Origin of the sequence: Microbulbifer salipaludis (assembly GCF_017303155.1) — a bacterium.
Lineage (GTDB): Bacteria > Pseudomonadota > Gammaproteobacteria > Pseudomonadales > Cellvibrionaceae > Microbulbifer > Microbulbifer salipaludis.
The window spans coordinates 288358-519043 of the sequence record NZ_JAEKJR010000001.1 but is presented as its reverse complement, the minus strand read 5'-3'; the positions used below and the strand labels follow the sequence as shown (position 1 = coordinate 519043).

Annotated in this window: 190 protein-coding genes (2 of these 190 running past the window's edge); 93 read left to right on the top strand and 97 right to left on the bottom strand. The window is 57.7% G+C overall.

What is annotated here, in order from left to right:
- The 3 genes from recG to lptE form a co-directional block, all read left to right on the top strand.
- Positions 1-819, top strand: the end of a protein-coding gene (gene recG / locus JF535_RS02115) for an ATP-dependent DNA helicase RecG (protein ID WP_206998469.1). 1287 nt of this gene lie to the left of the window's left edge; only the last 819 of its 2106 coding nucleotides appear in the window; its start codon lies beyond the left edge, outside the window; its stop codon occupies positions 817-819.
- Between the two features lie 213 nt (positions 820-1032).
- Positions 1033-1707 carry a hypothetical protein gene (locus tag JF535_RS02110; RefSeq protein WP_206998467.1) on the top strand — a complete coding sequence of 225 codons (675 nt, stop codon included), beginning with the start codon at positions 1033-1035 and terminating at the stop codon, positions 1705-1707.
- A gap of 260 nt (positions 1708-1967) precedes the next feature.
- A complete protein-coding gene (gene lptE / locus JF535_RS02105; RefSeq protein WP_206998465.1) occupies positions 1968-2642 on the top strand; it encodes an LPS assembly lipoprotein LptE in 675 nt (224 codons plus the stop codon).
- A 108-nt stretch (positions 2643-2750) separates the two neighbouring features.
- On the opposite strand, the gene JF535_RS02100 is transcribed toward lptE, so the two are convergent.
- A complete protein-coding gene (locus JF535_RS02100) occupies positions 2751-4061 on the bottom strand; it encodes a dicarboxylate/amino acid:cation symporter (RefSeq protein ID WP_206998463.1) in 1311 nt (436 codons plus the stop codon).
- Positions 4062-4279: 218 nt separating this feature from the next.
- Between JF535_RS02100 and JF535_RS02095 the strand changes: the two genes are divergently transcribed.
- From JF535_RS02095 to phoR, 4 genes are all read left to right on the top strand, one after another.
- Positions 4280-4855, top strand: a complete 576-nt coding sequence (locus JF535_RS02095; protein WP_206998461.1) for a chorismate--pyruvate lyase family protein — start codon at positions 4280-4282, stop codon at positions 4853-4855.
- A 19-nt stretch (positions 4856-4874) separates the two neighbouring features.
- Positions 4875-5756, top strand: coding sequence for a 4-hydroxybenzoate octaprenyltransferase (gene ubiA, locus JF535_RS02090; protein WP_206998459.1), 882 nt, complete (start codon positions 4875-4877; stop codon positions 5754-5756).
- A 132-nt stretch (positions 5757-5888) separates the two neighbouring features.
- The gene (phoB, locus tag JF535_RS02085) at positions 5889-6593 is read left to right on the top strand and encodes a phosphate regulon transcriptional regulator PhoB (protein WP_206998457.1); all 705 of its coding nucleotides are present in this window, start codon (positions 5889-5891) and stop codon (positions 6591-6593) included.
- Between the two features lie 140 nt (positions 6594-6733).
- On the top strand, positions 6734-8047 hold the full coding sequence (gene phoR / locus JF535_RS02080) for a phosphate regulon sensor histidine kinase PhoR (protein ID WP_206998455.1): 1314 nt from the start codon (positions 6734-6736) through the stop codon (positions 8045-8047).
- 23 nt (positions 8048-8070) lie between these two features.
- Here phoR and JF535_RS02075 read toward each other — a convergent pair whose 3' ends face one another.
- The 3 genes from JF535_RS02075 to JF535_RS02065 all read right to left on the bottom strand — a co-directional run bounded on the left by JF535_RS02075 (position 8071) and on the right by JF535_RS02065 (position 9929).
- Positions 8071-8430 (bottom strand): hypothetical protein, encoded by a 360-nt coding sequence (locus JF535_RS02075; RefSeq protein ID WP_206998453.1) that lies wholly within the window; start codon positions 8428-8430, stop codon positions 8071-8073.
- A 133-nt stretch (positions 8431-8563) separates the two neighbouring features.
- Positions 8564-9343 (bottom strand): peroxide stress protein YaaA, encoded by a 780-nt coding sequence (yaaA, locus tag JF535_RS02070; RefSeq protein WP_206998451.1) that lies wholly within the window; start codon positions 9341-9343, stop codon positions 8564-8566.
- Positions 9344-9437: 94 nt separating this feature from the next.
- Positions 9438-9929: a DUF4265 domain-containing protein gene (locus JF535_RS02065; protein ID WP_206998449.1), complete on the bottom strand. Its 492-nt coding sequence runs from the start codon at positions 9927-9929 to the stop codon at positions 9438-9440.
- 100 nt (positions 9930-10029) lie between these two features.
- Here JF535_RS02065 and JF535_RS02060 point away from each other — a divergent pair, with 100 nt between their 5' ends.
- Positions 10030-11322: a M48 family metalloprotease gene (locus tag JF535_RS02060; RefSeq protein ID WP_206998447.1), complete on the top strand. Its 1293-nt coding sequence runs from the start codon at positions 10030-10032 to the stop codon at positions 11320-11322.
- 84 nt (positions 11323-11406) lie between these two features.
- Here the strand turns inward: JF535_RS02060 and JF535_RS02055 are convergent, their stop codons facing one another.
- The 6 genes from JF535_RS02055 to JF535_RS02030 form a co-directional block, all read right to left on the bottom strand.
- A complete protein-coding gene (locus tag JF535_RS02055) occupies positions 11407-12207 on the bottom strand; it encodes a putative porin (RefSeq protein ID WP_206998445.1) in 801 nt (266 codons plus the stop codon).
- A gap of 343 nt (positions 12208-12550) precedes the next feature.
- On the bottom strand, positions 12551-13246 hold the full coding sequence (gene phoU / locus JF535_RS02050) for a phosphate signaling complex protein PhoU (protein ID WP_206998443.1): 696 nt from the start codon (positions 13244-13246) through the stop codon (positions 12551-12553).
- 24 nt (positions 13247-13270) lie between these two features.
- Positions 13271-14011 (bottom strand): phosphate ABC transporter ATP-binding protein PstB, encoded by a 741-nt coding sequence (pstB, locus tag JF535_RS02045; RefSeq protein ID WP_277987213.1) that lies wholly within the window; start codon positions 14009-14011, stop codon positions 13271-13273.
- Positions 14012-14218: 207 nt separating this feature from the next.
- Positions 14219-15505 (bottom strand): phosphate ABC transporter permease PstA, encoded by a 1287-nt coding sequence (gene pstA, locus JF535_RS02040; RefSeq protein ID WP_206998440.1) that lies wholly within the window; start codon positions 15503-15505, stop codon positions 14219-14221.
- Positions 15498-16877 (bottom strand): phosphate ABC transporter permease subunit PstC, encoded by a 1380-nt coding sequence (pstC, locus tag JF535_RS02035; protein WP_206998439.1) that lies wholly within the window; start codon positions 16875-16877, stop codon positions 15498-15500. Before pstC ends, pstA begins: the two co-directional genes overlap by 8 nt.
- 152 nt (positions 16878-17029) lie before the next feature.
- A complete protein-coding gene (locus tag JF535_RS02030; RefSeq protein WP_206998437.1) occupies positions 17030-18097 on the bottom strand; it encodes a PstS family phosphate ABC transporter substrate-binding protein in 1068 nt (355 codons plus the stop codon).
- Between the two features lie 234 nt (positions 18098-18331).
- Here JF535_RS02030 and JF535_RS02025 point away from each other — a divergent pair, with 234 nt between their 5' ends.
- Positions 18332-18955 carry a TRAP transporter small permease subunit gene (locus JF535_RS02025; protein ID WP_242523553.1) on the top strand — a complete coding sequence of 208 codons (624 nt, stop codon included), beginning with the start codon at positions 18332-18334 and terminating at the stop codon, positions 18953-18955.
- Positions 18952-20313 (top strand): TRAP transporter large permease, encoded by a 1362-nt coding sequence (locus JF535_RS02020; RefSeq protein WP_206998435.1) that lies wholly within the window; start codon positions 18952-18954, stop codon positions 20311-20313. Before JF535_RS02025 ends, JF535_RS02020 begins: the two co-directional genes overlap by 4 nt.
- A gap of 348 nt (positions 20314-20661) precedes the next feature.
- Here the strand turns inward: JF535_RS02020 and JF535_RS02015 are convergent, their stop codons facing one another.
- The 4 genes from JF535_RS02015 to JF535_RS02000 form a co-directional block, all read right to left on the bottom strand.
- Positions 20662-23790: an efflux RND transporter permease subunit gene (locus JF535_RS02015; protein WP_206998434.1), complete on the bottom strand. Its 3129-nt coding sequence runs from the start codon at positions 23788-23790 to the stop codon at positions 20662-20664.
- Positions 23787-25379, bottom strand: a complete 1593-nt coding sequence (locus tag JF535_RS02010) for an efflux RND transporter periplasmic adaptor subunit (protein ID WP_206998432.1) — start codon at positions 25377-25379, stop codon at positions 23787-23789. Before JF535_RS02010 ends, JF535_RS02015 begins: the two co-directional genes overlap by 4 nt.
- A 30-nt stretch (positions 25380-25409) precedes the next feature.
- Positions 25410-26714, bottom strand: a complete 1305-nt coding sequence (locus tag JF535_RS02005; protein WP_206998430.1) for a TolC family protein — start codon at positions 26712-26714, stop codon at positions 25410-25412.
- 81 nt (positions 26715-26795) lie between these two features.
- Positions 26796-27167 (bottom strand): hypothetical protein, encoded by a 372-nt coding sequence (locus tag JF535_RS02000; protein WP_206998425.1) that lies wholly within the window; start codon positions 27165-27167, stop codon positions 26796-26798.
- 222 nt (positions 27168-27389) lie between these two features.
- Between JF535_RS02000 and JF535_RS01995 the strand changes: the two genes are divergently transcribed.
- On the top strand, positions 27390-27779 hold the full coding sequence (locus JF535_RS01995; protein WP_066959920.1) for an acyl-CoA thioesterase: 390 nt from the start codon (positions 27390-27392) through the stop codon (positions 27777-27779).
- 35 nt (positions 27780-27814) lie between these two features.
- Here the strand turns inward: JF535_RS01995 and JF535_RS01990 are convergent, their stop codons facing one another.
- Entirely contained in the window at positions 27815-28411 is a 597-nt protein-coding gene (locus tag JF535_RS01990) for an MLKL N-termimal domain-containing protein (protein WP_206998423.1), read from the bottom strand.
- 232 nt (positions 28412-28643) lie between these two features.
- Here JF535_RS01990 and groES point away from each other — a divergent pair, with 232 nt between their 5' ends.
- Together groES and groL are read left to right on the top strand one after the other, a co-directional pair.
- Positions 28644-28964, top strand: a complete 321-nt coding sequence (gene groES / locus JF535_RS01985) for a co-chaperone GroES (RefSeq protein WP_206998421.1) — start codon at positions 28644-28646, stop codon at positions 28962-28964.
- Positions 28961-30589, top strand: a complete 1629-nt coding sequence (gene groL, locus JF535_RS01980) for a chaperonin GroEL (protein ID WP_206998419.1) — start codon at positions 28961-28963, stop codon at positions 30587-30589. Before groES ends, groL begins: the two co-directional genes overlap by 4 nt.
- Positions 30590-30649: 60 nt before the next feature.
- Here the strand turns inward: groL and JF535_RS01975 are convergent, their stop codons facing one another.
- Positions 30650-31798 (bottom strand): TRAP transporter substrate-binding protein, encoded by a 1149-nt coding sequence (locus JF535_RS01975; RefSeq protein WP_206998418.1) that lies wholly within the window; start codon positions 31796-31798, stop codon positions 30650-30652.
- Positions 31799-31911: 113 nt separating this feature from the next.
- A complete protein-coding gene (gene uvrD, locus JF535_RS01970; RefSeq protein ID WP_206998415.1) occupies positions 31912-34140 on the bottom strand; it encodes a DNA helicase II in 2229 nt (742 codons plus the stop codon).
- 295 nt (positions 34141-34435) lie between these two features.
- Here uvrD and hexR point away from each other — a divergent pair, with 295 nt between their 5' ends.
- The 3 genes from hexR (at position 34436) to JF535_RS01955 (ending at position 38495) form a co-directional block, all read left to right on the top strand.
- Positions 34436-35290: a transcriptional regulator HexR gene (hexR, locus tag JF535_RS01965; protein ID WP_206998413.1), complete on the top strand. Its 855-nt coding sequence runs from the start codon at positions 34436-34438 to the stop codon at positions 35288-35290.
- A gap of 32 nt (positions 35291-35322) precedes the next feature.
- Entirely contained in the window at positions 35323-37113 is a 1791-nt protein-coding gene (locus JF535_RS01960; protein WP_206998411.1) for a DUF4153 domain-containing protein, read from the top strand.
- Positions 37114-37247: 134 nt separating this feature from the next.
- Positions 37248-38495 carry a multidrug effflux MFS transporter gene (locus tag JF535_RS01955; RefSeq protein ID WP_206998408.1) on the top strand — a complete coding sequence of 416 codons (1248 nt, stop codon included), beginning with the start codon at positions 37248-37250 and terminating at the stop codon, positions 38493-38495.
- 17 nt (positions 38496-38512) lie between these two features.
- Here the strand turns inward: JF535_RS01955 and gstA are convergent, their stop codons facing one another.
- The 6 genes from gstA to JF535_RS01925 all read right to left on the bottom strand — a co-directional run bounded on the left by gstA (position 38513) and on the right by JF535_RS01925 (position 43453).
- Positions 38513-39112, bottom strand: a complete 600-nt coding sequence (gene gstA, locus JF535_RS01950) for a glutathione transferase GstA (protein ID WP_206998406.1) — start codon at positions 39110-39112, stop codon at positions 38513-38515.
- A gap of 80 nt (positions 39113-39192) precedes the next feature.
- Entirely contained in the window at positions 39193-39804 is a 612-nt protein-coding gene (locus JF535_RS01945) for a hypothetical protein (protein ID WP_206998404.1), read from the bottom strand.
- Positions 39805-39991: 187 nt separating this feature from the next.
- Positions 39992-40966, bottom strand: coding sequence for a glutathione S-transferase family protein (locus tag JF535_RS01940; RefSeq protein ID WP_206998402.1), 975 nt, complete (start codon positions 40964-40966; stop codon positions 39992-39994).
- Between the two features lie 10 nt (positions 40967-40976).
- Entirely contained in the window at positions 40977-41381 is a 405-nt protein-coding gene (locus JF535_RS01935) for a DoxX family protein (RefSeq protein ID WP_206998400.1), read from the bottom strand.
- A gap of 140 nt (positions 41382-41521) precedes the next feature.
- Entirely contained in the window at positions 41522-42508 is a 987-nt protein-coding gene (locus tag JF535_RS01930; RefSeq protein WP_206998398.1) for a Gfo/Idh/MocA family protein, read from the bottom strand.
- A 57-nt stretch (positions 42509-42565) separates the two neighbouring features.
- Positions 42566-43453, bottom strand: coding sequence for a LysR family transcriptional regulator (locus tag JF535_RS01925; protein ID WP_066959878.1), 888 nt, complete (start codon positions 43451-43453; stop codon positions 42566-42568).
- Positions 43454-43593: 140 nt separating this feature from the next.
- Here JF535_RS01925 and JF535_RS01920 point away from each other — a divergent pair, with 140 nt between their 5' ends.
- The 3 genes from JF535_RS01920 (at position 43594) to JF535_RS01910 (ending at position 47797) form a co-directional block, all read left to right on the top strand.
- Positions 43594-44487 (top strand): pirin family protein, encoded by an 894-nt coding sequence (locus tag JF535_RS01920; protein ID WP_206998396.1) that lies wholly within the window; start codon positions 43594-43596, stop codon positions 44485-44487.
- Positions 44488-44549: 62 nt separating this feature from the next.
- Positions 44550-45863, top strand: a complete 1314-nt coding sequence (locus JF535_RS01915; protein ID WP_206998394.1) for a cation:proton antiporter — start codon at positions 44550-44552, stop codon at positions 45861-45863.
- Between the two features lie 41 nt (positions 45864-45904).
- Entirely contained in the window at positions 45905-47797 is a 1893-nt protein-coding gene (locus JF535_RS01910; protein ID WP_206998392.1) for a monovalent cation:proton antiporter-2 (CPA2) family protein, read from the top strand.
- On the opposite strand, the gene JF535_RS01905 is transcribed toward JF535_RS01910, so the two are convergent.
- The 10 genes from JF535_RS01905 to JF535_RS01860 all read right to left on the bottom strand — a co-directional run bounded on the left by JF535_RS01905 (position 47794) and on the right by JF535_RS01860 (position 58574).
- The gene (locus JF535_RS01905) at positions 47794-49386 is read right to left on the bottom strand and encodes a tetratricopeptide repeat-containing sulfotransferase family protein (protein ID WP_206998390.1); all 1593 of its coding nucleotides are present in this window, start codon (positions 49384-49386) and stop codon (positions 47794-47796) included. The genes JF535_RS01910 and JF535_RS01905 overlap by 4 nt on opposite strands.
- 126 nt (positions 49387-49512) lie before the next feature.
- Positions 49513-51762 carry a TonB-dependent receptor gene (locus JF535_RS01900; RefSeq protein ID WP_206998388.1) on the bottom strand — a complete coding sequence of 750 codons (2250 nt, stop codon included), beginning with the start codon at positions 51760-51762 and terminating at the stop codon, positions 49513-49515.
- A gap of 469 nt (positions 51763-52231) precedes the next feature.
- A complete protein-coding gene (locus JF535_RS01895) occupies positions 52232-53398 on the bottom strand; it encodes a lipase family protein (RefSeq protein WP_206998386.1) in 1167 nt (388 codons plus the stop codon).
- A gap of 27 nt (positions 53399-53425) precedes the next feature.
- Positions 53426-53830 carry a DUF6795 domain-containing protein gene (locus tag JF535_RS01890; RefSeq protein ID WP_206998384.1) on the bottom strand — a complete coding sequence of 135 codons (405 nt, stop codon included), beginning with the start codon at positions 53828-53830 and terminating at the stop codon, positions 53426-53428.
- Positions 53831-54412: 582 nt separating this feature from the next.
- Positions 54413-54946 (bottom strand): lipocalin family protein, encoded by a 534-nt coding sequence (locus JF535_RS01885; protein ID WP_340674102.1) that lies wholly within the window; start codon positions 54944-54946, stop codon positions 54413-54415.
- Positions 54947-54966: 20 nt separating this feature from the next.
- Positions 54967-55206: a VF530 family protein gene (locus tag JF535_RS01880; RefSeq protein ID WP_206998382.1), complete on the bottom strand. Its 240-nt coding sequence runs from the start codon at positions 55204-55206 to the stop codon at positions 54967-54969.
- Positions 55207-55315: 109 nt separating this feature from the next.
- Positions 55316-55432, bottom strand: coding sequence for a DUF2474 family protein (locus JF535_RS01875; RefSeq protein ID WP_206998380.1), 117 nt, complete (start codon positions 55430-55432; stop codon positions 55316-55318).
- Positions 55432-56436 (bottom strand): cytochrome d ubiquinol oxidase subunit II, encoded by a 1005-nt coding sequence (cydB, locus tag JF535_RS01870; RefSeq protein ID WP_206998378.1) that lies wholly within the window; start codon positions 56434-56436, stop codon positions 55432-55434. Before cydB ends, JF535_RS01875 begins: the two co-directional genes overlap by 1 nt.
- Complete coding sequence (locus tag JF535_RS01865) at positions 56423-57853, bottom strand: cytochrome ubiquinol oxidase subunit I (protein WP_206998376.1); 1431 nt, start codon at positions 57851-57853, stop codon at positions 56423-56425. Before JF535_RS01865 ends, cydB begins: the two co-directional genes overlap by 14 nt.
- Before the next feature lie 169 nt (positions 57854-58022).
- On the bottom strand, positions 58023-58574 hold the full coding sequence (locus tag JF535_RS01860) for a cysteine hydrolase family protein (RefSeq protein ID WP_206998374.1): 552 nt from the start codon (positions 58572-58574) through the stop codon (positions 58023-58025).
- Between the two features lie 107 nt (positions 58575-58681).
- Between JF535_RS01860 and JF535_RS01855 the strand changes: the two genes are divergently transcribed.
- Positions 58682-59368, top strand: a complete 687-nt coding sequence (locus JF535_RS01855; protein WP_206998372.1) for a hypothetical protein — start codon at positions 58682-58684, stop codon at positions 59366-59368.
- A 73-nt stretch (positions 59369-59441) separates the two neighbouring features.
- Here the strand turns inward: JF535_RS01855 and glmS are convergent, their stop codons facing one another.
- From glmS to JF535_RS01820, 7 genes are all read right to left on the bottom strand, one after another.
- Positions 59442-61271: a glutamine--fructose-6-phosphate transaminase (isomerizing) gene (gene glmS, locus JF535_RS01850; protein ID WP_206998370.1), complete on the bottom strand. Its 1830-nt coding sequence runs from the start codon at positions 61269-61271 to the stop codon at positions 59442-59444.
- Positions 61272-61478: 207 nt separating this feature from the next.
- A complete protein-coding gene (locus tag JF535_RS01845) occupies positions 61479-62240 on the bottom strand; it encodes a DeoR/GlpR family DNA-binding transcription regulator (protein ID WP_206998368.1) in 762 nt (253 codons plus the stop codon).
- 66 nt (positions 62241-62306) lie between these two features.
- A complete protein-coding gene (locus JF535_RS01840; RefSeq protein WP_206998366.1) occupies positions 62307-63521 on the bottom strand; it encodes a dihydrolipoamide acetyltransferase family protein in 1215 nt (404 codons plus the stop codon).
- On the bottom strand, positions 63518-64525 hold the full coding sequence (locus JF535_RS01835; protein ID WP_206998364.1) for an alpha-ketoacid dehydrogenase subunit beta: 1008 nt from the start codon (positions 64523-64525) through the stop codon (positions 63518-63520). Before JF535_RS01835 ends, JF535_RS01840 begins: the two co-directional genes overlap by 4 nt.
- Positions 64526-65632: a pyruvate dehydrogenase (acetyl-transferring) E1 component subunit alpha gene (pdhA, locus tag JF535_RS01830; RefSeq protein WP_206998362.1), complete on the bottom strand. Its 1107-nt coding sequence runs from the start codon at positions 65630-65632 to the stop codon at positions 64526-64528.
- Positions 65633-66049: 417 nt separating this feature from the next.
- Positions 66050-67411, bottom strand: a complete 1362-nt coding sequence (gene glmU / locus JF535_RS01825) for a bifunctional UDP-N-acetylglucosamine diphosphorylase/glucosamine-1-phosphate N-acetyltransferase GlmU (protein ID WP_206998360.1) — start codon at positions 67409-67411, stop codon at positions 66050-66052.
- A 103-nt stretch (positions 67412-67514) separates the two neighbouring features.
- Positions 67515-68312 carry a formate/nitrite transporter family protein gene (locus tag JF535_RS01820; protein ID WP_206998358.1) on the bottom strand — a complete coding sequence of 266 codons (798 nt, stop codon included), beginning with the start codon at positions 68310-68312 and terminating at the stop codon, positions 67515-67517.
- A gap of 270 nt (positions 68313-68582) precedes the next feature.
- Here JF535_RS01820 and JF535_RS01815 point away from each other — a divergent pair, with 270 nt between their 5' ends.
- Positions 68583-71909, top strand: a complete 3327-nt coding sequence (locus JF535_RS01815) for an amidohydrolase family protein (protein WP_206998356.1) — start codon at positions 68583-68585, stop codon at positions 71907-71909.
- A gap of 142 nt (positions 71910-72051) precedes the next feature.
- On the opposite strand, the gene JF535_RS01810 is transcribed toward JF535_RS01815, so the two are convergent.
- The 15 genes from JF535_RS01810 to mnmG all read right to left on the bottom strand — a co-directional run bounded on the left by JF535_RS01810 (position 72052) and on the right by mnmG (position 86777).
- Positions 72052-73518, bottom strand: a complete 1467-nt coding sequence (locus JF535_RS01810; RefSeq protein ID WP_206998353.1) for a tetratricopeptide repeat protein — start codon at positions 73516-73518, stop codon at positions 72052-72054.
- Positions 73519-73538: 20 nt separating this feature from the next.
- A complete protein-coding gene (locus JF535_RS01805; RefSeq protein WP_206998351.1) occupies positions 73539-74573 on the bottom strand; it encodes a patatin-like phospholipase family protein in 1035 nt (344 codons plus the stop codon).
- A gap of 131 nt (positions 74574-74704) precedes the next feature.
- Positions 74705-75124, bottom strand: a complete 420-nt coding sequence (locus tag JF535_RS01800; protein ID WP_066959807.1) for a F0F1 ATP synthase subunit epsilon — start codon at positions 75122-75124, stop codon at positions 74705-74707.
- A gap of 67 nt (positions 75125-75191) precedes the next feature.
- Positions 75192-76589 carry a F0F1 ATP synthase subunit beta gene (gene atpD, locus JF535_RS01795; protein WP_206998349.1) on the bottom strand — a complete coding sequence of 466 codons (1398 nt, stop codon included), beginning with the start codon at positions 76587-76589 and terminating at the stop codon, positions 75192-75194.
- A 38-nt stretch (positions 76590-76627) separates the two neighbouring features.
- Positions 76628-77488, bottom strand: a complete 861-nt coding sequence (atpG, locus tag JF535_RS01790; protein WP_206998347.1) for a F0F1 ATP synthase subunit gamma — start codon at positions 77486-77488, stop codon at positions 76628-76630.
- Positions 77489-77559: 71 nt separating this feature from the next.
- Complete coding sequence (atpA, locus tag JF535_RS01785; RefSeq protein ID WP_066959798.1) at positions 77560-79104, bottom strand: F0F1 ATP synthase subunit alpha; 1545 nt, start codon at positions 79102-79104, stop codon at positions 77560-77562.
- A gap of 48 nt (positions 79105-79152) precedes the next feature.
- Positions 79153-79686 (bottom strand): F0F1 ATP synthase subunit delta, encoded by a 534-nt coding sequence (locus JF535_RS01780; protein WP_206998345.1) that lies wholly within the window; start codon positions 79684-79686, stop codon positions 79153-79155.
- A gap of 11 nt (positions 79687-79697) precedes the next feature.
- Entirely contained in the window at positions 79698-80168 is a 471-nt protein-coding gene (locus tag JF535_RS01775) for a F0F1 ATP synthase subunit B (protein WP_066959792.1), read from the bottom strand.
- A 54-nt stretch (positions 80169-80222) separates the two neighbouring features.
- Positions 80223-80471 (bottom strand): F0F1 ATP synthase subunit C, encoded by a 249-nt coding sequence (gene atpE / locus JF535_RS01770; protein WP_010131056.1) that lies wholly within the window; start codon positions 80469-80471, stop codon positions 80223-80225.
- A 100-nt stretch (positions 80472-80571) separates the two neighbouring features.
- Entirely contained in the window at positions 80572-81513 is a 942-nt protein-coding gene (gene atpB, locus JF535_RS01765; RefSeq protein WP_206998343.1) for a F0F1 ATP synthase subunit A, read from the bottom strand.
- A gap of 121 nt (positions 81514-81634) precedes the next feature.
- A complete protein-coding gene (locus tag JF535_RS01760) occupies positions 81635-82024 on the bottom strand; it encodes an ATP synthase subunit I (protein WP_242523552.1) in 390 nt (129 codons plus the stop codon).
- Positions 82025-82292: 268 nt separating this feature from the next.
- Positions 82293-83201, bottom strand: a complete 909-nt coding sequence (locus JF535_RS01755) for a ParB/RepB/Spo0J family partition protein (RefSeq protein ID WP_206998339.1) — start codon at positions 83199-83201, stop codon at positions 82293-82295.
- An 18-nt stretch (positions 83202-83219) separates the two neighbouring features.
- Positions 83220-84041, bottom strand: coding sequence for a ParA family protein (locus JF535_RS01750; RefSeq protein ID WP_206998337.1), 822 nt, complete (start codon positions 84039-84041; stop codon positions 83220-83222).
- Between the two features lie 196 nt (positions 84042-84237).
- Positions 84238-84882, bottom strand: coding sequence for a 16S rRNA (guanine(527)-N(7))-methyltransferase RsmG (rsmG, locus tag JF535_RS01745; RefSeq protein ID WP_207000119.1), 645 nt, complete (start codon positions 84880-84882; stop codon positions 84238-84240).
- Between the two features lie 5 nt (positions 84883-84887).
- Positions 84888-86777 carry a tRNA uridine-5-carboxymethylaminomethyl(34) synthesis enzyme MnmG gene (mnmG, locus tag JF535_RS01740; protein ID WP_206998335.1) on the bottom strand — a complete coding sequence of 630 codons (1890 nt, stop codon included), beginning with the start codon at positions 86775-86777 and terminating at the stop codon, positions 84888-84890.
- 692 nt (positions 86778-87469) lie between these two features.
- Between mnmG and JF535_RS01735 the strand changes: the two genes are divergently transcribed.
- The 3 genes from JF535_RS01735 (at position 87470) to JF535_RS01725 (ending at position 90993) form a co-directional block, all read left to right on the top strand.
- Positions 87470-88954, top strand: coding sequence for a DUF4397 domain-containing protein (locus tag JF535_RS01735; RefSeq protein WP_206998333.1), 1485 nt, complete (start codon positions 87470-87472; stop codon positions 88952-88954).
- 85 nt (positions 88955-89039) lie between these two features.
- Positions 89040-89735, top strand: coding sequence for a response regulator transcription factor (locus JF535_RS01730; RefSeq protein WP_066959771.1), 696 nt, complete (start codon positions 89040-89042; stop codon positions 89733-89735).
- Positions 89725-90993, top strand: a complete 1269-nt coding sequence (locus JF535_RS01725; RefSeq protein ID WP_206998332.1) for a sensor histidine kinase — start codon at positions 89725-89727, stop codon at positions 90991-90993. The genes JF535_RS01730 and JF535_RS01725 overlap by 11 nt, the downstream gene beginning before the upstream one ends.
- A gap of 70 nt (positions 90994-91063) precedes the next feature.
- Here the strand turns inward: JF535_RS01725 and mnmE are convergent, their stop codons facing one another.
- From mnmE to rpmH, 5 genes are all read right to left on the bottom strand, one after another.
- Positions 91064-92437, bottom strand: a complete 1374-nt coding sequence (gene mnmE / locus JF535_RS01720) for a tRNA uridine-5-carboxymethylaminomethyl(34) synthesis GTPase MnmE (protein ID WP_206998330.1) — start codon at positions 92435-92437, stop codon at positions 91064-91066.
- A 96-nt stretch (positions 92438-92533) separates the two neighbouring features.
- A complete protein-coding gene (gene yidC / locus JF535_RS01715) occupies positions 92534-94192 on the bottom strand; it encodes a membrane protein insertase YidC (protein WP_206998328.1) in 1659 nt (552 codons plus the stop codon).
- Between the two features lie 13 nt (positions 94193-94205).
- Positions 94206-94469 carry a membrane protein insertion efficiency factor YidD gene (gene yidD, locus JF535_RS01710; RefSeq protein ID WP_206998326.1) on the bottom strand — a complete coding sequence of 88 codons (264 nt, stop codon included), beginning with the start codon at positions 94467-94469 and terminating at the stop codon, positions 94206-94208.
- Positions 94466-94939, bottom strand: a complete 474-nt coding sequence (gene rnpA / locus JF535_RS01705) for a ribonuclease P protein component (RefSeq protein WP_206998325.1) — start codon at positions 94937-94939, stop codon at positions 94466-94468. The genes yidD and rnpA overlap by 4 nt, the downstream gene beginning before the upstream one ends.
- A gap of 44 nt (positions 94940-94983) precedes the next feature.
- Positions 94984-95118, bottom strand: coding sequence for a 50S ribosomal protein L34 (rpmH, locus tag JF535_RS01700; protein WP_066959759.1), 135 nt, complete (start codon positions 95116-95118; stop codon positions 94984-94986).
- A 651-nt stretch (positions 95119-95769) separates the two neighbouring features.
- Between rpmH and dnaA the strand changes: the two genes are divergently transcribed.
- The 4 genes from dnaA (at position 95770) to gyrB (ending at position 102406) form a co-directional block, all read left to right on the top strand.
- Complete coding sequence (gene dnaA / locus JF535_RS01695; RefSeq protein WP_206998322.1) at positions 95770-97452, top strand: chromosomal replication initiator protein DnaA; 1683 nt, start codon at positions 95770-95772, stop codon at positions 97450-97452.
- A 91-nt stretch (positions 97453-97543) separates the two neighbouring features.
- Positions 97544-98653: a DNA polymerase III subunit beta gene (dnaN, locus tag JF535_RS01690; protein ID WP_206998321.1), complete on the top strand. Its 1110-nt coding sequence runs from the start codon at positions 97544-97546 to the stop codon at positions 98651-98653.
- Positions 98654-98799: 146 nt separating this feature from the next.
- On the top strand, positions 98800-99900 hold the full coding sequence (gene recF, locus JF535_RS01685) for a DNA replication/repair protein RecF (protein ID WP_206998319.1): 1101 nt from the start codon (positions 98800-98802) through the stop codon (positions 99898-99900).
- 85 nt (positions 99901-99985) lie between these two features.
- Positions 99986-102406, top strand: coding sequence for a DNA topoisomerase (ATP-hydrolyzing) subunit B (gene gyrB / locus JF535_RS01680; protein WP_206998317.1), 2421 nt, complete (start codon positions 99986-99988; stop codon positions 102404-102406).
- A gap of 100 nt (positions 102407-102506) precedes the next feature.
- On the opposite strand, the gene JF535_RS01675 is transcribed toward gyrB, so the two are convergent.
- Positions 102507-102977 (bottom strand): GNAT family N-acetyltransferase, encoded by a 471-nt coding sequence (locus JF535_RS01675; RefSeq protein WP_206998315.1) that lies wholly within the window; start codon positions 102975-102977, stop codon positions 102507-102509.
- Positions 102978-103180: 203 nt separating this feature from the next.
- Between JF535_RS01675 and JF535_RS01670 the strand changes: the two genes are divergently transcribed.
- Entirely contained in the window at positions 103181-105343 is a 2163-nt protein-coding gene (locus JF535_RS01670) for a TonB-dependent receptor family protein (protein WP_206998313.1), read from the top strand.
- 91 nt (positions 105344-105434) lie between these two features.
- Here the strand turns inward: JF535_RS01670 and JF535_RS01665 are convergent, their stop codons facing one another.
- The 4 genes from JF535_RS01665 to glyQ all read right to left on the bottom strand — a co-directional run bounded on the left by JF535_RS01665 (position 105435) and on the right by glyQ (position 110356).
- Positions 105435-106622: a class I SAM-dependent methyltransferase gene (locus JF535_RS01665; protein ID WP_206998311.1), complete on the bottom strand. Its 1188-nt coding sequence runs from the start codon at positions 106620-106622 to the stop codon at positions 105435-105437.
- Positions 106623-106712: 90 nt separating this feature from the next.
- Entirely contained in the window at positions 106713-107261 is a 549-nt protein-coding gene (gene gmhB / locus JF535_RS01660) for a D-glycero-beta-D-manno-heptose 1,7-bisphosphate 7-phosphatase (RefSeq protein WP_206998309.1), read from the bottom strand.
- Between the two features lie 12 nt (positions 107262-107273).
- Positions 107274-109355 (bottom strand): glycine--tRNA ligase subunit beta, encoded by a 2082-nt coding sequence (gene glyS / locus JF535_RS01655; protein ID WP_206998307.1) that lies wholly within the window; start codon positions 109353-109355, stop codon positions 107274-107276.
- Positions 109355-110356 carry a glycine--tRNA ligase subunit alpha gene (gene glyQ, locus JF535_RS01650; RefSeq protein WP_206998305.1) on the bottom strand — a complete coding sequence of 334 codons (1002 nt, stop codon included), beginning with the start codon at positions 110354-110356 and terminating at the stop codon, positions 109355-109357. The genes glyS and glyQ overlap by 1 nt, the downstream gene beginning before the upstream one ends.
- Before the next feature lie 208 nt (positions 110357-110564).
- Between glyQ and JF535_RS01645 the strand changes: the two genes are divergently transcribed.
- Together JF535_RS01645 and JF535_RS01640 are read left to right on the top strand one after the other, a co-directional pair.
- Entirely contained in the window at positions 110565-111452 is an 888-nt protein-coding gene (locus tag JF535_RS01645) for a lysophospholipid acyltransferase family protein (protein WP_206998303.1), read from the top strand.
- A complete protein-coding gene (locus JF535_RS01640) occupies positions 111389-112255 on the top strand; it encodes a CDP-alcohol phosphatidyltransferase family protein (RefSeq protein ID WP_206998301.1) in 867 nt (288 codons plus the stop codon). The genes JF535_RS01645 and JF535_RS01640 overlap by 64 nt, the downstream gene beginning before the upstream one ends.
- A gap of 9 nt (positions 112256-112264) precedes the next feature.
- Here the strand turns inward: JF535_RS01640 and JF535_RS01635 are convergent, their stop codons facing one another.
- The 5 genes from JF535_RS01635 to def form a co-directional block, all read right to left on the bottom strand.
- Positions 112265-113716 (bottom strand): TrkH family potassium uptake protein, encoded by a 1452-nt coding sequence (locus JF535_RS01635; RefSeq protein ID WP_206998300.1) that lies wholly within the window; start codon positions 113714-113716, stop codon positions 112265-112267.
- A 17-nt stretch (positions 113717-113733) separates the two neighbouring features.
- The gene (gene trkA, locus JF535_RS01630; protein ID WP_206998298.1) at positions 113734-115119 is read right to left on the bottom strand and encodes a Trk system potassium transporter TrkA; all 1386 of its coding nucleotides are present in this window, start codon (positions 115117-115119) and stop codon (positions 113734-113736) included.
- Between the two features lie 301 nt (positions 115120-115420).
- On the bottom strand, positions 115421-116728 hold the full coding sequence (gene rsmB / locus JF535_RS01625) for a 16S rRNA (cytosine(967)-C(5))-methyltransferase RsmB (RefSeq protein ID WP_206998296.1): 1308 nt from the start codon (positions 116726-116728) through the stop codon (positions 115421-115423).
- Positions 116721-117689 carry a methionyl-tRNA formyltransferase gene (gene fmt, locus JF535_RS01620; RefSeq protein WP_206998294.1) on the bottom strand — a complete coding sequence of 323 codons (969 nt, stop codon included), beginning with the start codon at positions 117687-117689 and terminating at the stop codon, positions 116721-116723. Before fmt ends, rsmB begins: the two co-directional genes overlap by 8 nt.
- Positions 117690-117883: 194 nt before the next feature.
- A complete protein-coding gene (gene def / locus JF535_RS01615; RefSeq protein ID WP_206998292.1) occupies positions 117884-118390 on the bottom strand; it encodes a peptide deformylase in 507 nt (168 codons plus the stop codon).
- A gap of 278 nt (positions 118391-118668) precedes the next feature.
- Between def and JF535_RS01610 the strand changes: the two genes are divergently transcribed.
- From JF535_RS01610 to JF535_RS01550, 13 genes are all read left to right on the top strand, one after another.
- The gene (locus tag JF535_RS01610; RefSeq protein WP_206998290.1) at positions 118669-119736 is read left to right on the top strand and encodes a LysM peptidoglycan-binding domain-containing protein; all 1068 of its coding nucleotides are present in this window, start codon (positions 118669-118671) and stop codon (positions 119734-119736) included.
- 159 nt (positions 119737-119895) lie between these two features.
- A complete protein-coding gene (gene dprA / locus JF535_RS01605; RefSeq protein WP_206998288.1) occupies positions 119896-121083 on the top strand; it encodes a DNA-processing protein DprA in 1188 nt (395 codons plus the stop codon).
- Positions 121084-121104: 21 nt separating this feature from the next.
- Entirely contained in the window at positions 121105-122271 is a 1167-nt protein-coding gene (locus tag JF535_RS01600; RefSeq protein WP_206998278.1) for a PQQ-dependent sugar dehydrogenase, read from the top strand.
- A 95-nt stretch (positions 122272-122366) separates the two neighbouring features.
- Complete coding sequence (locus tag JF535_RS01595) at positions 122367-123044, top strand: helix-turn-helix domain-containing protein (RefSeq protein ID WP_206998277.1); 678 nt, start codon at positions 122367-122369, stop codon at positions 123042-123044.
- A 785-nt stretch (positions 123045-123829) separates the two neighbouring features.
- On the top strand, positions 123830-129364 hold the full coding sequence (locus JF535_RS16830; protein ID WP_206998274.1) for a S8 family serine peptidase: 5535 nt from the start codon (positions 123830-123832) through the stop codon (positions 129362-129364).
- A 202-nt stretch (positions 129365-129566) separates the two neighbouring features.
- The gene (locus JF535_RS01585) at positions 129567-130187 is read left to right on the top strand and encodes an L-threonylcarbamoyladenylate synthase (protein ID WP_340674101.1); all 621 of its coding nucleotides are present in this window, start codon (positions 129567-129569) and stop codon (positions 130185-130187) included.
- 68 nt (positions 130188-130255) lie between these two features.
- Positions 130256-131161, top strand: a complete 906-nt coding sequence (gene hemF / locus JF535_RS01580) for an oxygen-dependent coproporphyrinogen oxidase (RefSeq protein WP_206998272.1) — start codon at positions 130256-130258, stop codon at positions 131159-131161.
- A gap of 36 nt (positions 131162-131197) precedes the next feature.
- Complete coding sequence (locus JF535_RS01575; protein WP_206998270.1) at positions 131198-131626, top strand: hypothetical protein; 429 nt, start codon at positions 131198-131200, stop codon at positions 131624-131626.
- 20 nt (positions 131627-131646) lie between these two features.
- Positions 131647-132486 (top strand): shikimate dehydrogenase, encoded by an 840-nt coding sequence (gene aroE / locus JF535_RS01570; protein WP_206998268.1) that lies wholly within the window; start codon positions 131647-131649, stop codon positions 132484-132486.
- Positions 132487-132858: 372 nt separating this feature from the next.
- On the top strand, positions 132859-133350 hold the full coding sequence (purE, locus tag JF535_RS01565) for a 5-(carboxyamino)imidazole ribonucleotide mutase (protein WP_340674100.1): 492 nt from the start codon (positions 132859-132861) through the stop codon (positions 133348-133350).
- A gap of 42 nt (positions 133351-133392) precedes the next feature.
- Complete coding sequence (locus tag JF535_RS01560) at positions 133393-134508, top strand: 5-(carboxyamino)imidazole ribonucleotide synthase (RefSeq protein WP_206998266.1); 1116 nt, start codon at positions 133393-133395, stop codon at positions 134506-134508.
- Positions 134509-134664: 156 nt separating this feature from the next.
- Positions 134665-135066, top strand: coding sequence for a hypothetical protein (locus JF535_RS01555; protein ID WP_206998264.1), 402 nt, complete (start codon positions 134665-134667; stop codon positions 135064-135066).
- A gap of 26 nt (positions 135067-135092) precedes the next feature.
- Complete coding sequence (locus tag JF535_RS01550; RefSeq protein WP_066959690.1) at positions 135093-135482, top strand: c-type cytochrome; 390 nt, start codon at positions 135093-135095, stop codon at positions 135480-135482.
- Positions 135483-135553: 71 nt separating this feature from the next.
- Here the strand turns inward: JF535_RS01550 and JF535_RS01545 are convergent, their stop codons facing one another.
- Positions 135554-136465 carry a dimethylarginine dimethylaminohydrolase family protein gene (locus JF535_RS01545; RefSeq protein ID WP_206998262.1) on the bottom strand — a complete coding sequence of 304 codons (912 nt, stop codon included), beginning with the start codon at positions 136463-136465 and terminating at the stop codon, positions 135554-135556.
- Positions 136466-136700: 235 nt separating this feature from the next.
- On the bottom strand, positions 136701-137945 hold the full coding sequence (locus JF535_RS01540) for a Zn-dependent hydrolase (protein ID WP_206998260.1): 1245 nt from the start codon (positions 137943-137945) through the stop codon (positions 136701-136703).
- 272 nt (positions 137946-138217) lie between these two features.
- On the opposite strand from JF535_RS01540, the gene JF535_RS01535 reads away from it, so the two are divergent.
- Both JF535_RS01535 and JF535_RS01530 read left to right on the top strand, forming a co-directional pair.
- Positions 138218-139651 carry a TonB family protein gene (locus tag JF535_RS01535; RefSeq protein ID WP_206998258.1) on the top strand — a complete coding sequence of 478 codons (1434 nt, stop codon included), beginning with the start codon at positions 138218-138220 and terminating at the stop codon, positions 139649-139651.
- Between the two features lie 175 nt (positions 139652-139826).
- The gene (locus tag JF535_RS01530; RefSeq protein WP_206998257.1) at positions 139827-141926 is read left to right on the top strand and encodes an alkyl/aryl-sulfatase; all 2100 of its coding nucleotides are present in this window, start codon (positions 139827-139829) and stop codon (positions 141924-141926) included.
- Between the two features lie 75 nt (positions 141927-142001).
- Here JF535_RS01530 and JF535_RS01525 read toward each other — a convergent pair whose 3' ends face one another.
- Positions 142002-142550, bottom strand: coding sequence for a gamma carbonic anhydrase family protein (locus JF535_RS01525; RefSeq protein ID WP_206998255.1), 549 nt, complete (start codon positions 142548-142550; stop codon positions 142002-142004).
- Between the two features lie 140 nt (positions 142551-142690).
- Here JF535_RS01525 and JF535_RS01520 point away from each other — a divergent pair, with 140 nt between their 5' ends.
- From JF535_RS01520 to JF535_RS01510, 3 genes are read left to right on the top strand one after another with little or no spacing between them, the layout of a single operon-like run.
- The gene (locus JF535_RS01520; RefSeq protein WP_206998253.1) at positions 142691-144739 is read left to right on the top strand and encodes a M3 family metallopeptidase; all 2049 of its coding nucleotides are present in this window, start codon (positions 142691-142693) and stop codon (positions 144737-144739) included.
- 23 nt (positions 144740-144762) lie between these two features.
- Positions 144763-145023 carry a YheV family putative zinc ribbon protein gene (locus tag JF535_RS01515; RefSeq protein ID WP_206998251.1) on the top strand — a complete coding sequence of 87 codons (261 nt, stop codon included), beginning with the start codon at positions 144763-144765 and terminating at the stop codon, positions 145021-145023.
- A 19-nt stretch (positions 145024-145042) separates the two neighbouring features.
- The gene (locus tag JF535_RS01510) at positions 145043-145849 is read left to right on the top strand and encodes a hypothetical protein (RefSeq protein WP_206998249.1); all 807 of its coding nucleotides are present in this window, start codon (positions 145043-145045) and stop codon (positions 145847-145849) included.
- A 14-nt stretch (positions 145850-145863) separates the two neighbouring features.
- Here the strand turns inward: JF535_RS01510 and JF535_RS01505 are convergent, their stop codons facing one another.
- Positions 145864-146523, bottom strand: a complete 660-nt coding sequence (locus tag JF535_RS01505; protein ID WP_206998247.1) for a hypothetical protein — start codon at positions 146521-146523, stop codon at positions 145864-145866.
- Between the two features lie 122 nt (positions 146524-146645).
- Positions 146646-148025 (bottom strand): MATE family efflux transporter, encoded by a 1380-nt coding sequence (locus JF535_RS01500; protein WP_242523551.1) that lies wholly within the window; start codon positions 148023-148025, stop codon positions 146646-146648.
- A gap of 417 nt (positions 148026-148442) precedes the next feature.
- On the opposite strand from JF535_RS01500, the gene coxB reads away from it, so the two are divergent.
- From coxB to JF535_RS01480, 4 genes are read left to right on the top strand one after another with little or no spacing between them, the layout of a single operon-like run.
- A complete protein-coding gene (coxB, locus tag JF535_RS01495; RefSeq protein ID WP_206998245.1) occupies positions 148443-149603 on the top strand; it encodes a cytochrome c oxidase subunit II in 1161 nt (386 codons plus the stop codon).
- A 24-nt stretch (positions 149604-149627) separates the two neighbouring features.
- Positions 149628-151178, top strand: coding sequence for a cytochrome c oxidase subunit I (gene ctaD, locus JF535_RS01490; protein ID WP_206998238.1), 1551 nt, complete (start codon positions 149628-149630; stop codon positions 151176-151178).
- 21 nt (positions 151179-151199) lie between these two features.
- Positions 151200-151772 (top strand): cytochrome c oxidase assembly protein, encoded by a 573-nt coding sequence (locus tag JF535_RS01485; protein WP_066959672.1) that lies wholly within the window; start codon positions 151200-151202, stop codon positions 151770-151772.
- A gap of 6 nt (positions 151773-151778) precedes the next feature.
- Positions 151779-152669 carry a cytochrome c oxidase subunit 3 gene (locus tag JF535_RS01480; RefSeq protein ID WP_206998235.1) on the top strand — a complete coding sequence of 297 codons (891 nt, stop codon included), beginning with the start codon at positions 151779-151781 and terminating at the stop codon, positions 152667-152669.
- Positions 152670-152720: 51 nt separating this feature from the next.
- On the opposite strand, the gene JF535_RS01475 is transcribed toward JF535_RS01480, so the two are convergent.
- Positions 152721-152945 carry a DUF2909 domain-containing protein gene (locus JF535_RS01475; RefSeq protein WP_066959668.1) on the bottom strand — a complete coding sequence of 75 codons (225 nt, stop codon included), beginning with the start codon at positions 152943-152945 and terminating at the stop codon, positions 152721-152723.
- 32 nt (positions 152946-152977) lie between these two features.
- On the opposite strand from JF535_RS01475, the gene JF535_RS01470 reads away from it, so the two are divergent.
- From JF535_RS01470 to JF535_RS01430, 9 genes are all read left to right on the top strand, one after another.
- On the top strand, positions 152978-153838 hold the full coding sequence (locus tag JF535_RS01470; RefSeq protein WP_206998232.1) for an SURF1 family protein: 861 nt from the start codon (positions 152978-152980) through the stop codon (positions 153836-153838).
- Positions 153839-153932: 94 nt separating this feature from the next.
- Positions 153933-154583, top strand: a complete 651-nt coding sequence (locus tag JF535_RS01465) for a hypothetical protein (RefSeq protein ID WP_206998230.1) — start codon at positions 153933-153935, stop codon at positions 154581-154583.
- Positions 154584-154673: 90 nt separating this feature from the next.
- Positions 154674-155726 (top strand): COX15/CtaA family protein, encoded by a 1053-nt coding sequence (locus tag JF535_RS01460; RefSeq protein ID WP_206998228.1) that lies wholly within the window; start codon positions 154674-154676, stop codon positions 155724-155726.
- Between the two features lie 141 nt (positions 155727-155867).
- Complete coding sequence (gene cyoE, locus JF535_RS01455; protein WP_206998226.1) at positions 155868-156776, top strand: heme o synthase; 909 nt, start codon at positions 155868-155870, stop codon at positions 156774-156776.
- Positions 156777-156778: 2 nt separating this feature from the next.
- On the top strand, positions 156779-157447 hold the full coding sequence (locus JF535_RS01450) for an SCO family protein (protein WP_206998224.1): 669 nt from the start codon (positions 156779-156781) through the stop codon (positions 157445-157447).
- 84 nt (positions 157448-157531) lie between these two features.
- On the top strand, positions 157532-158326 hold the full coding sequence (locus JF535_RS01445; protein ID WP_206998222.1) for a CPBP family intramembrane glutamic endopeptidase: 795 nt from the start codon (positions 157532-157534) through the stop codon (positions 158324-158326).
- 37 nt (positions 158327-158363) lie between these two features.
- Positions 158364-159593, top strand: a complete 1230-nt coding sequence (locus JF535_RS01440; RefSeq protein ID WP_206998220.1) for a dipeptidase — start codon at positions 158364-158366, stop codon at positions 159591-159593.
- Between the two features lie 458 nt (positions 159594-160051).
- A complete protein-coding gene (locus tag JF535_RS01435) occupies positions 160052-160246 on the top strand; it encodes a hypothetical protein (RefSeq protein WP_206998218.1) in 195 nt (64 codons plus the stop codon).
- 25 nt (positions 160247-160271) lie between these two features.
- A complete protein-coding gene (locus JF535_RS01430; RefSeq protein ID WP_066959654.1) occupies positions 160272-160451 on the top strand; it encodes a hypothetical protein in 180 nt (59 codons plus the stop codon).
- Positions 160452-160612: 161 nt separating this feature from the next.
- Here JF535_RS01430 and JF535_RS01425 read toward each other — a convergent pair whose 3' ends face one another.
- Positions 160613-161419, bottom strand: a complete 807-nt coding sequence (locus tag JF535_RS01425) for an iron chelate uptake ABC transporter family permease subunit (protein ID WP_206998216.1) — start codon at positions 161417-161419, stop codon at positions 160613-160615.
- The gene (gene znuC / locus JF535_RS01420; protein WP_242523550.1) at positions 161416-162234 is read right to left on the bottom strand and encodes a zinc ABC transporter ATP-binding protein ZnuC; all 819 of its coding nucleotides are present in this window, start codon (positions 162232-162234) and stop codon (positions 161416-161418) included. The genes JF535_RS01425 and znuC overlap by 4 nt, the downstream gene beginning before the upstream one ends.
- Before the next feature lie 176 nt (positions 162235-162410).
- Between znuC and JF535_RS01415 the strand changes: the two genes are divergently transcribed.
- Positions 162411-163310, top strand: a complete 900-nt coding sequence (locus tag JF535_RS01415) for a metal ABC transporter substrate-binding protein (protein ID WP_206998214.1) — start codon at positions 162411-162413, stop codon at positions 163308-163310.
- A gap of 38 nt (positions 163311-163348) precedes the next feature.
- Here the strand turns inward: JF535_RS01415 and JF535_RS01410 are convergent, their stop codons facing one another.
- Positions 163349-163873, bottom strand: a complete 525-nt coding sequence (locus tag JF535_RS01410; protein ID WP_206998212.1) for a hypothetical protein — start codon at positions 163871-163873, stop codon at positions 163349-163351.
- A 243-nt stretch (positions 163874-164116) separates the two neighbouring features.
- On the opposite strand from JF535_RS01410, the gene polA reads away from it, so the two are divergent.
- Complete coding sequence (polA, locus tag JF535_RS01405) at positions 164117-166861, top strand: DNA polymerase I (protein ID WP_206998211.1); 2745 nt, start codon at positions 164117-164119, stop codon at positions 166859-166861.
- A gap of 740 nt (positions 166862-167601) precedes the next feature.
- On the opposite strand, the gene yihA is transcribed toward polA, so the two are convergent.
- Positions 167602-168264, bottom strand: a complete 663-nt coding sequence (gene yihA, locus JF535_RS01400; RefSeq protein ID WP_206998210.1) for a ribosome biogenesis GTP-binding protein YihA/YsxC — start codon at positions 168262-168264, stop codon at positions 167602-167604.
- A 138-nt stretch (positions 168265-168402) separates the two neighbouring features.
- Between yihA and JF535_RS01395 the strand changes: the two genes are divergently transcribed.
- From JF535_RS01395 to JF535_RS01360, 8 genes are all read left to right on the top strand, one after another.
- The gene (locus JF535_RS01395; RefSeq protein WP_206998209.1) at positions 168403-169053 is read left to right on the top strand and encodes a c-type cytochrome; all 651 of its coding nucleotides are present in this window, start codon (positions 168403-168405) and stop codon (positions 169051-169053) included.
- A gap of 204 nt (positions 169054-169257) precedes the next feature.
- Positions 169258-169935 (top strand): thiol:disulfide interchange protein DsbA/DsbL, encoded by a 678-nt coding sequence (locus tag JF535_RS01390; RefSeq protein ID WP_206998208.1) that lies wholly within the window; start codon positions 169258-169260, stop codon positions 169933-169935.
- 127 nt (positions 169936-170062) lie between these two features.
- The gene (locus tag JF535_RS01385; protein WP_206998207.1) at positions 170063-171262 is read left to right on the top strand and encodes a hypothetical protein; all 1200 of its coding nucleotides are present in this window, start codon (positions 170063-170065) and stop codon (positions 171260-171262) included.
- A gap of 177 nt (positions 171263-171439) precedes the next feature.
- Complete coding sequence (locus JF535_RS01380) at positions 171440-171985, top strand: hypothetical protein (protein ID WP_206998206.1); 546 nt, start codon at positions 171440-171442, stop codon at positions 171983-171985.
- Positions 171986-172122: 137 nt separating this feature from the next.
- The gene (locus JF535_RS01375; protein WP_206998204.1) at positions 172123-172977 is read left to right on the top strand and encodes a hypothetical protein; all 855 of its coding nucleotides are present in this window, start codon (positions 172123-172125) and stop codon (positions 172975-172977) included.
- Positions 172978-173013: 36 nt separating this feature from the next.
- A complete protein-coding gene (locus JF535_RS01370) occupies positions 173014-173424 on the top strand; it encodes an ACT domain-containing protein (RefSeq protein WP_206998202.1) in 411 nt (136 codons plus the stop codon).
- A gap of 99 nt (positions 173425-173523) precedes the next feature.
- A complete protein-coding gene (locus tag JF535_RS01365; protein WP_206998200.1) occupies positions 173524-174270 on the top strand; it encodes a hypothetical protein in 747 nt (248 codons plus the stop codon).
- 139 nt (positions 174271-174409) lie between these two features.
- The gene (locus JF535_RS01360; RefSeq protein ID WP_206998198.1) at positions 174410-176095 is read left to right on the top strand and encodes a M28 family metallopeptidase; all 1686 of its coding nucleotides are present in this window, start codon (positions 174410-174412) and stop codon (positions 176093-176095) included.
- 14 nt (positions 176096-176109) lie between these two features.
- Here JF535_RS01360 and JF535_RS01355 read toward each other — a convergent pair whose 3' ends face one another.
- Positions 176110-177207 carry a GNAT family N-acetyltransferase/peptidase C39 family protein gene (locus JF535_RS01355; protein WP_340674099.1) on the bottom strand — a complete coding sequence of 366 codons (1098 nt, stop codon included), beginning with the start codon at positions 177205-177207 and terminating at the stop codon, positions 176110-176112.
- A gap of 293 nt (positions 177208-177500) precedes the next feature.
- Here JF535_RS01355 and JF535_RS01350 point away from each other — a divergent pair, with 293 nt between their 5' ends.
- Together JF535_RS01350 and JF535_RS01345 are read left to right on the top strand one after the other, a co-directional pair.
- Positions 177501-177995: a hypothetical protein gene (locus tag JF535_RS01350; RefSeq protein WP_206998192.1), complete on the top strand. Its 495-nt coding sequence runs from the start codon at positions 177501-177503 to the stop codon at positions 177993-177995.
- A gap of 40 nt (positions 177996-178035) precedes the next feature.
- Complete coding sequence (locus JF535_RS01345; RefSeq protein WP_206998190.1) at positions 178036-178722, top strand: hypothetical protein; 687 nt, start codon at positions 178036-178038, stop codon at positions 178720-178722.
- 415 nt (positions 178723-179137) lie between these two features.
- Here JF535_RS01345 and JF535_RS01340 read toward each other — a convergent pair whose 3' ends face one another.
- From JF535_RS01340 to JF535_RS01305, 8 genes are all read right to left on the bottom strand, one after another.
- Positions 179138-180979, bottom strand: a complete 1842-nt coding sequence (locus tag JF535_RS01340) for a polysaccharide lyase family 7 protein (protein WP_242523549.1) — start codon at positions 180977-180979, stop codon at positions 179138-179140.
- Positions 180980-181216: 237 nt separating this feature from the next.
- Entirely contained in the window at positions 181217-184087 is a 2871-nt protein-coding gene (locus tag JF535_RS01335) for a TonB-dependent receptor (RefSeq protein ID WP_206998189.1), read from the bottom strand.
- 384 nt (positions 184088-184471) lie between these two features.
- Complete coding sequence (locus JF535_RS01330; protein WP_206998186.1) at positions 184472-185410, bottom strand: sugar kinase; 939 nt, start codon at positions 185408-185410, stop codon at positions 184472-184474.
- Positions 185411-185473: 63 nt separating this feature from the next.
- Positions 185474-186223 carry an SDR family NAD(P)-dependent oxidoreductase gene (locus JF535_RS01325; RefSeq protein ID WP_206998184.1) on the bottom strand — a complete coding sequence of 250 codons (750 nt, stop codon included), beginning with the start codon at positions 186221-186223 and terminating at the stop codon, positions 185474-185476.
- Positions 186224-186281: 58 nt separating this feature from the next.
- On the bottom strand, positions 186282-187577 hold the full coding sequence (locus JF535_RS01320) for an MFS transporter (protein ID WP_242523548.1): 1296 nt from the start codon (positions 187575-187577) through the stop codon (positions 186282-186284).
- Positions 187578-187579: 2 nt separating this feature from the next.
- Complete coding sequence (locus JF535_RS01315; RefSeq protein ID WP_066959617.1) at positions 187580-187933, bottom strand: cupin domain-containing protein; 354 nt, start codon at positions 187931-187933, stop codon at positions 187580-187582.
- 17 nt (positions 187934-187950) lie between these two features.
- Positions 187951-190194 carry a heparinase II/III domain-containing protein gene (locus JF535_RS01310; RefSeq protein WP_206998182.1) on the bottom strand — a complete coding sequence of 748 codons (2244 nt, stop codon included), beginning with the start codon at positions 190192-190194 and terminating at the stop codon, positions 187951-187953.
- 22 nt (positions 190195-190216) lie between these two features.
- Positions 190217-192487, bottom strand: coding sequence for a chondroitinase-B domain-containing protein (locus JF535_RS01305; protein WP_206998180.1), 2271 nt, complete (start codon positions 192485-192487; stop codon positions 190217-190219).
- Positions 192488-192942: 455 nt separating this feature from the next.
- On the opposite strand from JF535_RS01305, the gene JF535_RS01300 reads away from it, so the two are divergent.
- A complete protein-coding gene (locus tag JF535_RS01300) occupies positions 192943-196002 on the top strand; it encodes a TonB-dependent receptor (RefSeq protein ID WP_206998173.1) in 3060 nt (1019 codons plus the stop codon).
- A gap of 279 nt (positions 196003-196281) precedes the next feature.
- On the opposite strand, the gene JF535_RS01295 is transcribed toward JF535_RS01300, so the two are convergent.
- Positions 196282-197058 (bottom strand): FadR/GntR family transcriptional regulator, encoded by a 777-nt coding sequence (locus tag JF535_RS01295; protein WP_066959613.1) that lies wholly within the window; start codon positions 197056-197058, stop codon positions 196282-196284.
- A 330-nt stretch (positions 197059-197388) separates the two neighbouring features.
- Between JF535_RS01295 and JF535_RS01290 the strand changes: the two genes are divergently transcribed.
- Positions 197389-198855 carry a RimK family protein gene (locus JF535_RS01290; protein WP_206998171.1) on the top strand — a complete coding sequence of 489 codons (1467 nt, stop codon included), beginning with the start codon at positions 197389-197391 and terminating at the stop codon, positions 198853-198855.
- Positions 198856-198916: 61 nt separating this feature from the next.
- On the opposite strand, the gene JF535_RS01285 is transcribed toward JF535_RS01290, so the two are convergent.
- Entirely contained in the window at positions 198917-199798 is an 882-nt protein-coding gene (locus JF535_RS01285) for a LysR family transcriptional regulator (protein WP_206998169.1), read from the bottom strand.
- A 582-nt stretch (positions 199799-200380) separates the two neighbouring features.
- Here JF535_RS01285 and JF535_RS01280 point away from each other — a divergent pair.
- The 11 genes from JF535_RS01280 (at position 200381) to JF535_RS01230 (ending at position 212459) form a co-directional block, all read left to right on the top strand.
- Positions 200381-201361 carry a sulfotransferase family protein gene (locus JF535_RS01280; RefSeq protein ID WP_206998167.1) on the top strand — a complete coding sequence of 327 codons (981 nt, stop codon included), beginning with the start codon at positions 200381-200383 and terminating at the stop codon, positions 201359-201361.
- Positions 201362-201657: 296 nt separating this feature from the next.
- Positions 201658-202434: a ferredoxin--NADP reductase gene (locus tag JF535_RS01275; protein WP_206998165.1), complete on the top strand. Its 777-nt coding sequence runs from the start codon at positions 201658-201660 to the stop codon at positions 202432-202434.
- Positions 202435-202808: 374 nt separating this feature from the next.
- Positions 202809-203867 carry a glycosyltransferase family 2 protein gene (locus JF535_RS01270; RefSeq protein WP_206998163.1) on the top strand — a complete coding sequence of 353 codons (1059 nt, stop codon included), beginning with the start codon at positions 202809-202811 and terminating at the stop codon, positions 203865-203867.
- Positions 203864-204790, top strand: coding sequence for a sulfotransferase domain-containing protein (locus JF535_RS01265; protein WP_206998161.1), 927 nt, complete (start codon positions 203864-203866; stop codon positions 204788-204790). The genes JF535_RS01270 and JF535_RS01265 overlap by 4 nt, the downstream gene beginning before the upstream one ends.
- Positions 204783-205865 carry a glycosyltransferase family 2 protein gene (locus JF535_RS01260; protein WP_242523547.1) on the top strand — a complete coding sequence of 361 codons (1083 nt, stop codon included), beginning with the start codon at positions 204783-204785 and terminating at the stop codon, positions 205863-205865. Before JF535_RS01265 ends, JF535_RS01260 begins: the two co-directional genes overlap by 8 nt.
- Positions 205866-205960: 95 nt before the next feature.
- A complete protein-coding gene (locus tag JF535_RS01255; protein ID WP_206998159.1) occupies positions 205961-206647 on the top strand; it encodes a WecB/TagA/CpsF family glycosyltransferase in 687 nt (228 codons plus the stop codon).
- 25 nt (positions 206648-206672) lie between these two features.
- The gene (locus JF535_RS01250) at positions 206673-207701 is read left to right on the top strand and encodes a glycosyltransferase family 2 protein (protein WP_242523546.1); all 1029 of its coding nucleotides are present in this window, start codon (positions 206673-206675) and stop codon (positions 207699-207701) included.
- The gene (locus tag JF535_RS01245; protein WP_206998157.1) at positions 207698-208966 is read left to right on the top strand and encodes a glycosyltransferase; all 1269 of its coding nucleotides are present in this window, start codon (positions 207698-207700) and stop codon (positions 208964-208966) included. Before JF535_RS01250 ends, JF535_RS01245 begins: the two co-directional genes overlap by 4 nt.
- A 44-nt stretch (positions 208967-209010) precedes the next feature.
- Positions 209011-210372, top strand: a complete 1362-nt coding sequence (locus tag JF535_RS01240; RefSeq protein ID WP_206998155.1) for a hypothetical protein — start codon at positions 209011-209013, stop codon at positions 210370-210372.
- The gene (locus tag JF535_RS01235; RefSeq protein ID WP_206998153.1) at positions 210365-211075 is read left to right on the top strand and encodes a hypothetical protein; all 711 of its coding nucleotides are present in this window, start codon (positions 210365-210367) and stop codon (positions 211073-211075) included. Before JF535_RS01240 ends, JF535_RS01235 begins: the two co-directional genes overlap by 8 nt.
- A gap of 10 nt (positions 211076-211085) precedes the next feature.
- Entirely contained in the window at positions 211086-212459 is a 1374-nt protein-coding gene (locus JF535_RS01230; protein WP_206998151.1) for a glycosyltransferase family 4 protein, read from the top strand.
- On the opposite strand, the gene JF535_RS01225 is transcribed toward JF535_RS01230, so the two are convergent.
- Positions 212446-213636, bottom strand: a complete 1191-nt coding sequence (locus JF535_RS01225; RefSeq protein ID WP_206998149.1) for a glycosyltransferase family 4 protein — start codon at positions 213634-213636, stop codon at positions 212446-212448. The genes JF535_RS01230 and JF535_RS01225 overlap by 14 nt on opposite strands.
- A gap of 690 nt (positions 213637-214326) precedes the next feature.
- Between JF535_RS01225 and JF535_RS01220 the strand changes: the two genes are divergently transcribed.
- On the top strand, positions 214327-216225 hold the full coding sequence (locus tag JF535_RS01220; RefSeq protein WP_340674098.1) for an immunoglobulin-like domain-containing protein: 1899 nt from the start codon (positions 214327-214329) through the stop codon (positions 216223-216225).
- 14 nt (positions 216226-216239) lie between these two features.
- On the opposite strand, the gene JF535_RS01215 is transcribed toward JF535_RS01220, so the two are convergent.
- Positions 216240-218201 carry a PKD domain-containing protein gene (locus JF535_RS01215; RefSeq protein ID WP_206998145.1) on the bottom strand — a complete coding sequence of 654 codons (1962 nt, stop codon included), beginning with the start codon at positions 218199-218201 and terminating at the stop codon, positions 216240-216242.
- A gap of 339 nt (positions 218202-218540) precedes the next feature.
- On the opposite strand from JF535_RS01215, the gene JF535_RS01210 reads away from it, so the two are divergent.
- Entirely contained in the window at positions 218541-219653 is a 1113-nt protein-coding gene (locus JF535_RS01210; protein ID WP_206998143.1) for a glycosyltransferase family 4 protein, read from the top strand.
- Between the two features lie 114 nt (positions 219654-219767).
- A complete protein-coding gene (locus JF535_RS01205; protein ID WP_206998141.1) occupies positions 219768-220985 on the top strand; it encodes a sulfotransferase family protein in 1218 nt (405 codons plus the stop codon).
- A gap of 4 nt (positions 220986-220989) precedes the next feature.
- Here JF535_RS01205 and JF535_RS01200 read toward each other — a convergent pair whose 3' ends face one another.
- The 4 genes from JF535_RS01200 to JF535_RS01185 all read right to left on the bottom strand — a co-directional run bounded on the left by JF535_RS01200 (position 220990) and on the right by JF535_RS01185 (position 227169).
- Positions 220990-221973, bottom strand: coding sequence for a hypothetical protein (locus JF535_RS01200; protein WP_206998139.1), 984 nt, complete (start codon positions 221971-221973; stop codon positions 220990-220992).
- 5 nt (positions 221974-221978) lie between these two features.
- A complete protein-coding gene (locus tag JF535_RS01195) occupies positions 221979-223619 on the bottom strand; it encodes an MBOAT family protein (protein ID WP_206998137.1) in 1641 nt (546 codons plus the stop codon).
- A 52-nt stretch (positions 223620-223671) separates the two neighbouring features.
- Positions 223672-226413 (bottom strand): AMP-binding protein, encoded by a 2742-nt coding sequence (locus tag JF535_RS01190; protein WP_242523631.1) that lies wholly within the window; start codon positions 226411-226413, stop codon positions 223672-223674.
- A 93-nt stretch (positions 226414-226506) separates the two neighbouring features.
- A complete protein-coding gene (locus JF535_RS01185) occupies positions 226507-227169 on the bottom strand; it encodes a VOC family protein (protein ID WP_206998133.1) in 663 nt (220 codons plus the stop codon).
- Between the two features lie 634 nt (positions 227170-227803).
- On the opposite strand from JF535_RS01185, the gene JF535_RS01180 reads away from it, so the two are divergent.
- The 3 genes from JF535_RS01180 to JF535_RS01170 form a co-directional block, all read left to right on the top strand.
- A complete protein-coding gene (locus JF535_RS01180) occupies positions 227804-229153 on the top strand; it encodes an undecaprenyl-phosphate glucose phosphotransferase (protein ID WP_340674133.1) in 1350 nt (449 codons plus the stop codon).
- Positions 229154-229227: 74 nt separating this feature from the next.
- On the top strand, positions 229228-230412 hold the full coding sequence (locus tag JF535_RS01175; protein ID WP_206998124.1) for an outer membrane beta-barrel protein: 1185 nt from the start codon (positions 229228-229230) through the stop codon (positions 230410-230412).
- A 28-nt stretch (positions 230413-230440) separates the two neighbouring features.
- On the top strand, positions 230441-230686 hold the beginning of the coding sequence (locus tag JF535_RS01170) for a polysaccharide biosynthesis/export family protein (protein ID WP_206998122.1). The gene runs 297 nt beyond the window's last position; only the first 246 of its 543 coding nucleotides appear in the window; the start codon lies at positions 230441-230443; the stop codon falls past the right edge of the window.

The window sequence follows — 230686 nt, the reverse complement described above, 5'->3', positions numbered from 1 at the left end:
CAGCCCCACCAGCTGATCATGACCGCCACGCCCATTCCCCGTACCCTGGCCATGTCCGCCTTTGCCGATCTGGACTGCTCGGTGATCGACGAACTGCCGCCCGGGCGCCAGCCGATCAATACCGTGGCCATTTCCAACGAGCGCCGCTACGACGTGATGGCGCGGGTACAGAGTGCGGTGCGCGAGGGGCGCCAGGCCTACTGGGTGTGCACCCTGATTGAGGAATCGGAGACCCTGCAGGCGCAGGCCGCAGAATCCACCGCCGAAGAGCTGGCCGACACCCTGGACGGCGTGCGGATAGCACTGGTACACGGACGCATGAAACCGGATGCCAAGGACCTGGTGATGAAGGCCTTCAAGACCGGCGACATCGACCTGCTGGTGGCCACCACGGTCATCGAGGTGGGTGTGGATGTGCCCAACGCCAGCCTGATGATTATCGAGAACCCCGAGCGTCTGGGGCTCGCCCAGCTGCATCAATTAAGGGGGCGCGTCGGTCGGGGCAGCGTCGCCAGCCACTGCGTGCTGATGTATTCCACACCGCTATCCGCCAATGGTCGCGCGCGCCTGCAGGCGCTGCGCGATCATGCAGACGGCTTCGCCATCGCCGAAGAGGACCTGCGTCTGCGCGGCCCAGGCGAGATTCTCGGTACCCGCCAGACCGGTGAAATACAGCACCGCATCGCCGACCTGCAGCGAGACGCCCACCTCTTGCCCCAGGTGCAGAAGATGGCGGCCGCCCCCCAGTTGAGCAGTGAGAACCGCACCGCGCTAGTGCGACGCTGGTTGCACAACAAGCCGCGCTTCGCCGAGGCCTGACCCGCCCCCCATCGACCGCACACTGCACCCGCGCTTCACAGTGCCCCCCATGCCGCCACAAATGGATTGACCATATGGTCACTTCCGGTCACCAATAATTTTGCACTCCCGTACCAGTGGTGGCAGCCTGCATAAAAAGAACAAAACGCCCGGAATCAGTGCGTGCCGGCTATCCCGGCGCACCCTCAACACGACCATCAACGGAAGATTCTCTTGAACACATTTATCAAGCACTCTGCCGTACTGATCAGCCTGTTGTTCACCGCCCAGTGTTACGCGCAGGGCCTGTTTGGCGGCAGTGATACACCCGCTCCCCACATCACCCTCGCACACACCAGAATTGCCGCAGACATTCCCACCCCGCTGCAGGGTAACGACTTCGATGCGCTTCTAGCCCAAGCCACATCCGCCGAGGGTCTGAGCGCCACCCGCGAGAAAGCGATCACTGCGTTTAGCGACCAGCTACGGACAAAACTGGAGGCCGCGCTGCGCGAATTCTTCGTCGATGAAGAAGTGCCATTGGTCACGGACAACACCTCGCTCACCCTGCAAAACAGCATCAATATCTCGATCGTCAAACAGTTGAGTGGTCTCAAGAATCGCAGCGGCTACGAAGTAGAGCGGGGCAACCTCAGTGCTTCCGGCGATTACCAGTTTTCGCTGAACGCCCCCAACGGTGAGGTACTCGCGGAGAAACGCCTGGATATCGCCGACCTGCGCCTCAAGGGTAGCTATCAGATCAAGACACCACTGGGTGCGGGGGAAGCCGAAGACAGTACGGATGCGCAGCTGGAAAAAATGATCGACACGCTGGTGGGCCGCATCATCGACCGCATCGAGGACGACCTTGAAGCGGACAGCCTGCGGGATCTGGTGGGGCGCGGCTGAGCCCCGCATCGCCCGATTCCTCGAGGCAAACGTGCACTGGGCAGCGCCCAGCCCCAAGCCAGAGCCTTACCCCAATGTAAAGTCCCGCACTGCGACTTGACGCACAAAATTTGCCATTTCTGACGCGCAAGTCACGGAAATTTTTTGCGCTCGATCAATATAAGTGGCAGCCTTTGTTTGCCATATGAGCAAAACAGAGCGAATTCATTCGCCAATTGCCAAAAAAATCCCGTTATAAAAAAGAAAACAGGGAACGATGCATGAGAACTTTCAAGTTACACGGCCTGATGTTCGCCGGCCTGCTGGGTATCAGCCTGTCTACTCAGGTGAGCGCGCAGATGTGGGGCGGTGACGAGCATATTCCCAGCCTGGTGATTGCCCCCACCAAGATAGATATCGACGTGCCCATGCCCATTTCCAGTGGCAACCTGGAGCTGATGCTGGCCCAGGCCAGCCGCGGTGGTGGCCTCGCTGAGCTGAAGCAGCAGGCGGTGCGCAACTACACCCAGCACCTGCACGCCGAACTGGCGCGAGAGCTCCAGCAATACCTGGAAGACGAGGAAGTACCGCTGGTCGTCAGTGACGGTGCTCTGAGCCTGCACCAGTCACTTACGCTGAAAGTAATCAAACACTTGAGCGCCATGAAGCCGAAGAATGATTACGACCTGGAGCAGGGCAATGTGCGGCTGACTGGCGAATTCCGCTACACCCTCACAAACCAGCAAGGCACCGCGCTGCGCGAACAGGGTGTCAACATTGACGAGCTAAAGATCCAGCAGAAGTACCGGGTGCGCAGCTACCACGATGGCCGCGCCGCGGATGACAATACCGAAGAGGCCATCAGAAAGGCACTCAGCGAGCTGGTCGAAGAGCTGGTAGAAGCGATGGAAGACACCCTGGAGGCGGATGAGCTGCAGGACATGGCCGCACTCTGAGTTTGCCCGGGACAGGCAACTAGGGAAAGACAACCCGGGGCAGGCAGACAAAAAAAGGGCGGGTCCAGTGGACCCGCCCTTTTCATTGAACGCGACCGGCGGAGGCGATCACGACGCCGCGCGCCGCTCGTCCCCGTTGCTTACCACGCTGTTGTAGTTCGCATCGTTAAAGGTATTCACGTTCAGCGCGCCCTCACTTTTGGCCACGATTGTGCTCACCACGGAATCACCGGTGATGTTCACGGCTGTGCGCACCATATCCAGCAGTCGATCCACACCCATCACAATCGCGATGCCCTCCAGTGGCAGGCCCACCTGCTGCAGGACCATCGCCAGCATGATCAGGCCGACGCCGGGTACCCCGGCGGTACCGATGGAGGCGAGGGTTGCGGTCAGGATTACCGTCAGATAGCCCATCAGGCCAATCTCGATACCGTACAGCTGGGAGATGAACACCGTCGCCACCCCCTGCATGATCGCCGTGCCGTCCATATTGATGGTGGCACCCAGGGGCACGGTGAACGAGGCCACCTTGTTATCGACACCCAGGCGCTTTTCGACGGTCTGCAGGGTGACCGGGATGGTGGCGGCCGAAGAGGCCGTACTGAAGGCAAACACCATCGCCGGGCGCATTTTTTTCAGCAGCTGCCACGGATTCAGCCCGGATAGCAGCTTGAGCAACAGCGAGTAGACCCCGAGTGCGTGCAGCAACAGCGCCCCCAGTACCACCAGGAAATATTTCAGCAACAGCAAAATGGTTTCGAAGCCGAGCTGCGCGATCTTGTTCGCCAGCAGTGCAAAGACACCGTAGGGGGCAAAGATCATGAGCACACTGACCATGCGCAGGATCACGTCATTCAGGTCGTTGAAGAAGCCGGCGATACGCTGACCCGGCTTGCCGCTGCGGGAAATGGCGTAGCCCATCAGCAGGGCAAACACGATGATCTGCAGCATATTGCCTTTGGCCATTGCCTCCACCGGATTGGTGGGGAATATGTTGACCAGCACCTCGGACAGCGGCGGGGAAGGCTTGGGCTCGAAGCTCGCGTCACCGGCAATGCCCTCCATGCCCACGCCGGGCTGGAACACTGTGGCCAGCAGCAGCGCCAGGGAAATCGCGGCCGCAGTGGTTACCAGGTAGAGCAACACCGTCTTGCCGGCCAGCACCCCCACCCGGCTGCCTTCCGACAGCGCGCAGGAGCCGCAAATCAACGATACCAGCACCAGCGGCACCACCATCAGTTTCAGCGATGCGATGAAAATCCGCCCGACAATATCAAACAGGCCGTTGGTCAGGTAATTATTGATAAAGCCGGTCACACCGGCCCCAAGCACCTGGCTCGAATTCAACACATTGAAGAGCACGCCGACGGCGATGCCCACAATCATGGCCAGTACGATTTTTTTAGTAAGCCCCATGTTCCATCCTGTTAACACGCACTTTTCAGTGGCGAATCATTATTCTGGTAAAAAACACTAACCCCGACGGGATGGCGGTGCTGCCGCCAACCAACACGATCCAGCGAATGCGCCACTATATCGACCCCACCCCCGCGGGGCAAAGCGAGTTCCACTGCTGCCCGCGTCAGGTACAATGCGGTGAACTCAAACCCGCTTAACCCCGCGTGGAGTCTGCGTTGTACCACTCCCCCTTTGAAGCCATCGGCGACTGGCACCCACAACCGCTGGAAGGCCTGCACGGCCACGCCCCGCCGGAACATCTCCTGCCCTGGCTGCAGCACCCGGGTTCCCTCACGGCGGCCCTCAAACACCTGAGCCACGGCCAGTTTAGCGTACAAATACTCCACCAGGGCTGGCATACACCGCAGCTGGAAGAGCGCCGCGCGCTCAACCTGAAAGACCGAACCCGCGCGCTGATCCGCGAAGTCCTGCTGTATGGCAACAGTGCGCAGCCCTGGGTTTATGCGCGCAGTGTATTGCCCGAGCGCACCCTCGCCGGCAAGAGCCGCTACCTGCGCAACCTCGACAATCGCCCCCTCGGCGAATTACTGTTCAGCCAACCGGATATCCGCCGCGGCCCCATCGTGCTCAACCGCCTCGCGCGCAACCCGCGCTGCCAGAGGGCCGAGCTGGACACCATCGACGGACAGGCATGGGGCAGGCGTTCCACCTTCTGGCTGCAGGGCAAGCCACTGCTGGTTGCCGAGACCTTTCTCAGCAGCTTCCAGCCCGGCAATCCGCCCCTGGCCTGAGCCGACACAGAGAGAAACCATGATCAGTCAACAGATCCAGCAACGCTGGCCCGCCGCACTCCCGTACTGGCAGCTCGCCCGGCTCGACCGGCCCATCGGCTCACTGCTGCTGCTGTGGCCCACCTGGTGGGCACTGTGGATCGCCGCCGGGGGCTGGCCGGGCCTGCACCTGTTTGCGGTGTTTACCCTCGGCGTCATCCTGACCCGCGCCGCCGGCTGCGCCATCAACGATTTTGCCGACCGCAACATCGACGGCCACGTAAAACGCACCCAGCAGCGCCCCCTTGCCACCGGCGCGGCAACCCCGAAAGGTGCCCTGCGCCTGTTCGCCGGATTGATGCTGCTCGCCTTCCTGCTGGTGCTCACCACCAACAAACTCACCATCCTGCTGTCGCTGCCCGCGCTGGCACTGGCATTTTGCTACCCCTTCGCCAAGCGTTACACCCACCTGCCACAGGTGGTACTGGGGGCGGCCTTCAGCATGGGTATTCCGATGGCGTTTGCCGCGGTCACCAACGAGGTACCGGCGGTGGCCTGGCTGATCTTTACCGCCAACCTGCTGTGGACCGTGGCCTACGACACCTTCTACGCCATGGTGGATCGCGATGACGACCTCAAGATCGGCGTCAAATCCACCGCCATTCTGTTTGGCGACATGGACCGGGTGATGACCGCCAGCCTGCAGGGCATGGTGATCCTGGCGCTGCTGATGCTCGGCAGTCGCGCCGAGCTGGGGCCGTTGTTTTACGTCGGCGTCGCCGCGGCCGCGGCACTGTTCGGCTACCAGCAATGGCTGGTGCGAGACCGGCAACGGGAAAACTGCTTCAAGGCCTTTCTGAACAACAATTGGGTGGGCGCTGCGGTATTTTGCGGGATATTTTTCCACTTTATTGCCAGCTGACCCGTGGGCAGCCCCACAGAGTCGTGACCGCTGGCTGCGTGTCATATATTTGTCACTAAAGTGACGTTAAATACCCAGGCTAGGAAGGTATCCGTTAACCGGCACGCACATCAGTTAGGGTAAGACAGGCAGATGCACAGCAAAACCATTCTCATCGTCGATGACGAGGCCCCGGTAAGGGACATGTTACGCGTGGCCCTGGAAATGGCCGATTACCGCTGCCTTGAGGCGGAAAATGCCCAGGCCGCTCATGCGCTGGTAATCGACGAGAAACCCGACCTGATCCTGCTGGACTGGATGCTGCCGGACGTATCCGGTGTGGAGCTGGCGCGCCGCCTGAAGCGCGACGAGCTGACCGCCTCTTTGCCCATCATCATGCTCACGGCGAAGGGTGAAGAAGACAACAAAATCAAGGGACTGGAAACCGGTGCCGATGACTACATCACCAAGCCGTTTTCCCCGCGCGAGCTGGTGGCTCGCCTCAAGGCGGTACTGCGCCGCGCCGGGCCGAGCACCCCGGAAGAGCCTCTGACCGCGGGCGGTCTGGTACTGGACCCTGTCTGCCACCGGGTGACCATCAATGGCAGCCCGGTAGAAATGGGCCCCACGGAATTTCGCCTGCTCACGTTTTTCCTGTCGCACCAGGAACGCGCCTATACCCGCGCCCAGCTGCTGGATCACGTCTGGGGCGGCAACGTTTACGTTGAGGAGCGCACGGTAGACGTACACATCCGCCGCCTGCGCAAGGCGCTGACCGTGGATGGCCATGAGCGCTACATCCAGACCGTGCGCGGCACCGGCTATCGCTTCTCAATGCAGACCGCCGAACGCGCGTAACCTGCAGGCTCGCACGCCGCTGCGGGCCGGGGTGATTGCCCCAAGCGACAAATCGCCGGTAGAAAGGGTTCGGCCAGCGCCTCGAATCCGGTATATTTCCCGCAATCGGTTTCGCTCAACCACAAGATGGCCAAACCATCATGCTCGATCGCAGTATTGGCGAGTTCTCGCGTTTTATCGTCATCGCCCTCGGCACCACCATTCTTGGTTTTGTCACCAACCACTGGTGGCTGGCGCTCTGTGCCGGCCTCACCCTCTATCTCTTCTGGCTGCTGTACCAGCAAAAGCGCTTTGACCGCTGGCTGGCAAACGGCCGCCGCGGCCCGGCGCCGACGAGCTTCGGCGTGTGGGGCGACATCTCCGACGATTTCTACCGGCTGCAGCGCCGCCACCGCAAGGAAAAGCAGAAGCTGCATTCCATGCTGCGCCGGGTGCAGGACAGCACCAGCGCTCTGCGCGAGGGTATCGTCGCGCTGGAAGATGAAGGCAATCTGGCCTGGTGGAACCCGGCGGCCGGGGAGATGTTGCGCCTGCAGCCGGATGACGCAGGCCAGCCGCTGATCAATTTCGTCCGCGACCCGCGCTTCGTTGAACATATGTACCAGCGCATGCTGGAGCAGAACAACAAGACCCAACAACCGATCACGCTGCCGGCACCCGGCGATGAATCGCGCACGCTGCAGGTGGAAGTAACCCGCTTCGGCCAGGATGAAGCGCTGGTGATCGTGCGGGACGTCACCCGGCTGCACAATCTTGAGCAGATGCGGCGGGACTTTGTGGCGAACGTGTCCCACGAGTTGCGCACCCCGCTGACGGTGATTGCCGGCTATCTGGAAACCCTGCAGGCCAGCGGACAGGCCCCGCGCAACTGGGAGCGGCCACTGGGACAGATGAATGAGCAGACCGCACGCATGACCAGCCTGGTCAACGATCTGTTGCTGCTGGCTCGGCTGGAGACGTCGGAGCGCGGCCGGGGACGAGACAAAATTTCCGTGCGCTCCTTGATGGAGCAGGTGGCTGAAGAAACACGCTCCCTCAGTGGCGGGCGCCACCAGGTTTCAGTGCACTGTGCGGAGGATTGCACGATCACCGGCGATGCGGGCGAACTACACAGTGCCTTCGCCAACCTGGCGTTCAACGCCGTGAAGTACAGCCCCGATGGCGGACCCATCGAGCTGCACTGGCGAGTCGACGCCGCCGGCGGCCACTTTTCGGTCAAGGATTCCGGTATCGGTATCGACCCGGTGCATATTCCACGCCTGACCGAGCGCTTTTACCGGGTGGATGCGGGTCGCTCGCGGGAAAGTGGCGGCACCGGCCTCGGCCTGGCGATCGTCAAACACGTGTTGCTACGCCACAGCGCCAACATGAGCGTCAGCAGTGTCCCCGGGCGCGGCAGTACCTTTACCCTCAATTTCCCCTCACAGAAGCTGACCCTGCCCAGCTCCGCCTGAGCCCGGATTGATCCCGCTCCGGATCAATCCAGTTCCTGCAGGGTGCGCGCTTCACCACCAGCCTGGTACTGCACACTACCCGCGTCGGCGACGGACTCTGCAGTTTTCTTCAGCTTGATGTGCACCGGTTTGCGCGCACTGTCCCGAATCAGCACGTGCTCATAACCCTCATCGTCCACCGGCAGGTTGCGCTCGCCGATCAGTCCATCGCGCAGCGCGCGTAATTGCGGGACATCGCGGTAGCGGTCCAGGTCCTTGGACAGCTTGTGCTTCATGCGCTCGGACTCGTGCAGTGCCGCCGCTGTCTCGCGGTACTTGCCAAAGAAAAAGACCGCGGCGATGGCGGCGCCAATGGCGAGGGCGGTTTCAAACCATGGGGGCATAATGCGCTCCTGTTTTCCTGATTAGCGTTGCCACACCAGCAGCCGGCTGTCGGTGGGCGGAGAGTCGTTTTGTGTACAGATCCCGGAGGCCGCGGCCAGATGTTCCAGCGGCTGCGGCGCTCGGATGCCGAGCTCAGGCCGGCTGTTCGTCGCGCAGGAACACCCAGTCGTTACCTTTGGAGTGCTCCTCGCTGAAATAATAACCGGCGACGTCAAAGTCTTTCAGCTGCTCGGACTTCTTCACCCGGTTGTCGATGGCCCAGCGGCTCATCATGCCGCGGGCTTTTTTGGCAAAGAAGCTGATCATTTTGTACTGGCCGTTTTTCCAATCCTTGAAGTGCGGCGTGATGATGTCGGCTTGCAGGTTTTTGGGCTGCACGGATTTGAAATACTCGTTGGAAGCGAGGTTCACCAGCTCTTTGCTGTTCAGCGCCTCAAGCTGCTCGTTCAACGCCGCGGTGATCTTGCCATCCCAGAATTCATACAGGTTCTTGCCGCCACTGTTGGCAAAACGGGTACCCATTTCCAGCCGATAGGGTTGCATCAGGTCCAGTGGTCGTAGCAGGCCATAGAGCCCAGACAGCATGCGCAGGTGCTTCTGCGCGTAGGCGAAATCCCGCTTGTTCATGGATTCCGCGGCAAGCCCGGTGTAGACGTCGCCCTTGAACGCCAGTAGTGCCGGACGGGCATTACGGTCGCTGAACGGACGCTTCCAGCTGTGGAAACGGTCATAGTTGAGCACGCCCAGCTTGTCGGAGATTTTCATCAGGCTGGAGATATCCTGCGGACTCAGGGCCTTCAACTCCTTGATCAGCGCTGCGGATTCCTTGAGGAAATCCGGCTGGGTCGTTTCCAGCTGCGGAATCTCGCTCTCGTAGTCGAGGGTTTTTGCGGGGGAAATTACGATCAGCATACGGCAAACTCTATTTAAACTTTTCTCGCTGCAAAGGACTCGGCAAGCGTGACGAGCACGTGACTGATGGCCGCCAGGCGCACGCGCAGTCGCTTTATTCTGGTTTGAGGATGTCTTGCCACCAGTTCAGTGGCGTCTGGCCATCCACCGGGTCGTATACGTTCCCGTAGTACCAGACACTGTTGGCCCCATCGCAGGCACTGTTCAGGATCTGCTCGATTTCGGCAAAACCGCAACTCACGTGAATGCTGTACACCAGCAAACGTGGGCTCTCCATGTCCAGTTCGCCGCCGAGTTTTTCCAGTTGCGGGGTGAGCTGGTCGGAAAGCTTGGTGCTGTCACTGCGGCAGAAAATCCGCACTGCCAGGTTACCCGAGCGCTTGATCAGCTCGAAGGTGGGCTTGTCCGGATCTTGGCGATTGACCTTGATGGTATCACCGCTGGCAATGCCCTTGATAAACGCCGGCGAACGCACCAGCTGAACGCTGTCATCCTCGTTGACGCGAACCTGCATCCGCTCCACCACCGGCTCGCCATCGGGATTGGTGCCGGCAAAGAGTTCGATAATCTGCAGTGCGGTCGTCATAACCTCGGTCTCCGGACTGTGTAAAATAACCGTTCGCTGCCGGCCGGGCATCGGCGCCCACACCGCAGCAATGAACCGCACATTATACAGGGAGTGATCTATGATTCCGCGCTCAATCTCTAACCGCCTGGGGGCCCTGGCCCTGACGGCCGCTGTGACCACCGGGCTGGCCGGCTGTGCCGTGAACCCGGTGACCGGCAAGAAAGAGCTGTCACTGATGTCCCAGAGCCAGGAAGTGGCGCTGGGCGAGCAGCAGTACCCCAAGGCCCAGCAGACCCAGGGCGGCGAGTACCTGATCGATCCCTCCCTGCAGCGCTATGTCAGCGACGTGGGCCAGAAGCTGGCCAGGGTCTCCGACCAGCCCAGCCTGCCCTACGAATTTGTGGTGCTCAACAACGGCACACCCAATGCCTGGGCACTGCCCGGTGGCAAGATCGCGATCAACCGCGGCCTGCTGGTGTTGCTGGAAGATGAGGCGGAGCTGGCGGCCGTGCTGGGGCACGAGATTGTCCACGCGGCGGCGCGCCACTCCGCAGCCGCCATGTCCCAACAGCAGATTCTCGGCGCGGGCCTGGCGATTCTCGGCGCTACCACCCAGGACACCGCCTACGGCGACCTGATATCCCTCGGCAGCCAGTTCGGTGGCTCCGCGTATATCGCCAAGTACGGCCGTGACAACGAGCTGGAGTCAGACCGCTATGGCATGAAGTACATGGTGGCTGCAGGCTACGATCCCTATGGGGCGGTGCGCCTGCAGAAGAAATTTGTCGAACTTTCCAAAGGCAAGCAGGCCGGTGGCCTGGAAGCGCTGTTCGCCAGCCACCCCCCGTCGCAGGCACGGGTGGATGCGAATATCCAGCACGCCAAGAAGCTCGGCGGTGGTGTCACCAGGCGTAGCGAATACCAGCGTGCCATTGCACAACTCAAGAGAGATGCAGACGCCTACAAGAAGTACGATGAAGCTGTGGCTGCGGTCAAGAAAAAGGCGTATGACCAGGCTCTGGCGCTGACCCGCGAAGCGCAGAAACGACAGCCCAAAGAAGCGGCGTTCTTCGCACTGGAGGGCGACCTGCTGGCGCAGAAAAAGCAGTATCAGTCAGCACTGCAATCCTACGAGACCGCGGTGCAGAAAAACCCGTCGCTGTTTTCCAACTGGCTGATGCGCGGCCTGCTAAATGCGCAACTGAAAAATTACACCGCTGCGGAACGCGACCTGCAGCGCTCCACGCGCTACCTGGACACGCCACACGCGCACTATTATCTGGGACAGGTGTATGAAGAGCAGGGCAACACCAAGAGCGCCCTCAGCCACTACCAGATCGCCGCCAAGTCCTCTGGAGATATCGCCAGCAAGGCACAGGCGCGGGTACAGGCGCTGAGCAACAAGGGCTAGCGGCGCGCGCAAAACTGGCAGACACAAAAAAAGCGGGTGAAGAACTTCACCCGCTTTTTTTATCTGCGTGATTCCGTCAGCAAATTACAGCTGCACGGTTACGCCAATACTGAACACATCCACTTCGTCAAAATCGCGGTTGGAGCCGTAGGAGGCTTTGGCTGCAATATTTTCGTTAAAGAAGTGGGTGGCATGAAAGCGATATGACTCGGCTTCATCGTAAGTTGCGCCAATAGAGGTATCTTCATTGAAATAGAATTCAACAGAACCGCCCCAGTACAGATCGGAATCGTCGGTATCAATTAATGCCAAACCCGCAGTCAGGTACTGACCACCAGATAACGCTGTGAAGTACTTGGAAGACACGCTGCGGTAATCAAAATCATCGTCGACTTCGGCGGTAAAACCGATGTAATCATTGCCTGCCAGCTGGTGGTTGTAGCGCGCGCGGAACAACAGCTCGGTATCTACATCCTCACGCTTTACCGCCTCTACCTCGGCAAGCAAATCAGGGGTAAATAGGAAACCCGCACCAACGCGGTAATTGGTGGACAGGTCGGTATCACTCAAACCACCGAACACCTTCCACTGACCGGTGTAGTATTCACCACCAACATAGCTGGCATCACTGCTTTCACCCTCGGCATCCGTATAAGCAAAGCCGCCATTAATATTGGATACCGGCAAAATGTATCCAAACTCTTTACGCGGGCCGAGTGTTTCCAAGGCGCCAAAGTAGTAGCGAGAGTCAAGATTCAGCGTGTCGACATCGAAGTTACCGTAATCGGCAGCGGTATAATCGACATCGGTAAAAGAACTGTACTGCGCCGCAGAAGCGACCGCAGAAGCCAGCATCAAAGGCAGTGCGGCAAACTTGAACTTCATAGAAGTATTCCCTGTTTAATTTACATCGGTACGCTGTGTACCCGTCCCAACCTGTCCCTGAGGCCGACTGGCCCGAGGGACAAATTCGGCGCGGATTCTAAGCGCATAAAAATGGATGTGCAATGAAAACCCCGAGTTGCGACGGACGTCCCAAGTTCATCCGGGCGCGGCCGCTCAACCAACATTGCGGCGCGATTTTGCGGCAGGGCGAATGAACATATGCTGAATGCCCGCTGCCCGAATATTAACCGCACGCACAAAAAAGGCCGCTTGCGCGGCCTTGTCTGCAGACACCATCTGGTGACTTCACGCTCATCCAGGCGATGCGTCTTCGGTGCTAATGTCAGCGCATGTTCTGCTCGTTGCCGTGACGGATGTCGGTACCCTTCACCAGATAGACCACCTGCTCACAGATGTTTTTGGCATGGTCACCGATGCGCTCCAGGGAGCGCAGGGTCCACAGCACATTCATCACGCGGGAAATGCTGCGCGGGTCTTCCATCATGTAGGTGACCATTTCGCGAATGGCGCTGCGGTAGTCCATGTCGACCTGCTCGTCTTCGGCGAGGGTTTCCATGGCCGATTTGACGTCGAAACGGGTGTAGGCATCGAGGGCGTCGTTCAGCATCTTGCGCACGGCATTGGCAATGTGACGAATCTCGGTGTAGCCGCGCGGTGCGGTGCCTTCGTCGGTCAGCGCGATGGCCATCTTGGCAATTTTGCTGGCCTCGTCACCCACGCGCTCGAGATCGCGGGCGATGCGGATGACCGACATCACCATGCGCAGGTCGGACGCCGCCGGCTGGCGCTTGGCGATGATCAGGGTCGCGTGCTCGTCCACTTCCATTTCGCAGCGGTCGATATCCTCTTCCACGCGCAAAACTTTTTCGGCCAGCTCGCTGTCGGCGTTGGCCAGGGCCTCGACGGCGTCGGCCACCTGGCGGGTGACCAGGCCACCCATTTCCAGCATTTCAGTCTTGAGGCTCTCAAGATCTTCGTTGAACTGGCGGGAGATGTGTTGATCGAAATGCATTTCCATAATCTTTAGCGGGCTCCCCCAACCTTAGCCGAAACGGCCGGTAATGTAGGCTTCGGTGAGAGCGTGTTCCGGGTTGGTGAACACGGTCTCGGTATCGTTCACTTCCACCAGCTTACCCAGGTGGAAGTAGGCGGTGCGCTGGCTGACCCGCGCGGCCTGTTGCATCGAGTGGGTGACGATGGCGATGGTGTAGTTCTCGCGCAGCTCGTCGATCAGCTCCTCGATGCGCGCGGTGGCGATGGGGTCGAGTGCCGAACAGGGCTCGTCCATCAGGATCACTTCCGGGCTCACGGCGATGGCGCGGGCAATACACAGGCGCTGCTGCTGACCACCGGAAAGGCCGGTGCCGGGCTTGTCGAGGCGGTCTTTCACCTCATTCCACAGGCCCGCGCGACGCAGGCTGTTTTCCACAATTTCGTCCAGCTCGGCGCGGCGGCTGGCGATACCGTGAATCTTGGGACCGTAGGCGACGTTTTCGTAAATGGACTTGGGGAAGGGGTTCGGCTTCTGGAACACCATGCCCACACGCGCACGCAGCGGCACCACATCCACCTTGGGACCGTAGATGGGGTCGCCATCCAGGGTCAGGTCGCCTTCCACGCGGCAGCCTTCGATGGTGTCGTTCATGCGGTTCAGGCAGCGCAGGAAGGTGGACTTACCGCAACCGGACGGGCCGATCATGGCCACCACCTGGTTGCGGCCGATGTCCAGGCTCACATCGTGAATGGCCTGGGCCTCGCCGTAAAACACATTCACATTGCGCATGCGCAGTTTGGCATCGTCGCAGAAGGGGCTGCCGACGGTCTCATTCACTTCGGCGCTGGGATTCGCCTCTCTGTTCTTCACAGTCTTGGACTCCGCAGCCTGATCGGCTTGGTCTTGCGCCGGTGCAGTGCCGCCGGCGTTCAGGGTCATGGTTGTCATGGCTCACTCTCGATTCGCAATCTTAGCATTCAGCGGTAACGCAACGCGCTACCAACGGCGCTCAAGTTTTTTACGCAGCCATACTGCGCAGGTGTTCATGGTGATCAGGACTGCCAGCAGTACCATGATCGCGGCGGAAGTGCGCTCTACAAAGGCGCGCTCCGGGCTGTCGGCCCACAGGAAAATCTGCACCGGCAGCACCGTGGAGGGGTCGGTGATACCGCTCGGCACATCGACGATAAACGCCACCATGCCAATCATCAGCAGCGGCGCAGTTTCACCCAACGCCTGGGCCATACCGATAATCGCACCGGTGAGCATGCCCGGCATTGCCAGGGGCAATACGTGGTGCAGCACCACCTGCATGCGCGACGCCCCCATACCCATCGCCGCTTCGCGGATGGACGGCGGCACCGACTTGAGCGACGCACGGCTGGAGATAATGATCGTGGGCAGGGTCATCAGGGTCAGTACCAGACCACCTACCAGCGGTGCCGAACGCGGCAGCTCGAAGAAGTTGATGAAAATCGCCAGGCCCAGCAGGCCGAACACGATGGACGGTACTGCGGCGAGGTTATTGATGTTCACCTCGATCAGGTCGGTCCAGCGGTTCTTCGGCGCGAACTCCTCCAGGTAGATGGCTGCCGCCACACCGATGGGGAACGACAAGATCAGTGTCACCAGCAGGGTGAACAGAGAGCCCATCAGGGCCGCGCGGATGCCCGCCTGCTCCGGTTCGCGGGAGTCACCATTGGTAAAGAAGGTGGTGTTGAACCGCTTCTCCAGCTCACCGCTGGCGTACAGGGTGCGAATCCACTCGGCCTTCTGCTCCGAGGTACGCCCGAGGAAACCTTCTTCCGAGTCGGAGAGGCTTTTCACATAGGTGTCCACATCGTCGTCAGCGTTAAACCACAGGGTTTCGGTTTTACCCAGCAGCTCCGGGTTGGCCTCCAGGCGCTCGCGCAGCTCGAACACCGCACCGGAGGAAACCAGCGAGTAGAGTTCGCGCTTGTCGCGGCGGCCGCTGACATCCGGGAAGCGCTCGCGCAGGGCATTGCGGATAACACCGTCGAAGTTGGCCCAGGCCAGGCTTTCCTCATCCACGGTTTCGATGCCGAGGGTGGCCGGGTCGTAGGTTACCTGCAGCTGGATATCCGTCTGCACGAAGGCACTGCTGCCCTTGCTGATGATATCGGTGAACAGAACCAGTACCGCCAGCACGCCAAAGGCAATACTCGCAATACCAAAGCCACGGAAGATCTTTTCCTTGCGGTGGCGATTGGCGAGCCGCGCTTCAATACGCTCGCGCACCTGGGTTTGAGTCAGATCAGTCATACTGTTCCCGGTATTTTTTCACTACGTGCAGGGCAATAAAGTTCAGAATCAGGGTGCTGATGAACAGCATCAGGCCGAGGGCAAAGGCGGCGAGGGTTTTCGGGCTATCGAATTCCTGGTCGCCCACCAGCAGGGTCACAATCTGTACCGTGACGGTGGTCACCGACTCCAGCGGGTTGGCAGTCAGGTTGGCCGCCAGGCCCGCGGCCATCACCACAATCATGGTTTCACCAATAGCGCGTGACACCGCCAGCAGTACGCCACCCACGATGCCGGGCAGAGCCGCGGGGATCACCACCTTGCGCACGGTTTCCGAGCGGGTGGAACCGAGGCCCAGTGCGCCATCGCGCAGGGACTGCGGTACCGCGTTAATCACATCGTCGGACAGCGACGACACAAACGGAATAATCATCACGCCCATCACCAGGCCCGCCGCCAGCGCACTCTCACTGGAAGCCTCCAGCCCCACGGACTGGGCCAGGTCGCGGATGAATGGGGCCACGGTGAGTGCGGCGAAGAAGCCGTACACCACGGTGGGAACGCCGGCGAGAATTTCCAGCAGTGGCTTGGCCACGGAGCGCACGCGCTTGCTGGCGTATTCGGCGAGATAAATCGCCGACATCAGTCCCACCGGTACCGCCACGAACATGGCGATGGCGGAAACCATCAGGGTACCGGTGAACAGCGGCACCGCACCAAAGGCACCACTGGAGCCGACCTGATCGGCGCGCAGTGCCATCTGCGGGCTCCATTGCAGGCCGAACAGGAATTCGGTCACCGGTACCGACTGGAAGAAGCGCAGGGATTCAAACAGTACCGACAGCAGGATGCCGACGGTGGTGAAAATCGCCGCGCAGGCGCAGATCAACAAAATCGCGCGCAGCACTTTCTCCACGCGCTCCCGCGCACGCATCTCCGGTGAGATACGCAGCATGGCGAAGGCACCGAGGCCGACCGCCAGAATCAGGATAATCGCCGTCTGCATCCAGCGGCCGCTCTCGCGCAGACTGGTCAGGCGCTCCGCCGCCGCTTGCAATTGCGGGGTCATCTCACCCACCAGGTTGCCCGCCGCCAGATTCTGGATCTGTGCGTACAACAGGTTCTGCCCGGAAATGGACTCCGGCTTGTCGGCAATCGCACCCATGACCATGGCGCGGATAATCGCGTCATCAAAGGCCAGCCAGAAGCCGAGAATGATCAGCGCCGGCAGGCCGCACCAGAGTGCGGTGTGCACGCCGTAGTAGCTGGGCAAGGAAGCCAGGCTGCGAACACCACCGCTACTGCGGGCGGCGGCAATGGCGCGACTGAAGCCGGTGCCATAGGCCACCAGGATCATCAGTAGCAGCAGGGCGAAGAGAGTGGGAGTCTGCATCGATTCGCTCGGTTATCTCTTGAAACGGTGGGCCATTCTGGTGGGTTATGGCCCCGATTACACGACCTTTCATAAAGGCGCTGTTTACATACGTAAAAGGCCAAGCCCTTGCGGGCTTGGCCGGTAAATCCTTTTACCAGTGTTGGCTGCAGTTACTTGGCGGCCAGGTTCGTCAATGCGTTCAGTTTGCGCACGTTGGTGGCAACCTGCTGACGCTGCGGGGTCGGCAGGGGGATCATGCCCTTGTCGGCCAGGTAACCTTCCTCACCCCAGGCGCGCTCGCTGGTGAACTCCGCCATGAACTGCTTGATACCCGGTACCACGTCTACGTGGGCCTTTTTCAGGTAAACAAACAGCGGGCGGGAAACCGGGTAGCTGTTGTCGGCGATGGATTCGAACGTCGGCTCCTGGCCTTCGATCAGGGAACCCTGCACCTTGTCGGCATTCTGGTCGAGGAAGCTGAAGCCGAAGATACCCAGCGCATTCGGGTTGGCGGCCAGCTTGTTCACGATCAGGTTGTCGTTCTCACCCGCTTCCACGTAGGCACCGTCTTCACGGATGTTGTGGCAGATGGATTTGTAGGCGTTCTTGTCAGAAGACTTCTTCGCTGCGATCCAGTCATACTTCTTGCAGCCACCTTCCATCGCCAGCTCGACAAACGCGTCGCGGGTACCGGAAGTGGGGGGCGGGCCCAGGACTTCGATCTTGTGCGCGGGCAGAGTCGGGTTCACGTCTTTCCAGGTTTTGTACGGGTTGGCAACCAGAGACTCGGAACCGTCCGGGTTCGGGACGTCTTTGGCCAGGGCCAGGAAGATGTCCTTACGGGTCAGCGCAAACGGCTTGGCGGTCTTGGCATTGGCCAGCACGATACCGTCGTAGCCGATCTGAACTTCCACCACATCGACGCCGTTGTCGTTACACATTTCCAGCTCGGACTGCTTGATACGGCGGGAAGCGCCGGTGAGGTCCGCAGTGCTTTCGCCAACACCCTGACAGAACAGCTTCATGCCGCCGCCGGTGCCGGTGGACTCCACAACCGGAGTCTTGAACTGGGTAGAGCGGCTGAAGCGCTCGGCAACCACGGTGGTGAACGGGTAAACGGTGGACGAGCCCACAATGCTGATGTGGTCACGAGCCGCCAGGGCGGCATTGGAGGCCGCGAAAGTGAGTGCTGCCAGGGCCGAAGCCAGGACTTTTTTGTTCGCAGAACGGTTGTTCATAACTATCTCCAGGGGATCAAATTTGCTGCACGCGGCGCATGTTATGTCCAGCTGGTGACGATTCTATGAATGAAAGGTTACAGAAAGATGACAGTGCGCCATGTCACCCGGATTCACTGGTGCCTGGGTGCCCGGCCCGCTGTCTTTTCTCCCGGCACTGGCGCAATTTCTGACCAGCAGGTACGCTCTATGCCCTTGCTAGCACAACAATAATGATGATCTGAGAGACCTGCGATGATGTTTCTGCTACGCACCGCCGGCACCCTGGACCGGTTTGCCAGCCGCTGTGGACGCCTGTTGGCCTGGTTCACCCTGGCCATGGTTCTGATTCAGAGCCTGATCGTGGCCCTGCGCTACGGTTTCGATGGTGGCTCCCTGGCCATGCAGGACGCCGTCACCTACCTGCACGGCGCGGCGTTTATGCTCGGCCTCGCCTATGCGCTGCAGGCCAATGCCCATGTGCGCGTGGATGTGTTCTACCGCACCCTGTCCGCGCGGGGTAAAGCCTGGGTGGATGCCAGCGGGTGCCTGATATTCCTGTTGCCGCTGTGCGCGTTTATCGGTTACGGCAGCTGGCAGTTTGCCGCCAGCAGCTGGGCAGTGACCGAGTCCAGCAACAGCGCCGACGGGCTCGGTGGCGTGTACCTGCTGAAAAGCCTGATTCCACTGGCCGCGGCCACCCTGATGCTGCAGGGCCTGAGCCAGCTGGCGCGCGCGCTGCATACGCTGATGCAGGTGGAAAGCGACCGCGGCGAGGCCGGGGCAAGCGCCACCGGTACCGCGGCCGAACCCGCAACCGACCCAAGGCCAGAATCCCGCACGCTGGTGCGTGAAGTTGCCGGGGAGGCCAGCGCATGATGGAACTGATCCCCCTGCTGATGTTTCTCGCGGTGTGCGCCGCGCTGATGTTCGGCTACCCGGTGGCCTTTACCCTGGGCGGCACCGCGCTGCTGTTTGCCGGCCTCGGCATTGTCGGCGGCGTGTTCGATGCAGAACTGCTGCGCGCCTTCCCCGACCGGCTCTACGGCATCATGCAAAACGGTACCCTGATGGCGGTGCCGCTATTCGTGCTGATGGGTGTGATGCTGGAACGGGCGCGCATCGCCGAGGAGCTGCTGGTGAACCTGGCGCGGGTGTTTTCCGGTATTCCCGCGGGTATGGCGGTATCGGTGGTGGTGGTGGGCGCACTGCTGGCCGCCAGTACCGGTATCGTCGGCGCTACCGTGGTGACCATGGGCCTGATGTCGCTGCCCACCATGCTGAAGCGCGGCTATTCGCCCAAACTGGCCACCGGCACCATTTGCGCCACCGGCACCCTCGGCCAGATCATCCCGCCCTCCATCGCGCTGGTGCTGCTGGGGGATACCCTGTCCAACGCTTACCAGCAGGCACAGCTGTCCCAGGGAATCTTCAACCCCAAGCCGGTCAGCGTCGGTGACCTGTTTATGGGGGCGATCATTCCGGGGCTGCTGCTGGTCGCCGCGTATATCGTGTACCTGCTGTTTATCGCCCGTCGTGAACCGGCCATGCATCAAGCCGGCAAGGAAGAGGTGGATCTGCTGCAGACCCTGAAAAGTCTGGTGCCGCCGATTGCCCTGATGCTGCTGGTGCTGGGCTCCATCATCACCGGCGCGGCTACGCCAACGGAAGCCGCTGCCGTCGGCGCATTGGGTGCGGGTATTCTGGCCTGGGGGCGTGGTGCACTGAACTGGTCGCGGGCCGGGGAAGTGGGGCAGAGCACGCTGCAGGTGACCGCGATGGTGTTCGCGATCCTGATCGGTGCCTCGCTGTTCTCGCTGGTATTCCGCGGATTTGGCGGTGAGGAAGTGGTTACCCACTTCTTTGAGAGCCTGCCGGGCGGCGTGGTTGGCGCGACCCTGCTGGTGATGCTGGTGATCTTCCTGCTGGGTTTTATACTCGACTTTATCGAGATCACTTTCGTGGTGGTGCCCATCGTCGGCCCGGTACTGCTGGCCATGGGGCTGGACCCGGTGTGGCTGGGCGTGATGATCGCCCTCAACCTGCAGACTTCCTTCCTAACCCCACCGTTCGGCTTTGCGCTGTTCTACCTGCGCGGGGTAGCCCCAGCGGAAGTGGCCACCGGAGCCATATACAGCGGGGTGGTGCCGTTTATTGCTATCCAGTTGCTGGTGATGTTGTTGCTCGCGATTTGGCCTTCATTGGCGACCTGGTTACCTAGCTTCGTAGCCGGGTAGGTTGCGTGGTTTTTGCGCTGGCCCGGTGGCGGTAGCGCACCGGGTGCGGGTTTTCAGGACCGCTGTGAACCCATCCCTGGGCGCTTCGGCGCAAACATCCTGTTTGCGACGACCCTGAAAACCCGCACCCGGCACCCCACCTTCAATTTTCACCACGTAACTTCGTAGCAATTGAAGAGACCACTTACGAAGCGCTGTAGTTACATGCGAAGGCCAAGTGCCGGGGATTCGTTTTTGAAAGCGTCGGAAACAGGGATGTTTCCGACGCAGGCTACAGGGACGTATTCATGCCGGTTTCAAAAACGAATACCCGGTGCTTGGCCGCCAGCGGGCCAGCTCCAGAGCGCTTCACAACCCCCGGGCTTTCCACAGGCGATAAACCGCAGGCAAAACCACAAGCGTCAGCAGCATCGCACTGACCATGCCCCCGACCATCGGCGCGGCAATCCGCTGCATCACTTCAGAGCCAACCCCGGAGCCAATCATCACCGGCACCAGGCCGATAAACACCGTAGCGGTGGTCATCAACACCGGCCGCATGCGCTGGCCCGCGCCGGCGCGGATCGCATTGCGCAGGTCATCCAGCACCGGTTTGCGGTCAGCGATGTCGCAATCAGCCAGCGTCTGTTGCCAGGCCTGATTGAGGTACACCAGCATGATCACCCCAATCTCCACCGCCACCCCGGCCAGTGCAATAAAGCCCACGCCCACCGCCACCGACAGGTTGTAACCCAGCCAGTACAGCAGCCACAGACCGCCAATCAGTGCCAACGGCAGGGTGCCCATGATCACCAGCACCTCACCCCAGTGGCGGAAGCTGAAATACAGCAGCAGCACAATGATGCCGAGGGTGATCGGCAGCAGCAGGCCCAGGCGCTCGCGCGCGCGCTCCATGTATTCGTACTGCCCCGACCAGGCCAGGGAATAGCCTGGCGGCAGGTCCAGCTGCGCTGCCACCAGCTGCTGCGCCTCTGCCACCCAGGAACCGAGATCGCGATCGCGGATATCGATGTACACCCAGCCATTGGGGCGCGCGTTCTCCGTCTTGATCATCGGCGGGCCGCTCTGCACCTCAATGGTCGCCACATCCCCCAGAGTCAGGTGGGTACCATTCGGGGCCACCAGCGGCAGCCCCCGCAAGCGCTCGGGGGAATCGCGCCAGGCCTGTGGATAACGCAGGTTGATGGGATAGCGCTCCAGCCCCTCCACCGTCTCGCCGACTTTTTTGCCACCCACGGCGGTGTCGATCACCGTCTGCACATCCTGAATATTCAGGCCATAGCGGGCGGCGGCGGTGCGGTCGATGTCGATATCGATATAGCGGCCGCCCTCCACCCGCTCGGCGAACACCGACGCGGTGCCGGGCACGGCCGGGAGCAGGCCTTCCAGGCGGGTACCGATCTGCTCGATCTGGTGCAGGTCGGCGCCGGCAATCTTGATACCCACCGGGGTCTTGATGCCGGTGGCCAGCATGTCGATGCGGGTCTTGATGGGCATCACCCAGGCATTGGTAACCCCCGGCAGCTGCACCGCCGCATCCAGCTCTGCGCGCAGTTTTTCCGGGGTCATGCCCTCGCGCCACTGGTCGCGAGGTTTGAAGCGGATGATGGTCTCCACCATGGTCAGCGGTGCCGGGTCGGTGGCAGTCTCGGCGCGGCCCATCTTGCCCCACACCTGTGCCACTTCCGGCACCTGCATGATCATCTTGTCGGTCTGCTGCAGCAGCTCGCGGGCCTTGCCGATGGAAATCCCCGGGTGGGTGCTGGGCATATACATCAGGTCGCCTTCGTCCAGCGGCGGCATAAATTCGCTGCCGGTGCGGGACAGCGGATACAGGCTGCTGGCGAGCAGCACCAGTGCCGCCACAATCACCCAGCGCGGATGGCGGATCGCCAGTTCCAGCGCCGGGCGATAGGCGGCGGCAAAGGCGCGGTTGATGGGGTTGGCCTGTTCCGGCTTGACCCCGCCGCGCACCAGGTAGCCCATCAGCACCGGCACCAGGGTAATGGCGAGGCCGGCGGCTACTGCCATGGCGTAGGTCTTGGTGTAGGCCAGTGGCGCAAACAGCCGCCCCTCCTGGCCCTCCAGGGCAAACACCGGCAGGAAGCTGAGGGTGATGATCAGCAGGCTGAAGAACAGCGGCGGGCCCACTTCGCTGGCGGCCTCGCCCACCACCTTCCAGCGCGCCTCCGGGGACAGTGAATCGTAGCGCGGGTTGCGCTCCATGTGCTTGTGCAGATTCTCGATCATCACGATGGCGCCATCCACCATCGCACCGATGGCGATGGCGATGCCGCCGAGGCTCATGATGTTGGCGTTAATGCCCTGCAGGTGCATCACCACAAAGGCACCGATGATCCCCAGCGGCAGGCTGATGGCGATTACCAGGGACGAGCGCAGGTGGAACAGGAACAGGGCACATACCAGCGCCACCACAATGAATTCCTGCAGCAACTTGTGCCACAGGTTATCCACCGCGCTGTCGATCAGCTCGCTGCGGTCGTAGGTGGGCACGATTTCCACACCCTGCGGCAGGCTGCGCTGCAGCTCGTCCAGCCGCGCGCGCACGCGATCGATCACCGCGCGCGCGTTCTCGCCGAAGCGCATCACGATCACCCCGCCCACGGCCTCACCCTCGCCGTCGAGTTCCGACAGCCCGCGGCGCATTTGCGGCCCCAGATGCACATCCGCCACATCCCGCAACAGCAGCGGCGTGCCGCTCTTGTTTACCATCAGCGGCAGCTGGCGCAGGTCCTCGACGCTCTGGATATAGCCGCTGGCGCGCACCATATACTCGGCTTCCGCCATTTCCACCACCGAGGCACCGGATTCCCGGTTGCCGCGCTCGATGGCCGCCTGCACCTGCGCCAGGGTCAGGTCGTAGGCACGCAGCCGCAGGGGGTCTACCTGCACCTGGTACTGGCGCACCATGCCGCCCACCGTGGCCACCTCGGAAACCCCGGGCAGGGTCTGCAGCTCGTACTTCAGGAACCAGTCCTGCAGCGAGCGCAGCTGCGCCAGATCGTGCTTGCCGCTGCGATCCACCAGGGTATAGCTGTAGACCCAGCCCACCCCGGTGGCGTCGGGCCCCAGCTCCGGGCTGGCGGCTGCGGGCAGGCGCGGCGCCACCTGGCTCAGGTATTCGAGAACGCGGGATCTGGCCCAGTACAGGTCGACATCGTCGTCGAAAATGACGTAAACGTAGGAGTCGCCGAAAAACGAGTAACCGCGCACCGTATGCGCCCCAGGCACGCTCAGCATGGCGGTGGTGAGCGGATAGGTGACCTGGTCCTCCACCACCTGCGGCGCCTGGCCGGGGTAGCTGGTTTTGACGATCACCTGCACATCGGACAGGTCCGGCAGCGCGTCTACCGGCGTATGGCGCAGGCTGTAGAGGCCCGCTAACGTCAGGGCCAGCGCACCGATCAGCACCAGCGCGCGGTTGTGCAGGGACCAGTGGATGATGCGTGTGATCATTTCACCGGCTCCTGCTGCGGGTCGTGGTTCATGTGGTCATGGTTCATCGACCCGTGATCCTTCTCCCCATGATCCATCTGCGAATGGTCCATCTCACCGTGATCCATCGCGCCGTCGTCGGTCGGGCCACTGGCCATGGCGCGGGTGGCGATCACTTCAAACTTGCCATCTTCGCGCTTGCGCAGCTGCACCATGATCGGCGCCCCGCTGGTCAGTGCTGCGCGCAGCCCATGCTGCGCGGCTTCGGCCACATAAAACCCCATCACCATGCCGGGCCAGTCCCAGGCGGCCACCGGACCGTGCTCGAGGCGCGCGTAGTGGTTGTCGTCGGGCATACTCAACACCCGCGCCTCGGCCCAGGGGTTGTCTGAATTTTGCGTGCTTTCACTTCCATTCGCGCTCTTTTCACCGGCAATGCGCGTCAGGTCCGCGCTGATACTCGATTCCGAATCGAGCAGGAACTGGGCCGAGGTCACCACCCGGGTGCCCGGCTCAATACCGGCGAGGATTTCCACCCGGTCATCCAGCTCGCGCCCGGCGCGCACCCGCACCGAGCGGTAGCGGCCTTCGCCCTCGGCAATCACCACGCGGTCCATGTCACCGGTGCGGATCAGTGCGCTGCGCGGCACCGTGAGGGTGTCCACCTGCGGGCCCTCCAGTTGCAGGCGCACGAACATGCCCGGGCGCAGGGATTTGTCCGGGTTATTCACCAGCACCCGAACGCGCAGGGTGCGGGTCTCGGGATCCAGGTCCGGCAATATGTGCACCAGCTCGCCGCGCCAGCTGCGGCCCGGGGCAAATTCCCCCTGCACGGTGGCGGTGTCCCCCACCTGAATCTGGGTGCCCTGCTTGGGGAACAGCTCGCCCTCCACCCACACGGTTTCCAGCGGGCCAATGCTCATCAGGGTGGTGGCGGGGGTGATGTACATGCCGTCGCGTGCGGCAAACTCATTCACGTAACCATCGGCCGGGGCATACAGGGTGATGTTCTGACTGACCCGGCGCGAGCGGCTCACCTCGCGCACCTGCTCCGGCGGTACCCCGAGGCTGTTCAGGCGCTCACGGGTGGCCTCGATCAGGGTGGTGTTACCGCTCTCCAGCGCGGCAACCAGTTCACTCTGGGCCTTCACCAGCTCCGGCGAATAGATCTCCACCAGCGGCTGGTCCTTTTTCACATGATCGCCCACCGCCTTTACCCAGCTTTTGTGAATCCAGCCGCTGAGCCGGGTGTGCACATGGTGCAGTTTGTCTTCATCCAGCTGCACCAGCCCCACGGTATCCACGCGGGTAGTGAGCGGGCCTTTTTCCGCCGGTGCGGTGCGCACGCCCAGGTTGTTCTCCACCTGCGGCGCAATGGTCACCGTGCCCGGTGCGGAAGCACTTTGCTCCCCCTCGTAAACCGGTACCAGATCCATACCCATGGGCGATTTTCCCGGGCCGTCGCGGCGGTAGTTGGGGTCCATGGGGGCCACCCAGTAGAGGATTTTCTTTTCCCCGGCGGCACTGCCTGCGGAATCACCTCCGGAAGACAGACCGCGCCCGATCAACACACCCAGTACCAGCGCGAGTATGGCCAGGACAGACATCATTACTTTGTTCATAAGGTTACGGACCGCTGTTTATTTGCCGTTGTCACGGGTTGCAGAGGCGTGGCTTTCGATGGCGCGGAAATAGCGAATACGGGCCACCGCACGGAAATAACCGTAAGTGAGACGGGCGGCGCTGATCTGCGCCTCGATGGCATCCATACGCGCGGCGATCACCGCTTCCAGGTCGGCGGTATTGCTGGCGTAGCCCTTGAGCACCGCGTCGGCGGTGGCCTCGGCCTGAGCCAGTAATTCGCCCTGGTACTCGGCGCGACGGCGCTGCAGGGTCTGCGCCATGGCCACCGCACCGTTCAGCTGCGCGTGCATCTGCTGCAACAGGTTCTGGCGCTGCAGGATGCCCACACTTTCCCGCGCGCGGCTGGCAGCAACACGGCGATCCTGGCGGTTGTGGCGGAACAGGGGCAGGTCAAAGGTGACCATCACGCTGGCGAAGTCCGAGCCATCACTCATCGGGGTGCGCTCGCGCTGGCCATAGCTGACGTCGACCCCGAACTGGGGCTTGTAGGCTTCCTCCGCGAGTGCCACATTCACCCGCTCCGCCGCGACCTGCGCGCTGCTTGCGGCGATCAGGGGATGCGGCTCGACGACGGCCAGTGGCACCGGCAGGGTCTGTGCCGCGAGCCAGTCGCGGGTGTCCCGCCAGGCCGGCGGCTCCGGGTTCAGGGGCTGCCACGCGGCATTGCCAATCCAGCGGCTGAGGTCACCGCGGGCGCGACTGATTTCCCCATCCAACTCGGCGATACGGTCATCCAGGCGCGCCAGCGCCAGCTGCGACTGCAGCAGCTGCTGGGACTGGATCTGGGCGCTAGCCAGGCGCGCGCGGTTATACCCCACCAGCTCCTGCATCCAGCGGCGGTTTTCCATCAGCAGTTCGCGCACCCGCAGCTGCTCCGACAGGGTGAGAAACGCGAGGCCCACATCCCGCTCCAGTGCCAGCGCCATATCCGCAGCAGCGGCAAAGCCCGCCTCGGCGGCGAGGGCTCCGCGCTCACCGGCCAGTGCCGCGGAAGCGCCGCGGGGCAGTTTCTGGCGGATACCGATGACTTTCTGGGTCATCGGCTGATCGTCGAAAGCGAAGGAGTCGGTGGGCAGGTTGGCGATGCCCAATTTCAGCTCGGGGTCGCCCCACTGGCTGTCGGCCACCGCGGTTTCCGCCGTCGCCTCCGCCGCGGCGATGGCCGCTGCGGTCTGCGGGTCCTGTTCCCGCGCGAGCTGAACCGCGCTTTCCAGGCTCAGCTGTGCCTGCGCGGGCAGGGCGAACGCGCAAACCAGCAGCGCCGGGGCCAGAGGGCCCAGGGCGCGCAATGCATATCCCATGGAGTAATCCAGTCTGTCTGATACTGGGTCGATGGCTCAACCGTTGATTTCAACGCCAAGCGAGGCGTCGAGCGGGCAGCATCAGGCGCTTATGGGTGGGCGCAACAGGTTGCGCTGCGAGGCAGCGAGCGGGGAGGGGGAGATCGACTGGAACAGGGCGGCACTCGCCAATTCCGTGTGTTGCCATTCCTGCGAAAGCGGCACGGCAGCACCACAACCGCCAACGGCGCAGGTCAGCTGGCACAGCTCGGCCGAGGACATGTCGCCAGCTTCATCACAGCAGGGCATGTCGTGGTGGTCGTCGGCGTGCATGTCATGCGCGCCATCAGTGGCCATCATGGCGGCGTGATCGCCGTGGCCATCGGCACCCGGATCACAGGCAGGCGCCAGCGCCAGAGCCAGGCTCTGGGCGGTAAAACACCACAGGATCAGGGTCAAAATCAGTGCACGCATGCAGCGCAGTCTAGGAGATGTTGGAAAATCAAACAAGATGGCGCAGATTATGCTGGGTTTTGGCCAGAGTTTCTTCATGAGAGTTTTTTCGCAAAACCTTCGCAAGAATTTCTCGACCAACGCTGGCTAATTAGTACCCAGTTTGTGCTAGAATGCGCCACCCGCCGGCGGCTCAGGCCTTGCCGACGGATCAATAAATCTAAGAATTTGTGAGCTTTTGCGATGTCCGCCATTGATGAAGAACCGCAACCCAGCGGTACCCTGACACTGCAGACCCAGTCCATGCCCCGGGACACCAACCCTCAGGGCGACGTCTTTGCCGGCTGGCTGATGTCACAGATGGATGTGGCCGGCGCCATTCTCGCCCAGGGCATCGCCCGTGGCCGGGTAACCACCGTCGCCGTCGGCAGCATGGTGTTCCTGCGCCCGGTACCGGTGGGCTCCACCGTGAGCTGTTATGCCGAGGCCACAGAAGTGGGGCGCTCCTCCATCAAAACCATGGTGGAAGTGTGGCTGACCCGTGTGGATACCGGTGAGCAGGTAAAAGTCACCGAGGGCGAATTCGTATTCGTCGCCATAGACGACCGCGGGCGCACCCGGCCGCTGCCCTGATCCCCGCCCGCAACAGCCACATTGAGGCTTCGGCCTCAATGCATGCCACCCACCTCCGGTAGCACCACACCCAGACCGCGCAACTGCGCTGCCAGCTGCGGGTCCCGGGTTTCCCGCCAGCGCTGGAACAGCTGCAGGATATCCGTGGCATCCATCTCCCGTCCGCGCCCGCAAACCTCAGCCAGCAGCTGCAGCAAACGACCGAAGCGCTCGGCGAGTTCACTGAACACCTCGCGGTTGTGCCGCGCGTTTTCGCCGAGATAGTCGTAGGCGCCTCCACCCATACCGATAAAGTAATCCCGGCTGATGCCGCGGCGGCGGTAATTTTCCGGAAACAGCGCGCCCATAAACAATGCCAGGTCGCCAAGCTGCCGCAGAATCAGGCAGCGGTGGTAATGGTTGTCCACCTCCACCGCATCCCGGTACAGCAGTGCCAGGGGACGCACCGATATTTCACCGTCGTCGTAGCTGAAGACCTGATCACTGTCGCCGAAGCGCGCCAGCAGGCTGCCCAGATACCACAGGGTTTCTTCCTGAGGGCGCGGATCCAGATCATCGGCACCGGCCTGCAGTCGCTCGCGGAAAAAATCTGCCAGCGTTCGCTCAAAGGTGGTTTGCGATACGGATGGCATCAGCGCCTCCTTCTTCTATCCTTCACTACAACTATAAATCTGCCTTTATCCCGCTTCTATTTTTTGACCCCGGTTTTTTATAAAAATTTTTTATAAAAAATTCGTTTTTTCTCCCCTTGAAAACAGCGCAACGGATCCTATTTTCGCGATTGTCGGGAGGAACCCAGGTCCGGCCCCGGCACACCAACCTTTAACCATTGAAACATCCAAATGCTTATTGGGAGGAAATCCGATGAGTATCAAACCGCTCTACGACCGGGTGGTTGTAAAACGCCTTGCTGCCGAGACCACCACCAAGGGTGGCATCGTCATTCCGGACAAGGCCGCCGAGAAACCGACCCAGGGAGAAGTGATTGCCACCGGTAGTGGCGCCCAGCTGGACAACGGCGAGCTCCACCCCCTGGCAGTCAAGGTGGGAGACCGGGTGCTGTTTGGTCAGTACGCCGGCACTGAAATCAAACACGACGGCGAGACCTATCTGATCGTGAAAGAGTCCGACATTCTCGCCGTGCTGGAACAAGTGGCAGACAAACAACAGGAGAAAGCCGCATGAGTGCCAAGGTAGTCAAGTTTTCTGATGACGCCCGCGAACGCATGCTGGCGGGCGTGAACATTCTCGCCGACGCAGTGAAAGCCACCCTGGGCCCCAAGGGCCGCAACGTGGTACTGAGCAAAAGCTTCGGCGCACCGCGGGTGACCAAAGACGGCGTGTCCGTGGCCAAGGAAATTGAGCTCAAGGACAAGTTTCAGAATATGGGCGCGCAGATGGTGAAAGAGGTCGCGTCCAAAACCGCGGACGTGGCCGGCGACGGCACCACCACCGCCACGGTACTGGCCCAGGCGCTGGTGCGCGAGGGACACAAATCCATCGCCGCCGGCATGAACCCGATGGATCTGAAACGCGGCATCGACACCGCGGTAAAAGCGGCGGTGGAAGAACTGGCGAAACTGGCCAAGCCCTGTGATGACACCAAGTCCATTGGCCAGGTGGGCACCGTGTCCGCCAACTGGAACGAGGATATCGGCAAGATCATTGCCGAGGCCATGGAAAAGGTCGGTCGCGACGGCGTCATTACCGTGGAGGAGGGCAAGTCCCTCAACAACGAACTGGAAGTCGTGGAAGGTATGCAGTTCGACCGCGGCTATCTGTCACCGTACTTCGTCACCAATCAGGAAAAGATGCAGGCGGAGCTGGAGAACCCCTACATCCTGCTGTTCGACAAAAAGATCAGCAATATCCGCGACCTGGTGCCGGTACTCGAGTCCGTGGCCAAAGGTGGCCGCCCGCTGGTGCTGATTGCCGAAGACATCGAAGGCGAAGCCCTCGCCACCCTGGTGGTCAACAGCCTGCGCGGCACCATCAAGGTCGCGGCGGTAAAAGCGCCGGGCTTTGGCGACCGCCGCAAGGCCATGCTGGAAGATATCGCCATTCTCACCGGTGGCACTGTGATCTCCGAGGAAGTAGGCCTGACCCTGGAAAAGGTTGAACTGGAACAGCTCGGCAGCGCCAAGCGCGTGGTGATCAGCAAGGACAACACCGTGGTGGTGGACGGGGCCGGCGACAAAAATGCGATCGACGGCCGCGTAAAACAGATCCGCGCGGAAATCGAAGCGTCCAGCTCCGACTACGACAAGGAAAAACTGCAGGAGCGCGTGGCCAAGCTGGCCGGCGGTGTTGCGGTGATCAAGGTCGGCGCCGCCACCGAAGTGGAAATGAAAGAGAAGAAGGACCTGGTGGACGACGCCTTCCACGCGACCCGCGCCGCGGTGGAAGAGGGCATCGTTGCCGGCGGTGGTCTGACTCTGGTGCGCGTGGCCGACAGTCTGCGCAAGAACGGGCTGAAAGGTGCCAACGACGATCAACAGGTAGGTATCAACATCGCCCTGCGCGCGATGGAAGAGCCCTTCCGTCAGATCGTCGCCAACGCCGGTGTGGAAGGCAGTGTGGTGCTTAACAATGTGCGCGCCAACACCAGCGCCAACTACGGCTACAACGCACAGACCGGCGAATACGGCGATATGCTGGAATTCGGCATCATCGACCCCGCCAAGGTGACCCGCTCGGCACTGCAGAATGCGGGCTCCATCGCAGGCCTGATGCTCACCACCGAGGTAATGGTGGCAGACAAGCCCGAGGAGGAAAAATCAGAAGCGGCGGCCGATGCCTACGACTACTGATGGTTAAGTTACTCCCCAGTACTTCTTTTTCGGGGCCGCAAGGCCCCTTTTTTATTCTTCTTACTTCGCGTCTATGTTGCGCGTCTCGTAGTACGCTTCTTCACTAATCCGGTGGTAAGGAATCACCTGTGATTCAAACTCTTTGAACGCCTTATACACACGATTAAAGAGCGGGTCTTCCGCGGCATTCTTTTCCATAAGGTCGTGATTGATTTTTTTCAGGTGCGCAATCACTTCATCGGGCAGTTTTCTCAATTCCACGCCGTGCTCATCCACCAGCTCTTTCAGGGCGCGGTTGTTGCGCGCGGTGTATTCGTCGAGCATATCCTGATTGGCGTCACGTGCGGCGATGCGGACGATGGCCTGCAGGTCTTCGGGAAGCTTCTGGAACGCAGTTTTGTTGATGATGATTTCGAGCACAGAACCAGGTTCATGCCAGCCCGGGTAGTAGTAGTATTTGGCAATCTGGTGAAAGCCGAAGGCGAGGTCGTTGTAGGGGCCTACCCATTCGGTCGCATCGATTACACCGGTTTGCAGTGCGGTGTAGAGTTCGCCACCGGGAATGGTGACCGCCGTACCACCGGCACGGTTCAGCACTTCTCCACCGAGACCGGGGATGCGCATCTTGAGCCCCTTCAGATCGTCAACGGAATTGATCTCCTTGTTGAACCATCCGGCCATCTGTACGCCGGTGGAGCCGCCGGCCATGGGAATCAGATCGAAGGGAGCGTAGATCTCTTCCCACAATTCCTGACCACCACCGTAGTGCAGCCAGCCATTCATTTCCTGGGCGTTCAATCCGAACGGCACCGCGGTAAAAAACTGCGCGGCGGGAATCTTGCCTTTCCAGTAATAGGCGGCACCGTGGCCCACCTGGGCGGCACCGCTGGACACGGCCCCGAACACACCCATCGCGGGCACCAGTTCACCGGCCCCAAACACCTTGATCTTGAGCCGCCCGTTGGACATTTCCGCGACATTTTTGGCGAAACGCTCCGGCGCGCTACCGAGTCCCGGGAAATTCTTCGGCCAGGTGGTAACCAGCTTCCACTCAAACGTCTGCTGACCCGAGTTTTTCAGGTGAGCGTCTTTTAGCGAGGTAACGGTCTGCACCTGATCGGAGCGGGAAACCACCAACGCGCCGAAGGTCAATACCAACAGGGCGAGAAGGCCGAGGATAACGGGGGGATACCAGTTTATTTTTTTCATGTCCGTTTGATTTTTTATTCTTCGGTTTTTTTCGCCATCCCTGACTTGAGCCGGGATGACGGGGTCTTGGGCTCTGGATTGGTGGATAAGCGAAGCGCATCCACCATTAGCGGTTACAGAGGCTGTAGCTTGGCCATGGATACTACCAGCCATTTGCTGCCGGCGTCGTCGAAGTTGACCTGCACGCGCGCGCGCGGGCCATTGCCTTCGAACTGGATCACGGTGCCCTCACCGAATTTGGCGTGATCCACGCGGCCACCCAAAGCGAGCGGCGGCAGGTCGTCGTCAAAGTCCGGGGCGGCGTCGGAGTAGGGGTTGATGCCCCCACCGTACTTGCCGGCGTTCGGCTGGAACAGGGGCTTGGATATTTCGGTTTTGAGCCGTACCTCGTGGATGTACTCCACCGGGATTTCACTGATAAACCGCGACGGCTTGTTGTAGGTCTCGCTGCCAAACAGGCGGCGACTTTCGGCGTAGGTGATGTACAGTTTCTGCATGGCGCGGGTGATGCCCACATAGCAGAGGCGGCGTTCCTCCTCCATGCGCCCGGGCTCCTGGGCGGACATTTTGTGCGGGAAGAGGTTTTCTTCCACACCGGCCATGAATACCAGTGGGAACTCGAGGCCTTTTGCCGAGTGCAGGGTCATTAGCTGCACCGCGTCTTCAAACTCGTCCGCCTGCCCCTCGCCGGCGTCCAGTGCGGCGCTGTCGAGGAACTGGTTAATCAGCGGGATTTCTTCTTCATCCACCGCTTCGCCGTCGGCGTCCACGGTGGGCAAGCCGTCGAAGGCGCGACAGGCGCTGACCAGTTCCTGCAGGTTCTCCACCCGCGTCTGGCCCTTCTCACCCTTTTCCTTGCCGTGAAACTCGATCAGGCCGGTCTGCTCGATGGCCATCTCGGCGATGTGGTCGAGGGTCTTGTCGGTGCTCTCCTCATCCAGCGCGTCGATCAGCCTGAGGAAGTTGCCCAGCGCATTGCCGGCGCGAGCGGCGAGCACCTTCTGCTGCAGCATCTTGGATGCGGCGTCCCACAGAGAGCAGCCGTGTTCACGGGCGAACTCGCGCACGGTGTCCACGGTGCGCGCACCGATACCGCGGGTGGGGGTATTCACCACCCGCTCGAAGGAGGTGTCGTCGTGGCGGTTGGTGATCAGGCGCATGTACGACAGTGCGTTCTTGATCTCCATGCGCTCGTAGAAGCGCTGGCCACCGTAGATGCGGTAGGGCACCTGCTCGCGCAGCAGGCCTTCTTCCAGCACCCGCGACTGGGCGTTGGAGCGGTACAGGATGGCGATACTGTCGCGGCGGTTGCCGTCGCGCACCCAGTCCTGGATACGCTCGACGATAAAGCGCGCCTCGTCCTGTTCGTTGTAGGCGGAGTACAGCGAGATGGGTTCGCCCTTGTCGCCCTCGGTCCACAGCTCCTTGCCGAGGCGACCGGAGTTGTGCGCGATGACCGCATTGGCGGCGTTCAGAATGGTGCTGGTAGAGCGGTAATTCTGTTCCAGGCGCACCGTCTGCACGTCCTTCAGGTCCGCCTCAAAATGCTGGATATTCTCGATCTTGGCGCCGCGCCAGCCGTAGATAGACTGGTCGTCGTCCCCCACCGCGGTAATCGCACACTCATCCCCGGCCAGCAGACGCAGCCAGGCGTATTGAATGGTGTTGGTGTCCTGGAACTCGTCCACCAGGATATAGGGGAAGCGGCGGCGATAGTGCGCAAGGATGCTGTCGTTGTTGAGCAGCAGTTCGTGGGCGCGCAGCAGCAGCTCGCCAAAGTCCACCACCCCGGCGCGCTGGCAGGCTTCCTCGTAGGCACTGTAGATACGCACCATGGTCTGCAACCAGGGGTCGCCCGTGAGCTGGATATACTGCGGGCGGATACCCTCGTCTTTCTGGGCGCCGATCCACCACTGGGTCTCCCGCGGGGACCACTTTTTGTCGTCCAGCCCCAGCTCGTTCTGCACCCGCTTGATCAGGCGCAGCTGGTCGTCGCTATCGAGGATCTGGAAATTCTGCGGCAGCTTGGCTTCGGCCCAGTGGGCACGCAGCAGGCGGTGGGCGAGACCGTGGAAGGTGCCCACCCACATGCCAAAGGTATTTACCCCCAGCAGTTCCTCGATGCGCCCGCGCATCTCGCGCGCGGCCTTGTTGGTAAAGGTCACCGCCATAATGGAGTAGGGCGATGCCCCCTCCACCTGCATCAGCCAGGCGATACGGTGCACCAGCACACGGGTCTTGCCCGAGCCGGCGCCAGCCAGAACCAGTTGATGGCCCGGCGGCGCCGCGACGGCTTCGCGCTGTGGGTCGTTGAGGGGGTCTAAGAGTTCAGATACGTCCATGGGGGCGGATTGTATCAGGGGTTTTGGGATAACTGGGTATATAAACAGGGTTTTGAACCACTGAAATTCGATGTGAAGGCTCTGATGCCGGATAGGCCTTTGTGAGACCGTCTGCGGCCAGGACGGCCGCAGACGAGCCCCCAGGGATGGGTTGAGGGGGGGCGCCTAGCTCGTGTCTCGCAAAGGCCTAGCCGGCAGCAGGGCCGCCACAAAGCCAGAATCGAGCGGAGCCAAGGCTCGCCAGCACCGGGCCATACCGCTAAACTGCACGGCTTGAACCATAGAAGGTAGAGTCGTGAAGCCAGCGGAAGTCACGCAGCGGATCAGCGAACAGCTGAGTTCCATGCGGAAATCGGAGCGCAAGGTCGCCGAATACATCCTCGCCAATCCGGGCGAAATCATCCATATGCGCATAGTGGATCTCGCCACCGAGGCCCAGGTGAGCGAGCCCACCGTGGTGCGTTTCTGCCGCGCCGTCGGCTGTTCCGGCTTCCAGGAATTCAAGCTCAACCTCGCACAGCAGCTCGCCTCCAGCCCCAGCTTTGGTCAGATCGCGGTCACCGAGACTGACACCATCGCCGAATACAAACGCAAGGTCTTCGACTCCACCGTCGACACCTTGCTCAATGTGCGCGACAAGATCGACGGGCGCGCGCTGGAGGCCGCCGTGGCCGCCATCGCCGCCGCCAAGCGGGTGGAGTTCTTCGGCTTTGGCGCCTCCGGTGCGGTCGCCGCCGACGCCCAGCACAAATTCTTCCGCCTGCAGATGGCCACCGCCGCCCATTCCGACCACCATATGCAGAGCATGTCGGCGATGAGCATGGAGCCCGGGGACGTAGTGGTCGCCATCTCCCAGAGCGGTCGCACCTCCTCGCTGTTGCGCTCCATGGAAATGGCCAAGCAGCAGGGCGCCATCGTTATCGGCCTCGGCCCCAGCGGCTCCCCGATGACACGCCAGTCCAGCATTCCGCTGGAGGTGGATGTGGAGGAGGACATCGAGCTGTATACGCCGCTGTCCTCGCGCATTGCCCACCTTGTCGTCATCGACGTGCTGGCTATCGGCGTCGCCCAGCGCAAGGGTCCACAATTGCAGGAGCACCTGCTGAAGCTGAAAAAAGGCCTCTATAATTTGCGGGAAGAGAAGCACTAATACGGCCACAAAAGAGGCGAACAGGACGCGATATGCACGGAAGCAGCGACCAGCAAGATAGTACGCCCAACCAACCGCAGGATCTTGGCATCGCCGAAAAGCGCCTGATCCTGATCGCCGCCCTGCTACAGGGCCTTGCCCTTTACGCACTCAAGTTCTTTGCCGCCGTCGAGCACTGGTCGCCGGTGTGGCAATTTCTCTGCTACACCCTGGTCATCACCCTGCCACCACTGATTATTGTCACGGTGGCGCCGCGTCTGGCGCGAGGGTACTGGTGGATCGTCGCCGCGTATGCCGCACTGCTGGCCCTGCTGGCCAGCTACCGGGGCTATCAGTGCACGCCCGCCGATATGATCGATTGCAACTGGCCGTTTGCGTTCTGCGTTGCCGTGGTGGTTGCCACCTTTATTGTCGCTTTCCTGCTGCGGGCCGGCGCCACCGACACGGCGCAGCTGCGCTGGCCGGACTATTCCGCCCAGTTCCACTATTCCTGGGATATCGCGCTGACCGTCGGCCTCACCCTGATTTTCACCGGGATTTTCTGGCTGATCCTGTTCCTGTGGCAGTCGCTGTTCAAACTGGTGGGTGTGGGCTTTTTCAAGGAGCTGTTTGAGGAAGACTGGTTTTTCTACCCGGTGACCTGGCTGGTGGCGGGCTGTGGCGCCATCCTGTTCCGCTCGCAGCAAAGCTTTGTGCTCACCCTGAAGCGCCTGCTGCGCACCATGCTTGTCGCGCTGCTGCCGTTGCTGGCGGTGTTGACTGTGGTATTCCTCGCCACCTTGCCGTTTACCGGGCTGCAGCCGATCTGGGACACCGGCCACGGCAGCGCCCTGCTGTTGTGGCTGCTGGCACTGTTGCTGTTTTTCACCAACGGCGTGATCCAGGACGAGTTTCCCTTCGCCCGCTATCCCAAGTGGATCAACCGCCTGCTGTTGCTGGCCCTGGTGCTCGCACCGATTTATGCCGCATTCGCCCTGTACGGCCTGTTCCTGCGGGTGCACCAGTACGGTTGGACCCCGGAGCGGCTGTGGGGTTTTGTCGTAGCGCTGACCCTGGCGCTGCTGGCGGTCAGCTACAGTATCGCCATCCTGCGCCGGGGCGGGCACTGGGCCGACTGGCTGCCACGGCTGAATAGCGGGCTGGCCCTGTGGGTGCTGGCGGTATGCCTGATTACACAGTCGCCACTGGCAAATTTCTGGCGCATCAGCGCCGACAGCCAGGCGGCGCGGCTGCAGGACGGGCGGGTAGCGCTGGCGGATTTTGATTTCTTTTTCCTGCGCCAGAAGCTCGGGCGACCGGGGCTGGAAGCGCTGCAAAGCCTGCAGACGCTGCCCATTGTCCAGCAGGACAACGACATCGCCGCGCACCTGCAACAGTTGCTGGCGCCAAAGATTGACGGGAAGCTCCGGGAAAACCCGCTACAGATACACGCCCGCGCGCAGCGGGTGCGGGAGATTCCGGTGCTGCCCGAAGGCGCGCCGCCGCCGCCGCAACACGCCGACCTGGGCGCTGCGGGCAGGGCCTGTGAACAGGAGGGGCGCGCTTGCCTGTGGCTGGTACAGGATCTCGACGGCGACGGAGCGCCCGAATACCTCCTGTTTGAACACCGCGATTCCAGCACGGATCAGCGCCACTGGCTGCGGATCACCGCCCACACGGCGGGTGATGGCGGCTGGGCCGTGTTTGCCGACAGCAGCCGCACCACCACTGAATCCTTTGATCAGCTGCAGGAGCGGCTCGCCAGGGGTAACTTTGCGCTGCGCGCCTCCCGCTGGCAAAGCCTGTACCTGGACGATGAACTGCTGTTCGACCCGACCCAGTAACCGTTTGACCCGGTATTCTCCCACTGTCATGGAAACCACCGCACGGGGCCGCTACCATGCCGGCCCCGCGGTTGCGTAATACCAAGCCCATCGACCGCCCGTATTCGCCAACCAACTGCCGTACCCGAATTACTATGCCCCCGAATTTTTTCGACGCCCAAGGCAAGCCACCGCGCTGGTTCGCCCCCTGTCTGGCTGCGCTGGTGGCGCTGACGCCCTTTGCCATCGACACCTATCTGCCAGCCATCCCCAATATGGCCGCCGCTCTGGGTGTGGAAGTGGCGCAGGTGCAGCATTCGGTGTCCAGCTACCTGCTGGGTTTCGCGGTGGGGCAGATCTTTGGCGGGCCGCTGTCCGACCGCTGGGGGCGCATTCTCATCGGCACCATCGGCCTCAGCATTTTTATCGCGAGCACCATGCTGATCCTGTTTGCCAACACGGTGGAACTGCTGATTGCGCTGCGCTTCCTGCAGGCGGTGGGCGGTGGCTTTGCCACGGTGATCTGCGGTGCCATCGTGCGCGACCTGTACCACGGTCGCGAGGCGGCACGCATCATGTCGATGATCGCCACCATGATGCTGATCGCGCCCATGGTGGCTCCGGTGATTGGCGCCACGCTGCTGAGCTTCGGCGACTGGCACACCATTTTTATTTTCCTGCTGGTGTACGGCCTGCTGATGATGTTTCTGGTACGCGGCATTTTGCCGGAAACCGTGTCGCGCTTTCGCCGCGCGCGGCGCCAGCGCCAGTCCCGGCGCAGCATGCTGCAGGGCTACGGGCAGATTTTTCGCTGCCGGCGGGCGCTGGGCTTTCTGTTCGGGCAGGCGTTTGTCAGTGGCTGCATGTTTATCTATATCACCACCGCGCCGTTTGTCTTTATGGACCACTTTGGCGTCAGTTCGGAGCAGTTTCCCCTGCTTTTTGGCAGCTGCGTACTGGGCCTGGCCATTCTGGTGCAGCTGAATATCCGCCTGCTGAAAGTCTTCGAGCCACGCCAGATTCTGGTGGTGGGCGTCAGTGCGCTGCTGATGTCCTGTGCGCTGCTGCTGGCCAGCACGCTGTATTTTGGTGAGCGGCAGCCGCTACTGGCGTGGATGATCCCGCTGGTGATGGCGATGGGCTCCATTGGCATCATCGCGCCCAATTCCGCCGCCTGTTACCTGGAGTTTTTTCCCAATATCAGCGGCACCGCCAATGCGCTGTACGGCGCGTCGCTGTTTATTTTCGGGGGTGTGCTGGGCGGGTCCGTGAATGCGGTGCATACCGGCACCCTGGTGCCGATTGCCGTGGGCATGCTGTGCTGTGCCGCAGCCGCCGTGAGCCTTGCCCTGTTTGTGGCCAGGGCGCGGCAGCCGATCAGCGTCGAGGAAAGAGTGAAATAGGCTCCGAGCCGGGGCGATTACAGCAGGCCTTCTGCCCGCATCGCTTTCTTGACCCCTTCGCGCTGGGACATGCGCTCGGCAAAGGCCTTGAGCTTGGGCCAGCGGCCGGTATCCACCTCCACCATGCTGCACCAGTTGTACACGGTAAACAGGTAGGCATCGGCGATACAGAAGTCGTCACCCATCAGGTAGTCTCCGGCCAGTTGCTCTTCCACGTACTGGAAGCGCTGGCCAATCCTTTCCCTGGCCTCCGCCTTGTCCTCGTCACTGCCGCCCCAGAACAGGGGCACAAAGGATTTGTGCACTTCGGTAGAGAGGTAGTTCAGCCACTCCAGCACCCGGTAGTGCTCCAGAGAACCGTGCTCCGGAGCCAGTTTTTTCTCCGGCTTCTGTTCCGCCAGAAACTGCACGATGGCCGGCCCCTCAGTGAGCACCTCGCCGCCTTCCAGCTGCAGCGCGGGCACATAGCCCTTCGGATTCACCTCGGTGTAGTCACCGCCGCTTTCGGTCTGCTTGGTTTTCAGGTTGACCTTGCACAGATCCAGGTCAATGTCCGCCTCGCAGGCGACGATATGCGGGGACAGGGAGCAGGCGCCCGGGGCGTAAAATAGCTTCATCGAGTTCTCCGGGTGGAAAGGTAGCCCCCAGTATAGCCGCGCGGTCAGCGAACCAGAGTGCTGCCTTCATAGCAAAGGAATCACCTCAGGAAGCGAGAGGAGTAAAGCGAACGCAGCTTGTACAACAGGCCTTTTTTCTTGCGCGCATACTTGTTACCGCTTTTTACGGTGCGCAAGGCACCGAGGATTTTGTCCCGATCACCCTGTACGCCGGCGGCATCCATGAACTTGAAGAAGTCTTCTTCCAGAGACTCCATACGCACAGTGGCCCAGTTCTGACGGCGGCTCAGGAAGAAGGTGACATTGTCATGTACCGTGTCAACGAGCAGCCTGCAGGTGTCCAGAGCGCTCTCCATATCCGGCTTGCGGCGGCACATCAAAATACCGTGGTAGAAGTGACGAGCCACGCAGATCGCCCCCTGCCAGCGATCACGGTAGCTCAGCGCAATTTTCTCTGCATCGCGGGTCAGGTGCACGTAGAAGGTGTTCTCGTCGTCGTACATTTGATCCAGCGTGCCCAGAAACCACACCAGCCGGTTGTCCGACTCAATATGGTTGTCGGGATACTCCAGGCGTCCCTTGATCATGCCCGCATGCGTCTCATGGCCGGACGTCATGCCCTCGATGTGAGTACAGGCCTCAGCAAACGTGGTTGAGCCAGAGCGCCCCGTCGTTAATACAAAAATCCGCATAATGATCTCTTACAGCAATGAAGTTGCCCAAAAGCCCGGTCCCATCGCGAATGCAGCGGGGCATCGCAGTGTGAGTACTCACTATAGGGCAAAAAAATATGCAGGATAATACGCTGACCTGTAACGCTGATCTACTCCACGGTCGCAGGTTGGAGCCCGGCTCTACCTGCGACCGATTGGTTCCCGGTCAGGCGCCGCGACCGTGGGGCGCCGAGTAGTCCAGCTCAGGCCCCAGCGGCACAATCCCGGTGGGATTGATGTTTTTGTGGCTCGCGTAGTAGTGGGTTTTGATGTGGTAAAAGTCCACTGTCTCGGCCACACCGGGCCACTGGTATAACTCGCGCACATAGCCCCACAGGTTGGGGTAGTCCGCCAGGCGCTGCTTGTTGCACTTGAAATGGCCGTGGTACACGGCGTCAAAACGGATCAGCGTGGTAAACAACCGCCAGTCCGCCTCGGTGATACGCTCGCCGGTGAGGTAGCGGTTAACCTGCAGCCGTTGTTCCAGCTGCTCCAGGGCCTCGAACAGCCGGTGATACGCCGTCTCGTAGGCCTCTTTGCTGGTGGCGAACCCCGCGCGGTACACACCATTGTTGATGTTGTCGTAAACCAGCGTGTTGGTGGCATCGATGTCACCGCGCAAATCCTGTGGATAAAAATCCTGGGAGTCGCCGGTAAGCGCATCAAACGCGGTGTTGAACATGCGGATGATTTCTGAAGACTCGTTGCTGACGATGCACTGCCGCTGTTTGTCCCACAACACCGGCACTGTGACGCGCCCGGAGTACTCAGGGCGGTTGCGGGTGTACACCTGGTGCAGGAATTCGCTGCCGAACAGGTCATCGCCGGTACTGCCCTCGCTTTCATCAAAGGTCCAGCCATTCTCCAGCATGTAGGGGCTGACCACCGACACGCTGATGTAATCGGTGAGCCCCTTGAGCTTGCGGAAGATCAGGGTGCGGTGTGCCCAGGGGCAGGCCAGTGAGACGTACAGGTGGTAGCGGTCTTTTTCCGCTGCGAACCCGCCTTCGCCACTGGGGCCGGCACTGCCATCGGCCGTCACCCAGTTGCGCAGTTGCGCCGCCTCACGCTCGAAGGCGCCACCACTTTTGTCGGTGTCGTACCACTGATCTTTCCATTCACCATTTACCAGTAATCCCATGGGTATCTCCTCAGCGGTTCTTCACGTTGGCCATGACGTAATCAAAGCTGAAGCGGCCGGCACCGGCGCAGGCCAGAATCAGGAAGCCACCGGCGATGGTGATGTTTTTCATAAACAGGATTTGCTGCATCTGGTCGCCGGGCACATTGTGGAACAGCCACGCGCTCACCACACAGAAAGCAGCAAACGCCACTGCCACCCAGCGGGTAAAGAAACCAAACAGAATCGCCAGGCCACCGCCCAGCTCCAGCAGGATGACCAGCGGCAGCAGGAAGCCGGGCACGCCCGCCGATGCCATATATTCCTGGGTGCCTGCGTAGGCGCCGATCTTGCTGTAACCGGCGACAATAAACATCACCGACATCAGGATGCGCGCCATCAGCTTGGAGAAATCAAACAGTACGCCGTTGTTCATAGCAGGGTCCTTTATCGAAATAGGTTTGCAGAGAGAAAGTGTATGAAGAGACAACGCTGTTTAGTCTAATTCGAATTTTTAAAACGAAAATCGCATATATTCGCAGGGATAGATCGAATTTATAGAAGTGAGCGCCAAACCTAGCGAAATCCCGCCAAAATCTGGTCCATCACCCGTGAGGCTTTGCCGCCCTCGGCGGCAGATACCGGGTGCCGGCCTTCGCCGTTGAGGTGTTTGACCATATTGTCGATATGGAAATACTGGATATTTTCCGGGTGGGCGATCGCGACAGTTGCGGAATCGTCGCCGGCTTCGAGCAACAGCGGCTTGTCGGCAAACACGGAAAAACGGATGCTGCCCCTGCTGCCATAAATCACCACCTCATCGTTGTAGTCACTAGCGGCAAAATTCCAGAAGCCCGCGCCGGTAGCACCGCCTGCAAATACCCAACAGGCGGAAACCGCATCTTCCGCGTCATACAGGCCCTGCTGATTGACCGCGATCCCTTTGGCGTCGGCAATATCTCCGGCGAGATGGATAAACAGGTCGAGACCGTGGCAGGCGAGATCGACAAAATGACCACCGCCGGACACCGCCGGGTCGGTGCGCCAATCGTATTCCGGTGACAGGTCCGCGGCGGAGGGTGCGCGCGCATAGCTCCAGTTGATATGGCGAATGGCACCGATTCTACCGCCGTCGATCCACTCTTTTACCTGATTGAAGCGGGGCAGGGAGCGGCGGTAGTAAGCGACAAACAGCTGCGCCTCCCGGCCTGCAAACGCGGCGACAATGTCTTCGCACTCACTGAAATCGAGCGCCATCGGTTTTTCCAGGCAACAGTGTTTGTTGGCGCTCGCTATCTTCAGCGCATACTCCCGATGGCTCCCCGGTGGCGTGGCCACATAGATGGCGTCGATTTCCGGGTCGTTAATCAGGTCGTCGGCGCTGGTATAGGTTTTTGGCACTCGGTGGCGCGCAGCATAGTCCAGCAGCTTTTCCCGGTTGCGGCGCATGACCGCAACCAGCCTTGATCCCGCCACCTTATTGAACGCCGGGCCACTTTTCAGCTCGGTGACATTGCCGCAACCGATAATGCCCCAGCGGATTTCCTCACTGTCGCGCACCATGACACGCTTCCTGTTTTAGATTGATTTGACCAGTGGGCAGAGGATACGGCGCCCCGATCACTCGATCGGTGGCAAGCCTTCACGCAGGGCGCGCAGTAGCAGGCACGCGGCGGGGCCGGCGCGGTCCTGATCCGCATACACCAGATAGACGGTGACATCCCGCTCCCAGGGCTCTTCGGTGCGCAGCGGCAGCAGCCGGTCGGCCGACAGGGAGTCGCGGATGCGGGTCTGCGGCAGCCAGGCAAACCCCAGGCCGCGCTCGATCAACTCGATGGAGGTGTGCACGTTGGTGACAGTGATGCGCTGGTCGGAGCCGAGCCAACCCGCATCCTGGCGGTTTTTCAGCGCGGAATCGCGCATCACGATCTGCCGCGCCGCCTTGAGATCTTCCCGGTTCACCGGCCGCCCCAGATGATGCAGCGGGTGGTCCGGGTGTGCCACCGGCACAAATTTCACCCGCGCCACCGGCTCACCCACAAACCCCTGGGGTACGCGCGCGGACAGGATGAAATCCGCCTCCTGCTGCAGCAGCAATTCCTCGGCACCGGACAATACGGTTTCGCGAATCTCCAGGCGGGTGTGGGGAAACTCGGCGGCAAAACGCTCCACCGCATTGAACAGGGCCTCGTAATCAAACAGCACATCCACCGCCAGGCGCAGTTGCGCCTCGGTGCCGGCACCCAGGCTCGCGGCCACCGACTCCAGCGCTTCCGCCTCGTCCAGCAGGCCGCCGGCACGGTTCAGCAGAACCCGCCCCGCGTCGGTGAGTTCCGCCTTGCGCCCACGCACTTCCAGCAACGAGACCCCGAGGCTCTCCTGCAGTTTGTGTACCGCGTGATTAATCGATGACTGGCTCTTGTGCACCGCTTCCGCGGCCTGAGAAAAACCGCCGTGTTCCACCACGGCCTGAAACATCCGCCACTGCTCCAGGGTTACCTTGGCCATTGACTGTCCTTTGTCTGATTTCGATCGATGAAAAGCGTTAACGACGCGACCTGTCGAGCCGTTCGAATATTAGCTGCGATTATTTGCCATTTTCTGGCGATTTAATCGGCCTATACTGCCGCAAACGGAGGAGCATAACCATGCAAAACGTCACACCCAACAGCGAAAACAGCGTCAGCCTGCGGCCCGCCGCCCGCGTCGTGGCGGGGCATCCGTCCGCCGATGGCGCCGGCGTGAAAATTCATCGGGTGGCTGGATTCCAGTCCGCGGACTTCAGCCCGTTCCTGATGGTGGATGAGATCCGCTCGGAAAATCCCGACGATTACATTGCCGGTTTCCCGCCGCACCCGCACCGGGGGATCGAAACGCTGACCTACATGCTGAGTGGCGAGTTTGAGCACCAGGACCACTTGGGTAACCGCGGCGCCATTCGCGAGGGCGGTGCCCAGTGGATGCGCGCCGGGCGCGGCATCATCCACTCGGAAATGCCCTCCCAGGGCGAAGGCGGTATGCACGGCTTCCAGCTGTGGATCAATATGGCGGCGAAGGACAAGATGAGCACGCCGGACTGGCGCGACCTGCAGCCGGAACAGGTACAGGAGCGCACACTGGACGCGCAGGGCTCAATGATTCGCCTGATTGCCGGCACCTGGCAAATTGCCGGTGAGTCCGTGTCTGGCCCGCTGCTGGATGCGGCCAGTGAAGCCTCGGTGGCCGATGTGCGCCTGGCGCCGGGGGCCGACGTTTCCCTGCCGCTGCCCGAGAAGCACACCGTACTGGCCTATATCTACCGGGGATCGCTGGCCACCGAGCGCGGTACCGTGACGCGGGGCAATCTGGTGTTGTTTGGTGCCGGTGAATCATTACAATTGCGCGCGCCCGCAGACGGCCCCGGAGAAGGCACCGGCTTGCTGCTGCTGCGCGGCGCCCCACTCAACGAACCCGTTGCGCACTATGGCCCCTTTGTCATGAACACCCGCGAGCAGATTGAGCAAGCGGTGCGCGACTACAATAACGGCACGCTGACGGACTGAGCGCAGGCGCGCCGGCCGCAACGCCAGCGCGCAACCGACCCAATCGAGGCACCCCCCAGGGCATGGACGTCTATTACATCTTCTGTTTTCTCGCGGCTGTGTCCGTGTTCCTCGGTTTTATCAATCAGTACGTACTGCGCACCCAGACCACCATTGCCATCACCGCGGGCTCACTGGCCCTGTCGCTGATTGTTACCGGTCTCGGCAAGCTGGAAATTGTGGAGCTGCGGGATTGGGTGGCGCAGCTGCTCCCGGTGATGAACCTGGAAGACCTGCTGCTGAAGGGCATGCTGGGCTTCCTGCTGTTCGCCGGCTCCCTGCATATTGACCTGTTGATGCTGCGCAACCAGAAGGTGGAAATCACCCTGCTGGCCATTGTCGGCACCCTGATTTCCACCTTCGCGGTGGGCTACATGATGTACGCCCTGTTCGCGCTGATCGGCATGCCCGTGGACCTGGTGTACTGCCTGCTGTTCGGCGCACTGATCTCGCCCACGGACCCCATTGCGGTGCTGGCCATCATCAAGAGCCTGAAGGCGCCGGAACAGGTTTCGATTCAGGTCGAGGGTGAGTCGCTGTTCAATGACGGCTTCGGCATGGTGGTGTTTGCGGTAATCTACGCACTGGCATTCCAGGGCACCGAACCGACACTGCCCGCCATCAGCCACCTGTTTATGGTGGAGGCCCTCGGCGGCATCGCGCTCGGGCTCGCGATTGGCGGCCTGTTCCACTGGCTGATCTGCTCCACCAATGATCACAGCCTGGAACTGTTGCTGACCCTGGTGATTCCTACCGCGGGTTTTGCCGCGGCCAACCTGCTGCACGTGTCTGGGGCCCTGGCCATGGTGGTGTCCGGTATCATCATCGGCAACTTCACCCGCGAACGCGGATTCTCGCGGGTGAGTCAGCACGAGCTGGACAACTTCTGGACCATTACCGAAGAGTTTCTCAACGGTATCCTGTTCCTGCTGGTGGGGCTGTTCCTGATCACCATCGACTTCTCGCCCATCGACTATGTGCTGATCGTCGCCGCGATCGTGATAGTGCTGCTGGGACGCGTGCTGGCGGTGGGCGTGCCGTTTCAGCTGCTCAAACGGCGCCGCAAATACCACCCGTATACCGAACGGATTCTGATCTGGGGCGGGCTGCGGGGCGGACTGGCGCTGGCGCTGGCGATGTCGATCCCGTCCGGCTACCTGATCGGGGATACCAGCAACGGCAGCACCCACGACTTGCGTCACCTGTGGGTAGTGATGACCTACGGCGTGGTACTCTTCTCCATTGTGGTGCAGGGCTCCACCATCGCGCCGCTCATCCGCCGCAGCCGCGAAGCCGCCGACCCCGAGCGCGCCGCACCTACACCACAACCTGACTAACCGGCCGCCAAGCGGCCCCGCGACAACCAGAAAGAGCGTCCATGCCGCACGACAATTTTTTGCTTCAGACCGTCATATTTCTCGCCGCCGCCGTCTTCTCCGTGCCCCTGGCCAAACGCCTCGGGTTCGGCTCGGTACTGGGTTACCTGGTGGCGGGTGTCCTGATTGGCCCCCACGCCTTCGGCCTGGTGGGTGATACCAGCGATGAGCTGCACTTCGCCGAGTTTGGCGTGGCGCTGATGCTGTTTCTGATTGGCTTGGAACTGCGGCCGAAGAAGCTGTGGGCCCTGCGGGGGGCGATCTTCGGCACCGGTGGCGCCCAGGTGCTGCTTACCGCGGCGGCCGTGTGCGGGCTGGCCATGGTCATGTTCGGGTTTGACTGGCGCAGCGCCACCGCGGTGGGCCTGATTCTCGCGCTGTCCTCCACCGCCATCGTACTGCAGTCGCTGTCGGAAAAGAACCTGCTCAAGACCGAGGGTGGGCGCAATGCCTTCAGCGTGCTGCTGTTCCAGGACATAGCGGTGATCCCCATTCTTGCGCTGCTGCCGCTGCTGGCCACCGTGGAAGTGGCCACCGACCCCGACGCCCTGCAGGGCTGGACCTACGCACTGGCGGTGCTGGCGGCAATCACCGCGCTGGTGCTGGCCGGTCGTTACCTGCTGACCCCGCTGCTGCGGATGGTGGTGGGGTCGCGCACCCGCGAACTGTTCACCGCCTGCTCCCTGCTCATCGTGCTCAGCGCCGCCGCCATCATGAGCGGCCTGGGCCTGTCGCCGGCACTGGGGACATTCCTCGCCGGGGTGGTACTGGCAGACAGTGAATTCCGCCACGAGCTGGAAGCCGATATCCAGCCATTCAAGGGTCTGCTGCTGGGGCTCTTTTTCCTTGCGGTAGGCGCCAACCTCGACCTCGCACTGGTGATGCAACAGCCGCTGCTGTTGCTGGGGCTGCTACTGCTGCTGGTCACGGTCAAATTCGTCATCCTGTTCGCGCTGGCGCGGGTACGCGGCATGGCGCGGGGCGAGGACTGGCTGTTTGCCCTGTCCCTGGCGCAGGCGGGGGAATTCGGCTTTGTATTGCTGGCCTATGCCAGCCAGAACAAGGTGCTGCCGGCGGACGTCACCAGTGTGCTGATCGCCCTGATCGCACTGTCCATGGCGTTGACACCGCTGCTGTTGCTGGCCTATGAACAGCTCATCCAGCCGCGGTTCTTCACTGGCCCGCGCCTGCCGGATGTGCCCGACAGTGCCCCCAACGATGACGGCTCGCCAGTGATCATCATCGGCTACGGCCGCTACGGCCAGATTTCCGGACGCCTGCTGAACGCCTGCGGATTCGAGACCACACTGCTGGAGCACAACGCGGAACAGCTCGAACTGGTGCGCCGCTACGGTATCAAGGCCTACTACGGTGACGCCTCGCGGGAGGACCTGTTGCACGCCGCCGGCGCGGAAAACGCCAAGATCGTGATCCTCACCCTGAGCGACCAGGCCGCCTCGCTGGAGATTGTAAGCCGCATCCAGAATCACTTCCCGCACCTGACCATTCTGGCGCGGGCGCGCAACCGCATGCACCAGTACGCACTGATGGAAGCGGGGGTGAAATACATCTACCGGGAAACTGTCGACAGCGCCCTGGAAATCGGCGCCGGTGCCCTGCAGCTACTGGGGCTGTCGAAACACCAGGCCCAGCGCGCGGCGCGCAAGTTCAAGCAGCACGATCAGCGTATGCTGGAATCCCTGTTCCCCTACTGGCGGGATGAATCCCAGCACGTGGCAAAAACCAAAATCTACCGCGAGCAATTACTGCAGGCTCTGCAGGAAGATCGGCGGGATCCGGACCTGCATTTGGATCACCACTGGGGCGATCACGAAACCACCGCCACAGAGAAGCAGCCGGCGCAGGGCCGCAAATCCGTTCAGCCCGGCCTCTAGCCAGCCGGGTCCGTTAGGATACCCGCGCGCGCCAACACATCCCGGTAGGGCTGCAGCTGCGTGGAAAACTTTTGCCAGCGGCCGCTGGAGCGGGCGTGAATCGGTTCGCGCACCTGCGCCGCGCTGGCGGTTGCCGCGGCACGTTCGGACCGGTGGAACTGCAGGCAATCGCTGGCGAAGGGTAACCCCAGCCAGTCCAGCAGTGCCCGGGTCTGGCCTTCCGGGTCCGCCACCAGCTGGTCGTAGTCCAGGGTGTAAATTCGCTCCGGCATCAACGCCTGCCACTGCTGCATCAGCTGGCGATACTGCACGTAGTACTCGCCCAGTTCCTGCAGATCGTAAGACCAGGGATAGGCTTCGGCGAACAGTTGCTTGTAGATGGCAAAGCCGGCATCCATGGGGTGGCGAGTGACGTGTACAAATCGCGCGCCGGGCAGGGCGCGGGCGATCAGGGGCAGGTAGAGAAAGTTGCCCGGCAGCTTGTCGGTAAAACAGCGCTGGTGGTTGCGCAGGTGCGCAATGCTCTGCCGGTAACGCTGCCCCAGTGTGGCGGCGGAGCATCCGGCCACGGCGGCAATACTGTCGCGACTGATTAGCGCCGCATCGCGACTGCCCGCGAGCTGCTTCACCGCCAGTGGCCACTGCACCAGTTCGCCCAGTGCCTGTACCTGCGGGTGGCTGCCGAGAATCTGCTCCACCAGGGTACTGCCGGTGCGCGGCAACCCCACAATAAATACCGGTGTTTCTCCATCATCCTGGCCTGCGGCCTGATTCCGGTACCACTGATCTCCCAGGTGTTCGCGCACCGCGTCAAATATCCCGGCCTCCTCATCACTGCGGTAATTCAACCGCTGCCGCTGCGCGCCGGCCCCAGCCTGGTAGTGCGCCCAGGCCGCTGGCCAGTCTGCGAGATCCTCACACAGCTTGCCCGCCGCATAGTGCAAATAGGGCAGCGCCGCCGGTGACGCGCGTTCCGCGAGGGTGCGGAGGGTGCCAAGCTGGCCCCGGATCTCATCGGGGTCCTCGGTGTGCCGGCATTTCGCCAGCAGCCAGTGACAGCGGTAGTGCTCCGGCGACCGCTGCAAGGCGCGCTGTAGGAGGTCGGCGGCTTCCGCGCGCTGTCCCAGAAATATCTGCACTGCCGCCGTATTGGCAAGAATACCCACGTCCTCGGGTGCGCAAACAAGCGCCTGCCGGTACAGCGCCAGTGCCTGCGGCTGGCGCCCCAGATGGCTGTAGAGCGTGGCCAGGGTATCCAGTAACTGCGGGTCGCTGGTGATCTGCTCTTTGCACTTGTCGGCTTCGGATTCCGCCTCGGCAAACTGGCCATTGGCCGCCAGTATCCGCGCCAGGTAGACCCGCGCTTCGCCAAACGAGGGGTCCAGCTTGAGGGCCGTGTTGAGCGCACGTGCGGCGATCTGCGCATTACCGCCCTCCAGCGCGGCGAGCCCCAGCAGGGTGTGGGCTTCCGGCTGGCGCGGGTCGGCTTTCAGCACCGCGATACAGCGGGATGAAACACTGCGCCAATCCCGGTTGGCGGCGGCCTTACGGGCAAGATCAAGCTGCTGGCGGATGGTGGGATCAGACATAGCGGGCCATTCGGTATGGGTACACAGACACAGGTTGTAGCGGTTTTTTTCGTGCAGATCCAGAAACAAAAAAGGCGGGGCAAGCCCCGCCAAACGATCAGCTAAAGAGATAAAGAGAAAGGAAAATCAGAACTCGTAGGCGAGGTTCACACCTACAGTACGCGGCTGGCCCACATAGTAGAACTGGCCGCGTTCGCCGTAGCGCTTGGCGCTGCGCACACCGTTGTAGTACAGCTCGTTGGTGACGTTGTCCGCGAACAGGGATGCACGCCATTCATTCAGGCGGTAGTCCGCAGACAGGTTGAACAGGTGGTAGTCCTCGAGGGTTTCGTTATCGAAGTTACCGCCCTGACTATTAAGGCGCGTGTCCACCTGGTCCTTGTAGTAGAGGTTGCCGCGCAGGGTCAGCTCACCGGTGGGCACCGCCACGTTGTAGTCCATTGCCAGGTTGTATTGCAGGTTGGGCACACCCGGGAAGCTGTCACCATCGAAACCGCCGATCTCCGGCGCATCGCCATCCAGCGCGTGATCGTAGTAGGTCACCCAGCCATTCAGCATCAGGTTGTCGGTAAGCGCAGCCTGGGTGGACAGTTCGAAACCGGTGATCTGGCCCTGGCTGGCGTTCTTGGTGATGTTGATCGCCGCTTCCTGGGACTTGGTGGGCACCTGCAGATCGCTCCAGTCGATCATGAAGACCGCGCCATTCAGGATGATGTTGCCACCGAGGGTGGTGTGCCAGCCCAGCTCGTAGTTCACCGCGGAATCGGAGCTGAAGGTCTGCTCGCTGTCCAGCAGCTGCGGGCCGGCATTGGTGCCGCCGCGACGGAAGCCTTCGGCCACGGTCGCGTAGAACATCACTTCATCGGTGAAGTTGTAGGCGGCATTCAGCTTGAATACGGTGTCGTCGATCTCGCCATTACCATCGCGGCAATCCGCATCGGTGCCGGTGTAGAAGGGCAACATGGTGCAGTCGTAGGCGAATGCCTCTTCCTGCTGGAAGTAGCGGGCGCCCAAAGTGAACTGCAGCTGGTCGTTGGCGTGGAAGGTGGCTTCCCCGTACACCGCCTGCTCGGTGAAGGTGCTGTCCGCATAGCGCCAGTACTCCAGATCACCCAGACCGGTGGGGGACCAGCCCCATTCGTTCACCACAAAGTCGCCGAAGCCGGGAGCGTACTCACGGGCATCCAGCAGGGTGTCGGTTTCCTCGTAGTAGACGCCGGCGATCCAGTCGAGCCACTCGGGGGAGTTCTCGTCGGTGCTCAGGAAGCGGGTCTCATGCACCAGGGACTCGGACTGGTTGTCGTCCACGGTGTAGGCGGAGAACTGCGGGAAGTCACAGTAACCGCTCCAGATATCCACACACAGCAGATCGGTCTGGTCACGGTTGCCGATACCTTCGTATTCCGCCACGGAGGTGGTAGAGAAAATTTCGATGGCGTCGCTGTTGTATCCCAGTTCCACGTTGAACAGGGAGTCCTTGTTCTCACGCACTTCGTTGTAACGCAGGGCGGAAGTGAAGTCGTCGCCGGTAAAGCCCGGGTTCACTGCCTGACGGCCACCGGCCTTGGAATCCTGCAGGTAGTAGTTGGCCTGGGCGAAGAAGGTATCGGTCGGTTCCCAGCGCAGGGCAACACGGGCGGAAGTGGTTTCTTCGGTGTTGGCATCCTTGATCCGCCGCTCGTCATTGGATACACCCGGCTCTACCAGCACATTGTTGTAATCCACAAAGCCTGCATCGTCTACGCGGGTGCCGGACACGCGCAGGGCCAGGGTATCGGACAGCGGCAGGTTGAATACGCCACTGACCTCACTGGAGAAACCGTCGCTCTCGCTGTTCTTGTACACCTCGGTGCGCACCGAACCCTCGGTAGCCTCGGTATTCGGCTTGTTGAGGATGTAGCGCAGGGTACCGGCCATGGCACCGCGGCCGTACAGGGTGCCCTGCGGGCCACGCAGGACTTCCACGCGCTCAATATCCACCAGCTTGAAATCGATCAGCAGCGGTGTGTCGTTGACGTAGCGGGAAATGATGTCCTTGCCGCCCTGGTTTTCGGAGGCCTCCAGGCCGCCCACGTTCATGCCGCGCAGGGTCACCAGGCCGGTGCTGCGGGCGCCGGCATCGATCATCTGCATACCCGGAATGAACTGGGACATCTTGCTCAGGTCATCGGCGCCGATATCGTTGATGAACTCGCCGGTCACCGCGGTGATGTTGTAGGGAATATCCTGGATGCTTTCGGCGCGGCGACTGGCGGTCACCACCACCTCTTCGATTAATGTGGTGGTTTCCCCCTCAGCCTGCGCCAGTGCAGCGGCCGGTGCGCAATTGGCCACGGCGATGGCCAGGGCGAGTAATTGTTGGTTGGACGGTTTCATCTCGGTACCCTCGGATGTGTCGTTGTTTTTGTAGAGTTTTTTGTATGTAGATTACGGGTTTCACCTCTACCGCCGGAGCAACGCGCACGCGCACGCACGCGTCGCCAAGAGGAACTGGCCGGGAGAGGGAGCTGGAAAAATCAGGCAGGAAAGAGCCGCCCGCTACCAGAGCTGGTAACGGTCAACTAATTATCGAACCACTCACTGAGGTGGTAATCGCTGGCGCGCTTGCAGAGCGGGTCGCCCACAGCGCTTTGAAATCGCAACATAACGCCAAGTTTCTCAGGTTTATGCATCGGTTCTACCGAATCGCGCAGGGAGACACAAGGCAAATCATGTCGGCGGGATATTTTGTTAAAGTTTTTTGCCCGGAAGTAGCGGAATGTCAGGTTGTGCAGGTTCCGCCTGCTGCGTATGGCCGGCAAACTGCCGGCCAAGGTCGTCAAGCCGACTCTGCACCCAGGCTCATTCAATGCAGGGTTCGCCCGGCTTGCCGCACCAACTCGGATACCGCATGATGCGCCTGGATAAAGACCTGACGAATAAACCGCATGGTCATTTCGGCACCCTCGCGCACAACGATGCCCAGCATCTGCGCCATACGCTTGATCAGGCGTGTCACCCAGATTGAAACTTCTTTGGCCAGCTCCAGGCCCTTGCTCATGAGCATCGCCAGATGATCCAGCAGTGTGAATGTAGTACTACCCGCAATAACTACCGTGATGCCCAGCAGGTTGGTCAGCTTCTTCACCACCCACAAAATGGCGGCACTCAACAGTCGCGCGGAATTGAGAGTGAACGACACGATACTGTTGAACTTCAACCAGGCTTCGATGCTCGAATCGAGAAAATCCTGAGGACGGCGCGACTTGAGTATTGGCCAATCAACCGGCTTGTTATCGCCACCTCTCGTGGACTTGGCATATCTAGCCATGCTGTGGAATTCCCAGGGTTTGAGGTGCAAACCGGATGGCAAAAGGAAATCACCGGCTCCACCATCGGGCACATGGAAGAAGGGCCAGGTTGGCACCATGGGAACCGGGTCAGTCTGGTGATAAATACGATAGATATTACCGGAGCCCAAACGACGTTCGGTTTTTTGCGCGTAGTACTCTAACCCGACCCGGGGGGAACCGAATGTGTAGAGTTTGACTTGCTTGCCAGTATTCGACTGGAGCCAGTCCGCGGTCAGGGTAGCCAGGGCACCGCCCAGGCTGTGTCCAACGCAATGAATCGTGTGCACGTTGGGCGCAAACTGAGGCAGCTGATCGACAAAAGAGTTAAAGGTAGATAGGAAACCCTGGTGCACCATACCGCCAGTTTTGGCGCTATTGATCCCGGCATTCAGATCTGTAAGCCCATCCATCAAGCTTGCCGTGCCCTTGATCGCAATGATTCCCTGATTTTGGTACTCGCTGCCGGATTTTCCTTCTGCTGCCACTCCCATCATGTGTGAAGTTTGCAGGAGAATGCCGCCGGTTTTCCCGACCAGGCCCTTATTCTCTAGCTTCTTGTCCTCTCCCAATTCCAGATAATTTTTAAATGTCGTATAAAACGCGCTTCTAGTTTTCTCGTTTTTTATCGCGTAAGCACCGGTAGCAAGACGCGCTGCAAAATTTGGGTCCAGCTCAGGCATATCAATTTCCCTATTTATTTCCTGGCATCACTTCCAGTGACAGCTGGTAACAAGGATCGTGTCAAAGTCTTCAATGGCAACAGGCTCACGAGTAAGCTCACACTCTAGGTTCAATGGATGCCCGCCAAGTTCTGAATTTTTTTCCGGGCTCATTTTACTGTTTACCCAGATTTCATACTCTTTACCTTCGAACTCAACATTAACCACTTGCGCGACCACAAACTGTGTAGGCAAAAGCTGCGTGAGAGAGCGCTCCTTGATTTCCGGCAGCGCAACCTGACCAGATTCATCTGCAGTGAACTCATCCACCTGCTCTTTCTGCCACTCGACGACCCTTGTTACCTTGGCATTCGCTGCCGGGTTGCCCTCATGGGTAATCGTTAAATTCATGCCGGAAAAGGTATAGGCCTTCCCGATATCAAAAACTGCCATACAGGCTCCACTCACTGGTAATAAAAGTATTATCAGAAATAACTTATTGAATATTTCTCTTTTCATCGAATAACACCACTATGCCCAAGCGCAGATCATTATCAGCATGTCTCTCTCTTTCTCTGTAAATCATATTTCGCTAAAAGTCTCACAGTTTTATAACATTGGATTTTCATCCGTTTTTAACGGATTCCTACACATTTTCAGACATCAGCAGTCGTTCATGGGTAATATCCAACTCCATGTGATACAAGCTGCAAACCCTGCCAAGGTCTAGCATCGATCCACTAAACTTTTAATTGAAAAGTTTTACCACCGCGAAGGCGGTGAAATTCTTAACCATTTTGATCGGCGAACTTTTCGTGAATGGGACTTTAACGAACTTGGCAGGAGTTAAAAACCGCTAATTCAATATACTATTGGTACTGTCGTATCACTTTTACGGAATTGCGGGGGCTTAAAAAATAGTTCCAGAGTCAATTAACATTATTTTGTTAAACAACTCGGAAAATTTTTTCTGAGATTTGCTATCCGGGAACGCTGAATCAGGTTCACGCTTGGAATTACCTGAGTTTTCGGCGCTTATCGGGTTTGACTCTGATCCACAAAAATCAGCGCACCGGTGTCGAACCCAAGCGCCGCGGCCCGGGACACAAAGCGCTGTTTGACGCCGTCCGGCACCGTGGGTGTGCGCGAGAGTAACCAAAGATAGGAGCGGTCGGGGCCGGAGATCATGGAATAGCGGTAATCGTCGTCCAGCTCGAAAATGATGTAGGAGCCATAGAAGGGCCCAAAGAAGGAGACCTTGAGGTGGCCCACGTTTGGCGCGCCGACGAGGTAGGCTTTACCCTCGGCGTCTTGCCAGGCGCCCTTTTGCTCGTTATAGCCTCGGTTCACAACCCGAACCCCACCGTCGTCACGCAGACTGTATTCTGCAGTGACCCGGCTCAGCCCGCGCTCGAAGGAGTGGTCCAGGCGCGCGATTTCGTACCAGCGGCCGAGGTAACGCTGCAACTCGAAGTCATCGATGGGCTCCACGCCCTCTGGGATACCGGTGCAGGCCGTAAGCAGAACGAGGCCACACAGCAGCAGGAGTCTCTGGATTCGATTACGCACGGCGGCCACCTTTAGCAATTTCACGTCTTCCACGGGTTGCTGCGATGGAAGGTCGCAACGTACAGCGCCTCGACCCTGTCCCGCGCCCAAGGAGTTTTACGCAGAAATTTCAGGCTGGATTTCACCGAGGGGTCATTGATAAAGCAATTGACCGGCACCCGTTCGGCGAGCCCGTCCCAGCCATAGTGCTGCTGCAGCTCCACTACGATGGTTTCCAGCTTGATGCCGTGCAGGGGATTGTTGGGTTGCTCTTGGTGCATTGAGATGTATCCAGACCGTAAATCGACTTTCGACCCGCTCACCATACTGGATTTTATCTGGCCAAACCGCAGTTTGTTTTGCCGCCACCGGCAGTATCGAGAGGAATTTTCACCCCGCCAGCCACCACTTCAACAGCAGTGATACGCAACCGAGCGCCGCCACGCTCACCATCCAGATGGCTACCATCCACGCGAGCCGCTTCCAGGCTGTTGCCGCTGACTTCATCAGTGATACCCCTCGGTGCCCACCTTGCCGCGAAATACCCAGTAGGCCCAACCGGTATAACCGAGGATAACCGGGATAATAAACACCGCGCCCACCAGCAGAAACAGCTGGCTGTCCCGCGGCGCGGCCGCTTCCCAGAGCGTGATCGACGGTGGAATCATGTTGGGGTAGATGCTGATGCAGAGTCCGATAAATCCGAGCAAAAACAACGCCAACGCCATTAAAAATGGCAACAGTTCACGGCCTTTCCTCAGGCTCCAGAACAGAACAGCGGTGCAAACGGCTACCATCAGCGGCACCTGAGCGGTCCATAAGACCTGGGGCATGGTAAACCAGCGCCGCCAGTATTCATTGTTGAGGAATGGGGTGGCTGCACTCACTGCCAGCAATGCAAGCACCGTGGCGATAGCCAGCCAGTAGGCCAGGCGATGAGCGTGGCGCTGGCAGCCGCCCTCGGTTTTGCGGATCAGCCAAGTGGCCCCCAACAGTGCGTAGCCAATCACCACCGCCATCCCCGTGAGCACGCTGAACGGGCTGAGCCAGTCGAGCCAGCCACCGGCGTAAGCGTTGTTCTCCACCTTGATGCCCTGCAGTATCGCGCCGATGGTAATCCCCTGGGCCAGCGCCGCCACGGTGGACCCTACGTTGATTACCAGGTCCCACAGTGGCTGGTGCGCCGGATCCCGCCAGCGGAATTCAAATGCGGCACCGCGAAAGACCAGCCCCAGCAGCATCGCGATCATCAGTGGGTAGGTGGCCGGCAGTATTATGGAGTAGGCGAGAGGGAATACCGCCAAAAGGCCGCCCCCGCCCATCACCAGCCAGGTTTCATTGCCATCCCAGAAGGGCGCGATAGAGTTGATGGCCTGATCGCGCTCTATGCCCGGTTCAAGTACCGGCGACAGGATACCCACACCCAGGTCAAACCCATCCAGCACCACATAGGCAAAAATCGCAAAGCAGATGAGTCCGGCCCAGATCAGCGGCAGATCAAGACTTTCCATGGGAGCCTCCCTCCGTATTCGGCGCTGCCTCCAGGCTCGACGCGGGGGTGATGCCCGCGGCAAAAATAGGCACATTGGGCGGTTCCGTCTCGCCCGGATGCGGGGGATTCGCCATCATGCGCAGCAGGTAATAGATACCCATGCCAAAGATTGCGGAATACACCACGATAAATGCAATCAGTGAGGCCGCCACCGCGGGCGCATCCAGTGGCGACGCGGATTCTACGGTTCTCAGCAAGCCATATACGGTGTAGGGCTGGCGACCCACTTCCGTGGTGATCCAGCCGGCGATTACCGCCACAAAACCGGCCGGCCCCATCAGTACTGCGGCGCGGTGCAGCCCCCGCGATTCATACAACCGCTTTCTGCGTCGCGCCAGCAGGCTCCACAACCCCAGCCCGAGCATCGCGAAACCGATCGCAACCATAATGCGGAAAGACCAGAACACCACCGCCACCGGTGGCCACTCCTCTCGTGGAAAGTCTTTCAGGCCCGGCAGCGGCGCATTCGGGTCGTGCTTCAGTACCAGGGAACCCAGCTTGGGAATGGCGACTTTATAGTGCACCTTTGCCGCCTCTTCGTCCGGAATACCGAACAGAATGAGCGGTGCTCCCTCTGGGCTGGGGTCAAAATCCCCCTCCATCGCGAGCACCTTCACCGGCTGATGCTCCAGGGTATTCAAGCCATGCAAATCGCCGACAAAAATCTGGATAGGGGTTACCAGCACCGCCATCCACATGGCCATAGAGAACATCTTGCGCGCCCCAAGATTGCTGCGGTCCTTCAACAGGTGCCAGGCGCCGACACCACCCACCGCAAACGCGGTGGTGAGATAGGCCGCAGTCACCGTGTGTACCAGGCGATAGGGGAAGCTCGGGTTGAAAATCACATCCCACCAGGAGCCGGCAACCACAAACTGCCCCTGATCATTCATTTCAAACCCGGTGGGGGTCTGCATCCACGAGTTCACCGACAGGATCCAGAAGGCGGAAACAAAGGTACCCAGCGCCACCATACAGGTGGCAAAAAAGTGCAGGCGCTTGCCCACCTTGTTGATGCCAAACAGCATCACCCCGAGGAAGCCCGCCTCCAGAAAGAATGCCGTGATCACCTCATAGCCCATTAGCGGCCCGATCACCGGGCCCGCCTTGTGGGAGAACTCCGACCAGTTGGTGCCAAACTGGTACGACAGCACGATTCCCGACACGACCCCCATGCCAAATCCCACGGCAAAAATCTTCAGCCAGTAGCGATACAGGTTGGCATAGACGCCACGCCCGGTTTTCAGCCACAGTCCCTCAAGCACCATCAGGTAACTCGCCAGCCCAATGGAAAACGCGGGAAAGATAAAGTGGAAGGAGACGGTGAATGCAAACTGCACCCGTGCCAGAAACACGGCGTCTAGATGCTCAAACAAGGCGGTTCCCTCAGACAAATGTGTAGATCTGGTCTACTCAAAAGTAGTCGTTGGTTGCCGTCTGTCCAGATATAAGGCGGCGAGGGCCCACGCATAAATCATCTTGCGTGATTCGGTCAGAAAGCATAGCGGGCAGAAATCCCTGTTTTACCCGGGAAAGCTCTACGATTTACCGGTGCAATTCTTCCGCAGAGCAGACGCGGCAGTACTCGGTATCCAGGTTACTCAGGAAAATCCAATGCACATCCTCCGCAGGTACATGCTTGCCATCCAGACGCTTTAGCGGAAACGCCGCCGTGGCATCTTCCGGCACAAACACCCGGTATCCCAACCCTGCCGCAACACGAACCGTTGCGTCGATCGAATTGTTGGTAAGCACGCCACAGATAACCAGATCCTGGATATCGCACTCCTTGAGCCACTCGTCCAGATTGGTACCTATAAACGCGCAGTTTTCCGACTTGGTAAATACCGGCTCTCCCTCCCTTGGGATCACTTCCGGTTTGAACGCGAAGTAGGGCGAGTGGGGGTAGTAGGGAGAATCTGGAAATTTTGAGGCATGACAAATATGGGCAATGGGAAGCCCGATTTTCCGCCAGCGCTTCAACAGTAATGCGATGGTTTTTTCTGCATTGGGATTGTTGCGGTCACCGGTGTCGAAGTGATCAATCGCGAGTTGCACGTCGATAACGAGCAGGGCGGGGTTATGGCTTTGGAACAAAGGTTCTTCCTATACCTGGATTAAGTCATCATCAGGCAGTTACATTTTATTTATCGGAATGGAAGTCTTATCATCCAGCAAATTATCAATAATAAGAAGATGCAACCATGAAGATATATATCGCCATTATCTGCTGCTTGACCTTGGCTTCCTGCGCAAGCGTGAGACCCAAAAATGCGACGGATTATGAGAGCCAGCTCGGGTATCCCGACGAAACCCGTAATTTCGTCATAATCAACAAGAAAGTCTTTGATGAACCCATGCTGGGCGTCATGCTCGAGTACACCAACAAGCAATATACACGCGACAATATCGATCTCTACGTCTACCCCATCGCCAACTACTCCTGGAGCGATACGGAAGAAACCCTGAGTGGAGAAATGGAGCGTGTTTTAGCGGAGGTGGATCAGGCGATTGAGTACGGCTATTACCAGGGCCGGGGCGAGGAAACCATCGAACCATTCCAGTTTTCTGTGGATGGCGATAACTACTCTGGTCTCAAAGCTTCGTTCGAGTTGACCGACAAGAACGATGTCACGCACTTCTCCAATGCCTATGTCTTTCTTGAAAAAGACAAGTACCTGAAGTTCCGCACCAGTTTCAACAGCATTGATACCGTTCCCTGGAATGGTGATGATGCCGTCAAAGAGCTGCTTCCCACCCTGGAGGTCCCGGGAGAATCGCAATATATGGCGGATTTGCGTGCCGCACACAAACAGCGGGTTACGCAGAATTTAATGAATCTGATACTGCAAGCTGCGCAGCAAAAGTCAGCAGAAGGCGAGGCTGAATAGCAACCCGCCAGCCCGCCACCTGATGGCGGGCGTTCACGCGTTAGTTTGCTAAACCACACCCCAAGCCAGGGCTTTACTCGACCGTAACCGATTTCGCCAGATTTCGTGGCTGGTCCACATCGGTGCCTTTAAGCAACGCCACGTGGTAGCTCAGCAACTGCAGCGGTACCGTGTACAGAATCGGCTGCAGACTCTCCGGTGCATCCGGCACTTCAACCACCGTTAAGCCGGACTCGCTCTTGAATCCCGCTTCCGGGCTGGCGAACACGAAAAGTTCGCCGCCGCGCGCGCGCACCTCCTGCAGGTTCGACTTCAGCTTTTCCAGCAATTCATCGTTCGGTGCAACGACGATCACCGGCATATCCGCGTCTACCAGTGCCAATGGGCCGTGTTTGAGTTCACCGGCGGGATAGGCTTCGGCGTGGATGTAGGAAATTTCTTTCAGCTTCAGCGCACCTTCCAGTGCAATCGGGTATTCAACACCGCGGCCCAAAAACAGCGCGTGATGTTTTTCGGCGAAGGCCTCACTGGTGGTTTTTACCAGGGTGTCGAGGCCGGTGAATTTTTCCATCAGTGTGGGCAGCTGGTGCAGGGCGGTGATGAGCTCCGCCTCGCGCTCGCCGCTCATGCCGTTGGCCTTGGCCAGGGCGATGGAGAAGATCTGCAGGGCGACCAGCTGGGTGGTGAAGGCTTTGGTGGAGGCAACGCCGATTTCCGGGCCGGCTTCGGTCATCAGGTGCAGTTCGGATTCGCGCACCAGGGAGCTGTTGGGAACGTTGCAGATGGTCATGGAGGCCAGGTAACCGAGTTCCTTGGCCTGACGCAGTGCGGCGAGGGTGTCGGCGGTTTCACCGGACTGGGAGATGGTGACAAATAAAGTGCCCGGACGCACGGCGGTTTTGCGGTAGCGAATTTCGCTGGCGACTTCGACGGAGCAGGGGACACCGGCCCAGTCTTCAATCCAGTAGCGCGCGACCAGGCCGGCGTGATAGCTGGTACCGCAGGCGACGATCTGCACCTGTTTTACCTTCGGCAGGATTTCGTTGGCAGCGGTACCCAGTGCCTGGGAAAGTACCGAGTGTTCTCCGATGCGGCCGGCCATGGTGGCTTCGACCACTTTGGGTTGCTCAAAAATTTCCTTCTGCATGTAGTGGCGGTAGCGGCCTTTGTCGGCGGCGTCGTGGCCGCCCTGCAGTTTGTGTACGGGCCGGCTCACTTCTTCGCCGGTTTTATCCCATACAGCAATACTGTCGCGGGTGACTTCGGCGAGGTCGCCTTCCTCGAGGAAGATAAAGCGGTCGGTAACCTGTTGCAGGGCCATGGGGTCTGAGGCGATGAAGTTTTCTTCGATGCCGACGCCGATCACCAGCGGGCTGCCAAGGCGGGCGCACACCAGGCGCTCGGGTTCGGTGGAGCAGACGACGCCGAGGGCGTAGGCACCGTGGAGTTTTTTGGTGGCGGCGGAGACGGCCTGTAGCAGGTCACGGTTGTCTTTGGCGAGGTCGTGGATCAGGTGGACGACGACTTCGGTGTCGGTTTCGGACTGAAATTCGTAGCCCTTGGCGATCAGCTCGTCGCGCAGTTCCTGGTAGTTTTCGATGATGCCGTTGTGTACCAGGGCGAAGTTGCCGGAGGCGTGCGGGTGGGAGTTTTTGTCCGAGGGTACGCCATGGGTGGCCCAGCGGGTATGGGCGATGCCCAGTTGCCCGGCGGTGGGGCTGTCGTCGAGAACAGATTCCAGATCGGCGACTTTGCCCTGGGTTTTGCGCAGTTGCAGCTTGCCATCGCCATTGACGAGACACACACCGGCGGAGTCATAGCCGCGGTATTCCAGTCGGCGCAGGCCTTCCAGCAGGATTTCAGTGACATTGCGTTGTGCCAGGGCGCCTACGATTCCACACATTTTCTTTAACCTCGTTCGTTAGTGCCTCCGGATCTTTTTGTCCGATGGCGGTGACGCTACCGGATAAACCTTTGTGAGACACGCCGTAAACCCATCCATGGGGGCTCGGCTGCGGCCGTCCTGGCCGCAGACGGTCTCACAAAGGTTTACCCGGTATCGCCACCTTCTCGTCAAATTTCAGAGTGTTTGTTGCACTCCGTTTTAGCTTTAATTCACTTCTGCGCAGATGACGCGAAGCCCACGGCTTTCCAGTTGCGCGCAAACCTTGTCGTCGATACCGCTATCGGTCACCAGCGTGCCGAACATGTCCCAGCTCAGTTCCAGGTTGGGGATTCGTCGGCCCACCTTGCTGGACTCCGCCATCACCACCACTTCGCGGGCCACGTCGGCCATCACGCGGGACAGGCCGATCTGTTCATTGAAGGTGCAGGTGCCGCGCTCGAGGTCGATGCCGTCGGCGCCGATAAACGCCTGGTCGAAGTCGTAGCCGCGCAGAACCTGTTCGGCAACCTGGCCCTGGAAGGCTTCGAAATGGGGGTCCCAGGTACCGCCGGTCATGAGCAGGGTGGGTTCGTTTTCCAGTTCCCGCAGCTGATTGGCGACGTGCAGGGAGTTGGTCATAACCACGAGGCCGCGCTTGCGGTTGAGCTCGGGGATGAGGCCGGTGGTGGTGCGGCCGTAGTCGATGACGATGCGGTTGTGGTCGCGGATGAGTTCGGCGGCGGCGCGGCCGATGGCACGCTTGGTCTGGGACAGGGGGTCTTCAGCGACCAGTTCCCGGGGCAGGGGAATGGCGCCACCGTGACGGCGCAGCAGCAGGCCGTTGTTTTCCATCGCCGCCAGATCCTTTCGGATCGTAACCTCGGAGGTTTCGAACTGGCGCGCCAGTTCTTCGACGCTGGCCTCACCCGCTTCGTTGATCTGGCTGAGTATCTGGTGACGGCGCTGCTGGGTGTTACGTTTGGACATAGCGGATTAAGTTTCGATTCGAAAGTTAAGCATAGCAAACCGAAACGTAAGATCACACCCCTGAAGTCAGGCGAGGTCCTCTTTAAGGGCTTTGAGAAATCGGGCCAGTTCGCCACCAGTGACGGCGCGGTGGTCGGCGGTGATGGAGAGGGGGAGCAGTTTGCGCACCCGGGCCTTGCCCTTGTGCGGCAATACGGCCTTGTGGGCCCGGCCGGCGCCGACGATGCACACCAGTGGCGGGACCACTACCGGGGTGGCGAAGCGGCCGGCGAGGCTGCCGAAGTTGGACAGGTGAATGGTGGCGCCCTGGAGATCTTTCTGGGGGATGGCACCTTCGCTGGCCTGCTGTTTGAAGCGGGTGATGCTATCCAGCAGCGCGGTTTCGGTCTGGGCACCCACGTCGCGCAGTACCGGCACAAACAGGCCCTTGGCGGCGTCTACCGCCAAACCCACGTTCACCGGGGATTTCGGTTCCAGCACTTCGTTGTCGAAATGGGCGTTGAGGTTTGGTTCCTCAATGGCGGCGCGGGCAATGGCTCGCAACAGACGCAGGGTAGCGCTGGTGCCTTTGGGCCAGCCCGAAATATCCACCTCGTCGCACAGGGTCATGGGGCAGACCTGGTCGCGGGCCCGGTTCATGGCAATGGTCATGGCCCGGCGGGCGGGGGGCATATCGCTTGATTCCGGGCCAGTTATCGGCGATTTGTGTGTTTTTTCTTGATTTTCGTCGCTTATTTTCGGTTTTTCGCTCCATCTCGGCAGGGTCTCGCCGCGGGCGGCGGCGCGGACTTCGGCTTCGCTGAAGCGGGCACCGGACGGGTGCAGGCTGTCGAGGTCGACACCGAGACGGCGGGCGAGTGCGCGGACGGCAGGGGTCGCGGAGCGGGGGCGATTGGCGAGGGGCCGCTGCTCGACGGCGAGGGCCTCACTGCCCTGCTCGATCTTGCCGACGACGGTGCCGCTGTCGCCGGCGGCTTTGGTGGAGCGCGCCTGGTGTGCGGGCTTCGTCACCTGATCCACTGCTTTATCGGCCTCTTCACCCGCCTGTGCGCCCTTGAATCCGATCAGCGGCTGCCCGGTTTCCAGGGTCTCACCCTCGGCGGCGAACAGGGTTTGCACGGTGCCGGCAAACGGCGCGGGCACTTCCACCAGTGCCTTGGCGGTTTCCACGGTGACCAGGGTCTGGTCAGCTTGGACGCTGTCACCCTCCCGCACATGCCACTGGCGGATCACCGCGTCCGGCAAACCCTCACCCAGGTCTGGCAGCTTGAAGGTTTTCATTCGCCGCTGTCCCGCACATATTCCAGCGCAGCGCGCGCGCCGGCGAGGATTCTCTCAACCCCGGGTAGGTAGGCATTTTCCAGCTGGTAGTAAGGCATCACCGCGTCGTAGCCGGTGACCCGCTGCACCGGCGCATCCAACAGATCAAACGCGTATTCCTGGATCTGTGCGGCGATCTCCGCGCCGAGGCCGCCAAAGCGTGCGGCTTCGTGCACGATCACGCAGCGGCGGGTTTTCTCCAGCGAGTCGATGATGGTGTGGATATCCAGTGGCTTGAGGGTAGCGGGGTCGATGACGTCGGCCTCAATACCTTCACGGGACAGTTGCTCGGCGGCGGCGAGGGTTTCCTTGATGCTGGCCCCCCAGGCAACCAGGGTCAGGTCGGCGCCTTCGCGCAACACAAAAGCACGGTCCAGCGGCAGGGCCTCACCATCATCCGGCACCGGTTGTTTGGCGGCGCGGTAGATGCGCTTGGGCTCCAGAAACAGTACCGGATCCGGGTCGCGGATCGCCGCCAGCAACAGGCCGTAGGCGCGGGCCGGGGACGAGGGCACTACTACCCGCAGGCCGGGGATATGCGTGAACATCGCCTCGGTGCTCTCGCTGTGGTGTTCCGGCGCATGGATACCACCGCCGTACGGCGCGCGGTAGACAATGGGGCAACTGAGGCGGCCGCGGGTGCGGTTGCGCATGCGCGCGGCGTGACTGAGGATATGGTCGAGGCCCGGGTAAATGAAGCCCATAAACTGGAACTCCGCGATTGGACGGAGGCCCTGGGTGGCCATGCCCACGGCAATACCGGCGATCATGGTTTCCGCCAGCGGTGTATCCAGTACCCGGTCGGCACCGTAGGTTTTCTGCAAACCGTCGGTTGCCCGGAATACGCCGCCGTTGGCACCAATATCCTGACCGAACACCACCACTTGTGGATCGTTCTTCAGTTCAAACGCCAGTGCCTGGGTGACCGCTTCCACCAGTGTGATGCCGTTATCCTGCGCCGCCATCTACTCCGCCACTCCCTGTTGTTCGTCGCGTAGCTGGTCGTACTGTTCATAAAGCCCCTCCGGCAGCCGCGCATAGAGATGGTCGAACATCGCAGTGACCGGCTCTGGAGCGCGGGACTCCCAGTTGGTCAGCGCCACCTCCATCACCTGCGCCAGCTCCCGGTCCAGGTCCTGCTGCTTCGCGTCACTCCACAACCCCTGCGCGCGCAGATAGTTGTCCAGCCGCTTTACCGGCTCCCACTGCCAGGCCTGCTCCAGCTCGGATGCGCTGCGATAGCGACTCGCATCGTCGGCGGTGGTGTGGTCGCACAGGCGGTAGCTCATCGCCTCGACCAGCGCCGCGCCCTCGCCCCGCCGCGCCCGCTCCATCGCATCGCGCACCGCCCAGGCCACGGCCACCACATCGTTGCCATCCACCTGCAATGCAGGAATGCCCGCGGCGATCGCTTTCTGGGCGATGGTCTGAGTGGCAGTCTGGGCGTTTCTGGGTACGGAAATGGCCCATTGGTTGTTGTTCACCACAAACACCATCGGCAGTTTCCACACCCCGGCCAGGTTCATCGCTTCGTAGAAATCCCCCTTGGAAGTGGCCCCCTCACCGGAGCTGGCGACCGCCACCTGCAGGGGCTGATTGTTCTGCTGGTGGCGGTATTTCAATGCAAAGGCAACGCCGGCGGCGTGCAGCATCTGGGTGGCGATAGGCACGCAGATAGGCAGATCTTTCGGCGCGTGCTGAAAGTTCTGCCCGCGCTCGTCGCCGCCCCAGATGGCGAGGATTTCTTCAATCTCGACACCGCGCTCCAGCAGGGCGCCGGTTTCGCGGTAGTAGGGGCAGTAGACGTCTTCGGCCATCAGGGCATTGGCGGTGGCGACGCCGATGGCTTCCTGGCCGAGGGTGGAGGGGTAGGTGCCGAGGCGGCCGGTGCGCTGCAATTTGACCGCGCGATCGTCCACCAGCCGGGCCAGTTGCATCTGACGATGGCAGTGGCTGAGCCAGTCTGGCGTGGCGAAGTCGGGCAGGGGCTGGGTGGCCTGACCCTGTTTGTCCAGATACTGGAGGTAGGCGATATCGAAGGAAGCCTGAAGCTGCAGGCGGGGTTTGTGCATCGGCTGGGTTCCTTGGATTCCGATGCTTTTAGTGTAGTTGGGGGTTCTTTTGCTGGCGGGAGGTTATGGGGTTCGTTTTATTCTCTTTCTGTGGCGGTGGACTGCAGGGGTGGGGGTTTCAGGACCGCTGTGAACCCATCCCTGGGCGCTGCGGCGCAAACATCCTGTTTGCGACGCTCCTGAAACCCCCACCCCTGCATTCCACCTTCGCATCAAATCAATCACTTCGATCAAGCACAGCTAACGAAGTAAATCGACTAAATGCGAAAGCAAAGTGCCGGGTGTTAGTTTTCGAAAGCGTCGGCGACAGGACGTCGCCGCCGCAGCGCCCAGGGATGGGTTCACAGCGGTTTCGAAAACTAACGCCCGGTAGTTTGCCGCCACCGTTATTTATTCAGAGCACCCGAACCACGGAGCTCAAGATTTTTTGGTGGGCCGTTGCCACCCGGAAATGTTGCGCTGCTTACCACGCGCCACCGCCAGTTCGTCAGCACTCACTTCGCGAGTAATGGTGGATCCCGCGCCAATGGTTGCGCCGGCGCCAATTTCTACCGGAGCCACCAGCGCGGAGTTGGAACCGATAAAGGCGCCATCGCCGATCACGGTTTTGGATTTGTTCACGCCATCGTAATTGCAGGTGATGGTGCCGGCACCGATATTGACGCCCTCACCTACCTCGGCATCGCCGATATAGGACAGGTGGTTCACCTTGCTGCCGAGGCCGATTTTGGCCTTTTTGGTTTCGACGAAGTTGCCCACCTTGGCGCCATTGGCCAGTTCGGTGCCCGGACGCAGGCGCGCAAAAGGACCGATGGCACAGGCTTCGCCCACCACAGCGTCTTCGATAATCGAGTTGGCTTCCACCACCGTGCCTGCAGCCAGCTGACAGTTTTTCAGCAGGCAGTTGGGGCCGATTTTCACGTTATCGCCGAGGGTGACATCACCCTCGAAGATACAGTTGATATCGATGGATACGTCGGAGCCACAGTTGATGGAACCGCGCACGTCGATACGCGCCGGGTCCATCAAGGTCACACCAGCGGTCATCAGCGCATTGGCGTTGTCCGCCTGCAGCGCCCGCTCCAATTCCGCCTGTTGCGCGCGACTGTTTACCCCAGCCACTTCGTTGGGATCGTCGGCGATCACGCCGGTAACGGCGATGTTTTCACGCACTGAACGCGCGATCACGTCGGTCAGGTAGTACTCACCCTGGGCGTTGTCGCTGGAGAGCTCCGGCAGCCACTGGGCCAGCAAGTTAGCGGGCGCGGCGAGAATGCCGGTGTTGATTTCGGTGATTTTGAGGGTCTCGGCATCGGCGTCTTTCTGCTCGACAATAGCCTGCACCTGCCCGGCACCATCGCGCACGATGCGCCCGTAACCCGCGGGATCCTCCATCACCACCGACAGCAGGGCCGGGCCGGTTTCGGATGCGCTCAGCAGGTTCTGCAGGGTGGCGGTTTTCACCAGCGGCACATCGCCGTAAAGCACCAGCACCGTGGCGCCTTCGCGAAAATTCGGAATCGCCTGCGCCACCGCGTGACCAGTGCCCAGCTGTTCGGTCTGCTCCACAAACTGCACGCCGCTATCGGCAAAGCGCTCGCGCACCAGCTCCGCGCCGTGGCCGATGACCACGGTGATGCCCACATCGCCAAGCCCTTTCGCCGCCTCAATCACCCGCCCCAGCATGGGTACACCACCGATAGGGTGCAGGACTTTGGGCAGGTCGGAGCGCATGCGGGTGCCTTTGCCGGCGGCGAGGATAACGACATCGATGGTCATGGGAATACCTGGTGAGGTGACAGTTCTTTTGATCGGGGGCGGATTGTCCCGAGTTGCACCGCTTATCGCAACCCGTAAGGAATCTGGCCTGTCGCCTGTCGGCTCAATGGCTATGCCGGATGGAGCTGTATTTTACCCGCCCGACGAATATCGAGCCGCCGATGATGTTGCCCGTGGTGGCAATGGCGAGGAACTGGAGTACATCCAATAGCCCGACGGTGGTGTTTTTGGCAAACCAGGCGCAGAACATGCCCACGGCGCCGGCAATACAGTGCGGCAGGCCACCCAGGCCGATGACAAAGGTGATGATCGCGACCACGGTGATGCGGCTGATGGTTTCCGCAGAGGACGTCACCATCCACGCCAGCTGCCCCATCAGCCAGCCGGCGAAAATGGCACCCAGAAATTGTCCACCAATGCCGTCAGCGAGCATTTTCTCACCGTAGTAAGTAAACACTGACGCATCGAATCGGTCGGTCATATCCACAAACTGGACAAACAGGGCACTGAATACAATGGCCCCCAGCATGTTGCCCGAGTAAATCAGCCCCCACACCCGCAATAACTGCGGAAAGGATTTTCGACGATCCAGCACCGGCAGAATCGCCAGCGTGGTGTGCTCGGTAAACAGGTCCGAACGGCCGATGATCACCAGCATAAAGCCGACGGGATAGCTCAGTGCAGCCAGCAGGTACATCAGTTGATGAGAGATACTGGCATGGAAATGGCTGTAAAACGCCGCGATCAGGAACACGCTGAAGCCAATCTCCATGCCCGCCGCCATCGACGAGAGCAGCAGCGAACGGTTGTTGCGATTGTATTCCCGCAGGCTTTCGTCCATCTGCTCCGAAAGAATCTGGCGATCACTCTTGGGCCTGTCCTGATCCTTGTGGTGAGTCATTGCTGATCTGTCCTGGATGGGATGCGCCCCGCGGCACCCCTTACCCCAGTCTAGTCACGCTGTTTGGCCGAAGGGCGCAAGCTGGGGCACCTTTTCACAGGCAAAAATCCGGTCACCTCGGGATATCCCGAGTTTTCCCCCGTTCGGCGTAGATGCGTTGAGTTTTGCCGGGAATCCAGTAATTTGTCACGATAGTCATTTTTCAAATAGCGGTGCCTTACCGGGGCGGCCGCGACTTCCAAGACCACTCCAGTAACCCAGGAGCCCTGAATGATCCATTCCAAAGTCAGCAAGCTGGCACGCCTGATCGGCGGCGCCGGCCTAGCCCTGACCCTGCCGCTGGCCGCCGCCGCAGAAGCGGGCAAACAAGAGGCGGACAAGTGGGACGTGAACAAGCCGCCCTACGAGTTCAAGTCCATCCCGCTGGATACCCGCGAAACCACCTGGAGCAACCTGGATATCAGCCCAGACGGTAAAACCATCGTCTTCGATATGCTGGGTGACATCTATGAAATGCCGGTCAGCGGTGGTGAGGCCAAGGCCATCACCAACGAGATCGCGTGGAATATCCAGCCGCGCTTCAGCCCGGACGGCAAGTCCATCGTGTTTGTGAGCGACCGCGACGGCGCCGACAACATCTGGATCATGGATCGCAACGGCGACAACCTGCGCCAGCTGACCACCGAGCGTGAAAACCTGGTGCATGCCCCCAGCTTCAGCCCCGATGGCCAGTACCTGGTGGCGCGTAAGGGCTTTATGAGTGGCCGCAGTATTCCCGCCGGTGAGATCTGGATGTACCACCACGGGGGTGGCGAGGGCCGCCAGATCAAGGCGCGCCTGGGCGGCGATATCGCACAGAAGAACATCTCCGATGCAGTGTTCTCGCCGGATGGCCGCTACATCTATTACACCATCGACACCACCCCAGGCACCGTGTGGGAGTACAACAAGAACTCCACCCAGCAGATTTTCGCCATCAACCGCTACGACCTGAACGACGGCAAGGACGAGACCTTCGTCTCTGGCCCAGGCGGTTCCATTGCGCCCATGCCCTCACCGGACGGGAAGAAACTGGCGTTTGTTCGCCGCCAGGACTTCAATACGTCCCTGTTCGTCAAAGACCTGTCCACTGGTCTCGAAAAACCGATTTACTCCGAGCTGGAGCGCGACCTGCAGGAAACCTTTGGTTCCCACGGCAACTACGTGCACTACGACTGGATGCCCGACGGCAAATCCCTGATCGTGTGGAGCAAGGGTAAGTTCCTGCGCATCGCCGCCGATGGCAGCAGCATCGATAACGGCCCACGGGAAATCGTGGCGCACATCAAGACCGAGAAGAAAGTCGCCGACGCGGTGCGCTTCCCGGTGGATGTGGCACCGGAGCAGTTCGATGTGAAGATGATCCGCTGGGCACAGAAGTCCCCGGACGGCAAGCAGATCGCCTTCCAGGCGCTGGGTAAAATCTACGTTCAGGACGTGAAAAGTGGTGAACGCCGCCGATTGACCCGTCAGGATGAGCATTTCGAGTTCTATCCGAGCTGGTCCCGCGACGGCAAAAGCATCACTTACGTCACCTGGAACGACGAAAAACTCGGCCAGGTGCGCGTGGTTTCCGCCCGCAACGGCCGCGGCAAGAACATCACCAAGGAGCCCGGCCTGTACGTGGAGCCGAGCTTCTCCCCAGATGGCGAACTGGTGACCTTCCGTCGCTTTACCGGCGGTTACCTGTTGAGCCCGGAGTACTCTCTGGAGCCGGGTATTTACCTGGCAGATGCCGACGGTGACTGGCAGCGCCGTATTGCCAAGTCCGGTTACGAGCCGCACTTCGGTGCCGACAGCGACCGCATCTACTTCTCCGAGTTTGTCTACGGTAACGGCGGCAAGCGTGTGTTCAAGAGTGTGGACGCCAACGGCAAGGACGAGCGGGAGCATCTGCACGGTGCGGAAATCACTTCCTTCCGCCTGTCGCCCGATAGCCGCTGGGTCGCCTTTACCCAGGACTTCAAGGCATTTGCCGCCCCGTTCATGCACACTGGCAAATCCGAGTCCATTGGCCCCAAGGCGACCGCGGTCAAGGTGACCCAGGTCTCCAAGCGCGCCGGTGAAAACCTGCACTGGTCCGCCGACAGCGCAACCCTGGGTTGGGCCCACGGCCCCAAACTGTACGAGCGCGAACTCAAGGACGCGTTTGATTTTGTCGCCGGTGCCCCGGAGCAACTGCCGGAACCAGTGAGCGAGGGCATCGATCTCAGCTTCAAGCAGAAGTTCGCCAACTCCGACAAGCTGGTGGCGCTCACCGGCGGCACCGTGGTGACCATGCGCGATGCCGACCAGGCACAGGAAATCATCGAAAACGGCATCGTGCTGTTCCGCGGCAACCGTATCGTCGCGGTGGGCACCAGCAGTGAAGTGGAAATTCCCGTAGGCACACAGCGTATCGATGTCACCGGCAAAACGGTGCTGCCCGGTCTGATCGATGCCCACGCCCACGGCGCCCAGGGCCGCGAGGAGATCATCCCGCAGCAAAACTGGAACCTCTACTCCAGCCTGGCATTCGGTGTGACCACCATTCACGACCCGTCCAACGACAGCAGTGAGATCTTCTCTGCGTCAGAGATGCAGAAGGCGGGTGTGATCAACGGTCCGCGCATCTATTCCACCGGCACCATTCTTTACGGCGCCAAGGGCCCCGGCTACAAAGCCAAGATCAACAGCCTGGAAGATGCCGAGTTCCATGTGGGCCGCCTGAAGGAAATGGGCGCGATTTCCGTGAAGAGCTACAACCAGCCCCGCCGCGAACAGCGTCAGCAGGTGCTGGAAGCGGCGCGCAAGCACGGCATCATGGTGATGCCGGAAGGTGGCGGTAAGTACCAGCACAACATGAACATGATTGTGGACGGTCATACCGGCGTCGAGCACTCCCTGCCCATCGCCAACATCTACTCCGATGTGGAGCAACTGTGGGGCCAGACCCAGGTAGGTTACACGCCGACCTTCGTGGTCGCCTACGGCGGTCTTACCGGTGAGTACTACTGGTACGATCACACCGAGGTGTGGAAGAACGAGCGCCTGACCCGCTTTACTCCGGACTTTATCGTCAACCCGCGTTCCATTCGTCGCGAGCGTGCGCCGGATCACCACTACAACCACTTCAATGTGGCTGAGCATGCAAAAACCCTGCGTGACAAGGGTGTCACCGTGCACATCGGTGCCCACGGCCAGCGCGAAGGTCTCGGCGCACACTGGGAACTGTGGATGATGGGGCAAGGGGGCTTCACCCCGTGGGAAGCCTTCCGTGCCGGCACCATCGACGGTGCGCGCTATCTGGGAATGGATAAAGACCTGGGCAGCCTGGAGCCCGGCAAGCTGGCGGACATCATCGTGGTGGACGGCAACCCGCTGGAAAACCTGCGCCTGTCCGAGAACATCAAATACACCGTGATCAACGGCAAGGTATTTGATGCGGCCACCATGAACGAGGTGGACGGCGACGAGCGCCTGGCATTCTTCCATGAGCGCCTGCCGGTCAGCGCCATGCCGACACCGACGGCAGAAGCCATTCAGGAGAAGCAGGAGCGCCACCACTGGGTGCACTGATTTTCTGATTGCCAGGTAAAACAAAAAGCCCGCCATGAAAATTGGCGGGCTTTTTTATTTGGTGACGTAAGGTGGATAAGCGCAGCGCATCCTCCAATTGGCATTGGTATCGGTGGATGCGCTGCGCTTATCCGCCCTACGGTTATTTTCTTCCTTCGAGCAATGCTTCGGCACGCGCACGCAAATCTTGCGAATGGCTCCACGCCACCACCCGCTCCAGGTATTCCCGCGCCAAAGCGTGTTTACCCAAGTGGGCAAGGTAAAACCCCAGCGCGATATTCAGGTTCAGGTGGTTCGGTTCCTGCTGGTAGGCACTGAGCATAATCTGCAGGGCTTCTTCGCTTTTTCCCTTTAGTTGATAGGTGGTCCACAGCGTCCGGTATCCGGGCAGGTAGTCCGGCCCCATTTGCACGGCGATCTTGCCGTACTTCACGGCGGATTCATACAAATCGTCATCCCACTCGCGGGTCAGGGTCAGCGCCTGCAAACGCAATAAATAATATTGCGCGAGATTGGCGGCGGTGAGGTGGCTGATCTGGCCGTATTCACCAATTTCCTGCACCACTGTTTCGCCGAGTCTGTAGTTCTTGTTTTCTGCTTCAAGCACCGCCATGGCGGTACGATTTTCCTGCCAGCCTAGGCCCAGCGGTTCGCTCTGCTGCAAATACTGCATGGCCAGTGTTGATTTACCGAAGTCCACTGCGATGTTGGCGAGCAGGAATAACCGTGCGTTGTCGGTCAGTTCGCGGCGGGGAATGGAGTAGGTGTATTCAGGAATATCCAGTTTGTGGCGGTGAATAACGGCACCCATATAGGCGAGCATTTCTCGCTGCATTTCTGCGATGCTTTTGCCGAAATGCTCCCGGAAGACTTCGAGCGGGTTTTCACCGGCGGCCACGGCTTTCAGGTATTGCGCGGTCGCCGCGCGGTAGTCCGGGTGGCCGGCATGATAGCCTAGCTGCAGGTAGTGGGTGAGTAGCCAGGCACTGGCGTAGTAGTTGTTCCAGTAGCGGCTGTTGTCTTGGCCATTGTGCGAAACGAGCGGGGGCGGGGACAGCAGCTGCGCGATGCTGAGCGGTTCCTGTTCGGCCCAGGCACTCAGTCGCCACTCCGGCAGCCCACCTACGATAACGGTTTTGTTGTGCAGTTCCGCACTGGCCAGGAGCTCGGCGAAGCCCTCGGCGTACCAGCGCGGGTAGGTCATGCCGCTGCGCTCGCGCATCAGATGGTGCACGTATTCGTGGAAGATAAGCCCGGAGCCGGTAATACCGTGATCGCCGTCGCGGGAGAAAATGATGGGGCCCTGCCAGGTTTCCCGGTAGAGGCCGGCGATCTTGCGATCACCGGTAAACTGTTCAAACTCACGGGAATCGCGAAAGTGGAAGACCCGCAGGTGGCGATTTTCCGGGGTTTCTTGCTGACCGGTAAAGGAGAGGGCGGTGCGACGGAATCGTTCCAGGTCGCGCACCAGTGCGTTGACCCGGCGCTCCGGCACATCGGAATAAACGGTAAAGTTTTCCGAACGATATTCGTGCCACTCGGCCGCAGCAGCGCTGACGCTTGATAGTGCGCTTAGCCAGAAGGCGATGAGAAAGATAAGACTCCGCATAGTGCCTCCCGGCCACGCAATTAACCGGCACCCACCATATCTTCGATCCAGGTGCGCAGCCGGCGCGCCTCAACCTCGCCCGCGTCGATGGCCTCGGAGGCGCGGGAGAATTCCATGCCACCGATATCCGCGACCTTGGGCATGATCAATACATCCGGTGGTGAGCCCATCATGCGGGTGCGTTTGTGGCGGCGCTCGAGAATTGCCATAGCCTGATGCATGGTGTCGAACATTCCGGGCGGGGTCACTTTTGGCCGCTTACGCAGTTCGCGGAACTGGGTCAGCTGCTCTTTTCCCTGTTCCAGCAGGCGCGCCAGACCATTTGCCGCACTGCCATTTTCTGCGCGCTGCGCATCGTCGTCATCCGCGGTCTCCGGTAGCGCGATCTCTGCGCGCTCGCGCTGCAGGGTCTGCATATCCTCATCGGTGGGTTGCGCGCTGACCACGCTGGTGACTTCTTCATTGTCGCGGGTGAGCAGGGGAGCGCCATCCTCCATCACGTCGATCGCAATCACTCGTGTGGCACCCATCGCCCGGCACACATCCACCGGCACCGGATTGACGACCGCACCATCGACCAGCCAGCGTCCGGATAGCGCCTTCGGCGACAATAGGCCGGGAATCGAACAGGAAGCGCTCACGGCATCCTGAAGATTGCCCTGTTGCAGCCAAATCTCCTGGCCGCTGTGCAGGTCCGTCGCGACGGCGGTGAAAGGTAACGCGAGGTCTTCAATGTCATTGAACTCGAAGTCTTCAAAAAACGTGCGGAAGGGCTTTTTCCCGCCAATCACGCCGCCACTCAGGGTCCAGTTAATATCCAGCAGGGAAAACACTTTCCAGTTGTCCAGCTGGCGCACCCACGCCTCCAGTTTGTCGAGCTCACCGGCGGCATACGCTGCACCGACAAAGGCACCCATGGAGGTACCGGCGATAACATGGGGCTGGATACCCATTTCATTCAGGACTTTGAGCACGCCGATATGGGCGAACCCCTTGGCGGCACCACTGCCGAGGGCCAGTCCAATACAAGGTCCGTCCGTTTTGACTGTTTCCACCTTTTCGTTTTCCTAAACCGGATTTGCAGCCACCAATGATGGCGCGGCGGCGCTTGAAAGGGAACGACGGGCACAAAAAAAGCAGCCGAAGCTGCTTTCTTTGACCGGCGCTAAGCCAATGGCTCACCGCATTACTTGCCGGCGGCCTTGCGAATGGCCTGCATGGTACGCAGGCGCGCTTCCGCCTCGGCCAGTTGCGCGGAGATGCGGGCGTAGTCGATATCCGCCGGGGCGCTGCGCAGGGCATGTTCCGCCTCTTCGCGCGCCTTTTGGGCGGCATCTTCGTCGATTTCGCGCTCGGCGAGATCGGCGAGGATGGTCACCATATTCGGCTGGATTTCCGCATAGCCACCGCTCAGGAACAGCACCTCTTCATCACCATTGTCTTTGATGATGCGTACCGGGCCAGGCTTGAGGTGAGTGAGCAGCTGCGCGTGACCGTAGGAGATACCGAGCTCCCCTTCGACGCCGCTGACAATCACCATCTTCACCAGACCCGAGAAGAGGGATTCCTCTGCGCTAACAATGTCGCAATGTACTGTCATAGCCATAAGGCTACCTCAATCTCATTTGTTTGCCCTATAGCGCCCGAAAAATTTCAGGCGCTACGCGCGTGCCTTACTTCTTGCTGGCTTTCTCGACGGCTTCGTCGATGGTGCCGACCATGTAGAAGGCCTGCTCCGGCAGGTGGTCGTAGTCGCCGTTCAGGATGCCCTGGAAGCCACGGATGGTTTCTTTCAGGGATACGTATTTGCCCGGTGCACCGGTAAATACTTCCGCTACGTGGAACGGCTGAGACAGGAAGCGCTCGATCTTACGCGCGCGGGCTACGATCTGCTTGTCTTCTTCAGACAGCTCGTCCATACCCAGAATCGCGATGATGTCCTTCAGCTCTTTATAACGCTGCAGAACACTCTGTACGCCACGGGCACAATCGTAGTGCTCCTGACCGATGACCAGTGGATCCAGCTGACGCGAGGTAGAGTCGAGCGGGTCAACAGCCGGGTAGATACCCTTGGCGGCGATGTCACGGCTCAGTACTACGGTGGAGTCCAGGTGCGCGAAGGTGGTTGCCGGAGACGGGTCGGTCAAGTCATCCGCCGGTACGTATACCGCCTGGATCGAGGTGATGGAGCCGGTCTTGGTGGAGGTAATACGCTCCTGCAGCACGCCCATCTCTTCCGCCAGAGTCGGCTGGTAACCTACCGCAGACGGCATACGGCCGAGCAGTGCGGATACTTCGGTACCGGCCAGGGTGTAACGGTAGATGTTGTCGACGAACAGCAGTACGTCACGACCTTCGTCACGGAACTTCTCGGCCATGGTCAGGCCGGTCAGGGCTACACGCAGACGGTTGCCGGGCGGCTCATTCATCTGGCCGTAAACCATCGCTACCTTGGACTTGGCAAACTCTTCGACGTTTACAACGCCAGCTTCCTGCATCTCGTGGTAGAAGTCGTTACCTTCACGAGTACGCTCACCCACACCCGCGAACACGGACAGACCGCTGTGCTCGGTGGCGATGTTGTTGATGAGCTCCATCATGTTTACGGTTTTACCTACACCGGCACCACCGAACAGGCCAACCTTACCGCCCTTGGCGAACGGACATACCAGGTCGATTACCTTGATGCCGGTCTCCAGCAGTTCCGTGGAGCTGGACTGCTCTTCGTAGGTCGGTGCAGCGCGGTGGATAGAGGAGCGCTCTTTCTCACCGATGGGGCCACACTCGTCGATTGGGTTACCCAGTACATCCATGATGCGGCCGAGGGTCTCGGTACCTACCGGTACGGAAACCGGCGCACCGGTGTTCTTGACTGGCAGACCGCGGGAGATACCCTCGGAAGAACCCATGGCGATGGCACGTACAATGCCGTCGCCCAGCTGCTGCTGCACTTCCATGGTGAGGTTTTTATCCTCAACCACCAGTGCATCGTATACATTCGGTACGGCGTCGCGCGGGAATTCCACGTCGATGACCGCGCCGATAACTTGCACAATTTGCCCGTTACTCATTTCCCGATCCTCAAAGTTCAAATCTTTCGGCGGCCTGTTTAGACCGCTGCGGCGCCGCCAACAATCTCAGACAGCTCTTGTGTAATCGCTGCCTGGCGCGCCTTGTTGTAAACCAGCTGCAGTGCGTCGATCAGCTCACCGGCGTTGTCGGTGGCGCTCTTCATCGCAATCATACGTGCCGCTTGTTCACAGGCCTTGTTTTCAACTACCGCCTGATACACCTGGGATTCGATGTAGCGGGTCAGCAGACCGTCGAGTAGCTCGACCGGCTCTGGCTCGTACAGATAGTCCCACTCGTGCTGCAGCTGCTCGTCTTCGTCTTTTTTCAACGGCAGCAGCTGCGCAACATGCGGCTTCTGGGTCATGGTGTTCACGAATTCGTTGGACACCAGGAAAAGACGGTCGATATCGCCATCGGCGAAACGATCGAGCATTACCTTGACGGAGCCGATCAGCTGCTTGGCCTGAGGCTGGTCGCCCAGGTCGCGCACTGCTGCAACCACGTTGCCGCCGATATTGTTGAAAAAGCTGGCCGCCTTGTTGCCGACTGCACAGATATCCACGCCTACACCCTGTTTGTCCCAGGTCTGCATTTCGCGGATCGCTGCCTTGAACACGTTGATGTTCAAGCCACCGCAAAGACCGCGATCGGTCGATACGAGGATGTAGCCCACACGCTTGACTTCACGCTCCTGCATGTAGGTGTGCTGGTATTCCGCGTTGGCGTTGGCCACGTGACCAATCACCGCGCGAATGCGGCTTGCGTAAGGGCGCCCCAGTGCCATGCGATCCTGAGCCTTGCGCATCTTGCTCGCCGCAACCATTTCCATGGCCGAGGTGATTTTCTGCGTGCTCTTGATGCTGGCAATTTTTGTGCGTACTTCTTTTCCGCCTGCCATAGTCAGTTACCTTTTTGCCGGAAGTTAACCTGCAGGAGCGAGTGCTTGCACAGGCTCCTGCACATGGGTACTTACCAGCTACCGGTAGCGACGAACTTCTCGATCGCAGCCTTGAAGGCGCTGTCGATTTCGTCGTTGTAGTTACCGGTGCTGTTTACTTGCTCCATCAGCTCTGCGTGTTCGCTGTTCATGAAAGCGAGCAGGGCGGATTCGAAGTCCAGCACTTTGTTAACTTCTACGTCGTTCAGGTAACCCTTGTCCGCGGCGTAAACGGAGACAGCCATGTCCGCGATCGACAGCGGAGAGTACTGCTTCTGCTTCATCAGCTCGGTTACGCGCTCACCGTGGTCCAGCTGGGCTTTGGTGGCTTCGTCCAGGTCGGAAGCGAACTGGGAGAAAGCCGCGAGCTCGCGGTACTGGGCCAGAGCGGTACGGATACCACCGGACAGCTTCTTGATGATCTTGGTCTGGGCGGAACCACCAACACGGGATACGGAGATACCCGGGTTGATCGCCGGACGTACACCAGCGTTGAACAGGTCGGTTTCCAGGAAGATCTGACCATCGGTAATGGAAATTACGTTGGTCGGTACGAACGCGGAAACGTCACCGGCCTGGGTCTCGATGATCGGCAGTGCGGTCAGGGAGCCAGTTTTGCCTTTCACTTCACCGTTGGTGAACTTTTCTACGTACTCGGCGTTTACACGCGCGGCGCGCTCCAGCAGGCGGGAGTGCAAGTAGAAAACGTCACCCGGGTAAGCTTCACGGCCCGGGGGACGCTTCAGCAGCAGGGAGATCTGACGGTAGGCCCAGGCCTGCTTGGTCAGGTCATCGTAAATGATCAGGGCGTCTTCACCGCGGTCGCGGAAGTACTCACCCATGGTGCAGCCAACATACGGTGCCAGGAACTGCATCGCAGCCGGGTCGGCAGCGCCGGCGGCAACCACGATGGTGTGGTCCATGGCGCCGTGCTCTTCCAGCTTGCGTACCACGTTGGCAATAGAAGACTGCTTCTGGCCTACGGCTACGTAGACACACTTAATGCCGGTGCCTTTCTGGTTGATGATGGCATCGATCGCTACCGCCGTCTTACCAATCTGACGGTCGCCAATGATCAGCTCACGCTGGCCACGGCCGATCGGGATCATGGTGTCGACCGCTTTCAGACCGGTCTGTACCGGCTGATCAACGGACTGACGGGCGATTACGCCGGGGGCTACTTTCTCAACCGCATCGGTCAGCTTGTTGTTCAGCGGACCTTTACCGTCGATCGGGTTACCCAGTGCGTCGACCACGCGGCCCAGCAGTTCCGGACCAACCGGCGCTTCCAGGATGCGGCCGGTACAACGGCACTTCTGGCCTTCGGCCAGGGATTTGTAGTCACCGAGTACGATGGCACCAACGGAGTCGCGCTCCAGGTTCAGTGCCATACCGGTAACACCGCCTTCAAACTCGATCATCTCACCGTACATTACGTCGGCCAGGCCGTGGATGCGGATGATACCGTCGGAAACGGAAACAATGGTGCCCTCGTTCTGGGCCTCGGTGCTCACATCGAGATTGTCGATGCGGCTCTTGATAATTTCACTGATCTCAGAGGGATTCAGTTGCTGCATGCTCTGTTCCTCGATTTCCCGGCAGGCTCTGCCCACCGGGAAGATAATTTAGGAGTTCATCGCCTCGGCGAGTTTGGCCAGTCGACCGCGCACGGTGCCATCGATCACCGTATCACCAGCGCGAATGATCGCGCCGCCCAGCAAATTTTCGTCGACCGCACTGTGCAGGTGCACTTCACGGGCGAACTTCTTGCTGAGAGCCTGGGTGAGGCGCTGGGACTGTTCGTCGCTGAGCGGGCGGGCAGAAATGACTTCCACTTCGAGAGTGGCTTCAGCCTGGGCCTTCAGGTCTTCGAACAGTTCGGAAATTTCCGGCAGCAGCGGCAGGCGGTGGTTTTCCGCCAGCAGCTTGATGAAGTTCTGTTGTGACGGGTTGAAATCGCCACACACAGACAGGAATTTTTCCGCGCGCACTTCACTGGTCAGCTGCGGGTTATCCAACAGCTCGCCAACTTTTTCGTTCTGGCTGACCACCGCTGCGGTTGCCAACGCCTGGCTCCAACCATTCAGGTCGGAAGCTTGCTGGGCGTGGGCAAAGGCCGCTTTTGCGTAGGGCCGGGCCAGAGTGCTGAGTTCCGCCATGGGTTCCTCGCTTACAGCTCGGCTGCCAGTTTCTCGATCATGTCATCGTGTGCCTTGGCATCGATGTTGACCGAGAGAATTTTCTCGGCGCCGGCAACAGACAGGGCAGCGATACGCGAGCGAAGCTGTTCTTTCGCACGGTTTACTTCCTGTTCGATTTCCGCCTGGGCGGCAGCTTTCAGGCGGTCGCCTTCACTGCGCGCGGCTTCTTTGGCTTCGTCAACGATCTGATTGGCGCGCTTATTGGCACCGTCGATGATTTCCGCAGCCTGAGCCTTGGCTTCTTTCAGTTGCTCGGCAGCTTTGCGCTGCGCCAGTTCGAGATCTTTTCCCGCGCGCTCGGCTTCTTGCAGACCGGTAGCAATTTTTTGCTCACGCTCTTGCATAACACCCAGCAGGGCCGGCCAGACATACTTCCAGCAGAACCATACAAAGGCGAGAAAGGTGATCGACTGGCCGATCAGAGTCAGGTTGATATTCACACCGACACCTCTTGCTCTTTCAAAAATGGGTTAAAGGGCAATTGGAACGGGGAATTATCCAGCCAGACCAGGAGCTACCGCGAAAATCAGGTACATAGCGATACCAACACCGATCATCGGTACGGCGTCAAGCAGACCAGCCATCAGGAACATCTTGCCCTGCAGAGCGGGAGCCTGTTCCGGCTGACGCGCAGAACCTTCCAGCAGTTTGCCACCCAGGGTGCCGAAACCGATAGCAGTACCCAGTGCGCCCAGACCGATCAGCAGTGCAGCAGCTACGTATACCAGACCTAATGCTTCCATTGTTTTCTCCAAAAGTAAGTTGAGAGTTGTTGAAGTTGAAAGTGAATGAAAAACGTTAAATAACGAACGAAATTCTGTTTACCCGGTGACGGGCACGACCTTACTGGTCGTGCGCGTGCTCATCTTCCCGGTCGTGCGCCATGGCCATGTACACCGTGGTCAATACCATGAATACGAAAGCCTGCAGGGTGATAACCAGGATGTGGAAAATGGCCCAGCCCATCTGCAACAGACCAGCGCCGATAAAGCCCAGTACACCGACGCCGAATACGATGGCGATCAGGATGAAGATCATTTCACCGGCGTAGAGGTTACCGAACAGTCGCAGGCCGAGAGAAACGGGCTTGGCGATCAGGGAAACCGCTTCCAGCAGGAAGTTGAACGGGATCAGGAAGATATCGATGTACCACTTGCCGGAGTGGAAGGGGTGCAGCGTCAGCTCTTTCACGAAGCCCATCAGGCCCTTCTCACGCACGCTGAAGAAAATCATCAGCGCGAACACCGCCAGCGCCATGCCCAGAGTGGCGTTCAGGTCGGTGGTGGGTACAACCTTGAAGTACACGTGGTGCGGGTCGGCGCCGGTGAGGGCGGACACGCCCTGCGCGTACGCCATCGGCAACCAGTCGACGGGCACCAGGTCCATCAGGTTCATCAGGAAGACCCACACAAATATGGTCAGCGCCATGGGGGCGACCATGCTGTTGCGGTGGGGGAAGGTATCTTTCACGGTCTTGTCGATGAAGTCGACAATCACTTCCACAAAGCTCTGGAAGCCAGTGGGCACACCCGCGGTGGCTTTCTTCGCGGCGCGCGCGAACAGGAAGCAGAACAGCATACCGAGGCCAATGGACCAACCGAGGGTGTCCAGGTGCACCGCCCAGAAGCCCATATCGGCGGCTTCCTGGCTGCTGTGCGCAATGGTCCAGGTGGATTCGGAGAGTACGGTTCCGTCGGCACGGGTGTAACCCGCGGGCAGTTTACCGTACGCCAGATTTTGCAGGTGGTGCTGGATATACCCCGTCGCGGTTTGTTCGGCAGCCATAATTCCTCAACACGTTCTAAGATAAAAAATCTGCTTCGTGGAATCCCTCACTGCGCAGCCGTCTCTGTTTCGGCGTTACCCTGTCGGCGCAGTCACGGTCGAGGGATCCCGGCCCCTGCAACTATTTGGGCTGCAGACGGGCCACGAGAATCCATTGCAAAATCACGCACAAGCCGTAGCTGATAAACAGCACCGCGGGGTTCAGCGTTTTAACGCTGGCGAACACCGTCGCGAATCCCACCAGGGTCATCACGAACTTGCCGGTTTCGGCGCGGTAGAAACTCCCTACCGCTCGCTGGCTTGCGCGCGCGCCGCGAACCTTGTCGCGGTTGGGGCCCAGTAACTCAAAGGCGCGCAGGCCGAAATACAGATGGGGCAGCACACACAGGATGCCACCGAGCAGGGCGGAAAGGGCGATTACCCGTCCCAGGGTCAGTTCGAGCGCCAGCACAGCGAGCAACACAACTGCCAGCTGGATCAGCGAAATCTTGACTACCGGGGGACTACGCATAGGCGGGAACATGCCGGCCAAAAAAATACTTTTCCGCCCAAAATTTGGGCGTGCGAATTATGTATGAAGCAGGCTGCCGGTTCAACTGGCAAATCTTGCCTGTTGGCGTGGTGTTCGCGTTCTTTTACAACACGATAGGGCGATAGTGACCACTCACAAGCGCCTGCGAAACCACACCCCGTTAAACAAAAAGTGCGCCAAAACACTGCACTGTTTTGGCGCACTTTTTACGCAAACGTTGCAACCGTAACGGTTTCAGCGGGGTGGCTCAGTCTTCGCTGTACCCCAAATGGGCGAGAATACCGTCAAGCTCGTCCAGGCTGGTGTACTTGAGCACCAGTTTTCCGGCCCCCTTGTCACCGTGATCGATGGTCACCGGCACACCGATTTTTTCCGCCAGACGCTCACTCAGCCGTCGAATGTTCGGGTCGATTTCCGGTTTCTTGGATTTTGGCTTGCCCGCCTGCTCCTGAATCGAGCGCACCAGGGCTTCCGCCTGGCGCACGGTCAGACCGCGATCGACGACCTGGCGGGCGGCTTCGCGCTGGCTGTCGCCGGACAACCCCAGCAGGGCCTTGGCGTGCCCGGTTTCAATGTCACCGCGCTCGAGGAAAGTACGCACTTCGTCGGTGAGGCTCAGCAAGCGCAACAGGTTGGTCACGGCAGTGCGGGATTTGCCCACGGCTTCTGCCACCTGTTGCTGAGTCAGTTCAAACTCGTCCTGCAGGCGCTTGAGGGCATTGGCCTCTTCCACCGGATTGAGGTCTTCCCGCTGGATGTTCTCGATCAGCGCCATGGCGATGGCGGCTTCGTCCGGCACCTCGCGGATCAGCGCCGGAACCTTGTCGAGCTCTGCCAGCTGCGCGGCGCGCCAGCGTCGTTCACCGGCAATAATCTCGTATTTGCGCTCCCCCACCGGACGCACCACGATCGGCTGCATGATGCCCTGGGCGCGGATGGAGTCGGCCAGCTCCTGCAGGGATTCCTGCGGGAAGTCCCGGCGCGGCTGGTAGCGGCCGCGCTGCAGGAATTCAATAGGGAGGTCTCTCAGTTCGCCGTCGACACGCGCAGCGATATCGCCGTTGCGCTCACCGGAAGCCACCGCAATGGCTTCGCTGGCATTGTTGCTGATCAGGTGGGAAAGCCCTTTCCCGAGGCCTTTGCGTTTCCCGGCCATACGTGTACTACCTCAGTATTAAACCGCTTCCGCGACGGCGCGGGGGCCACTGTTTGAATTGTTGCTGTTCTGGTGGGCGGCGGCATGACGACGGGTGATTTCCCCGGCCAGCGCGAGGTAGGCAATGGCACCCTTGGAGCTGCGGTCATACTCCAGCGCAGGCTTGCCGAAGCTGGGCGCCTCTGCCAGACGGACGTTGCGCGGGATGCAGGTACGGTAGACGCGATCGCCAAAGTACTCATTGAGCTGGTCCGACACGTCACTGGTCAGGCTGTTGCGCGGGTCGTACATGGTGCGCAGGATGCCCTCGATCTTGAGATTCGGGTTGGCCGCTTGCTGCACCTGGTTGATGGTGTCGATGAGGGATGAAAGCCCCTCGAGGGCGTAGTACTCACACTGCATCGGGATCAGTACACCGCCGGCCGCACACAGGGCATTCACCGTGAGCATGTTCAGGGAGGGCGGGCAGTCGATGATGATGTAATCGTAATCGTCACTGATCTGCTCCAGCGCCTGGCGCAAACGGGACTCGCGGCCGTCCATTTCAAGCAGCTCGACTTCGGCGGCAGACAGGTCAATATTCGCCGGCATCAGGTCGTAGCCACTGGTGGTGGGCACGATGGCCTTGCGCGGCGGCAGCAGGCTGGCGAGCACGTCGTAGCTGGAGAGCTGCAGTTCGCTCTTGTCGACGCCGCTGCCCATGGTGGCGTTACCCTGGGGATCCAGGTCGATCAGCAGCACCCGTCGCTTGTTGGCAACGAGAGACGCGGACAGGTTGACGCAGGTCGTGGTCTTGCCGACCCCACCCTTCTGGTTGGCTACCGCAAAAATTTTGCTCAAGGTTCTGGTCCTGTTATTCCCGGCGGCACGTTTTCCTGCGGCCTGCCGGGCTCGCCGCTAGGCCGGATTCACCGGAAGGCGCGGCAGCAAAAGCGCACTCGCGAACATCGGCCCGGTGCGCTGGTGTCAATTTTCAATTCAGTGATGGTCGCGCCAGATGGTGCGCGCGCGACAGGTCAGCCTGCCGGTAGGCGGCTTAACCCTCGCGAACGAGGACGATCAGATGGCGCTCGGCATCACAGCCCGGCACTTGCAGGGTGTGTAGCTGTTCGACCTTAATGCCTTTTGGCAATGCACTCAACTCATCTTCCGGAATCTTGCCCTTCATCGCGTAAAATCGGCCACCCGGTGATAGTAAATGCTCACTTCCGGAAACCATATCCTGCAGCGACGCAAACGCTCTGGAGACCACGCCGGCGTAGAGACGCTCCGGTCGATAAGCCTCGACTCTCTGGTTCACCACGTTGATATTGCCGAGCTTGAGCTGGCTGGCCACCTGGAACTGGAAGCGGGACTTCTTGCCGTTACTGTCGAGCAGGCTGACCGGGCGCTCGGGGTGGACGATGGCGAGGGGAATCCCCGGCAAGCCACCACCGGAGCCCACATCGATCAGCGCCGACGGGTCCTGCGGGCTGGTACCGCACAGGTTCACCACGCTCAGGCTGTCGATGATATGCCGCTCGAGCATCTCCGACGGGTCACGTACCGCCGAGAGGTTGTAGGCCGCATTCCAGCGCGCGAACAGGTCCAGGTACGCCAGCAGCTTGTCCTGCTGCGCTTCGGTAAGCGCCAATCCCATCTGCGCGGCTGCCTGCTGCAGGCGCGGGCGATACTGTTCCATCACCGTCACACCACTTTCTTGCGGCTTAGCAGGCCGCGCTTTTTCAGCTGGATCAGCAACAGGGATACCGCGGCGGGGGTCACCCCGGGCACACGGCCGGCGCGGGCGAGGGTATCTGGCCGCGCATCGCTCAGTTTCTGGATGACTTCATTGGACAGGCCGGAGACCGCGGAGTAGTCGAAATCCACCGGCAACGGTGTGTCCTCATAAGCTTGCAGCCGCTGGATATCGTCGCGCTGGCGGTCGATATAACCGGCGTATTTCGCCGAAATTTCCACCTGTTCCGCCACCCGCTCATCGGCAACCGCTTCGCCGACCAGGCCGGCGACATCGGTGTATTCAAGTTCCGGACGCTTGAGCAGGTCCAGCAGGCTGTACTCCCGGGCGAGGGGTTGCGGCAACTTATGCGCGACCTGTTGCGCCGCGTCGCTGCCCGGCTGCACCCAGGTTTCTTTCAGGCGCTGCTGTTCGCGCTCGATGGATTCGCGCTTTTCACAGAAGGCCTGCCAGCGGACGTCGTCCACCAGCCCCAACTCCCGGCCTTTCTCGGTCAGGCGCAGGTCCGCGTTGTCTTCGCGCAGTAGCAGGCGGTACTCGGCGCGGCTGGTGAACATGCGGTAGGGCTCTTTGGTGCCGCTGGTAATCAGGTCGTCCACCAGCACGCCCAGGTACGCCTCGTCGCGACGGGGCGCCCAAGCGTCTTTGTCCTGCGCCTGCAGCGCAGCGTTGGCACCGGCCAGCAATCCCTGCGCGGCGGCCTCTTCGTAGCCCGTGGTGCCGTTGATCTGGCCGGCAAAGAACAGGCCGGCTATGAATTTCGTTTCCAGCGACGGCAGCAGGTCGCGGGGGTCGAAGAAGTCATATTCGATGGCGTAACCCGGACGGGTGATATGCGCGTTCTCAAAGCCCTTGATCGAGCGCACCAGATTCATCTGCACGTCAAACGGCAGGCTGGTGGAAATGCCGTTGGGGTACAGCTCGTTGGTGGTCAACCCTTCGGGTTCCACAAAGATCTGATGGCTGTTCTTGTCCGCGAAGCGGTGCACCTTGTCCTCGATGGACGGGCAGTAACGCGGGCCAATGCCCTCGATCACACCGGAGTACATGGGTGACCGGTCGAGGCCACCGCGAATGATGTCGTGGGTGTCTTCGTTGGTGTGGGTGATCCAGCAGCACACCTGGCGGGGGTGCTGCTCGCGAGACCCCAGGTACGACATCACCGGCAGCGGCTGGTCGCCCCACTGCTCTTCCAGCCCGGAGAAGTCCACCGAGCGCGCATCGATACGCGGCGGGGTGCCGGTTTTCAGGCGCTCCACGCGGAACGGGAGCGCGCGCAGGCGTTCCGCGAGGGCGATCGAGGGCGGGTCCCCGGCGCGGCCGCCGGCGTGATTGTCGAGGCCGATATGGATGCGACCACCAAGGAACGTGCCCGCGGTAATCACCACGGTCTTGCCGCGGAAGCGCAGGCCGGCATTGGTAACGACGCCGGTGACCCGGTCACTTTCGACGATCAGGTCATCAGCGGCCTGCTGGAAAATATCCAGGTTGGGCTGGTTTTCCAGAATGTTGCGGATGGCCGCCTTGTACAGGGCGCGGTCGGCCTGGGCGCGCGTAGCCCGTACGGCCGGGCCTTTGCGCGCGTTGAGTACCCGAAACTGGATACCGCCGAGGTCCGTAGCGGTGGCCATGGCGCCCCCCAGCGCATCAACTTCCTTGACCAGGTGGCTTTTACCGATGCCACCGATCGCCGGGTTGCAGGACATCTGCCCCAGGGTTTCGATGTTGTGGGTCAACAGCAGGGTGCGACTTCCCATGCGCGCAGCCGCGAGGCACGCTTCGGTACCAGCGTGTCCGCCGCCAATCACGATCACATCGTACTGTGTGGGGTAGTCCATAGGGTCCAGCTCTGGTGCCAGCTCGTCGGTAAACGGGCTTGGCTTGGTTAGTCAGCCAGGTAAACAACGGGCCGTGGGAAAAATTCGGCCGCACATTATAGGGGTCTTGAGCTGTGCAAAAAAGCGGCATTTCGAAATTTCGTTTTCTGCTTTCTTCTCTCTACATAAATAAAGTTATACATACCTTACGTATAAGTACGTGTTTATATTTAATGTTGTTATATAGGGCGGTTGTTTTTATGTATATATTGTAAAAATCCCTATAAAACAAAAACTTAACTTGATTATAAGTACCCCATGAACCCCTGCTTTTGCGGGGGTACAACCCCGGTAGAGCGCTGTGGACAGGCGGGATAACTTTTGCTGTTTTTGACCCACTCCCTACTTGTACCCGGTTTTGTACCGGCTTTTGGACGGGCTTTCCCCGTGGGTTGTCCACACAAGGGGTTACCCGCAACTTGAATGGTGCCTGTTGTGCATAAGTCTGTGTGTTGACGGGATAATTTGTTGTGTGGGGATCTTGGATGAGTGGTCTATCTGGATAACCTTGTGGATTGCTGTGGGCAACTCCTGTGTTTTGGCTGGGGAGTGCTTGTCGGGGTACGCACTTTCACACCATCTTCACACACTTTTGACGCGCTCCTGATTTCCCTGTCGGCAGTATGACCTCACCGACACAACAGGAGAGCCTCATGAAAACTTCAAATTCACGGATCGTTTCGAAGCTGGCAGTGGCACTTCCACTGGCGGCGTTCATCGCTGGTTGCTCGGACGACGGCAATGACAACGTACTGCAGTTCCCGCCGGCAGTAGAGGAGCCTGCAGCCAGTGGCTTTATTCAGGTCGTGCACGCTTCACCGGATGCACCTGCGGTGAACGTATTGCTCAACGGCAGCGTAGCAATCGAAGGGCTGGACTACGCCGAAACCAGCGGTTTCGCCGAGCTGGATGCGGGCAGTTACGACATCTCTGTTGAGGGGATCACCCCGGACGGCAACGTGGGCGTGATTGATGTGGCGGGCTTCAGTCTCGAGGAGAACGCCCGTCCGACCGTGATTGCGGTGGGTAATGTGGCGGAAATTGCGCCGCTGGTAGTCTCGGAGTCAGCGACAGACCCTGCGGATGACCAGGTCGCGCTCACGGTGACCCATGCAGCGCCCGATGCGCCGCGGGTAGATGTGTACCTGAGTGCCCCGGAGGATGATTTTGCCGGTCTGTCTGCGGCATTTGCCTTTGAGTTTGGTGAGTCCATTGATGCCGGAGTGGTGACCGCAGAGCCGGTACGCATTCGGGTGGGCGTGGAAGATGACGTAGTGTTTGACTCCGGTACCGTGGATCTCACCGGGTTTGCTGGCCAGAAGCTGCTGGTGACTGCGATCGCCGCGGAGAACAGTACTGAGGCTGCAGCGTCTCCGGTCAAACTGCTGGTGACCACCGAACAGGGTGAGTCTGTCGAGCTGATCGACGTGGATACGAATGCGGGCGTGCGCGTTCTGCACCTGTCCCCCGATGCGAACGCAGCGGTAACCTCTGCCGGTATTGCCAGTGGCAACGTCGAGGTGTTTGCCTCCAGTGAGGTGCTGGGGATGGCTCCGGTTGAACTGATCCCCGGGTTCAATTACCTGGAACAGTTCCCCGGCGACAGCGCCTATGCCGGCGTACCGGCGGCAAGCTTTGTGTTTGATGTTGCTCCCGATACCGATATGGTCGGTGACAGTGTGTTTACCTCCGGTGAGCTCGCGTTGGATGCCGGTGTTGAGTACACCGTGGTGGCTGCTGGCCGTGTACTGGGTTCACCGGCGTTTGGTCTGCTCGCTACCGCCGATGCCAACCGCTCAGTGGCGACCGAAGCCTCGGTCAAGGTGATCCATGGTGCCCCGGCCGCCGGTGCGGTCGATGTGTTTGTGACCCCCGCGGGCGAGTTTACCGCCGCGGATGTTGAAGGCGGTCTTGCGGGAGCGCCCTTGCTGGACGACTTCGCATTTGGTGATATCACCGACTACGTGACCGTGGCGCCCGGTGCCTACGATATTCGTGTGGTCGCCGGAGGGGTGGCTGCGATCAATGTGGAAAACTTCGAGCTCGGCGGTGGAGTGGTTGCCAATGTACTGGCGTACGGCCCCAGTGAGCAGGGTGGCGACGTAGCGGACTTTGGTGTCGTAGTACTCACCAACTGATTTCCGTATTATTTTCGAGCACTACGTGCGGGCCCGCGAAGGGCCCGCTTTTTCGTTTTTGGCAATCTTGCGCGGGGCAATGGTCATGCACACAACTGGCACGGTTTTGCTCATCGAGGACCATCGCGATATTGCGGAAATGATCGCGTCGTACCTTGAGGGGCGGGGTTTTGTGGTGGATTACGCGGCGGACGGCGTCACCGGTCTGCATCTGGCAACCACCAAACCGGTGGACCTGATTGTGCTGGACCTCTCGCTGCCCGGTATCGACGGGCTGGATATTTGCCGGGCGATTCGCGAGCAGGCCAAACTCGACACACCGATCATTATGTTGACCGCCCGCGATACCCTGGATGAGAAAATCGCCGGGCTCAACGCGGGCGCCGATGATTACCTGGTCAAACCGTTCGCCATACGTGAACTGGCGGCACGGGTGAATGCGCAGCTGCGTCGCAACCGCTCGGAAGTGACACGGGAAAAACTGGTGGTGGGGGATCTTGTGCTCGACAAGAGCACCCTGCAGGTGCAGCGGGAGGGGCGGGATATCCGCTTGCCTCCCACCGGGCTGCGCTTGCTCGAAGTGCTGATGCGCAGTTCACCGGCAGTGATGAGCCGCGCGGAGCTGGAACGCAAGGTGTGGGGCGATGTGTTGCCGGACAGCGACACCCTGCGCAGCCATATGTACAGCCTACGCAAGAAAGTCGACAAACCCTTTTCCCGTAGCATGATCCTGAACCACCCCGGCAGTGGTTATCAGCTGGTGGTGTGCGATGAGCAATAATCGCCTGCAGGACAAGATTCTGCGCACCTTTGTGCTGCAGGGGCTGTTAATTGGCGTTGCCGTGATACTCGGCATCCTGCTGACCAACTGGCTGCTGTCGCATTTCCTGGTGCAGGAAGCCCTGGAGCGGGAAACCGCGCATTACTGGCAGCTGGTTGAGGAAGACCCCTCGGTACAGCTCTCCAACTCTCTTAATCTCCGCGGCTACCTGTTTCCTCGCGACCAGGCCAAGTTCCCCTGGCAAATGGAAGCGGGCATTGCGGATGGCTACCACGAAGTAAAGGCGGATGTGTTCAACTCCCTGTATGTGAGTTCCCGTGGCGATCAGCGCATGTTTCTGTTTTTCAACCGGTCCGGGGTAGAGAGCCTGATTTCACTGTACGGGCTGGTTCCGCTGGCGGTGGTGTTGTCACTGCTGTACCTGGTGTTGTGGTTCAGTTACCTGCGCGCGCGGCGCGCCGTCTCCCCGACCATTGAATTGGCGCGCATCATGAAGACGTTGCCGGAGGAAAAGGGCGTGTCGGACCTGGCGGATCTGCTGCCGCCGAGCCTGGATACCGAAGTGGCCATGCTGGTGGATGCGATAGAGCATTACCGCGCTCGGATTGCACGCTTTGTCGATAGGGAGCGCGCCTTCACCCGCGATGCCAGTCATGAATTGCGCACACCGATCACGGTGATAGCCATGTCGGCAGAGCTGCTTGCGGCGAAGGAGGAGCTGTCGGATCAGGACAGCAAACTGGTCGATCGTATCCAGCGGGCCTGTCACGATATGCAGGAGCTGATCGATGCGTTCCTGGCGCTTTCCCGCGAGCAGGATGGCGGCTTGCGTACGGAATCAGTGGATATCTGTGCTTTGGCGGCCCAGGAATTGGAAGGGATCGAGCAGCTGGCCAAACAGAAAGGGATTGCCACCGGGCTGGAGTGCGGCAATTGCCTGGTGCTCAACGCCAACAAGCGTGTGGTTTCTATCCTGGTGGGTAACCTGATTCGCAACGCGGTCAACTATACCGACCGGGGCAGGGTGTCTGTGAAGATCGGCGAGACCCAGATACAGGTGATCGACAGTGGCCGCGGCATTAGTGAGGAAAAACTGGCCAGTATCTACGAGCCCCACGTGCGCGGTGGCGAGCATTCGCGCGCCGGCTACGGCGTGGGCCTGGCGATTGTGAAGCGCCTGTGTGAACAAAATGGCTGGCAGATATCTCTGGCCAGCGAAGAGGGCGCGGGTACAACTGCCACCCTCAATTTTGCCTGAGGCACCTTCTGATAATGCGGGTTCTGCTAAGGGTGGGCTGCCGCCGCTGCGTGCCCGCCGTTTTGGCAGACTACTTGCCGATACAGAAGCTGCCAAAAATTTTGCCCAGCAGTTCATCGGCGGTCATCGCGCCGGTGATCTCCCCCAGCGCCTGCTGCGCCTGACGCAGGTCTTCCGCGAGTAACTCCCCCGCGCCGTTGGCGTTTAGTTGTGCTTGTCCCGCCACGATGAACGCGCGCGCCCGGGCCAGGGCATCCAGGTGGCGTCGACGGGCGCTGAAGGTGCCCTCGTTACCGGCGTGGTAACCCATACACTGCTTCAGGTGCTGTTTCAGATCGTCGATGCCGGCACCGGTTTTCGCGCTGATGGCGACAACCGGTACACCGTCGCTGTGTGCCTGCAATCCGGCGGTGTAGTCGGTGAGGTCGGTCTTGTTCACTACCAGGGTCAGCTTTTCCGGGTCTGGCAGCTGCCGGGTGAATTCTGGCCAGGCGCGGTCCGGATCCAGATCCTGAAGCTCAGCGGCATCCACCACCAGCAGCACCCGGTCGGCGTGGCGGATCTCCTCCCACGCGCGCTGCATGCCGATCTGCTCCACCTGATCCGGGGATTCCCGCAGGCCGGCGGTGTCGGCAACGTGCAATGGCATGCCATCGATATGGATGTGCTCCCGCAGAACGTCCCGGGTGGTACCGGCGATGTCGGTCACAATCGCGGCGTCCTTTCCTGCCAGTGCATTCAGCAGGCTCGACTTGCCCGCGTTCGGTTTGCCAGCGATGGCCACCTGCATTCCTTCACGCAGGATGGTTCCCTGGCGTGCCTGGGCTTCGACGACGTCCAGTTGGGCCAGTAGCGCCTCCACATCCGCCGCCACCTTGCCGTCTGCAAGAAAATCGATTTCTTCTTCCGGAAAATCGATCGATGCTTCGACATAGATGCGCAAATGGGTAAGTTTGGTCGCCAAGTCTTCGATTTTTTCGGAGAAAACCCCCTGCAGTGATCGCAGGGCGTTCTGTGCTGCCTGGGCACTGCCGGCGTCGATCAGGTCGGCAATGGCCTCCGCTTGCGCCAAATCCATTTTGTCATTGAGAAATGCGCGCTCGGAAAACTCCCCCGGCCGCGCCTGCCGTGCTCCCAGATTGAGCAGCGCGGACATCAGGGTGTCGAGGATTACCGGGCCACCGTGACCCTGTAGTTCCACCACATCTTCACCGGTGAAGGAGTTTGGGCCGGGGAAAAACAGCGCCAGACCCTGGTCGAGCAGCTGTTCATCGTGGGTGAAATTGCAGTAGTGGGCAAAGCGCGGTTTGAACGATTTGCCGCTCAGGCGCTCGCCAATGTCGCGCGCCTTGGGGCCGGAAAGGCGGATAACACCGATGCCACCGCGACCCGGTGGGGTGGCGACTGCGGCGATGGTGTCCTGACTGAGACTTTGCTGAGACATGTTCTGAGTGTATCCAGATTTCGCGAAAATGTTTCACATAGAAAAAGGGCCGCTTGTCGCGGCCCTTTTTGGTGGTCTATTGAAATGCAAAGCGGTCTATTTGCTCGCCGCCTCGACCTGCTTGTTGATAAACCAGGTCTGGGCGATGGAGATCAGGTTGTTCGCAATCCAGTACAGCACCAGGCCGGCCGGGAACCACAGGAAGAAGAAGGTCATCATGATTGGCATCAGCTGCATGATCTTCGCCTGGGTTGGATCGGTGGGCTGGGGCTGCAGTTTTTGCATCAGCCACATGGAGGCGCCCATCACCACCGGCAGAATGAAGTAAGGGTCTTTTACCGACAGGTCATGAATCCAGCCGATCCAGGGCGCGTGGCGCAGCTCGACGGTTTCCATCAGCATCCAGTAGAGGCCGATAAAGACCGGCATCTGCAGCAGGATCGGCAGACAGCCACCCACCGGATTGATTTTCTCCCGGCGGTACAGCTTCATGGTTTCTTCCGCCAGCTTCTGGCGGTTGTCTTTGTATTGCTCCTGCAGCTTTTTCATCTGCGGAGCAAACTTGCGCATGCGCGCCATGGATCGCAGGCCGGCCGCCGAGAGTGGATACAGCAGCGCCTTGATGAAGACCGTGAGCAGAATGATGGACCAGCCCCAGTTATCCACGATGTGTTCGTGAATCCAGTTCAGCACGCGGAACATGGGCTTGGCGAGCCACCACAGCCAGCCGTAGTCGACGGTCAGGTCCAGGTAGGGGGAGATCTCTTCCAGGCGATAGACGTCTTTCGGGCCTGCATAGAAGGAGGTGGCAACCGTGCCCTGCTGGCCCGGCTCGATGCGCAGCTGCGGGCTGGTGAAGCCCATGCTGTACAGGCCGTTACCGATCGGCTGCAGGGTAAAGGTATTGCGCTCTTCCTGGTTGGGTACCCAGGCACTGAGGAAGTAGTGCTGCACCATCGCTACCCAGCCACCGGTGATGGATTCGGTGGTCGGCTTCTTGGCGATGTCTTCGAAGTCCTGCTTGTAATAGTTTTCGTCACTGGTGTGCAGCGCCGCACCGAGGAACGGGGCCATACCGATGCCCACATCAACCGGGGGCTCCAGGCTGTCGCGCACGATCTCGCCACAGATACCGGCGAGCAGCGGTTTGCTGCGACCGTTGTCCACCAGGTAGGCAATATCGATCAGGTATTCGCCGCGGGTGAAGGTGAAGCGCTTGGTGAAGCCGATGCCGTTCTGGGTCTGCTTGAGGTCGACGATGAGCGAGTCTTTCCCTTCCTGCAGCGCATATTCGCTGGCGTCGCTGGAGAAGGCAGGGCGACCGGCAGAGCAGTTACCCTGTCCGCCGACCAGGCCGCTTTTGGCGACATAGGTGTGGCTGCGGGTCTGGTTGAGCAGAATCAGTGGTCGGTCGGGCGTATCGATTTTTTCGTAATAGTTACGCAGGGCTACCTTGACGATGTCACCGCCGTTCGGGTCGATCAGCAGGCTCAGGGTATCGGTATCGACGCGGATCAGCTTCGGCTGGGCCGGGGTACCCACCTCGGGCACCGCGCCTTCTGGCAGGTCGCCGGTTGTCGCACCGGCCTGCACCGCGCTGCTGGGCAGCGTTGCGGAATCGGCGGTCTGCTGGTGCACCACGGTTTTCTGGTCGAGGGCTGGGGCGTGCTGCTCTTTGAAAGCATTCCACTGGTAGACCAGTGCCAGGAGTACCGCGGCGATGCCGCCGACCAACGTATAGCGTTGCCAATCCATTATTTCGATAGCCTTATTGCGGTGGCGGGTTCTCGTCGGCCGCCGGGTTTTTCGATTGTGCAGGAGCGGGGGGAACGTGGTCCAGGCCGCCGGGATGCCAAGGGTGGCATTTTATAAGGCGACGCAGGGTTAAATAACCCCCTTTACAGAATCCATGTGTTTTTAATGCATCTTCCGCATAACGGGAGCAGGTCGGATAAAACCGGCACTGGTTGCCAACCCAGGGGCTGGCGATGAGCCGATACAGGTGTATCAGCTTGATGGCCAGCCATTTCATTGCTGGCCCCCTGGTCCCGATGCCTTTGGCGAGCGGTTTCCTTTAGTGCGCTGCTTTTTTCCGCGTTGGGGGCGTGCCCCGCCAGTGTTGTCCGGCTGGGGGTTGCGTGCGCGCTGGTCCAGCTTCCGCCATAGCTTGTCGAAAATCTTCGCTAGGGCGGCGTTATCGAGTTCACCGGCGCCGGCGCGGGCGAGTACTACCGCATCCAGTGGAAACAGGGTGTGTTGTCGCAGGCGAAAGGTCTCGCGGGCAATGCGCTTGATCCGGTTGCGGTCGGTCGCGTTGCGGACGTGTTTTTTTGCGATGACAAGACCGAGCCGGGGATGGCCGAGGTCGTTGGGGCGGGCGAGAATCAGAAACTGGGGTTGCGCGGCACGAACCGGCGCGGAATCAAAAACGGCGCGATACTGCGCCGCATTGAGCAGCCGCAGCGGCTTTGCGAATGCGAAGTCGCTGCGTGGGCACTGCATAATGATTCAGTGGCAAATATAAGGTTGCTCGCGGGGCGGCAATCTTAGGCGCACAGAACCTTACGGCCTTTGGCGCGACGACGAGCCAGAATTTTGCGGCCGTTCTTGGTGGCCATACGGGCACGGAAGCCGTGGTTGCGCTTGCGCTTCAAGTTGCTGGGCTGAAATGTACGTTTCATGGTTTTACTACCTGGAGTTATGTCCCGGAGTTGTGTCCTGGAGTTTGCGTAATTCTTTACCGCTTGCGGCATTAGCCCGTTGCGGCCTGCCCTCGTGGGCATGCTTCGGAGCGGGCTATGCGCTGCGAAGGCGGCGGATTGTATAGAAAGAAGCCAGCCAGCGCAACGGGGCGCGCGCATTCCGTCGGTAAAATGTTGCTCCTGGCGGGGCGTAGTCAGGAGTACGCTGAGAAGGTCCTTCTTCTCTTTATAGAACAACCGGCTTTTGGTCTTTGGCGGGCGTTTTTGTGTTGGCGCGTAACGGGGCAGCAGGGCAAGCGGGTTGATTACCGCGTCATTTGCGCAACCTGTTGTATTGTCGGGACTATCCGAGAGAGTGCACCGGTTTACCCCAAGCTATCCACAGATTGCTGTGGATAAGTGGTGCGCCTGTTGACCCGTCGTTCGGTTAATTTATGCTCAAGTGTTTGATATTACACGGCTTTCCGTGGAAAAAGTTGTCCCCACGGACGGTGTATTTGTGGATAACCTAAGGGGCAGAGGATATACTGTCGCCCTTCTTTTGAGGTGCAGCCCGGTGTTTGGGGGCAGCAATTTGCTGACACACTTTTTGGGCGCAGTCGCACCTTGATTCGTCTTTTAGGGGGTTCCTTGTCTGATTCCGTTTGGAAGCAGTGCGCCGCTTGTTTGCAGGATGAGCTGCCACCGCAGCAATTCAGCACCTGGATTAGGCCGCTGCGCGTCAGTGATGACAGCTCTGAAAATGAGCTGCGTCTGGTGGCGCCCAATCGCTTTATTCTCAACTGGGTAAGCGACAAGTTTCTCGATCGTATTCGCGAGCTGGTGCAACAGTATGCGGGGCGCTCTGTGCCTGTCGAGGTGGTGGCGCTGGATCGCCGCACTTCACGTTTTCGTCGTAACCTGGACCCAGCGGATTCCGCGCCGCAGTACACCGGTTACCAGCGCCCCTCCACAGCGAGTGCACAGCGCACGGCCAGTTCTGCCGGTACCAGTGGCGGCTTTGGGGCGGATGCTGGTGCATCGTCGCCTACACGTAATGCGTCCATGTCGGGCCATGCAGGTGGGTTCGGCGGGACGGCAACTGTGTCGCCGCGCCCCCACGGAGTCGGCAGCGTCCGGACATCACCGGATGCGCATAACCTTGCCGCCGAGGAGGCGAGCGTTGATGCGCTGACGCCGGCCGAGCGCTTGCCTGCGGACCTGCATTCCAGCAGGGAGGTGATGGCTCCCAGTCCACAGGGTGGTGGAGCCAGTGTGCAGCGCAAGGTCGAGGTTGAGGGGGCCATCAAGCACGGGAGCGCCCTCAACCGCGGGTTTACCTTCGCATCGTTTGTAGAGGGCAAGTCCAACCAGCTGGGTCTCGCGGCGGCGCAACAGATCGCGGATAACCCCGGAGGTGCCTACAACCCGTTGTTTATCTATGGTGGTGTAGGCCTGGGCAAGACGCACCTGATGCATGCGGTGGGTAACGCGCTGGTCGATCGCAACCCCAACGCGAAAGTCGTGTATCTCCATTCCGAACGCTTCGTTGCCGATATGGTAAAGGCGCTGCAATTGAATGCGATCAGTGATTTCAAACGCTACTACCGATCGGTGGATGCGTTGCTGATTGATGATATTCAGTTTTTTGCCGGCAAGGAGCGCTCCCAGGAAGAGTTCTTCCATACCTTTAATGCACTGCTGGAGGGTGGTCAGCAGATCATCCTCACCTGCGACCGTTACCCCAAGGAAATTGATGGCCTGGAAGAGCGGCTCAAGTCGCGCTTCGGCTGGGGGTTGACGGTGGCGGTGGAACCGCCGGAACTTGAAACCCGGGTCGCCATTCTGATGAAGAAGGCCGAGCAGGTTGGGGTGGATTTGCCCCACGATTCCGCCTTCTTTATCGCCCAGCGCATCCGCTCGAACGTGCGCGAGCTGGAGGGCGCGCTGCGCCGCGTCATCGCGAATGCGCAGTTCACCGGTCGCCCCATTGACGATATTCTGGTGCGCGAGGCGCTGAAGGATCTGCTCGCGCTGCAGGATCGCCTCGTGAGTGTGGATAATATCCAGCGCGTGGTGGCGGAGTACTACAAGATCAAAGTGGCGGACCTGCTGTCCAAGCGTCGCAGCCGTTCGGTAGCCCGTCCACGGCAGGTGGCCATGTCACTGGCGAAGGAGTTGACCAATCACAGCCTGCCGGAGATTGGCGATGCGTTTGGCGGGCGCGACCATACCACGGTGCTGCACGCCTGCCGCAAGATCAAGGAGCTGCAGGAGTCGGATGGGGATATCCGTGAGGATGTACGTTTGCTGACCCGCTCGCTGACTACCTGAAGTAATTGATATTAAAAGATTTTTTTGCAGTACCGGGTTTCCCTGTGCCGCGTAGAACAAGAATGACCTAACTGAGATCAAGGCAATAATTATGAAATTCAGCGTAAGCCGCGATGCCCTGGTAAAGCCACTGCAATTGGTGGCCGGAGTGGTAGAGAAGCGTCAGACACTGCCAGTGCTGGCAAATGTTCTGATGCAGCTGCAGGGGCAGGAGCTATCCCTTACCGGTACGGATCTCGAGGTAGAGATCGTAGGTCGCCTGCAGCTCGAGCAGCCCGCCGAACTGGAAGGCGAAGTTACTGTACCTGCGCGCAAGCTGCTGGATATCTGTCGCTCTCTGCCCGACGGCTCCGAGCTCAAGTTTGAGCGGGATGGTGAGCGCCTGATACTGCGCAGTGGCCGCAGCCGCTTCCAGCTGTCGACGCTGCCCGCCAGTGACTTTCCCAACCAGGAAGAAACCACCGCGCAGAGCCGCTTCACGATTTCCCAGCGTGAAATTCGTCGCCTGATCGAAGCCACCGGGTTTGCCATGGCCCAGCAGGACGTGCGCTATTATCTGAACGGCCTGCTGCTGGAGTGCCGGCCGCAACAGCTGCGCGCCGTGGCCACCGACGGCCACCGCCTGGCCCTGTGTGACCGCGATGCACCAGGCCTCAATGTTGAGAGCCCGGTGCAGGCCATTGTGCCGCGCAAGGGTGTGCTGGAGTTGGGCAGGCTGCTCGAGGATACCGACGCGAGTGCGGAAGTGGTGCTGGGTAATAACCATATCCGCGTCAATAGCGGTCCCTTTACCTTCACGTCCAAGCTGGTGGATGGCAAGTTCCCGGATTATGAGCGCGTTCTGCCACGGGGTACCGGCAACGAAGTGTTTGCCGATCGTCTCGCCCTGCGTCAGGCATTCCAGCGCGCCGCGATTCTGTCCAATGAAAAGTATCGCGGCGTACGTTTACAGCTGTCTGAGGGGCTGCTGCAGATCGTAGCGAATAACCCCGAGCAGGAAGAGGCGGAAGAGCAGCTGGTGGTGGATTACCACGGGGATCCCCTGGAGATCGGATTCAACGTGGGCTACCTGCTGGACGTAACCGCAGCCATTCACAGTGACCAGATTCGAATCGGCCTCGGCGATGCCAACAGCAGCGCGCTGTTGCAGCAGCCGGAAGAGGGTGATTCTGTGTATGTGATCATGCCGATGCGCCTGTAATCAGTGGGATTCTGATTCACGCAGGCGTTTGGGGCATATGCTTTGAATTCTTACATGCTCAGTGTTTGGCGATTGATTGAGGCCGTCACCCCATTGGGGTGGCGGTCTTTTCGTATGGGCGATTTGCTCGTGGCGGGGTGCCTGTTTTGGCGTTGACCCGTTTGGCGCTCAGGAGTTTTCGTAATATCGCCCAGGCGGATCTCTCGCTCGGTGCGACGGTGGTCTTGTTTTGCGGTGCTAACGGTAGCGGTAAGACATCGTTACTGGAGGCGGTGCATATGCTGGGCACCGGCCGCTCTTTTCGGTCGCGGCAGAGCCAGGGTGTCATTCAGTACGAGAGTGAGGCTCTTACGGTGTTTGGTCGCCTGCACGGCGGCCGTACGCTAGGGGTTGAGAAGCGGCGCGACGGTCAGGGCCGTATTCGCGTTAACCAGACCGCGGCGGAGAGCAGTTCACAACTGGCGGCGTGCCTGCCGCTGCAGGTCATTGATAGTGAGAGCTTTGCGGCACTGGACGGCGGCCCTGGCGTGCGCAGGCAGCTATTGGACTGGACAGTGTTCCACGTGGAACATTCCTTTGCGGGGCACTGGAAGGCTTATCAAAGCGCCCTAAAGCAGCGCAATGCACTGCTTCGTCGTGGTAAAATCGACTCCAAATTGCTGGCGCCCTGGGAGCTGCAGCTGGTCCGCAGTGGGGAAATTGTGGATGCATTGCGCCGGACGGTTTTCGAGAAACTGTACGGCCTGTTTATGGAGCGTCTGAGTGACTTGCCGGCGGCGGTATTTGGCGATCTTGATATCCATTACCGTGGTGGTTGGAAAAAAGATTTGTCGCTGCGCGAGGCGCTGGATGCCGGTCTGGAAGGGGATCTTTCCCAGGGGTTTACTCGGGTAGGTCCGCACCGAGCTGATATCCGCTTTGTGATTCACGGTCAGCCCGCGCATCTGGTTCTGTCTCGGGGCCAGCAGAAAATGGCGGTGTGCGCTCTCAGGACGGCTATGGCCGCAGCCGTAGACGGTACGCAGCGCCCGGTGTTTCTGGTGGATGACCTTCCATCAGAGCTTGATGCGAACAATCAGGCGCTGTTTGCCCGCTGGATCAGCGGATGTGCTAGTCAGGTGCTGGTTACCGGGATTGATCACGCGGTCACTGCGCAACCCTGGCTAGGGCTGCCGGCTCCCTGGTGTGAGCCCAAGATGTTCCACGTGGAACATGGCACGGTGCGCGAAGCAGAGATCGAGCCTTGAAAACCCTTGGCTCGCGGTCATAGAAAAATTTCATACTCAGAAGAGAAGGCCTGGCGATCAGCGTCGGCGTTAATGGAGCAACAGAATGTCGCAAGAGAATAATTACGATTCCAGTAGCATCAAGGTACTTAAAGGCCTGGATGCGGTGCGCAAGCGCCCGGGAATGTATATCGGCGATACGGATGATGGTACAGGCCTGCACCACATGGTTTTTGAGGTGGTGGATAACTCGATTGATGAGGCACTGGCGGGCCATTGCGACGAAATCCGCGTGACCATTCATCCTGACGAGTCCGTCAGTGTTTCCGATAACGGCCGCGGCATTCCCACAGAGATACATGAAGAAGAGGGCGTATCCGCTGCCGAAGTCATCATGACCGTTCTCCATGCCGGGGGTAAGTTCGATGACAATACCTACAAGGTCTCCGGTGGCCTCCACGGCGTTGGTGTTTCCGTGGTGAATGCCCTGTCGGAAGAGTTGAAACTCACCATCCGTCGCGGTGGCAAGATTCACGAGCAGATCTACCGCCATGGCGTACCAGATGCTCCCCTGGCTATCGTTGGTGACACCGAGACCAGCGGTACGGCCGTGCACTTCAAGCCATCCGCCGACACTTTCACCAACATCGAGTTTCATTTCGAGCAGCTCGCCAAGCGACTGCGGGAACTGTCGTTCCTGAATTCCGGCGTGCGGATCGTGCTGCGTGACGAGCGCTCCGGTAAGGAAGAAGTGTACGAGTACGAGGGCGGCCTGCGGGCGTTTGTTGAATTCCTCAACCAGAACAAGACGCCGATCAACAAGGTTCTGCACTTCCAGAACCAGCGTGAAGACGGAATCGCCGTCGAGGTTGCCCTGCAGTGGAACGACTCCTTCCAGGAGAACATTTACTGCTACACCAACAATATTCCCCAGCGCGACGGTGGTACCCACCTGGCCGGCTTCCGCGCGGCACTGACCCGAGGCCTCAATAACTACATTGAAAAAGAGGGCGTTGGCAAAAAAGATAAGGTCAGCACCACCGGTGACGATGCGCGCGAAGGCCTGACCGCGATTATTTCCGTCAAGGTCCCGGACCCAAAGTTTTCCTCCCAGACCAAGGACAAGCTCGTTTCCTCCGAAGTGAAGCCGGCCGTCGAACAGGAGATGGGCCAGTCTTTCAATGACTACCTGCTGGAAAACCCCCAGGAAGCCAAAGCGGTGGTCGGCAAGATGATCGACGCAGCGCGCGCCCGGGAAGCGGCACGCAAGGCCCGTGAGATGACTCGCCGCAAAGGCGCGCTGGATATCGCCGGCCTGCCGGGCAAACTGGCGGACTGCCAGCAAAAAGACCCCGCACTGTCTGAAATCTACCTGGTGGAGGGTGACTCCGCCGGTGGCTCGGCAAAGCAGGGGCGTGACCGTCGTACCCAGGCAATCCTGCCGTTGAAGGGTAAGATTCTCAACGTCGAGAAGGCGCGTTTCGACAAGATGCTGTCCAGTGCGGAAGTCGGCACCCTGATTACCGCTCTGGGTTGCGGTATCGGCAAGAGCGAATTCAACCCGGACAAGCTGCGCTATCACTCCATCATTATCATGACGGACGCCGACGTGGATGGTGCGCACATCCGTACCCTGTTGCTCACCTTCTTCTTCCGTCAAATGCCGGAGCTGATCGAGCGCGGGCACATCTTTATCGCCCAGCCGCCCCTGTACAAGATCGGCAAGGGCAAGCAGGAGCAATACCTCAAAGATGAGGCGGCATTGACCCAGTTCCTCACCAATGCTGCGCTGGAGAGCGCCACCCTGTACGTGAATCCGGAAGCCCCGGGCCTGTCCGGTACCGCACTGGAATCCCTGGTGAAAGAGTACCGGGCGGTCATGGCAACCATTGACCGTCTGTCTCGCCTGTACCCGAAAGAAGTCCTGCAGAGCATGGTCTACCTGCCGACCCTGAAGCCGGAAGACCTGCAGTCGCAAGAAACCGTGACCGATTGGGCGCAGAAGCTGCACACACTGCTCGAGGAGCAGGGTGAGGGCGGTGGCCGCCGTCATGTGGTGACGGCTTCCGAAGACAGTGAGCGCAACCTGTTCCTGCCCGCCATCGATATCGTGGCGCACGGGGTAAGCAGCCGCTATACCGTCAGTCACGAATTCTTTGAATCTGCTGAATACCGCGCCATCTGCCAGCTGGGCGAAAAAATGCAGGACCTTCTCGAGGAAGGTGCTTACATTCAGCGGGGAGAGAAGCAGCAACCGGTAACCAGTTTCCCGGAGGCGCTTGCCTGGTTGATGAATGAAAGTCGCCGCGGCTACAGTATCCAGCGCTATAAAGGTCTGGGTGAAATGAACCCGGAGCAGCTTTGGGATACCACCATGAACCCGGAAACTCGCCGTATGTTGCAGGTAACCGTGGAAGATGCGATTGCCGCCGACCAGATCTTTACCACGCTGATGGGCGACCAGGTGGAGCCACGCCGGGAGTTTATCGAGAGCAACGCCCTCTCAGTGGAAAACCTCGACGTGTAAACAATTCCGCTAACTAAAAAAAAGCCCGCCTGGTGTATATCAGGCGGGCTTTTTTGTCTGGCCCTGTGTGTGAGATTCCAGCCCACCACCACAGCGGTGGTCAGGCAACACGGCAGTGCATGGTGATTTCCTCCTGACCGGCGGCCGCGTTGAACACTCGCTCTGCCTCCTGAAAGCCGTGTTGCTGCAGAAAGTAGCGGCCGTGCAGATTCTCTTCCAGTACCAGGGTTTCCAGCTGAATGCGGCCAAACTTGGCCTGCGCCATCAACTCGCTACCGACACCGTGCCCCTGTTCCCCTGGCGACACAAAGATCGTATCCACCCGACGGTTCTCGGTGACGGTGACCAGCCCCTCCGGCGTATCCGACCCGGCCCGGGTGTAGACCCAGTGAGTACTCACTCCGAGATCCCGTTGCCCCCCCAGCCTGCATTGCGCGTTCAGTCGCCGCCGCATGGCGCGCCCGGGCTCAGACCAGTAGCGCACCGGCAGGCTCGGGTGGTTGGTACAGGCCACATAGAGCCATAGCTGCAGTAAACGCTCGATATCCGATTCCTGTATCGGTCTCAACATAGTTACTCCGAGTTCCGACGGATGTAACAGCCCATAGTAGGCTCCGGCGCGTGCCGTGCAAAACCAGCACTGGGCCGCCGTGAGCGAAGAAAAATAACAAAATTTCGCCAGAAAAAACGCCCGGGCTGCTGACAAGGATCAACAGGCAAACTATAATCATTCTCATTAAAAATACCGATGTCACTTATGGTCAAGGAGACCCAATGACCCGCTTTCTTCTCACCCCGCTTTCCGTTGCCATGCTCGCTGGATTCGGTGTCAACGCCGTTGCCTCGGAAAATCAGGAGCCGCTGGAGACAATTTCTGTACTGGGGAACAGTGAAGCACTGCATAAACTGCCCGGCTCTGCGCACCTGGTGAGTGCCGAAGAACTGGAGCAGTTCGAGTTTGTGGATATCAACCGCATGATGCGCGCGGTACCGGGCGTATATCTGCGCGAGGAAGACGGTTACGGGCTGCGTCCGAACATCGGTATTCGCGGTGCCGATGGCGGCCGCTCGGGCAAGATTTCACTGATGGAAGATGGCGTACTGGTAGCTCCAGCACCTTATTCCGCACCGGAAGCCTACTACTTCCCGACCGCAGGCAGGCTGCACAGCATCGAAGTACTCAAGGGCCCCGGCACCCTGAAATACGGCCCGTTTACCGTGGGCGGTGCGGTGAATATGATCAGCACGCCTATACCGAATGAGACCACCGGCAAGGTGCAACTGGAAGCCGGCGAATTTGGCGAGAACCGTCTGCATACCTATTTTGGTGGCACCACCGATACCACGGGCTGGCTAGTGGAAACCCACCAGCAGCAGGCGGATGGCTTCCGCAAAATCGACCGCGCCGGTAGCGCCGACATTGCTAAAGAAGACTACCTGCTGAAAGGGCGTTTGAACTCTGCCGAGGGCGCGGCCTTTGCACAGCAGCTGGATGTGAAGCTGCAGTACTCGGAAGAAGAGTCCGGTATGAGCTACCTCGGGCTCACCGATGCTGACTTTGCCGCGGACCCCAATCGCCGTTACGGCATCAGCGCCCTGGATGAAATGCGCAATCGCCACAGCACCCTGCAGCTCAACCACAGCATCGCCCTGAGTGACGACTTCAGCCTCAATACCCAGGCCTACTACAACAAGTTCAAGCGCGACTGGTTCAAGGTCAGCCTGGGCGAACTCCTTGCCGATGCCAACATGGGGGATGCCGATGCGCAGGCCATTCTCGATGGTGCAATGGATGCTGAATTCGGCATCAAGCATAACAACCGCAATTATGTCTCGCGCGGTGTGCAAGTGAGCGCTAACTGGCAGCTGCAAACCGGCACCGTGCAACACGATCTGGAGATTGGTGTACGCCGCCACTGGGATGAAGTCGACCGTTTCCAGCCGGTGGAAAACTACCGTCAGATTAACGGCGAACTGGTGTACCAGGACACCACCGACCCCAGCTCCAGCAACAACCGTATTGAGGATGCCACGGCCAATTCCCTGTTTGTTTACGACCAGATCCAGCTGGGGGAAAAACTGGCGCTCACCGCCAGCCTCCGTTACGAGGATGTAGAAACCGCACAACAGCGCTACAACGATGTGGATCGCCGTGAAAAGGGCAGCAGCCGCAGCAACAGCGTAAACGAATGGTTGCCCGGCCTGGGTGCCACTTACGCGGTGAGCAACGCAGTGACCCTGCTGGCCGGTGTGCACCGTGGTTTTGCGCCTCCCGGGGGCGGCTCCAGCGAGGGCGAGGCAGGCGATCTGTCCACCAACTACGAGTGGGGCGCACGTTTTGATAACGGCGACCTGCGTGCGGAGCTTATAGCCTTCTACAGCGATTACGAAAATGCGGTGCAGAACTGCTCCGTGGCTGTACCCTGTGCCAATGGTGAAGACAGCGGTAACTACGCCCTGGGCGAATCCGACATTCGCGGTGTGGAAGCGCTTGTTGCCACCGAGTGGTCCATTGCCAATGGCTGGCTGATTCCACTGAGTGCCAGTTACACCTGGACCGAGGCTGAAATCTCCCGCAGTAACTTCGATGGCTCCCTGCAGAAGGGCGACAACTTTGCCTACCTGCCGGAAAATGTCTTTGCCATCACCACCGGTATCGACAGCGGCGCCGCATGGCGTATCAACGTGACCGCCGCCTACCAGGATGAGATGTGTGTGAATAATCTGTGTAATCGCGGTACCAGCGACAAGTTCGATGTTACCGAGTCTCTGTGGGTGATGGATGCCGCGGCGCATTACGAGTTCAGTGACGATCTCGCCGGTTATCTGAAAGTGGATAACCTGCTGGATGAACAGGCGATCATCAACCGCGCTCCGGACGGCGCCCGCGCCAACCGCCCGCGCACCGCTTCTGTGGGTATTACCTATCAGTTCTGATTTCGCGGAAACTGCCTAGCAAAAAAAACCCGGCTTTAATTGCCGGGTTTTTTATGGCTGAAGTTGTCGCTTCGGCGACAAACGAGTGGTTTTACTGCTGGGTTCCGGACAGGTGCACAAAGTGTGCCTTCAGATAACGGGTCTCCGGAATAGCCGGATGCACCGGATGGTCTGCACCCTGGCCGCCACTGCCGATAATACTGATGGACTTGTCCAGGTGACGACCGGCACCGCGCAGGATCTCCAGCAGCGTGTCCGACTCCAGGTGCATGGAGCAGGACGCACTCACCAGCAAGCCGTTCTTTTCCAGCAGGCGCAGCGCCAGTTCGTTGATGTGCCGATACGCCGATTCCCCCGCCTTCTGATCCTTGCGCCGTTTGATAAACGCCGGTGGATCCAGCACGATGGCATCGTAGCGATGACCCTCCGCGATCAACTCTTTCATGGCGTCCACCGCCTTGCCCTGAATCGTGATCAGGTCGTCCTGCCGACGGTTCAGGGTCGCATTCTCCTCACACCAGTCCAGCGCCTGACCGGAGGCATCCACGCAGGTGACCTCACTGGCGCCGTAAGCGAGCGCTTGCACACCCCAGCCACCGGCGTAAGAGAACAGGTCCAATACCTTGCGTCCCTTCACCCATTGGTTCAGGCGCGCGCGATTATCCCGATGATCATAGAACCACCCGGTTTTCTGCCCTGCATAAACCGGTGCCAGCAGCGGTACGCCGTTTTCCTCGAATGGTGCCATCTCGGGCACTTCACCGTGTACCACCTCGCTCAGCGCCGGCAGCTCTTCCACCTTGCGGCCCTGATGATCGTTGCGCAGCAGAATCCCCGCCGGCTTGAGAAGTGCAATCAGGCCGTCAACGATGTCCGGTAACAGGTTCTCCATGCCCCAGCTGCTGACCTGCACCACCAGGTAATCTCCAAAGCGATCCACCACCAGGCCCGGCAGGCCATCGGAATCGCCGTACACCATGCGGTAGCTCGGGTGTGGGAAATAGCGCTCGCGCAGGGCGAGTGCGGATTCCAGCCGTCGCTTGAGAAGCTTGGCGGTGAGGGGGCCCTTGCGCGAAACCAGTCGTCCGCAGATCAGCTGGTTGGGGTTCACCAGCGCATGGCCCAGGCTCTTACCTTTACTATCCAGAATCTCGCACTGACTGCCGGGCGCGAGTCCTTTCAACGGGCTGCGCCCGGTATCGACTTCGTTGCTGTAAATCCACAGGTGGCCGAGTTTCAGGCGACGTTCGGCACGGGGGTTCAAAATCAATTGTTGCACGGTTGAGCTCCGGGAATGAGTGGGTGCGTCCTGCGCGGCCGCATACAGCGTGCGGTGTCAGGGGATAGCTAAGAAAGGAAAGCGATACTGTTATTGCAGCACAAAGTCCGCAAAGTGAGCGAGGTCCGCAAACACCGCCGTGGCGGCCAGTTGCGGTTCGGGGTTTGAGAGCAGTGAGGCAAGGGTGTGCTGGCCTCTCCCGGTTTGCACCAGAATCGGCTTGCAGCCCTTGGCGATGGCACATTCGAGATCTTTGCGCTGGTCGCCGACAAAATAACAGTCGTGTAAACTGGTATCGAATTCCGCTTCGATGGCATCCAGCAAGCCCGTGTTGGGTTTTCGGCAGCGGCAGTTGTCCTCGTCGCTGTGGGGGCAGTAGAAAATACCGGCCACTTCGCCGCCGGCATCCTCCACCAGTGCACGCAGTTTGGCGTGCATGGCTTCGAGGTCATCGAGATCAAACAGGCCGCGGGCAAGGCCGCTCTGGTTGGTGGCGATCACCAGTTGGTGGCCCGCCCGGCTGAGCTGCGCCATGGCCTCGATCGCCCCCGGCAGGGGGATCCACTGGTCGACGCTGGTTACATGATCATCGGGCTGATGATTGATGACCCCGTCGCGGTCGAGAACAATGATGGCCATGACGCTTGCTCGTTACTTGGCGGGCGCCAGCAGGGAAATATCTGCCGCTTCGAGAAACAGTGCGCGCAACTGGCCCAGCAGGGCCAGGCGGTTATTGCGCAGCTGTTCGTCGTCGGCCATAACCATCACACCGTCGAAGAAATTGTCCACGGTTTCACGCAGCCCGGACAGGCCCGCCAGACCTTCTTCGAATCGCGCCGCAGCATACAGCGGTGCCACGTGCTCTTCTGCATCGCGAATGGCCAGATACAGGGCTTTTTCGGCGTCTTCCTCCAGCAGCGACTGGTCGACTTCGCTCGGAGCCGGGCCGTCCAGTTTGGCGAGGATATTGGATACCCGCTTGTTGGCCGCCGCCAGCGCTTCCGCTTCCGGCAGCTGGCTGAAGCTGTGCACGGCTTTTACCCGGTTATCAATATCCAGCGGGCGCGACAGTTTGCGCGCAGACACGGCCAGGAATACTTCGGCCTTGATGCCGGCGTCTTCGTAGCGCGCGCGGAAACGCTCGATCATATACGCCAGTGTCTGGTCGACCACGGTGTCGTGCTCGGCCAGTGCTGTGCGCGGGTAACCGTCGCGGGCCAGGGTCAGCAGCTCACGCAGGTCCAGGTCGATATTCTTTTCCACCAGAATGCGCAGTACGCCGAGGCTGGCGCGACGCAGTGCGAAGGGATCGCGGGAGCCGCTAGGTGGCTGGCCGATACCGAAAATACCGACCAAAGTATCGATGCGATCGGCGAGCGCGATGATGGTGCCGGTTTCACTCACCGGCAGTGCATCGCCGGCAAACTTCGGCATGTACTGCTCGTACATGGCCTTGGCCACGTCCAGTGGTTCGCCATCATTTTCTGCATAGTAGTAACCGGCAATGCCCTGCATGTCCGCAAACTCGAACACCATTTCGGTGACCAGGTCGGACTTGCACAGTTGTGCCGCGCGCTGTGCCAGCGCGGAATCGCCGCTGATCTTTTCGGCAATGGCAGCGGCCAGCTTGGCGAGGCGCTCGGTCTTGTCGTACACGGTCCCCAGCTTTTGCTGGAATACGATGGACTTGAGCTTTTCCCGGCGCGCTTCGAGACTGGTTTTTTTGTCGGTCTCGAAGAAGAAAGCGGCATCGGAAAGGCGAGGGCGGATCACCCGCTCGTTGCCCTCGATCACCTGCTTGGCATCTTTGCTTTCAATATTGGAAACGGTAATGAAAAACGGCATTAGCTTGCCGTCGGCGTCCACCACGTGGAAATACTTCTGGTGCTCCTTCATCGAAGAGATGAGGGCCTCGGCCGGTACTTCCAGAAAGCGCTTTTCGAAACGGCCAGTGAGTGCCACCGGCCATTCCACCAGCGCGGTCACTTCATTCAGCAGGTCGTCGTCGATAACGGCTTCACCGTTGACGTTATTGGCTTCTGCCTGCACCTGCTCGCGAATCATTTCGCGGCGCTCGGCAAAGTCCACAACCACATAACCGGGATCGCGCAGTTGCTGCACATAGTCGTTGGGCGAGGCTACGGTCAGTATGCGATTGCAGTGAAAGCGGTGGCCGCGTGTGGCATTGCCAGCCTTCAGACCAAGTACTTGTGTATCCACCACGTCGTTGCCAAACAGCATGACCAGCCAGTGCACCGGACGCACGAATTCTTCCTTGCGTGCGCCCCAGCGCATACGCTTGGGTATGGGCAACTGCGCCAGCGAGCGCGCGACGATATCGCCCAGCAGGTTGCGGGTGGCTTCCCCTTTCTGCTCGCTGATAAATGCCAGGCGCTCGCCTTTGTCCGTCTGCACTCGTGCCAGTTCGTCGACGCTGACACCGGCACCGCGCGCGAAGCCCTGTGCCGCCTTGGTGGGGTTGCCGTCTTTATCAAACGCCGCGGCAACCGCCGGGCCGTGCTTTTCGACCTGCTTGTCCTGTTGCTGCTCGGCCAAATCGCTTACCGCAACCGCGAGGCGGCGCGGGCTGGCGTAGGCTTTTACCGAACCATAGGCGAGTTCGGCGTCTCGCAGGCCCTGTTCAATACCGTCCGCGAAGGCCTGCATCAACGTGTGCAGTGCTTTGGGGGGCAGCTCTTCGGTGCCCAGCTCAACCAGAAAATCCTGAGCCATTACTTCTTCTCCTTCTTCGCTTTGGCCTTGTTATCGGCCTTCTCTGCCTGTGCCAGGACTTCGTTGCGCAGTTGCTCGTCGGCCATCGGGAAGCCGAGCGCTTTGCGCGCGTCGAAATAGGCCTGGGCCACGGCGCGCGCCAGGGTGCGAACGCGCAGAATGAAACGCTGCCGCTCGGTGACGGAGATGGCGTGGCGGGCGTCCAGCAGATTGAATGCGTGCGAGGCCTTCATCACTTGCTCGTAGGCAGGCAGTGGCAGGCCGAGGTCGATCAGACGCTGGCTGTCGCGCTCGCAGTGATCGAAGGTGGCGAACAGGAATTCCACATCCGCGTGTTCGAAGTTGTAGTGCGACATCTCCACCTCGTTCTGGTGGAATACATCGCCGTAGGTGACCGGTGTGCCATCCGCGTTGCGGGTCCACACCAGGTCATAAATGGATTCGACCCCCTGCAGGTACATGGCAATACGCTCGATGCCGTAGGTGATCTCGCCGGTGACCGGGTAACACTCCAGGCCGCCCACCTGCTGGAAGTAGGTAAACTGGGTGACCTCCATGCCGTTCAGCCACACTTCCCAGCCCAGTCCCCAGGCACCCAGGGTGGGGGATTCCCAGTTGTCTTCCACAAAGCGGATATCGTGCACCGCCGGATCGATGCCGAGGGCGCGCAGGCTATCCAGGTAGAGTTCCTGGATATTGCTCGGTGATGGCTTCATCACCACCTGATACTGATAGTAGTGCTGCAGGCGATTGGGGTTTTCCCCGTAGCGGCCATCCGTAGGGCGGCGGCAGGGCTGAACATAGGCCGCGTTCCAGGTTTCCGGGCCGATGGCGCGCAGGAAGGTGGCGGGGTGGAAGGTGCCGGCGCCCACTTCCATATCCAGAGGCTGTAGAATGACGCACCCCTGGCGCGCCCAGTATTCCTGCAGGGTGAAAATCAGTCCCTGGAAGGTGCTCAGGTCCTGCGCGGGGGCAGAACCGCTGGTTTGTTGCTCGGACACCACAATCTCCGGTTTCAGCTGGGTCGAATAGACAAGGGGCGCAATTATAGCGGCCCGCGGTGGTGCGCTAAACAGCGGGCAGAGAATTGATGCCCACAAAAGGGCCATACTCTAACAATTTGGACCCGCGGGGTGCCCCGGTGGGCTCCGTTGGCGTTTTGAACAGGTAAAAACGGAGCCGTGGCTCCGCGAAGAAGGATGTAACGGGTTGGATATCAAAGGGCATTTGTCAGCGGGTGCGTTGAAGCTGATTGGCAGTCTGCCGCTTAATTGGTCGCGGCGCCTGGGGCAATGGGTGGGACACGCCGCGGTGGCGGCCCATGGCGATGGCCTGCGTGTCAGCAAGATCAATCTGGCGCGCTGCTTTCCGGAGATGGCGGAAAAGGAGCGCAACCGGTTGGCGCGCAACAGTGTGGTCAATACGGTGACCACCGGTTTCGAAATGGCCACCCTCTGGCGCCAGCCCTGGAATCTGGCGGAAGACCGGATTATCCGCATACGCAACCAGCAGTTACTCACCGGTGGCGTGGATGCGGGGCGCGGCGTGCTGGTGCTGGCGCCGCACATCGGCAACTGGGAGATTTTTGGCCAGTACCTGGCCACCGTTGGCCCCACCACCAGCCTGTATGCACCTCCCAAAATTGCCGCGCTGGATCCCCTGATCCGCGAAGGGCGCGAGAAAACCGGTGCCCAGCTGGTGCCCACCAATATGCGCGGTGTGCGCGCGCTGCTGAAAGCACTGAAGGATGGCGGCATCGTCGGTGTGCTGCCAGACCAGGAGCCGGACCTGTCCGGGGGTGAGTTCGCGCCGTTTTTTGGCCACCCGACCCTCACCATGACACTGGCCTACAACCTCATCCAGCGCACCGGCTGCAAGGTGGTCTTCGGCTTTGCCAAGCGGGTAGCCGACGGCTTCGAGCTGGTTCTGTTGCCGGCGGAGCAGGCGATTTACAGCGAAGAGGTCACGGTTTCCCTCGCCGCCCTCAATCGCGGCGTTGAAGCCTGTATTGCCGAAGCACCGGAGCAATACCAGTGGGAATACAAGCGCTTCCGCCGCATTCCCGGAGGCAAAAGCGGGATTTATCGCAAGCGTTGAAGCCCCGGGCGCCGGCACCAGATCGGCAAACGGGCGTCGTCATACGGCGCGCAATACCACAGCAAATCGTCCGTGCTGACCAGTGGCTGTGGATAGACTATGTTTGTAGCGCGGTTATCTTTTCGACCCGCATCGCCAGCAAATTTCAGCGCGCCCGCACCATGAACATCAACCCGAACCCCGACGAGAGCGAGGAACAACCCCAACCGGCATCTCGCTGGCGTCACCTGCCGAACCTGCTCTCGGTAAGCCGCATCCTGCTGGTGCCGGTTATCGTATGGCTCTCGCTGAATCAGGAACATTTGTGGGCGCTGGTGTTGTTCGGTGTTGCTGCAACCACTGATTTTCTCGACGGTTATCTGGCCAGTCGGTTTGGCTGGCAGAGTTACCTTGGATCCCTTCTCGATCCGGTTGCCGACCGGGTTTTCGTGCTGTGCCTGATTCCGCTGCTGTGGTACTTCGATGCCATAGGTCCGCTGTACACCGTATTGATTGTGTTTCGCTACTTGGTGCAGCTGAGTGTTCTGCCGGTGTTTTTGTTGTGGCTGAAAAGACCGATCAATGTGGTGCCGGATGGTGCGACAAAATTTGCCGCGCTGATCGTATTTCTGGTGCTGGGAATGGGTTTTGTCGACTTGTGGATCATCGAACTGCTGGATGAAAGCACGGGCGCCGATGAAATTTTTGAACGCACGCTGGGGGCATTGACCTTTATCGGCTGCCTTTCAGAACTGTGGGTGCTGTATAAATTCTTACCGCGCTATTGGAAAGTGATTCGACAGGAATACGATCGCTTCCATTGACGCCGGTGTTCAGTGCCGCCAGAACGCCGGCGTCAGCAGCACCAGCAGGGTGAAGATTTCCAGACGTCCCATCAGCATCGCCAGAATCAAAAAGCATTTCGCAATTTCATTCACTTCCCCGTAATGCGCCGCCGCATCGCCCAGTGCCGGGCCGATATTACTCAGGCAGGAAGCCACTGTGGAAAAGGAGGTAACGAAATTTTCCCCGGTTGCCATCACGATAATGGTGAGCACGAAGAACGACAGAATATAAATGGCAAAAAATCCCCACACCGCATCGGTTACTCGCGACGGGACGATTTTGCGGTTTACCTTGATCGGCACCACGGCGTTCGGGTGCACCAGCCGGTTCAGTTCGCGCAATCCGGACTTCACAATCAGCATCACCCGCACCGACTTGATACCTCCCGATGTGGAACCGGCGCAGGCGCCCATAATGCCGAGCAGTAACAGAATGTACGGCAGGAACGCCGGCCACAGGGCGAAGCTCTCGGAAGCAAACCCGGCGGTGGTGCCGATGGAGACCACCTGAAACACCCCGTGCAGAATGCTGCTCTGCATATCAAAGGTGCCGGATGCATACAGGTAGCCGACGATGATGCCGCATGCGCCGATGGTGACCATGACGTAAAAACGGAATTCGGAATCTTTCCAGTAGTGGCTCAGGGTCCGGTTGCTCAGCGCAACAAAATGCAGGCCGAAGTTAATGGCCGCGGTGAGCATAAAAATAATCGCAATCGCCATAATCGCGTGGTTGTGGGCGTAAAACCCCATGCTCGCATCGTGAGTGGAGAAGCCACCGTTGGCCACCGTGGAAAAGGCGTGGCCCACCGCATCAAACACCGTCATGCCGGCCCACCAGTAGCCGATGCCGCAGAGGATGGTCAGCACAATATAAATCACGAACAGCGCGCGTGCGGTTTCCGCGATACGCGGCGTTAACTTGGTGTCCTTTACCGGCCCCGGCATTTCTGCCTTGTACAGCTGCATACCACCGATACCGAGCATGGGCAGGATCGCCAGTGCGATAACAATTACCCCGATACCACCGACCCACTGCAGCTGCTGTCGATAATACAGAATGGCCGGGGGCAGGGTGTCGAGACCGGTGATGGTGGTGGCGCCGGTGGTGGTCAGGCCCGAGATGGACTCGAAAATGGAGTCGACCACACTGAGATCCGGCTGTGGGCTGATAATCAGCGGCAGCGAGCCGAAGCTGCCCAGAATCAGCCAGAACAGGGAGGTCACCACAAAGCCGTCGCGGGTGCGCAGATCCTGTTTCAGGTCGTGTACCGGCAGCCACATAAACAGGCCGGTGAGCAGGGTGATGGCGAAGGCAATGGTGAATGCGATGTGGGTGCCATCTTCGTACCACAGGGAGACGCCGATGGGCGGCAGCAGGGTGAGGCTGAATACCGTCAGCAAAATGCCAAATACACGCGCTATGACTGCAAATCGCATGGCTCGGATACCCGCCGTCAGAAGAAGCTGAAGCCGACCTGGAACAATTGCTCCACGTGGCGGGTATGGCGGCGGTCAACGAGGAACACGATCACGTGATCGTCGGTTTCCACGATGATGTTGTCGTGGGCAATCAGCACCTGGCTTTCACCGTCCCGCTCACGCACGATCGCACCGATGCTGGCGCCTTCCGGCAAGTCGATATCCTCGATTTTGCGACCCACGACCTTGGAGGTGCGCTTGTCACCGTGGGCAATGACCTCGATCGCTTCGGCAGCGCCGCGGCGCAGGGAGTGCACATTGACCATGTCCCCGCGGCGCACATGGGTGAGCAGACTGCCGATGGTGTTTTGCTGCGGCGAAATGGCAATATCGATTTCGCCTCCCTGTACCAGGTCCACATAGGCGCGGTTGTTGATCAGCGCCATTACTTTGCGTGTGCCGAGACGCTTGGCCAGCAGGGACGACATGATGTTGGCTTCGTCGTCGTTGGTGAGGGCGAGGAACACATCGGTGTCTTCGATATTTTCTTCCAGCAACAGATCCTGATCGGAGGCGCTGCCGTGCAACACGATGCTGTTGCTGAGTTCTTCGGAAAGGAAGATACAGCGATCGTGATTCTGTTCGATAATTTTTACCGAGTAGCGGTTTTCCAGCCTGTGCGCGAGGCGCAACCCGATGTTGCCGCCGCCGGCAATGGTGATACGTTTGTAGCCCTGCTCCAGTCGGCGCAGTTCGCTCATGACCGCGCGGATGTCCTGGCGGGCGGCGATAAAGAACACTTCGTCGCCGGCTTCGATGACGGTGCTGCCCTGGGGAATGATGGGGCTGTTGCGGCGGTAGATGGCGGCAACGCGGGTGTCGACTTTGGGCATGTGCTCGCGCAGGTAGCGCAGCTGGTGGCCTACCAGTGGCCCGCCCTGTACGGCGCGCACGGCGACGAGCTGGACGCGGCCGTTGGCGAAGTCGAGTACCTGCAGGGCCCCGGGGTGTTCGATCAGCCGGGCGATGTATTCGGATACGATCTGTTCGGGGCTGATGAGGACGTCAATGGGGATGGATTCGGTGGAGAACAGCTCGGGATATTGCAGGTAGGCGGAGGCGCGCACGCGGGCGATTTTCAGGGTCACCCGGAACAGGGAGTGGGCGATCTGGCACGCGGCCATGTTGGTTTCGTCGTTGTTGGTGACGGCGACGAGGATGTCGGCGTCTTCGATGCCGGCTTCCTGCAGGATATCCGGGTGCGAGGCGTGGCCGACGACCACGCCAATGTCGATGCGGTCGCGCAGCTCGCGCAAAGTTTTCTCGTCGCTGTCTACCAGAACAATGTCGTTACGTTCCGAGGCGAGACTTTCCGCCAGTGATCCACCGACCTGGCCGGCACCGAGAATAATGATTTTCATAGTTGTTTTTGGGCCTGGTCCGCTGGCGCTTTGTTGCTATCGCGGTGGCGCCGGCGCACCGGGTGGAGGTTTTCAGGACCGCTGTAGACCCATCCCTGGGCGCTCCGGCGCAAACATCCTGTTTGCGACGATCCTGAAAACCTCCACCCGGCACCCCGACTTCGATTCTTACTCTTGTACTGCGTATGTGCGGGTGAACCGTTCCGTAGGGTGGATAAGCGTAAGCGCATCCACCATTCTCCTACCGGGCTCCCCGACAAACGGTAGATGCGCTGCGCGTATCTACCCAACAGGTGCATAGTTACTTTTTGGCCTTTTCAAGCTTCGCGTAATAAAACCCGTCACCCGCATGGATGCCAGGCAGCAACTGCATACCCGCCTCCTGCGGCAAACCCCAGGGCTGCTCATTCAGCAATTGCGGCGTATTGTCCCTCGCATCCGGCGTCTCCGCAATGAAGCGCGCCACTTGAGCGCTGTTTTCCTCGGGGAGTATGGAACAGGTGGCGTAGAGCAGGGTGCCGCCCGGTTTTAACAGGCGCCACATGGCACGCAGGATTTTGCCCTGTAGCTCGGCCAGTTCGGGGATGTCGTCGGCGCGGCGCAGGAGTTTGATGTCCGGGTTGCGGCGGATGACGCCGGTGGCGGAGCAGGGGGCATCCAGCAGGATGCGGTCGAAGGGTTCGCCGTCCCACCAGTGTTCCGGCTCGGCGGCGTCGGCGCAGATGATCTGGGCGCCGACGCCGAGTCGCTCGAGGTTTTCGATGACGCGGTCGAGACGTTCTTCTTCGATATCCAGGGCGCTGAGGTCGAGGTCGGGTTGCAGTTCCAGCAGGTGGCAGGTTTTACCACCGGGAGCGGCGCAGGCGTCGAGGATTTTTTCCCCGGGCTGCGGGTCGAGCAGCGGCGCGGCCAGTTGTGCCGACTGGTCCTGTACGCTGACGAGGCCGTCGTCGAAGCCGGGCAGACGGGTGACGGCAACGGGGCTTTCCAGTACCAGTCCCGCTGCGGAAAATTCGCACGGCTGGGCCGGGATGCCGGCTTGCTGTAGTTGTTCGAGGTATTCGTCGCGGCTATTTTTCGACAGGTTCACCCGCAGGGTCATGGGCGGATTGGCGTTATTCGCGGTGAATATGGTGCGCGCCTCTGTGCCCCATGCGGCCTTGATGGCCTGCTGCAGCCACTCGGGGTGGGCGGAACTGAACTGGGGGTTGCCGGAGAGTTTGCGAGTGAGCACTTCCTTATTGCGCAGGGCATTGCGAAGCACACCATTGACCACACCGGTGGCATGCCCGAGTTTGAGCGCGCGCGCCGCTTCCACCGTGGCACCAATGGCGGCGTGGTCGGGGATGCGGGTGTATTCCAGCTGGTACAGGCCAACCAGCATCAGTGCGGCCAGCTCTTCATCTTTGATGGTTTTTTTCGAAAGTTTGCCGAGGATCAGCTCCAATCGCGGCGCGAAGCGGGCGGTACCGTAGCAGAGCTCGCGCAGCAGGGAGCGGTCTTTATCTTCTACCTGCTTTTCCGCCCAGGGCAGCAGCCGCTGCAGCGAACCGCGGTCCTGAGTCAGGCGGGCGATAACGCGGGCCGCCAGAGCGCGAGGATCATTCATGGTCAGTACCCAGTGTGGTGCCAGCGGTGAACAGGTCGCGGTAGCCTTTCAAGATCTCCGCCACCGGCAGCGCCTTCTTGCCCGGCAATTGTAGCTGCGTCAGGCGCAGAGCCTCGCGCCCACAGGCCACCAGAATACCCTCGTCATCGGCACTGAGAATCGTGCCGGGCACATCGGTATGACAGCCCTGTTCGTGTTTTGCCTGGTATATCCGCAGGCGCTGGGTCTTGCCCTTGCCGTCCTGGTACTCGGTCCAGCACACGGGAAACGGGTTAAATGCACGGATCAGGCGCGCCAGATCCGCCGCGGGGCGCTGCCAGTCGATGCGCGCCTCTTCTTTAGTGATCTTGCCCGCGTAATTGGCCAGCGTATCGTCCTGTACCTGCGGTTTCGCCGTGCCGCTCTCCAGCAGATACAGTGCCTCCAGCAGCGCCGGCCCGCCGAGACGCGCCAGCTTGTCGTGCAGGCTGCCACCGGTCTCATTGGCGGCAATAGGTGTACGCGCTTCCACTAAAACCGGCCCGGTATCCAGCCCCGCTTCCATCTGCATGATCGCCACGCCACTCTCCGCGTCGCCGGCCTCCACCGCCCGCTGAATCGGCGCGGCCCCGCGCCAGCGCGGTAATAAGGAAGCATGCACATTCACGCACCCTAGCCGGGGCGTATCCAGCACCACCTGCGGCAGAATCAGCCCGTAGGCCACCACCACCATCAGATCGGCATTCAGCGCCGCCAGTTCTTGCTGCGCGTTTTCGTCCCGCAGGGACAGAGGCTGATACACCGGAATATCGTGCTCCAGCGCCAGCTGTTTCACCGGGCTGGCCAGCAGCTTCTTGCCGCGCCCGGCGGGTCTATCCGGCTGGCTGTAGACCGCGATTACATGGTGTTCGCTGTCGAGCAGGGTTTGCAGGTGAATCGCGGCAAAGTCGGGGGTGCCGGCAAAGATGATATTGAGGCTCATGAACGTACTTTCAGGTAGGAGGAAGCGGGCTTGGATACGAAGTCCAGGAATCAGATGTGAAGTCGGGGTGCCGGGTGTGGGTTTTCAGGATCGTCGCAAACAGGATGTTTGCGCCGAAGCGCCCAGGGATGGGTCTACAGCGGTCCTGAAAACCCACACCCGGTGCCCCGACGCCACCGAGCTGTAAAAAGAAGTTACGCTCTTTGGCGATGGGCCTTTTCCAGCTTGGAACGAATACGGTTGCGCTTGAGCGGCGAGATGTAATCCACGAACAGCTTGCCATCGAGATGGTCGATCTCGTGCTGGATGCACACCGCCAGTAGCCCCTCGGCCTCTATTGCGTAGGCCTCGCCATTGCGATCCAGCGCCTTCAGGCGGATCTTGCGCGGGCGCTGCACCGTCTCGTAGAACCCGGGCACCGACAGACAACCCTCATCGTACTTGTGGATCTCCGCATCCAGCACCTCAACCTCCGGGTTGATCAGCACCAGCGGCTCACTCTGATCCTCCGACACATCGATTACCACAATGCGCTCATGCACATTGATCTGCGTCGCCGCCAGGCCCACGCCCGGCGCCTCATACATCGTCTCGAACATATCATCGATCAGCGTACGGTGGTCGTCCGTCACCTCGGCAACAGGCTCCGCCACCTTGCGCAAGCGGGGATCGGGGAATTCAAGGATTTCCAGTTTGGCCATAACACCTGTGACAAACTTCTAGTCTTAGTGGAACTTGCGCTGATAACATAATGATCGCGCTTGAAATTTACTGAATCGGGGGCTGTTGTAACGCGCTGGCCAGTGGGCCAGGTGGCGTTCATTTGCTTCCCTCCCGGCGACGTCAGCCGCCACCGGTCCAGCGCTGAGAGATTATAGCGATATAAAACCCCAGTGATAGCCGTATAAAGATTCAGCAGACAATTTCCGCGAACGACAAGGCCTCAGCGCTAGCGACAAAAAAGCATAGGAATGCTTCCATGAAAAAAATAATTCTGGCCGCCGCCGCCACCCTGCTGGCGACCTTTGGCCTGCAGGCGCAAGATTCGCGCCTCAACCCCGATCACCCGGACACCTACGTGGTGCAGAAAGGTGACACCCTGTGGGATATCTCCGGCACCTTCCTGTCCCAGCCCTGGTACTGGCCGGAAATCTGGCAGGTCAACCCGCAGGTGGAAAACCCCCACCTGATCTACCCCGGTGACCGCCTCAACCTGGTCTATATCGACGGCCAGCCGCGCCTTGAGCTGGAGCGCGCGCCCACTGCCTACAAGCTGAGCCCAACCAGTAACAACCGCCTCGGCCCGTCCGTGCGCCGCGAGCCTATTGGCAGCGCCATCCCGGCCATTCCGCTGGATGCCATCAACGCCTTCCTGTCGCGTACCCGCATCGTCGGCCCCAACGCGTTCCAAGGCGTGCCCTACGTTATCTCCGGGCAGGACCAGCGCATTCTGATGGGTGCCGGTGAGAAGATTTACGCCCGCGGCGACTTCCGCGAGCCCCTCGGCTCCTACGGCATCTATCGCCCCGGCCCGGTTTACGCCGATCCCTTCACCGGTGAAGAACTTGGTCAGCAGGCCCTGGATGTGGGTTCTGTGGACCTGCGCCAGCTGGACGTTGACAACGCCAATAGCGACTTCGCCGTAGCCACCCTCGACGTCACTCGTACCAGCCGCGATATCCGCCTGCAGGATCGCCTGTTGCCGGTTGAGGAGCGCGCCATTGCCGCCCTGTTCCAGCCCGGTGCGCCGTCCGTTCCCGTCGACGGCATCATTCTCGGTGTGGAAGAGGGCGTTACCCAGGTTGCCAAATACGACGTGGTTGCCCTCAACCGCGGTCTGCGCGAGGGGCTGGAGCCCGGCCACGTGCTCGCTATCTACAAGCGCGGCGCCACCGTACGCGACCAGCTGGCCCGGCAAAATGTGAAACTGCCGGACGAGCGCGCCGGTGTGCTGATGGTGTTCCGCAGCTTTGAAAAAATGAGCCTCGGCCTGGTACTGGAGGCCGACAAGCCGCTAGCAGTAATGGACTTGGTGCGTAACCCGTAATTAAAACGGTTCAAGGGTGCCTTAAAAAATTAGGATTTTTGTGCGAGAGCAAGGAGGCACCGCGCGCAAAACCGGAGCGTACAGACAGTACGTGAGGATTTGAGCACGGAGCCAACGCGGCTATCGTGCAAAAAGACAATTTTTGGAGGTACCCGACGCATGGATGCGTTGACCGCGACTCTCTCCCTGCTTCGTCTCGAAGGCATCGGCCCCGGACTCTACTGGCAGCTGGTGGAGCGCTTCGGCTCTGCCCAGATGGCGCTGCAACAACCCCCCGCCCAACTTCCCCGCACACTTCCGGATCGCGCCCGCGCCCAGCTCGCAGAATTCCAGCGTTTGGCACTGGACAGCGAACTCGGCCAGTGGGCGCTGGCACAACGGCAGCGCTGCGCCGAGGCGTGCATCTATTTGATGCATCGCGACGACGACAGCTACCCGGCACTGCTGAGAGAAATACCCCGGCCACCGCCGGTGCTGTACCTGCGCGGTAACCCCGATAGCCTGTCACTGCCGCAGGTGGCGGTGGTGGGCGCCCGTCGCGCTACCCGCGCAGGCCTCGATAATGCGCAGGCATTTTCCGCCGATCTCGCCGCGGCGGGTTTTGCGATCACCTCCGGCCTGGCACTCGGGGTCGACGCCGCCGCCCATAAAGGCGCGCTGCAGGGGGGAGGAACAACCATTGCGGTACTCGGAACCGGTGTTGACCAAATCTACCCGCGCCGCAACAGCCCGCTGGCCGAGCAGATTCTCGAGGGCAATGGGGCCATCATCAGCGAGCTCCCGCTGGGTACCGCCCCGGAGGCGGGCAACTTCCCCCGCCGCAACCGCATTATTGCCGGGCTCAGTCTGGGCACGTTGCTGGTGGAGGCAGCGGTGCGCTCCGGTTCGCTGATTACCGCGCGCCTGGCGCTGGAGCAGAATCGCGAAGTGTTCGCCATACCCGGTTCCATTCATAACCCCATGGCGCGGGGGTGTCACCATATGATCAAACACGGTGCCCAGCTGACGGAAACCAGTGGAGACATTGTCCAGCATTTGGGTGGACTCTTGTCCGGCCTGGCACAGCAAACGGGTTTGTTCGACGCTCCTCCGGCATCCGACGAAATCGCGAAATTGCCCGAAGCGCAGCGCCAGGTGATGCGCGCACTGGGCGCAGATCCGCGCAGTATCGAACAGCTGGCGCGGGATACCGGCGCCGATGCGGGCGCGTTGATGGCCTGCCTTCTGCAGTTAGAGCTCGAGGGTCTGGTGGAGCAGCTGCCCGGTGGTTACCAGTTGACCGGCCCCGGCAATATGGCCTTGCAGGCACTGGTGGAAGAGCCAAAAAGCCGTTACGGTCTCGCCTGAAATTTGCAGGGAGTCCAAATCATGGGTCTGTTCACCATCCGCACTGGCAAGCGCGCGCTACGCTGCGGGCTTGCCCTAGCCGGCACGGCATTGGCGCTGGCGTTCAGCAGTGTGGCGCAAGCGGCCAAGGGCGATATCTATCTGGACAAGCTGAACCTGCCGCAGGGCTTCAAGATCGAGGTCTACGCCAAGGACATTCCCAATGCACGCCATATGGTGCGCAGCGCCAAGGGCACCCTGTTTGTCGGCTCCATGGGTGAGGGCAAGGTCTATGCGGTACTGGACAAAGACGGCGACCAGAAAGCCGATGAGGTGAAAGTGATCGCCGAGGGCCTCAAGCGCCCCACCGGCGTGGCACTCAGAGATGGCGACCTGTATGTCAGCGCCATCACCAGCATCCTGCGCTTCGATGACATTGAGGCGAATCTCGACAACCCACCGGACCCGGTCATCATCACCGACCAGTTCCCGGAGAAGCACCACGGCTGGAAATATATCGCGTTTGGCCCGGATGGCTGGTTGTATGTGCCGGTCGGCGCGCCGTGTAATATCTGTGAGGAAAAGGACTACGCCAACATCCAGCGCCTGAAGATTGAAGGCGACAAAGTGGTGAAAACCGAGACCTGGGCCGAGGGGGTTCGCAACACGGTGGGTTTCACCTGGCACCCGCAGACCAAGCACCTGTGGTTTACCGACAATGGTCGCGACATGCTGGGCGACGATATTCCCCCCTGCGAGCTGAACACGGCACCGGTTGCCGGCCTGCACTTTGGATATCCCTATTGCCACGGCAAGGACGTGCTCGATCCCGAATTTGGCAATAAAGGGAGCGGCGAGGGCAAGCAGTGCAGCGCCTATGTGCCGCCGGTACAGGAGCTGGGGCCGCATGTGGCACCACTGGGCGTGAAGTTCTATACCGGTGACCAGTTTCCGGCCGCCTACAAAAACCAGGTGCTGATCGCAGAGCACGGCTCCTGGAACCGCAGCCAGAAGATTGGCTACCGGGTAACCCTGGTAACTCTCAACGAGCAGGGCGAGGCCACCTCCTACGCGCCGTTTATTGATGGCTGGTTGCAGGGTGAAGAAGTCTGGGGGCGTCCGGTGGATGTGCTGGTGATGCCCGATGGCGCGTTGCTGGTATCGGACGATTATGCCGGCGCCATCTACCGGGTCAGTTATCAGAAATAACCGGCCTGCGCGGTCCAATCAATCCCGGGAGTGCCCGCCCGTACGGGGCGCTCCCTATACTCCCCTCCTATAGAAAACCGACAGAGCAGCACCCCATGCCACACCGCAAGGCAAAACCCAGCAAGGAAGAGGAATCCGTCGGCAAGACACTGCGCCGACTGCGCAAAGAGCGCCAGATGACACTGGGGGAATTGTCCGACAAAAGTGGCATATCCATATCCTCACTGTCGCGTATCGAAAATACGCAACTGTCGCTGAATGTCGAAAAAATTCACGCACTGGCCAAGGTGTTGGCGGTGCCGCCGGAGGCGTTTCTGCAGTCTCAGGGCACAGAATCTGCGCGCGCCCCGGCGACACACCCGGCGCGGGCACGCATGGCGATTAACCGTGCGCGCGGGCGCGAAACCACCCGCGAACTCGAGGTCAGCCTGCAATACATGTTCACAGACCTGGAGCCCCGCAGCATGAATTGCATTTATGCGGAGGTGGATCCTATCCCGGTCTGGGAGTCAGAATTTGTACGGCACCCGGGTGAGAAGGTGATCATTATCCAGGAAGGGGAGCTGATGGCCTTTGTCCAGGGGCAGGCGCCGGCACTGCTTGAAACCGGCGACGTGCTATACATGGATGGCAACGTGTGGCACTCGGTGGTGGCCGCCAATGGCCGTATCGCCCGTCTAATGGCGGTGCTGAACACCGGTGACGCCGCGGCTCGGGGAGATTTTGAGTCGCGTTTCTTCACGGCGGATGAGTGGAACGCACTCAACCAGTAACACCGGGCTGCGTGCCACCGGTTGCAGCTGCTGCCAACCGACCTGACAGCCGCGCTCTGTCGCGGCCAGGCTAACCCCTTGCGGCGTTTTGCCGGCTTACAATCGCGCTCTTTTTGGGCTCCCCCTTATCCCAATTCACCTAGTGCCGTGCGGACACAGTGCGCGACCGCACGGCATTGCAATGTCGGATCTGGCGTCACCAGCCTCGATGTTTTGCTCAAATTGCATAAAAAATCCCCTCCTTCTTACATTTTTAGCAAAAAAGCAATAAATCCCTAGCGGCGAGGACGCCGGTAAGATCATTGCGCCGCCAGGTTGTGTATACAGGCAAAAAATTAGCGTTTTGTTGCGTTAATTGCGCCTGTTCACGGAGGTGGACTCTACAGTCCCACGCGATTGACGCCATTTACAAAATACTGAATCCCCCCGGCAATGGAGATAAAAACACTATCTGACCAATAGGTCGATTTGCTCCAATCGCAAAGAATACCCCGAATTTACGAGGATCCTGTGAATTGCGCCTCGCCATGCGGTCCATATTGGTGCGCTTTTGGCAGAATTAATGCCCTTTTGTCCTTTCCTGTCCTTGACTGTCCCGAAAAATCACCCTGCTTAGAACCGGTTGTTTTGCGTATATGCAAATTCTTAATATCGGGCTTCCGGTATTTCGGCTGGGGTTTTGTGCAAATTCTGGCCGGCTGCCAAAAACGAAAATAACAGGCTCCAGTGTGGCCCCGGTCTCGGGAATCCGCGCAGGGCCAAACTATTCGACGTAGGGCAACTTCATGAGAATAAAAACCCTGGCCAGCGCGATTGCCGCCGGCCTCTACGCCACGGGCGCGATGCATGCCATCGCCCAGGCGGGTCCGGCACCCGCGGCGCCCACCAAGGCCATCGAGCTACAGGCGATGGACTTCACGCCGGAGCAGCTGGATCGCTTCCGCAAGCGCGCCGCCGCCGGTTCCCAGCAGTCCGTGCTGCAGAATGACGGCCTCAACGTGCAGGTACGCCGCCAGACCGAGAAGTTCATCGAGGAGCGCGGTATTACCGGCGAGCACGTGTACCTGGTGCGCCTGCACGATGAACCTGTCGCCACCTACCGTGGTGGCAAGGCGGGCTTTGCGCCCACCCACGCCACGCTGATGAAGCAGGGCCGCAAAACCACCCTGAACAAACCGTTCAAGGCCGGCCAGCCACAGGCGCCCGCGGTGGAAAAATACCGCAGCCACCTGCTCGAGAAGCAGGCGGTGGTGCTGAACAAGGTGCAGCAGCGGGTTGGCAGTAAGGCGGTGCGCCGCCAGTTCACCAATGCGGTGAACGGCTTCTCCATGAAGATGACCCAGGACGAAGCACGCCGCATTGCACAAATGCCGGACGTCGCCTTTGTCGAGCGTTCGAAGATCTACGAACTGCACTCGGATGAAGGCCCGAAACTGATCGGCGCCGATCAGCTGTGGACCGGTAGCGCGAATGCGACCGCCGGCGTTCCCCACAAGGGTGAAGGCATTATCGTTGGCATCATCGATACCGGTGTGAACACCGATCACCGCTCCTTCGCCGACGTCGCCGACGATGGCTACGACCACAACAACCCCTGGGGTCAGGGCGTGTACGTGGGTGACTGTACCGTGTCCGGTCAGGAATCCATGTGTAACGACAAGTTGATCGGTGTGCGCAGCTACCCGGTCATCACCGATTACTACGACCTGTTCAATGCCGAGCTGGGTACCAGCATCGCCAAGAACGGTGAAGACTACGACGGCCACGGCTCGCACACCGCCTCCACCACCGCGGGCAACGTGCTGTTGAACGTGGATTACGTGGTGCCCGCCGCCTCCAAAGAGAGCGACGGTACTCTGGTTGCAGAAAATCTGGTTCCGCAAATGTCCGGCGTAGCACCGCGCGCGAACATCGTTTCCTACCAGGCGTGTTTCCCGAATAACGACTTCGATGTGGGCGGCTGCCCCGGTGAATCCATCGTTGCCAGTATCGAAGATGCCATCGCCGACGGCGTCGACGTGATCAACTTCTCTATCGGCGGCCAGGACAGCTTCCCGTGGGAAAGCGCCATGGAGCTCGCGTTCCTGGCGGCCCGTGAAGCGGGTATCAGTGTGTCCGCCTCTGCCGGTAACGCCGGTCAACTGTGTGGCGAAGAGTGCTTCAGCGCCATTGACCACGCTTCCCCCTGGCTGCTCAACGTGGCTGCCTCGACTCACGGTCGTTCGTTTAACGTAGATACGCCCATCAGCCACGCAGGTGCTATCGACACCGGCAATGTGACCAAAACTCCAAGCTGGGAAACCAGCGGCCTGGTTGGCGGTTCCATCAACGGCACCGAAATTACCGGTGTGGTGGTGCAGGCGAAGGACTACCCCAACATCAATGGTGGTTACGACCAGTACTGTGGCGAGCCTTACGCGGCGGGGACCTTCGACAATTACCCCAGCCAGCAGAACGGTGGTGCAGCAATCCTCGACAGCATGGGCCAGCGCCCGAATGTGATCGTGGTTTGTGCCCGAAACCGCCTGGATGACCCGAACGGTATCGCCCGTTCCGTGAAGGCGGATAACGTCAAGGCGGGTGGCGCCGATGGTTTTGTGTTGTACAACGCTTCCAATGGTGATCCGCTGTCTATCGCTTCCTACTCCCTGCCTTCTGCGCATATCACCAGTGAAACCTGGTGGGGCCAGTGGCCGGAAGATGGACTCAGCACCTGGTTGAATAACTGGGGCGATTACGGCCACATGATCACCATCGGCAGCACCCAGGTGGCGCGCACCGTGAACCAGGAAGACGCCGACTGGCTGGCACCTTTCTCGTCGCGCGGCCCCAGCTGGACCACGCCGGAGAGCCTGATCCCCATGGTGGCGGCGCCGGGTGTCGACATCTACGCGGCCTACGCCGACCAGCACCCCTTCTCCTCGCAGGCGGGTTCTGGCGACTTCGCGGCGATCAGTGGTACCTCCATGGCCGCGCCGCATGCAGCCGGTGCCCTGGCGCTGATTCGCGAGGCGCATCCCGACTGGACCGCCACCGAAGTGCAGTCCGCACTCATGCTGACCGCGGAAAAAGTGGTCAAGTACAAGCGTCTCAACCGTGAAAACGGTCAGGAAGCCATCGCAGATACCTACCGTGCCGGTGCCGGCCGCATCAATGTGGCGCGCGCGGTCCAGGCCGGTCTGGTGATGGACGAAACCGCCGAAAACTTCAGGTTGGCCAACCCCAACAATGGTGGTCTGGTGCACCGTCTGAATATCCCCCAGCTGGTGGATATGAGCTGTGCCCCCAACTGTCAGTGGATGCGTACCTTCAAGGCTACCGAAGACGGTACCTGGAAAGTGTCCGCCGGCGATGTGGTCAACTGGAATCCCGAGCTGCTCTACCAGTCGGAACAGAATGGCGTGACCATCACCGCCACCCCGAGTGAGTTCTCCCTGAAAAAAGGGGAAACCCAGACGGTGGTGATCAACGCGTCCATCATGACCACCTCCGATGCCTTTGGTGGCTCGGAAACGGAATTGCACAGCGACCTGACCCTGACCCCAGCCAATGGCGGTCCGGAGCTGCGTCTGCCGATGGCGTTCAAGTACGACAACCGCGGTATGCCGGAAACCCTGACGGCCACCGCCCATCGCAATGATGGTGATTTCCAGTTCAACGGTATCAACCTGGTTGAAGCGGCCAGCCCCGTAGGGCGTGTGTTCGCACCGGTGAAGGCCGAGGTCAAGCAAGTCAGCCTGCCCAAGGACGACGAGACGGCCTTCCCCTGGGATAGCTACCGCGATGAGTCCGTAGCCATCGAAATGCGCCTGGACGAGGCCACCCACATTGAGTGGATCAATGTCCCGGCCAACGCCAAGCGCGTGGTGGTGGAATCTCACGGTACCGTCGACTCCAATGTGCCGGATGCCTTCGATATCGGTAACGCGGTTCTCTACCTCGGTAAGGACTACAACAACGATGGCAAGGTCGATCCGCTCGACGAAATCCTGTGTGCGTCTCTGCACCTTGCCGCCAACAACTTCTGTAACGTGGAAGATCCAGAGCCCGGCAACTACTGGGTGATTATCTACAACCCACCAATCCTGCTGGACAACGCCCCGATCCACCCGGATGCGCTGGAAACCTTCAGCTATTCCACCGCGGTGATCACCGACACCGAAGCCAGCAACCTGTCTGTGGAAGTGCCTGCAAGCACTGGCCAAGAGCCGGTCAGCGTAACGCTGAACTGGGATATGCCAGACATGCAGACCGGCGACATCTACTACTCCATGATGGACTTCGGAAGTAGCGCGGTGAACCCGGGCAACCTGGGCATGGTTTCCCTGAAACTGGTGCGTGGCAAAGATGACGTCACTCTGGAAGTGCCACAGGATTCCGCGCGCCCCGGCGACGAAATTCCGTTCACCTTCTCGGTACTGCCTAACAACAGTGGCCGCGATCGCAACTTCACCCTCACCGCAGAAATGCCTGAAGGCCTGAACTTCAGCGCCGACGACATCTATGCGTCCAACAGTGAAATTGTCAGCGACGTCACCGTTGATGGCCGCACCATCGTGATTAGCGGTATGCAGCCGGATACCGGCTCGGTACAGCCTGACTACGTGCTGACCAGCAACAACGAAAACGCGGCCAACTACTCCCAGGCGTGCATGATGCCGGACTTCGGTCAGAGCGATCGCAGTGGCTACATGGACCTGCTGGGCGAGTTTGGTATGACTCCGGACTTCGGCGGTATGCGCCCGCTGGTCACCGACGACAACGGCTACCCGGTCTACGACCCTGAAACCGGCTACACCTACGACGGCGGCATCGACTTCATGAGTGGTGTCAGCATTCCGGTATCGTCCCTGTTCCGCGGCTGGAGAGATAATTTCCATCTGTATAACAACGGCGAGCAGATGAACTTTGGTAAGCAAAACGAGCTGTCGATCAAGGCCAACGGCCTGATTGCAATCGATGCACTGCCGGTGTTCTGGCCGTTCAACAACCCGCTGCCGGACTACTCGATTCCCAACGAGAAGCTCGCTCCACTGTGGCGTGGCTCCATGGGCTTCTTTGGCCCGCAGCAGGTGCTGTCCACCGAGTACAACCCGAGCCCCTGGTGGCCGGAAGAAAACTCCGGTGTGACGCTTGCCGCCGCGGGTGAAGCGGGCTGGGGCATCATCGAATTCGATAATGCCAAGGACTACCACAGTGAGCAGGACTGGTTCACCGGCATCGTCAACAACACGCCGCTGGACAACAGCTTCGACTTCCAGGTGGTGTTCAACACGGACGTGCGTCACGGGGATGGCGAGCACGAGCTGTACTTTGCCTACGACAACATCAACTTCGGCAGCCTCAACGACCACGGCACCATTGGTCTGCAGGGTTACCGCGGTGCGATGACGCCGTTCGGCCCGCTGGAAGGCTATCTGGGTGAGTCCTACGTGGCCAAGACCGCATTTGATGTCGAGCCCACCACTGGTCTGCGCGACACCATCCACGACAACCTGCTGCTGTGCTGGGACTACCGCGGTCCGGAATCCAGCCAGTTCGACGTCACCGTACCCACCCGGGTTGCGTCCAACGCCGCGGGCATGGAACTGGTGGTTGAAGCGGTCAGCCAGGTGGATGAACTGGGAGATAAGAATCTCAGCCACACCATCGTGGTGCCGAGCAACCTGACCATCAGCGCCATTGCCGACAAGCAAGTGGACGAAGATGGCAGCTTTGACATCACCGTGTTCTACGCCGATGAAACTGCCGGTCGCAACGAAATCACCATCTCCGGTGACAACGTCAGCGGTATAGCCGATGGCTGGGAGTCCGGCTCGACCGTAACCATCACCCCGGCCGCCGACTTCCATGGTGAGACCGAAGTGACCGTTACTGTGGCAGACCTGGAAAACCCGGCCGATGCGGCATCCACCAGCTTCATGCTCACCGTCAATGGTGTGAATGACGCGCCCATGGCCGCGGTTGCTGGCGATGTGACCATCACCGAAGGTGAAAGTGCCACCCTCGACGCGAGCGGAAGCTCCGACCCGGACGGCGACATGCTGTCCTTCAGCTGGGCGGGCAATGGAACCATTGCGGATGCCACCCAGGCGACCACCACCGTAAGTAACCTTGGTGCGGGTGAACATGTTTTCACCGTGATCGTCAGCGATGGTGCGCTGAGTGCCGAGGCGAGCCTCACTGTCACCGTTGAGTCTGCGGTTGAAGACGAAGTGGAAGTCACCGAGAAACCGAAGAAAAAACGCGGTGGTTCCGTGTACTACCTGCTGGGCCTGCTGGCTCTGGCTGGACTGGTACGCCGTCGCCGCTTTGCCTAAGGCCTGAACGGCTTCATTCCCGGCGGGGTCGCTAACGCCTCGCCACTTTTATCCTCACAGGATAGCGGCCAGCCTTCGGGCTGGCCTTTTTTGTGTCTGGGGTTTGGCAAGCCGCGCCGCTGCGTGCGCGTCTTGTCTAGGCTGGCAGTATTCGCTAAATTGCTGCGCTTCCCGCCAGCATGGCCTGAAAGAGTCTCAACCCTTGTCAGAGAAAGCCAAACCCGTCGCCGTGGGCGACCAGACCTCCTTGCATTCCCTTCCGCCCAGTGTCGGTTTCAGCCTGGCCAGCGCCGCGCGCATACTCGCCGCCGGCGGTGTGATCGCCCATCCCACCGAATCCGTGTGGGGGCTCGCCTGCGACCCGAATAACCGGGACGCGGTGGCACGCCTGTTGCGGCTCAAGAACCGTCCCATGGAGAAGGGCTTGATCCTCGTGTCCGGCAATGCCGGGCACTTCTCCGGCCTGCTGCACAACCTTTCCGGCGACCAGCGCGCGCGCATTGACGCCACCTGGCCGGGGCCGGTGACCTGGCTGGTACCGCACTTTGATCAGGTCCCGCCGTGGATTAGCGGTATTCACCATAGTGTGGCGCTGCGCCACACTAATCACCCGTTTACCGCGGCATTGTCGCGGGCCTTTGGTGGCCCCATCGTGTCCACCTCCGCCAACCCCGGCGGCTGCCAGCCCGCACGGCACAAGTTTCAGGTGCTGCGCTATTTTGGCAATGCGCTGGATTTCGTCGGTGGCGGCAGCACTGGTGGGCGCGCCTCCCCCAGTGAAATCCGCGATGCCGCCAGTGGCCGGGTACTGCGTGCGGGCTAAGTGCCTCGGGCCTTTTTCCTGCTGCTGTTCCCGCGACTGTTCCCGCGAACCTAATTCGAGAAGTTACTATGAGTACGATTGATATCCAGACCGTGAAAGACTATCTGCTGGGTCTGCAGGATCGCATTTGCGCCGACCTGGTGGCGGTGGACGGTACAGAGTTTTTTGAAGACGCCTGGCAGCGCGAGGCGGGCGGCGGTGGCCGTACCCGTGTGATGGAAAACGGCAATGTGATTGAAAAGGGCGGGGTCAATTTTTCCCACGTGTATGGCGACAAACTGCCGCCGTCTGCCACCGCGGCGCGCCCGGAGCTCGCCGGCCGTTCGTTTGAGGCGATGGGTGTGAGCCTGGTAATCCACCCGCGCAATCCTTACGCGCCCACCAGTCACGCCAACGTACGATTGTTTGTGGCGCAGAAAGAGGGCGCCGAGCCGGTGTGGTGGTTTGGTGGTGGCTATGACCTCACCCCTTATTACGGCTTTGAGGAAGACGTGGTGCACTGGCACCAGACCGCCAAAGACGCCTGTGCGCCCTTCGGCGACGACATTTATCCGCGCTTCAAAAAGTGGTGTGATGAATATTTCTATCTGAAACATCGGGACGAGGCGCGCGGCGTGGGCGGACTTTTCTTCGATGATTTCAATGAAGGTGGTTTCGATAACGCCTTTGGCCTGTTGCGGGCGGTGGGTGATTCCTATACCGACGCCTATTTGCCGATCCTGAAGAAGCGCAAGGACACCGAATACGGTGAGCGCGAGCGGGATTTTCAGCTGTACCGCCGCGGCCGTTACGTGGAATTCAATCTGGTGTTTGACCGCGGCACCCTGTTCGGCCTGCAAAGCGGTGGCCGCACCGAATCCATCCTGATGTCACTGCCACCGGAAGTGCGCTGGCGCTACAACTGGCAGCCGGAAGCGGGCAGCGCGGAAGAAAAACTCTACACGGACTTTTTGCCGCACCGGGAGTGGGTCTAAAGCACCTTACTGAAAGGTCGTAAAAAGGAAAACGCCATGCACAAGGCCCGTCTGGAAGATATCAACAAACTGTTTCTCGAATACCGTCGCCTGTTCGAAGCGGGCGATGCGGAACAGATCGCTGATTTTTATCGATTCCCGATCCACTACTATTTTTCCAATGGAAAAAAATCCCAGCTCAGCCGCGAGTACTTTATCGGTCGGGTAAAAAAGCTGTTAGCGCTGTATCAGAAGCTGGGTGTTACCCAGATCGTCGGTGCGGTAACCGATGTAATCGAGCTGAACGAAAATACCAGCCTCGCCACACTCAACTGGGTGCTGCTGGACGACAGCGGCGAAAAGCCCCAGCAAATTTACAGCGCGATCACCCGCTATATGGTGTGTGAAGTTGACGGTACATCGAAAATCGATGGGTTGATCGGTGTGAATGAAACCAGCCAGATCAAGCAGGCGCTGAAAAAATAGAAACCGAACCGGGAAGGGTCATGGACAAATACGCGGTAATTGGCAATCCCATCAAACAATCCCTGTCTCCGGTGATTCACACCGCGTTTGCCAGGGAGACTGATCAAAAGCTGGAATACGGCAAGCTGTTTGCGGAAGCTGATGGGTTCAAGGCGACAGCGGATGCATTTTTTTCTGCCGGCGCCAAGGGGCTGAATGTCACCGCGCCGTTCAAGCTGGATGCGTTTGAATACGCCGATGAACTCACCGAGCGCGCGCGGTTGGCCGGTGCGGTGAATACTCTGGCGCGACAGCCCGACGGCACTTTGCTGGGCGACAATACTGACGGCCCGGGGCTGGTATCGGATATCCGCGACCACCTGGGCTGGGTCATCGAAGGCAAAAAGGTACTGGTGCTGGGCGCCGGCGGCGCCACGCGCGGTACCCTGCTGCCACTGCTAAAGCAAAACCCGGCGCAGCTGCATATCGCCAATCGTACCGCGTCCAAGGCCGAACGGCTGGCCGAGGACTTTGCGGCCTACGGCGCACTGAGCGCCAGTGGCCTCGACACCATTCCCGCGGGCTTTGATCTGATTATCAATGCCAGTGCCGCCGGCCTGTCCGGCGAGCGGCCGCAGATCGACTCGTCAGTAATTGGCCCGGATTGCTGCGCCTACGACATGGTGTACGGCGCCGAGCCCACCGCTTTTATGCGCTGGGCGGAGCCACTGGGTGCACGCACCGCGGATGGCCTGGGCATGCTGGTGGGGCAGGCGGCCGAAGCGTTTGCCCTGTGGCGCGGCGTGCGGCCGTCGGTGGAACCGGTACTGGCGATGCTGCGGGAGACACTGCACGCAAAGAGCCGGGCACACGAGCGCTGATTGCGTCACCGCCCCAATCCTTCCCCATAGAACGATTCTTAGGTTTACGGTCACCAAAAGGTGTTGTGACCGCCACGCCACACTATGGTTAAAGCCGGGAACTGTCGCTCGGTCCGGGATTTTTTCACGGCCGGGGCCGCGATTCCCCCGGCAATACGCCAAAGTGCCAGAGAAATCCGCTGAAACTGGCCGGAAAACGCCGTACGGCGTACTTTTCCGGCCGAGTTTTGGTATCCTCTCGCCCCTAATTTTTTGGGCTCGACCGCGTTTGCTGCTAGGCGAGATTGGCGCGGCCCTGTGTTCCCTGGCTTTTCCCTGTGTCACTGGCGACTTTCACCCTGCGGCATCGGCGAACTCTGGAGTTATCCACAAGTGAAACAGCTTCCCTTCGAGAAAGTCACCATCGTCATGGGCTCCCAGTCCGACTGGCCAACCATGGAAATGGCGACCAAGCCGCTGACCGACCTGGGCGTGCCTTATGCCACCGCCGTGGTCTCTGCCCACCGCACCCCGCAGCGCATGGTGGAATTTGCCACCACGGCGCACGAGCGTGGCACCCAGGTGATTATTGCCGGTGCCGGCGGTTCCGCGCATTTGCCGGGCATGATCGCGGCCATGACCCCGCTACCGGTGATCGGTGTGCCGGTGGCCAGCAAATTCATGACCGGCATGGACAGCCTGCTGTCCATCGTGCAGATGCCGAAGGGCGTGGCGGTGGCCACCCAGGCAGTGGGCGCTTCCGGCGCATTCAATGCGGGCCTGATGGCGGCGCAGATGCTGTCCCTGACCGACCCGGAGCTGCAAAAGCGCCTGATCGCCTGGCGCGAGCAGCAGAGCGCCGGTGTGCCATTCGAAGTGGAATGATTGTCCGTAGAGATTTCTGAACGTTTACGAGGTGTAGCGCAAATGACCGTCAGACGCGTAGGTATTGTCGGCTGTGGCCAGCTGGCCCAGATGATGGCCCAGGAGGCTCGTCCGCTGGGTATCGAGTTCAGTTTCCTCGCCGAGGGTGGGGAAAATACCACCTGCGTGGAAGGGCTCGGCACGATCGTGGATGCCGGTGATGGCGCCGACGTCGAGGCGCTATACAAGGCCATGGGCAGCCCCGAAGTCATTACCGCCGAGCGCGAGGGCGTGGATGTCGGCCTGCTGCGCGCGCTGGAAAAATTCTGCCCAGTCTACCCGCGCCCGGATGCCTTCGAAAAAACCCAGCACCGGGTGCGCGAGAAAACTGCGATCACCGATGCGGGCCTGCCAGTGGCCCCCTTCCGCCCGGCCAACAATTACGCCGAAATTTGCGAGGCCGTGAAGGCCCTGGGTTACCCGTCATTTATCAAAAGCTGTGAAAACGGCTACGACGGCAAGAACCAGTGGCGGGTGAACAGCGACGAGGATCTCGCGGCCATCGCCAACGACGTGCCCGAGTCCGAGTATGTGGTGGAAAAGGGCATCCACTTTTCCCGCGAAGTCTCCCTGATCGGTGCGCGCACCGCTGACGGCAAGGTAGTCACCTATCCGTTGGCGGAAAACGACCACTACAACGGCACCCTGCTGGTTTCCACGGCACCGGCTCCCCATGTGGACGAAAAGCTGCAGACCACCGCCGAAGAATACCTGTCCACCCTGATGAACGCCTGGGATTACGTAGGCGTGCTGGCGATGGAGTGCTTCGTCACCGACGACGGTCTGCTGATCAACGAGCTGGCGCCGCGGGTGCACAACAGCGGCCACTGGACTTTGGCCGGCGCCAAAACCAGCCAGTTCGCCAACCATGTGCGCGCGATACTGGGTATGGAGCTGGGCGCCACCGATGCGGCGCGTCCGGCAGTGATGATCAATATGCTGGGTGTAGACAAAAAGCCTGCGCTGCAGAATGAAGGTGTCTGGTCTTACGGCAAGGCGCTGCGCCCGGGCCGCAAGATGGGCCATGTAATCCTGCTGGACGATACGCAGGATGCCCTGGCTACCCGCATCGACAGCATGCTGGAAGAACTGTACGGCCCCAGCAAGCGCCCCGCCTGATTACTCCGGCAGCGGTGGCGCTGCCGGGTATCGTTCGGTTTTCCCAAACCTGCGAAACCCGAACTCTGCACCACTCCTTTTCAGTGGATCTGGCATACTGACCCCGTTGAACCCGCCAGGTTTTTCCTGGCGGTACCATTGACCGGGGGTTGCTGTATGCGTGAATTCATTAAAAATCTTTCCATCTGTTTTGCCGCCGGCGGCATCGCCGGGCTCGCCTATGCCCTGGGCCTGTGGGCCATGGGGCACTACGGGTTTACCCGCTTTCTGCACGTGGATATCGCGCCCTATCTCTCCAATGCCTATATTTACCAACGGGTAGTCTGGGGCGGCATCTGCGGCCTGATATTCCTGTTGCCCTGGCGCAAGAGCTGGATCAGTCGCGGCTTTCTGCTATCCCTGATTCCCGCAGGTATTCTGCTGCTGGTGCTGCTGCCCATGCGCGGCCTTGGGGTCGGCGCACTGGCACTGGGTACGCTTGCGCCGCTGGTGATTATTCTGGCCTGTGCGGCCGGGGGTATTGCGGGTTCAGGCTGGTTGAGAGCCCAGGGAAAATAAACGGTGTTACAAACAGGGTGCATACAATGAAACGGAAACTATCGATCGCTCTGCTGATGGCGGCGATGTCTCTGGGCGCAACTGCGTCTGAGCAGGACACGCGGGATTTGATCGCGCTGGGCGCACTGACCTTTGCGGATAATTGCAGAAAGTGTCACCAGCTGGACGGTTACGGTGAGGAGGCGCTCTACCCATCGTTGCACGATCCCAAGCTGCTGGCGAACAAGTCGCTGTTGATCGACACGCTGCTGCATGGGCGCTCGGCACCGCGTCGCAATGGTGGTGAAGAAGATCTGATGCCGCCGCTGGAATTTCTGACCGATCGCGAGATTGCAGCGATTATTGCGTTTATTTCCAATACCTGGGGTGACGGGGTGTTGCTGGTGAGCGAAGAAGAGATTAAAGCGGCGCGCTGAATGAATGCGGCACTGACGCGAGATTAATAAAAAAGGTCGGCAATTGCCGACCTTTTTTATTGCGATGCACCTTACGCAGGCTTTCTTGCCAGCGGCTGGCACATGCAGTGCACACCGCCGCCGCCGGCAGTGATCATGGAGATGTCCGGGTCGATCACGTCGAGGCCGTGGGCGCGGCACTTTTCCTTCAGTTCGGTGTTGTCGGACGGCAGCATGACGCGGTCGTTACCCAGTGCGACAACGTTGACGCCCAGCTCCATCACCTGCGGGTAGGAGATGTCGATGATGTCGAAGTTGCGGGACTTGAACCACTGCACCAGTTCCGGCTCTACGGCGTCGACACACACGGCGACGAGCTTTTCCGCCAGCGCGGCGACGAGTACGTCGATGTGCAGGAAGTAGGGGTCGAACTCGTAGCCTTTCACTTCCCAGCCTTCTTTTTCGATCCAGCTTTTCATCTGGTTGAAGCCCTGGGGTGAGGTGCGCTCGCCGCTGTAGCCGCACAGGATGACACCGGGTTCGAGCACCATGAAGTCGCCGCCTTCCAGGCTGCCGGCGGTGATGATGTCGTAAATGGGGATGTCGAGTTTCTGGTAGGTCTTGACCACATCGACCCATTCGCCGCGGCGCCAGGGGGAGTACATCTGGGTGACGATGGGTCCCCAGGGGGTCATGACACTGCTGTCGCGCGCGTAGAGCTGGTAGGGGAGGTTGGCGTCGGCGGGCAGCAGGTGCGTGGTGACGCCGGCATGTTTGTAGGCGTCGAGCATTTCCTGGTGCTGGCGTTTGGCGACGGCGGCGTCGAACTGACGGCCGAGGCGCACGGAGCGGCGGCTGGCGGCGTTGCCCATCTGCCAGGTGTAGTTGTCGATGGGGCCGACGAGCAGGTCGGTGAGCACGCCGTACTCGGAATCGATGCCCCAGTTTTTCAGCGGCGCTGTGTTGCCGTTGTCGTTGCGGTGTTTGTAAGTAAATTCGGTCATTTTAGTTTCTCGAATCTTTTCTAGTCCGTGGTTCCGCTCAGGCGGTTCCGTGGCGCCGCTGCTGGCGGTAACCCTGCGCGCGACACGCCGTAAACCCATCCCTGGGGGCTCGGCTGCGGCCGTCCTGGCCGCAGACGGTCTCGCGCAGGGTTACCGCCAGCAGCGGCTTCGCATTCAATTTCTTCGTTCTATTTAGTCCGTAGGGTGGATAAGCGCAGCGCATCCACCAATCCGCTTAGCCGGGGTTTGCCATCTTCAGCATCGCGTGCAGCAGCACATTCGCCCCCGCTTCCAGGTCCTTCGGTTCCGCATTTTCCGCTTCATTGTGGCTCAACCCTTTTTCACAGGGCACAAAGATCATGCTAGTGGGCGCAACGCGGGAGATGTACACGGAGTCGTGCCCGGCGCCGGAGACCATTTCCTTGTTGCTGTAACCCAGCCCGGCCACTGAACTGCGCACGGCTTCCACGCACTGGTCATCAAACTTGACCGCGGGAGAGCGCCATTCGTCGCGGATCTGGTGCTCGAGGCCGATGTCGTCGGCCACGCGGGCGGCGATTTCGCGGAAGCGCTGATCCATGCTGTCGAGGATGTTTTGGTCCGGGTGGCGCAGGTCGACGGCGAGGACGAGTTTTTCGGGCACGGTGTTGCGGCTGCCCGGCTCGACGCGGATGTCGCCGAAGGTGGCGCGGGCCCAGGGGGCGTGCTCTTCGGCGAGTTTGTACAGTTCGTCGAGGATGCGGTGCAGGCCCATAAACGGATCGCGGCGGGTTTCCATGGGGCTGGGGCCGGCATGGCAGGGTTGGCCGATGAGGGTGAGGTCGTACCAGTACATGCCCTGTACGCCGCTCAGTACGCCGATGGTTTTTTCTTCGGCCTCCAGGATGGGGCCCTGCTCGATGTGTACTTCAAACGCGGCGGCGAGTGGGCGCGGCTTGGCGGGGAGCTCGCCTTTGTAGCCGATGCGCGCGAGTTCTTCGCCGAAAGTTTTGCCTTCTTTGTCGGTGCGGGCGTAGGCGTAGTCGAGGTTGAACTCGCCGCTCCAGACGCCGGAGCCGATCATGGCGGGGGAGAAGCGGGCGCCTTCTTCGTTGGTCCACACGGCCACTTCCAGCGGCGCTTCGGTTTCGATTCCAGCGTCGTTCAGACTGCGCACCACTTCGAGGCCGGCGAGTACGCCGAAAACCCCATCGAACTTGCCGCCGGTGGGCTGCGTGTCGAGGTGGGAGCCGGTGAGCACCGGGGGCAGATCGGGGTTGCGGCCCGGGCGCTGGGCAAAAACGTTGCCCATCTCGTCAACGGTTACGGTGCAGCCGGCGTCTTCGCACCACTGTACGAACAGGTCGCGGCCCTGCTTGTCGAGATCCGTCAGCGCCTGGCGGTTGCAGCCGCCTTTGTCAGTGGCGCCAATCTGCGCCATTTCCATCAGGGTGTTCCACAGGCGCTGGCCATTCACGCGCAGCTCGCTGGTGTCCATCATTGTATGGCCTCGCTGGTTATTGGTTTTTGCGCAATCGGGGATTTTCAGGCCCTTCAGATTCTAGGCCCAAATGAGGAGTTATTTTGACCGAGGGTGGCGTGCTCTTTTGCGGATTTGATTTGATAAGGCCATGGATTGTGCGGTCGGGCGCCTTTTGAGGTGCATAAAATTCCGCTTTTAACACAAGCCCGGTTGGCGGCCCGTTAAATCACGCGTCAAAAAAAATGTTACGCTTTCCGTGCTTCACAATAATGAACGGATGGGGACAGTGAATGAAACGGATTTTTCTTGGGGCAGCACTGACGCTTGCGGGGATGGCCATGCCCGCCTTTGCGAATTTCGACAAGGCGATGGAATCCTACACGGCCGGTAACTTCACTGAGGCCTATCGCAGCTTTGATGCGCTGGCGGCAATCGGGGATTACAGCTCCGCGTTTAACATCGGTGTCATGCACTACCGTGGCGAATACGTCGAGCAGGATCCTGTTGAGGGCTGGGCGTGGATGCAACTGGCGGCGTCGCAGTCCGGTTCCGAAGATATGATGCGCACCGCCGGAAAAATCTTTGCCGCGCTCGACTCCGATGGACAGAAGGCTGCCCAGCAGCGTTTGGATCAGCTTCTGCACACCCACGGCAAAGAAACTATCCTGGGTGACCTGAACCCGGTGATGCTATCGGATGAGGAGTGCGAGATAGAGCGCACTCCCATAGCCAAAACCCAGCCACGATACCCGACACACGAGCTGCGGCGCGGCCGGTTTGGCCGGGTGGTACTGGAGTACTCCGTGATGCCCGCGGGCCATGTGCGCGATGTTACCGTGGCCCAGTCCAGCGCGGACAGTTTTGCCAACGCCGCTGCCGAATCAGCGCTTTCTTACCGGTATGAGCCTGCTGCTGTCACTGAGCCCACCAGTGGGGTCAAGACTGCGGTGTCTTTCAACATTACTGGCCCGGTTAAAAATCAGCATCGCCTGGTTGCGGAGCTGAATGAATGGAAAGGTAAAGCCGAGGCCGGTGATGCGGTTGCCCAGTATGTATATGCCTACCGGCTGGGTGTGTTCCGCTCGTTTCGTCGGTTCATGAAAGGCGTCGATCTGGAGTATCAGGCGGCGAACAAGTGGTACCTGGAAGCAGCCCGCCAGGGTATACCCCAGGCCCAGTTTGAAATCGGCCGCAACATGGTCATGGGGCGTGGGTGCAAGGCCGATACTGAAAATGGGTTGAAGTGGATCACCGCCGCTGCAGCAGCGGGCGTACCGGAAGCACAGAATTATCTCGCCACCAGTGTTGGTGCTATTCCTGAGGCGGACCGTCGGGAGCATGCAATTCGATGGTTAAAAAATGCGGCATCAAACGGTCACTATTTTTCTGGTCTGTTGCTCGCATGGGAATTGGTCTCGGGCCCGGGCGCGCCTTCCGCGCAAGACCTCGCACTGGCATCCGACCTGGTTGCTGCGAAGCCGGTGAATTATTTTGACGAGGTCCGGATCCTGGAGACCAAAGCCGCTGTCGCTGCCGCGCAGGGAAGTTTCAAGACCGCACAGAAACTGCAAAAGCGGGCGATCAAAACTGCTGGCAAGCTGGAATGGGATCTGCGAGATGCCAACCATCGACAGGCTGCCTATCTGCGGGGCGAAAAATGGAGCGGTCCCTACTACTTCGACATTGAGCTCGCGCCAGGCTCGGTTCAGGTCGCCGCAGAGTAAAGACTCGGCGGCGACCGCGGACTACCCGCCGTCACAAATTATTCAGCGAGCTATTTGTTGGTGAGTTTCTATGAGCCGTTTTTCGGCTGAGCGTGGTGTACCGTGCCAATCCCACGCTAGAAGGTGCGCTATTGACTAAGGTTGCTGGGTCAATATCGCTTTTTGGGAATACACCATGTCGGTCAAAACGAACGCGTTAGGTTTGGTTGTGCTGGTGGCGCTCTTCACCGGTTGCTCCAAATCCACGGATGACGCCTCAGCGTCGGATACTGGCGGTAGCGTGATCGCCAGTGCGCAGGCACAACAGGCGACGGAGCAGCTCTCTGCCCACTCGGACTACACGTTTACAACGGAGCAGAAGGATGCTTCGGAATACACCCGCAAGCTGAACGAGGCGGTGTACGGCGAGCTGGATTTCGACGACAAGACGGCGCAGGAAAACGTCGAACGCGGGTTTATTGCACCGCTGCTGAACAATGGCGATATCGAGGGAGTTTACCCGGCCACCAAACTGAATTTCATGCAGGGAAAGAAAGCCCCGCCCGAGGTAAACCCGAGTCTGTGGCGGCATGCGCAGCTGGTGAACCGGGGTGGCCTGTTCAAGGTGATCGACCGCGTCTATCAGGTGCGCGGCCAGGCGCTGGTCAACCTCACCATTATCGAGGGTGACACCGGCATCATTCTGTACGATGTGGAATACACGCCGGCGACACTGGTCAAGTCGATTGAGCTGTACCAGCAAGAGCGCGGCAAGAAGCCGCTGAAGGGCGTCATTATCTCCCACAGTCACGCGGACCATTTTGGTGGCTTCAACGGCATTATCGATGCTGGGCTGGCGACCAAGGAAGATTTCACCAGTGGCAAGATTCCGCTGATTGCGCCAGAAGGGTTTGTTGAAGAGTCTGTCAGTGAAAACGTGATGGGCGGTAATATCATGGCGCGCCGCGCCGGTTACCAGTACGGCAATGTGTTACCCGCCGGCCCGAAGGGCAAAATTACCGCAGCGCTGGGTGCTGCCGTTGCCGATGGCCAGTCCGGGTTGCCGATACCGAACAAGACAATTTCCAAAGATGGTGAAAAAGTTACCATCGACGGTGTCGAGTTCGAGTTCTATGTCACGCCTCACGCCGAAGCACCCTCAGAAATGGTGTTTTACATTCCCCAGTGGAAGGCCATGTCGATGGCGGAGGAACTCAATCATCTGCAGCACAACATCTACACCTTGCGCGGGGCCAAGATCCGCGATGCCAGCCTTTGGGCCAGCTATCTCGCCGAAGCCGTGGCCCGCTGGGGCGATGAAGTAGAGGTCAATTTTGGCCCGCACACCTGGCCCGTATGGGGGAATGAAAATGTGGTGCGCTATCTGAAGGCGCAGCGCGATCTGTATCAGTCGATTTACAACACCGCCCTGCGCTATGCCAATTATGGCTACCGGCCGGACGACATTGCGGAATACGCGGCGCTACCGGATTCGGTATTCAAGCAGTGGTACAACCGCCCTTACTACGGCCATACCAAGAACAATCTTAAATCAACTTATGTACGCAATTTCGGCTGGTTTAACGGCAACCCGACCGAGTTGGCGAAATATCCGGATGCGGAGCGCGGCAAGCGTTATGTGAAGGCGATCGGTGGCGAAGAGCGTGTGCTGGCTCTCGCACTGGAGAGCTTCAAAGCTGGCGATTACCGTTTCACGGTGGATATCTTGAACAATGTGGTCGCGTACAATGGCAAGAATACCAACGTCAATCTGCTGATGGCAGATGCGTTTGAGCAGCTTGGCTATCAGGAAGAAAACACCTTATATCGCAACCTGTATTTATCTGGCGCATCTGAGCTGCGCGCCGGCGGCAATATCCCCAATAAACTGGGGACGGCTTCACCGGAAGTGCTTGGAGCGCTACCGCCCAGCTTGATGCTGACCTATCTGTCCATGCTGGTGGATCAGAAAAAGGCAGAGGGTGCCGGAAACTTCACCATCAATCTCAAGTTGAAAGGTGAGGGCGATTACGCGCTGGATATGAACAACGGGGTATTGACCAGTGTTGCCGATCACCAGACAAAAAATGCCGATGTAACGCTGGAAATTGCCAAGCTGGATCTGCTGGCGGCCATGTCAGGCAAGGCAAAACTGAAAGATTTACTGAGTGCCGACAAGGCGAGTATTACTGGCAACCAGGAGGTGCTCAGCAAGCTCACCAGCGTGATGGGCAGCAAGATGCGGAATGATATGAACCTGGTGCTACCGCTGCAGGATGCCAATAAAATCCAATAACCGATGAGGCTGCGGGCGCTTCACTCGCAGCCTTCGCCCGGTGGCCGTGACCAGGTTGCCGTGACCAGAAAGTGGCTACCGCCTGAGATACTCGTCTTTCAACTTTACATAGTTGCCGGCGGTGTAGGTGAAGAATTTTCGCTCCTTCTCTTTCAGTGGGCGCGCCTGCTTTGCCGGCGAGCCCACGTACAGGTAGCCACTCTCCAGTCGCTTTCCCGGTGGCACCAGCGCGCCGGCGGCGAGCACTACTTCGTCCTCGATCACCGCCCCATCCAGCACAATAGCGCCAATCCCGATCAATACCCGGCTGCCCACGGTACAGCCGTGCAGGCAGGCCTTGTGACCGATGGTCACGTCGTCGCCAATGGTCAGCGGCCAGCCGCCCTCATTGAAGTCGCTGGCGTGGGTGATGTGCAGCACAGAACCGTCCTGCACGCTGGTGCGGGCACCGATACGCACCCGGTGCATGTCGCCGCGGATCACGGTCATGGGCCACACGGAACAGTCGTCGCCGAGTTCCACATCGCCGATCACCGTGCTCTGGGGGTCGATATAGACCCGCTCACCGAGTTGCGGGCGGTGGCCGCGATGTTCGCGCAGGGTGTGCTGGGGTAATTCGGACATGGGTAAGGCTGACCTCCGGGCGTTCGAGCAGGGTGTTAGTGTGCAACGAGCGAGTGCAATCCACTAGAATAGTGGGCATATGTTAACCCGTCTTTGCGATCATCGCCCCGGTGCTGTTCGCCTCTCGACAAGGAATTCCGATGTCTCAACCCGCCTCCGCCAACCCGCTGTTGCGCGCTCCGCTGCTGCCCCCTTTCGATACCGTCAAACCGGCACACGCCGAGCCGGCAATCAGCAAACTTATCGCCAACTGTCGCGAACAGCTGGATTCTTGCCTGAAAAATGCGGGCAAAGAACCTACCTGGGAAGAGACCGTGGCGCCGCTGGAAGAGGCTCAGGACCAGTTAAGCAAGGCGTTTTCGCCGGTCTCGCACCTGAACAGCGTATTGAGCGGCAACTGGCGGGCGCCCTATGAGGCGTGTCTGGCCCAGGTGACCGAATACTGGACCGAGCTGGGCCAGAACCCGGAGCTGTATGCGGTGTACCGGGCGCTGGCGAAGTCGCCGGACTTCGCCAGCTGGCCTCAGGCGCGGCAGCAGGCAGTCCGCCACGGGCTGCGGGATATGCATCTGGGTGGCGTTAGCCTCGAGGGCGAGAAGCGCGAGCGATACGCCGCCATCAGCCAGCGCCTGGCGGAATTGAAGAGCACCTTTGCCAACAACGTGCTCGATGCAACCAATGCCTGGAGCCTCAACATTACCGAGGAAGCCGAGCTGCAGGGAATCCCGGAATCCGCGCTGGCTACTGCCAGTGCTCTGGCGGATGCCAGGGGCAAGGACGGCTGGCTGCTTACGCTCGACGGCCCCTGCTTCCTGGCGGTGATGACCCACGCGGAAAACCGCGAGCTGCGCCATAAAATGCACTATGCATTTATCACCCGCGCCTCCAATGTCGGTCCCAATGCGGGCGAGTTCGACAACGCCAACGTGATGGCGGAGATTCTGTCCCTGCGCGCGGAGCAGGCCCATTTACTCGGTATGAAAAATTACGCCGAGCGTTCCCTGGCCAGCAAGATGGCGGAATCCCCCGAGCATGTGGAGCGTTTCCTGCGGGATCTGGCCAAGCGCGCCAAGCCCGCTGCGGTACAGGAATTTACCGAGCTGCAGGCCTTTGCCGCCGATGAGCTGGGGCTCGACCAGCTGCAGCCCTGGGATGTGACCTGGGCTGCGGAGAAGCTGAAGCAGGCGCGCTATGCGGTCAGCCAGGAAGAGCTGCGACCATATTTTCCGTACCCGAAGGTGCTGTCGGGCCTTTTCGCGGTGGCAGAGAAACTGTTCGGCGTGACCGCCGAGCTGGATAGCTCGGTTCCCACCTATCACCCGGACGTCCACTTCTACTGGTTGAAACGCGCCGGCGAGCCGATAGCCGGCTTCTATCTCGACCCTTACGCGCGCGAAAACAAGCGCGGCGGTGCCTGGATGGATGACGCGCGAGTGCGCCGCCAGACCAGTGCAGGCCTGCAGCTGCCGGTGGCCTATCTGGTGTGTAATTTTTCGAGTCCAAGCAAAGACACACCGGCACTGTTGACCCATTACGAAGTCACCACGCTGTTCCACGAATTTGGCCACGGCCTGCACCATATGCTGACCCAGGTAGATGTGGCCGCGGTCTCTGGCATTAACGGTGTCGCTTGGGATGCGGTAGAGTTGCCCAGCCAGTTTCTGGAAAACTGGTGCTGGGAGCCGGAAGCGCTGGCGATGATTGCGGGTCACTACGAGACAGGCGAGCCGCTACCGCAGGCATTGCTGGAAAAAATGCTCGCGGCAAAAAACTTCCAGTCCGCCATGTTTACCATGCGCCAGCTGGAATTTGCCCTGTTTGATTTCCTGCTGCACTCACGCCCGGAGGGCGCCAATGCAGATGAGATCCAGCGCCTGATCAACGAGGTGCGGGCGCAGGTGTCGGTCGTGCCGGTGTCCCCGGACAACCGCTTCCAGAACAGTTTCAGCCACATCTTTGCTGGCGGTTACGCGGCTGGATACTACAGCTACAAATGGGCCGAAGTATTGAGTGCCGATGCATTTTCGCTATTTGAGGAGACGGGGATTTTTGATCCGGCCACCGGTAACCGCTTTCTCACCGCAGTGCTGGAGCAGGGGGGAAGCCGCGACGCGCAGGACCTGTTTGCAGAATTCCGCGGTCGCGCGCCCAAAATTGACGCGCTGCTGCGGCACTCGGGCATTGAATAGTCCGCTTATTAACGAGGTATATTTTGAGCGAAGAATTTGAAAAGCCCGTCAAGCGCCGGTTTATTGCCGGCGCGGTTTGTCCACGCTGCAGCGAAATGGACAAGATCGTCAATTACAAAATGGGCGATAAAAATTATCGTGAATGCGTTGCCTGTGGGTTTAAAGATGAAATTCGCCTACAGGCGACCGCACGGGAACTGGACACCCGCGTGAACAAGACAAAAGAAAGGGAAGTGGAAGAAACCGCGGTAAAAATACTGCAGCCGCCGGGCGATAAAAATTAACCTGTAAAATCGTGCTCCCTTGAAAAAAATTTATCCACTGGTCGCGCTGGCGATCGTCCTCACTATCGCTGCTTTTTACGGCCTGGATCACTATCGCGAAGTACGTGAAAAGCAGCACGCACTTACCGCGCACCTTATTACCCGCTGCGCCAACCAGGGCTTACTGTCTCTGTTTGCCTTACAGGCCAATGACTGGGCCAAAAATCCAGCGCAGTTAATGGCTGAGGTGGAGCACCTGGAGCAGCGGGTAGCGGCTCTGCCGGATGCTGTGTATGAGGGCAAACCCTTTGCGGACTGGCAGGGCGCGCTGGAGGTATGCGATCGACTGACAGTTAATTCCAATCGTCAGCACAAAACGATTTTCCGGCCGATGGCGGAAATGGCTAAAAAGCCACTGTGGAGCCTCGAAACCGCGAAAAGTGAACCGTTTCAAGAGCGGCGCAAGAGGGCCATCTATCGCACCAAGGTGGCTGCAGAGGCTGCCGACAGGTACCTTGATGACTTGCGTGCTGACATAAAACGTTTACTGGACGTGAGCAGGATATCGCCAGAAGCACGTGTGCTAACCGAGCAGAATTTGCAGGCGGCGATCTTTCAGAAATACCGCAAGGGTAGATTCAGCAAGCGGCGCGTACTCCAGTATCTGGAGCGGCAGGAAGCCTTTTATCAACTGCTCACTGACAACCCGAAGGGTTTTACCCTGCGCGGCGGCAGTCTGTATTTTTACAATAAGAAAATACACCGCGAGGCGGACGAGCTGAACCGTATGCTATTGCAAAGCGAGGTGGATTTTTTTGCTAACTGGCGTCAGATCGTCGAGCAGTAAGCGGCCGCGCACCCTCAGTGCGAAAGATCCATATGGTGTGGCAGGGAGGGCGCGCGCAAATCAATCTGCATATGACGTGCGAAGTCTGGCCACTCTCCCGGTGCGTCGTCGTAGCGTTGCTTGTGCAGAATCATCGATACCAGTCGCTTCGGGTCCAGCTCGGTAGGCTCAAAGCGGTGCAGTAAAACGTCCGCCAGGCTGTCGAGCTGGCAGGCCAGTGCTTCCCCCAGCAGTTCCCGCACCACCAGATTGGCCACCATGGGGTCCATCGGCAGCAGTGGTGTGCCGCATATCGGGTGCAGCGCATCGTTGATTTCTTCCATGGTACGGTGGGCCAGGTACGCCTCATCGAGAATCGAACCCAGGCCGTGCTCGTGCGGCTGTCGCTCGGGAATCTCACTGAAACTGTGCAGGATCAGCTCGCGCACGGGAACAAAGTTCAGGCCGCCTGCATGGCACAGTTCATCCAGGCGCTTCAGCCACGACGGGATCGCCTGGATATACCGAATGACAAAACAGGTGATGTGCAGCGGGGCATCCCGTTGCGGCAAATGAATACTTCGATGAAGGCTTGGCAGGGTGTCGTGCAGGGAACGTCGAAACCTGCCACGGGCCTGTTCGGCGGTGACGGCGCGATCAATGCACTGCTGGATCAGTTGATAATGGTCAGGCATACATCAAAACAAAAACGACGAAACCGCCTCCCCGTTTCATTGTCTGCGGGCCCCCCGCTGGCTCCTGTGCGGAACTCTGCTCAAGAGAAAGACAAGACTGCTTAACGTTGGAAGAGGACTCGCTAGCGTAGCTCCAATGACATCCAATGGTTGTTCTTAGTGTAGTTATAAAAGTAGACCATCAATCCGCAAGAACGTGCGCCAAACCACAAAAATAAGCTAAACCAGATGCCATCGTTGCCCCAGTGGCGGGTAAGCCACCAGCAAGGTAAAAACACCATCACAGTGGCGATGATCATCGTGTCACGCATTTGCCGGCTTTTGCCCGCGCCAATGAAAACGCCGTCCAACTGATAGCTCCAAACCGCCACCAGCGGCAGTGCGCACAGCCAGGTGTAGTACTCCAGAGATGCGGATAAAACCGCGGGAATATTGGTGAACAGCGGCAATATCCAGTGTTCTCCGCCGATTAGCAGTAAAGTGATCAGCACCGCAGACGTCAGCGCCCAGGTGCCGGCCGCCGCGTTGGTGCGCACAAACTGCGCCATCGACCGGCGACCCACCGCACGCCCTACCAGTGACTCGGTGGCATGGGCGAAACCGTCCAGCGCGTAGGAAGTCATCATCAGCAATTGCAGCAGTATGGCGTTGGCCGCCAGCACCGTATCCCCCTGAGCAGCCCCCTGTGCAGTGAAAAATGTCAGCGTGAACAGCAGCAGGCAGGTGCGCACAAACAAATCCGCATTGATGTGCAGCAGTTCGCGCCAGGGCGCTGCATTGCGCCAAGGCCAGAAATTCGACTCAAGCAGCACCCGCCGTATTTGCGTGACCGCCGGCTGATGGCGTTTGCCCATTAGCCACAGACCCATAGCGAAGCCGCAAACATCCGCGCACACCGAGGCCCAGGCCGCGCCTTGTGCCCCCATTCCCAGCCCGAGGATCAGCAGCAGGTCGAGGACGATGTTCAGCAGGTTGGCGGTGACCAGGATTGCCAGCGGCGCGCGACTGTCCAGGCGGCCGATGAAGAAACCCAGCAGGGCGAAGTTGGCCAGCGCCAGCGGCGCACTCAGCAGGCGGATTTGCAGGTAAGCGTGGGCGTGGGGGCTGGCCTCGGCGCTGGCGTTCATCCACTGCACGATGACCGGCAACAGTGGCGACGCCAGCAACAACAGCAGCGACCCCAGTACCCCCGCCAGGCAAAGCGCGCGCAACAGCCAGGCCGCTCCGTCGGCGTCGTCATTGGCGCGCGCCACCAGCCCAGTGGTGCCCATCCGCAGAAAGCCGAAGGCCCACAGCAGCATGGAAATCACACTGGCGCCGATCGCAACACCGGAAAGATATTCCGGACTCGACAAATGGCCGAGCACAGCGGTGTCTACCGCACCCAGCAGCGGCACGGTGATGTTGCTCAGAATCATGGGCCAGGCCAGTTGCCACACACGCACACAGGGAGCGCGAAAACGGCGGGAAATGGCACCAGGGCGCACCGGTGAATTTTTCATGTAAGTTGGCGATTTAATTGACTTTGTTCTGGCAATGTGTTTCTTTTGAAAACGCTAGATGCGACAAAAGACACAGGTTGTTGGTTGTACCTTCCGGGCGACGACATCTGAAGTAAAAAATAACAAGTTGCACTGTCAGCAGTATCGCGCAGTCGAGGTCCTCGCCCGGTGTGCGAACAGTGTATGTAGTCTTGGTTTACTACAGCATGTCCACATCATGATGTGTGGAATATAACCCGATCCCAGGATCGGGGCAGACTCCAGTCCTCCGAACAGCCAGCCGCTGTTACAGGGTTTCGCTAGTTTGTGGTTTGCAGCGCCGCGACCGCCCACGGGTTTTTCCTGTGTGGGTGGCAGCAGCCATGCGACCGCGGAAAAGCGGCCCGCGAGAATAACAAACATGGAGATCTGCAGGCGATGTTGATGGGCTTAAAACGGCTGTTCGCCTTCCTGACCCTCACGGTTCTCGCTCCCGGTGCGCTCGCTCAAGAAGCGGCAGAAAAAGCACAGGAGGGCGTTCAGCGTTGGGGGGTCAATATGACCCAGGGGGTTACCGAAGTTTCCCGTACCACTTACGAATTGCACATGCTGATTTTCTGGATCTGCGTGGCAATCGGCGTGGTGGTGTTTAGCGTGATGTTCTACAGCATGTGGCGTCATCGCAAAAGCAAGGGTTACAAGGCTGCACAATTTCACGAGAGTACGCTGGTGGAACTGGCGTGGACCATAGTACCCACCCTGATTCTGGTGGGCATGGCGATACCCGCCACCAAAACCCTGTACGATATCTACGACACCAAGGACGCCGATCTCGATATTATGATCACCGGCTACCAGTGGAAGTGGAAATACGACTACCTGGGTTCCGATGTCTCCTTCTTCTCCAATCTCGCCACCCCCGCCTCGCAAATCAACAACCAGCAACCCAAGAGCGATAACTACCTGCTGGAAGTTGACGAGCCGATGGTGGTGCCGATCAACAAGAAAATTCGCTTCCTGATTACCGCCAATGACGTTATCCACGCGTGGTGGGTGCCGGACCTGGCAGTGAAAAAAGATGCGATCCCTGGATTCGTCAACGAATCGTGGACGCGTATCGATGAGCCCGGCATCTACCGCGGTCAGTGCGCCGAGCTATGTGGCAAGGATCACGGCTTTATGCCGATCGTGGTCAAGGCGGTACCGGAAGATGAATATCACTCCTGGTTGAGCAAGCGCGCCGAGCAGGCGGCCCTGATCAAGGAGCTCACCAACAAAACCTTCACCTTCGACGAGCTCTACGAGCGTGGCAAAAACGTGTACAACCGCGCATGCGCGGCCTGTCACCTTCCCGGTGGTCAGGGTGTGCCCGGCACCTTCCCGGCTATTGCCGGCTCCAAAGTCGCTACCGGCGGTATGGATGGCCACTTGAGTATGGTGGTGAACGGCTCGCCCAATAATCCTGCCATGCAGGCCTTCGGTGCACAGTTGAATGAAGTGGATCTCGCTGCGGTAATTACCTACCAGCGCAATGCCTTCGGCAACAACATGGGCGACACCGTGCAGCCCATCGACATTCTCAATTTCAAGAATAAGTAAGCAGGAGCCGAGAGGAGTTTAGATATGGCACACGGTCCCAAACCCGGTTTTACCCGCTGGCTCTACACCACTAACCACAAGGACATCGGCTCGATGTACCTGTGGTTCAGTTTTGCGATGTTCCTGCTTGGCGGTTGTATGGCGCTGGTTATTCGCGCCGAATTGTTCCAGCCCGGCCTGCAGATTGTGCAGCCGGCCTTCTTCAACCAGATGACCACCATGCATGGCCTGATCATGGTGTTCGGTGCGGTGATGCCCGCCTTTGTGGGGCTCGCCAACTGGATGGTACCGATGATGATCGGCGCCCCGGACATGGCGCTGCCGCGCATGAACAACTGGAGTTTCTGGATTCTGCCATTCGCCTTTGCGATGTTGGTTTCCACCCTGTTCATGGAAGGGGGTGCACCGGATTTCGGTTGGACCTTCTACGCACCACTCTCCACTGAGTACGCGCCACCCAGCGTGACCTTCTTTATCTTTGCAGTGCACATCATGGGTGCGTCTTCCATCATGGGGGCGATCAATATCGTGGCCACCATTTTGAATATGCGTGCTCCCGGTATGACGCTGATGAAGATGCCGCTGTTCGTGTGGACCTGGTTGATCACCGCGTATCTGCTGATTGCGGTGATGCCGGTACTCGCCGGTGTGGTGACCATGATGTTGATGGACATTCACTTCGGTACCAGCTTCTTCAGTGCTGCCGGTGGTGGTGACCCGGTCCTGTTCCAGCATGTGTTCTGGTTCTTCGGTCACCCTGAGGTGTACATCATGATCCTGCCGGCCTTCGGCATTGTGTCGGCGATCATTCCCACCTTCGCGCGCAAGCCGCTGTTTGGTTACAGCTCCATGGTGTACGCCACCGCGTCGATCGCCTTCCTCAGCTTTATCGTATGGGCGCACCACATGTTTACCGTGGGTATGCCGATTGCCGGTGAGCTGTTCTTCATGTACGCCACTATGCTGATTGCTGTGCCCACCGGGGTGAAGGTGTTCAACTGGGTAACCACCATGTTCCGCGGGTCGATGACCTTCGAAACCCCCATGCTGTTTTCCATTGCCTTCGTGATCCTGTTTACCCTGGGTGGTTTCTCCGGCCTGATGCTCGCCATCGCACCGGCGGACTTCCAGTATCACGATACCTACTTTGTGGTGGCGCACTTCCACTACGTACTGGTGCCCGGGGCCATCTTCTCGATCACCGCGGGTGTGTATTACTGGTTGCCGAAGTGGACCGGCAACATGTACAACGAGACCATGGGTAAAGTGCATTTCTGGATGGCGTTTGTCGGCCTGAATGTGACCTTCTTCCCCATGCACTTCGTCGGCCTTGCCGGCATGCCGCGCCGTATTCCCGATTACGCGCTGCAGTTTGCCGATTTCAACCAGATCGCCAGTGTGGGCGCTTTCCTGTTCGGCGCGGCGCAAATCGTGTTCCTGTTCAACGTGATTCGCACCGTGAAGGGCGGCAAAAAAGCCACCGACGAGGTCTGGGAAAACCCGGAAGGACTGGAGTGGAGCGTGCCATCACCGGCGCCCTACCACACTTTCAGCACGCCACCGGTCGTGCGCTGATTACGTGAGCAGGTAATGCCCATGTCCATGAGTGCCAATGCAAAAACCACCGTCAAGATGCTGACCCTCGCGGTCAGCATGCTCGGCTTTGCCTTGTTCATCATGCCGCCGCTCTACGACGCTTTCTGTGAGGTCACCGGGCTCAACGGGAAAACCGGTGGCCGCTATGAGGCGGTGCCGGCGGCGGTGGACACGGAGCGCAGGGTAAAAGTGCAGTTTGTTGCCAGCAACAATGAAAACATGCCCTGGGAATTCAAGCCCGACACGGTGGAAATCTATGTGCATCCCGGTGAGGCGGTGGACACCGTGTTCCATGCACGCAATCCCACCGACGCTGACATGATCGGCCAGGCAATTCCCAGCGTGGTGCCATTCAAGGCGGCGAGCTATTTCCACAAGACCGAGTGTTTCTGCTTTAACCAGCAGGCGCTCGCTGCCGGAGAAACGGCCGAACTGGGGCTGCGCTTTATCGTCGACCCGGATCTGCCTGCCGGTGTAAACACCATTACGCTTTCCTACACGCTGTTTGATGTCACGGAAAGAATTGCCAAACAAGCGAACAACAAAAATACCGACTCCGAGCGAGAGGGATAAAAAACTATGGCCACCGAAAGCAGCTACTATGTTCCCGAGCAGTCCCGGCTGCCTATCTTCGCCACCATCGGCATCTTCCTGACGGCCTTCGGTGCCGCCAATTGGATCAATGGCGGTAGCTCCTATATTTTCTTTGCCGGCGCACTATCCATGGCCACGGTGCTGTGGTTCTGGTTTGCGGCGGTGATCCGGGAAAACATGCAGGGGCTCAACAGCGACCAGCTCAAGCGCTCCTATGTGTGGGGTATGGGCTGGTTTATTTTCTCTGAAGTGATGTTCTTCGCGGCGTTCTTTGGTGCGCTGTATTACATTCGCACCTTCACCCTGCCTTGGCTGGGCGGTGAGGGCGACCGCGGCTCCTCCAACATGTTGTGGGAGGGCTTCCAGAACACCTGGCCATTGATGGTGACCCCGGAGCAGGCTGTGGCCGGCGATGCGGCGAAAGTGGTTGGCCCCAAGGGTATTATCGACCCCTGGCACCTGCCGCTGCTGAACACCGTGTTACTGCTGGCTTCCAGCGTGACCGTGCATATTGCCCATGTGTATCTGAAGAAGGGCAAGCGCCAGGGGTTCAATCTGTGGCTGGGTGCCACCGTTGTGCTGGGCTTTACCTTCCTGTTTTTCCAGGTAGAGGAATATCTCGAAGCCTATCAGCAACTGGGATTAACACTCGAATCCGGCATCTACGGCACTACCTTCTTTATGCTGACCGGTTTCCACGGCGCGCACGTTACGCTGGGAACCATCATGTTGCTGATTATGCTGCTGCGCTCGGTCATTGCCCATCATTTCAAGCCCGACGACCACTTTGGTTTTGAGGCGGCGAGCTGGTACTGGCACTTTGTCGATGTGGTTTGGGTAGGCCTGTTTATCTTTGTTTACGTGCTGGGTGCGTAAACCTGCATGCAAATGGTGGATGGGAACCAGCCCATCCACCATGACCATTGCTCAGTATCGATTGGCCCAGGGCGCGGTGTTGGAGAGTACCCCACTGTGGAAGCCATACCAGATGGCCACAAGCAGCAGGGCCGCCAGTGAAATACGGACTCCGAGTGCATAGAGCGTACGCTTTGACTCGGGCGCACCCATGTCGCGCAGAAGGAAAAGCAGGGCGCTGGTCAGACTGGCCAGCACGGCGAGAAACAGCAACACGATTATTGCTTTTAGCCACATAATTAACCGCCATTTATAGAAGTATTGTTGGCATGACTGTTCCGATCAGATCGTCGCAGAAAGACGATAACGCAGTATCCACCGTGACCGGAATATCCTCCACGGAAGCGAGCGAACCACCGCGCGCAGCCAGTGTAGCATTTATCCGCAGCTGGACTCTCAGTGCCCTGTGCCTGTTATTTTTTCCTTTGCTGATTGGGCTCGGCAATTGGCAGCTCCACCGCGCCGAAGAAAAGCAGCAGATTTTGCAGCAAGTAAACACTCGCCTCTCCTCGCAGCCGGTAGCGGTCGCCGACCTTGAATCCCTGGAAATCTTTACCCCGGTTCGTTTGCTCGGGGTCTACACCGACGAATATCTGTATCTCGATAATCGAACGCGCAATGGGCGTGTGGGTTATGAGGTGTTACAGGCATTTGAGGTCAGCGCAAATGCTGGGGACGCGAAGGCCGGGCAAAGATCCCGCTGGCTCATCAATCGCGGCTGGCTCGCTGCCGGGGCGGATCGCAATCAGCTACCGGAAGTGCGTTACCCCCTGGCCGCCAAGGTGGTGACCGGGTTTCTGTATCCAAGCGCGGAAAGCGATACGGTGGGTGCACGCCCACCCGCAAAACCGGGTGACGAGCACGTCCGTATCCAGTCCATGGATACGGGGCTGGGCCGGCAACTGGGACTGCAGCATCCCCAGTGGCATGTGCGACTCGGGGCAGACTCAGACACGGCGCTGGTGACCGACTGGCAATTGATCACCACAAACCCGCAAAAGCACCGAGGCTACGCCGTGCAGTGGTTCATGATGGCCGCTGCACTGCTGATCATGTGGTTATTGGCGGCGACCAGAACGCGGGAAATTGTGCGAGAAAAGTGGTTTAAAAATTCGCCAGAACAGACATAATCAACGAATAACAATAACGAGCCACCCGATCTCGGTCTCCCGGCAAGTCCGGCGGGGCTCCGGGTACACGGCGGCGCAGTAGTGAGGTTAGATCGTGGCAGAGAATATCCAAACCGAACATTCCACCAACGGTGGCGAGGGCGTTAACCAGCGCCCGACAAGCGGTCCCAGCCGCCTGGCGGGTTTCACGGTATTTGCGTCGGTGGCGCTGCCCATCCTGGCCGCCTATGTGGTGTTCTACACCGGCATTGGCATGCCTTCCAGTACCGTCAATCAGGGTGAACTGTTGAAGCCGGCCCAGCAGGTGGCCGAGCTCGACCTGATCGAGCGCGATGGCCAGCGGATCAATCTGTCTGATGCGGAGCCCAGGTGGCGCTACCTGATCGTTGCGGACGAGAAGTGCGCAGGCGAATGCGAAAAGCTGCTGTATACCACCCGTCAGGTCCACATCCGCCTCGCCGAAAAAGCGTCCCGCGTCGAGCGTTTGCTGGTGACCGGCGAGCCGCTCACTGAACTGCGCCATGGGGAACTGGCCGGGCAGCACCCTTTGTTGCGTTTTTCCTCCGTAGACATGCAGCAGGTTGACCAGTGGCTGGCGGATAGCGATCACGCGCAACTGGTGCGGCCGAGTGTGTTGCTGGTGGATCAGAACGGGTTCGCCATGATGGTTTACGACAACCGGCATACCGGCAACCAGATACTCAAAGATATCAAGCGACTGCTGAAGTACTCCTACGAAAAATAGAGGTCGCGATCGGGGTAGCTATCCAGGTCAACACGGCCGCTACCCGGATCAAAAAGGCCCCCTGTGAATTTAGCCTCAGGAGAGAGCAAAATGGATGTGGAATCCGACATCACCGAATTGCGAAAAAATTACAAAAAAGACTGGCGCTTTCGCCTGGCCCTGATCGGCACCGGCCTGGCACTGGTGGTCATCGTGCTCGGCGCCTTCACCCGCCTGACTCATGCGGGATTAGGGTGCCCGGACTGGCCCGGCTGCTATGGACATCTGCTGTGGCCGAATGAGGGCCACGAAATTGCTGCCGCCAACCTGGCATTCCCGGATACCCCGGTAGAAACCGATAAAACCTGGCCGGAAATGGTGCATCGCTATTTCGCCGGTATGCTGCTGCTATTGGTGGCCGGTCTCACGGTAATGTTCTGGCGCCGCCGTGGGCATCGCGGATTTATCCAGAGCCACATTTTACTGGGGCTGATCGTACTGCAGGCTGCGTTTGGCATGTGGACGGTGACGCTCAAGCTGTGGCCGCAAGTGGTGACTGCACATTTGCTGGGCGGGATGGCCACAGTCTCGTTACTGTGGATGCTGGTTGAACGGCTGCGCTATCGCAAACGCGTGATCCCTCCACACGAATTCACCGCATTGCAAAAATTGCGTCCACTTGCGATCGCGGCGGTCGTCGCAGTGGGTATACAGATCACCCTCGGTGGCTGGACCAGTGCCAATTATGCGGCTCTCGCCTGTCCGGATTTCCCCACCTGCCACAACCAGTGGTGGCCACAAACGGACTTCGCCCAGGGATTCAATGTGGCTCAACAGATCGGGCCGAACTATCTGGGTGGCGCTCTGGAAGGTGACGCGCGCACGGCTATTCATATGACACACCGTATCGGCGCAATCGTGGTCACGCTACTGGTAAGCCTGCTTTGCCTGCTCGCCTGGTGTGCAGGATCGCGTCGTTGGGCGCAGGGATTGTTCGCTGTGTTGTGCTTGCAAGTGGGGCTCGGAATTGCGAACGTGGTGATGTCGCTGCCGCTGTCGATCGCGGTGGCACACAATGCGGGCGCGGCACTGTTACTGTTGAGCCTGCTGACCTTCTGTTATCGAATCAATACCGTGCAGGCAGCGAACAGGAGTTTTGCATAACGGGTAAATTATCTTTTCGAGAGGATAGAGTCGTACCTCTGGTTAAATACAAAGGAGCACGCCGGATCACACCACGTGACCGGCCTCGCAGAAAGGCCAAGGGATTGGGCCAATTATAAAAATGCTATCAAGGTGGTAACCATGAGTATCCAGGCAGTTAATGTTCAGCGCGCCGGCTGGCGCGATTACTACGAACTCACCAAACCGCGGGTGGTGATGTTGATGATTCTCACCTCCGTGATCGGCATGCTGCTGGCCGTACCGGGAATGGTGCCACTGGATATTCTGATACTGGGTAACCTCGGTATCGCCCTGTGTGCTGGCGGTGCCGCCGCGGTGAATCACCTGGTGGACCGTCATGTCGATATCAAGATGGCGCGTACCACTAACCGTCCGGTGGCGCGGGGGCGGGTTGAACCGCAGAAAGCGCTGGTCTTTGCGCTCGTTCTCGGGTGCAGCGGAATGGCGATTTTGCTCGCGTTTGTGAACCCACTGACCGCCTGGCTGACCTTGCTGTCGCTGTTGGGCTATGCCGTTGTCTACACCATGTTTCTGAAGCGTGCGACACCACAGAACATTGTGATCGGTGGTCTCGCCGGTGCGGCGCCACCTCTGCTGGGTTGGGTCGCGGTCACTGGCGAAATGCACGGCCACGGGTTACTGCTTGCGCTGATCATCTTCGCCTGGACGCCACCCCATTTCTGGGCGCTGGCGGTGCATCGCCGTGACGATTACGCCAAGGCAGAAATTCCCATGCTGCCCATCACCCACGGTGTGCGTTACACCAAAGTCCATATACTTCTTTACACCATCATCCTGTTTGCGGTGAGCCTGCTTCCGTTTGCGACGGCCATGCTCGGCTGGATGTATTTGTTGGGCGCTGTCGTACTGGGGATTGGTTTCCTTTACTGGGCCATTGAAATGCTGCGGGACAAAAACCCGAAAGCGGGGATGGAAACTTTTAAATACTCCATCATCTACCTGATGGCACTGTTCTGTATCATGCTGCTGGATCACTATCTGGTGGCGCTGCCGACAAGTGGGGCCTGAACATGAGCGAGAATGTCCAGCAGACCGGGGAGCAGAAACGCGGAATTTATCTTACCGTTGCGATCATGGTGTTGTTCATGGTTGCGGTGTTGCTCGGCTTCTTAAATAAATTGAGTCAGCCGCGGGTGATTACCGATGCCGAGCTGCGTGCCAATGGTGCGATCAAGCTGGAGCGGCCGCGCATACTTGACGAGTTCGAGCTGCTTGCGGATACCGGTGATGCGTTCAAAACAACCGAGCTTGCGGGCCGCTGGACCCTGGTATTTTTCGGCTTTACACATTGTCCAGATGTTTGCCCCACCACGCTTGCGACGCTGAATAATTTCTACCAGACACTGGATGAGGAAACGCAGGAAGATACGGATATTTTGCTGGTTTCGGTCGATCCACAGCGGGATAAACCCGAACAGCTGCACAGCTATGTCCGCTACTTCAATCCCGACTTCTATGGGGTTACCGGCGAATTTCTCAACCTGAAACGCTTTGCCAACCAGCTGAATGTCCCGTTCAACAAGGTGCCTCTGGACGACGGTAATTACACCGTGGATCACGGCTCCCAGGTTGTATTGATCAATCCTCGCGGACATTATCACGGATTTTTCAAGGCGCCGTTGGACCCGGCAAAAATGAAGCTCACCTATCGATCCATGCGCGCCACGTATAACGGATAGCGCGCACTTCTTCACTGAAATGGATTTCAGCAGGCGCTAAGATGGCGCCTGCTCTCGTTTGATGAACCCGAAAATGGATTTTCTATGTTTTCACTCAATGTTCACGACGGCACGCCAGTGATTCGTGCTGCGACACCCTTCGACACGAAATCGCTCTGGCTGCCGGCGTCGCTTCTGTGTTTGCTGGCAATACCGTTCGGCTGGATCGGCGTCTTTGCGCCGGCGATCTGGCTCGGGCTGGTCGCCATGGAAAATGCCAGGCGCTGGAAGCGCGCCGTGAGTTTTGTGATCACCGGTGCACTGATGCTGGTGGTCAACAGTGGCCTGGTTCCCGGGAATGACCACATCACCGTGCTGGCACCCTATACCGATGCCGAAGGCAATGTGATCTATGCGAGCTTACGCCCGGCCAAGGCGATCATCGCGCTCACGGTGGTGGTTTTCATGTTGTTTCGTCCGCAACCCCTGAGGCGCGCGGACCTGCCGGTAATCGCCGCGGCAGTCGCGGTACCGGTGTTATTGGGCGCGCTACTGCTCGGTGTCTCTCCCAAACTGAATGCCACCATTGCCATTGCTGCACTGATCAACCTGCTGGTGGTGTGCATTGCGGAAGAGGGGTTCTTTCGCTGGGTGATGCAGCGCGGCCTGGGTGAGTGGCTCACCGGTAAATGGCGCTGGCTTCCGACACTTCTCGTCGCCGCGCTATTTACCACCTTGCACACCGGCTGGGCAGCGACGCCAGCACTCATGGCTCTGGTGGGTGTGGCCGGGCTCGGTTATGCCCTGGTGTGGCAACTGCGCGGCAGCTTCTGGGCCTGTGTGTTTACCCACTGGGGGGTAAACCTGCTGCACATGACCCTGTTGCGGTACCCAGTGTAAGGCCTGACTAAAACAAAGACACATTGTGGACAATCTTATGAAAAGATCTGTATTGGTTATCAGCTTGCTATTGGGCGCATGTTCATCTGATGAAAATGTTCAATATGACGTCTTGGCTGAAGAGCTGGCCCAACGACTACTTATCGTGGATACACACCTCGATGTGCCATACCGAATAGATGAAGCAAAAAGGGAAAGTGGTGAAATTGACGTTGGGGCATCGACCGCGGATGGTGATTTCGATTATCCAAGAGCCAAGTCGGGCGGCCTCAACACTCCCTTCATGTCTATTTATGTCCCGGCGGAAACTGAGCAGGGTGGTACTTCTAGGGAGGTGGCTCTCTCGCTCATCTCCCATGTGGAAACGATGGTGGAACAGCATCCGGATAAGTTTGCCATACCGTACAGCGTGGATGAAATGATGCAGCAAGTCGCGGATGGTTTGCTATCTCTGCCACTAGGAATGGAAAACGGAGCGCCGTTAGAGGGGGACCTGAATAATCTCAGGTATTTTGCACAGCGGGGAGTTCGTTATATCACACTTACACACGCAAAAAGCAACCATATCTCAGATTCATCCTATGACGAAAATCGGCAGTGGAAAGGTCTAAGTGAATTTGGCAAAAATTTGATACCGGCCATGAATCGCGAAGGCGTTATGGTCGATGTTTCTCATATATCTGATGAGGCTTTCTGGCAGGTTATGGAAATTAGCAGGGTGCCGGTCATTGCTTCACATTCTTCCGCGCGCTCTTTCACCCCCGGATTTGAGCGCAACATGAGCGACGAGATGATCGTTGCTCTCGCAGATCAGGGTGGGTTGATAATGATCAATTTCGGCTCTACTTTCGTAAGCCAGAAATCCCGAGTCTCCTACGACGCTATCAAGCTGGCCGTTGAAGAATACGCTCAGGAAAATTCGCTAGCGCAAGACAGCGAACAGCTAAATGCTTACAGGGATAGGATATTCAAGGAACGTTTTGTTTATGCCGATATAAACGATGTGCTGGATCATTTTGATCACGTACGAGATCTAGTAGGTATTAATCATCTTGGTATCGGTTCTGATTTTGACGGTGTCGGAGATAGTCTACCGGCTGGACTGAAAAGCGTTGTCGACTATCCAAATCTGATAGCCGGATTGCTAGAACGGGACTACAGCGAAGTGGAAATTGAGAAGATTCTGGGGGGGAACTTATTGCGGGTATGGCGGGAAGTCGAAGCCTTCGCGGAGACTCCCGGAGAGATCGTCACTGACGATGTTTAAAACTCTTCAACAGCATTCGCTATGTGCCTTATTTCGCAGCAGTACTAGTTAACCCAATTGACTAAACGACTCACCTGATATTGCTTGCTCTGGTTGGCGCTCAAGGAGAAAGAGGCATAGCGAGTGTGCCATAGATGCGACAGTTTCTGGGCGTGTCTCTTTACCCACTGGGGATGAACCTGCTGCACATGATTCTGTAGTGATACCCCGTCTAAAGGCTCCAGGCCCGTCGACAAAACCATCCCGGGGCGGCTTTTTGATTGTCGCCCTCCTTTCCCCGCCCAATTCGCCCGTTTTCGACTTCCGTACCTATTGAGCCCGAGCCTGAGCCCGAGCCTGAGCCGGCGCGCGCTGCCATGTGCTAGTCGGTCGGCCTTGAGCTAGGCTGAAACTAGGCGGAATGACGCTGAGGATGTTGCAGGAGTTTAGGGTGCAAGCTGCGATACAAACGGACGGGCATGGGCGCTAAGCGACGCTGGCTGGGCTATTTGGGGCTCGCCCTGGTTCTGCCGTGGGTTGTCTGGTGCCTGCTGGGGCTGCTGGGTGTGGTGCCCTCACTGGTTACCGTGTTTGGTATCCCCGGTTTGCGTATTCCAGCGTCTGTTGCCATTGCCGGCCTGTTGATAGCCGCTCTCGGCTTCTACCACGACTGACCATTCCCCGGACACGGAGGCGCCAATGTTCCAGCTCTCGGACTTGTTTATCTTTCTCGCCGTTGCGATAGCCTTTGCGCTGTCGGGTTACCTCTGGTTCAACGGGTACCGCGAGCAGGGTGTATTCACCGCCATCTGGGTACCGTCGATTTTGTGCTTCGGTATCTACGCCAAGGTTTCCGCACTACTGGCAAAACGGCAGTGACATGTCAGACACTCTGATTCTTTATGTTGGGATTGCCGTATTCACACTCATGCTGATCGGCATTGGGCTCACCGTATACGGGTTTCACCGCGCCGGCAGTGAGCGGGTGCGCCCGTCGCGTCACACTGGGCGGAAGCGAGAGTAACCGGCGGGCGAGCGGCTCAGGTGGTTGCCGGGCGTAGCTGGCAAAGCACGAACAACCCACCGGCCGCCAGCACAATGGAAGGTCCGGCGGGGCTGTTCCAGAGCACCGATGCGGTAAGCCCGAGCAGTACGGCGATACACCCGATTAACGAAGCGAAGCCCGCCATCTGTTCCGGCGTTGTGGAAATGCGCCGCGCCGCGGCGGCGGGAATGATCAGCAGCGCGGTGATCAACAGTACACCCACCACCTTCATGGCGATGGCGATCAGCAGCGCCAGCATCAGCATCAGTGCCAGTCGGATCCACTCCACCCGCACGCCCTCCACCGCGGCCAGCTCCTCATGCAGGGTGAACGCGAGCAGTTTGGGCCACAGCAGCAGCAACAACAGACCAATCACCAGTGCCGCCAATGCCATCAGCACCAGGTCCTGGGCGGATACCGCCAGCAGGTCACCCAGCAGCAGTGACAACAAATCGACGTTGATTTCCAGCAGGCTGACGGTGACGATCCCCAACGCCAGCATGGAATGTGACAGGATACCCAGCAAGGTGTCGACGGAAAGGTTCTGGCGTCGCTGAAAATTCACCAGCAGCAGCGCCAGCAGACAGCTACTGACCCCCACGGCGAGCGTGGGCTGAATATGCAGGACGAAGCCGAGGGTAACCCCCAGCAGCGCCGAGTGGGCGAGGGTATCGCCAAAGTACGCCATCCGTCGCCATACGGCGAAACAGCCCAGGGGGCCGCTGACCACCGCGACCAGCAAACCCGCAGCGAGGGCGTACCAGAGAAAGGTGCTGTGTAAAAGCTGGGACAAATCGTTCACTGGTGGTTACCGCTGCCGGAGGTGTTCGAGCTGGAAGGGGGCGGGGTGACCGCATGGGCGTGGTCGTGTGTGCAGTGCTCGTCCACCACCTCGCCACTGAGATCGTGATGGTGGTTGTGGTGATGGGTATACAGGGCGAGCTTGTCGCCGAACATTTCCAGGTACACCGGGTCCTTGCTGACCTGTTCCGGGTGGCCATGACAACAGATGTGCTGATTGAGACACAACACCCGGTCGGTCGCGGCCATCACCAGGTGCAGGTCGTGGGACACCAGCAGCACGCCGCAGCGAAGCTCGTCGCGCAGCTGCGCGATGAGCTGGTACACCTCACTCTGGCCCCCGACATCGACACCCTGGGTGGGCTCATCGAGCACCAGCAGTTGCGGCCGCCGCGCCGCCGCCCGTGCCAATAGTACCCGCTGCATCTCGCCACCGGATAAATCCGCGAGCCGTGCGGATGCCAGGTGAGGCGCCGCAACTCGCGCCAGCGCTTTCTCCACCGGTACGCCTTCAATACCCAGCTGCAGGAATCGTCCCACGGTCATCGGCATGGTGGCATCAATTTGCAGGCGCTGGGGCATATAGCCCAGGCGGAGGCCCGGGATTCGCTCCACGGTGCCACTGGTGGGCTTGCTGAGCCCGAGCAGCAGGCGCAACAGGGTCGTCTTGCCGGCACCATTGGGGCCGATTACGGTGACGATTTCCGCCGGCTCTAATGCTAGCGAAATATCGTGCAGCAGCTGCCGGCCCGCGATTTCCAGACCGAGGTTGTGGGCGCGGATGAGCGGGGCAGAAGAGCTCAGGAGATACTCCAAATCGGCTGACAGATGGGTTGTAATGGGCGGATACGGCTGGCGAGTGTAAGCCGGGTGTGATTATATCGCACCCCCTTTTCCGACGTTGCGGTGTGTCATTGTGTTGCAATGAGCACGCCCCCGAAATTGAGGCGGGAGTTTTGCGCGCCATTTTGTACCGGCCAGGCTTTCTTTACATGCTCAAACCATCATTCCCAACCGTTCGTTTCCTGATTGTCGCTGCACTCGCTGCTCTGGCTGCCGGCTGCGGTAACGAAACCCAAAATCGCACACAGCAGCCGGTGTTGCTGGCCAGCATTGCGCCCGTGGCAATGATTGCCCGGGAGGTCGCCGCCGGTGACGTCGAGGTCAGGGAACTGATCCGCGGCGGTGACCCCCATCACTACGCCCCCAAGGTTGCCGACCGGCTGGCGATGGAGTCGGCGCAGCTCGTGGTCTGGCTGGGCCCGGAAATGGAATCGGTACTGGCGCGGCAGATGTCGCTGTTACCGGCGGGTCGGCAGCTGGGCCTGCTCGCCGCGGGCGGCTATGAGTTCGAGGGTGCCGACGCGGATGACCCGCATCTGTGGCTGCGCCCGCGCAATGCGGCGGTGATGGCGGCGCATATCGCCAACCGGCTCGCGCAACTGAACCCGCAGCGGGCAGAGGCATTCCGCACCCGGGCGCGTGATTTTTCCCGCGCCATGGCGAACCTGCAGAAGGTGCAGGACCGCGCGCTCTGGGCCTACCGCGATGTCCCCATCGTCTCCACCCACAAAGCCTATAGCCAGTTTTTCGGGCCGGCGGGTGTTGTCACCGACAGTCTCGGCACCGCTGCCGGTCACCAGCACGGTGCGCGCACAATGTTGGATAAACAGAAAAAGCGGGGAGAGGGGCCGGTACGCGGTTGCCTGTTCGGTGAGGTGCCGCGCAATGACCGCGATCAGCAGACAGCGGTGCACCTGAATCTCGACTATGTGGCATTAGACCCGCTGGGCACGGCGCTGCCAGGGAATGCCGATTATGCGGACCTGATGGCCCGGCTACTGGCAGATGCGCGCCAGTGCCTGGGTGCCATTCCGGATGGGGATCACTGACACGCAGCCGGGGTGGCGCATAGGGCGCGCTGCTGACGTTAACTGGGTTCCTGGGGTGCCTCTTCTGCCTGTTGCATCTCCTGCGCGGGCTCGATGGCCGTCGCTTCTTCCTCGCCATCCGCAACCGGTTCGATGGTCAACGCCGCCGGTTGCTGCAGGTTCAGCGGTTCCTGAACCACGTCCTCCGATGGTTGCTGAGTGGGCGCTGTCGTCACCACTTCCGCGGTTTCTTCCTCGCTGTTCTGGCTTTCGCCCGCGGTGCGGAAGGCTTCCAGCTGTTGCTGCTGAATATTGTGCACGCTGTCCATGAGTGCGCGGCGGTTGTGCTCGCGCAGCAATTCCTGCCGGGACTGTTCGCGGAATTGCTCCGCCACCAGGCGCCGGTCCGTCTCGTCGGCATCCTGCGTGATCGCGGGCACCGGGTAGCCCACGGCCTCCACGTGCTCCATGGTCTCGGGCGCATTGTCGACCGTGGCCTGCTGGGCATCGGTTTCTTCCGTGGCAAAGGCAGCGCAGGACAGGGCGCAGGCCAGCAGTCCCGGCAGTAAGTAGCGGGGTTCCATCTCGATCACCTCTCGGTAAATTTCCTATACCAAGCCTAGAAGGTGTGAGAGAGAGGCGGGCGACAGTGCGATGACTGGCGCGGCGTTGACGATGGATGGAAAAAGCCGTTCCCGGTCCGGGTGCGGACGCCGATCGCGGTGCGAGACGAGGGGAGCGACGAGGGAAGCGAAAAGAACCGATCGCAGGTATCCTGTGCCCCAACATAAAGACCTGCAAACCCAACTCCGGCTTTCCATCTGTATATGAGTAATGACAAGAAACCTTCCGCGCCATTGATTCTGGTTGACGGTTCCTCCTACCTGTACCGCGCCTTCCACGCCCTGCCACCCCTGGCCACCAGCCAGGGCCAGCCCACCGGCGCCGTGCGGGGCGTGATTTCCATGCTGCGCAAGCATCTCAAGGAGCACCCGGAAAGCCCGGTCGTCGTGGTGTTCGACGCCAAGGGCAAGACCTTCCGCGATGAACTGTTTGAAGAATACAAATCGCACCGCCCCCCCATGCCCGACGACCTGCGCGCGCAGATCCAGCCGATCCACGACATCATCGACGCCATGGGCCTGCCGCGGCTGGTGATCGACGGCGTGGAAGCAGACGATGTGATCGGCACGCTGGCGGTGCAAGCGCAGCAGAAAGGCATCGACGTCATCATCTCCACCGGCGACAAGGACATGGCCCAGCTGGTGCGCCCCGGTGTGACCCTGGTAAACACCATGTCCAACACCGTGCTGGATGAAGAGGGCGTGAAGGAAAAGTTTGGCGTAGGCCCGGACCTGATCATCGACTTCCTCGCCTTGATGGGCGACAAGGCCGACAACATTCCCGGGGTTCCGGGTGTGGGGGAAAAAACCGCGCTGGCACTGCTGCAGGGTCTGGGCAGCCTGAAAGACATCTACGCCAATCTCGACGCCATCGCGCCGCTGGGGTTCCGCGGCTCCAAGACCCTGGCCAAGAAAATGGCGGAGCACAAAGACGCCGCGGATATGTCGTACCTGCTCGCCACCATCAAAACCGATGTCGAGATGGATTGTGCGCCGGAGTCCCTGGCCAATGGCGAGCCGGATACGGAAAAGCTGCGGGCGATGTTTAGCGAGCTGGAGTTCCGCAGCTGGGTCGATGAGCTGGGCGGTGACGACGACCCGGAATCCGCCGCCGAGGCGCTGGCGGTCGAGCGCAACTACAGCATTATTCTCGATGAGAAAACGCTGGACGCCTGGTTGGAGCGGTTGAAAAACGCCGAGGTGTTCGCCTTTGATACGGAAACCACCAGCCTCAACTATATGCAGGCGAAACTGGTCGGGGTGAGCTTTGCCGTGGAGCCTGGTGAGGCCGCCTATCTGCCCCTTGCCCACGACTACATGGGTGCGCCCGCGCAGGTGGACTTCGACGTGGCACTGGGCAAGCTCAAGCCGATTCTTGAAGATGAGCGCTGTAAAAAAGTCGGCCAGAACCTCAAATACGACAGCCATATCCTGGCCAATTACGCCATCCAGCTGCGCGGCATCGCCCGCGACACCATGCTGGAATCCTACGTGCTGAACAGCACCGCCAGCCGGCACGATATGGACAGTCTCGCGCAAAAATATCTGGGCGAATCAACGGTCAAGTTCGAGGACATTGCCGGCAAGGGCGCCAAGCAGCTGACCTTCAACCAGATCGAACTGGACAAGGCCGGGCCCTACGCCGCGGAAGACGCTGATATTACCCTGCGCCTGCACCGGGAACTGAGCGGTCGCCTGGCCAAGGAGCCGAGCCTGGAAAAAGTGCTCGACGAAATCGAGATGCCGCTGCTACCCGTGCTGGTGCACATCGAGCGCAACGGTGCCTACATCGATGCGGCCATGCTGAAGAAGCAGTCCGGTGAGCTGGAACAGAAAATGCGCGAGCTGGAACAGCGCGCCTACGAGGAGGCGGGGGAGGAGTTCAATCTCGGCTCCACCAAGCAGCTGGGCACCATCCTGTTCGAAAAACTGCAGATCCCGGTGATCAAGAAGACCCCCAAGGGAGCGCCGTCCACCGCGGAGCCGGTATTGCAGGAGCTGGCCCTGTCGCACAAGCTGCCGGCGCTGATCATGCAGTACCGGGGTATGGCCAAACTGAAAAACACCTACACCGACAAGCTGCCGCAAATGATCGACCCTACCAGCGGCCGTGTGCACACCTCGTATCACCAAGCGGTGGCGGCCACCGGGCGACTGTCCTCCAGCGACCCCAATTTGCAGAATATCCCGATTCGCACCGAAGAGGGCCGCCGCATTCGCCAGGCGTTTGTTGCCGACCCGCGCATCAATGGGGGCAGCCTGATCGTGGCTGCGGACTACTCGCAGATCGAGCTGCGCATCATGGCCCACCTGTCCGGTGATAAAGGCCTGCTGGATGCGTTTGCCGCGGGCGCCGACATTCACCGTGCAACCGCCGCCGAGGTGTTCGAGGTGCCCGCGGCTGAGGTCTCCGATGAGCAGCGCCGCCGTGCGAAAGCCATCAACTTCGGCCTGATCTACGGCATGAGCGCTTTCGGCCTCGCCAAGCAGCTGGATATCCCGCGCGCGGATGCCCAGACCTATATCGACCGCTATTTCCAGCGCTACCCCGGTGTCCTCGCTTACATGGAGAACACCCGCAAGCAGGCCGCGGACAAGGGCTATGTGGAAACCCTGTTCGGCCGCCGCCTGTACCTGCCGGAAATCAATTCCCGCAACGGCATGCAGCGTCAGGCCGCCGAGCGCACCGCGATCAATGCGCCGATGCAGGGCACCGCGGCGGATATCATCAAGCGCGCGATGATTGCGGTGGATGCCTGGTTGCGCGAGGAAGCGCTGCAGTCGCGCCTGATCATGCAGGTACACGATGAGCTGGTGTTGGAAGTGCCGGCGAACGAACGGGATGTGATCGTAAAACGTATTCCGGAATTGATGCAGGCCGCCGCAGAGCTGGATGTGCCGTTAATCGCGGACCTGGGTGAAGGCGTCAACTGGGATGAGGCGCACTGACCCATCGGGTTTACATTTTTTTAATTTTTTTGCGAACTCGCGGAACTCCCGCAATCAGGGGGCCTCTAACTAAGCAAGATCGTTGGATTGCATCATCCCCCAAAGCTTAGTCAGAAGCCCCTCGCCCCGAAGCTACCCCCCTCGGGGCTTTTTTTTGCCTGGCGTTTGCGCCTGGGGGTGCTGGCGCTGCCGGTCGGGCTGGTCAACCATTGATCGGCTTCGACGAAAAATCGCACAGAAAGGCAGTTAATTGGGTGCAGAGGGAGAATAATGTCTCAACAACAGAATTTTTTGTCCCTGCTGCATCATATTGTGGGATACAGTTCCCGAGTCCGAACGGCGGAACGCAGTGCGAAGAAAAAGAGTGGGGAACCTCAGCGGCCCAGCTTAGTCTTTGTAGTGAAGGAAATGCATCGGATGCAGTGGAATTTGGGTGAGAACCCAAGAGCGCGCCCGTCCCCCTGGGCGTGTTCCCCTAGGTGCCCATCCCCAAGGGCACTGACCCCTAGCCGGCAGCTGCAATCTGCCGGCTTTTTTTTTGCTCAATTTTTTCTCTGTCCAATATCAGCGCTGAACGGCACCGAGTGTCAGGGTCTGGCTATGCGGTGGGGTGTCACCGACAAATTCACCAGTCTCACCTTCAGTCTAGTCGAATTCTGGCGGGCCATTTCACCATTGCCCGCACGGCCGATGTCGGCTCCGAATACGGGCGTACGGTGCACCGGTGATCGCCGGTCAGGCTAGGCGGGAGTTGCGTTGTCGTCTTCTTGTGCCTCTGGTGGCGTCAGCGACAGCCACTGATTCAGGCGCGCCTCCAGCTTCTCCAGCCCCTTGCGCTTGGGAGAGGAGAAGATCTGTACGCTGACGTTGTTGTCCAGTTCCAGTGCCTTCAGTTCCTTTTCCACCGCGAAACGCACATTGTTGGCGGGCCCGTTTTTCAGCTTGTCGGCCTTGGTCAGCAGAATATGTGCCGGCAGCCCGGCGTTGACTGCCCACGAGAGCATCTGCAAGTCGAACTCCTTGAGCGGCTGGCGGATGTCCATCAGCAGTACCAGTCCCTTGAGGCACTGGCGTTGCTCCAGGTAAAACGCGAGATGCCGTTGCCACTCGTCTTTCATGGAGCGGGCTACCTTGGCATAGCCATAGCCCGGCAGATCTACCAGTCGCTGCTGCTCACTCAGGCGAAAGAAGTTGATCAGCTGGGTGCGCCCCGGTGTTTTGGAGGTGCGCGCCAGCTTGCCGTTGTCGGTCAGGGCGTTGATGGCGCTGGATTTGCCCGCATTCGAGCGACCCGCGAACGCGACCTCGGCGCCTGTGTCCTCCGGGCATTCCGCCAGGGTGGGGGCACTGATTAAAAATTCCGCACGGCGGAAGTTGATTCGTTCTACATTGGATTCAGACATGTGTCTTCCCGGTACACTCAGATGGCGCGCAAGTATATAATGCCGCGGTTTCAACGTCGCTGATGACTGCCGGGCGTACGGATAGCCGCCAGCGACGTTAATCGGGTGCTCAATATTCAGCGCGCAACAGGACGACGTATGAACAGCATTATAAAGAAGGCCGCTTTGGCTTTGGGGATGGTAGCGTTTGCTCAGGCAGGTTACGCCGCCGGTGACGCCACTGCGGGGCAAGCGAAGGCGGCGATGTGTGTTGCCTGTCACGGTGCAGATGGCAACAGCCCGGCACCAACCTTTCCGAAAATCGCCGGCCTTGGTGAAAAGTACCTGCTCAAGCAGCTGCATGATGTCAAAAACGGCGACCGTGCAGTGCCGGAAATGACCGGTATGCTGGACAATATGAACGACCAGGACCTGCAGGATATTGCAGCATTCTTCGCTTCGCAGAATATCCAGATTTCCGGCTCCGAGGCCTTCTCGGTCATGCTGAACAACGGCGACAACGTGGATGGCCTGGCCCTGGGCCGCGAGATCTACCGCGCCGGTAACCCCTCCAGCGGTGTTCCCGCCTGCATGGGCTGCCATTCACCCACCGGTCTGGGCAACGCCCCGGCGGGCTATCCGCGCCTGTCCGGCCAGTATGCAGAGTATGTGGAGAAGCAGCTGAAAGCCTTCCGCGCCGGCACCCGCGCCAATGATGGCGAAACTCGCGTTATGCGCACCGTGGCCCGCCAGCTGACCGATGCGGAAATCAAGGCCGTGGCGAACTATGTTGCCGGCCTGACCGAGTAACGTTCGTTCCGCTCGCCATCTGCAACGGGCACTGGGTCACAAGGGCCGGTCACTGACCGGCCTTTTTGTGTCCTGCTGCCGCACCCGGGTTGCACCGGAGCCCGGGAACTTCAATAATTTCCGCGGTCTATATTCAGCCGGGCGTCAGCAAGCAACCGTCATACTGCGCCCGTCACCCAGAATAAAAGTTTGGAGTAAGTCCCTATGAGAGCTGTTGTTGCCCTGTTTACCATGCTGCTGAGCCTTGCAGCCTGCGCCCAGGAGTCACCGGGTAAGTTCAAAGCAGGCCAGCACTACGAAGTGCTGCCACAGGCTGTCGCCCAGGATGACGATAGCAAGATCGAAGTCACCGAGCTGTTCTGGTACGGCTGTGGACACTGCTACCACTTCGAGGCGCCGCTGAAAAAATGGCAGCAAACCATGCCCGCCGACGTCGCCCTGAAGAAGATTCCGGCCATCTGGCAGCCAGTGATGGAAGTGCATGCCCGCATGTTCTACGTGGCAGATGCCATGGGTGCTCTGGACAAGGTGCATGGCCCGGTGTTCAACGCCATCGCCCAGCAGCGCAAAATGTTTGCCGACCGTGACGGCCGCAACTGGAACCCGGACAACGCCGCCATTGCCGCGATCTTTGCCGACAATGGTGCCGACGGTGAAAAAGCGGTGAAACTGCTCAACTCCTTCGCCATCAACAGCAAGGTCAAGCAGGGCCAGGCCAAGCAGCGCGCCTACAACCTGAGCGGCACCCCGGAAATGGTCGTGGCCGGCAAGTACCGTGTCAGCACCTCGCTGCCCGGGCTGAAAGGAAAATCCAATGGCCAGCAGCTGATGCTGGACGTGGTGGACTTCCTGATCGAGAAAGAACGCGCCGAAAAGGGCTGATTGAGCCAGGCTGAAAAACCCCGCTCCTGCGGGGTTTTTTTATGTCTGCTGTTTTGGTGCCGCTTTTTGTACTCCACGTTACTGCTAGGCTAGAACGGGGTATCAAAAAATTTCCGCCAGCGACAACATGCCCAGTACTCATCCACGCCAGCGTTACCTGCCTGTGCTCGCTCTCTGCCTTTTCTGGGGGTGGGCCTGGGCACAGCCCGCGGTCGACCAGCAGAACCGCAGTACCGCTGCGCGCGCGGTGAACCTGCTGTCATTTGTGGCGGTGGATTACCCCGAGGCGGTGGTGGGTGGCGCAATCCGCGACCGCAGCCTGTATCGCCAGCTGCAGGGCAATGTAGAAGTGGCCACGTCACTGCTCCAGGCGTTGCCGGACAAGCCCGGCCGCGCCCAGTTGCTGGAGAACCTGCGCGCGCTGGCGCAGGCGGTGGACAAGCGCGCACCGGTGGCCGAAGTGCGCCAGCGTGCCAATACCGCCGCCGATCGCTTTGCCGCGCTCTACCAGTTACCCCGCTCGCCGGCTGAGCCGCTGCCCCCTGCGGGCGAAGCACTGGCGTTGTATCAGGACCGGTGCCAACACTGTCACGGCGTGCGCGGCGATGCGCCCCAGGCAGAGCGCAAGCTGAATGATCCGGCGCGCATGGCCAACCTTAGCCTGTACGATTTCTACAACGTGCTCGAACCTACCCGCAACGACGCCCACGATGCCGACGTCGATGGTGACCTCAGCCATCGCGAGCGCTGGGCCCTGGCGGTGATGGTGGCCGGGTTTGCCGCCCCCGAGTCCGCCCCAGCACTCGAGCGTGCCAGAGAGTACCCCGCGCTGGTGGGATTGCCCGGCGCGGCGATCTTGCGCCCCGCAGAATTACCGTCTCAGGCCCGCGATGCCCTGATGTGGTGGCGGGCCCATCCGCAGGAAACCGCCCATCTACAGCACCCGCTGGCACGGGCAGCGGGGCTTTTGTATCTGGCACAGAGCGCCTATCGCGGCGGCGATACCGCCAGTGCCTATCACCAGGTGATGCTTGGCTTGCGTGAAGGTTATGCCCAGGCCCGGCCGCAACTGGTGTCGCGCAATCCCGCGCTTGCGGCACAGCTCGATCAGCAGTGGCAGGAGTTGCGCCAGTCGATCCTCGACCGTGCGCCCAGTAACGAGGTAATTGATAAGTTCCAGCGCCTGCTGGGCAATGTGGTGCGCGCGCGGGAACAGATGCAGCCATCCTCTGGCAGCGCTGTGTATGCCTGGGCCGCGGTACTGTTTGTCGCCGCCCTCGGTGTGGGCGGACTGCTGTGGTACCGGCTTCGCCGCCGGCGACGGTGACCGGGTCGAGCTGAATGTGGACTCTGCGGGGCAGGTTATGGCCGCGGTTAAGGTGCCTTGGCGCGGAATCAAAGAATTTTGTCGCATCCGCTGCCACAGTTGAGATTTACGACTAGGCTTTTAATTAGGTTGTTCAAATAACCGCCAGTCGTAGAATCCAACAGAGAAGAGTGCCGCATGAAGTTGTTGCGTCAGTTGTCCTTCCGTCCCGTTCTCCTATCCCTGCTGCAGGCCTACGTGCTGGTGCTTGTAGTGTTCTTTCTGGTCCCGATGATCGCGACCGCTCAGTCCAAAACGCCGGATCAAGCCAACGCCCACCAGTGGGCAGGCAACTGGCTGGTAGTGGGGCAGGGCGATGAGCAGCTGGTTTGGCAGCTCAAGTCGGACGGTACCGGGTTTGCCCACGGTTTCCGCAAAGACGGGCAGCTCACACACGGCTTCGCCATATCCTGGCGCATTGAGGGCGATACGGTGCGCATTCGCACCGGCGGCACCCTGCACTGCAACAGCGGCATGGTCTATGCGCAATTTACCGGTTGGAGCCCCGTCACCCTAGACTTCAACGTCATCGATGGGCGTCACTGGCGGCAGCACAACGGCGGCATTCTGGCGTTTCAGCGCCGCCTGCCCAACTGGCAGACGCCCAATCACGGCGCCGAGTGCCCGAACCTGTACGAAGGCCAGCGCAAGGATCCCCAGCAGACTGCCTCTGCGGGTAACTGAGCGCCGGCCGCGGAAGCAGGAACGTGACAGTGCACCAAGCGGTGCGAAGCCGCCGGCCCGGTCAGGAGCGACCCTTCGGCGGCCCCATCCATTCGCCAGACACTCAGGGACGGGTAAAGCGCAAGCGGAGACCGGCTGTGACACAGCAACGCTTTAGCTCCTCGCAGCGCGCAATGGCCGCGCGAATCCTGCGCCCGCTCGCGTGGGCAGCGGCCGTGGCGATTACCGGCTACGGTCTGCATTCCCAAGCCGAGGAAAGCGCGCAGCAGGGAGCCGATGCCGAGAGTTCCGAGAAGCAGGTGGAAGAGGCCCAATACCCCGGCTGGAATACCGAATCCCGCCTGCAGGCGTCACAGTGGGTCGGCAACTGGTTGATTTCCCGCGATGGTGAAGCGCAGCATGTGTGGAGCCTGAACAAGGACGGCACCGGCCGCTCCTACGCGTTCAGTCGTCACGGCGACCAGATGAAGTTCGCTTACGGGTACGACATTCGCTGGTATTTCGACCCCTTCACCCAAATGGCCAACATCAAAACCGAGCGCAGGATCGTGTGTCGCGGCGGCCGCCTGTACCCCTATTTTCTCACCCTGAAATCCTACGAAAGCGATTACGCGGTCAGGGGCAAGTATGCCTGGCAGACCACCTGGACCGAGGCCAGCATCGGGCGCAACTACCTGCATAAATCCCTGGTGGTTTTCGTCGCACCGCTGTCCGGCTGGCACAACCCCGAGAAAGACGCGCCCTGCCCGGAATTTCCGCGCATGGACATTGAGAAAGATATTGATACCGCCCTCGACCGCTGGGAAACCGAGGCGGTCACCGCGGAGCTGGTCGATACCACACCCGCCGAGGGAGAACCGGAATTTGAGGGTGAAACCTTTGGCGGCGAAGATACAGCCCCCGCCGTGGCATCGCCCCAGAAGCGCAAAAACACCGCGAAAGCGCGTGTGAAAGACAAGTCTGCGAAACCGAAAAATCGCCGGCCGGAGTGACCGGGTACCCATTATCAGACTGGAGACGCAAGCATCATGAATGCCCAGGTAAAAATCGACCAGCTGTTGCAGCGTATGACCCCGATTCTGAACCGCACCCCGCTGGTGATGTGCACTCTCGACGACACGCAACTGCAGCGGTTATTGCGTGAGTGCCTGTGTGTGTTTCGTGAGCGCGAGGGTGTCTGTGCGCTGCTGCCACGAGAAATAGCCGAGCACGAAGCCATCCCGGAGGAGGGCAGCTATCGCCAGATTACCCTGCAGTACACCGCGTGCCTGCAGGTACCCGGGCTGACCGGCATTATTGTGGGCGAGCTCGCCGACGCCGGTATCCAGGCCAACATCGTGTCTGCCCGCTTCCACGAGCACCTGCTGGTGAGTGAGCGCGATGCGGCGCAGGCCATGCAGATCCTGTACGGCATCAGCAATCGTCTGCAGTACAGTTAGCGCAGAACTGCTGAGGTCAGCTACAGGAGCCCGCACACAAGAGGCCCCACTCAAGATCGATATCCGGCAGGGAGCGCCGCTGAGGAGCGTCCCGAGAGCATGCATATCGCCTACCCCGCACCACTGCCCCACGGCCACATCCATCAGGTGTTGCCGGATTTTTTTGTGGTGCGCGGTACGGCCCGGATCGCCCCCCGGGTAGTGGTGAACCGCAACATGGGCATCCTGCGCTCCGGCGATGACCTGTTGCTGGTGAACCCCGTGCGGCTTCGCCGCCTGGAAGAGGAGCGGCTGTGCGAGCTCGGTCGTGTGCGCCAGGCGGTGCGGCTCGGCTACTACCACGGTTGCGACGATCTATACTACCGCGACCGCTTCAACGTGTTTTTCTGGCGCCAGGCCCACTCCGATCACTACCCACTACCTCCCGCCGACCAGTTTCTTACCGACGGCGGTACCTGCCCGGTTACCGGTGGGCGGGTATTCGAGTTCAGCAACAGCAAAGTGCCCGAGGCGGCCCTGTATGTTCCGCAGGCCGGTGGCCTGCTGCTCACCTGCGATGCATTGCAATACTGGGACGGCTGGACCGGCTGCAGCTGGGCCGGCAAATGGATGCTGCGCTTGAGTGGCGTGCATCGTGGGATGCAGGTGGCGCCCGGCTGGCGTCGTCGAGCCACGCCCGAACACGAAAACAGCCAGCGCTGGCTCGCCGCTGACTTCCAGCGGCTGTTGAACCTGCCTTTTTACCATCTGCTCGGCGCCCACGGCGATTTCTGTGCAGACCGGGCCCACGAACTCGCCGAAAATGCCGTTGCCAGCAGTTTTATGAGACTTGCACCTCGCCACTGATGCCCGCCAATCGCCGGTCTGGATACCGGTGTCCGTGTTAAGCTCGCCCGCAAGATTCCCAAAAAACATTCGGTCACCAGGTTCGTAGCCGCGTTCGCTCACAAACGATACTTGCAAGACCGATTCTGACGAGCTTCCCATGAGAATAAACCGTATCGCTGGTCGCATTGCTGTAGCGGCAACCCTCTCCATACTTCTGGGGGCGGGCATTGGTGCCTGCGCCCGCCTCTCGGGCCAGCCCCCCATCCCAACTGCCGACAGCGAAAAGATGCGCGCAGATGTGGAATACCTTGCCGCCGATGCGCTGGCCGGGCGCCAGACAGGCACTGCGGGTTACCGGCAGGCCGCGCAGTATGTCGCCGACCGTTTTGCGGCACTCGGCCTGCAGTCGATCACCGGCGATGATTACTTTCAGTCGGTGCCATTTCGCGAGGCTCACTGGGGGGATGATCGGGCCACCTTGGTGCTGCACGGACGTGAGGGTGACATCACTTTTGAGCTGGGCGAAGATTTTCTCGCATCCCCCCCGACGATCAGTGAAGACACGGTAGTTTCTGCGGGCCTGGTGTTTGTCGGTTACGGCATCGCGGCGCCGGACTACGGTCTCGATGACTACGCCGGGCTGGATGTGCAGGGCAAAATCGTGGTGATGCTGGATGGCCGGCCGGCAAAACTGCCCAGTGAAGTGGGTGCCCACTACGCCTCAGGCCGCACCAAGCGGGATACCGCCGCGCAACTTGGCGCGGTGGGCACGATCACCCTGAACACCCCGGCGCGCGAAGCGCGCAGGCCGTTTGTCCGCTCTGCCGAGCACGTGAATGACCCGAGCTTTGACTGGGTGCGCGCGGACGACATTCCCGGCAACGCCATTCCCGGCTTGCACCCGGGAGTGGTTCTGGACATGCCCGCGGCCAAGCAGTTGTTCATGGGCGCATCGCGCAGTCTCGATACCGTGTACACCGAGATGGAAAACGGCGTGGTACCCAAAGGGTTCCCCCTGCCTTATAGCGCGACCGTTCGCAGCAGTGCCGCACACCGCAAGCTCATCAGTCCCAACGTGGTTGGCCTGCTACCCGGCAGCGACCCGAAACTAAAGCATGAGTACGTCATCTTTTCCGCGCATCTCGACCATATTGGTGCAGCCGCCCATGGGCGGGACGCGGACCCTGAATCCGGGCACGACACCATTCACAATGGTGCCCAGGACAATGCGGCCGGTATTGCAGTGATGCTGGAAGTGGCCCGCCTGTTTGCGGAATCCGCGCAGGCCCCGCGGCGCTCGATTCTGTTTGTGGCGGTGACCGCAGAAGAAGAGGGGTTGCTCGGCTCCGACTACTTCGCCCAGCATCCGCCCGTTGCGCCGCGAGCCATGGTGGCCAACATCAACCTGGATATGCCGATGCTGTTGTATCCGTTCCAGGATGTGATCGCCTTCGGCGCCGAACACTCAAGCCTCGGCAAAACCGCAGCGCGCGCCGCCCAGCGGGCCAACCTCAAGCTCAGTCCCGACCCGATGCCGGAGCAGGTCATCTTTGTGCGCAGCGACCACTACAGCTTCGTGCGCCAGGGCGTACCCGCCATCTACCTGATCACCGGGCGCGAAGCCATCGACAAGCAAATCAATGGCACCGCAGCGCAAGTAGAATTTCTCCAGTCGCGCTACCACCGCCCCAGTGACGAGGCGGATGAGCAGGTCAACTACATCGCCGCGCAACAGTTTGCCGAAGTGAACTACGCCATCGCACGCGAAGTGACGGACGCCGATGAAAGCCCGCGCTGGTACCGGGGGGATTTCTTTGGGGATCTGTTCCGCAAAGCTCAGTGAGCCAACTATTAACGTCAGGCCTTACGCACCACCACAGCGGTGCGTAAGCGCTCACTCCCGAATAGCGACATCAATGCGAAATCTTCCCGCGCGATAGGCAGATACTGGCTGTCGAGAGGGTTGTCCTCATCGTCTACATCCGGGTCGTGCACATAAAAACATTGGTCGTCCATACCGGTTAGTGTGACCCAGTGCGGAACCTTCTTTCCGTCCAGTCGGTAGGTGCTGATCAGTAGTAAAACCAGCGCGCCCTGTTCCAACCATTGCTGGCACTGTTCCTGGGTGAAGTCCTGTGCAACGACCGGCAAACCTGCCAAATCCGCCTTCGATCGGTAATCGGCATCGACCTGCTGGATAACGCGTTTTTTTTCCTCACTGCGCACGCCCTGAATAAACAGTGGCCCCTGCAGATTCAGATAAACCTCACAGTCAAAGCCTCGTTTCTGCATCGCCAGCGCCAGCCCGATGGGATGGCAGCCGCCGTGGCCGGAGGTCATAAAAATCGTGGTTGCCTCCCGCCACAGTGCCAGCTCATCACTACCATTGGGTGTATAGCCCGGATCGAGGCCGGCCATGGCCATCATTGCGGCGGCGGGGCCGCAGGTAAATTCCGTGCGCTGCCCGTACCAGGGCACCTCGGCGGTCTGCAGGTTCTCCGGGCGATAGCGGATACGCTTCTGCATGCGCAGGGCGTTGCCGGCATCCTCGTAGTAATTGCTGTAGCTACCGAAGGTGCGGTACCCCAGCTGCTGGTAGAGCGCGATGGCGGCCGTGTTGTGCTCGGCCACTTCCAGCCGCATGTACAGGCGGCCACTGCGGCGACTGGCGTCTTCGGCAGCGGCGAGCAGGGCCTTGCCAATGCCCTTGCCGCGCCCGGCGGGCGCTACCGCGAGCGAGTAAAGTCGCGCGAGGCGAGTACCGCGACGCAGCAGTACCAGGGCGTAGCCCAACAGCGCGTCGCCGCACTCTGCCACCAGAAAAACTCGATCTCCAGTCTTTAGCGAGTGCCGCAGGCGGCGCCGACTCATGCGATCGTGGCTGAAGCTGACCTCCTCCAGGGCACATAAGCGGTCAAGATCTGGCAGTTCTGCGGCGCGAATCGAAAAAGCCACTGCGTTAGTCGAGGGAAGTTTGTGCGTCATTCGTTGGGGGTGTCGAGCCTAAGCCTTCTGGAGGCTGTAGAAAAAGCGAGATTAGAGCGCTGTCGCTCGGTGTGTGCAATATGTCGACAAAAAACAAACAGAACACCCGTTTTTCGACCAGCACCCAGAGTAATATTTGAACAAATCCCCGTGTAATGGAGTGTAATGCTCAAAAGGACTAACAGCGGGAAATTTCGTGCTAACCTGTCGCCGCTGGCGGCCAAAGCAACCAGCATTTCAAAAATCATAATTTAGGTTTCAGCATGTTAAACAAACTTACTTTGGGCGTCGCCATTGCAGGTCTGAGTCTTTTGTCTGGTTGTGCGAGCATTCTCAGCGACAGCAACTATCCGGTGACTATCAATAGCAACCCGGCGGGTGCCAACTTTGTAGTAATGAATGAGTCCGGGTTCGATGTGCACAGCGGTGTTACACCAGACACCATTACTCTGTCTGCCTCCGACGGCTTCTTTTCTTCCGCGAGCTATACCGTGAAATTTCAGATGGCTGGCTTCCAGGAGCAGAGCTTCCAGCTGCGCGCCGGAATGGACGGGTGGTATATCGGCAACATTCTGTTTGGTGGTTTGATCGGGATGCTGATCGTTGACCCGGCTACTGGTGCCATGTGGAAGCTCCCAGAGAGTGCCAATGTCTCGCTGCAGCCTGTTACCGCAGCCACCGGTCTGGAAACGCTGACTATCGCCTCCGTACATCAGCTGACTGATGAGGCAAAATCCCAGTTGGTGCCCCTGAACTGATTCGGGGCTAAACATAAAAATAACATTCAAGGATATGAAGATGAATTTAGCAACCCGCCTGCTGGCAGTGATTACGCTGGCCTTCTTAACCGGTTGTGCCAGTGTAAGCAAGATGCCGCTCAATGAAAAAGCTACGGCCATCGATACATCACAAAAAAGTATCTTGGTGGGCAAGCTTTCCATTCGCAATGACAACAAGCCAAGCCATCAGCCGAACCTGCTGGCAGTGTTTGTTAATCAAAACGAAAAGGATTTCTCCTTCACCCAGCCTACGTTGATCGCCGATCTCGATAAGGGTGGCAAGGAATACTTCATCAGCATGGCCGTAGAGCCGGGCAAGGCGACACTGAAGCTGGCGCGCTTTATGCGTCAGGTACCGCTGCTGCTGAACGCCATGGCCGATCTCCCATTTGAGTATGAAATTGACGTACCGGAAAACCAGGTGGTTTATATCGGTAACATCAACGCCATCATCAAGCCACGACAAGATGAAGAGCCGCGGGCGGGACTGGTTATTCCTCTGATCGACCAGGCAGTTGCCGGTTTCTCCAATGGTACCTTTGAAGTAAGTATTACCGACAACTACGCAGAGGACATGGAAGCCCTGAAAGAGAAGTATCCCCACATTGCGGATCACTCCCTGGCCAAGAACCTACTTCCGGTTTGGAAACACCCGGAACTGCGCGAAACAGCGCCGACTATTCTGGCAGAAAAAAACGAAGAGTGATCGGGTAGTAGTGCGAATTAAGCGGGCTTCGGCCCGTTGTTTTTGCGCTGGTCTTTTCTCCTCGTTCGCCTTTGCCCGGTTGCTCGCACGCATTGAAATTCGTCAAAGAAAATAGGATAGCCACGAAAGTGGATAGGCGTAGATGAGTGATCTGTACTCAGTGCTAAATTATTTGGTTACATAGGGCGCCCTAGCAGTAAATCAAACAGGCAGAGCCGGTGTGACTATGTTGAAGGGTATCGAAGATGGCTTTCGTGGGCACTTTGGTTCTTGGGGAAAAATAAACCGCAAAATCAAAAAGCCCGGAGTGGTGGAAGGGTGCCACTCACCGACTCCGGTAAGCTTCCAGCGGGTGGCCCTTCAAACCTTGGGATAAGGCCACCCACTTCACGCGATTGTTAAAGACTACGTCGGATTAATTGTGCGTTTGTTCCAGGGCGTAGAACGTCGCCTGGACGTAATCGCTACCGTCACCTGTATTGTTCTGGTTGTACACGCCGGCCTTGAAATACTGGTACTGGTCCGCAACGTCGTAACCGCTGTTGGTCATATCGACTTCCTGCACCACATCCGCCTTTCCTTCGCGGGAGATGGTGACGGTGAGGGTATTCCCCACAACTTTTACTTCGTAGCTCCATTTTTCGCCAAGGGCGATACCATCAGCGGGATCTGAAGCGCTACTGGAGCGGCTGCCGATCATGTCGTACCAGCTGTCGCTGCCGCCATTGGGTTCGTGCGCAATATACACGGAGCCTTTGCTGTTACCCGGCAGTTTGCGGTAGTACAGGCGCAGGGGCTCGTCATTGTTGGCGTGGATCTGGCCAACGATCACGCGCCCAACCTGGCCGCTATCCCCGGTGGTGGTGACATGGTCAACCGACAAGGTTGCGCGCAACACGCCGTCAACGCCACCGGCGGCATCCCGGGCTTCCTGCGGTGCAGAACCGAATACCCAATTGTTGGCGTTTACACCCTGGGTGGCGATACTGGTATCGCCGCGGCGCAGCATTTCTCGCAGTTCAGTACGCGTGTACGAGGTGCTGGTCGAAGTTTTGTAGCCAGCGACCGGACAACGGAACACCATGCCGCCATCGGACGCGGTATAGAAGTAGGTAGCATCTGCGTAGCCTGCATTCAGGTCACCCTCCTTGATGGAGTCTGCCTTGCCATCGCCGTTGTTGTCGGTCGGTACGCTCAGGTACCAGGCGCTCAGGTCGAAGTTACTGGACGGGGGCAGGTTCGGGTCTAGAATGCCGCCCGAGCTGGAACTGCCTGTACCGCCGCTGGAGCTGCCCCCGGAACTACCCCCGGAACTACCCCCAGAACTACTGGAACCGCCTGAGCTACTGGAGCTGCCACCATCGGCACAGCCAATCACGTCGATTTCCAGAATGCTGTTCCAGTTGTTCGCGCTATTGCCGCTGCCGGTGATGCGTACATAGCGTGCGCTGGTATCCGCGAGATCATAGCGTTCCATATCCGCTGACGTGCCGCTCGACTGACCCCCAGATAAGACCGCGGTCCAGTTGGAATTGTCAGCAGAAGTCTCTACCTCAAAGAAGCTGGTTCGCTGGTTGCCTTTGTACCAGGCGATATCAATGGCCTCTACGGTTTGCACGACACCGAGATCCAGCGCGATCCATTTGATGCCCTGCGAGGACCAGCGGGATTGTGCGGCAAAGCTGCCGTCGAGCACATTTTCCGGCCCGTGACCGTCGTTGGTGCCATCATCCGTTGCGGCAATAATGGGCAGGCTACTGCCTGACGTGCAGCTGTCGCCACCGGAGCTGGAGGAGCTGCTGGAAGAACCGGACCCGGAACCCAGGTTTTCCAGAGCGAAATCATCGAAGCGGCCTTCGGCACCGTTATACGTGCCGAAAACAGTAATGCTACTGGCGCTACCGGAATTGAACTCCACTGACATCGATTGCCAGTCGGAATGACTTGCACTGCTGTCAAACGTAGAGCCATTCACCTGTGCACCGATGGTGCCGGCACCACGCACGTAAGCGGTCAAACGGTAATTGGTGTTGGATATAACAGGAACATCCTGCTCGACACGGCCGCCACTGCCAGAGATCTTCGCGGACCCAGTGCCGGTGTTGGCGACACTGGACAGGGAAGAAGGATCGGTGTCGATCCAGCTGTCGAAGCCGCTTTCAAAGCCCGAGTTAAGAATGGATGCGTTGGCACTGGCAATACAAGCAGACAGTACCGCAGCGTAACTTATTTTCATCGCTAGAGATGTTGATTTCATGAGACCCTCGTTATGTATTTATGTAGGGTTTACTAGTTGGCAGCGTTCGAAAGCGCTGCGTCGTTTACCGAATTTTCTCTCCACGGCACTGCCATCGGTTGCAGCCGATACTTTCAACTTTGCTTGGGAAATAACGAAAAGATCGGTAAATCAGGTCAACGTTTGCAACCGGCAGCATGAAGCTGCCGGTTGCAAAGTCACTACTTTTTTTGAGTAGGTTTGTATGTTGGTCTTCACTTAGAACTTCGCGCGTACACCCAGTACGTAGCGGCGATCCGTTTCCATAATCTGGAAAGCCGTGCCGTTGGCGCCGGTATTGATGGTGGGCTCTGCGGTCAGGTTAGTGACGTTTGCAATCACCGTAATGTCTTCGGTTACGTCATAGCTGGCGGAGAGGTCCAGTTGCGAGAGGTCTTCGCGGTAGTCGTTGCCCAGTGTTGGATCATCCGAACCTGCACCCAGCACGAGCTCACCCAGCGGCAGTACCCGTTTGGTTTGTGCGCTATCCAGGAAGCGATCGCGATAGGTGTAGGCGAGGCGAATGCCCAGGCCTTCGTACTCGTAGTAGAACTGCGTATTGAAGGTATTTTTCGAAATGTCCTCCAGCGCAACCCCATTCGGGTCTTCACTGTCCGCGTAGGTGTAGTTGGCGCTGATGCCCAGGCCAGACCAGCGACCGGGCAGGAAGTCGAAGGCTTGCTGGTAACCCAGCTCCAGACCCTGAATCTTGCCGTTCTCACCGTTGGTGATGAAGTCGGTGAGAATGCCCATTTCGGAAATTGGCGTGTTCGCGTTCGCGTACTGAATGCCATTCGCCTGCCACAGACAGATTTTGTCAAAGTCCGAGGTGTTGGTCAGGGTGCTGACCACTTCCGGCTGGTTTTCACATTCAAAGGTCTGGGTCAGGAAGGATTCAACATCCTTGTAGAACAGGGTGGCAGACACCATGTTGCTATCCCAGTAGTGCTCGGCAGCAATGTCATACTGGGTCGCGCGATAGGGCTCCAACTCCGGGTTGCCCCGGCTGGCGGCGATGTAGGCATCGCGATAGTTGTAGGCCGGGCTCAGCTCATTGAAGTCGGCGCGACGCATGACCTTGGCCGCAGCAAAACGCAATTGCGTATCTTCGCTGAGGCTCCAGGTGACGTTCAGGCTCGGCAGGAAATCGTCGTAGCTGGCGCCGTCGGAGACGATGTCACCGTCCTGGTATGCCCTGGAGGTGACGTCTGTGGAGACGTAACGACCACCCACAACAGCGCGCACATCGCCAAAGTCCAGATTGGCCTGGACGTAGGCGGCAGACGTTTCTTCATTCACTTCCGAGTAGCTGCCTTCCTGGTACGCAAGGTTGTCCGCCAGGCTGCCACTGATCTCCATATTGGTTCCGGCCAGCAGCTGCTGAACGATATCGAAGGTTGCCTGCTGGTTTTGCAGAAGACCCACATCGTATGCGGTTACCTTAGCAAGGTCGTAAGCGCCACTCCTGCCGGTATGTTCAAACGCATCCCCGCTGAAATCGTAGTCCTTGATGGCATTCGGGAACTGTGCGGCGATATCTTCCATCCAGATGATGTCCGGATTACCGTCCGCATCCTCCAGGTTTTTGAAGATATTGGTAATGCGGAACTGGTAACGGTTCTGTTCGAAATCCCGCGATGTCGCGCGCACACCGGTTTTGACGGAAGATACCCATTCAAGGCCGAATGGCTCAGCATATTCAACGTCGAACTTGAACGCGCTTTCTTCATTCGCGATGTAGGTACGGGTGTCTTCATAGCGGCGGAACGCCTGATTTTGCTGATCGGTAAATACATAGCCGTCGGCAAAGTCGATGGTCGGTGCGCTGTTGTTGCTGTTCGTGAAGGTCACAGGAATCAGCCACTTGTTCTCACCATCCGCGCCCTGGCCTTCCAGTTCGCGATCGATCCCGCGGAAGCGGAATTCAGAGAAGGGCGTATAGCTATCGGATTCTGCGTAGGAAAATTCCCCACTCACGGTCAGCTTTTCGGTGAAATCCCATGCGCCACCAAACGCGTGGCTGAAGGAATCGCTGTTGCGGAAGCTGGAACCGGCAGTCTGTAGTGGCTGAACTTCGTCGTACATGAAGTTTTGCAGCTGGCCATTTTCGTCTTCATAGGTTTGTCCTGGAATCACCGTCGGTGAGTCGAGGATGTGCAGCAGTGAGAATGTCTCCTGGCTGCCTGCGCGCTCTACGGAGTTCAGGTCCAGATAGAATTGACCCTGCTCCGAAGCCGGCGCCCACTGGAATGCGAGGTTGATCGCGGTACGCTCACGCACTTCGGTACGCGGGTTGAAGGTATGCTCGCGGCCGTATACGTAATTGCCGCTAGGGGTATTCTGTGCTGGGGGCATTCCCTCGACTTCACCGACCTGCAACTGCACCAGGGATTCGTCGCGACGCAGTTCGCGATCCTGGTAAGCCAAAGACGCAATCACGCCAAAGGTGCCGGCATCACCCAGATCCCAGGTATTGCCTACGCCAGAGTTGATGATAGGCGCCCAGTTGTCGGCTTTGTCGGCGTACTCGCCTTGTACAGAGACAGCGGCTAGAGGTCCGTTGAGATCCAGCGGTCGGGCCATTTTCAGACTGATGGTGCCGCCGAGCGCGCCTTCGGTCATTTCCGGGGTAGGCGACTTGATAACTTCCACTTTTTCAAGGAAGGCAGCGGGGAAGTCCTGGAAGTCGATGCCGCTGCGGGTATCGCCCAATACGGAACGGCCGTTTACTTCCACGCGGTTTTGCTTGAGGCCACGAATGGAGACCTCGGAGCCCACACCGAAGTCGCGGTTGATGGAAACCCCGGTCACTCGCTGCAGTGCTTCGGCGATGTTGTTGTCCGGGAGTTTACCGATATCTTCCGCAACAACCGCGTCCACCACGCGGGCGTCGTCGCGCTTTGCGTCAGCGGCCGCCTCCAGGCTGGCACGAATACCAGTCACGCTTACTTCTTCGAGCGCAGCGGCGTCGTCCGTTTGGGCGGCCGTCATGGGGGTAAATGCCATGGCAGAGGCGGAGAGCATCAGCACACTCAGATCCTTCAGTGCACTCTGCTTATCGAACTTCTTAAACGTTTTATTGTTATCCATGTAACGGTTTCCTCTCATTGTAAGAACACTTATTTTTTTATTAGCTCTCAGAGTGGCGAGTTAAACGCGAACCGGAAAACCTGTCAACAACATTGGTTAGCAGTATTGGTAAGATAGGTTGCTGCGAAAATACTTTAAATTATTGTTTTGTATCCATTTTTAGTAATTTTTCTGATCGGCAACTGAATTAAAAAAATTTTTAATTTGCTCGTTCAGAAAATAAATCCCCAAGAGGTAAAACCAATTGTTATGACAGGTATTGTCCGGGAGGACGTCCGTTGACGAAATGAGCGACAACGGCGCGAAAAGACACGCAATAAAAAAGCGGCCAACTGGCCGCTTTACGTGATTCCGATTAGCGTGGCTATGAGGCCGCCCCGGCCCTTACGGCATGGCGCTTCGCGCAATGATGGCACCGCGATGTTGGATGACCGTGCTCGCCAAACGATGCCCGTTAGCGGCTGCTTTCTCAGCACTGTCACCAGCGAGACGGCTGGCGAGGTAACCCGCATTGAACGAATCACCGGCCGCGGTAGTATCGACGGGCACCACTGTAGTTGCCGGTACCAATCTCGGGTCCCGGTTTCGCTGTACCACCAGGCACCCATCGCCGCCCAGTTTCAGCACGATTTCATCCACTCCCCACGCCTGCAAGCGCGCCAGCGCGGCATCGGTATCCGTGTCATGAAACAGCATCTGCTCGTCTTCGAATGTCGGTAATGCGATATCCGTAAGCCGCAGCATCTGTTCGTAGGCTTTGCGAGTTAGTGTCTCGCTGCCCCACAGTCGCGGTCGATAATTTCCGTCGAAAATCACTTGGCCGCCACCCTGGCGAAAATCCACAAGGAAATCGAACAGGCACTCGCGTCCGTAGGGCGACAGGATGGCGAGGGAGATGCCAGAGAGGTAAATCGCATCAAACCGCTTCAAATGGGCAAATAACTGGGTTGCCGCTTGCGCACTGTCCAGCAGCCGTTTGGCCGGTGCGCGGTCTCGCCAGTAGTGGAAAGTGCGCTCCCCGGTGTTATCGGTCTCGATCAGGTAAAGCCCGGGCGTTGCATTCGCCTCGCGCTTTACCAGATCACAACCGATACCTTCTGCCTGCCATTGGCGAATCATCCAATCACTTAAATGATCGTCCCCCAGGGCAGTGACATAATCGACGCTGGCGCCGAGCCGGGACATATACAACGCAGTATTTAATGTGTCGCCGCCGAAAGAGAGACCCGCCTGCAAGCGGGGTTCGCTATGGTCGTTGCGACAATCGTCGTCGACGTTCATTTCCAGCATACATTCGCCGATGACTGCTATGCGCTTGTGCATGACTATTTCGCCCAAGAGTTACGCCTGTTTACCCCAAGTACCGTTTCGCCATTCTTCCCCAGATCAGGAGAAGAACAGCCCACCGTTGATGTCGATGTTGGTGCCGGTGATGAAAGAGGCTTCATCGGACGCCAAGTAGGCAACCGCGTCTGCGACTTCCGGCGCTTTACCCTCGCGCTTCAGCGGGGTGGCGTTCGCAACATTTTCACGCACCGCATCTTTAGTGAAGGTATCGTGGAAAGTGGTACTGATCATGCCCGGGCACAGGGAATTCACACGAATGTTTTTCGGTCCCAGTTCTTTCGCCATGGCGCGGGTAAAGGTCATCACCGCACCCTTGGCGGTCGCGTACGCAGAAGCGCCGGGGCCACCACCATCACGGCCCGCCTGGGAAGCCAGGTTTACGATAGCGCCGCCATCCATGTGCGGAACAACCGCTTTGGTCAGCAGGAAGGTACTGTTCAGGTTCAGTGCGATGACTTTGTTGAAGAACTCTTCGTCCATCTGATCGATGGTTTTACGTTCTACCAGGCCGCCGGCAACATTCACCAGCACGTCGATGGTGTTACCGTAGGCTTCCTGTGCTGCAGCGACAACGCTCGCCACGTCCGCCTGCTTGGTCATGTCGCCCTTGGCGATGATGGCGTCGCCACCCGCTGCCTTGATCTCGGCCAGCGTTTCTTCTGCAGTCTGTGCATTGCTAAAGTAGTTCACCACTACCTTTGCGCCTTCTGCTGCCAGCTTCAGGGAAACCGCTTTACCGATGTCCCGTGCCCCACCGCTGACGATGGCTACTTTACCTTGAAGTTTCATAGTGACTCCTGACTGTAATTTTGATTTCCGATGTTGAATCGAGATTTTTACTGGTTCGTTAGCTCGCTACGTCAGCGAGTTGCCCCTTTCTGTGTTTGCTACGTACCGGTGTGATACGTCCCCCAACAAACAGAACCGAGATCAACATCAGCGGCACTAGCGAAGCACCGAGAATGAAGAAGGGCGGGTAGTAGGTGCCATCGTTGGTGATGACTGGCACCAACTGAATGGCGGTAATGACACTGATCACACCCACGGCGCCACTGATGCCGGCAAGGCTGGCAACGCTTTTTCCGGAGAAGTAGTCGCTAGGCAGTGTCTGGATATTGTTAATCGCAGCCTGGAAGCCAAACAGGATTACGGTGATCAGTGCGAGTGCTGCCGCGGGCGTTGCCGCAACAGTGGTGGCGAGCAGGGCGGGCAACATACAGCAGCCACCAAACAGTACGGCGAATTTGCGGGACTTATTCACGCTCCAGCCGCTGCTCATCAGCTTGCCGGACAACCAGCCCCCAAACAGGGCACCGGCTGCGGCGCCGCAGTATGGAATCCACGCAGAGGCACCAATGGCTTTTACGTCAAAACCGAATTTGTCGTTCAGATACAGCGGTAACCAGGCCACAAACAACCACCAGATCGGCTCGATAAAGAAGCGGGCGGAGATGACGCTCCAGCTCTGGCGGTGCGACAGCAGCTCGCGCAGATTCGGAACATACTCGTCTTGGTCTTTTTCCGCGGTAATCTGCCCGGACAGGATCAGCTCGCGTTCTTCCTGGGTAATCCAGGGGTGCGCATCGGGCCCGCTCTTATAGATGATCAGCCAGGGCACGAGCCAGATAAAGCCGAGAAGTGCCACAACTACGAAGGTGGCCTGCCAGCCGAGGAAGGCATACAGAAAGGCAACCAGCGGCGGTGCAATAATGCTTCCCGCAGATGCGCCAGCGCCAAAAATACCCTGGGCAAGTGCGCGCTCCTTGGCCGGGAACCACTCGGCGTTGGCTTTGGTAGCGCCGGGCCAGTTACCCGCTTCACCGAAACCGAGCAGGATGCGGACAAGACTGAACGATGCCACCGACGTAGCCACTGCGTGCAGCGCAATGGAAATCGACCACACCACAATGGAAAGCATGAAACCAAGACGCGTGCCGATTGCATCAAATACCCGGCCAAACACCGCCTGACCGATGGCGTAGGCAATCAGGAACACACTCATGATATTGGCGTAGTCGTGACTGTCCATGCCGAGGTCATCGGCAATGCCCGGCCACATCACCGAAAGCGCGGTACGGTCGATATAGTTGATGATGGTAGCCAGGGCTACCAGGGACACAATGGTCCAGCGTAAGTTCTTCATTATTATTTTCCTGATTCGTTTTCCAGAAAGTCTTCACGGTAGGGGCTGAAGGTATCGAGTAGCACTCCGGCCTTTTTGCACACGGCACCATGTTCCAGATGTGGTGCTATGTAAAAACTGTCGCCGGCTTTTAAAAGTTTTTTGCGGCCATCGACCTGTACCTCAAACTCCCCGCTCTCCACATAGCTCACCTGGGTGTGTGGGTGTTTATGCACATAGCCGATACTCCCTTCCTCAAACCAGACTCTGACAATCATCAGGTTGTCGTCGTGGCCGAGGATCTGCCGTTTTATTCCGCCGCCCAGGTCTTCGACTTCGACATCCTGCGCTTGTACAAATGCATCAGTTGCGGGCATTCATTCCTCCGCCATTCTTAATTGTTGAATTGAAAAAGTTTGGCGCGACCGGTAAAGCTGTACTCACTGTCGCCGAATTTGAAGGTGTGCCTGGTATCGGCCGCGATACCCTTGCTGCGGTGGTACGCTAGCAACTGGGTCGCACCATCTTTGGTGCCGATTGTGATCAGCTCCAGATCACCAACGCGTTGGTGATCCAGTGCGTTCACCTGGCTTTCTGCCTCGAGGGTAAATTCCTTGGACGGATTGTATTGGCCGTGCGGCTCCAGAACGCTCACGAAGGTGTGCGAACTGACGCCGTCGCGGCGCGCAATGAAGCCCTTTTCCGAACGCAGGTTGAAATTGGGATCGTTGGCTCCGAGCTCCGTAAACAGCAGTTCGGTAGCGCCATCCATCAGGCTCGACTGGGTATAAAAACGGCCGTTGTCGTTCAGCCAGGTTACCTGTGCGAGGCCGGATTCCGGCTTGCCACGGGCCTTCAGCCACAGGTGCTGGTAACCATTATTGGTGCCCAGTGCCTTAAGATTGTCGGTGAAGCCCTGAAGCCTGAAGCTGGTGTCGACCAGCTGACCGTTGTAATGCAGGGGCAGATCCAGCTGATGCTCCTGGCTGGACGCCACATCGAATACGTCGATGGCAAACGTCTTGCCATTTTCCGGGCTGTTCACCAGTGCCAGGGTGCGCTTCAGGCGCACACCCGGGTAGGCGGAATTGATTTCTGCGGCGCTGATCTTGACCTGGTCGTCCGCATGGAAGAACAGCAGATCCGGGTGATTCTGGTTGGCAACTTTCAGGTTGTTATCGAAGTGAGAGGTCTCATCCACTACAACCGTGTTGTGAGCGACCGTCTGCTTGGCCCAACTTTCATTTTCTGCCAGGTAGCGGCCGCCATTCTTGGCTTCCACATTCAGAAAGCGAGCGGCGCCGTAGTCGGTAACAATTTCTTCCCCGCGATCGTAGAACTGCCAGGTGAGCTTGTCGAAATGGCCGTGGCCCATACCTTGTGCGGCGGGCTTGAACACCAGCGCCTGGTCACCGTCAGTTTGCTGGCGCAGGACAACCAGTGCCCCTTCATCGCCGTCTTTACCGTCGCGGAAAGCGAAAGATTTGAAGGTGTAGGGCTGTTCCTGACCTGCATCCAGTGCATTCGCAACCTTGAGCCCATCGCCGGACAGCAGGATCTGATCCTGCTTGGCCGCGATATCCAGCAGCTGTGGGTCACCGGATTGGCCGTAGGCGATGGTGACACCCAGTACCAGCTCCGATGTATCGATACCCTTGCTTTTGATGGCATCGTTGATCGGGAAAAACAGGTTGTCGTAGCTGAGCTGGATAGTGGTATCGATGGCTTTCATCACGATACCGTCGCGGTATTCAAAAATACCCCGCTCTGGCTCATTGTTTTCGATCGCCTTGGCAAAGGTTACGAAGGGCATCAGCGCGTAGCGCTGATAGTAGGGGCCTTCGTTATAGTAGCCATCTGGCGAGAAGAGTGTGCTCAGCTGGCGAAGGAAGCCGCCTTTGCCAGACTTGTCCAAGTCCAATAGTGCCTGTTCCACCCACTCCGGTTCGTCGAGCACATAGCCAGCCATACCCACACCGGCGGTAAGCCAGGTGCCGTGGTTGTGTACCTTGTTGAAGGTCTTCGGCGAATCGATAGACAGGAACCTGGCCACCGGCCGAATGGCTCCCTGTTCAATCTTTTTCGCTTCCGCATCGGTTAGAGATGGGAGAATCAGATCGTATGCCTGGATGGTGTAAACCAGCCACACCGCCTCGTTAAGGCTCTGCCAGAACAGCTTGCCGGGGTTATTCGCTCCCGGGCGACGCTTTGGGTGTAACGGCAGTGTGGGATACAGCTCTGCGTAGGCGAGCAGCATATCGCGCACGCGCTCAGCGTACTTGGGATCCTGCGTGATCTGATACAGCACCCCGGCGTTATACATCAGCTGGTAGTTTTTCTTGTGCTGCTCATGGGTGTAGCCACCGCCGGCATCGGCGGGCATGGGTATTGCCAGTGGTGCTTGCAGTGCGCGATCGACGGCGGACTGCGTGGCAAGAAAGGCATTACGAAAACGGCCCGGCTGTTTGATGGCCCCCTGCATGGCATCGACGTCTGCCGCACTGATCACCAGGTTGGGGTGGTCGGCGGCATAGGCGGCCAGAGGATTCAAGACCAGCATTGCGGCAGTCATGCCCGCGGCCAGTGTGATGCCGGCAGCGAGGTTTTTGCGCGTGTGAAAAGCTGAATTCGCCAACATGGTTTTACTTCTTTTTTTGAGATCAGTTCTTGACTTCGTTATTGGCGAGGATCGCAGTGTGCGGCCCTTTTGCCACCAGCTCGGTCACTTCCGGCAGCGGCGCGCCGAAGAACTGATTGTTGGCAATATGGGTGACCGGCTCACCGACGGTGTGCTCGACCACGATGCCAGCACTGTTCTCGATCCGGTTTTCGCGAATATCCGCCACTTGCGTACCGTGGAGTTTGATCAGTGCCTGCGTCTTGTTGCGTTTGCCTTTACCGGATTCCGCTACGGTGTTGTTGCTGAAGTCGATATGGGGGCCGAAGGTACTTTCATCGGTACCGCCGCGATAAAGATCCACCAGGGCACCTTGCACGTTTTCGAAGGTGTTGCCGGTAACAATCACATACTCCGCGTTGTAAATACCCAGATCGTCTGTCTCTTTATTCAGTTTGAGCAGATCCCCGGTGATATTTTCAAAGTGATTGTTGTGCAGGGTGATGGTGTCAGCAAAAGCGCGCAGACCGGAATCAAAGAAGTGATAGGAGTGATTGATATCGAGGTTTTCCACCCGACTGTTGGTCATGGAAAAGCGATAATTTTTCAGCATGCCCCAAACCGAGGTTCGGATCAGGATATTGCCGGCATTGTCCGGGCTGTTGGCTCCGGAAATCACCAGACCGTCCAGCGACAGACTACCGCCGTCCTGGATTTCAAACATCACCGGGCGTTCGCTGGTCAGGGTAACCTTGCCCTGCTTCTTCGCCTTGATCGTCAGGGTCTTGCCGATATCCAGGCGCTTGCTTGCGCTGTACACACCACTTTTCAGCAGCAGAGTGTCACCGTCGGCGGCGCTAACAATCGCATTGAACAGGGCATTCTCACCGGGCCGCACGCTGATGGTCTTGCCACTACCAAATGGGGTGACTGGTTCAGACTTCGGATACCAGGGAGCGCCAGTCATTTCCTTGGTGGTGACCACCAGGTCTCTGCTCGCGCCTTTTTGCGCCGCTGAGTCGCTTACCGGATAGAGCAGGCCGTTGTCGGCGCGCTTCAGTTTGCCTACGCCCTTATCAATTCCCTCGTGGATTTTCTTGTCCACAAAGCCATTCGAGATATTGTTGGCGAAGGAAATGCCGGAAATATCGTCGAATACAGAGAAGGGCGACTTGCCGCTTTCGTTGTAAAAGATATTGTCAGCAATGGTGGAGTCTTGCGGAACTGCGCTGCGCTCGGGGTCACTGCCCGCGGCCAGATGGATGTGCTCTACGTTGATAAAACTGTTGTTCTCGATCTTCGCGTTCACCACCTGGTGATAGCGGTTGATGGGAGAGTTGGGAACACCGTTCATCACGGTGAACCCACTCCCGAATCGATAGCCTGTGAGACCTTCGAGATAGTTGTTGCGAATCACCTGGTCCGCGTTGATTACACGGATTCCGCCGGTGTGGTCTACACCATTGCCCAGGAACACGTTGCCTTCAATCAGGTTGCCGTTGCCGTGACGCATGGTCAGGGTGCCGCGGGACTCGAAAAAGGTGTTGTTACGCAGAATGTTCTTGCCGGATTTGACGGAGATGATTTCCACCTCGCCGTCGCAACGGTCGAAAAAATTGCTTTCGACGACGGTGAACGAGTCGGTGAGCGAGTAGTGGCTGGTGCCAATACGCAGGGTTTCGCCGCCATTGGAGCCCAGTACCGGGCGCGGGCCGAAATAGTTGTGATCGATACGATGGTGGTTTTGTTGGCTGGCTTCGCTGTTCAGGCGCACCGCCATGGTGACCCCCTTGTTGCGCTTACCCGCCAGGTGACTGTGGTCGAAGCGGTTGTTTTTGCCGTAGACGCCCACCCAGTAATCGGAGTCCATGCGCTCCGGTTTGCTGAAGTCTTCGATCACAATCTCGGTCACACGAGAGTGGTTCGCCAGGTGATCTTTGTTGAGGCGGAATGCGATGACTTCACTACTCGGCGTGTAACCGTCCTTGAACACCAGGCCGGAAATCACCAGATGTTCACCGGCAAGACGCAGATTGGATTGCCCGCTGAGTACAACCTTGCCCTTTTCTTCGGCAGTTAGCGTAATCGGATTGCCATTCTCGCCGTTACCCGTAAACAGAATTTCAAAATCTTTCCAGACCCCATTCGCCAGCATCACGGTGTCGCCCGCTTGCAGGCTTTTCACCACCCGGGCGTATTCCTTCTGATTGTGTACCAGGTATTCCTCGGCGGAGGCTTGGACACAGAACAGAGAGGCCTGGCCCGCGGTCAGCAGTGCGGCGGCAAGTAATGGTTTCAATCTGGAAGCGCTCATGATCACCTGAATTATTTTTCTGTGTTTTCGTTATCGCGTCTGCCTGCAGCGCCAGGTCCAACCCTGGCCAAATGCACCATGTCGGGGCGTCAGGTGGCGTTGCGGAGTTATTATGGGGCCAGACTAAATTGGTCAAAAATAATTGTCAACCAATCGGGTTAACCAGTTTCCGTCAAAATTTTGTGCCGAATTGGTGCGTCAGTAAAAATTTTCCGCAAATACGCACAAAAACTGTTCAGGGGTCAGTCCAAAATGTGAATTTATTCAGGAAATTGGTTGACTGTGTTGTAAGCGGGTGACAACTTGATCGGGCCCAGCTGCGAGCAGCCCGCCAGAATTAGGTTGTAACTGGTCTGAAAGCTGACATAAAAAACCGTGGCACAGGCGATGAGTAGGGCGCCAAGAGAGCGCGCCCTTGTTACTATCAACCAGCGCAGACATCCTTGGGGGTCATCATGCGTGATAATAATAAAGACGCGAGAGAAAACATGGCGAACGAGAAAAACTTCAAGAAGTCACTCCTGGTGAGCGCAATCGCTGCAGTGACTTATGTAGGTTATGCCGGTGTCGTACATGGCCAGGAAGCACAAGCAGACCAGGCTCTGGAAGAGGTAGTGGTTACCGGTTCCCGTGCCACCATCCAGTCCACTATTGATATCAAGCGCAACTCTGTAACCATCGTCGACGGCCTGTCGGCCAGCGAGATCGGTGAACTGCCGGCGCTGTCGATCGGTGAAGCGCTCGAGTCCGTAACCGGCGCGTCTTCGCACCGTGAAAATGGCGGCGCCACCGAGATTTCCATCCGTGGTATGGGGCCTTACCTAAGCGCAACGACCTTTAATGGACGTATGGCCACCAATGGTAGTGGTGACCGCTCGGTGAACTTTTCCCAGTTCCCCTCCGAATTGATGAACAAGGTTGCTATCCGCAAGACTCAGGATGCGAGCCTGATCGAGGGCGGTGTGGCCGGCCTGATCGAGCTGGAAACCCTGAAGCCGTTGGAATACGGCAAGCAGCGTATTCAGTTTGACGCCAAAGCGAATATCAATCCGAACCAGTCGAATATCGAAGATCCGATGGCGGGTGATACTGGTTTCCGCGGCACCGCGAGCTATGTAGACCAGTTCGAGTTCGATAACGGCATGGCATTTGGCGTGTCCCTCGGGTATCAGCGCAGCGATATTTCCCAGCCTGAATCCGAAATGCGCTCTTCCAGCCCGACCGGTTCCTCCCGTTATGCGTGCCTGAACGATCCCAGCGTGACCAACGAAGGCTTTTACCGCGAAAGCTCTGGTGACTGTGAAGACCAGATTGGTGGCTCTTCCAACCAGGGATACAACACCAGTGTTGATCCCGAAACCGGCAAGGCGGTCAGCGATGGGATTGCCTATGCGTTCGCGCCCAGCTCCAATGGCTATCGCCAGAACGATACAAGAGACGAGCGCGATTCCGTATTTGTTGCGCTGCAGTTCCAGCCTAACGACAAGACCGATATCAACTTTGACCTGCAGCAGTCTGAGCGGATTCAGTCCGAACTGCGACATGATCTGAACTTTGCCAACATGAAGCGGGTAACCCCCGGTGTCACCGCTGAGTCGCTGGTTGTGACCGATACCGGCACCGTTTTGAACTGGGCCGGTGAAACGGCGATTGAGTCCAATAGCGAAACGTATGAGCGCGCAGAAGACTATCTGGGTTACGGTCTGAATGTCTCCTACGCATTTACCGATAATCTGACGGTGTCCGCGGACTACTCCTTCTCCGAGACTACTCGTACCGAAAATCAAATCCTGTTGCGCACCCAGTCCGACAGTCGCGATGTGTTCGGTGATTCCACGGCAGCGGGATACCGTCCTCTGGTTGCGTGGAACATGGATTCCGAGATCCGTCAGTACACCGTCACCGATTTCGATGTCACCGACCACACCCTGTTCTCGGACGAATACCGTATTCGTGTGGACAACGATGTGGATCGCCGCAACACCAACGAAGCGTTCCGTGCGGACTTCGACCTGGTGCTGGATAATGAGGTTGTGACGGCAGTCCGCGGCGGCCTGCGTTTCTCCGAGCTCGAGTATGTCGACCTGGGTAGCGCACGCGATACCTATGAGATCGACCGTGGCGACGATGAAAGCGAAGCGGCTCTGCTGGCAATCAACGAGGCTTGCGCCATCGCTTTCCCGGAAAGCGACTTTATGAATGCCGAGAGTGACGGCAGCCTCATCACGATGGTGGATGAGAATGGCAACGTAACCGGAAGCGCGAACGAGTGGGCGACCTTCGATACCCAGTGTGTTGCGGACATGGTTTTGTCTCACCTGGGCGAAACCTTTGCCTACCCTGAGCTGGAAGAAAAAAGTGCGAATGTTACCGATGTGACTGAAACCACTACCGCCGCCTATGTCATGGCTGATTTCAGTAGTGCTCTCGCCGGTACGCCGATTAACGGTAACGTCGGTGTGCGCGTGGTGCAGACCGAAGTTGAGTCCGTGGGTTACCGCACGCCATACACCATCATCACCAACGCCGATGGCACCTATGCCATGCAGGAAGTCGAGGGTGCCGATCTGGAGCGTGTGGTTGCTGGAGGTGATTACACCGAAGTACTACCGAGCTTGAACCTGGTTGCAGAACTCACCGAAGAAGTACTGTTGCGCGGTGCGGTATACCGTGGCCTGTCCCGCCCGGATCCATCTGACCTCGGTTATCGGCGCTCGTTCGATACCAACGGCGCGGACGACATTGTCGACATCGCTGACCTGCTGGACGGGGTCGATGGTGACGGCAACCCCAACATGCAGCCGCTGACGTCATGGAATTTCGATACCGCCATCGAGTGGTACCCGAACGATGACACCATGTTGGCCTTTGGTGTTTATCACAAACGCTTCCAGGGTGGCTTTGAAACCGCACAGATCGTCGAGACGTTCGAGGTTGATGGCGAGATTATTCCGGCGGATTTCAATATCACCCGCACCGATGACGACACAAGCTCTCTTACAGGTTTTGAGATGACCGCGACGCATCGTTTCTCGTATCTGCCCGGTTACCTGAGTGGTCTCGGTGTCAAGGCGAGCTACAACTACGCGGATTCCAACTTCGAATTTGAAGACAGCAATTACGGTGACTCCGTGGTGCTGGACCAGGATGGTAATACGGTTTCCGAGAACATCGGCATTATCGCCCCGGGCAATATTCCCGGTTTCTCCGAGAACGTGTTCTCCGGCCAGGTGTACTACCAGATCGGCGATTTCGATACCAGCTTGATCTACAAGTACCGCAGCGAGTACTTCCAGCCCTATACCAGCAATGGCACGCGACTGCGTTTCGTGGGTGACGTAGGTGTGTGGGAAGCGAAAGCGTCTTATCAGCTGACCGACAGCGTGAAGCTGAGCCTGGAAGCGATCAACCTGTTTGACGAACCCAAGAAGCAGTACTTCTACACCCGCGATAACCTGGGTGAGATGAACAGCTATGGACCGCGTGTATTCCTGGGCCTGAAAGCCAAGTTCTAAGTGCTACTCCGGGTCCGTTACGCGGGCCCGGTACCTTTGGCATAGGGGGAGCTGTAGCCCAATCTTGCGGAGCGGGTTGCAGGTTCCTCGGTTTGTTTGATTGGTTGTCTCTTCTCCATCCGATAAGGTGCCGCCTTTCGGAAACTATTCGCCCGCGTTATGCGGGCTTTTTTGTGCCTGCTTTCCTGTCCTGAAACAAGTGACTTAATTCACGGGCACAAAAAAGGGCCATACCCTTGGTGGTATGGCCCCGAAAGTTTGCGATCCAGGTGGGAAAAATCAGATCCCGGTGGTCTCGCCCAGCCGGTCAATGGAAAAGCGCTTGCGGCGTTCGGAAACTTCCCGGCGAACAACTTCAACCGCCTTTGCTTCGGAGGCATCGTGCAATGCGTTCAATGAGCGATTGAAGTGCAGGCGCATCGCCTTGCGTGCAGCACACGGGTCGCGGTTTTCCAGCGCCTGCAGAATGGCTTTGTGCTCGGCCAAGCGTTTTTGCCCATCCTTTTTACACACATTCTTGTGCACCGTTTGGATGTCTGGTGAGTGCCCCTGGATATCCCACAACTTATCGATGGTGCTCATCAATACCCGGTTGTTGGTGGCGCGCGAGATGACCTCGTGGAATTTCCGGTCGGCGCGTTCGGAGGTCAGGTTGCCCTCTTCGTTCTCACGCACCATATCCCGATAGGCGAGGCGCAGGTCTTCCAGTTGCTCTTCGGTAATCATGGTGGCTGCGAGGGCCGCCAGTTCGCCTTCGATCAGCACGCGTGCTTCCGTGAGTTCAAATGGGCTGAAGTCCTTGGTATCAGTGAAGGAGTTCACCGGTTCGATCACATAAACCCCGGAGCCGGTACGCACTGCCACCCGGCCCATGACTTCCAGGGCAATGATGGCTTCGCGAATACTGGGCCGGCTGACATCGAACATTTCCGACAGCTCACGCTCAGAAGGCAGGCGCACCCCGGGCGGGTACTCGCCGCTGTCGAGCAGCGCCAACATTTTCTCTACCACCTGCTGATAAATGCGGCGGCCACTTCCAACATAATCGCTTTTCATAGCACTTGATTCTATGGTTGTTCGATAAGCTTGACCCGAGAGGCGCTGCTGCGCAGGGGCCAAAAGTCACCCTTGAGTCTACCATAATTGGTCTTACAGGCAATGTTTATTGGTATGATGGCTGGTCGTGACAGATTGCCCGCGCCGCCATCGAAACCGTTGAACCGCCGAGAAAATTTGTCCAAAAAAGTATTAGGCGGAAACCGAGATTTCATCTATCTTTCGCACGTTCAGCGCGTCCATTCTGACTCGCTATCCAGGCCCACCTGAGGTCACGCTTTACCGACTCCCAGTGCCCACCATCTATATATAGAGGCAGACCGCCGACCGATGTCCCAGATCCTGATTGTGATCGACCAGCCCGATGATTGGGCCCCGTACTACCCCAGCGAGCGGGTGATTACTTTTGCCGACTACCTGGCGTTGCCGGCCCGCTCCCAGCGGGTGCGGGTCATCAACCTGTGCGCGGACTACGACTACCGCAGCGAGGGCTATTACTGCTCCCTGCTGGCGGAGGCACGTAATCACAATGTATTGCCCAGCGTGCGCACACTGAACGATCTGGACTTGCCGCAGCTGTACAAGCTGCAGCTGGCCCAGGCGATTCCAGCACTGGCGAAGCTGCCGCTGCCGGAGCCGGGTGCCGAGCGCGTGGTGAAATCCTATTTTGGTCGCTGTGCCGATTCGACCCTGCAACCCCTAGCCCGCGCACTGTTCGACCGCTTTGCCTGCCCGGTGCTGGAGATCCACCTACAGGCCAATCCCCACTGGGAGATCGTAGAACTGAAGGTCTGCTCCCACCGGGATCTGAGCGAGGGGGAAGAAACCGAGTTTGCCGAGGCCCTGGATAACTTTAGTAACAAGGTATGGCGTCAGCACAAGAAGCCCAGCAACAGCCGCTATGACCTGGCCATTCTGGTAAACCCGGAAGAACAGTTGCCACCGTCCGATGGCGCCGCGATCAAAAAATTCGTCAGTGCTGGGCGCGAGCTGGGCCTGTCGGTGGAATTGATCGGCCCGGGGGACTACATGCGCCTGTCGGAATTCGATGGCCTGTTTATCCGCGAGACCACCGCGATTGATCACCACACCTACCGGTTTGCGAAAAAAGCGGAGGCGGAAGGCCTGGTGGTGCTGGATGACCCCACTAGTATCCTGCGCTGCACCAACAAGATCTATCTCGCGGACCTGTTCAATAATCACAAGGTGCCTGCGCCACGCACCTGTATCCTGCGTCGCGGTGACGAGGAAAGCCTGAGGAGGGCGTTGGAGGAAATCGGCTTGCCGATGGTGGTGAAAATTCCCGATGGTTCCTTCTCCCGGGGCGTGGTCAAAGTGCATTCGGAAGACGAGCTGCACAGCAAGCTCGAAGAGCTGTTTGCAGAGTCGAGTCTTTTGCTGGCCCAAGAGTTCTTGTACACAGAATTCGACTGGCGTATTGGTGTGCTCGATAACAAGCCCCTGTACGCCTGCCGCTATTACATGGCCAAGAATCACTGGCAGATCTACAACCACGGCAGCAAGAAAACCGTGAGTGGGGGCTTCACCACCCTGCCGACGTTTGAGGTGCCCAAGCCGGTACTGCAGGCGGCGTTGAAGGCAACCAAGCCTATTGGTCGCGGTTTCTATGGCGTGGATGTAAAAGAGTCAGCGGGCAAGGGCTATGTGATCGAGGTGAACGACAATCCTTCCATCGATAGCGGCGTGGAAGATAAGTATCTCGGTAAGGAGCTTTATCGCTTAATACTGCAGGAATTTCTTCGCCGTCTCGATGCGCGCAAAGCGGGTCAGGAATAGGGAACTTCGAACTGGCAGCAAGCGGGGGCCTGGGCTGCAGGCCCTGCGACGGGCATTCAACTTAGACCTGCTGCCGACACAGTTCCAGCCAGCGCTCGATACCGGTGCTGCGATACTTTTGCCGATGCAGCACAAAATAAAACTCGCGGCTGAAATCCCGCTGCGGTACTGGCAGTTCGATCAGCGCACCGCGGCGGAAGGCATCGGTCAATGATACCCGCGAAAGGCAGCTGATCCCGAGTCCCGCTTCCACTGCGCGCTTGATCGCTTCGGTGTGTTGCAATTCCAGCCGGATATTCAGTGCCGGTAGCAGTCCCGCTAATGCGCGCTCGAAGGTCTGGCGAGTCCCTGAACCTGTTTCCCGCAGGATCCAGGTGGCTTCGCGCAGGTCTTCATCGCTCAGTTGAGCGCGCTTCGCCAGGGGGTGGTCCGGTGCGCAGAACACCACCTGCTCATCGTCCCGCCAGCGGATCATTTCCAGATCGGGATGATTCAGCTCCCCCTCGATCAGTCCAAGGTCGAGTTCGAAATTCAGTACCCTTTGGGAGATGGCCGCGGTATTGGCCACTTCCAGCTCCACCCGCGCGCCAGGTTGCTCTTCCATGTAACGAGCCATGATATCGGCGGCCAGGTAATTGCCGATGGTTAACGTGGCCCCGATCTTCAATCGCCCGAGGTCACCGTGCGCCTGCAGGCTAACTTCCAACTCCCTTGCACGCTCCAGTAGTTCCTCCGCCCTCGGCCAAAGCTGCCGCCCCAGCTCATTCAGGCGCAGACGTTTACCTGTCCGCTCGAAAAGTCGCAGGTCGAATTGTTGCTCAAACTCTTTGAGCGCGGTGGAAGCCGCAGACTGTGACATGTTGAGGCTTTCCGCAGCTCGACTCACGTTCTGGTAGTGCGCGCAGGCGAGAAAAACTTCTAATTGACGCAAGGAGTAGCGCATGGAGATACTCGAACAGATGTTAACCACAGACCAAACGCTGCGTTTTTGGCATTTTCCATTGAATACAGTGGTACAGCAAATGCGGGTGCCTGCATATCGATCATAGGACCCGCGGCGAGTAAATTTCGATCACGGGGCCACTGGGTTTCAGCCAGATAAGGAGTGCTGGCAGAATCTAACGGTAGCAGCGCCGGATTCTTCATGTTCCTGTAACAGGAAACGATCTGTGACGTGTCATGGGCTCGTTTCGGGCACACTTTGTGCAATAGAAAAACGACACCGCCACAAGAATGGAATCTTTGTCCTTTGGGATGATCCTGGCGCCATAGCGGGGATCACAGATCAATCTTTTATTTTGTCAGCGTATCTTGCTAGAGTGTGATCCCCATCCAATTGGCGCCGTATTGTTAAATTTGGATGTTTTACCGAGTATCGGTATGTCTCTATGAGTCCGTGTCTGTAGCCAAGGCAACACTGGACGCCACCGCTCATGATGGCCGCAAGGCTCAATGGGCAAAGTAAATGGATTTACTAAACAAGGTCCACCAGTAACTGGAGGACACTTTGTGAGAGAGCAGGGATATGTCTCACCAGCCCAGACAAGATTTTGAACAACAAGCGAGCCTCGCCCTCGAATCGCCGGTATTTGTTATTGGCCCACTGCGCTCCGGATCCACACTTCTCCGATTACTCTTGGATCACCACCCCAATATGCATATGTTTGGGGAATTTGAGGGCGCTGTTTCCCAGGCTCGCGGTGATCGATGGCCCGACCTCGAAGACTATTGGCGCTTTGTTAAAATCGATCGGCAGACCAGTGCAATGAACCTGGCGATTGACCCTGAACTGGATTATCCAGCATTAGTTAAAGACTTTCTCCGGCAACTTTACCTCCGCAATCCCCAACCAGTCGTTGGCGCGTCGATCCACTCGCGTGTAGACCTGTTACCCAGGCTTTGGCCTAACGCCCGGTACATACATCTCTATCGAGATCCCAGAGATGTTGCCCGCTCTTGCATCGGGATGGGCTGGGTGGGAAATGTCTATGAAGGCGCAAAAATATGGTGCGATTTCGAAAAGCGACGTGAGCTTTTGAGAACACAGGAGCAGCCTGGTCAAGCAATCGAGGTTTTCTATGAACAGCTCGTTGAGAACCCCGTAAAGGAATTGTCGCGCCTCTGTGAATTCCTCTCTCTCAAGTTCGACCCAGAAATGCTCAAGTTGGATCGAGACACCACTTACAGCTGCCCTTCAAAGCAATACGCTGAGCAGTGGAAGTCCAAATCATCGGCTCGAGAAATCCGCTGGATCGAATTACTGACGAGCGAGCAAATGATGAAACAGGGGTATCAGCCCTTCTCCCGTGATACACGCGCGCTCACGATACAAGAAAAACTCGCGCTGAAGGTTCAAAACCGTGTCTATCGCATGCGTTACAACATCAGAAAATGGGGCCTCGTTCTTTGGCTGCAGCATGTCCTTGCGCGACGTACCGGAATTCGTCAATGGGTCGAATACGTAAAACACAGAACGAATGCGATTGATCGTTCATTGCTGAAATAGCTATGCGTCACGCCTCCCCGTGTATTCCAGACAGAACCTGCTAGCTGGGTTGTTCGCTGGTGTATTGAGTGAAGTTGGGAGCGCACGAGTCAGTAGAGGGCGCTCCCACCAGCACCTCAGGAGCTCCAAATAAGGCGAACCAGCCGCGTTTCAAACTGATCCACGCGGGCAACGAGAATACCGAGTCTATATCTATTAAATAGATATCTAGTATCAAGATATCCCGCTTTCCAGATATCGCATGTGGCGCTAGAATTTGGCCCACAAGCATTTCTGGATTAAGCGGTTATATTTCTATGTCAAACCTGAATACGGAAACGGTGCTGGAAGTCCACCACTGGAACGACACGCTGTTCAGCTTTAAAACAAGCCGTGACCCGGGGTTCCGATTTGAAAACGGTCACTTCACTATGATCGGTTTGGCGCAGCCAAATGGCCGACCTCTGTTGCGTGCCTATTCAATAGCCAGTGCTAATTACGAAGACGAGCTGGAATTTTTCAGCATCAAGGTGCCGGATGGTCCGCTCACTTCGCAACTGCAGAAAATCAAGCCTGGAGATGAAATCTTCGTCAGTCGCAAGCCAACGGGAACCCTGGTCGCCGATCATTTGTTACCGGGCAAGCGCCTGTGGCTGCTTTCGACCGGTACGGGGCTGGCGCCGTTTATGAGTATCATCAAAGACCCGAGTGTCTACGAGCGCTTCGACCAGATAATCCTCACCCATGGTGTGCGATATAAGTCAGAGCTTGCCTATCAGCACTACATTGAACATGAGCTGCCAGAGCATGAGTACTTTGGTGAGATGGTAAGAGGAGGGCTCATGTACTATCCCACGGTGACCCGTGAACCCTACCGCAATAATGGACGCCTCACCGACTTGATGCTTTCCGGAAAACTTTTCAACGACCTGAACGTACCTAAACCAAATACAGAAGAAGACCGATTTATGCTTTGCGGCTCTCCGGCAATGCTAAAGGATCTAACGTCAATCCTCGACAGTTGGGGTTTCAAGGAAACGCGCGCTGGTGTCCCGCGGGAGTATGTGATTGAGCGCGCATTTGTTGAGAAGTAACCGGTAATCTCAGCAGCTGGCACTTCTTATTCATGGATTGGAGTGCTGCAGATAATGGACAAACAAACAATAGGGGCGCCAACTATTGGCGCCTCTTCCTTCCTTCATATCTTTTTCTTTTGAATTATCAGGAATAGTTGATAAAGTGAGTTGCGCGTCTCGCTTCGGACGTCTATTTCAACTGGAACTTGGATTTCCGGTAGTGGCCCGAGCGATCCCGCTGCTGATCAGCGCAACAGAGCCTCCCGCTCAACGCGATAAATGGATGCAGCAATTTCAATGCGCCTCGGATAGTGCGCGATAAACCGGATACCGCAATAAAGTTTGGCACGTAAGTTGCGAACATAGCGGTGAACGAAGGTTGCAACATTTAAATGGATTTTCCCGCATTTCCCCCTGAAATGGCGGCAATAAAGAAGCAGACAATGGAAGGTCGCGCCCCCCTCAAGCTTGCAGTAGTGATTGTTAATTACTGCACTCCGGATCTCGTTCAGGATTGCCTAAAGAGCTTGGTCCCGCAGCTATCTGGCCTGAATGCGCAAGCCATCGTTGTGGATAATGCTTCCGGTGATCATTCAATCGAACTTCTCGAGCATTGGTTAAAAAGCTGCCCAGCAGGTTTCAGCACGAAAATCCGGTTGTGTGCATCGTCAGTCAATGGCGGCTTTTCTGCGGGTAACAACTTCGGAATGTCGCAGGTAGAAGCTGAGTATTATCTCCTGCTTAATAGTGACACGATTGTCCGCCCGGGTGCGATTTCACTGCTCCTCTCCAGAATGGAGGGCGACCGAACTATCGGGGCCCTCGGTCCACGTCTCGAATACCTTGATGGACAGCAGCAAGTAAGTCGCTTTCGCCGCAGGGGTGTGACCAGTGAGTTAATCCGCGGTGCCCAGATTGACTTAGTAACAAAGCTGCTCAAGTCTAAGAACACGCCAATAGAGCTCAATGAGCCAGATCAGGAACTGGACTGGGTTAGTTTCGCTTGCGTGCTGCTGCGCTCGGATATCGTCACGCAAATTGGCCGCATGGATGAATCGTTCTTCATGTATTTTGAGGATATCGAGTATTGCCTGCGGATAAAGCGTGCAGGTTACAGCATCAAGCAAGAATTAGATGCCCGCGTAGTACATTTGCGTGGGGGCACCTCTAGCGTCAAGAAGAATGGCAATGCGAGAAAGCGCGTCCCTGCCTACTTCTATCAATCCAGGTCGCGTTACTTTCTCCTGCTAGGCGGTAGACCAAAGCTATTTGCTGCAAATCTCGCCTGGTGTGCTGGCCGAATCTTACGATACTCAAAGTGCCTGCTGGGGCGTGCTCCCGGCCCATCAATTTCGGGTGAGTGGAGGGATCTTTGGATTGGTTTTCTATCTGGTAAAAAGGGCACCAATAAAAAAGCTTCTCCATACGGTAATCAGGTGGCCCAGTCATGAATAGTTTGAAACCCGGAAAGCGACCGGACTTTATTATTATTGGCGCAATGAAGTCAGCTACTACAACGATTTACGAGCAATTGCGTTTGCTCGATGGCGTGTATATGCCGGATCTAAAGGAGCCAAACTTCTTCAGTGATGATTCTCAGTATGCGCGTGGTGCAAGCTGGTATGAAACACTTTTCGAGGCTGCAAAGGCAGATGACATCCTCGGAGAGGCCAGTACCCATTACACGAAAATTCCAACGTACCCGCAGTGCTTTGCAAGACTTTCCGATGCATTACCTGACGTAAAACTTGTTTACATCATGCGAGATCCGATAGATCGCTTGGTATCACAATATATACACGAATGGAGCTGCAATAATATCCGGGTCGATATTAATCACGCAATTGATTTGTACCCGGAGCTCGTAAAATATAGTTGCTATGCAACGCAGTTATCTCCATACATTACTCACTACGGAAAAGAAAATATTCTTCCAGTGTTCTTCGAGAGAATCAAACGTAATCCCGCACAAGAACTCTCAAGGATTGCAAAATTTATAGGTTATAAGGGCGAGGTTGCGTGGATCGACGCGCATGCAAAGACAAATGTTTCATCTGCCCGCCTGAGAACGAATGCATTTACTAATTTCCTGATTCGTAATCCGATCTTGACGATGATAAGGCGCACCCTTGTGCCAGCCACATTTCGCAATTCGATTAAGTCAAGAATGCAAATGTCAGAGAGGCCAAATCTATCAGCCGTCAGTATAAGAAAGTTGAAGGCTACATTTGATGAAGAGCTAAAAATACTAGGTACGTTATTTAATACTAATCTTGATTGCGAAAGCTATAAGAAAATCGTGTTGGAGAAACCGATGGAATGGAGTAAGCCAACCGATAAAGCAGATCGGGGTAGAATTCATAAATATGCGTGAAGCGAACCTTAGGGTAGAAAAGATGCTAGCTCTTGGCTTTGTCGTTATCGGAAGAAATGAGGGGGAGCGACTTCGCCGCTGTCTGGAATCTATTCTTGAACAGTCAATTGCCCTGCGACGAGAGATGCTTGGTAGCGAAAGCGACAGTGACGAATCAGTCTCAGACTTGATATTAACTCCGATAGTCTACGTCGATTCAGGATCCGACGATGGTAGTGTTGATTGTGCAAAAAATCTCGGATGTGACGTGGTACAGCTCGCAGCCACGCGACCTTTCACAGCGGCGCGAGCTAGAAACGCAGGCCTGGAGCGCCTGATCGAAATAAGCCCGGCGGTCGAATTTGTTCAATTTATCGACGGTGATTGTTCATTGCAACCCGGGTGGCTATCGAAAGCAATAGCATTTTCTTCAGTGAACCCAGAGGCTGCCATCGTGTGCGGCCGAAGGAGAGAGGTATATCCGCAAAAAACCGTATACAACGCACTGTGTGACATTGAATGGGATACACCTATCGGAGAATCCAATGCATGTGGCGGTGATTTTTTTGCTCGTAGAATCGCTATAGAAAGTGTCCAGGCTTTTAACTCTGACATGATTGCTGGAGAGGAGCCAGAAATGTGCTTCAGATTGCGAAAAGAGAACTGGCGCATCTGGAGAATAGATTGCGAGATGACATCGCACGATGCTGCGATGACGAGCTTCAGGCAATTCTGGCTAAGAAATGTACGGGCTGGGTTCGCATACGCAGAGCGCTGCGCAATGCATGCTACAAAAAAACGGCCATATTGTGTGAGGGAAATTTCAAGCATTTTTTTCTGGGCATTTCTTATACCAGTGGCCGCGCTAACTCTTGCACCAGCATTTGCGCCGATATCAATTTTAATCCTGATGGCCTATCCAGCCATCGTGATCAGAATATTTCTACGGCGAATAAAACTTCGAAATTCAATTCGTCGATCATTCGTTTATAGCATGTTTACACTGCTGGCAAAATTTCCGCAGTTTCTTGGTGCTACAAAATATTTTTTCACGCAACTAGCAGGTAGAAAAGCCGCAATTATTGAGTATAAGTAGAAGAAATCATGCAACCCAAAGTTGAATCGCTAAATTTAGGTCTATGCAGAATTGACATGGCCTGTATGGATCGCGTCCTGTCGGAAATTAGATTCATGCGATGTAATAACAAAAAGGGATACATAATAACTCCCAACATCGATCATCTTGCGCGACTTGCTGAGGTGCCCTCCGGCCGTAAGCTGAGGGATTTATATTTTTCAGCAACCCTCTCACTATGCGATAGCCGAATCCTCGAGTTCATACTGAAGGCACACGGATACCGGCTACCTGGCGTAGTTACGGGGAGTGATCTCACCGCTAGGCTATTCCAAGACGAAATAAAGAAAGAAGATAAGGTATACATTTTGGGCGGGGACGTAGAGACAATAGAAAAGATTAGAAGTAGATTTCCATACATTGACATCGCCCATCATAATCCTTCTATGGGATTTATACGTGAAACAGAAGAGGTCAATGATGTCGTGGCCAACATTGTTGATTCCCACTCAAACTATGTTTTCCTAGCTGTCGGTTCACCTCAGCAGGAAATAATTGCCAGCAAACTCATGTCCGAACAACGATTCGGTGGTCTCGCATTTTGTATTGGTGCATCGATGCTCTTTCTCGCGGGATCAGAGAAGCGCGCACCGCATTGGATGCAGAGATTACGATTGGAGTGGCTCTACCGAATGATGCAAAATCCCAAGCGCCTGGCCATGCGGTATTTTAATAACGCCCTAAAATTGCCGTTTATAAACCGACAAATTGCAATACATCTCAGGCAGAAAGCCGAATCTTAATTATGCGAATTGCAAGGAAGCTACGTTGAAAAGTAGAGATTACCTGATTATATCGCCTTGTCGCGACGAAGCGGAGTATATGGAGCGCACACTGGATAGTGTGGTATCGCAGTCGGTGGTGCCGAAATTATGGATTATCGTTGATGATGGATCCACAGACAGATCACCTATCATTCTTGAACGATACGCTGATCGATATCCATTCATTAAGGTCGTGAAGCGGGAGAACCGGGGATTTCGTAACGTAGGGCCTGGTGTCGTCGACGCATTTTACGCTGGTTTGCGACAAGCCAATATCGCGGACTACCAGTATATATGCAAATTAGACCTAGATCTTGAATTGCCCGAAAAGTACTTTGAAACACTGATTGAAAAAATGGAAGCTGATCCCCGTTTAGGCACTTGTAGTGGAAAACCATATAACGAGCGTGAAGGTAGATTGGTTAGTGAACGGCGTGGCGATGAAATGTCCGCTGGAATGACAAAATTCTACAGAGTCACATGTTTCCAACAAATTGGGGGGTTGGTTCGGGAAGTCATGTGGGACGCGATCGACTGCCATAAATGCAGACAGCTTGGGTGGCGTGCTCAGAGCTGGGATGAGCCAGATTTGAATTTTGTTCACCTGCGTGTCATGGGATCAAGCCAAGATGGAGTGCTTACCGGACGGTCAAGGCACGGATTTGGGCAGTACTTTATGGGTACCGGATGGATATACATGTTAAGTACCTGTATTTATCGTGCGATTGAATACCCTTACATCATTGGTGGCGTGGCCATGTTTAATGGTTATCTTTGCGCTCTAATAAAGAGTAAGCCCAAGCTAAATGACCCAGAATTAGTATCTGAGATCCGACGCTATCAGTGGAAGTCCTTGTTCTCAGGTAAAAAAAACGCGACAAAATCGATAGAGCTAGAAAATGAACATCGGTGGAGCCCAACCGATATTGAGGCCGGCTCTAAAATACTCCTAGAGCGCATGTTTCCGAAAAACAATAAGGCCTGTATCGACCGGGCTGATAAGCGGTCCGTAGCTATTTCGGAGCCGTCATGAGTAGCGAGCCGAATGCGATCGCTTATGTCGCACCAGAAATACCGGGGCCTTCCAGCACATTTGTATACAACGAAATTATTGAGGTTGAGAAGTTTGGGGTGCAGGTATTCCCTTTCTCTCTGCATTCAGTAGATGGAGTTTCCACTAACAAGACGGTTCGCTACGTAGCAGAGAGATGTACTTATCTGTACGGTATTGGATTAGCATCTTTACTAACAGTTAACCTTCTGCTCTTTATTAACAGGCCAGTCAGTTACCTTAGTTCAATGGCAACCTGCATACTGGACGTGGCCAAGTGCATAGCCAGGCCGAGAGTCGCCCTGGGTTTAATCTACCGGTTTCTGGTTGCCGGATTTTTAGCCCGAGAGGTCTCGGATAAGGGTTTGAAACATATACATTGCCACTTCTCGCATATAGCGTCAGATGTCGGTATGTATGCAGCCAAAATCTGTAGGATACCTTTTAGTTTTACCGCTCATGCAAATGACATTTTTGAGAGAGGCTATTTGCTGAAGGAGAAGAGCGCACGAGCCAAGTTTATAGCGACGATTTCAATTTTTAATATCAAAAAGTTAGCTAGCCTTGGGATAAATCGAGAAAAAATTAAATTAGTGCGATGTGGCGTTGACTCACATACATTTTCACCAAGAAGTCGAGTCCGAAAAGAGAGGCACGAAAAAATAATCGGATTTCTTGGTCGGCTAGTTGAAAAAAAAGGCGTGGATCTATTAATTAGCGCGGCAGAAATATTAATCAGACAGGGGCATTCAGTACACCTTGAAGTGATGGGCGATGGACCACTTCTTTCCGAGCTGCAGGGCATCGCTGACAGCCTGAGCATTGCTGACCATATAACTTTCGGCGGACCACTTTCACATACCTCAGTTTCATCATGGTTTGAGAAAATCGATTATTTCGTGTTTCCGGGAAAAATTGATTCCAACGGCGATATGGACGGCATACCCGTTGTTTTAATGGAAGCAATGATGCGTGGCGTTCCGGTCATCGCGACAAATGTATCAGGTATACCTGAGCTCGTCCGGAATGGAGATACTGGTCGCCTTGTGAGCCCAGCAGCGAAGGACATCGCCGCGGCAATTGACGAAGCGATACTAGACACAGACGAACAAGAAGCACAGAAGGTTACTCGCGCAATCAATCTGGTTCAAAGCGAATTCAATATCACGGAAAATACCAGAAAACTAGTCGAATATTTTGACATTGATGCGGCCCCTCAGATATGCCCAACCTCATTGCACAGCTAGCGATCCTATGCTGGCCGGTAGTGTCAGTACTCCTGTATGTCAGGTTGAGCGCATTAACCGCCACATTTTGGACGATTTTTGGTGCGTATATGTTCTTGCCGATGAAAGTCTCCTATGTGCTTCCATTGATCCCAAATATTGACAAACAAAATGTCGCAGCCTACTGCGCGCTTTTCGGATGTCTGGTAATCAAGAAGATAAAGTTCCGTTTTGTTGCAGGCGCGCCGGGCGCTCGACTACTTGTACTAATAGGACTTTCAGTCTCGACCTTTACCGTACTCACCAACTCTGAGCCAGTATTTACTGGTATGACAGTAAAACCCGGCCTGTCACCGAAAGACATCATTTCGATGACATTTCAAATGACATTTGCTTTTACGCCCTTTGTCTTGGGAGCCCTTTTGATAAAGAGCATCGATGATGGGATAAAAGTGTTGCGATTAATCGCTATTGCCGGCTTAATCTATTCGCCCTTTTTGGTTATTGAAGTGCTACTCAGCCCTCAATTACATACCTGGGTTTACGGATTCTTTCCGCATTCGTTTGGCCAACAAATAAGATTTGGTGGCTTCCGACCAGTGGTATTCATGGGGCACGGCCTTGTGGTCGCCAATTTTAGTGTCGCAGTGCTGATAGCGATAGCTGGACTCTGGAAAGCCAAGCAAAAAATATTCATTTTTCCGAATATAGTTTTAGTTTTCTACGCTTTATTTCTGTTGTTAATATGCAAGTCAGTTGGCGCATGGCTTTTAGGTTTCCTTGGTTTCGCAATACTATTATTTCTACCGATCCGTTTAGCCACACTAACTGCTTTTTCCTTGGCTAGCGCCGTCTTTTTATACCCATTGCTTTCTATAGCAAACCTGATTCCCCACGATGCCCTACTCGATTTGGCGGCTAAATTTGGGCCAGACAAAGTTGGCTCTCTCGCTTTTCGATTTGAGCATGAGGAAGCATTGCTCGCACATGGCCAAGAGAAACTTCTCTTTGGCTGGGGGGGATGGGATAGAAATCGTATTGATGGTGCTGTCACAGATGGCTTCTGGATTATCAAGTTTACGCAGTTCGGACTACTGGGCTATCTAGTCTTCCTTGGTCTTCCAATGCTTGCCGTTAAAAATTTACGGAAAGCCGTCAATTCATCTAGAAATGATATAGAAGCAAGAATCTACTGTGTTTTCGCACTATTGATTGCATTGATCATGGTGGACCAAATCCCAAATGCTTCCCAGCAAAACTGGGTCTACTTCCTTTATGGCGTCGCAACGGGTCTAGTGGCAAGTCGAAGAAATGAAATGGATATGAAACGTAAGCGAAGCGCGAATAATACCCTCGCATGTGCGTCCAACTACGACCGACGATCTAACAAGGGTTTCGTCCAAGTCAATGGGGAATCAAATGTTTAGAGATATAGTAAATTTTCTAGGCAAGAATCTCATCCCTTTCAATAACCCGCGGGTTGTATGCCCGCCTGGACCTCTACCCACGGCAAGCGGCAAGCCAATCATAGTGGCGTCAATCATGCGTTCGGGAACACACATAGCGATTGATATGCTATTGAATAACTTTCCGTCGATCGCAAACAGTCCTTTGTACCTTGATGCTGACCAATTTTTTAGATCAAAAAATAACCGCGAAAAATATTTACAAGGGAATCTCGAAATTGGTCACTGTGTAGTTAAAACGCACTATCCGCAGCTCTTTCCGGAAGAAAAGAACGCTATCTTCAAGGATCTAATTTCAAAATCCCATGTAATCCTTTTGCATCGCCCCGTAGATCAAACTTATCGCTCATTGAGTGCCTGGGTGGAAACGCAAGACTTCGAGGCTTACAAGGAATCTGTTTCTGAATTCTATGAGTTCTGGCATGCCGCAGCGCCAGACAGACTAGATGTTTCATTTGAAGATTTAACTGACCCCATAGGGTTCTTAAAATTGATCTCCATGGTCGAAGAAAAGACCGGATTGGAGCGTCGAAGCAGAACGAAATATCCAGTGAATCCAAAAAACACATGGGTAATGATTGTTACAAAAATTGCAACGCGATGGTTCGGCATCAACGCACCCACAATTAATACCGGTATTCGTAGCGGGATGAGTGGAAAATAGAGCATAAAACATGCGTGAAAAAAAAGTTCTTTTAATAATAGAAAGTTGTAATCCCGAGCTGAGCTCTGTTCCCCTTGTTGGATATAATTTCTACAAAGCAATCAAGAGATTTTCAAATGTCCATCTCGTGACACACTGCCGCAATAGAGGAGCGCTAACTCGGTGCGGGGTACTTTCGAATGTAACGTATTACGAACAGACGACATTCGAAATCCTCTACTACAAATTTATCTGCTTCCTATCAACCTATCGTGGGCAAGTTATTTGGCCGATTAGACATGCGCTGCAGTTTCCGATCTATTTCTTTTTCGATAAATTCGTACACAAGAAATTTGCAAGCTCAGTAGGAAAAGGTGAATTTGATATCGTACATGCACTGACACCAATTCTCCCGCGGTTTCCCTACAAAATTAGCCATTCATGTAAAGATGGAGCTGTTAAAACACCATTTATAATTGGTCCAGTAAACGGAGGAGTTCCGTATCCGAAAGGATTTAAAGATGTTGCACGAAGGGAATTTAGCTATCTAAACTTTATTCGAAAAATTGGCAAATGGCTTGTTCCCGGCTATCGAAAAACGTACGAACGAGCGGATGTCATTTTGTCAGGCTCAACCTATACGCTCAATTTTATTAAAAAAATATTCCCGCATACGTCAGATAGAATAAAGCTTATGTATGAAAATGGGGTATCCGATAGCTTTTTTCGAGATGACGCCTTGTACACAACCAGGCGCCGCGGTCCCACGCTTGCCGACGGAGATGCAGGACACGAAAATGGCCATACCTCTGATAAATTCCAGCTTCTATTCTTAGGTCGTATTGAGCCGTATAAAGGCTGTGACATGATCGTGGACGCGCTCGGTCAGCTTACCGCTGTCGAGCGCAGTCTCTTAAAGCTAATTATTGTAGGAGAGGGTTCTCAGCGCTTTGAGCTAGAGAAGCTGGTGGCGAAGTATGGTCTTGAAGAAGTTGTGGAGTTTAAAGGCTGGATTGACCATTCTGAAGTATCTTCAGAATATGCGAGTGCAGACTTATTCTGCTTTCCCTCGCTTCGTGAGTTTGGAGGTGCTGTTGTCATGGAGGCGATGGCGTCTGGTTTGCCTTGCGTAGTAGTTGATAACGGCGGTATAGGGGAGTATGTGACAGAAACTACCGGCGTCAAAATAAAGCCGCACGACCGAGCTTATGTTGTCCAAAAGCTAAAAGACATCATATTATCCTTTTCCAGCAGAACCGAAAATTACGAAAAAATGCGCGCGGCTGCTGCAAGAAGAGCACGCACTTTCTCGTGGGATAATAAAAGCTTGGAGTTAGAAGCAATCTACAGTGGAGTGCTAGTTGGAAGCTCCGGAAAAACAGGAGAGCTAATTAGCAGTGTATAATATGCTGTAATAATGTATTTGCCGAACTGCGATGACAAAATCTCTTTTCGGCTGTGTCACGAGCATTCTTTCCTATAATTTTTAGTCTTGCGGGATCTTGAAGCAAGTACAATAAAGCACGCTTGATATCATCTACGCTTTTTTGTTGGACAAGCAAGCCGTCGTGATTATCTGAAATCATATCTTTTGTACCACCGATGATCGAACAGATGGGAGCAACTCCGCATGCCATTGCTTCCATTATTGCGACCGGTGCAGCCTCACCGAATCCAAAGCTTGTTAACATGAAAACATCTGTGTTCTGTAAAATCTCGTATACCTCTCCCTCCCTCCGGAAGCCAAGAAATTCTACTTTGCCAGCCAAGCCAAGCGATTCGACTTCTTGCTCGAGTTTAGACCTCATTTCACCGTCGCCGACAATCTGATATCGAAACTCTATGTCTTCAGGAAGCTCTGCCAAGGCGCGAAGCGCAAAAGTATGCCCTTTAACAAAAGCCAGACGACTAACAGAGGTAATAATATAGGGCTTATCATGACGGTCAGAATACGATCTCGGTAAAAACTTACTGATGTCAACGCCCATGGGTAATACGTGAACACGCTCGGGTGGATAATCAGGAATTGTAGCTAACACCTCCGCTTTAAGCGGCTTTGTAACCGTGATGATGCAAGCGGCGGATTGAAGCTTAAACTGGTGATTGTCACCATATTGATTTAAGTTTCCATGAATGCAAACGCTATACGTAAAGCTTCCCGATAGCGCTGCCAGTGCGGCAACATGAGCCGCATCTGCCGAGGAATGTACATGAATATGATGAATATCTTTGCTTTTGCTATATATTATTAAATTTGCTGCAAAGGGAATGAATAAGCATGTCCTTAGCCTCGTCCTGAAACTTCCTTTTAACCGAATACAATATGCCAAGGCACGCATTAGCCAGAAAAGATGTCCGAGACAAAAGCCTAGTACTCGTAAAACAGGCATCGGACTCAAATAAAATGTGTCGTGCAAGTTTTCACAAAATTCATGGAAGTTCTTTTCTCGCGGCTTTCTCGTCGATACGATGTAAGCGTTTTGCCCAGAATCTCTGAGAGCCTGAATTTCACGCCAGAAAAATATGTGAGTTTGGCCGGGAAACTCGGGAATGAGAACGGCAATATTTGACGCGCCGTGCATAAGGGTACTCCTTTACTTGCCAAGCAGGCACTATCTGGACATGCCTGGCTCCAAAATCATATTCCTGCAGACGGCTCTATTCCATCTAGCCGAACTTTAGGACTTAGGGGTTGCAAAGCACGGCAATAATACCATACAAGTATTTGGCGGGTAATTACCTTGGTAAGTTTGGCGGTGGGTCACGCCGCACCATGAAATTTCCGTAGATTGCAGTGGGTAATACTACTCGCCGGGCAACGCTCTCGGAGTGGTCCGAAACTAAAATAGAAGGTATGAATGCAAATGACGCGTAGAACATGCTGTTATAATTTAAGAAACTGGAATCGGGTGGACTATTTAAGCAGGTTGATAGAGTATGAGTTGACTAGATTCAGCTCTCGCCTACATAGTATTAAAGTTTGCGCGATAAGTATTTGTATCAAAGAACTCACAATCGTCATCTGAATTGAGCATTCAGTACTCGATAGATATATGAGAGCTAATCTGCATACTTATGGTGCGAATTATTCTCAATTATGCCTGTTTCTGTTTAGTGATTTATTCTCACATAATGTAATTTCCCCTGACTAAATGGGCTGAGTCGTCACAAAAAGAAGAAAACTAAAGAGCTAACCTCGTATAGGCGTGGACAAGTAAAACTAGTAACCCATACTTTTTTTGCTTTTTAATCCACGAGAGACGAGGTAAAAAATGGCCAGGTGTTTAATGTACGCCCTAATACTAATGATATGTACGGCATGCGCAGCGGAAAATCCATCGCCTGCCGAGTCCAAGAAAAAAATCAGGAATAGCGCGCCGGTCATCGAGCTAATGGGCGCAAAACGTATGCAGCTTCTGCATGGTTCGGGCTACCGGGATCCAGGCGCGACTGCAGTGGATAAAGAGGACGGTGACATAAGTCATGAGATCACCGTAACGGGGCTTCCGATTGACACGTCTACCCCTGGCGATTACAAGGTTACTTATAGTGTCACCGATAGTGGAGAATCGGTCGACACAGAGGAAAGACTGGTTACCATCGAAGAAAACAGGCCTCCGAGCATATCCCTGTTAGGGGAAGAATATATTGAGATAAAACGAGGGTCGGTTTTTACCGACCCTGGCGCGACCGCACGTGATACTGAGGACGGCGACATCACCTCGGAGATTCAGGTAGTCGACCACGTTGATTCCAATACTGTTGGTGACTATTCAGTGGACTACCGAGTGCGAGACAGTGCAGGGGCTGAGGTAAGTGCAAGCCGGCGGGTAACCGTCACTGAGGCACCATCTCCCTATTCGCATATCCCCGTTACTATTGATAAGCAAGGTTACACTACGGTCGTACCCGCCCAAGATTCGAAACTAATTTATGTCAGTAATAGTACTGGAGATAATCATAATGATGGCTTAACTCCAGAAAGTCCTGTTAAAACCATTGTCAAAGGGAAGAGTTTATTGAGAGATGGCTACCCTGATTGGCTTTTACTAAAGATCGGCGATCAATGGCCAGAAGGTCTCGGTAAGTGGGTAAAAAGCGGGCGATCCCCTAAAGAACCAATGGTAGTGACTGCTTATGGCAAAGGGGTGGACCGCCCATTGTTAATGACAGGCTCTAATGATGGCTTGCGCGCCTCTGGTGGTGGCGGTTCGCCAAAAATTATTGAGAACCTCGTTGTTAGCGGTTTACATTTTTATGCTCATACGAGAGATCCAGATTCAGAGAGCTTCACATCTGTATCAGTGAGTCGGGGAATAAATTGGTTTAGAGGAACGTCGTATCTACTTATTGAAGACAATTATATTGAGCACTACAAGGAAGGGATACAAATAGACGATCTTGACAACTTGAATATAAGCGGAGTAACGATCAGAAGAAACGTCATCGTTGACTCGTACTCTACTAGCTCCCATGCCCAGGGCATATATGTTGCGAGATCCGAAGGCGTATTGATAGAAGAAAATACTTTTGATCACAACGGTTGGCACGAATCATTTCCCGGCGCAAACGCAACAAAATTTAATCATTCTATTTACATACAAAATGGAAACCTGGACATCGACATTCGGAATAACATTATCTCTCGAAGCTCGAGTCATGGAATGCAACTACGTCCCGGTGGGGTCATAGATGGTAATTTTTTGATCAGAAATCCTATATCGATACTGCTTGGCTTATCGGATAGCGGTGTGAGTGATGGAAAAATTACAAATAATATAATTTTGAACGGCAATGATATCGGGCCAGGTCCATTACAAAGGGGCTGGGGAATCGATTTTAAGCCTGAAAATAATGCCTTAGTTGAGAATAATATAGTGGCGCATGTACTAAGTGCCGCTGGCAATCGGTTTGGTATAAAAGAATCAGCCGTAGCAACTTATGGGAAAAATATCGTCTATCGATGGGAGGAAGGCACTGACGCCGGGAAATCCTACTCTGACCCAGAGCGCACTATTGAAGAATTTGATCAGATTCTGGGCGGCGATGGGACCTTTGAGTCATTCATCGCAAACATCAGGTCCCAATCGAGACTAAATTGGAACCAGGACTATTCGATCGAAAACATAAAACAATTTTTTAGAGAGGGCTTTGCAGAGAAAACCCTCTAGGAATTTAGTCAGGCCTATTTCTTGATACCGTATGCGTTCTCGAAATAGAGCCTGATTTCTTCCACATCGTACTTCGGCTTCGGCTTTCTAAGAGAATGAGATCTGACGTTTTCAATAAAAGAGTCAATGGTTCCTTGACCACCAGCTTGCGCATCAAAGTCCTGAATAGTCCGAGTAGGTTCCGGGAAAGTGGAAGCCGGTTGCGATTGGTCTCCCCAATTAAATATCGCATTATTTGACTGGGTTGAGAGGTTGTTGGATGCGATTGCCATTGGACTTGGTGCTTCCGAGTCTTCGTGCGCAATTATGTTATTTTCAACCTCTGCAGAGACGATGCCCGGACCGAAGTCGATTCCCCAGCCCCTGGGTTCATCTGCCGAAATATCGCTACCATGAAGAATGACATTATTGTCTATAAATCCTGGGTCCCCTTGTCCGGAATCACCGCCGAGCATCAATGCGATAGCATTACGAACGAGAACGTTACCCTGCATTAGCCCGCCGGAACGCAACTGTACTCCATGACTAGAGCTACGGGTGATAATATTATCGACGACTTCAATGTTCCTATTCGTGGTTTGCACGTAGATACTGTGGTTGAACTTTGTTTTGTCTGCTCCGGCAACATCTGTGTTCCAACCAATATGGTCAAAAACGTTTCGTTCAATACGAACATTATCAGTCTTGTCGAGGAAAATGCCTTGAGCGTGGTCTCCAGATACGTTGTAAGAATCCACGATAACATTGTTCTTTATTAGTACGTTCCTGATGTCGAAGCCATCTGTTTCCTGCAGCGCAATGGCCTCCTTATAAAATTGAAACATGTTATCTTCAATAAGCAACCCGTTAGTGCCTCGCAGCCAGAAGATCCCACGATCTGAATTTGCACCTGAGAATTCAGGAGCGTTTGGATCACGATTCGCCGCGTAGAAATGTAGCCCATGAATCACAAGGTGATTGACAAACTCCGGGCTCCCCCCCCCGCCTTGAAAGCGGAAAGCACTACCGTTAGTTCGCAGCAGTGGGCGCTGATCTCCGTGGCCATAGCTTGTGATGACCATCGGTTCAGATTGGCTTCGTCCTGACTTTGCCCACGCGCCTATTCCAGTGTTCCAGGTATCACCGGACTTGAGTGCAAGCCAGTCAGGATAACCATCGCGAAGTAGTGAAATCCCGCGTTGAATAGATTTTACTGGGTCGTTAGAGGACAGACCGCTGTTCGCATCGTCTCCGTCCTGGTTGCTTACATAGATAATATGGGAGTCGTCGCCCGGAAGAATTTGAGTGTAGTGGTCAACCTTTTGCATGATTGGGAGATAGTCAACCACCAGTACATTCGCAACATCTGTCTCAGTGTTTCCATCTTCAGCGGTCACAACGAGCTCCACTTCATAATTTCCGACCGAAGTGGACTGGAGTGTGGGTGTTGGCGTCCCCGGATTAAGGAGTGTCGCAGAAGAAGTAGCTGGTGCGGACTTGATTGACCAACTATAAGAAAGGGCGCCGCTCACAGAACTACTAGCGCTGCCATCTAGGGGAATATCAACGCCTTCTGGTGCGGAGTAACTGCCGCCGGCGTCCGCAACAGGGCCTTCGCTATCCGGCTCTACTACGTTTACGGTCACTATATCAGTAGAGGATGCCGCCCCGTCACTTACAGACAACTGTATTTCATAGGTCCCAATTTCACTGGCCGAGAAATTCGTTTGCTCAGCAGTCTCCGAGGAAAGGGCCGGGCTGGCATTATCTGGTGATGACGCAATACTCCAACTATATGTGAGAGGGTCACCATCTGGATCGGAGCTGCGCGCACCGGAAAGAGACACTGGCTGCCCCGGATTGGTGCTTTGATTGGGGCCAGCATCTGCAATTGGCGCCCTGTTAGCGGGAGAGCCGGACGTATCGCTGTCACCTCCGCCACCTCCGCAACCGAAGAGCAGCGAGCAAAGAATAGAAAAAATAAAGACGTATTTCATATTGGTCTATCCGTACTAATTAATACCAGCAAAATAGCCGGAATTTCCAGAAATCACTGACTACACATTTATGAATTGCCGCTGAGATGAAAAGGTGACCGAAGAGCCTAAAGAACAGCATTGTCTCCAGCGTTGGAAAACATGGCGATACGTATATGTGTCGAGTGGCTATTATATGTACTGCGGCTTAAAAAAAGTGTGACCAGTGCGCAAATGTGTAGATGCCTATTCTGCGAAAAAATGAGTTACGCGCCTATTGAGTGAGAAGATTGGAGTACAATTTCCACTTGATATGTAAAGAAGATAAAATTAGCGACTATACATAACGTAGTCTCAAGGATGAAAATTACCTTTGCGTTTCCAGTCCCCTCTCTGAGCGGCGGTTGTCGGGTCGTTGCGATCTATGCCCAGGCCCTCGCCCACATGGGCCATGAAGTAACTATCGTTTGTCCTCTATATAAGTACGGCGGAATAGTGAATTCTGTTAAGCGCCTGGTCAAAGGGGCGATTTCACCCCGTGCCCGGCTGGCATCCTCACATTTTGCTGATCTGGATGGCATCAGGATCATTCAGCTGCCAATTGAAAAATTAACTTATCCGCACCTCTACCCTGCCGCTGACGTTTTGGTTGCTACCTGGTGGAAAACTGTTGAGTGGATTAACGGATTTCCGGAAGATCGGGGAAAAAAATGCTATTTCGTGCAGCACTACGAGATGCATGAGGAGCAACCTTCAGCGCGCGTCCGTGAGACCTATAGAACACGCTATCCCAAAATAGTGATTGCTGAATGGTTATCACGGGTAATGAACGAAAAGTATCATGATGACGGCGCTGTGCTAGTTCCCAATGCGGTAGATCCCGGTGAATTTTATCGGCCTCTTGGTTCGGAGGCTGAAAAGTACACCCTCTGTAGCATGTACTCTGAATCTAGGTTTAAGGGCCTCGATATAACAATGACAGCCTTTTTGGAAGCAAGGAAGACTTTTCCCAAGGCGAAATTGATATTGTTCGGCGGCAAGCCATTGAGAGATGGATACACACTACCGGAAGGTGTCGAATTTGAACTTTCACCAAGTAAGGAGCGGTTGAGACAGATATATAGTAGCTCGAGAGCATATATATTTAGTAGTAGAAGTGAGGGTTTTGGGCTGCCAATTCTTGAGGCTCTCGCATGTGGCTGCCCAGTAGTGGCTACAAGAGCGGGGTGTGCTCCTGAGTATATAAAAAATGGAATTAATGGATATCTAAACGATATCGATGATGTAACTGGTCAAGAAAATGCAATCAACAGAATCTTTCAAAAGGACGAAATGGCATGGCTGCACATGTCAAATGAGGCACAAAGAGCGGTTGCCGATCTCAATTGGCAAAATAGCGCTATAAAATTTGAGCGCGCATTGCGGTCTATTGCCACACTCAATGAATCTGGAGATGTTGCGAGTTTTTCCTGAAAAATCTTATCTACTATCAGAAAACGCGCATAAATTGGCAACGTGCTAATGTATTTTTGGCTTTATTGACCGTTCGATCAAAGGGCCGATGAAGAAAATTAAAACTGGGTAACCATGCTTAGTACAAAATCAGGATCCCATACACCAATATTCATAGTGGGGCCACCGAGATCAGGAACTTCGCTTCTTTCAGCTATACTCTGCAGTCACAGCCGGATTGCATGTGGTCCTGAAACGGATCTATTCAGAGCAATACCGCTAGAGACCGCCGTTCAGACAGTTCGTGAGAAGGATTGGCGCCAGCTGGCCGTCCTGCAACTTAAAAGCATTCTATATCCAGATGGAAAGAGTATGCTGAGCCATTTTGGACTGACAGAACAATCGATTAATAAATACCTGTGCACTCAAGAGCCTACCGCGTCGGCAATTTATTCAGCAATTCCAGCCGCATTCGCCTATAGACATGGAAAAGCACGATGGGCAGAAAAAACTCCCCGGCACATAATGTATGCAGACACCATTAGACTGCTCTATCCCGATGCAAAAATAATCCGCATAATTCGAGATCCTCGCGACTCTATTCCATCAGTAGTAAAAAATATTGGCCTGTCCAAATCATTTGTCGGCGAGTTCTATCGCTGGATGTCAGTGTATGAACAAAGTGAACCGTTTTTTCGTGATGATTCAGGCTCGGTCACCGTTCGTTATGAAGATCTGGTGGTAAACCCGTCAAAAGAAGTCGGCGCGATTTGCAAGTTTATCGGTGAAGATTTTGAGCCTGAAATGCTTGAAAGGTCTGGAGCAGATCTTGTACGTGTCGAGACCGAGACATGGAAAGGAGACATTGATAAGCGGATTAACGCTGACTGCATATACGACTGGAAGAGAAAATTAAGCCACCGTGTGGCGAAAGCAGGATCGATAATCTGCTACGAAGCGCTGGAAGCATTTCGATACCCGGAAGGAATAAAGCCCAAGCGGGATATTAAGGTATTCCCTTTGGGAGAGAATTTCGGTGTCGTAAACGAATCCTTCATCATCGACAGCGCCCAAAATGGCATCAGATATTCTACAGCCGGCAAGTCTTATCCTACATCGATATCTGAAGCATTTGTCTGCCATCAGGATGTTTTAATTGGCGACTTGCCGCTTGGAAAAGGTGCGATGGAGAGAGTTTGGAATAGCATGAACGCCATTTTAAGAATCATATCGCGATTCGTGCGCGGTACGCCCGTCAAGGTCGATCCTAATATCCAGCTTGGAGTCGGAACTCTTAGTCGAGTAGTGACAGCGGTTGCATTACGATTTGGACACAAAACGCGGATAGGCTAGCTCACTAATACCTGGCTGCATCGTAGGAGCAATATCCGTCCATTCGGCCAGCCAGATCCCTTACCGTCAGACGGGTCCTATGTGCGACCCCCGTTTCGTTTAAATGATACTCAGTATCAAAAAAATATGAATCAGGGAAAAGATAGGCTACAGGCCTACCTGCGAAAGCGACACCTTCCGCCCGATAGAAATCGACTATTTCATCAAAAAAATCGAGAAATCTTTCCGAATCATATTCCTCAAAGTACATTAGATTAGGTGGCGCTCCGACTATGCAAATTTTGTTCTCTCTCGCCCAGGAGAAATATTGACGAAGCACTGATTTCGAGTATTCAGAAATCTTTCCGTTGCCTATGTCCTTAGGCTGCAAACCCTTCAGTCGTGCGGTATAACTCATAGCCTGCTCGAGGCTATTTCTTATCTGGTCCCCAGAGGGACTTACGTTGCCAACATTGTATACCTTGGCCGAACGACCCTCATAGCGATCACTGCCTCCGCTAAGCCCTTCGAATATCCGTCCGAACGAGACGTTGGCATAACCAAGTATCTGATGCGCAATAGGTAGCGAGCGAAAATACTCGGGATCTCTGGCTAGAAGAAAGTCCATCAATTGTGACGATGGCGCAGCGTCTTGCTGATAGAGCGCATACTCAATCGGTAGATAAACAATATCGCCTGGGATCAGGGATCCTTTGCTCCGCTCAAGTATATAGCTAAGTCCAAGACCAGCATGTACACCGAAATTCGTCGTTGGCCGATGTAATTTCTCCTCTAGCTCCGTAGCTGAGATCCCAAAGAGGCTATTTGATCCGGCGACGATCAAGAGTTTATTTGAATGGGCAGCTCTGGCATGTTCTTCTTTGACATGATACAGGTCGTGAGCCCATTTGGAGCTGGATGTGGGCACGCCTTCTTGCAGTTGAATAAGAAGGACAAGCATGGCTAAGCCTAGGAATACACCAAACGAAAAAGCGATGTAATTGCGCATAGTATCTAGAAGTTAAAGTACAGGAACTCGCTATTCGGCGAGGATGCGATAATTTTTAATGAAAGGGCAAAAAACACCCCCGCAATGACCATCACTCCAGTAGTTTGTATTGTATCTATGCGACCTTTGCTTGGGAGGCTAGTGGTCTCGGAAAACCACCGAATAATTTGATTGGAGTTGGGTAAAAAGAACACAATGAACATTGCAGCGAAGATAAATCCAAAGCCCTTGACGTGGGGAAATGCACCAATGGAAAGTCCGGGTGTTGGGTCGGCGAATATCGAAAATATGTACGGGGCGATAGAGAAAATCTGCTGAGGAACATTAATTCCATTAAGCCCAAAAGCTCCCCGAAGGATGGACAATGCCCCATCCAGTGACTCTGCTCGAAAAAACGACCAAGTCAAGGATACGAGCAAAAATGTAGTGAAAATACCGAACCCACGATAAACAGAAGGGTAAGGAAAAAGGCGATAACCAGAGGGCTTCTCTGATATTGGCGGAACGGTCCGCGGTGAATGACCGTGGCTGTTGGAGCTGAAACCTACAGAAAGTACCTGCCCTGAAGTTGACGTGCCGGCTGTAAAATTCAGCAGCGACTTAGATTGAGCCCACCAGTGATTTACGATCAAGTAAGTGCCATGCAATCCACCCCAAATGACGAAGTTCCATCCTGCACCGTGCCACAATCCGCCAAGTAGCATAGTCACAAATAGGTTTAACGATCTTGATCCCCTCTTGCTACCGCCTAATGGTATATAGAGATAGTCGCGTAAAAAATGCGATAAAGTTATATGCCACCGGCGCCAGAATTCAACGATATTTGCCGACTTATAGGGGGAGTCAAAGTTGATCGGCAAATTGATACCGAACATTTTCGCTAGGCCAACCGCCATATCTGCATAACCGCTAAAATCAAAATATAGCTGCAACGCATAAGCTAGAAGCCCACCCCAGGCATCGAGTAAGGCGGGTTCTCCACCACTATCAGCGGTAGAAAAAACTGGAGTCGCATAATGGGAAAGCTGGTCGGCAATAATGACTTTCTTTGCAAGCCCGATGACAAAGAGTAATAACCCAGAGGATATTTGCTCATGCCTTATTGGTGTGTATGGCAGAGCTGAAAACTGTGGGGCAACGTCTTTGTGATGAACGATAGGGCCCGCAATAAGCTGGGGAAAAAATGATACGAAAAGTAGAAATTGGTCGAATTTTTTTTCAGCGCCCGCTCCGCGGTAAACATCGACAAGGTATGCAATCTGCTGAAAAGTAAAGAATGAAATGGCGAGAGGTAATAGCAGCTCGGGGGCGGTGACCTGAAGGTCGGAAACTCCTGAAATAATCGTGGAGAAAAAACCAAGATATTTGTAGAAACCAATAGCCGCAAGGTTTCCAATAATGCCAATGATCAGGAATAGCTTGGGCCTATCACTGCAAGTGATTATTTTTCCAAGCATGAAATTAAGCACGATAGAAGATAATAGCAGCGCTAAATATAGGGGGTTCCACCATGCATAGAAAAATAGCGAAGCTAGCGAAAGCCATGCGAGCGCCAAGCGGAAGAGAGTCACATGACGCAGAATATAGTAGCCGACCAAAACGGACGGCAGGAATATCAAGATAAAAGTAATAGAATTAAAGAGCACGTCGATTCCATGCCAGCATATTTATTTGTGAATTTTCGCTCTGTAAGCGCTGCTAAATATGTAGCTCCAGATATCGCGCAACATGCTCCGCCTGTCCTGGCATTAGAAGAGATCGATGATTGCCGGGCGCTTCATAGGTAATCAGGTTTTCACAATATTTATTCCATCCTAGATCCTTAGATGGTTTCTCGCCATATAGGTGTTTTCGATCACGGGCCTTAATCAGTACTACCGGCCGTTGAATACGGGACAGGCGAGTTGTGAAAATTGCATTCTTCCGTACTTGATGTCTTACGCGAATATTTATCGACTCTTCGTCACAGTCATGTGCGATAGAGCTGGGTAAAGAGTTCCTGTGAGTAGTGCGTGAACGTCTGCTGTTAAGCCGCTCCAACAAGTATCTCGGACCTTGCTTGAAAATATTCTTGATGTGCTGCGTTACTCGGAAATGGAATTTCTGGTGGGCGGTAAATGCCTCTGGTGTTACCGTATCAAGCAACCCTGTGAACGCTACCTCATGCCCGAGCTTTTCGAGCTCTCGAGCGACCTCAATGGCAATAATTCCGCCAAAGGACTTCCCGGCCAGGTAATAAGGTCCCTTTGGTTGCAGGCTGGTAATTACGGTTAGATATAGCTCGGTAATTCCAGCTATGGAATCTGTTGTAGTGGCCGCAGTAGACGCGGCGCCTTTAATGATTAGATCCATCTCCTCGGGAAGGTATATGGCGTAGACTGATCGATCCGTTGATAACGTCTTTGCTAACTCGAGATATTCGACAACTCCATTGATCAAGAGCAGGGGCGAAATATCGTTGCGCCCCGATTTTAATTGCAGGTACCCTGGATCGTGGGTGAGGCTTGCTGAATCAGTGATATCCTGGTTTGACTGTCGTCGTTCAATCAGGGCTGATTGTTGACGCACGGTGGTATTGCTAACAATATCAGCGATAGAGAGATTGACAAGACACTCTGTAGATATTTTGGTAATAAGACGGACTGCCGAAATCGAGTCCCCGCCCAACTCGAAGAATTGACTGTTTGCATGAACTGAATTTGCACCCAAAAGTTCACGCCAGATATTCGCCACCTTGATTTCAATATTATTACTAAGCGGCAACTCTTCATTCGACTGAAGTGCTCGACAGTCGCTCGGTGCCGGTAACTTGGCTCTGTCAACTTTACCATTGTGATTGGTCGGTACTGACTCAATTTCAAGATACAGTGAGGGCACCATATACTCTGGGAGAAGGCCCCTAGCCTTGTCCTTTATATCGCTGACCGTGGCGCCTACAGATCCATCGGGCAAAATATAGGCCACTAATGCCGCTGAATTGGACTCCTCATTGAGGCATTTTGCTGCGACAACGCAGTCTTTTATTCCCGGTATCCCTTTGAGCGTGCGCTCTACCTCAAGGAGCTCGATCCGATTTCCATTCAGCTGAATCTGGAAATCTTCCCGGCCGAGCATCTCATAGTTTCCTGCCTCATCGACGCGCGTCATGTCTCCCGTCGCAAAGTATCGGCGGCCGTCTATCTCGCGAAATTTCTGTTGATTCAGGTCTTCGCGGTTTAAGTACCCGGCAATGACTCCTGGACTCGAGACAAACAACTCACCACTCTGGCCCTTGCCTACCTCCTTGCCATTCTTATCCAGAACCAGCAGTCTCACATTTTTCTGCGGCCTTCCAATTTTTGTTTTGAGTGGTGCGAGATCTGCTACGGGCCAGTAGGTAACCATACAGCTTGTCTCGCTCGCCCCGTAGTTCACATAGAGATGCACCCAGGGCAGCAGGCTTCGGATCTTGCACAGAAGGTCGGGTGGAACGTTGTCTCCACCCGTGAGGATGCGTTGGAGGTTTTTAAGGCGTGCGACCCTGCGCGGCTCTGCTTCCAGGAATTCAATGAGTCGCGAAAGAAGCGTAGGTACAAAATGCCAAACTGTTACCTCGGCGGCTGCGGAGAAAAGTCTATCGATTTGTAGGATATCGCTACGCTCAACTATGCTGATGGCGCCGCCAGCCGCAAGTAGTGAAAGTAGTTCAAATGTACTGATGCTAAAAGAAGAGCCAGCGACGGAAAGTATACTATGGGACCTATTAAGCTCGAAACACTGGGCGGATGATGACATTCCATGCGCGAGATTCAGCTGCGAAGAAATCGCACCTTTTGGCCGTCCGGTGGTTCCAGACGTAAAAAATATGTGAGACTCGTCCGCTAGTTTCAAGGGATGTTCTCGAAATGGGATTAGCGGGTTCTGTCCACGGCTGAACACATGGTCGTAACATTGAAGCAGCGCAGAGAAATGTTCAGGTATTCTCCCGATAATTGTATCGCTATCTTCGGATGAGCGTAGGATGACCGCGGGCTGCACATCCTCCAGAATCATTTCAATTCTTGCAGCGGGGAAACTCGGGTCTATCGGTACATAAGTCGCTCCAAGCAGGTGTATAGCGAGTAGGCTAACCACTAGTTGTGGACAAGGGTACATTACTACCGCCACCCGAGAGCGGTGGCTAACACCTGAGTATTCTAATCCAGCTGCTAGCTGGCGAGCGGACGATATCAAGGCGCCATAGGATAGGGCATTCTTCCTAAAGGTGACTGCAATCTTATCAGGGCAGATTTCAGCATTGCGCTCAATCTTACGTATTACGGGCTCTTCGATACCGTGTGACGATGGCGCAACTGTATCGGAATAATCGGCTGCCGCTGCACTTCGGCATGCGTCGTCTATGGGTGTAGATTCCACGCTGAATTCGTCCGTTTGTATTCCTAAGAGGTAATGGCGGAACATGCAGATTAAAATCAACGTTCCGCACTCCGCCTTACATTCGACGATGCTAATTGTTCGTCATAGGTTATAAGCGTCGTCGATAAGCGTTAGGCCTCAGACGTGATTTGGGGCTTTCTGCTTGTTAGGCTGTGTGGATTCGGGCGCGGAAGCCTCTTGGGTAGAGTTTGGCGACCAATCGGAAGGCATGAGTGAGAAGTCGATCAGTGTCGACGTGTCGCCGGAGTTTCTCGCATTCTCTATACGCTGATAAAAGTTCTTACCGGTATTCTGTGGGACGCTTGTACTCATTTGAGTCCCCTGCTTGGGGCGCTCCACATACTCTGGAAACGACATTTCCGCGGCGTTCTGCTTGGCATACCCTTTACCGAACAGCTGCTTGAGGTCCCCGAATCCATCATTGCTTACCAGTTGTTGTCCACGTAGGTTGACGCCTCTGGAGATGGCGCGTGCAACGAACTGCTCGAGATTTTCAGTGTCGAAAGCGATATGTTGTACGCTATGGTCGCCATGGCAGTCAGAAAAGGCTGTGACCTGGCTTTTTTTCTTGCGATCTATCCCCTCAACGAGAACGACTCCGAAGGATTCAAAGTCTATACACCAGAGCTTCATGCTGCTGTCCGGGTCGTCGGGGCGTACGTCATCCACGCGCTTGGTGAGCTTTCCCCCCTCTACTTCGATGTGGTACCAAGCCCACTTTTCGATCATTCCCTGTGCGACTGCATATGCGATATGGTCAACTCTGCTGACTCTAGACATTCCATGTCCCCCCTTAAAATTACGCTTTTCACCGCAAAAATTGCGGCCAGCGGACGCCAATATGGCATCGCTGAAAATAATGTCAACTAAAAAATGCTGTGATAGTGCGCACAAAATACGCTGTCATTTCCATATTAATTCCAAATTTGTGCGCGATGCACACTTATTTCTCATGAAGTTCAACTGCGAATTTCCAGAAGTGGCGCGTGATTCAATGTCGAGCAGGTGGGAACGATGTCTTTGCGTTTTTTTTTGCGCCAATAATCGCCTTTTCTAATCCTTGCGGTCGGTTGTGCGCCAAAAATAGTTGAGTCGTATCACACTTTGGGCAGATAATCCGTCGGCGCTGATGTAAGGCACATGAAAAAAGCCAGTCGAAGATATGAAAGCTCGTTAGCAGGGAAAAACGGCCCGGTATATGCATAGGCATATTCGGCACCGTCGCTGATGGGATGTCATGTTGGGCGGTTAATGTACGTTTCGCGGCGTCAGTGTCTTCAGCATAATCGCTGGGTAGCTCAAAACAGGGAATAGTTTAAGGCGTTAAGCCTTTCTTATAGAGGGAGTGCTTGTGGAACAGGGATGGGTCCGCAGTCGGCGAAGTGGCATTACGGCTCTTTACCGATTGTTTGATGTGCTGCTTATTCAGGGGGTGCTGTACGCTAGTCTTGCGTATTTTAACGTCACGCCTGGAAAAGACTGGTTGATCGTAGGCCTTTCGGCCGCTGTATGTTTTGCATTTATTTCAGAGTCCGTCGAGCTATATCGATCTTGGCGCGGTGAATCGTACAAAAGAATTCTTGGCGCAGTGACTGTAGCTTGGGTCGCGGTGTGCGCCTTTCTTATCCTTCTCGCTTATTCGTTCAATGCCTTTGGCGCCGACTATATGCGGCCAGCCGTTGCTGCATGGATGGTTTTCACCTTATTCGGCCTGGCATTCTGGCGTTACTGTTTGCGCCAACTCCTATTCGCCATTCGGCTCAATGGCGGTAATTCACGCAGGGCAGTGATCATTGGCTGTACAGATGCGGGCTATAAACTTGCTAAAGATCTTGCCGAAAATCCGCAGTTAGGAATCCATGTCAATGGTTTCTATGACGTGCCTGAATTTCAAGAGCAGGCTTGCTCCATTAGAGATGAGGCAAGATTCCCTGTGCTGGGCACTGTAGATGAAGCTATAGAAAAAGGGCGTGCAGGAGAACTCGATTTAGTATTTATCGCACTGCCCATGCGCGCTGAACAGATTATCAGTGAGACCTTGGATAAGTTCTCAGATACAACGGCAACCGTACACATTTTGCCCAATTTCTTTGTCGCAAAAATGCTTCATGCACGGTGGCATCAAGTCGGAAGTAGCAGCCTCCTGAGCGTGTTCGATACGCCAATTCAGGGTTTTGATGGATGGTTGAAACGCCTTGAGGACCTGGTCCTGGCTTCAGTAATCCTGGTGCTAATTTCACCGATCTTGCTGGCAGTAGCGGCCGCAGTAAAATTTACCTCACCAGGTCCGGTGATCTTCAAGCAGCGGCGCTACGGCCTTGATGGGCGCACAATTTACGTGTGGAAATTTCGCAGCATGACGGTAATGGATGACGGCGAGCAAGTTGCACAAGCGAAGGCCGGCGATCATCGGGTAACACCGGTTGGAAGAATACTGCGCAGGACATCCCTCGACGAGTTGCCTCAATTTTTCAACGTTTTGCAGGGAACGATGTCGATCGTGGGTCCCAGACCACACGCGGTGGCGCATAACGAAGAATATCGAAGCCAGGTCAATGGTTATATGCTTCGTCACAAGGTGAAGCCTGGTATAACAGGGCTTGCACAAATAAAAGGCTTTAGGGGAGAGACCGATACTCTGTACAAAATGAGCCGACGTGTCGAATATGATCTTGAGTACATCCGACGCTGGTCAATTCTGCTCGACCTGAGAATTATATTCCTGACGATTTATCGCGGTTTTTACCATAAAAACGCCTACTAGCCGTCAGTCCGGGCCGACTTGCCGGTGAATCAGTACGGGGTACTTTCATGAAGCGGAGACACAAGAGCGCTACCGTGGCCTGTCTAGAAAAGCCAAAAAAGAATACCGTGAGCAGAACTTATTTCTTTATCCTGCTTGCTGGAATGACGCCGACAGCAAACGCAGTGACTATAGATCTACCAGCAAATTTTGAGCTCGTTGGATCCGCTGAGCTTGAAGTGCAATACAACGACAACGTCTCGTTAACCTCACAAGATCGCCAGGATGACTGGATTACACGTATATCTCCTTCGCTCGAGGTATCGAGGGAGGGGCAGCTTACAAATCTCAGTTCCAGCTTTACCCTCACGCGTGGACACTACTTGAACGGCACGCGACCAGAATTTACTGACTATGCAGCGGACTTAGGTTGGCAATGGCGTATCGGCTCCCTGGTTGAGCTGCGTTCAACCGCGAGTTATACGGACGTTGCTCAGTCGGTCACAGGTAATTTGGATGGTGAGCTGGCTCCGATTTTGATCGAGGCTGAGCGAACACGGAGCCCCAGTGGTGAAATTGCCATCGCCGTGGGTCGTCAGGGAGCCAGGCTGCAGGGTCTGCTTCGACACGGCATACGGAAAAGCGAGTTTGACGATGCTGTCCGAAACTCGACCGCAATTTATTCTGGCGCAAGTGGAACCTATGAATTGAACGGTATCCTACTAGTAGGAATGGAAGCAGTTAAAACGGATTTGGCGTATGTAGAAGTCCCACAAATTCCTAGCCGAGACAGTGATGAGATACAGCTAATGGCAACCACAGAGGTGAGGTTGCCGAAAACCAGTATCCGATTGCGGGGCGGAAGGCTCCGTAAAAATTTTTCTTTGGACACAAGAGAAAATTTTGAAGGGCCGCGCTGGGATGGAAGGGTTTCCTGGAGTCCAAAGTCATACAGCACTATCTCGTTTTCGATTGGAAAAAACGTTCAGGAATCTCTAGGTATCGCCAGTTTCATCGATGTAAAAAGTTCTTCCGTTACCTGGACTCACCAATGGGGAGAGGCTCTAAGGAGTACGTTTTCTCATAGTGAGACTCAGGGCGAGTTCGTTGGTACTGATCGATTCGATCGGGTGAAGCGATCAAGCTTCTCAATAGGGTACCGACCTATTGACTGGCTGAGTGTGAGACTTGGCGCATCGATTCTTGATAGCAGTACGTCGATAAATGTGTTCGGCCTGGAGAATCAACAGTATTTTCTGGGGCTCGAGGCTCCACTCTAGAAGACAGGTTCTAGTACAGGATTTTTTTATGTATGCATTGAGGCTACCATCGCTGGCTGCAGCGATACTGTTTGTTGTGTTATTGCCGTTTACATATGTGGTAGCCGAAACGGTTGAACACCGAATGAACGCTGGTGACAGAATCTCAATCCGCGTGTACGGCGAGAGCGATCTGAGCATCGACGCCATGTTGGGAGAGTCCGGGAATATAAATTACCCATTCCTCGGTGAGATCAAGGTCGTTGGCCTTACGCCGGAAGAGCTTGAGGCTGTT

Bases quoted from the DNA above. Each gene is read 5' to 3' on its own strand.
- JF535_RS01340 (WP_242523549.1), bottom strand. From the start codon at position 180,979: ATGAAATCAACATCTCTAGCGATGAAAATAAGTTACGCTGCGGTACTG.
- JF535_RS01910 (WP_206998392.1), top strand. From the start codon at position 45,905: ATGCCGCACGACAATTTTTTGCTTCAGACCGTCATATTTCTCGCCGCC.
- JF535_RS01670 (WP_206998313.1), top strand. From the start codon at position 103,181: ATGACCCGCTTTCTTCTCACCCCGCTTTCCGTTGCCATGCTCGCTGGA.
- yihA (WP_206998210.1), bottom strand. From the start codon at position 168,264: ATGTCTGAATCCAATGTAGAACGAATCAACTTCCGCCGTGCGGAATTT.
- JF535_RS01245 (WP_206998157.1), top strand. From the start codon at position 207,698: ATGAGTAGCGAGCCGAATGCGATCGCTTATGTCGCACCAGAAATACCG.
- ctaD (WP_206998238.1), top strand. From the start codon at position 149,628: ATGGCACACGGTCCCAAACCCGGTTTTACCCGCTGGCTCTACACCACT.
- JF535_RS01810 (WP_206998353.1), bottom strand. From the start codon at position 73,518: ATGCGGAGTCTTATCTTTCTCATCGCCTTCTGGCTAAGCGCACTATCA.
- lptE (WP_206998465.1), top strand. From the start codon at position 1,968: ATGAGAACTTTCAAGTTACACGGCCTGATGTTCGCCGGCCTGCTGGGT.
- JF535_RS02060 (WP_206998447.1), top strand. From the start codon at position 10,030: ATGATTCCGCGCTCAATCTCTAACCGCCTGGGGGCCCTGGCCCTGACG.
- JF535_RS01545 (WP_206998262.1), bottom strand. From the start codon at position 136,465: ATGACCGAATTTACTTACAAACACCGCAACGACAACGGCAACACAGCG.
- JF535_RS02010 (WP_206998432.1), bottom strand. From the start codon at position 25,379: ATGATGTCTGTCCTGGCCATACTCGCGCTGGTACTGGGTGTGTTGATC.
- JF535_RS01940 (WP_206998402.1), bottom strand. From the start codon at position 40,966: ATGGGATTACTGGTAAATGGTGAATGGAAAGATCAGTGGTACGACACC.
- JF535_RS01535 (WP_206998258.1), top strand. From the start codon at position 138,218: ATGAAACGGATTTTTCTTGGGGCAGCACTGACGCTTGCGGGGATGGCC.
- JF535_RS01440 (WP_206998220.1), top strand. From the start codon at position 158,364: ATGAAAAGATCTGTATTGGTTATCAGCTTGCTATTGGGCGCATGTTCA.
- JF535_RS01265 (WP_206998161.1), top strand. From the start codon at position 203,864: ATGAATAGTTTGAAACCCGGAAAGCGACCGGACTTTATTATTATTGGC.
- JF535_RS01210 (WP_206998143.1), top strand. From the start codon at position 218,541: ATGAAAATTACCTTTGCGTTTCCAGTCCCCTCTCTGAGCGGCGGTTGT.
- JF535_RS01925 (WP_066959878.1), bottom strand. From the start codon at position 43,453: ATGGCCAAGGTAACCCTGGAGCAGTGGCGGATGTTTCAGGCCGTGGTG.
- aroE (WP_206998268.1), top strand. From the start codon at position 131,647: ATGGACAAATACGCGGTAATTGGCAATCCCATCAAACAATCCCTGTCT.
- JF535_RS01365 (WP_206998200.1), top strand. From the start codon at position 173,524: ATGCATATCGCCTACCCCGCACCACTGCCCCACGGCCACATCCATCAG.
- JF535_RS01280 (WP_206998167.1), top strand. From the start codon at position 200,381: ATGTCTCACCAGCCCAGACAAGATTTTGAACAACAAGCGAGCCTCGCC.
- JF535_RS01435 (WP_206998218.1), top strand. From the start codon at position 160,052: ATGGGCGCTAAGCGACGCTGGCTGGGCTATTTGGGGCTCGCCCTGGTT.
- JF535_RS01675 (WP_206998315.1), bottom strand. From the start codon at position 102,977: ATGTTGAGACCGATACAGGAATCGGATATCGAGCGTTTACTGCAGCTA.
- JF535_RS02015 (WP_206998434.1), bottom strand. From the start codon at position 23,790: ATGATCACACGCATCATCCACTGGTCCCTGCACAACCGCGCGCTGGTG.
- JF535_RS01285 (WP_206998169.1), bottom strand. From the start codon at position 199,798: ATGCGCTACTCCTTGCGTCAATTAGAAGTTTTTCTCGCCTGCGCGCAC.
- cydB (WP_206998378.1), bottom strand. From the start codon at position 56,436: ATGGAAAGTCTTGATCTGCCGCTGATCTGGGCCGGACTCATCTGCTTT.
- JF535_RS01415 (WP_206998214.1), top strand. From the start codon at position 162,411: ATGCTCAAACCATCATTCCCAACCGTTCGTTTCCTGATTGTCGCTGCA.
- trkA (WP_206998298.1), bottom strand. From the start codon at position 115,119: ATGAAAATCATTATTCTCGGTGCCGGCCAGGTCGGTGGATCACTGGCG.
- groL (WP_206998419.1), top strand. From the start codon at position 28,961: ATGAGTGCCAAGGTAGTCAAGTTTTCTGATGACGCCCGCGAACGCATG.
- JF535_RS01755 (WP_206998339.1), bottom strand. From the start codon at position 83,201: ATGGCCGGGAAACGCAAAGGCCTCGGGAAAGGGCTTTCCCACCTGATC.
- JF535_RS01505 (WP_206998247.1), bottom strand. From the start codon at position 146,523: ATGCCTGACCATTATCAACTGATCCAGCAGTGCATTGATCGCGCCGTC.
- JF535_RS02020 (WP_206998435.1), top strand. From the start codon at position 18,952: ATGATGGAACTGATCCCCCTGCTGATGTTTCTCGCGGTGTGCGCCGCG.
- JF535_RS01800 (WP_066959807.1), bottom strand. From the start codon at position 75,124: ATGGCTATGACAGTACATTGCGACATTGTTAGCGCAGAGGAATCCCTC.
- JF535_RS01955 (WP_206998408.1), top strand. From the start codon at position 37,248: ATGCCCCCGAATTTTTTCGACGCCCAAGGCAAGCCACCGCGCTGGTTC.
- JF535_RS01820 (WP_206998358.1), bottom strand. From the start codon at position 68,312: ATGACTCACCACAAGGATCAGGACAGGCCCAAGAGTGATCGCCAGATT.
- JF535_RS01200 (WP_206998139.1), bottom strand. From the start codon at position 221,973: ATGCGCAATTACATCGCTTTTTCGTTTGGTGTATTCCTAGGCTTAGCC.
- JF535_RS01520 (WP_206998253.1), top strand. From the start codon at position 142,691: ATGTCTCAACCCGCCTCCGCCAACCCGCTGTTGCGCGCTCCGCTGCTG.
- JF535_RS01595 (WP_206998277.1), top strand. From the start codon at position 122,367: ATGCCACACCGCAAGGCAAAACCCAGCAAGGAAGAGGAATCCGTCGGC.
- pstC (WP_206998439.1), bottom strand. From the start codon at position 16,877: ATGCAGACTCCCACTCTCTTCGCCCTGCTGCTACTGATGATCCTGGTG.
- JF535_RS01430 (WP_066959654.1), top strand. From the start codon at position 160,272: ATGTTCCAGCTCTCGGACTTGTTTATCTTTCTCGCCGTTGCGATAGCC.
- JF535_RS01410 (WP_206998212.1), bottom strand. From the start codon at position 163,873: ATGGAACCCCGCTACTTACTGCCGGGACTGCTGGCCTGCGCCCTGTCC.
- JF535_RS01905 (WP_206998390.1), bottom strand. From the start codon at position 49,386: ATGTCTGATCCCACCATCCGCCAGCAGCTTGATCTTGCCCGTAAGGCC.
- JF535_RS01205 (WP_206998141.1), top strand. From the start codon at position 219,768: ATGCTTAGTACAAAATCAGGATCCCATACACCAATATTCATAGTGGGG.
- gmhB (WP_206998309.1), bottom strand. From the start codon at position 107,261: ATGGCCATCATTGTTCTCGACCGCGACGGGGTCATCAATCATCAGCCC.
- JF535_RS01635 (WP_206998300.1), bottom strand. From the start codon at position 113,716: ATGCGATTTGCAGTCATAGCGCGTGTATTTGGCATTTTGCTGACGGTA.
- coxB (WP_206998245.1), top strand. From the start codon at position 148,443: ATGTTGATGGGCTTAAAACGGCTGTTCGCCTTCCTGACCCTCACGGTT.
- JF535_RS01875 (WP_206998380.1), bottom strand. From the start codon at position 55,432: ATGAAGTCAGCGGCAACAGCCTGGAAGCGGCTCGCGTGGATGGTAGCC.
- JF535_RS01920 (WP_206998396.1), top strand. From the start codon at position 43,594: ATGCAAAACGTCACACCCAACAGCGAAAACAGCGTCAGCCTGCGGCCC.
- JF535_RS16830 (WP_206998274.1), top strand. From the start codon at position 123,830: ATGAGAATAAAAACCCTGGCCAGCGCGATTGCCGCCGGCCTCTACGCC.
- JF535_RS01395 (WP_206998209.1), top strand. From the start codon at position 168,403: ATGAACAGCATTATAAAGAAGGCCGCTTTGGCTTTGGGGATGGTAGCG.
- JF535_RS02005 (WP_206998430.1), bottom strand. From the start codon at position 26,714: ATGGGATATGCATTGCGCGCCCTGGGCCCTCTGGCCCCGGCGCTGCTG.
- JF535_RS01835 (WP_206998364.1), bottom strand. From the start codon at position 64,525: ATGGCGGCGCAGGATAACGGCATCACACTGGTGGAAGCGGTCACCCAG.
- JF535_RS01300 (WP_206998173.1), top strand. From the start codon at position 192,943: ATGCGTGATAATAATAAAGACGCGAGAGAAAACATGGCGAACGAGAAA.
- JF535_RS01470 (WP_206998232.1), top strand. From the start codon at position 152,978: ATGACTGTTCCGATCAGATCGTCGCAGAAAGACGATAACGCAGTATCC.
- uvrD (WP_206998415.1), bottom strand. From the start codon at position 34,140: ATGGACGTATCTGAACTCTTAGACCCCCTCAACGACCCACAGCGCGAA.
- JF535_RS01185 (WP_206998133.1), bottom strand. From the start codon at position 227,169: ATGTCTAGAGTCAGCAGAGTTGACCATATCGCATATGCAGTCGCACAG.
- rnpA (WP_206998325.1), bottom strand. From the start codon at position 94,939: ATGCAGTGCCCACGCAGCGACTTCGCATTCGCAAAGCCGCTGCGGCTG.
- JF535_RS01815 (WP_206998356.1), top strand. From the start codon at position 68,583: ATGATCCATTCCAAAGTCAGCAAGCTGGCACGCCTGATCGGCGGCGCC.
- JF535_RS01230 (WP_206998151.1), top strand. From the start codon at position 211,086: ATGCGTGAAAAAAAAGTTCTTTTAATAATAGAAAGTTGTAATCCCGAG.
- JF535_RS01345 (WP_206998190.1), top strand. From the start codon at position 178,036: ATGAATTTAGCAACCCGCCTGCTGGCAGTGATTACGCTGGCCTTCTTA.
- yidC (WP_206998328.1), bottom strand. From the start codon at position 94,192: ATGGATTGGCAACGCTATACGTTGGTCGGCGGCATCGCCGCGGTACTC.
- JF535_RS01600 (WP_206998278.1), top strand. From the start codon at position 121,105: ATGGGTCTGTTCACCATCCGCACTGGCAAGCGCGCGCTACGCTGCGGG.
- JF535_RS01895 (WP_206998386.1), bottom strand. From the start codon at position 53,398: ATGCCTGAGCTGGACCCAAATTTTGCAGCGCGTCTTGCTACCGGTGCT.
- JF535_RS01225 (WP_206998149.1), bottom strand. From the start codon at position 213,636: ATGCACGGCGCGTCAAATATTGCCGTTCTCATTCCCGAGTTTCCCGGC.
- JF535_RS01335 (WP_206998189.1), bottom strand. From the start codon at position 184,087: ATGGATAACAATAAAACGTTTAAGAAGTTCGATAAGCAGAGTGCACTG.
- JF535_RS01560 (WP_206998266.1), top strand. From the start codon at position 133,393: ATGACCGTCAGACGCGTAGGTATTGTCGGCTGTGGCCAGCTGGCCCAG.
- JF535_RS01480 (WP_206998235.1), top strand. From the start codon at position 151,779: ATGGCCACCGAAAGCAGCTACTATGTTCCCGAGCAGTCCCGGCTGCCT.
- phoU (WP_206998443.1), bottom strand. From the start codon at position 13,246: ATGGAAATGCATTTCGATCAACACATCTCCCGCCAGTTCAACGAAGAT.
- JF535_RS01385 (WP_206998207.1), top strand. From the start codon at position 170,063: ATGCCCAGTACTCATCCACGCCAGCGTTACCTGCCTGTGCTCGCTCTC.
- JF535_RS02025 (WP_242523553.1), top strand. From the start codon at position 18,332: ATGATGTTTCTGCTACGCACCGCCGGCACCCTGGACCGGTTTGCCAGC.
- JF535_RS02065 (WP_206998449.1), bottom strand. From the start codon at position 9,929: ATGACGACCGCACTGCAGATTATCGAACTCTTTGCCGGCACCAATCCC.
- JF535_RS01900 (WP_206998388.1), bottom strand. From the start codon at position 51,762: ATGAAACCGTCCAACCAACAATTACTCGCCCTGGCCATCGCCGTGGCC.
- JF535_RS01315 (WP_066959617.1), bottom strand. From the start codon at position 187,933: ATGCCCGCAACTGATGCATTTGTACAAGCGCAGGATGTCGAAGTCGAA.
- atpD (WP_206998349.1), bottom strand. From the start codon at position 76,589: ATGAGTAACGGGCAAATTGTGCAAGTTATCGGCGCGGTCATCGACGTG.
- JF535_RS01610 (WP_206998290.1), top strand. From the start codon at position 118,669: ATGAAAAAAATAATTCTGGCCGCCGCCGCCACCCTGCTGGCGACCTTT.
- JF535_RS01725 (WP_206998332.1), top strand. From the start codon at position 89,725: ATGAGCAATAATCGCCTGCAGGACAAGATTCTGCGCACCTTTGTGCTG.
- phoR (WP_206998455.1), top strand. From the start codon at position 6,734: ATGCTCGATCGCAGTATTGGCGAGTTCTCGCGTTTTATCGTCATCGCC.
- JF535_RS01325 (WP_206998184.1), bottom strand. From the start codon at position 186,223: ATGAAACTTCAAGGTAAAGTAGCCATCGTCAGCGGTGGGGCACGGGAC.
- JF535_RS01575 (WP_206998270.1), top strand. From the start codon at position 131,198: ATGCACAAGGCCCGTCTGGAAGATATCAACAAACTGTTTCTCGAATAC.
- JF535_RS01540 (WP_206998260.1), bottom strand. From the start codon at position 137,945: ATGATGGACACCAGCGAGCTGCGCGTGAATGGCCAGCGCCTGTGGAAC.
- JF535_RS01460 (WP_206998228.1), top strand. From the start codon at position 154,674: ATGGATGTGGAATCCGACATCACCGAATTGCGAAAAAATTACAAAAAA.
- JF535_RS01845 (WP_206998368.1), bottom strand. From the start codon at position 62,240: ATGTCCAAACGTAACACCCAGCAGCGCCGTCACCAGATACTCAGCCAG.
- JF535_RS02000 (WP_206998425.1), bottom strand. From the start codon at position 27,167: ATGCGTGCACTGATTTTGACCCTGATCCTGTGGTGTTTTACCGCCCAG.
- JF535_RS02075 (WP_206998453.1), bottom strand. From the start codon at position 8,430: ATGCCCCCATGGTTTGAAACCGCCCTCGCCATTGGCGCCGCCATCGCC.
- JF535_RS02055 (WP_206998445.1), bottom strand. From the start codon at position 12,207: ATGAAGTTCAAGTTTGCCGCACTGCCTTTGATGCTGGCTTCTGCGGTC.
- JF535_RS01260 (WP_242523547.1), top strand. From the start codon at position 204,783: ATGCGTGAAGCGAACCTTAGGGTAGAAAAGATGCTAGCTCTTGGCTTT.
- atpB (WP_206998343.1), bottom strand. From the start codon at position 81,513: ATGGCTGCCGAACAAACCGCGACGGGGTATATCCAGCACCACCTGCAA.
- groES (WP_206998421.1), top strand. From the start codon at position 28,644: ATGAGTATCAAACCGCTCTACGACCGGGTGGTTGTAAAACGCCTTGCT.
- JF535_RS01275 (WP_206998165.1), top strand. From the start codon at position 201,658: ATGTCAAACCTGAATACGGAAACGGTGCTGGAAGTCCACCACTGGAAC.
- JF535_RS01295 (WP_066959613.1), bottom strand. From the start codon at position 197,058: ATGAAAAGCGATTATGTTGGAAGTGGCCGCCGCATTTATCAGCAGGTG.
- rsmG (WP_207000119.1), bottom strand. From the start codon at position 84,882: ATGGAACAGTATCGCCCGCGCCTGCAGCAGGCAGCCGCGCAGATGGGA.
- def (WP_206998292.1), bottom strand. From the start codon at position 118,390: ATGGCCAAACTGGAAATCCTTGAATTCCCCGATCCCCGCTTGCGCAAG.
- JF535_RS02100 (WP_206998463.1), bottom strand. From the start codon at position 4,061: ATGGGGCTTACTAAAAAAATCGTACTGGCCATGATTGTGGGCATCGCC.
- JF535_RS01780 (WP_206998345.1), bottom strand. From the start codon at position 79,686: ATGGCGGAACTCAGCACTCTGGCCCGGCCCTACGCAAAAGCGGCCTTT.
- yidD (WP_206998326.1), bottom strand. From the start codon at position 94,469: ATGAAATGGCTGGCCATCAAGCTGATACACCTGTATCGGCTCATCGCC.
- JF535_RS01220 (WP_340674098.1), top strand. From the start codon at position 214,327: ATGGCCAGGTGTTTAATGTACGCCCTAATACTAATGATATGTACGGCA.
- JF535_RS01935 (WP_206998400.1), bottom strand. From the start codon at position 41,381: ATGAACAACGGCGTACTGTTTGATTTCTCCAAGCTGATGGCGCGCATC.
- rpmH (WP_066959759.1), bottom strand. From the start codon at position 95,118: ATGAAACGTACATTTCAGCCCAGCAACTTGAAGCGCAAGCGCAACCAC.
- pstB (WP_277987213.1), bottom strand. From the start codon at position 14,011: ATGCGCAATGTGAATGTGTTTTACGGCGAGGCCCAGGCCATTCACGAT.
- JF535_RS01555 (WP_206998264.1), top strand. From the start codon at position 134,665: ATGCGTGAATTCATTAAAAATCTTTCCATCTGTTTTGCCGCCGGCGGC.
- atpG (WP_206998347.1), bottom strand. From the start codon at position 77,488: ATGGCAGGCGGAAAAGAAGTACGCACAAAAATTGCCAGCATCAAGAGC.
- hemF (WP_206998272.1), top strand. From the start codon at position 130,256: ATGAGTACGATTGATATCCAGACCGTGAAAGACTATCTGCTGGGTCTG.
- JF535_RS01320 (WP_242523548.1), bottom strand. From the start codon at position 187,577: ATGAAGAACTTACGCTGGACCATTGTGTCCCTGGTAGCCCTGGCTACC.
- JF535_RS01730 (WP_066959771.1), top strand. From the start codon at position 89,040: ATGCACACAACTGGCACGGTTTTGCTCATCGAGGACCATCGCGATATT.
- JF535_RS01270 (WP_206998163.1), top strand. From the start codon at position 202,809: ATGGATTTTCCCGCATTTCCCCCTGAAATGGCGGCAATAAAGAAGCAG.
- mnmG (WP_206998335.1), bottom strand. From the start codon at position 86,777: ATGGACTACCCCACACAGTACGATGTGATCGTGATTGGCGGCGGACAC.
- JF535_RS01190 (WP_242523631.1), bottom strand. From the start codon at position 226,413: ATGTTCCGCCATTACCTCTTAGGAATACAAACGGACGAATTCAGCGTG.
- gyrB (WP_206998317.1), top strand. From the start codon at position 99,986: ATGTCGCAAGAGAATAATTACGATTCCAGTAGCATCAAGGTACTTAAA.
- rsmB (WP_206998296.1), bottom strand. From the start codon at position 116,728: ATGAATGATCCTCGCGCTCTGGCGGCCCGCGTTATCGCCCGCCTGACT.
- JF535_RS01390 (WP_206998208.1), top strand. From the start codon at position 169,258: ATGAGAGCTGTTGTTGCCCTGTTTACCATGCTGCTGAGCCTTGCAGCC.
- JF535_RS01485 (WP_066959672.1), top strand. From the start codon at position 151,200: ATGTCCATGAGTGCCAATGCAAAAACCACCGTCAAGATGCTGACCCTC.
- JF535_RS01975 (WP_206998418.1), bottom strand. From the start codon at position 31,798: ATGAAAAAAATAAACTGGTATCCCCCCGTTATCCTCGGCCTTCTCGCC.
- JF535_RS01760 (WP_242523552.1), bottom strand. From the start codon at position 82,024: ATGCGTAGTCCCCCGGTAGTCAAGATTTCGCTGATCCAGCTGGCAGTT.
- JF535_RS01840 (WP_206998366.1), bottom strand. From the start codon at position 63,521: ATGAAAACCTTCAAGCTGCCAGACCTGGGTGAGGGTTTGCCGGACGCG.
- glyS (WP_206998307.1), bottom strand. From the start codon at position 109,355: ATGGCTCAGGATTTTCTGGTTGAGCTGGGCACCGAAGAGCTGCCCCCC.
- atpE (WP_010131056.1), bottom strand. From the start codon at position 80,471: ATGGAAGCATTAGGTCTGGTATACGTAGCTGCTGCACTGCTGATCGGT.
- JF535_RS01450 (WP_206998224.1), top strand. From the start codon at position 156,779: ATGAGCGAGAATGTCCAGCAGACCGGGGAGCAGAAACGCGGAATTTAT.
- yaaA (WP_206998451.1), bottom strand. From the start codon at position 9,343: ATGCTGATCGTAATTTCCCCCGCAAAAACCCTCGACTACGAGAGCGAG.
- dprA (WP_206998288.1), top strand. From the start codon at position 119,896: ATGGATGCGTTGACCGCGACTCTCTCCCTGCTTCGTCTCGAAGGCATC.
- JF535_RS01945 (WP_206998404.1), bottom strand. From the start codon at position 39,804: ATGCGGATTTTTGTATTAACGACGGGGCGCTCTGGCTCAACCACGTTT.
- JF535_RS01305 (WP_206998180.1), bottom strand. From the start codon at position 192,487: ATGAGCGCTTCCAGATTGAAACCATTACTTGCCGCCGCACTGCTGACC.
- fmt (WP_206998294.1), bottom strand. From the start codon at position 117,689: ATGAGCCTCAATATCATCTTTGCCGGCACCCCCGACTTTGCCGCGATT.
- JF535_RS01995 (WP_066959920.1), top strand. From the start codon at position 27,390: ATGTCCGCCATTGATGAAGAACCGCAACCCAGCGGTACCCTGACACTG.
- JF535_RS01215 (WP_206998145.1), bottom strand. From the start codon at position 218,201: ATGAAATACGTCTTTATTTTTTCTATTCTTTGCTCGCTGCTCTTCGGT.
- ubiA (WP_206998459.1), top strand. From the start codon at position 4,875: ATGATCAGTCAACAGATCCAGCAACGCTGGCCCGCCGCACTCCCGTAC.
- JF535_RS01235 (WP_206998153.1), top strand. From the start codon at position 210,365: ATGTTTAGAGATATAGTAAATTTTCTAGGCAAGAATCTCATCCCTTTC.
- JF535_RS01290 (WP_206998171.1), top strand. From the start codon at position 197,389: ATGTCCCAGATCCTGATTGTGATCGACCAGCCCGATGATTGGGCCCCG.
- JF535_RS01445 (WP_206998222.1), top strand. From the start codon at position 157,532: ATGTTTTCACTCAATGTTCACGACGGCACGCCAGTGATTCGTGCTGCG.
- pstA (WP_206998440.1), bottom strand. From the start codon at position 15,505: ATGACTGATCTGACTCAAACCCAGGTGCGCGAGCGTATTGAAGCGCGG.
- JF535_RS01890 (WP_206998384.1), bottom strand. From the start codon at position 53,830: ATGGCAGTTTTTGATATCGGGAAGGCCTATACCTTTTCCGGCATGAAT.
- JF535_RS01360 (WP_206998198.1), top strand. From the start codon at position 174,410: ATGAGAATAAACCGTATCGCTGGTCGCATTGCTGTAGCGGCAACCCTC.
- phoB (WP_206998457.1), top strand. From the start codon at position 5,889: ATGCACAGCAAAACCATTCTCATCGTCGATGACGAGGCCCCGGTAAGG.
- JF535_RS01370 (WP_206998202.1), top strand. From the start codon at position 173,014: ATGAATGCCCAGGTAAAAATCGACCAGCTGTTGCAGCGTATGACCCCG.
- glmS (WP_206998370.1), bottom strand. From the start codon at position 61,271: ATGTGTGGAATCGTAGGCGCCCTGGCACAACGCAATGTCACTGAAATC.
- gstA (WP_206998406.1), bottom strand. From the start codon at position 39,112: ATGAAGCTATTTTACGCCCCGGGCGCCTGCTCCCTGTCCCCGCATATC.
- JF535_RS01380 (WP_206998206.1), top strand. From the start codon at position 171,440: ATGAAGTTGTTGCGTCAGTTGTCCTTCCGTCCCGTTCTCCTATCCCTG.
- JF535_RS01310 (WP_206998182.1), bottom strand. From the start codon at position 190,194: ATGTTGGCGAATTCAGCTTTTCACACGCGCAAAAACCTCGCTGCCGGC.
- JF535_RS01475 (WP_066959668.1), bottom strand. From the start codon at position 152,945: ATGTGGCTAAAAGCAATAATCGTGTTGCTGTTTCTCGCCGTGCTGGCC.
- glmU (WP_206998360.1), bottom strand. From the start codon at position 67,411: ATGACCATCGATGTCGTTATCCTCGCCGCCGGCAAAGGCACCCGCATG.
- cyoE (WP_206998226.1), top strand. From the start codon at position 155,868: ATGAGTATCCAGGCAGTTAATGTTCAGCGCGCCGGCTGGCGCGATTAC.
- JF535_RS01915 (WP_206998394.1), top strand. From the start codon at position 44,550: ATGGACGTCTATTACATCTTCTGTTTTCTCGCGGCTGTGTCCGTGTTC.
- JF535_RS01960 (WP_206998411.1), top strand. From the start codon at position 35,323: ATGCACGGAAGCAGCGACCAGCAAGATAGTACGCCCAACCAACCGCAG.
- JF535_RS01735 (WP_206998333.1), top strand. From the start codon at position 87,470: ATGAAAACTTCAAATTCACGGATCGTTTCGAAGCTGGCAGTGGCACTT.
- JF535_RS01525 (WP_206998255.1), bottom strand. From the start codon at position 142,550: ATGTCCGAATTACCCCAGCACACCCTGCGCGAACATCGCGGCCACCGC.
- atpA (WP_066959798.1), bottom strand. From the start codon at position 79,104: ATGCAGCAACTGAATCCCTCTGAGATCAGTGAAATTATCAAGAGCCGC.
- JF535_RS01550 (WP_066959690.1), top strand. From the start codon at position 135,093: ATGAAACGGAAACTATCGATCGCTCTGCTGATGGCGGCGATGTCTCTG.
- JF535_RS01530 (WP_206998257.1), top strand. From the start codon at position 139,827: ATGTCGGTCAAAACGAACGCGTTAGGTTTGGTTGTGCTGGTGGCGCTC.
- JF535_RS01330 (WP_206998186.1), bottom strand. From the start codon at position 185,410: ATGCACAAGCGCATAGCAGTCATCGGCGAATGTATGCTGGAAATGAAC.
- polA (WP_206998211.1), top strand. From the start codon at position 164,117: ATGAGTAATGACAAGAAACCTTCCGCGCCATTGATTCTGGTTGACGGT.
- JF535_RS01500 (WP_242523551.1), bottom strand. From the start codon at position 148,025: ATGAAAAATTCACCGGTGCGCCCTGGTGCCATTTCCCGCCGTTTTCGC.
- JF535_RS01350 (WP_206998192.1), top strand. From the start codon at position 177,501: ATGTTAAACAAACTTACTTTGGGCGTCGCCATTGCAGGTCTGAGTCTT.
- pdhA (WP_206998362.1), bottom strand. From the start codon at position 65,632: ATGCACAAACCCCGCCTGCAGCTTCAGGCTTCCTTCGATATCGCCTAC.
- JF535_RS01990 (WP_206998423.1), bottom strand. From the start codon at position 28,411: ATGCCATCCGTATCGCAAACCACCTTTGAGCGAACGCTGGCAGATTTT.
- mnmE (WP_206998330.1), bottom strand. From the start codon at position 92,437: ATGTCTCAGCAAAGTCTCAGTCAGGACACCATCGCCGCAGTCGCCACC.
- JF535_RS01855 (WP_206998372.1), top strand. From the start codon at position 58,682: ATGAAGATATATATCGCCATTATCTGCTGCTTGACCTTGGCTTCCTGC.
- JF535_RS02030 (WP_206998437.1), bottom strand. From the start codon at position 18,097: ATGAACAACCGTTCTGCGAACAAAAAAGTCCTGGCTTCGGCCCTGGCA.
- JF535_RS01255 (WP_206998159.1), top strand. From the start codon at position 205,961: ATGCGATGTAATAACAAAAAGGGATACATAATAACTCCCAACATCGAT.
- JF535_RS01880 (WP_206998382.1), bottom strand. From the start codon at position 55,206: ATGCACCAAGAGCAACCCAACAATCCCCTGCACGGCATCAAGCTGGAA.
- dnaN (WP_206998321.1), top strand. From the start codon at position 97,544: ATGAAATTCAGCGTAAGCCGCGATGCCCTGGTAAAGCCACTGCAATTG.
- JF535_RS01930 (WP_206998398.1), bottom strand. From the start codon at position 42,508: ATGGTGCGCGACAGTGAGGAAATCCGCTGGGGCATTATCGGTTGCGGC.